Raw genomic sequence first — 229,824 nt, 5'->3', positions numbered from 1 at the left:
ACCCGGGATGGATCCGGCAGCGCTGAAGAACAGCTGGGCCCTGGTCGCCAAGGCCGGTGACGAGGTACCGCTGTTCTTCTACTCCCACCTGTTCCTTTCCCATCCCGAGGTCCGGGAGATGTTCCCGGTCTCGATGGCCGCCCAGCGCGACAAGCTCGTCGGCGCGCTGGGCGCCGTGGTCAGCAACGCGAGCCAGCTCGACGAGGTGGTGCCGTTCCTGCAGCAGCTCGGCCGGGACCACCGGCGGTTCTCGGTGATCGCCGAGCACTACTCGGCGGTCGGAGCCTCGCTGCTGGCGACCCTGCAGCACTTCCTCGGCGCGGCCTGGACCTCCGAGCTGGCTGCCGACTGGGCCGAGGCCTACGGCCTGGTGGCGACCGTCATGGTCCAGGCGGCCGAAGAGTCGGCGGAGGAGACACCGGCCTGGTGGCCGGGCGAGGTGCTCGGCGTCGACCGCCGCACGATGGACGTGACGATCGTGCAGATCCGCCCGCAGCAACCGCTGCCGTACGTGCCCGGGCAGTCCGTCGCGCTCGAGATCCCCTACCGGCCGCGGCGCTGGCGCTACTACAGTCCGGCGAACGCTCCCCGGCCGGACGGCTCGATCGAGCTGCACATCGGCCTGGTGGCGGGCGGGCAGGTCAGCGGACCCGCGGTGCGGTCGCTCAAGAAGGGTGACCCGGTCCGGCTCGGCGCCCCCGTCGGCAACACCCTGAAGCTGCCGGAGAACGGCCGCCGGAGCCTGCTGATGGTCGCCGGTGGCACCGGGCTCGCGCCACTGCGCGCGATGCTCGAACAGCTGGACCGGCGGACCGACGCGGCCGACATCCCGATGGTGCACCTGTTCCACGGCGTCCGGATGCCCTGGAACCTCTACGAACACAAGCAGCTGACCAGGCTCACCCAACGGCCCTGGTTCCACTACACCCCTGTGGTGTCCGACGACGCGTCGTACCCGGGTCTACGGGGTCTGGTCGGCTCGGTGGCCGCCGAACAGGGCCCCTGGAACGGGCACACGGCGCTGGTGTGCGGCTCTCCGGCGATGGTGGCCCACACCGTCGATGAGCTCACCGGAGCCGGTACGCCGGCCGCAGACATCCTCATCGAGTCCTTCGGGACCACGACCTCGGCAGGGGGCCAGCAGTGACACCCGAAGACCCGTTTGCCCGCAGACCTTCGCAGTCGCCCAACGCGATCCGGCACCAGACCTTCACCACCCGCCGCAAGGGTGTGGACCCCGACGAGGTCCGGGAGTACCTGGCCACGCTGGCAGGTCAGATCGAGTACGCCGACGCCGACCGCGCGGACCTCCGGGCCGAGGTGGAGCGACTGCGCAACACCAGTCCGGACGCCGCGCAGCGCGAGCAGATCACGGCTCACGCGGTCGGCCTGCTCAGCCAGGCCCAGCAGATCGCCGACAACCTGGTCGCGGAGGCCGAGCAGTACGCGAAGGACCTGGTCGAGTCGGCACGCCACCAGCAGCGCGACGTACTCAAGCAGGCGCACGACTCGGTCGAGACGGCCGTGAAGCAGTTGCCGACCACTGCTCAGGCAGCGGAGCTCGAATACGTCCGCACCTTCACCCAGGTCGCGCACGTCCAGCTGCGCTCGGTCCTGGACGCCCTGGCCGAGCAGGTGGAGCGTCTGGGCCAGTTGCCCCGCACCCCCGCGACACCGGAGCAGCCCGCTGCCTCCGGGGAGGTCGAGTGGTGGACTGACATCAAGAACTAAGCTCCGCGCATGGCTGGAGACAAAATACGCGGGTTGACGTTCGGCGAGGTCGCAGAGGAGTACGACCGGGTGCGGCCGGGCTATCCGGCGGAGCTGTTCAAGGACCTGCTCGGCTACTCCGCGCCGGGCAGGGCTCTGGAGATCGGAGCCGGTACCGGCAAGGCGACGATGGCGGTCGCCTCCACCGGCGTGCAGGTCGTGGCGCTGGAGCCGGACCCCGCCATGGCCCTCGTACTGCGGCAGCGGGCGGCCGGCCTCGCGGTGAACATCGCGATGGGGACTCTGGAGTCCTACGAGCCTGAGGAGCAGTTCGACCTCGTCTACAGCGCCCAGGCCTTCCACTGGACGAAGCAAGAGACCCGCTGGCCTCGTACTGCGGCTTTGCTGCGCCCGGGCGGCTCGCTGGCTCTCTTCTGGAACCACGACCGACTGGCTGACGCCGGCGCACGGGCAAAGGTGGCGGAGATTCTGCAAGGCCACGAACTGGCTCCGGCCGACGACCTGCCGACGCTCGACGACGCGCAGCGGATCTGGCCGGCGACCGAGCTGGCCGGGCGAGCGGAGTTCGGTGAGCAGCGGCAAGAGCGGTACGTGTCGGAGCGTGAGCTGCCGCGGGAGGACTACCTCGCCTACCTGACCACCCAGTCGGCGTACCGGATCCTGGACGACGAGGAGCGCGACGAGTTGCTCGACGAGCTCCGGTCGGTGCTGCCCGGGACCGTGACCCTGGACGTCGTCACGCTGCTGTACCTGGCCAGGAAGAGCCGGCCGGGCGTCTAGTCGAGCAGCGCGTCGACGAACTGCTCCGCGTCGAAGGGGGCCAGGTCGTCGGCGCCCTCGCCGAGGCCGACCAGCTTCACCGGGACACCGAGCTCGCGCTGGACGGCGATCACGATGCCGCCCTTCGCCGTCCCGTCCAGCTTGGTCAGCACCAGACCGGTCACGTTGATCACCTCGGCGAAGACCCGCGCCTGGGTCAGGCCGTTCTGCCCGGTGGTGGCGTCGATGACCAGCAGCACCTCGTCCACCTCGGCGGTCTTCTCGATCACCCGCTTCACCTTGCCGAGCTCGTCCATCAGACCGGTCTTGGTGTGCAGCCGGCCGGCGGTGTCGATCAGCACGACGTCGGCGTTCTCCTCGATGCCCTGCTTGACCGTGTCGAAGGCGATGCTGGCCGGGTCGCCACCCTCGGGTCCCCGGACGGTCCGTGCGCCGACCCGCTCGCCCCACGTCTGCAACTGGTCCGCTGCCGCGGCCCGGAAGGTGTCGGCCGCGCCGAGCACGACGTGCTTGTCCTCGGCGATCAGCACCCGGGCCAGCCGGCCCACGGTGGTCGTCTTGCCGGTGCCGTTGACGCCGACCATCAGCATGACGGCAGGCTTGCCGTCCTTGCGCTCGGCCTTCAGCGAGCGGTCGAGGGTCGGGTCGACCAGCGCGATCAGCTCTTCGCGCAGGATGGTGCGGGCCTGGTCGGCGGTGACGCCCTCGACCCGGACCCGGGTGCGCAGCTTCTCGACCAGCTCCTGCGTCGGCGCCACCCCGACGTCGGCGGTGATCAGCGTGGTCTCGATGTCCTCCCACGCCTCTTCGTCCAGCTTGTCGCGCGACAGCAGCGCCAGCAGGCCCTTGCCCAGCGAGCCCTGCGAGCGGGCGAGACGTGCCCGGAGCCGGACCAGCCTGCCCTGCGCGGACTCAGGCTTCTCCAGCGTCCCGGTGGCGGTGCCCGCGGGCTCCGGCGGCAGCTCGGTGTCCTCGAGCGTCCGCTTCGGGGTGTCCCGCGGTACCTCGGCGTCGTCGCCGACCTGCGGCTCGACGAGCTCCGGGGTCTTCTGCGCCGCGGGCAGTTCCGCCTTGCGGCGCCTGGAGACGACCAGACCGGCCGTACCGGCGACCAGGACAGCGGCGATCACCGCGATGATCGCGATCAGGGCCTGGTCGGTGAGCAGGGTGACTAGCTGAGTGGTCGACACGATCACCCATCTTGGCAGACGCCGAGCGCGCTTCCAGCACCCCTCACGCAGCATCGGCCGGAAAGAACGAGTGGCGGTTGCGTTGCGTGAGGAGCCAGCTCCGGGCGGTGTGTCAGCAGTACGACGGTGCGGTCGCCTGCTGCGGCGTACAGGTCTTGCAGGAGTTGGCGGCCGGTCTCCTCGTCCAGGTGCTCGGTGGGCTCGTCCAGGACCAGTACGTCGTGGTCCGCGAGCAGCAGCCGGGCGAAGGCGAGCCGCTGCCGCTCTCCGCCGGACAGTCGCGCCCCGTGCTCCCCCACCATCGTGTCGAGGCCGTCGGGGAGGCCGTGGACGAATTCACCGAGCCGGGCGCGGTACAGCGCGTTCCAGAGCCTCAGGTCGCTGGCACCCGGCTTCGCCAGCAACAGGTTCTCCCGGATGCTCGTGTCGAAGACGTGACTCTCCTGCGTCAGGAGGCCGATCACCTTCCGTACGTCGTCTCCAGCGAGGTCAGTGAGCCGGATACCGCCCAATGCCACGCGGCCGCTGGTGGGCTCTAGGAAGCGCAGCAGTACGGCGGCCAGGGTGCTCTTGCCCGAGCCGCTCGGCCCGGTCACCACCACTCGGCTTCCGGCGGCCACACTCAGGCAGACGTCCCGTAGTACTGGGTGATTGTCGTAGCCGGCGTTCAAATGGCTGACTACAAGATCGCGTCCTGCCGGGAGTTTGTGAGGCTCGTCCGGCTCAGTAACTGGCGTTGCAGTGGACAGCAGGTCCTGCACGCGCGTCAGAGAGGCTTTGACCCGAGTAGCAATCTGCGCTGTCGCAGGGATGCCGCCCAGCGCATCTGCAAGCGCCAGCGGGGTCAACACCAGCACGGCGAACACAGGGCCCGAGATGTCGGCGCCGCTGCCAAGTACCAGACCAGCCACGCTGCCGCCGCCCACACACAACACGAGCAAGGCATTGCCTAGGCCCGCACTCCACGCCGACCTCCGCTCAGCGGCTGCCAGTCGCGCATCAGCAGCCTCGAAGGAGGCCAGTACTGCGTCTGTCGCGTTGAAGGCGACCAGGTCCGCAGCAGTCAACAGCGTCTCCGTCGCGCTCGCCGCAACCTCTCCCCTATCGCCCGCGATCGCTCGCTCGGCCCGCCGGGCACTGTAGGCAGTCAGCCACGGCACCACCGTGCAGGCGAGTGCTACCGCAACTGCAACCGCAGCGCCTGCTGTCGGCAGCAACACCGCCAGGAGAGCAACAGTGGCCAGCGCGGTCACACTCGCCACTACCAGCGGCAGCACCACCCGCAGCCATAGGTCGAGGACCGCGTCCACGTCGAGCAGCAGCCGAGCCAGCAGGTCACCACTCCGCACTGACGTCAGTCCGGCTGGTGCCAGCTCCTCCAGCCGTGCGGTGATCCGCGACCGGGTGGCACCCAGGACCCGATAGGCAGCGTCATGCGCAGCCAGGCGTTCGACGTACCGGAAGAACCCGCGGCCGATCCCGAATGCTCGCACCGCCACGATCGCCACCAGCAAGATCAGCACCGGAGGTTGTGCCGCCGCCTCGGTGATCAACCACGCGGAGGTCGCCAGCAGCCCAATGGCCGAACCGGACGCCAGTACGCCGGCCGCCACGGCTACGCCCAACCGCCACCGAGCCCCACGCTCCGGTCGCACCAAGTGCACCAGGCTGCTCATGCCGGCACCAGCCCGCGCGCCCGCTCGACCTGAACCACTCGGTCCGCCGCAGCCAGCAGAGCGGGCCGGTGCGCCACCATCAGAACGCTCCGCCCAGAGGCCCGCAGTTGGCCGATCACCTGAGCCTCCGCCTCTGCGTCCAGCCCGGCTGTCGGTTCGTCCAGCAACAGCACCGGCGCCCCCGTCACCAGTGCGCGGGCAAGGGCTACCCGCCTCCGTTGGCCGCCCGACAGCAACTGGCCGCCTTCCCCGACCGCTTGTCCCGGGTCCAACTCCGAGGCACCTGCCTCAGCCAGCGCCTGCAGTACCTGGTCATCTGTGGCTTCGGGGCGCCCCAGGCGGATGTTGTCCGCGATGCTGCCCACCCGAAGTCCCGGCCGCTGCGGCACCCAGGCCAACTGCTTCCGCCAGCATTCGGGGGCGAACTCGTCGGCAGCAGTTCCACCAGCCACCACCACCCCACGCTCCGGTACGACGAAGCCGAGCACCGCCGCCAGCACAGTGGATTTGCCGGCCCCACTAGGCCCAGCAAGGGCAACCACCTCACCCGGCGACAGCTCCAGGTCGAAGCTCTCCAACGCAGGCTCGTCCCGACCCGGATACCGCACTGTCACGTCGTGCAACTGCAGCGGAGTCACCCGCAGATCCGGCACGTCGGTCCGCTCCCCCCGCTCGGGCAGCGATGTCTCCAGCACCCGGAAGACCTCCTCGCTCGCCGCAACCCCGTCCGCACTCGCGTGGAAGTGCGCACCTACCTGCCGCAGCGGCAGGTAGGCCTCCGGCGCCAGGATCAGCACCAGCAGCGCGGTCTCCAGGCCGAGCTTGCCGTCGATCAGCCGAAGCCCGACACCGACCGCGACGAGCGCCACCGAGATGCTTGCCAGCAGTTCCAGGACGAACGACGACAGGAACGCCAGCCGCAGACTCTTCATGGACGCTGCTCTGTGCTGGTCGGTCACCTTCCGTACCGCGCCGACCTGCCCCTTCGCTCGCCCGAACAGCTTCAGCGTCGGTAGCCCGGCCACCACGTCCGAGAAGTGGTGAGCCAGTACTGCGAGCGCGTGCTGCCGCCGCCGGCTGTGCGCCTGCGTAGCCCAGCCGACCAACGCCATGAAGATCGGGATGAGCGGCAGCGTCACCACCACCGTCCCGGCGGCGATGAGGTCACCAGTAGCCATCCAGCCGACCACACCGGCCGGCACAGTCGAGGCGAGCACCAACTGCGGTAGGTAGCGCGCGAAGTACGGGTCGAGGTCGTCAAGGCCCTTGGTGAGCAAGGTGGTCAGCGCGCTGCTCCGCTCGCCACTCAGCCACGCAGGTCCAAGCTTGAGCGAGTGCTCGAGCACCTGCCGCCGCAGCGTCGACTTCACCGCTGCCGCCGCCCGCTGAGCGACCACCTCCTGCACCCACACCAGCACGGCCCGCGCGGCCAGTACTCCGACCAGCAGCCACGCGACCTGACCGACCCCCTCGCCGCGCAGCACCACATCGGTGATGCCCCGCGCGAGCAGCACCGCCTGCACCACGATCAGCAGCCCGGTGGCCACTCCGATCACGACCGACGCGACCAGGAACACCCGGGCGCTCCTGGCCCGCCGCAGCAACCGCGGATCGAGTGGCTTCACGGCACTGTCACCGTCTCGACGCGGACTCGCTGACGGAAGACCCAGTAGGTCCAGCCCTGGTACAGCATCACCAGCGGCGTGAAGATCGCCGCGATCACCGTCAGCACCTTCAACGTGTACGCCGAGGACGCCGCGTTGGTGACCGTCAGGCTCCACGCCGGATCGAGGGTGGAGGGCATCACCGCCGGGAACATCGCCACGAACAACGAGGCGACTCCCAATCCGACCGCCAGCGCGGTCCCGGCGAACGCCCAGCCCTCGCGCCCGAGTTTGTTGGCGACCAACGCAGCGACCAGCGCGACGGCGGCGGCCCCGGCGACGGCCACCGATTCGGTGTCGCCTCGCAGTCCGTGCGCGCACGCCAGGAAGCCGACCACCAGCACGGCCGCGATCAGGCCCGTCGCCGAGGCCGTCCGGTTGGCTCGTGCCCGCAGCTCACCGGTCGTCTTCAGGGCCAGGAAGATCGCGCCATGGGCGACGAACAGCATCGTGAAGGCCACGCCACCGAACAGGGCGAACGGGTTGAGCAGCGTCCCCAGGGTGCCGGTGAACTCGTGGGAGGCGTCGATCGGCAGGCCGCGGACGAGGTTGGCGAAGACGATGCCCCACAGCAGCGCGGGCAGCAGCGAGCCGATCGCGATCAGGGTGTCCATCCGGTCGCGCCACGGCAGGTCGTCGCGCTTGCCGCGGTACTCCAGCGCCACCCCGCGCAGGATCAGCGAGACCAGTACTGCGAACAATGGCAGGTAGAACCCGCTGAAGAGCGTCGCGTACCACTCGGGGAAGGCCGCGAACGTCATCGCGCCGGCGACGATCAGCCACACCTCGTTGCCGTCCCAGACCGGGCCGATGGTGGTGATCACGGCCCGCCGCTCCGGCTCGTCCCGGCCGAGCACCCGCAGCAGGATGCCGACCCCGAAGTCGAACCCCTCGAGGACGAAGTACCCGATCCAGAAGAACGCGATGATCGCGAACCAGACGGTTGTCAGTTCCATGCTCGGACCACCTCTAGTACGTGAAGGACAGTGGCTTGGCGGCTTCCCCGGGGTCGTCGGGGGTGTCGGGCTCCGGCGAGGTGCCGGCCAGCCCGCCCCGGATGGTGCGGAGCATCAGCTTCACCTCGACCACCGCCAGGACGCCGTACAGGACCAGGAAGCCGATCATCGAGATCAGCACCTCCGTCATCGACGTGCTCGGTGAGACGCCGGCCGAGGTGGGCAGCAGACCGAACACCAGCCAGGGCTGCCGGCCGGTTTCGGTGAAGATCCAGCCGAACGCGTTCGCGGCCAGCGGCAGCAGCGGCAACGGCAGCGCCAGCCAGACCAGCCGGCGGTCCGGCGCCCGGCCCCGTCTCGTTGCCCATAGCAACCACGCGGCGATCCCGACCGAGGCCATCCCGACCCCGATCATCAGCCGGAAGGTCCAGTAGGTGAGCGGGATGTTCGGGTTGTACGAGCCCGGCCCGTACAGCTCCTCGTACGCCTGCTGCAGCGAGTTGATCCCCCTCACCTCGCCGTCGAAGTGCCCGGTGCCGAGGAAGGAGAGCAGGTACGGGATCTTGACCGAGTAGATCTCCCGGGAGCCGTCCAGGCTGCCGATGGTGAACAGCGACAGCGCGGCCGGCTTCTCCGTCTCGTACAGCGCCTCGGCCGCGGCCATCTTCATCGGCTGCACCTCGGTCATCACCTTGCCCTGCTGGTCACCGCTGAGCGCGACGCCGGCGCCGGCCACCAGGACGATCACCGCACCGAGACGGAGCGCCGTACGGAACGCGGCCACGTCGACGCCGGGCCGCCGGACCAGGTGCCAGATCGCCACCCCGGCGACGAACGACCCGCCGACCACGAAGGCGGCGAAGATCGTGTGCGGGTAGGTGACCAGCACGACCTTGTTGGTCAGCACGGCGCCGATGTCGGTCAGCTCGGCCCGGCCGCGCTCGGCGTTGATCCGGAAGCCGACCGGGTTCTGCATCCAGGAGTTGGCGGCCAGGATGAAGTACGCCGACAACTGGGTGCCCAGCACCACCATCCAGATGCAGGCCAGGTGGATCCTCTTCGGCAGCCGGTCCCAGCCGAAGATCCACAAGCCGATGAAGGTGGACTCGAAGAAGAAGGCCAGCAGCCCCTCCAGCGCCAGCGGGGCGCCGAAGACGTCGCCGACGAAGCGGGAGTAGGCGCTCCAGTTCATCCCGAACTGGAACTCCTGCACCAGGCCGGTGACGACCCCCATCGCGATGTTGATCAGGAACAACTTGCCGTAGAACTTGGTCAGCCGCAGGTACTTGTCCTTGCCGGTCCGGTACCAGGCGGTCTGCAGACCGGCCGTGATCGCGACCAGCGACAACGTCACCGGGACGAAGAAGAAGTGGTAGACGGTGGTGATCGCGAACTGCCACCGCGCCAGGTCGAGCGTGTCCATCGGAGCCCTCCGGGACGATCTACGACGTTACGTAGTAGAGCCTAACGCAGATCTACGACGTGTCGTAGTAGATCCGGCCGCAGACCTACTACAACGTGTAGTTACACTGGTCACATGCCCACCGACGAGAAGGCTCCCCGCCCGCTGGGCGACCTGGAGCGGCTGGTGATGGAGCAGCTCTGGGCCGCCGACGGCGCGCTCACGGTGCGCGAGGTGCACGAGCGCCTGTCCGGCACCCGGGAGCTGGCCTACACCACCGTGATGACCGTGCTGGACCGGCTGGCGAAGAAGCAGCTGACCGAGCGCGAGCGAGCCGGCAAGGCCTGGCAGTACAAGGCCGCCGCGCCGCGCGAGGAGATGGCCGCCGACCTGATGCGGGACGCGCTGGACCGGGCCGGTGACCGCCGCGAGGCGCTGGTCCGATTCGTCGGGCAGGTCAGTGATGAGGAGGCAGCGCTGCTCCGCGACGCGCTGGCTCGGCTGGAGGCGCGGGACGGGTGATCACTCCCCTCCTGCTGGCCGCCCTGGCCCTGGTGCTCGCCGGGCCGGTCCCGGCGTTCATGGGTCGGGCAGCTTGGCCGTACCGCGTACCCCGGGCCGCGATCGCCCTCTGGCAGTCGATTTCGATCGCCGCGGTACTGGCGGCCTTCGGGGCCGGGCTCTCCTTGTCGTACTCGACAGCAGGCCAGCCGGGTGAGCCGCGGTTCGACCCGTCGTCACCACGGGACCTGACGGCCGCACTGGTGCTCGCACTGACGGCCATGGTCGGCATCAGGCTGCTGTGGTCGGCTGGGCGGGTGGCCATCGGGACCAGGGCACGTCGTAGGCGTCACCGCGATCTGGTCGACGTACTGGCGACGCCGGACGGACTGATCCCAGGTCTTCGGGTGCTGGCCGAGGAGACACCGCTCGCCTACTGCCTGCCGGCGATCCGCGGGTCCAGGGTGGTCGTGTCGGTGGGCGCGCTCGACAGGCTCGACGACGGCGAACTGCGCGCGGTACTGGCCCACGAGCAGGCTCACCTGCGAGCGCGGCACGACCTGGTACTGGAGGCCTTCACCGCACTTCACAGGGCCTTTCCCCGCTTCGTGCGAAGTGATGTGGCCCTGGAGCAGGCGCGCACACTGGTGGAACTGCTCGCCGACGACGATGCCCGTCGCCGCAACGGCTCACTGCCGCTGGCGCGGGCACTGGTCGCTCTGGCCGGCTCCACTGCACCAGAGGCCGGCCTGGCGATGGCCAAGTCGGCCACAGTCCTCCGGGTCCAGCGCCTGGCCGATCCCGAGCCCAACTCCACACTGCTGGCAGTCACGGCCTACACAGCTGCCGTGCTGCTCCTGGTCGTGCCCACCTTCACCGTCGCCGCACCGATCGTGCGGGCGGTCGTCGACGCCGTCAACTAAAACAAGCCCTAGTGGCCTATGCCTCTGCCTTCACCTCTTGCGACCGCCAGCAGGACGAGGCCTGACAGGACCAGCAGGACGACCATGGTGATGACGAACGTCAGCACAGAACTACTTCTCCCCATTGCGTTGCCGTACAAAGAACCTCACACGCAGTGCGACGAACTCACCCGTCGAGAAGTTCCCCGTAGGCCTTGGTCACTTCGTCGACACGCCACTGCAGCGTGCCCGGCGTGACCACCAGCTCCGTCCACGACCACCCCGGTACGTCGGCCGCCCGCCAGGTCCAGCCGAGCGACTCGCGGGTCGCCTCCATCCGGCGTACGGCGGCGAACTCCAGTTGCTCGGCCGGCCGCGGCGCGAAGAGCCGGAACGAATTGGTGTGCGGCGGCTCAGGGAAGACCCGGAATCCCTTGCTCTGCAGGGCTTCTGCCAGCTCGACAGCATGCGCGTGCAGGTCGCCCATCTGCGGCAGGACGGTTCGCAGACCCTCACGGGCGGAGACGGCGTACGGGAAGAGGGTGTAGAGGTTGCCGCCGAGCCTGCGCTGCCAGCGGCGTACCTCTGCGATCACATCAGCCGGCCCGGCGAGCGCAGCTCCGCTCAAGCCACCGAGGCCTTTGTAGAAGGACACGTAGACAGTGGTAGCGAGTGCGGCGACCTCTGCCAGGTCATGCTCGAGGTACGGCGTGCTCTCCCACAGGCGAGCGCCGTCGAGGTGCAGTGGAACCCCACGCGCTTCACAGGCTGCAGCGAACACCACTAGCTCGTCCCAGCTCGGCAGCACGAACCCGGCATCCCGCAACGGCAGCTCCAGCGTCACAGCGGCCAGCTTCCCCGGGATGGCGGCGAGCTCGTCCGGCCGGGGCTGTCGCGGCTCAGAGGTCATCCGCTCCGGCCGTAGGTGGTGCACTTCCTCCAGCGCGTTCAACTCGTGCACCAGCAAGTGCGACAACCCGTGTACTGCAACGCGCTGCGTCCCGGCGCGGTCTGCGAAGACACGAAGCACGCTCTGTTGCGCCAGGATGCCAGTGGGCAGGAACACGGCGGCAGGCTTGCCAAGCAGCTCGGCGACCTCCTGCTCGAGTACTGCGACCTCGCCGCCGGCGCCGTAGCCGTCCCGCTCCGCCTCGGTCGCCGCGTCGGCAAGCGCCCGCAGCGCGTCGGCCGGCGGGACACGGCGGCCCGACAACCAGCGAGTGCAGTCGGCAGCCGCGGCCTTGCGGCGCGCGGCGAGATCCTCGGAGGCCTCAGTGGTCGGGTAGTTCACGGTGTCCATCCTCAGATCGGGGTGGTGACCACGTGCTCGCCTTGGACAGTCTTGATCTCGACCGACTTCACCTGGTCGAGCGGCACCAGTACCCCGCCACTGAACCGGCTGCCCTCCCGGGCGGCTTTCTCCGAGATCACCCAGCTGCCGGCGACGTAGACCTTGCCCGCCCTGTCGGTTACCAGCATCTCGCAGACGGCACCGGCCTTCATGTTGGTCAGCTGGACGTTGACCCAGGCCCATCCGTTCCGTGGCTCGACAGTGGTCGCCATCGTCACATTGGTGGCCGCGTCGGTCGCCGTCGCTTGCTTGGAGCCGGCCGGAGGCGCAGTACTGGCGGATTCGATGTCGACGGACTGCCTGCCAATCAGTACTCCGCCGCCCAGTGCTCCGGCGACCAGTACGACAGCCGCGGCCGCCAGCAGCCACGGACTCCGCTTCCGGGAGCTACCAGGCTGCGCAGTCGCAGGAGCAGCTACTGAACGGACCTCACGCAGTGTCCGCTGCAGCAGCAGGTCACCATCGTCCGGCGCTCCGTCCAGGAACGCCTCGGGCGGCACCTCGCCGAGAAGCTCCTTCAGCTCCTCGAACTCGGCCAGCTCGTCGCGCGCCGCCGCGCAACCGGACAGATGCTGATCGACCTCGCGGAGTTCGTCCGGCGCCAGCGCGCCCAACGCGTAGGCGCCGAGCCGCGAGTGATCGTGCTCGCTCATCGGGCCACCTCCGCTTCCGGTCCCGCCATCACCGCGCGGAGCGCTCGGAGGGCGTAGTGCGATCTCGATTTCACCGTACCGGGCGGGACGCCCAGCTCCGTCGCGGCCTCCGTCACCGACCGGCCCCGGTAGTACAGCTGCACCAGCACCTCGCGATGCTCGGGCGACACCTGGTCGAGTGCGTCGAGCACCACCATCGTGTTCAGCACCGCCTCGGAGTGATCGCCCTCCACCGGCGGCCGGTCCTCGACCTCCGCCACCTCGGCGGGCCGGGCCGCTCGCGCCCTGGCCCGATCGGTGACGAGGTTCCGGGCGACCGTGAGCAGCCAGCCGCGGACCGATCCCTTGCCGTCGACCAGATCGTCGGCATGTTTCCACGCCCGGACCAGAGTCTCCTGGACGACGTCCTCCGCGGCTGCCATGTCCCCCGTCAGCCGGGTCGCGTAGGCCAGCAGGCTGCGGCCGTGCTCGGCGTACAGGGAACGGATCAGCGCCTCGGCCGCGTCGGGACGGCGGTCCGTGCCAGTCACCGCAGTCCTCCCGGCCTCGATCGCAGTGGTCGATCGTACGATAGGGGATCTGCTATCGACGGGCCCGGCTGGGCCGCTACCTCACCGGGCTGCTCCGGGTGGATCAGCGGTCGACGGTGAGGACCATGCGGAAGCGGGCGGCGCCGGACAGCATCCGGGCGTAGGCGTCGGCCGCCTTCTCCAGCGGCACCTCCTCGACCATCGGACGGACGCCGTGGGCGAGGCTGAAGGCGAGGTTCTCCTCGTTCTCCAGCGGGGTGCCGGTCAGCGAACCCTCGATCCGCTTGCCGCCGAACAGCAACTGGACGGTCGGGACCTCGATCGGGTCCATCGCGGCGCCGACCACCATCAAGGTGCCGCCGCGGACCAGTCCGTCGATCAGCGACGACATCGAGGCGCCGCTGGAGGCGGTCGGGATGATCACCTTGGCGCCGCCCAGATCCTGCAGCGCCGCGGCCTGGTCGACCGCCGAGCTGTCGATGTACTCCGCTGCGCCGAGCTGCAGCGCGAGTTCCCGCTTGTCCTCGCCCCGAGCGATCGCGACCACCCGCAGACCGAGCTTGGCGGCGTACTGGATGGCGAGGTGGCCGAGGCCGCCGATGCCCTGGATCGCCACCAGGTCGCCGGGCCACAGGTCCGACTTGAGCAGCGCGTTGTAGACGGTGATGCCGGCACACAGCAACGGCGCTGCCTCGACCGCACTGAACTCCTCCGGTACGGCGACCAGCCCGCTCGCGCGGGTCGTCACGTACTCCGCGTAGCCGCCGTCGATCGAGTCACCGAGGATCTGCTGGTCGGTGCAGTAGACGAACTCACCGCGGCGGCACGCCTCACACACGCCGCAGTGGCCACCGAAGTAGCCGACGCCGACCCGCTGGCCGACCGACCACGTGGTCACTCCGGCGCCGAGCTCGTCGACCCGCCCGACCACCTCGTGGCCCGGGACGATCGGCGTACCGGCGGGGTGGTGGTGGAACAGGTTGCCGACCCCGACGGAGTCGCTGCGGCAGATCCCGCACGCCTCGACGGCGATCCGGACCTCGCCCGGCCCCGGGGCGGTCAGTTCTCGCTCGGCGAGCGCGAAGACGCCCTCGGTGGCTTGGACAACGCGATAGGTGCTGGACATCTACTGTTCCTTAAGACGGTCGGTCATCTTATATACGTCAAATGAAAGCCCCTCCGACGAGGGGCTGCGGTTTCGTCAGGCCGTGAACAGGCCGGCGAAGGTCAGCTCGAAAAAGCTGTCGAACACCTTGGCATCCTTGTAGGCACGGGCCTGGATCAGCGTTCCCTCCCAGGCGCTCAGCAGGTACCGCGCGGTCTGCTCCGCATCGAGCTCCGAACGAATGGCGCCGGCCTCCTGACCTTCGGCGATGGCCCCGGCCAGCAACCCGGTCCAGGCTTCCAGACCGGCCTTGACCCCACCCCTGATCGGTTCGCTGTGATCCACGATCTCGGTCCCGAAGTTCCCCAGCAGACATCCCCGGGTGATCCCGAACGCGACCACCTCGTCCCGCAAGAACTCGAAGTGCTTCCGGATCCGAGCCACCGGCTCGACGGAGCTGTCCGCGAGATCCCCCAGCCGCCGCCCCACGCCGTACCGCTCCAGCGCCACGATCGCCAGCGCTTCCTTGCTCTCGAAGTGGTTGTAGAACGACCCCTTCGGCACCCCGGCCCGATCGGTGATGTCCTTCACGGCCGCCGCGTTGAACCCGCGTTCGTGAAACTGAGCCAGCGCCGCCTCGACGATCTCTTCCCGCATACTCCGCCTCGCCATGTTCCCAATATGACCGCCCGTCTTAGATAAGTCAAACGGCCTGAGTTCGTCAGACCGCTACGACGGTGAGGACGTCCTCAAGGCCTTTGAAGTCCTTGGGGTTGCGGGTGTACAACGGCAGGCCTCTGGTGGAGGCAATAGCGGCGATCATCAGGTCCATCCGCCGAGGCCGTGGATCGCGACCGGCGGAGACCACCAGCGCCACCAGCGTGCCGTAACGTGACGCCGCATCTCCGTCGAAGGGCAGCGGATCGAAGGCGGACACAGCAGCCCCGAGCTTCTCGGTCCGGGTAGCTCTGGTCGCTGCACCCTTGGCCATCGCGATGCCCTGGTGAAGCTCCGCCAAGGTTACAGAGGTCAACTCCGGATACTCCGGCAGATCGCTGACCTCCAGCAGATCGAGATCTATATAGACGCAAGTGTCCAGTACGCCACTGCCCGATCTATCAACCACGGTCGCGCTCCCAAGGGTCGGAGCCGGTCGAATCATCGCCGATGCGGTCCTCGCCACCGAAGAACTCGTCGGCATCCCGGCGGAGTTGAGCAGCATCCACCCGCGGCAGCCTTCGGTGCTGAGCAATCAGTTCCTCAGCGGTCGGTCGTGGCCGGCGGCGACTGAGCGGGCGCAACTCGGCGACCTCAGTACCGTTCCGGGTGATGTGGTACGTCTCCCCCGCCTCGACGGAGTCCATCACCGCGGCGGAATGATTCCGGAACTCACGTTGTGTGATGATTTTCATGAGACCAGCGTAGCCTCATGAGACACACTGCGCTACGCGGGTTCGGTTTCGCGGATCCGCTGGGAGATGACCGCGGAGACTCCGTCGCCTCGCATCGTGACGCCGTAGAGGGCGTCGGCGACCTCCATGGTGCGCTTCTGGTGGGTGATGACCAGGAGCTGGCTGTTCTCGCGGAGCTCTTCGTAGATCTCCAGCAGGCGGCCGAGGTTGGTGTCGTCCAGGGCCGCCTCGACCTCGTCGAGGATGTAGAACGGCGAGGGGCGGGCCTTGAACAGGGCCACCAGGAAGGCGACCGCGACCAGCGAGCGCTCACCGCCGGAGAGCAGTGAGAGGCGCTTGACCTTCTTGCCCGGTGGGCGGGCCTCGACGTCGATCCCGGTGTTGAGCATGTCGCTCGGGTCGGTCAGTACGAGCCGGCCCTCGCCGCCGGGGAACAACCGGCTGAAGACGTGCTGGAAGGCGACCTCGACGTCACGGTAGGCCTCGGTGAAGACCTGCTCGACCCGGTCGTCGACCTCCTTGACGATGTCCATCAGGTCGCGGCGGGACTTCTTCAGGTCCTCGAGCTGCTCGGCGAGGAAGCGGTGCCGCTCCTCCATCGCGTCGAACTCCTCCAGCGCGAGCGGGTTGATCCGGCCCAGCTGGTTGAGCGCGCGTTCGGCGGTCTTCAGCCGCTTCTGCACCTTCGCCCGGTCGAACGGCTCACCCTCGCGCTCGACCGTGTTGTCGTCGCCGTCCTTGGCGGGCGGCGGCACCAGCTGATCCGGCCCGTACTCCGCGACGAGCGCCTCCACCTCGGTCCCGAGCTCACCCAGCGCCTTCTCGTAGAGGGCTTCCAAACGCATCTTCTGCTCGGCCCGCGCCAGCGCGTCGCGGTGCACGGTGTTGGTGAGCTGCTCCAGCTCGCTGCTCAGGTTTCGGGTGGCGGAGCGAGCCTGCGCCAGGGCCTGCTCGCGCTCGGCCCGCTGCGCCTGGATGGCCGATCGCTCGGTGGCCGCCAGCTGCAGCGAGCTCTCCAGCCGGGCCAGCACGTGCCCCGCGGCCAGGTGAACGGCCTGCGCGGCCTCGGACTGACGGGCCCGCCGGGTCGCCCGAGCGATCGCCCGGGCCCGGGCCTCCCGCTCTTGCCGAGCCGCACGCTCCAGCGAGTCCGCTCGACCGGACAACGCCCGGGCGCGCTCCTCGGTGGTCCGCAGCGCGAGTCGCGCTTCCATCTCGCTCGCCCGGCCGGCCTTGGCCGCCTCGGCGAGCCGGTCGCGCTCGGTCGGGTCAGGCTCGTCGCCCTCGTCGTCGCCGTACTGCTCGACGTCGCTGAGCCGCTTCTCCAGGTCGGCGAGACCGGACAGGTTCTTGTCTCGCTCGGCCTCGGCCGCGGCGATCGCCTCGGCCATCCGCTGGGCTTCACCCCGCGACGCCTTCGCGAGCGATCCGAACTGGGCCAGCTGTTCCGCGACCGCGGCCATCGAGGCGTCCGACTCGTGCAGCCGGGCCAGCGCGATCTCGACGGACTGCTTCTGGCTCGTCCGCTCGCTCTCCATCTGAGCCAGCTCGAACCGCAACCGCTCACTGCGGGCCGTGGCCTCGGTGAGCTTCTCGGTGGCCTCGTCGACCGCCGACTGCACCTCGATCAGGCTCGGAGCAGCGTCAGAACCGCCGTACGCGAAGTGCGCACCCAGTACGTCGCCCGCCCGGGTCGCCGTCGTGATGTCGGGCAGGTGCTGCACCAGGTCGCGTGCCGCCGGCACGTCCTCGACCACCGCGACCTTGCGCAGCAGCCGGCGAAGCGCAGGACGCAATGTCGCCGGGCACTCGACCACGTCGACCGCGTACGTCGCGCCGGGCGGCAGGGAGGGCCAGCTCGCGTAGTCGTCGGCCGGGGCGTCGCCGAGCAGCATCCCGGCGCGGCCGAGGTCATGCTCCTTGAGGTGCCCGACAGCGTCGAGGGCGGCCTGCGTGTGCGTGACGGCGACCGCGTCAGCGGCCTCGCCCAGAGCGGCAGCGATCGCGGTCTCGTAGCCGGCGCGGACACTCAGCAGCGCGGCAACGGAGCCCATCAGGCCGGTGATCTGCTCCGAGGCGGCCAGCAGAGCGCCGGCGCCGTCCTTGCGGTTGAGGCCCATCTCCAGGGCGTCCTTGCGAGCGGTCAGCCCGGCTCGCTCCCGCTCGGCGTCCCGCTCCTCGGCGCGGAGCTTGGTGAGGCGCTCGTCCAGCTCGTCGAGGACGCTCTGGGCCGCTTCGTACTCCTCGTCCAGCCCTCGCTCGCCGGCGTCGAGCCCAGCCACCTGGGTCTCGAGCGCGGTGAAGTCGTGCTGTGCCTTCGCGGCGCGGGCCTCGGCCTCGCTCCGGTTGCTGGCGAGCCGGCCGATCTCGGACTCGGCGGCGGACGCGCGGCTCTTCAGCGCGTTCACCTGGCCGGTCAGCCGGGCCATGCCCTCACGCCGGTCGGCGGCGGCCCGGATCAGGGCCGCGATCCGCCGCTCCTCCTCGGCGTGCTCGGCCTCCAGCTGCTGCCGCTGCTCGATCGCCTGCTGCAGCAGCTCGGAGTGCGCCTCGACCTCGGCCTCGATCTGCGCCTCGGTCTCACGGACCCGGGCCGCTTCCAGCTCGAGCTCCTCCGGATCGCGCCCGCTGCGCGACTCCTCGGCCTCGTCGTTGAGTGATCGGATCCGGTCCGCGGCGATCCGGGCGGTGCCCTTGATCTTCTCGCCGAAGCCGGACAGCGAGTACCAGGTGTCCTGCGCTGCCTGCAGGGCGGGCGCGTCGGTCCGCAGCGCGTCCTCGAGCTCGGCCTCCATCTCCCGTGCCTCGCGCAGCGCGGCCTCGATCTGGGAGCGCTTCTCGGTCAGTGCCGCCTCGTCCTTGAGCTCGGCCTCGAGCGCGGACTGGGCCTGCACGATGTCGTCGGCGAGCAGCCGGGACCGGCCGTCGCGAACCTCGGCCTGAATGGTCACCGCCCGGCGCGCCACCTCCGCTTGGCGCCCGAGCGGCTTCAGCTGACGGCGGATCTCCGCGATCAGGTCGCCGAGGCGGTGCACATTGCCCTCGGTCGACTCCAGCTTGCGGAGCGCCTTCTCCTTGCGTTTGCGGTGCTTCAGCACCCCCGCGGCTTCCTCGACGAAGCCGCGGCGCCCCTCAGGGGTGGCGCGCAGGATCGAGTCGAGCTGGCCCTGGCCGACGATGACGTGCATCTCCCGGCCGATCCCGGAGTCGCTGAGCAGCTCCTGGACGTCGAGCAGCCGGCAGTTCTGGCCGTTGATCTGGTAGTCCGACCCGCCGTTGCGGAACATCGTCCGCGAGATGGTGACCTCGGCGAACTCGATCGGCAGAGCGCCGTCGGAGTTGTCGATGGTCAGCACCACCTCGGCGCGGCCCAGCGGGGCGCGGCCGGAGGTACCGGCGAAGATGACGTCCTCCATCTTGCCGCCACGCAGGGACTTGACGCCCTGCTCGCCCATCACCCAGGACAGGCCGTCGACGACGTTGGACTTCCCGGAGCCGTTGGGACCGACGATGCAGGTGATCCCCGGCTCGAAGTTCATCGTCGTCGCCGACGCGAAAGACTTGAAACCCTTCAGAGTCATGCTCTTCAGGTACAAGACGAAGCTCCCAACCCGTGGAAAAGGACAGACGATACCGACGGAACCGTCGTAACTGCTCGTGACGCTGCCGCTACCCGGGGGAAGTAGTTCCGGTCATAACTGTACCCAGACCGAACAGGAAACCGGCGGAGGCCCGGACGGGGGCCGCCGCCGTCTGTGGTGCGGTCGGTGATTTGGTGCGGCTTTGGTCGGTCAGACCGAAGCGGGCTCGCGCAAAGCCTCGTCCACGGTAAGTAGACGACCGTCGTGTACGGCTGCGACCAGATGGTCGTTCTCAGCCTGCAGGCGCATCACGTGCGCCTCCAGATCGGCGACACGCCGGTTGAGCAGACGTACCTGCTCGAGCATGCGCGGGTCAGTGCCTCCAAGGTGCCCTAAAAGAGCCTTGGCCATTGTGCTGTCCTCCGGAAGGGTTCTGGCAGGTGGCGCCCCTGGTCCGCGGAGCGCAAAATTGTGTGCCGTCTTTCAGGGTGACACCGGGATGCAGTTGGGTCAACCTGGGCTACTTTAATTAACGGTTTCCCGCTCACCACCGGGCGTGTCGTGGCACCGGCTGACATTTCGGGCAGCGGAACGACGAACGGTTCATGAACGCCTCGCGACGGATCGGACGGCCGTCGCGCGGACACGGCGAGCCTTCCTGGCCGTAGACCGCGAGACCCCGCTCGAAGTAGCCCGATTCCCCGTTCACGTTGACGTACAGGGCGTCGAAGGAGGTTCCGCCGACGGCCAGCGCCTCCCCCATCACCGCCCTGGCATGACCGAGCAGTTCCCTTGCCTGCAAGGGTTTCAGCGTCTCGGTCGCCTTCGCGTAGTGCAGTTTCGCCCGCCACAGGGCCTCGTCGGCATAGATGTTCCCGACGCCGCTGACCAGCGTCTGGTCGAGCAACGCGCGTTTCACGCCGGTCTTCTTCCGCCGCAGCGCCGCGACGAACAGGTCCTCGTCGAACAGGGGATCGAACGGATCCCGGGCGATGTGGGCGATCTCCCCGGGCAGCTCGGCGCCGCCTTCGGAGTACGACAGGCCGCCGAACATCCGCTGGTCCAGAAACCGGACCTCTCCGCCGTCGTCGGCGAACCGGAGGCGGATCCGCAGATGTTTGTCGTCCGGCGCGCCGACCGGTTGGACCCGGAACTGCCCGCTCATCCCGAGATGCGCCAGGACGGCGTCCCCGGACTCCAGCGGCAGCCACAGGTACTTCCCGCGCCGCGCCGGGGCGGCGAAGGTCTGGCCCTTGAGCAAGGCGGCGAAGTCGTCGGGCCCGGCCAGGTGCCGGCGCACCGGCCGGGGGTGCAGCACCTCGACGGCGTCGATCGTCCGCCCGGTGGTGAAATCCGCGAGTCCGCGGCGAACGACCTCGACCTCGGGAAGCTCAGGCACCGGACGTCAGGGCTGCTGAGAAGGATCGATGCTGTCCGGGTGGGCTGCCCGGAGCGCCTTCCAGGCGGTCTCGGCGGCCTGCTGCTCGGCTTCCTTCTTGCTCCGGCCGATGCCGTGCCCGTAGGTGTCCGAGCCGATCCGGACCCGCGCCTCGAAGGTCTTGGCATGGTCGGGACCGGACTCCGCGATCACGTACTCCGGTACGCCGACGCCCAGTTGCGCGACCAGCTCCTGCAGACTGGTCTTCCAGTCCAGGCCGGCGCCCAGCCGTGCCGACGACTCCATCAGCTCGTCGAACAGGGTGTGCACGACGCCGCCCGCGACGTCGAAGCCGCGGTCCAGGTAGACTGCACCGATCAGGGCCTCGACACAGTCGGCCAGGATCGACGACTTGTCCCGCCCACCGGTGGCCTCCTCGCCACGGCCGAGCCGAAGGTACTTGCCCAGCTTCAGCTCGCGGGCAACCCCCGCCAGCGCGCGCATGTTGACCACAGCGGCGCGCAGCTTGGCGAGCCGGCCCTCGGAGAGGTCCGGATGGTTGCGGAACAACGACTCCGTGACGATGACGCCGAGCACGGAGTCCCCGAGGAACTCCAGCCGCTCATTGGTCGGCAACCCACCGTTCTCGTACGCGAACGAACGGTGGGTGAAGGCGTGCTCCAGTAAATTGTCAGCCAGCGATACGCCGAGCCGCTGGTTCAGCTCGGCGTAGAGCCCCCCGGTGGGGATTGACTCGTTGTTGGCAGAGTTCACTGGGTTATTGCCTGTTAGCTCTCTACGACCTGGCGACGCTCACCCTTGGCGCCGTACTGGCCGCAGGTGGGGCAAACGGTGTGCTGCAGGTGCTTGGCGCGGCAGGCGGGGTTCACGCAGGTGACCAGCGAGGGCGCGGTGGCCTTCCACTGGGCCCGGCGGTTCCGGGTGTTGCTGCGCGACATCTTCCGCTTCGGAACGGCCACGGTTATGACTCCTCGGTTCGGCCGGGGGCTTGCGACCCGGCCGGCTGGCTGGTGACTTGAAAGAACTATCGGGTACTACGGTCGTTCGTCCTGCGGGAGCAGGCCCTGCAGTGCTGACCAGCGCGAGTCCACATTCTCCTCGTGCTTGTGACCGGGCTCCTCCACCAGGCGCACCCCACACTCGGGGCACAGTCCCGGACAGTCGTCCGTGCACAGTGGCTGGAACGGTAGCGCGAGCACCACCTGGTCCCTCAGCGCCGGCTCGAGGTCGATCAGATCGCCCTCCATCCGGCTGGCCTCGTCGGGCTCGGCGTCGCTCTCCGGGTAGACATACAGTTCCTGGACGTCGGCGAGGAACTCGTCCTCGACATCGACCAGGCACCGTGCGCACTCCCCGACCAGCCGGCCACTGGCCGATCCGGTCACGAGCACCCCTTCGACCACCGCTTCCAGTCGTAGATCGAACTGGATCGGGTCGCCCTCGGGGACGCCGATCACATCGATCCCGAGATCCGCCGGAGCAACGGCCGTGAAGGAGACTTCGCGCTGGGACCCGGCGCGGCGTGACAGCTCGTGGGTATCGATCACGAGTGGGGACCGCGGGTCCAAGGCGCTCAGGACATCCCTTTCAGGCGTAGGCAGGCAAAATCTCGGTCTCAACAAGACCAGTGGACAACATTACCAACTCCGCACCGTCTGGCCCAATTCGGGGCCCGTCAGCGCGTCGCTAGAGCGCGGCGAGCAACTTCTCGTGCACCGACGGCGGCAGGAAGTCGGCCACCGGACCACCGAGTCTCGCAACTTCCTTGACCAGGCTGGAGGAGATGAACGCGTTCTCCGGCGCGGTCGGCAGGAACACCGTGTCGACGCCGGAGAGCCGGTGGTTCATCTGGGCCATCTGCAGCTCGTAGTCGTAGTCGGCACCAGACCGCAGCCCCTTGACGATCACCCCGGCGTTCTCGGCCCGGCAGTAGTCGACCAGCAGCCCGTCGAAGGTACCGACCCGGACGTTGGCGTACGGCGCCGCGATCTCGGTCAGCATCGCGATCCGCTCCTCGACGCCGAACAGCCGCTTCTTGGACTGGTTCACCCCGGTCGCGACGATCACCTCGTCGAAGGCGTCGGCCGCCCGGGCGATCACGTCCAGGTGCCCGTTGGTGGGTGGGTCGAAGGTGCCGGGGAACACAGCCCTACTCATGGCGGTGACCGTACCAAAGCCGGGCCTCGCCGTACTTGCGGTCGCGCAGCGCGGCGAACCCCTCGGGCCACTCCCACGGCTCCCGTTTGGCCCGCTCCACCACCACCACGGCGTCGTCGGCCAGCCAGCCGCCGGTCACCAGCGCGGTCAGCACGTCCTGCAGCTCGCCGGTTTCCAGCCGGTACGGCGGATCGGCGAAGACCAGATCCACCAGCCCTTCGGATTTGGGGCCTGAGGCAACCTTCTCGACCGGCCGGGTGAGCAGCACCGCCCCCGGCAGCCCGACCGCCTTGATGTTCGCCGTGATCACCTCGGCGGCCGTCCGGTCGGACTCGACCAGCACCACCCGCTTGGCCCCGCGGGACAGGGCTTCCAGGCCGACCGCGCCGGAACCGGCGTACAGGTCGAGCACCTGCAGGCCGTCGAACCCGCCGAACTCGGCTTCCAGGGAAGAGAAAAGCGCCTCCCGGACCCGGTCGGCGGTCGGTCTGGTTCCGATGCCAGGGGGGACGGCGATCCGCCGGCCACCGGCCACTCCTCCGACGATCCGGGTCATGTCTTCTCCAGGTAGTCGGTCGCTTCGGACGCCAGCGCGCTGCGCACGAAGGCGCGCAGTACCGGGTACTCGGCGAGTTCGGCGTCGACCGAGACGATCGAGTTCGCGACGTGCCGCGCGGTCAGGATGATCTCCTCGTCCCGCAGCACGCTCAGCAGTTTGAGACTGGTCCGGCGGCCGGACTGGGCCACCCCGAGGACGTCACCCTCCCGGCGGTTCTCCAGGTCGATCCTGGACAGCTCGAAGCCGTCCCCGGTCGACGCGACCGCATCGAGCCGGGCCCGCGACGGCGAAGCCGGCCAGGTGTCGGTGACCAGCAGGCAGAGCCCGGGGACCTTGCCCCGGCCGACCCGGCCGCGGAGCTGGTGCAGCTGCGAGATGCCGAACCGGTCGGCGTCCATGATCACCATCGTGGAGGCGTTCGGCACGTCCACGCCGACCTCGATCACGGTGGTCGCGATCAGCACGTCGATCTCGCCGGCGGCGAACCGCGACATCACCGAGTCCTTCTCGTCGGCCGGCAGCCGCCCGTGCAGGACCTCGACCCGCAGGTCGCCCAGCACCTGCTCGAGCACCTCCGCGACCTGGGTCACCGAGATGGCCGGCCGTGGTTTGCCCTTGGCGCCGCCCTCGTCCTCGGCGCCGGCCGCGAACTCACCTTCCTCGTCGCCGGCGTTCTTCACCTCGTCGCCGATCCGCGGGCAGACGACGTACGCCTGGTGGCCCTTCGCGACCTCCTCGCGGATCCGCTCCCAGGCGCGTTCCAGCCAGGCCGGCTTCTCCTTGGCCGGCACCACCGAGCTGGCGATCGGCGACCGGCCGGCCGGCAGCTCGGTCAGGGTGGAGACGGCCAGATCGCCGAAGACCGTCATCGCTACGGTCCGCGGGATCGGAGTCGCGGTCATCACCAGCGTGTGCGGCGTCGCGTCGCCCGACTTGGTGCTCAGCGCCGCGCGCTGCTCGACCCCGAACCGGTGCTGCTCGTCCACCACCACCAGGCCCAGATCGGCGAACTGCACCTTGTCCTCGAGCAGCGCGTGCGTGCCGACCACGATCCCGGCGGCGCCACTGGCCGCGTCCAGCATCGCCGTACGCCGGGCCGCGGCGTTCAGCGACCCGGTCAGCAGTCCCACCCGGGTCGCGTGCTCCGCGCCGCCGAGCATGCCCTGCTCGGCCAGCTCACCGAGCATCTTCGTCAGTGTCTTGTGGTGCTGCGTCGCGAGCACCTCGGTCGGGGCCAGCAGCACCGCCTGACCACCGGCGTCGACCACCGCAAGCATCGCCCGGAGCGCGACGACGGTCTTGCCGGAGCCGACCTCGCCCTGCAGCAGCCGGTGCATCGGGTGCGCCCGGGCCAGGTCGGCGAAGATCTCGTCGCAGACCTCGGCCTGCCCGGCGGTCAGCTCGAACGGCAGCCGCCGGTCGAACTCGTCCAGCAGACCGCCGGCCGTGCGCTCACGGGGTACGGCCTTCAGGGCGTCGGTGACGGCCCGGCGCTGCGCCAGGATCGTCTGCATCACCAGCGCCTCCTCGAACCGGAACCGCTTCTGCGCGAGCTCCCAGTCCTTCTCGGTCTCCGGCAGATGCACCTTCTGCAGCGCCTCGCGCAGGCCGATCAGGCCCTCCTTGCGCAGGATCAGCTCGGGGATCGGGTCGTCCAGCTCCTCGAGGTTGTCCAGCACGATCTTGAGGCTGCGCTCGATGGTGGCCGTCGGCAACTTCCCGCTGGCCGGGTAGAGCGGCCGGAACGGCTTGGCCCGGCGCTCGATCTCCTCCTCGCTCAGGTCCTCCTCGTCCAGCACCTCGGTGCCGGGGCCCTTGAGCTGCATGGTGTCGCGGAACATCGTCACCTCGCCCCAGAACAGCGCCGCCGTGCCGGCGGTCAGCTTGTTCACCAGCCAGGGCTGGTTGAAGAAGGCGAGTTCGAGATCGTTGCGGCCGTCGGTGACGACCACCTTGGTGATCGTCTTGTGCCGGCGGAACTTCTGCACCTCGTCCGGCCGGATCTCCTGCTTGGAGTCCAGCGAACGGACGGTGACCTTCTTGACCCGCCCGCTGACGGTCGCCTGGTCGCCGACCTCCAGTTCGTCGAACGGGGTCAGCTCACCCTTCTTCAGATAGCGCCGCGGATAGTGCCGCAGCAGCTCCCCGACGGTCTCGATCCCGAGCACGTCGGCGAAGGTCTTGGCCGTCTTCGCCCCGACGAAATCGCGGAGCTTACGGTCGATGTCGGTCTTCATTCCACCCCGATCAGCAACGGGTACCTGTCCTGACCACCGTCGTACACCACGACGTCGACATCTCGGCGAATCCGCCGCACGTGCCGCACCAGCGCCTCGACCAGTTCCGGATCGGCGTCCCGGCCGGTCACCACCGTCATCAGCTCGCCACCGCCGCCCAGCAGCCGGTCCACCACACCGGTCGCGGCAGTCGACAGATCATCGGTGATGAGCGTGAAGTCACCGTCCACGACGCCCAGCGCGTCACCGATCCGGCAGGTACCGGCCATCGTCCACGCGTCCTTGACGGCGATCGTGACCGCGCCATGGCGGGTCTGGCCGGCGGCGGCCGACAGCTGGACCACCGCGTCGTCGAAACTCCGCTCTGGGTCGTGAACCGCGATTGCCGCGAGCCCCTGGACCTGTGCGCGCGTCGGGATCACAGCCACCCGTACGCCGTCCTGCCGCGCCGCTGCGGCCGCCGCCTCGGCGACTGCGATGGAGTCGCTGTCGTTGGGCAGCACCACGATCTCCGGCGCACCGGACCGCTCTATCGCCTTCAGCAGCTCACCGGTCGAGCACCGGCGTCCGGGACCGCCCTGGATCACCACTGCGCCCGCTTCGGTGAACAGCGCAGCAAGGCCGTCGCCTGCCGCGACGGCGATCACCGCACGGTTGGGCACGGCTTTGCGGTGGGCCAGGTCGGCGAAGTGGGTGACACGGATCCGGTACGGCCGGCCGATCCCGATACCGAGCTCGATCGTGGCGCCGACGTCGTCGGTGTGCACGTGGACGTTCCAGAGCTCGTCGCCGCCCACCACCACGACCGAGTCGCCCAGTCCCGCGAGCTGCTTGCGGAAGTCGCCGATCCGCTCGTCCGGCGCCTCCAGCAAATACATCACCTCGTACGCCGGTCCGTCTGGATCCAGGTCGCTCCCGACCGCCCCGGGCAGCTCCGTCGGCGGCACCCGGGCAGGCACGCCGGAAGTCGCTGCTGGTGCCCGGCCGGACAAGACCGACTCCATGGACCCCAGGATGACGACCAGCCCGGCTCCACCGGCGTCCACGACACCTGCGCGGCGTAGTACCTCCAACTGCTCGGTCGTCTTGGTCAGCGCGACCCGTGCCGCCGCCACAGCCGCCAGGCAGACCTCCGCCAGGCTCTTGCCCGCGTTGGCCGCCTCCAGAGCCGCATTGGCGGCCTGCCGGGCGACAGTCAGCATGGTTCCCTCGACCGGCTGTGCCACAGCGCTGTAGGCAGCATCGGCCGCGAACGCCAGCGCATCCGCAAAGGCGGCAGCTTCGCTCATCCGTACATCCGCCAGCACAGCCCGCGTCTCCCCCGCGCCGGCCGCCTCGCCCGGGAGGTTCTCCGCCAGCCGGAGACCACACGCTCTGACCAGCTGCGACGTGATGACGCCGGAGTTGCCCCGAGCACCCAGCAGAGCGCCACGGCCGAAAGCCTGCACCGCCTCCGCGAAGGTCAGTTCGCCGTCGGGGAGGGCATCGCAAGCCGCCTCCCACGTCAGGTACAGGTTGGTGCCGGTGTCGCCGTCGGGGACCGGGTAGACGTTGAGCTCGTCGATCTCCGCCCGGGCACGCCCGAGCTCGAACAGCGCAGTACGGGCCCAAGCTCGTAGTACCGCCGTCGTCAGCACCTCTGCACGCACATCCACGCCGGGAAGGCTAACCGGTTCTGATGATTACTATGAGGGGTGCTCGCTTCGCTCTTCTCGGTGGCTACCGACAGCTATGACCTGGCGGTCCGTGAGATCCGCGACGAGTTCGGCCCTCGGGTCAAGGTCGAGCGGGTCAGTGGGGACCTCGGCCGGGTGACCGGCGACGGGCCCTCGATCGAGGAGCTGGCCGCCGCTTGCAACGACGGGCGGATCGCCTTCGTCAGGCATCTCACCGCCGAACTGGCGAGCTTCGGGGTCAGCGAGGTGCCGCCGGCGCACGAGCTGGTGGAGCTGATCCTGGCCGAGCTGCCGCGCCACCCCCGCGCGCTCGCCGTCCAAACCTGGACCGACGGAGCCAGCAGCGGCGGCTCGTACTACCACCTGCTGGAAGGCCCGCTGACCGACCGCGGGATCGAGGTCAGCCGGGCCCGCCAGGAGCACGTGGTGTCCTGCTTCGCCTCGAAGAAGAACGTTCTGATCGGCCTCAACCGGCTCGACCTGAGCCTGTCGGACTGGCCGGGCGGCCGGATGCGGCTAGCCCGTTCGGACGATCGGGTGTCGCGCTCGGAGTTCAAGCTGGAGGAGGCGATCCAGACCTTCGGCCTGCGGCTGCCCGACGGCGGCAAGGCCCTGGACCTCGGCGCCAGCCCGGGCGGCTGGACCCGGATCCTGCGGCACCACGGCCAGGAGGTCTGGTCGGTGGACCCCGGCGACCTGGACCGCCGGGTCGCGGCCGACCGCGGCGTCCACCACGTCAGCACGACGGCCGGCGAGTTCTTCCGCCGTAATCACACCCGCTTCGACGTCGTGGTGAACGACATGCGGATGGACCAGGTCCTGAGCGCTCGGGTGATGCTCGACGCGATCCCGCACCTGCACCGCGGCGCGCTGGCGATCGTCACCCTCAAGGGCGGCGGCCGCAACCCGCTCGACGCGGCCCGCCGCGGCATGGAGGTGCTCCGCAAGGAGTACGACGTCCAGGTGGCCCGCCAGCTCCATCACAACCGCAACGAGCTGACCGTGGTCGCTCGCGCCCGGTGACTGCCCCGACCGGCCAAGACGGACACCACCACCGCACACAGCAGTAGGCGCCCGGGATGAACCCGGGCGCCACTGGGGCCCTACACGGAGGTCGGCCTGCTGAGGCCGGAAGTGCTAGCCGACGACGCGCTGAACCTTGCCCGCCTTGATGCAGGAGGTGCAGACCTTCAGCTTCGTGGGCGTGCCCTTGATGATCGCGCGGATCGGCTGGATGTTGGGGTTGAAGCGACGGTTCGTACGAGCCTTGACCCGCCGGATCATCGCGCCCTTGCCGAGCCGGGCAACACTCTTGCCGAACATCGGCTTCTTGTCGCAGATATCGCAAACTTTAGACATGATTCTCCGTGATTAGGGTCGAGACACCGACAGAACATGTTACACAGCGGCTGACGCGTCTACCAATTCGGTATCAGCCCAGGTCGGCGGCTGTTAGCCAGGCCACATCTTCGCCCGACAACTCCACCGACAGCCCTGGCAACGAGGTCCGCGTCTCGCTGAGCTGACGCGGTCCGATCAGCGGGAACACCGGGTACGGCTGGTGCAGCAGCCAGGCCAGCGCGATCGCCGTCGCACCCACACCATACTTGGCCGCCAGTTCCTGGGCACGCCGGAGTCGCTCGAAGTTCCCGTCCGAGTAGAAGCAGCGCACCAGTTCCTCGTCCGACCGGTCCTCCGGCTCGGCCCGTCCGGTGAAGAATCCGCGTGCCTGACTCGACCAGGGGAACAACGTCACCTGCCGCTTCCGCAGCCACGCCTGCGACTCGTCGTCGCTGACATGCCGGCAGCCGGCCCACGGTACGTCGTACGCCCGGGCCAGGCTCAGGTGGTTGCTCAGCAGCGTGAACGGCTGCTTCCCGGCCGCCTCCGCGTAGGCGTTGGCCTCGTCGAACCTGGCCGTCGTCCAGTTGGAGCCGCCGAACGCCTTGATCCGCCCGGCCCGGAAGTGCGAGTCCAGGACGTCGACGAACTCTCCGACCGGGATCTCCTCGTTGTCGCGGTGCAGCAGGTAGAGATCGACATGGTCGGTCTGCAAGCGTTCCAGCGACTCGAACAACTGCCGCGAAACCGATTCGGGATCGCAGTGCGGCGTGTGTGCGCCCTTCCCGATCACCACCAGCTCATCGCGGTTGCCGCGCGACTTCATCCACTGTCCGAGCAGTCGCTCTCCGCGGCCACCGCCGTACATCCAGGCCGTGTCGAAGGTGGTGCCGCCACGCTCGACGAAGTCGTCGAACATGGTCGCCGCGTGCGGCAGCGTGTTCTGGTTGTCCACGCCCATCACCAGCCGCGACACCTGTTTGCCGACACCAGCCACCTCGCCGTACGTCATCGGCGCGTCCGTACGCCGGGCCAACGGCCGCCCGGTCGTAGTCGGTACGATCGCGTCGTCACGCTCACTCGCGTACTGCTGGCCGATCAGCTTGCGCCATTCGTCCTGTACTTCGAGGTTGCCCAAGGTATCGCCCCACGACATCTCCGGCGCCTGCCGCTGCTCGATGGCCGCCGCGACCGCGTCCGCCTCGGCGGTGTAGATGAAGGCCGGCTCGGCGGAGATGTCCCGCGGCTCCTCCCCCACCTTGTGCAGGGTGACGTGGGTCGGCTTGCCGTCGCCGCCGAACCACGGGTCCTCGATCACCAGGTAGCCCTCGCTGCCCAGCACCCGGACCTGGTTGTCGTCGTTGAGCCGGACGCCGGTGCTGACCTGGGCGGTCAGGCCGGAGTCGAAGAAGAGCGTCGCGACCGACCATTCGTCGGCGCCGGTCTGCCCGACCTGACCGACCGCGGTCACCGCCGCCGGATCGGCGTACGGCGCTCCGACGGCGGCACCGGCGATCAGGCGCGCGTACGAGACCGGATAGCCACCGACATCGAGGATGCCGCCACCGGCCAGGTCGTCGGCGAAGATCCGGCTGCCCGGGTCGAAGGCCGCCTGGAACGCGAACGACGCCTGGATCTGGTGCACCTTGCCGATCGCGCCGTCGCGGATCAGCTGGGTGACCAGCTTGGTCTGCGGCAGGCAGCGGTACATGTACGCCTCCATCAGGAAGACGTCGTTGCGGATCGCGGCCTCGATCATCGCCGCCGCCCAGGACCGGTTGATCGCCAGCGGCTTCTCGCACAGCACGTGCTTGCCGGCCTCGGCCGCCTTGATCGCCCACTCGGGGTGCAGCGGGTGCGGGGTGGCGATGTAGACGGCGTCGACGGTGTCGTCGGCGAGCAGTTCGCCGTACGACGCGTGCCGGTGCGGGATGCCGTACTTGTCGCCGAACGCGTCGGCCGAGGCCTGACTACGGCTGCCCACCGCGGCCAGGACGCCGGTCGCGGACGCCGGGACCTGACTGGCGAAACGGGAGGCGATGTTTCCGGTCCCCAGAACTCCCCAGCGAAGTTTGCTGTTCTGCACAGAGGTTCCCCTCATCGAGGTGCGGTCAATTCGGTCAGAGCTTCCTGGCGCCGGCGGCGCTGCCGGGCCCGAAGCGGCGGCCGTCGATCAGGAGCCGCCGGTCCACAAGATCACACTCGCCGGCGGCCCGTCATCACCGACCGGAGGGGAAATACAGCTGTTCGAATTGGCCAGAACCTGTCCAGTAATGTTCGACATCGACAAGGTAAGAGCATCCCAACTTAACCGGTCAAGGGCCGGAGTGGTGGGTGCGGCTGACAGGATGGACGCCATGCCGCTCGAGACGATCGACACCGTTCTGTTCGACGCCGATGGAGTGATCCAGCGGGGCACCGTCGACTGGCAGCGGATCCTGGGGAGCTACGTGCCGGTCGGATCGGCCGACGACTTCGTCCTCGACCTGATGGTGTCGGAGAAGCCGTCGATCGTCGGCCAGGGCGACTTCCGGGAGGCCGTCGCCGAGGTACTGCAGCGCTGGTCCGCGACCGGGACGCTCGAGGACGTGCTGCAACTGTGGCGAGAGTTCGAGGCGGACCAGGTGGTGATCGGCTGGATCCAGCAGTTGCGCGCCGCCGGAATCGGCTGCCATCTGGCCACCAACCAGCAGGCCTTCCGGCGGGCGATCATGCACGACGAGCGGCGCTACGGCGACTGGTTCGACCAGACCTTCTACTCCTGCGATTTCGGGCTGGCCAAGCCGGATCCGGCGTACTTCAAGGCGATTCTGGCCGCCGTGGACCGGCCGGGCTCGTCGGTGCTCTTCATCGACGACAACGCGGCCAACATCGAGGGCGCACGGCAGGCCGGCGTCCATGCCGAGCTCTACGACCTCGTCCAGGGGCGCGAGGTACTGCGTGAACTGCTGGCGCGCTACGGACTGACTGTCACCGGCTGACTGCCACTGGCCGACCGTCACTGGACTGGCTGTCGGTGGGCCGCGGGCCGACGGGGCGGCGGATCAGCAACAGAACCGCCAGCAGCGGCAGGGGCATCAGGAAAGCGGCCCGCAACTCCAGTACTCCGGCGAGCGCCGCCAGAGCAGCCGGAGCGAGCAGGATCGCGACTCCCGACGCGCCCGCGCTCAACGACGCGAGGTGGGCGGGATTGACTCCGGGAACGGAGATCAGGTCGGCGAGCACGATCGGGTACATGGTCGCGACTCCCAGTCCGGCGATGCCGAGCCCGATCGTCACCGGCACCGGGGTGTCGAACGCTGTCACGAGCACAGTGCCCACAGCAGTCAGTACTGCGGCCGGCAACAGCGCCGAGACCCGCCGGACCTTCATCGGGCCGATCACGCGGCCGACCGCCATCCCGATCGGGAAGGCGCTGGCCAGCAAGGCCGCCGTACCGGCTGGGAGGTCGGTCGCCAGCATCCGGGCGACGGCCCAGATGACGAAGCAGAACTCCACCGCCACTGCCAGCACGACCCGCGACCAACCGCCGAACACACTCCCCCACGGCCTCCGCGCAGTACTTCCCGCCATCACCGGCATCCCGGCAGCTCCACCTTGCACCGCGGCCTGACCGACCACCGCAGCTTGACCGGCCATCGCAGCTTGCCTGGCCACGGCGGCTTCCCTTGCTACGGCGGCTTCCCTTGCCACGGCGGCTTCCCTTGCCACGGCGGCTTCGCCGGACGCGGCAGCTTCGCCGGTCGTGGCCGGCTCGCTACGGGGTCGCTCGTGTCCACTGCCGTGGCGAGCGAGCGGGAGCAGCAGCACGAGCGGAACGGCGGCAAGCAGCATCGCCAGACGACCGGTCGGACCGGCGGAGTCGAGCGTGCCGATGACCAGCGGAGCAAAGATCCCGGTGGTGCTGGAGACGGCGTTGGCCCGGGCGATCCGGACAGCAGCTCGCGGGCCCGACAGCATGAGCGGCACCACCAGGATCATCAGCGCGCCGCCGAGGCCGACGAGGAGACCACCGGCGAGGGCGACCACGAGATTGCCCGCGACGGCGAGCAGCACGGCGCCGGCCGCGCAGACCAGCGCGCCGATCCGCAGTACCGGGAGCTTGGCGTCCTTCCGCAGCACGACCGAACCGACGGCGGCGATGATCAGCAGACCGACCGCGAAGGCGGACGGCAGTACCGCGAGTCGGTCTGTCGACTCGTCGAGATCTCTGGCCAGCAGAGCCACACACGCGCCCAGGCCGGCGATCGCGAACCCCAAGCCGGCCAGCGAAAGCGCGCCCAGCAGCTCAGCGGACACTCCGGCGCGCTGGTCGGCACGGCGCTCGGTCATCGCGATGGCGCGCCGTCCAGCTGTGCTGCGAGCTGGTGCAGATCAGTGAGACGCAGGTCGCCGTCGAGGCCCTTCAGCGCCGCCGTCATGGCTCCGGCAGCTCGTCCCGCCTGGAGACCGACCTCGGCGTCCTCGACGACCAGGCAGTACCGCGGATCGACGTCCAGTTGCTTGGCCGCTCGGAGATACCCCTCGGGATCAGGCTTGCCGCGGATGACGTCCTCGATCGTCACCAGGAGCGGCGGCTCGATGCCCGCGGCGCCGAGGCGTACCTTCGCCAGTCGCTCGTCCGCGCTCGTGACCACCGCCCAGGGCAGCCCGCGGCGCTCGATCGCTGCCAGCACCTCCGCGGCACCGGGAGCGGCGCTGATGCCGTCCAAGTCGTCGTACTGGAGCTCCAACTGGCGAGCGGCGGCGCTGATGCGCTCCGCGTCCGGTAGACCGGGCAGCATGCGGTCGACAGTGGACTCCGCCGGCGCGCCATGTGCCTGGGACAGCACCTCGACGGCGTCCACGCCGTACTCGCCGGCCCAGCTCGTCCAAGCGCGCTCGACAGACGCGTCGGAAGTGACCAAAGTGCCGTCCATGTCGAACAACACGGCTCGCAGTTGCCGTAACTCCATCGACGCCTCCATTAAACTCGTACTCCGAGCATAAACCCGAGGGGTCCCATGACGGCAAGACGTGGCCAGTGGCAGACCGCCGCCGACGTACTCGGCCAGGTGGCTCGCGAGCCTGGCGTCACTCGCGCCGCGGTCGCCCGCCAGTTGGGTCTGAGCACTAGTTCAGCCACCGAGGTCACTGCACGGCTGCGCGACCTGGAGTTGCTCACCGAGACGCCCGCGCCCAGTCAGGGCCGCGGCAGGCCGACCACCGTACTGCGCCCGCATCCGCGGGGGCCGGTGGTTCTCGTGATGGAGCTGCGGCAAGCAGAGTGGCGAAGCGCGGTTGTGCCGGTGGACGGCGTACTGGTTGATCAGGCGTCCAGGCGCCACCGGAGCCGGCGGCCGGAAGTGGTGCTGGCGGCGCTCAGGGCGGGCGTGGCTAGCGCCAAGGCGCAGTACGGGGATCGCCTGTTGGCTGTCAGCCTTGCTGTGGCGGGCACGGTCAGGGGAGATCACCTGATGCAAGCTCCGGTGTTGGGGTGGAGCACTGTCGATCTGAATCCGGTGGTGGCGGGCACCGGACTGCCGCTGCTGGTGGGGAACGACGCGACGCTCAGCGGGGTGGCCGAAGCACGCATGGGCGCCGCCGCTGGAGCGGGGACTGCTCTGCACCTCATTGTCGAGGTGGGAGTCGGCGGGACTCTCATTATCGACGGGAGCCCAGCCAGCGGCGCTACTGGCGCCGGCGGCGAGTACGGGCATATCCCCTTCGGCGACCGCAGCCGCCGCTGCCCCTGCGGCGCCCGTGGCTGCTGGGACCTTGAGATCGATGGCCGGGCGCTCGCGCGGCAGTTGTCCGAGCCGGAGCCCGACGACCCGTACAGCTACGCCGAGGCTGTGCTGCAGCGGCTCAACGAGAAGCCGGTGGCTGCAGCTGTCAACAAGGTGGCCGCGGCACTGGCCACCGGAGTTGCAGGTCTGGTCAACGCCCACGACCCGGAGGTGGTGACTTTGGGCGGTTTGGCGATCTCACTGCGGGCCGCGGCGCCGGAAGCGTTCGCCACCGCCTACTCGGAAGGCCTGATGACGTTCCGTCGCGCAGCGCCGCCCGCAGTGCTCGACTCGACCCACCAGAAGACCGGCGTACTGCGCGGCGCCGCGGCCCTCGGCCTCGACCACATCACCACCGCGACCTCCCTGGCCCACTGGTCAGAGCGAACGATCCTCTAGAAGACGATCGGAATAGGCAAGAGTCCGCGAGGATGGATCTACCGTCGGAGCAGCTCTGCGGCGAAGACTTGGGGCATGAGGATCACCCACGGATTCCACGCCACCATGACCGCCCTTCCCGGTAAGGCGGACGAGGCGCTCGCCGCTCTGCTCGACGCCCCCTCGTTGCCGAACGACGACTGTGTCGTCTTCCTGGTCGGGCGTTCGGCCAGTGACCCCGCCGTCCTGCACGTCACCGAGGGCTGGGTCAGCGAAGAGGCCCACGGCCGGTTCTTCGCCTCCGACGAGGCGAAGGCGTTCACCGCTCGGCTGCAACTGCTGCTGACCGCCGACTCGCAGTACTCCGACGAAGTGCCCGTCGGCGGCAAGCCCTCCTTCTGACCACGAAACCGAGGACCAAGACCATGACTTCGTCACGCCCTGACTTCGACCCCGAACTGCACTCGCTGCTCACCCAGATGCCGCTCAACTCGCAGCTCACCCCGGACCTGCTCGCAACGCTGCGCCAGTACCCGTCGACACCACCCGAGACGTTCTACGGACGTCGTACCGTCGAACGGCAGGACGTCACCGTCCCCGCCCAGGACGGCGCGCAGCTCCCGCTGTCGATCTTCAGCCCGGTCGGCGCCGAGGCAGCGCCCTGCATCTACTGGATGCACGGCGGCGGAATGGTGATGGGCGATCGCCTGTCGCAGATCGACATCCCGCTGGAGTGGCTCGAGGAGTTCGGCGCCGTGGTCGTCTCGGTGGACTACCGGCTGGCGCCCGAGGTCAGCGGCAGCACGCTGGTCGACGACTGCTATGCCGGGCTGCTCTGGATCGCCGAGCATGCCGACGAGCTCGGTATCGACCGCGACCGCATCATCATCGCCGGCGCCAGTGCCGGCGGCGGGCTCGCGGCGGGAATCACCCTGATGGCCCGCGACCGCCGCAGCGTCGCGATCGCGGCCCAGATCCTGATCTGCCCGATGCTCGACCACCGCGGCGTCACCGCCTCGAGCCACCAGTACTCCGGCGACCCCGGCATCTGGACCCGCGAGATGAACGAGTTCGGCTGGAGCTCCGTGCTCGCCGGCAGCACCAGCCCGTCCAGCTACCTATCTCCCGCCCTCGCCGAGGATCTGTCGGGCCTACCGGTCACCTACATCGACGCTGGCACCGCGGAGGTCTTCCGCGACGAAGATGTCAGCTACGCCAGCCGAATCTGGGCCGCGGGCGGCCAGGCCGACCTGCACGTGTGGTCCGGCGGGTTCCACGGCTTCGACGCCGTCTTCCCCCAAGCCGCCCTGTCTCGCGAAGCGCGCCACACCCGTACCTCGTGGCTGTCCCGCACCCTCATCCGACTGACGCCGAGCCGCACAGATCACCCGGAGCCGGCCTACGCCAGCCGGTAGAGCGGCGAGCCTCAGTCCCTCTGCCCAGCAGCAGGATCCTCTTCCACCACAGCAGTCTCCTCGGTCAACTCCACTGCGTCGGCCGCCTCCTCGACCACCAGCTTCGGCGCAGGGACGATCGGCGGCTCCAGCACAGCAAGGATCCTGATGATGTCCATCCGATGGTGCTGGATCTCGTGCGCCGTATGCCGGATCACCCACCCCAGCGATCGCGGCGCCACCACCGGATAGTTGTAGAGGCCGAGCTTGCCCAGCTGCGGCGGCGTCAGCACCCGCGCCGCCGCACCGAACTCGCGGGCGAACCGCATCACCGCCGCCGCGACCTCCAACGGGTTCTGATCCTCGTACTTCGCCTGCTTCACCCGCCCGGTCCGGTCCATCGGCGCGTACACCGGGCGGTCCTCGGCCAGGCACTGCGCGATCCGGGAACGCTGCGTCTCCAGCACGTCCCGCACATGGCACGCGTACTCGATCGCCGACCACACGTCAGGCTCCGGCCGGATCCGTACGACGCTCGAGTCGGGTCCCGCGGCAGCCTTCGTCAGCGCCATGCTGCACTCGGCGGACTGCCGGACCAGCGTCGTCACCGTGCCCTGCAGGTCACCGGTGTCGTAGTTGAAGCCGCACTCGTCGCACAGCCCGTCCACCGGGGGGCGGCTCTTGTTCACCTGTCACTCACTCCTGTGTCGGAACTTCCACGCGTGGTCCACCGGCCCGATCCCACCACCGAGCGCGAATCCACTGCCCACCGCCCCGCTGATGTACTCCTTCGCGGCGCCGACGGCAGCCGGTACGTCGTACCCGCGAGCAAGGTACGACGCGATCGTGCTCGCCAGTGTGCACCCGGTCCCGTGCGTATGCCGGTTGTCGGCGCGCGGCGCACTGAACTCGAGCCGGACCCCGTCCCCGTGCAGCACATCGACCGCCAGCGAGCCGGCGTCGTGCCCGCCCTTCACCAGCACCCAGGAGGCACCCGCGTCGAGCAGCACCTTCGCCGCCAGCTCCCGATCCTCGGCACTGCGCAACTCCATGCCGGCAACAGGCCCCAGCTCGGTCAGGTTCGGCGTCAGCACGGTCGCCAGCGGCACGATCTCCTCCCGCACCGCCACCATCGCATCCTCGGCCAGCAGCGCGTCACCGTGCTTCGACACCGACACGGGATCGACCACCACCGGTACGCCGGCCGGCAACGTCCGCAGCAGCCCGGCCACCACCCGCACCATCGCGACGGACGCCAGCATCCCGGTCTTCACCGCGTCGACGCCGATGTCGTCCACCACGCTGCGGAACTGCGCCAACACCTGCTCGGGCGGCAGCTCCCAGGCTCCCTGCACGCCCAGACTGTTCTGCGCGGTGATCGCGGTGATCACGCTCATCCCGTGCACCCCGTTGGCCAGCATCGCCTTGAGGTCGGCCTGGATCCCGGCGCCGCCGCCGGAGTCGGACCCGGCGACGGTGAGCACCCTGGGCGGTGCGGCGTTCATGGAAGCTCCTGAGGACAGAGGTGGTCAGTTCCGGAAGTGCGCGTGCCCGGTGCCGCCGGTGTAGAGCTCACCGTCGACCGTCACCGTGCCGGGCGGCCGCTCTTCGTTGCCCACGGCAACGGTGCCGACGACGGTCCAGCCCTCCGGCACGTCGGCCGGTTCGAAGGTACCGACCAGCGCGTGGTCCTCGCCGCCGCTCAGCACGAAGGCGAGAGCGTCCGCGCCGGTGGCCGAGGCGACCGCCTGCAGCGGTTCGGGAATCGACAGCGCGGCCGAGCGGATGTCGATCAGCACCTCGCTGGCGACCGCGATGTGGGTCAGGTCGGAGATCAGCCCGTCGCTCACGTCGCACATCGACGAGGCGCCCGCGATCGCGGCGCGCACGCCCTCGGCGTACGGCGGCTGCGGGCGGCGGTGCGCCTCGACGACCGACCGCGGTGAGCGGAAGCCCCGGTTGAGCACGGTGAACCCTGCCTCGGCCCAGCCCAGGCGGCCGGCCACGGCCACCTCGTCGCCGGGGCGCGCGCCGGAGCGCAGTACGGGGGCACGACCGTCGAGCGAGCCGAAGGCGGTGACGGAGACGATGATCTTGTCCGACTGCACGGTGTCGCCGCCGACGATGCTGACGCCGAGCAGCTCGCACTCGTCGGCGAGCCCCTGGTTCAGCTCGAGCGCCCAGGCGGTCGGCAGCTCGGCCGGTCCACCGAAGCCGACCACGATCGAGGTCGGCCGGGCGCCCATCGCCGCGATGTCGGCCAGGTTCTGGGCGGCGGCCTTGCGGCCCACGTCGTACGCCGAGGACCAGTCCTGGCGGAAGTGGCGGCCCTCCACCAGCAGATCGGTCGTGATCACCATCCGGCCGTCCGGCACCGTCACCACGGCCGCGTCGTCGCCCGGACCGACCAGGACGTCCTCACCCTGCGGAAAGCTCTTGGTGACGGCTTCGATCAAGCCGAACTCACCGGTGCTTCCCAACGTCTCTGTCACGTCAGCAGACCTCCCATATGCCTGCACGGAGTCTAGGCGGTACGGTGACCGAGCAACGAAGAGTACGCCCGGCCGCGCTGCAGTACTGTGGCCTGACCAGCTGAGGACGACTGAGTGGAGAACGACGTGGTGGTCCAGGCCTACATCCTGATCCAGACCGAGGTCGGCAAGGCTGCCGACGTCGCAGCACAGATCGCCGAGGTCCAGGGCGTCACCCTGGCCGAGGACGTCACCGGTCCGTACGACGTGATCGTGCGCGCCGAGGCCCGCAACGTCGACGAACTGGGCAAACTGGTCGTGGCGAGGGTGCAGAACGTGCCCGGCATCACCCGCACGCTGACGTGCCCCGTCGTTCACATCTGAGCCCGGCGGCTGCCCACGGCCGGCGCGTCCGCCCACGAGTCGCGCTGGCCGTTGCTCTGCTCACGATCTCTCCGGCCGCTCTGGGCGGCTGTAGTCCCGGCCCGGCGAAGCTCGCCGTGCCGTCCCCCGCCCCCGAGGTCGCTGACGCCTGCACCCGGTTGATCCAGGCGTTGCCGGCCAAGGTCCTCGACGCCGAGCGCCGCGAGACCGAGCCGGTCAGCGCGCTGACCACGGCGTACGGCGATCCGCCGATCGAGGTGACCTGCGGGGTGGCCACTCCTGCCGGGATGGCGGAGGCCGAGTCGCAGTGCTTCGAGGTGAACGGGGTCGGCTGGTTCGCCGAGGAGGTCAGCAACGGCACGATCTTCACCACGATCGGCCGCCGGCTCTTCCTGGAGATCGCCGTTCCGAAGAAGTACACCCCGGAGGCGAACGCGCTGACGGACGTCTCCGACGCCGTGAAGGCGCACAACACGCTGATCTCCCCCTGCACCTGACAGTTCTCCCGTCCTGGGAAGTTCCTGGTGGGTGCATGTCCGGTTCCTGCTGAGGGCATCGACGTAGCCGGTGAGAGGCACCAGAGTTGGTGCCACACCGACGGGAGACCCAGATGAAGTACATGATCCTCACCTACGCGTCACAGCAGGACTACGACGGCATGGCCGGCAAGGACACCGGCGGGCCGGCCTGGACCGGCGAGGACTTCGCCGCGATGGGCGCCTTCATGGAGAAGTTCAACCAAGACCTCGCCGAGTCGGGCGAGCTGGTCGAGACCCGCGCGCTCGCCGCCCCGGTGCTGACCCGGCGACTCGGATCGAAGGAAGGCGCCGCGGTCGTCACCGACGGCCCGTACGCCGAGACCCAGGAGGTTCTCGCCGGGTACTGGATCGTCGAGTGCGACAGCTTCGACCGCGCGACCGAGATCGCCGCCCAACTGGCGAACACCCCCGCGCCGGAGCACATCCGGGCCACCGCGTACGCCGACGTCCGCCCGATCGTGGAAGGCCAAGAGGAACTGCTCGGCTGAGCAGCCCGCCGCCGCCAGAGCCGACGGCACAGGTGATCACCACGAACCCGGTCACCTTCGGCTGCTCGCGCAACCTGGCCGCCCCCTCCGCCGTAGCCGCGTTCACCGCGGTCCTACCGGCCGACCTGCTGACCTGCTGACCTGCTGACCTGCTGACCGCAACCCACTGCTTTGGAGAGCCCGATGGCCGAGTCCGTCCCCGACGACCTGCTGCGCGAGCTCGCGCCGCAGGTCCTCGGGGCGCTCGTCCGCCGGTACGGGCATTTCGACACCGCGGAGGACGCCGTCCAGGAAGCGCTCCTGGCGGCGACCCGGCAGTGGCCGGGCCAAGGTCGACCTGACGATCCCCGGGCCTGGCTGATCAGGGTGGCCTCCCGCCGGCTGACCGACCTGCTCCGCAACGAGCAGGCGCGGCAGCGGCGTGAGAACACCGTGGCCCAGTGGACTCTGCCGGAAGACCGGCTGGTCCCGCCGGTCGACAACTCCGTACCAGTCGCCGACGACACCCTGATCCTGCTCTTCCTGTGTTGCCATCCTTCCCTCTCGGCGGCCTCACAGATCGCGCTGACCCTGCGAGCGGTAGGCGGCCTGACCACCGCCGAAATCGCCCGCGCCTTCCTCGTCCCCGAAGCGACGATGACCCGGCGAATCACCCGCGCCAAACAGCGCGTGAGGGACGCCGGGGCCCGCTTCTCCCTGCCACCCGACCGTGCCGAGCGCCTCGACGCGGTCCTCAAGGTCATCTACCTGATCTTCAACGAGGGCTACGCCAGCACCGCGGGGCCTACCCTGCAACGCGTCGAACTGGCCGCCGAGGCCATCCGCCTCGCGCGGTTGGTCCACGCGCTGCTGCCCGACGACGCCGAGGTGGCCGGTCTTCTCGCTCTCCTGCTGCTCACCGATGCCCGCCGCCCGGCCCGCTCCGGCCCCTCCGGAGAACTGATCCCGATGGCGGACCAGGACCGCTCACTCTGGCTCGGTGCGGCGATTGCCGAGGGGGTCGCCCTCGTCACCGATGCGCTCCCCCGCGGCCCGGTGGGTCCCTATCAGCTGCAAGCCGCCATCGCCGCCGTGCACGACGAGTCGCCGTCGTGGGAGGAGACCGACTGGCCTCAGATCGTCGCCCTGTACGAGGTACTTCTCCAGCTGACCGACAATCCGATGGTCTCGCTGAACCACGTGGTCGCAATGGCGATGGCACACGGGCCACAGCAGGGATTGAAGCTCCTCGCCGATATCGAGGACGACGAGCGTCTCACCAGGGATCACCGGCTGCACGCGGTCCGAGCGCACCTCCTGGAGCAATCCGGCGATGCGACCGGCGCGCGCACGGCGTACGAGCTGGCCGCGACCTTGACCACCAGCGTCCCGCAACAGCGCTACCTCAATGCGAAGGCCGCCGGCACCCGCACGTCACCAGGCTGACCCAGCCGTCAGTCGGTGCCCAGCACTCTGGCGGTGAACCCGGCCAGGTCCGCCCGCATCCGTTCCCGCGGTGCACCTTCTTGACCGGCCAGATGCTCGACCAGGTCAGCCCGGGTGGCGGCGAGCAGCGCATGACTGGCGAAGTCGCTACCGACCAGACCCGGAATCTGCTCCAGCAGGTCTCGCAGCAAGCTATGCCACTGCTGATAATGCCGCGCCAGATAAGGGCTGCCGCTTCCGGTCTCCTCCAGCGCTCGCGCCAGCCGGCGGTTGTCGAGCTTGAAGCACAGGAGCGCGTCGAGCAGCGCAGGTACCCGCTCAAGCGGCGGCGTACCGGGCCCCAACGGCGGCGGACCGGCTTCGACAGCCTCCATCGTCGGCGCGAGCCGTGCCGAGTACAACTCCCGGATCAACCCGGTTCGGTCATGGAAAGCACGAAAGAGCGTCGCTTTGCCCACACCGGCCGCGGCCGCGATATCGGCCATGGTGACCTCCTCCGGGCTCTCGCGCCGAGCGAAGAGCGCGTCGGCAGCGGCCAGAACGGCCGCCCGGTTCCGGACGGCATCCTTGCGAAGCTTGCGTTCGGTCACGCCACGTCCTTCGATTGCAATCCGGACCGGCGGTCCGTATTGTGGAAATTCCGGACCGCTGGTCCGGATTACTAGATGAGGATACTCATGTCCGTTCCCCTCCAGCCAGCCGAGCTGTACCGCCACAGCCTGCGTCTCCTGCTGAACAAGGCCATTCCCGCCTGGGTCGACCTGTGGGCCGAGGACGGCCTGATGGAGTTCCCGTTCGCGCCCCCAGGCTGGCCGTCGCGTTTGGAGGGCAGGGAGGCCATCGCCGCCTACATGCGCAGCTACCCCGACCACATCGACCTGCAGGACATTCCCGACCTGCAGATCCATCAGACCGCCGCCGCGGACACAATCGTGGTCGAGATGCGTGCCGTCGGCCGCCTGGTCGAGACCGGCAAGCCGTTCGAGATGACCTACATCGCCGTCGTCACCGTGCAGGACGGACGCTTCACCTCGTACCGCGACTACTGGAACCCTCTCGCCATTCTCGAACCCGGCGCCAACTTCGCCGCGGCCGGTCGATGAGCACCGGCAGCACGCTGGTCATCGGCGCGACCGGTACGACCGGCAGCCGCGTCGCCGCTCAACTGGTGGCAGCAGGCTGCCGCGTGAAAGCCGCAAGCCGGCAAGCCACGCCGGTCGCCGGTGCGGTGCCGGTTCGCTTCGACTGGTCCAACCCGGACACCTACGCGGACGCCCTCGACGGAGTCGACCGCGTCTACCTTCTCCCGCCGTTGGGCGACTCCGACCCGCTGGCCGTCATGCTGCCGTTTCTCGAGCAGGCCCGCGACGCCGGTGTGAATCGTGCGGTGCTCCTCAGTTCTTCCGCCATCCCTGCGGGCGGCCCGGCCGTCGGAGCGGTGCATCAGGTCCTTCCTGAGCTGTTCGACCAGTGGGCTGTCCTGCGGCCGTCCTGGTTCATGCAGAACTTCACCGGCAACCACGCACACGCCGTCAGCATCCGTGCGGAGGGCGCCATCTGGACCGCGACCGGAGCCGGCCGGGTCGGGTTCGTCGACGCCGCGGACATCGCGGCCGTCGCCGTTCGCGCCCTGACCGACGACCAGGCGCCCAACACCGATCTGATCCTCACCGGTCCCGAGGTGCTCAGCTATGACGACATCGCCGGCACCATCACCGAAGTGACCGGCCGCCCGGTGGTTCATCACCAACTGCCCGATGAGGAGATGCACGCTCGCTTCGCGGGACTGGTGCCGGCGGAGTTCGCCACGCTGCTGGTCGCGCTGGACCGGGCCGTGGCCGAGGGTTCCGAGGACCGCCTGACGGACAATGTCGAGCGCCTCACCGGCCGGCCCCCGCGCAGCTTCCGCGCGCTACTGCAGCACGAATCGCCCTGAGGCAGGAACAGCTTCCGGCCCCGGATCGATGATCCAGGGCCGGAAGCAACGCTGTTCAGGTAGCGGAGGTCGTCAGCGGAGCCCGGTCGGACGAGTCATCGCGAGGGTCAGCAGCCGGTCGACCAGTTGCTTGTAGTCGACCCCCGTCTCGGCCCAGAGCCGCGGGAACATGCTGGTCGGGGTGAAGCCCGGCATGGTGTTGATCTCGTTGATGACAACCTGTTCGTCGGCGTCCAGGAAGAAGTCGACCCGGGCCAGGCCTTCGCCCTCGATCGCGTCGAACGCGACCAGTGCCTTCGCCCGGATCTCCGCCGCGATGTGCTCCGGCAGCTCGGCCGGCACCGACAGCGCGGTGTACTCCTCGCCCTCCGGCAGGTACTTCGTCTCGAAGTCGTAGAAGTCGTGGCCGCCGCCGGAGACCGAGATCTCGCCGCAGACGCTGACCTCGGCGGGACCACCGTTCAGCCCACCCAGGACGCCGACCTCGATCTCGCGCGGGCTCTTGGCCGACGCCTCGACGATCACCTTCGGGTCGTGGGCGCGCGCCTCGGCGACGGCCGCGTCGATCTCCTCGAAGTTGTTGACCTTGCTGATCCCGAGGCTGGAACCGCCCCGGGCCGGCTTCACGAAGACGGGGTAGCCGAGCTGGTCGACCGCGTCCCGGCAGCCCTGCGGGTCGCGGGTCCAGTCCCGGTCGCGGATCACGACGTACGGCGTGACGCCGAGCCCGGCGGCCTCGAAGACGACCTTCATATAGTGCTTGTCCATGCCGACAGCGCTCGCCAGGACGCCGGATCCGACGTACCGGATGTCCGACATCTCCAGCAGACCCTGCAGCGTGCCGTCCTCGCCCCACGGGCCGTGCAGCAGCGGGAAGACGACGTCCACCTCGCCCAGCGTGCTCGGCACCTCGCCCGGCTCGGTCACGACCAGCTCGCGGTCCGCGCCGAACAGGACCGGCAGCGCGGTCACGTCGACCTCCGGGAGCTTGCCGTCGGTGATCGACAGCCGCTCCGGGTCGCCGCTCTCCAGCACCCAGTGGCCGCTGGTGGTGATGCCGACCGGGACGACGTCGTACTTGTCCCGGTCGATCACCTGCAGCACGTTGGCCGCGGTGACGCAGGAGATCGCGTGCTCGCTCGACCGGCCGCCGAAAACTACCGCGACGCGGGGCTTGCTTTTTTCTTCCCTCGAGTACTCACTCACCGGCTCGACGATAGCGGCACTTCCGGGCGGCTTTGACCAGGGTTCAGTTAAGAACTCTTCAGATTGCTGTCCGTCACCCGGCGATCGGGAGCCGACCGCCGCCAACACCACGTCACTCGCTGAGGTGGATCGCCCTGGCCGGACAGAGCAGCGCCGCCTCGCGAGTGGCGTCGTACTGGTCGACTTCGGGGGTCTGCAGCAGGATCGCGACGCCGTCCTCGTCGCGCTGGTCGAACACGTCCGGAGCCGCCAGCACACACTGCCCGGCCGCGACGCAACTCTCCTGGTCGATCTTGACGTCCATCATCGGTCTCCTTTCGCTCAGCGGTCCCAGGTGACCGGCAGCGCCGTCACGCCGTACACGAGGGTGTTGTCCTTGAACTTGATCTCTTCGAACGGCACCGCCAGCCGCAGCGACGGGATCCGCCGGTAGAGCCGGGTGTAGACCTCCTGCAGCTCGATCCGGGCGAGTTGTTGCCCAAGGCACTGATGTGGGCCGAAGCCGAAGGCCAGGTGCGCGGAGGCCTTGCGGGACAGGTCGATCCGGCCGGGGTCCGGGAAGGCCACCTCGTCCCGGTTGCCGGACGACAGCGCCGCCACCAGGTACTCCCCCGCCCTGAGCGTGTCGTCGCCGAGCGGGATGTCCTCCATCACCTGCCGGAACAGGCCGAACTGGATGACGGTCAGGTAGCGCAGCATCTCCTCGACCGCCGTCGGAGCCAGCTCCGGCTTGGCCCGCAACTCGTCGAGGTGCTCGGGATTGCGCAGCAGCGCCAGTGTGCTGAGGCCGATCATGTTGGCGGTGGTCTCGTGACCGGCGATCAGCAACGTGATGCCGATCGAGACCAGCTCGGGCACGGTCAGCGGATTGCCCTGTTCTTCGGCGCGGGTGATCAGCCGGGACAGCAGGTCGTCGTCACGTTTCTCCAGCTTGGCCAGCACCAGGCCCGCCATGTACTGGTTGATCTCGTCGCTGACCCGCAGCACCTCCTCCTCGGGCCGGTCGACCGAGACCAGCACCGCGGAACGCTCCTGGAACTCGTCGCGATCGGCGTACGGGACGCCGAGGAGTTCGCAGATCACCAGCGACGGGATCGGCAGCGCGAACGCCTGCACCAGGTCGACCGGCCCTTCGCTCGCGAGCATCGCGTCGATGTGGTCCTCGATCAGCTCCTGGATCCGTGGCCGCAGCGCCTGCACCCGCTTGACGGTGAACTCGCTCGTCAGCAGCCGGCGCAGGTGCGCGTGCCGCTCCCCGTCGTTCTGCAGGATCGACCCCGAGTCGGCCTCCCTGTCCAGGTCCGCCTCCGGCACCACGTGCGTCGACGGCGCCAGCCGGGAGCTCAACCGGCGATCGGAGAGTACCGACCGCACGTCGTCGTACCGGCTGAACACCCAGGCGTCGACACCGGCCGGGGTGGACACCTTCGTCGGGCCGGCGGTGTCCCGCAGCGCGGTGTACCCCGTGGCCGGATCGAACGGGCAGCCGCTCGGGCGGCCCGCGGGGAAGGACGGCTGGGCGCTCTCGGTGGCTCCGCTGGTGGTCTGGGTCATCGGCAAGATCCTCGCTTCGATGTTTGAGCAGGGGAGGAATTTGGTAGTAACTACCATATGACTGCAGAAGCCATTTAAACTCGACCGTCGGCGCGTCGAGGGGCGTGTACGCTGCCCGCACGTACCGGACCGGCGTACGAGCAAGGGGCAGGGCATGGGTCTTCGGGAGCTCAAGCGGGAGCGCACTCGCCGGCTGATCTCGGACAAGGCGTTCGAACTGTTCACCGACAACGGTTTCGGCCGGACCACGGTGGAGCAGATCGCCGCGGCCGCCGAGGTGGGACCGAGCACGCTCTACCGGTACTACCCGACCAAGGAGACGCTGGTCCTGGAGTTCGTCGAGGACAGCATGTTCGGGGCACTGGACTGGTTCCGCGAGCAGCCTGCCGAGCTGGACCTGCCCGACGGTCTGCAGAGCGTGATCGGGCTGGTGCTCGACCAGTTGGAGCGGAACCCCGACCGGGTGCGGGCCGTCTACGAGCTGGCCGGGCAGACCCCGTCGGTGGGCGCGCGTCTGGCCGAGGTGACCTGGCGCTGGCGCAACGAGCTGACCGTGGAGCTGACCAAACGGCTGGCCGGCGACTCGGTCGAGTTCACTGCCGCCCTGGCCGCCGGCACGATCATGAACATCATCGAGATCGTCGTGCAGACCTGGGTCGACAACCCCGACGGCACTGAGGTGAAGGACCTGGCCCACGAGGCGATGGGCCTGTTGCGCGGCGGCGGTATCCCGCTCCCGACCGCGTAGTCCCTGGCAGGGACAATCAGGGCCATGACCCCTGACCTGGATCCCTCCACCGTCGTCGTGCACGCCGGCCGCCCCGCCCGAGTGCCTGACGCGCCGCTGGGTGAGTCGCCTGTCTTCAGCTCGACGTACATCGCCGGTGGGAGCAGGGGCTACGGCCGCTTCGACAACGACGCCTGGGCGGCGCTGGAGACGACACTCGGCGCACTCGAAGGCGGTCGCGGGTTGAGCTTCGCTTCGGGCATGGCGGCTGCTGCTGCGGTTTGCGACCTCGTACCGGTCGGGGGCCGGATTGTCGCGCCGCTGCACGCCTACAGCGGCGTACTGGCTCTACTGGACCAGCAGGCGGCGGCTGGGCGCCTGACGGTCGATCGGGTCGACATTGCCGACAGTGCAGCAGTGTCAGCCGCAGTAGTCGGTGCAGACATGCTTTGGGTCGAGTCGCCGACCAACCCGGCGATGGAGGTCGCTGACATCCCAGCGGTCGCCGCTGCAGGCCGTACTGCGGGTGCCACGGTCGTAGTCGACAACACGTTCGCCACACCGCTCCTGCAGCAGCCGCTGTCGATGGGCGCCGACATTGTGGTGCACTCGGCAACCAAGTTCATCGCCGGCCACTCGGACGTCGTACTGGGTGCTGTGATCACCAACTCCGACGACCTGTGGTCTGCTCTGGAGCTACGCCGCCGGAGCCTGGGCGCGATCCCCGGCCCGATGGAAGCGTTCCTCGCCCTGCGCGGCCTCCGCACCCTCGCCCTGCGCCTCGAACGAGCCCAGGCCAACGCTGCCTTCCTGGCCGCCCGTCTCCTGGACCACCCCCGGGTCTCGAAGGTCCGCTACCCCGGTCTTGCCGACGACCCCGGCCACGCCCGCGCAGCCGCCCAGATGTCCGGCTTCGGCGCCATCCTGGCCTTCGAACTCGGCGGCGACGCGCTCGGCGCTCAGCGGGTCTGCGAATCCACCACCCTCTGGGTCCACGCCACCAGCCTCGGCGGCGTGGAGTCGATGCTCGAACGCCGCCGCCGCTGGGCCATCGAGGTGCCGACCATCCCTGAGGACCTCATCCGGCTCTCCGTCGGCATCGAGCACCCCGACGACCTCTGGGCAGACCTGGCTCAGGCGCTCAAGGCCTGAGGTCAGGCCGGCCGGTCAGCGGTAACCGCGTGCTTGAAGTCGGTAGAGCTCCGCATACCTCCCTTGGGCAGCAAGCAATATTTCATGACTTCCCTGTTCGATCACGCGGCCGCCGTCCAGGACAACGATCAGGTCGGCGGCAGCAACAGTGGAGAAGCGGTGGGTGACGAGCAGCGTGATGAGGCCCAGATGGCGGCCGGCCCGGGCGGCCCGCGTGTACCGCTCGAACAGGGCGTGCTCCGTGTGAGCATCCAGCGCCGCGGTCGGTTCATCGAGCATCAGCAGCAGAGGGCTCTCCCGCATCATCCCTCGGGCCAGTGCGAGCCGCTGCCACTGGCCGCCGGAGATGTCGACACCCTGCGGCCAGCTCGATCCCAGCTGCGTCTCCAGCCCGTTCGGCAGCGATGCCAGCACCTCCGCCGCCGCGCCGCGGTCCAAGGCCCGGTCGATGCGCTCTCGGTTGGTCAGCTGTTCCAGGTCCCCGAGGCCGACGTTCTGCCCGGCGGTCAGCTCGAAACGGGCGTAATCCTGGAAGGCACCGGACAGTCTTTTGCGCCAGGCAACGATATCGAAACCGGCCAGGTCCTCGCCGTCCAGCTGGATCTGTCCGGCGGTCGGCCGGGACAGACCTGCGAGCAGCTTCACCAGCGTTGACTTTCCCGCCCCGTTCTCCCCCACCACGGCAACGATGGATCCCGCCGGTAGTTCGAGTGACAAGTCCTTCAGGACAGGCTGTCCGCCCGACTCGTAGCGATAGCTGACCTCCGTCAGCTGGATGCCCTTCCGAAGCCGGCGCGGCGGCGTTTGCGTCCCTCCGTGCTGCCGAAGTACGACACGCTCGTAGTCCAGCAGCCAGAGAATCCGGCCGGCGGTGCGGGCGACCTGGCTCAGATTGTCGATGGTTCGTTGCATCACGTCGCCGATGGACTGCAGGCGTCCGATCAGCAACAGTGCGAGCACCATCGCCTCGATACGCTGCCGACCGGCGATGATGTCGGTCAGCATCCAGCCGAGCACTGTGACGGCGACGCCGAAGAAGAGCAGGCTGCCGACGATCTGAACACCGGACTTCTTGCGGGTTGCCAAGACGTAAGGCCGCCGCCAGCGGGCCGAGGTGTCCCGGACTCTGCGCCGCAGGTCCTCGGTCAGCCCGAAGATCCGGACCTCCGCACCGGAGACCGGGCGGACCAGCAGGTCGAGCAACTGGCCGGCAAGCCGGCCGTGCTGCGCGGCGGCGTCCTCCGCAACTCCCTGCCACCGGACGAACCAGCGTGCCGCGGCGACGGTTGGCAGACCGGCCAGGGCAACCAGGACGAGCCTCCAGTCGGCGGTACTGGCAAGGGCGATCGTGCCTCCGACCAGAACCAGGTTGTTGAAGCTGTTGAGGAGCATGTTGGTCGCCAGGCCGAGTGACCACTCTTGATCGCGGATCGTCTGCATCTGGTCCAGATAGGCGGCAGACTCCAGGTGATCGGTGGTGGGGATCGAGGCTGCCGTCATGGCGATCCGGTTGCCGAACGCGTAGCCGACCCGTTCCAGTTGCCCGATCCTGGCATTCACCCCCACGAGGTTGAGCAGCAACCGGACCGTGGAAACCGCCATGAAGGCCGCGGTGGCCGTCACGATCCGGCCGCGATCCCCTGCGACCACGCCGCCGACGAACCACGCCAGGAAGAGCGGCTGCAGCAACCGGCAGCCGACAGCCGCCGTTTCGCACAGGCAGAGCAACGTCTGAACGGGGCTGACCCGAATCGCCGTGGAGACGACCAGCCAGAACGCCCTAACTGTTTGCCTCATCGTCTGCCCCGCCTCCCGGTGTGAATCTGGCGGCCTGCAGAGCGAAGAGCCGGGCGTACGAGCCGCCGGCAGCGAGCAGTTCCTCGTGGCTTCCGTCTTCGACGATTCGGGATCCCCCCGCTCCGGACTCCGCGAGGACCACGATCCGCCCGGCATGCCGCACACTCGAGAGACGATGGCTCACCAAGAGCGTGGTGACACCGCGGGTGATCTCGAGGAAACGATCGAACAGCTCGGCCTCAGCCCGAACGTCCATGGCCGCAGTCGGCTCATCGAGCACCAGAATCCCGCAGCCGGAGTCAACCGCGGCCAATGCCCGCGCCAGCGCGACGCGCTGCCACTGACCGACCGACAGATCGGTACCGCCGGTGTACTGGGCCGACAGGACAGTGTCCCAGCCGTCCTCGAGTCGATCGAGCAACTTCTTGCCGCCCGCGTCGGACAGGACCTGCTCGAGAAAGGGCGTGTCTCTCCGACGGTCGCGCGCGCCGGCCGCGACGTTGTCACGGAGCGGCAACGGGTAGCGGACGAAGTCCTGGAACACCACCGCCACTCTGCGCCGGGCTGCCGAGTTGGTCGCCGGGTCTTTCCCGTCGATCGCGATCGCTCCGGACTGGCAGGGATAGAGGCCGCAGAGGAGCTTGATCACCGTGGACTTGCCTGCGCCGTTCAGACCGACCAGCGCGACGGACTGTCCGGCTGGGATGTCCAAGGTGAGGCCGGCCAGCGCCGGAGCATCCCGGGAGGGGTAGCGGAAGGTCACGTCGCGGATCGAGATCACCGCCGCACCAGGGGATTTCACCGCCGGAACGTCAGGTTGGGGGCGCCGCACGGGGAACAGCGGTAGTCCGTACTCCGCGCGTAGCCTGGCCAGCTCGGCCACCGTCGACGTGGTCCGCGCCAAGGAGGTCTGCGCGTCATTCTGCGGCCCGAAAGCTTCCAGCGCCAGGACCGCCTGGACCAGGGTGACCAAGGCGCCTGCCGCGATCGCACCGGCAAGGGCATCTCTGGCAAGCAAGTAGAACAGCAATCCTGTCGAGATCAGCGGAGCGGACACCGCCGCTGTGGTGATGCGCAAGCCACGCGAGCGGTTGGCCCAGACGACTCGCATCGCCGCCGTCCAGGAGGCCGCGTACTGGGCCGAGAGCCAGCCTGCCAGGCCGAAGAGACGGATCTCTTTGGCGGCGGCCGTTCCGGTCAGCGCTTGATGGAAGTACTCGGCACGGCGCCGATCGTTGCCGGTGACATCGAGGAGCTCATCGAACAAGGTGCCGCTCCAGCTGGCGAACCCCTTGCTCAGAACGAGCCAGCCGAGGGCGCCGAGGGCGGCCGCCCACCAGTTCCAGGTGGCCAGCACGAACAGCGCCCCTAAGCCTCCGAGCCGGATGGCGACATGTTCCCACACCACATCGACCCCCGCCAGGAACAGCCAGTCCGTCGGCGCCTGGGCGAGTGCGGATAGTCGCCCTGCGGACGCCGGCTCCTCCAGATGCGCAATGCCGTAAGGATGTGACGCGGTTTCCGCGGTCATGTCCCGCACTGTGAGCAGGTAGGCGGCGGAGACCTCTTGCCCCGTAGCCATCAGCAGAGCGCCGGCCACCGGAGCCAGCACCAACAGGACTGCGGTGGCGGCGAACCACTGCCACGCGTCTTGCGCCGCTGCCGAACCGGTCCCTTGCTGGATTGCCTGTGCCAGGGCCCCGACGAGACCGCCGACAGTGACCAAGGTGCCCGTTCGGGCGGCCGCCATCGTCAGCGACAGGAACAGGGACACGCTCGCCCAGCCTGGTGCCGATCGCCACATCAATCGGCCGTGCAGGGCGTAGCGACGCAGTACCGGCACGGGGTCGAAGGGGGACATGAGCGACAGGCTGGCACAGGACCACCCGGCTGCGCACGACTCGATCAGCCAGGAACAGACCAGGATCGGCGCTGCGACAGGACTTTCTCGAGTGCGGTGGCGATACAGCGCATGTCCTCCTGGTCGCCGAGCAGAACACGATGAGGCAGCGTGAGGAACTGCTGCCTGGCCTGGCGTGCCGCGGGGAGGTCGAAGTTCCTGGGATCGAGTTTGGGCAGCAAGGCCGGGTCGTACTTTCGCGGGGAACCCATCGGGTTGTACAGGGTGCAGTCGTTGAGCGGATCGTGCAGCGGCTCCAGCGTCAGTTGCAACTCGGCGCTGAGCTCCTCCCGGATCTCCTCGACCTCCACGGGCTGGAACAAGGCAGGGTCGAGCCGCAGGCAGTACCGGTAGTAGGTCCGTCGGGTCATCCTCGGATCGGGGACCAGACCGCTCACCCCTGCGAATCCGGCCAGCAGCCCGTCGAGAACCGTCGCCATCTCCTGCCGATGACGATTCTCCTCATCGAGCCGCTGGAGCCGACCGAGCAGGACCGCTGCCTGAATCTCGGACAAGCACAGGTTCCGCCCTTGGACGTCTCCGCGATCTTCGAGGTCCGGGGCGCCGAGGCCGACCGGGCCGCGGGAGTAGCGCCGCCCGTCGGCCCGGTACTGCTCCATCCGGTCTGCCAGCTCCGCATCGCGGGTCAAGCATGCTCCGCCCTCCCCCGACGTCAGAACTTTCGAATCCTGCATGCTGAAGGTGGCGATGTCGCCGTACGACCCAACCGGCCTGTCCGCATACATCGCGCCGTGCGCCTGGGCGCAGTCTTCGACCACTGCCAGCTTGTACCGCGCACTCAGCTTCTCGAAGGCGCCGATGTCAGCCGTGTTGCCTGTGTAGTGGACCAGGAGGACAGCCTCGGTCGCTTTGGTGATCGCAGCCTCGGCCGCGGCGGGTGACATGCACAGCGTCTGTGGGTCGATGTCGACCAGAACGGGGACCAGGCCCGCGCCGGCCACCGCCGACGCACAGGCCACCCAGGTCATCCCCGGCACCAGCACCTCGGCGCCCCGGCTCAGCCCGAGCGCCTCGAACGCGATGGTCAGCGCACTGGTTCCACTGGTGGTCGGGATGCAGTGCGGTACCTCGTGATAGGCCGCGAACGCCTTCGCGAACCGTCGCTCGAACAGTTCCAGGCCGTTGCTCATCTCGCTGATCGCCCAGCGTCCCGACCGCAGGACCTCCAACACCAGCCGCTCGGTCTCGGCGTCGCTCCGCGGCCACGAAGGCCATGGGTCCTGACGCAGCGGAATACCGCCGTGCAAAGCCAATGAATCGGCAGAGAGAGGCATTCGATCCTCCTGGACAAGAGGGAGCGGAAATCGCGATCGTAGGAAGTCGCTCACAGACCCGAATATCGACAACGGCCAGCTGGAATCCGGACCCGATGTTAGCGAAGATCACTCTTGGGAGGAACTATGGAAAAAGCAGGCAATACTGCCGTGGTGCTGCTCAGCGGTGGCCTTGATTCGACCACCGTGCTGGCGATCGCCGCCGATGCCGGGCACGACCTCCACACGATCAGTTTCGACTACGGCCAGCGGCATGTGGAGGAACTGAGGATGGCCGCGCAGGCCGCTGCCGAGTACGGCGCAGTGCGGCACAACGTGGTGAAGCTCGACCGGGGCCTGCTCGGCGGTTCGGCGCTGACGGACCCCTCCATCCCCGTGCCGCACCGGAATCGCCCCGCGCCGATCGACCTGGACGCCGCAGTCACCTACGTACCGGCGCGCAACACCGTGTTCCTCGCGATGGCACTCGCCTACGCCGAGTCGGTGGGCTGCACGGACATCTATCTCGGCGTGAGCAGCGCCGACGGCAACAGCTATCCCGATTGCCGGCCCGCCTACATCGAGGCCTTCGAACAGATGGCCAACCTCGGCACCCGCACGGACAGCCGGCCGATCCGGATCCTGGCCCCACTACTGCACCTCACCAAGGCCGAGACCGTACGACGAGGTCTCGCGCTCGGCGTCGACTACAGCGAGACGCTCAGTTGTTTCGATCCTCAGCACACTGCGCCCTGCGGAACCTGCGACGCCTGCCTTCTTCGCCGGCACGCGTTCGCGACCGTCGGCGTTCAGGATCCTGCGGTTCACCGAGTCGTGCGTGGCCACTGAACCATCCCTATAGTGGCTCATCATGCCGGTATCGAAGTCCGCAGAACCGCCAGCCGCCGCTTGGTCGAGCATCCTGGCGAACCCGCAGGTCGAGCCGCTGGTGCACACCAATCCGGATGTGCGGCTGTGGTCGGTACGCACCGGCGATGGCTCGGAGTACCTGCTGCGATCCTTCGGACGCTGGCGTCCGGGCGCCAGTCTGGCCGACGAGTATCGCGTTCTGCTGCACTTGAAGGACTCCGGCATCCCCGTCGCGGTACCGATCGTCAGCGACGACGCGACGTTGGCCGTCAAGGACGGGGACGACAACTACGTTCTGGTCCCCAGGCTCGCCGTCGACAACGGTGACCATGAACTGCGGCCCGACGCCGCCGAGGTCTGTCTCCGGATCGGATCGGCGCTGGGCGTTCTGCACGCGGCGCTCGCGCGATATCCCTGGCCGGTGAAGGCCTACCAACTCGATCTCGCCCACCAGGCCTTCGACGAGGGGGCTCCGAAACTCCCCACCGACCTCCGGAAAGACTCGATCAGCCCGCACGAATCCGCGGCAGCCGCGGCCTTGGAAGGCCTACCGACTCAGCTGATCCACGGCGACTGCAACGCCGGCAACGTCCTGCTCAGCGACGGCCAGGTGTCCGGCTTCATCGATCTCGACCACCTACCGGTCGGGGAACGCATCTACGATCTCGCCTACTACCTGGTGCATTCCGTCCGCGCCGTCGTCGCGCGACCGGCCGCCACCGAGAGCCGGGGCGCAACGTTCCTGTCCCTGGTCCGCCGGTACGTCGATGGCTACGACGCCACCAATCCGCTGTCCTCGGCCGAACGCGCGGCCCTCCCGGCAGCGATGCTGGCCGCCGAGGTCTCACTCACCTCGTGGAGCCACGTACTGATCACCGAGCTGCAGTATCGCGCCGGCCCGGACGAGCCGGCCACCTACCAGCTCGGCGCCACCTCGCTGAACTGGATCAGCCGGCATTTCGCGCACCTGACCGAAGCGATCGGCCCGAACTGATTCGGTGCTAATTCACCGCCGTTCCGAAATATCCGGGACGGCGGTTCGCATGTTACCGTCGAAATTCCCTGCACAAGACCTGCGCCAGTCCGCAGAATTCAGCCAACCAGCCGTTGATCGCATTCCCTTGGAGAATTCGTGACGTCCGTGGTTGTTCGCCATAATTTCGAGGCCGGCCACCGGCTCCCGCAGCTCGGTGGAAAGTGCCAGAATCTGCATGGCCATTCCTGGTGGGCCGAGGTGACGGTCTCCGGCCGGCCGGACGCGACCGGCGTCGTGGTCGACTTCGGAGTGCTGAAGAAGGCGCTGAGGACCTGGATCGACGCCGAGCTGGACCACGCTTCGATGCTGGGGGATGCGGACCCGCTCGTGATTCCGCTGCTGGCGGCGGGCTCGAGAGTGTTCCGGTTCGGCCGGTCCGGACCCTCCGACGGCCTCGACTGGCCGACTGTCGAGAACGTCGCCCTCCTGGTGGCACGGGTCGCGACCGGCATCGTCGCCGACCTGGGGCAGGACCACCTGGCCGTTTCGCGGGTCCGCGTGAGCGAGACGCATCTCAATGCCGCCGAGGTCACCTTGTGACCGATTCGCCGCCGGACCTGCTCACCCTTCCGCTCTCGGAGGTGTTCGGTCCGACCATCCAGGGCGAAGGGCCGGCGGCCGGACGATCGGCATGGTTCCTCCGGCTCGGTGGATGCAACCTTGCCTGCTCGTGGTGCGACACGGCCTACACCTGGGACGCATCGCGCTACGACCTGAGGCGGGAGATCCGGCACACCGAAGTACAGGAGATCATCTCCAGCCTTCCCATGGAGGTCCTGGTGATCGTGACCGGGGGTGAGCCGCTCCTTCAGCAGGACCAGGCGTCCTGGCGTGAACTGCTGGAGCGGCTGCGGGACCGCGGCTGCGACCTGCATCTCGAAACGAACGGCACGATCGAGCCCAACGCCGTGAGCAGAGCCCTGGTCGAGCTGTTCGTCGTCTCGCCGAAGCTCGCAAACGCCGGCAGCCACCGCGGTCACCAACAGGCCGGCCTGCATCCGGGCTGGACCGCCGTGGCTCAGGACGGCCAAGCGGAGCTCAAGGTGGTCTGTACTTCGGCCTCCGATGTCGCCGAGGTACGCCAACTCGCTGATCAGGTCGGCTGGCCCCGGCGTGGAGTGTGGGTGATGCCTGAAGGAACCACCCAAGAGGTTCTCGGCGCGCGCTGGCCGGTGATCGTCGACGCAGCCGCAACGCACGGTCTGAACGCGACGCATCGCCTGCATGTCCTTGCCTGGAACGAGAAAAGGGGCCATTGATGATCCATCGTGACAAGGCAGCGCTGGCTGTCGCCGATCTGCTGGTCGCACTCGGCGTCGAAGAAGGCGAACACACGGCAGGGACACCGCAGCGGGTGGCCGGCGCGTGGGCAGAGGCCTTGGCCGGGTACGACGACGATCCGGCGCGGCACCTCCAGCGCTGTTTCGGCGGCCCCGCGGATCCTGGGCTGGTGGTGGTCTCCGGGATCCGGATCGCCTCCACCTGCGCACACCACCTGCTGCCGATCATGGGTGTGGCGACAGTCGCCTACCGTCCCCACCCTGGTGATCAGATCGTTGGACTGTCCAAGCTCGTCCGGGTCGTCCAGGTCTATGCGCGCCGCCTGCAGGTGCAGGAGAGACTCGGCTACCAGGTCGCCGGTGCCGTGCAGGATTGTCTCGCCCCGATCGGCGCTGCCTGCGTGATCACCGCCGCCCACGGCTGCATGGCCTGGCGAGGGGTCCGCGACCACGACGCTGTCACCACCACTCAGGCGTTGTCCGGCGATTGGCGTGCCGAGCACCCGGACTTCCGCAGTGCGCTGGTCGAGCACGACGCCGCTGCGCGACCAGCTCGTAGCCGCGCGTTTTCTTAAGATCACTCGGTTTCCCGAGATCACCCGGCGGACAATCGACCGGCATTGCGGTGCGCCATCGCCATCAGCGTGAGTGTCGGGTTGTGCGCGCCGGACGTCGGGAAGACACTGCCATCCGCGACGAGGACGTTGTCAACGCTCCACATCCTGCCGAACGGGCCGGTCACGCTGTCCTTCGGCGACGATCCCATCGGCAGCCCGCCGAGGGTGTGCGAATCCGTCAGCACCGCACCGCCGAGCCCTGCCAGAGCGCCGCTCCGCATCTCGGGAGTGACAGTCGTCGAGGTCGCTCCGGCCGCACGCAGCAGCCTGTGCAACCAGGTTGCGTAGTACTCCTGCGCGAGCACTTCGTGCTTGTGCGGTCCGTAGTCGATTCGCGGGACCGGGATCTTTCGCCAGTCGCGAACGGTGGCATCCAGCGTCAGACGGTTCGCCCGCACCCTGAGGTCCTCGGCGTGCATCTGTAGGCCGAGTAGCGAGCGGCGGAGCAGTCCCGTCCGCATCAGCCGTTTGAAGTCGGTGCCGAATGGTCGCTCAGGGCTCAGGCGTTGCAGGATGCCGCTGTAGATGTGCCCTTCGGTGATTGGACCGATCGGCGCAATCCCGAGCGCCACCACCCCGCCTCGGATATATGGGAGACCCGCCTCCCGCGCCGCCTCCCTCGCGGTACCGAAGTCGGGATCCGCGAAGTCGTCCAGCGCATGGGTATGCCCACGGCCTGTTCCGGGATCGAGATCCTGACCGGGCAGCAGGCCGTACCCCGCCGTACACGAATGGAACATGACTCCCCTGCCGATCAGGCCGGACGGATCAGGCAGGTCCGACAGCAATGCGATCCGGATGGACTCGACGCTTGAGCCCGCCAGCACCACGAGGTCGGCGGCCACGAGTACCTCCTGGCCTCGCGGGTCGAGGTAGCTGACACCGGTCGCCCTGCCGCCGGTGTGCCGGATACTCGTGACGAAGCATCCGCTGCGGAGTTCCGCTCCCGCCCGCATCGCGCGCCGGAGTGGAATCCAAGCGCTCGCACGGGCCTCGGTCGGACACCCGAAACCGTCGCAGTGCCCACAGTCCGTGCAGGCGGCTCTCCCGTCGTACGGACGAGAGGCGATCGCCATCGGCATCGGGTACGGGTGCAGCCCGATGCTCGCTGCGGCCTGTGCGGCGATGGCAGAGGTGCGCTGCGGCACCCCCGGCGGGAGCGGAAACTGCCGGCGACGTGGGGCCCTGGCCAAGGTCGGATGGGCCGGCAGAGCCGCAATGTCTCCCTGTACGCCGAGCAGCGTCTCGATCGTCTCGTAGTGCGGCACCAGCTCGTCGTACTCGAGGGGCCAGTCGACCACCTCGGCGCCGGGGATCGGCCCGAGTAGAGAAAGCTTCTTGAAGTCGATGTCCCAGTAGCGGGGGGTCTTGGCATCCCAATGGACCGTCCCGCCTCCGACAACCGACGGCAGCGCGTTGATCTCGCCGACCACGGGTTCGGCCGGGATCGTCCGATGCACGAACACCCTCGGCTCTGCGTCCTGGTCGGGATACTCGTACCGCCGTACCGGGCCTTTGAGCTCGTCGGCGCCGAAGTGGCTGCCGGCCGGCGTCAGACGACCGTCCGGAAAAGGTGCAGGCCCTCGCTCGAGGACCAGCACATCGAACCGAGCCTCCGCCAGAACCATCGCTGCCACGCTGCCACCGGCACCGCTGCCGATCACGACAACCCGGTCAGCCATCAGCGTGGTCGCGATCGAGCAGAAGCTGGATGGCCAACGGCAACGCGCTCTCGAGCATGGCGACCATCGCCGGATCCGGTGGCGTCACCGCCGCCGGATCTGCGACAGCACTCAGCGAGGTAGGCACCGCATACGCGATGTCCTGCCAGCAGATCGCGCCGTCATTTCCGCCGTAGGCCGGATGGGAGTACATGCCTTCGACGGTGTGGGCGAACAGGGTCGAGCGGAAGTCGAGAAGTTCCGGCCGGCTGAGGATCGCGTCACGCCGGCTCACCGAAGCCCCGAGGAAGCCACCTCGGTGATGTGCCGCATCCAGCCGGCGTACGCCGTCGCGGTACACCCGGCCCAGCTCGGCCAGGCGCTTCGACCAGCCATGCTGTTGCGCACCCGTCAGCTGAAGAAAGCGCTGCGGGCCACCAGGGGGCCAGGTGATGGCGTACAGAGTCGGCGGGTTGCAGTCGAGCCCGCCGAGATGGCGATCGATGTAGCCAACCACGTTCGCCTCCCGAGCGCCGGGGTGGCCGCGCTCGGTCACGTCGTCGTCCGGACCAGGCACGAGGCGCGCGGACGCTTCGCGGATCACCTCCGCCTGGTGGTCGTCGAAGAACATCCAGCTCATTGAGAGTCTCCCGGACAGGCAGCCTCGATCCGGTCCTCCACGGTGTTGGAGAACCCCCCGAGCCGGTAGATCAGAGTCGGCCGACGGCTGCAGGCGATCGGTACTCCGGCGTCGATCAGCGAATCGAGCAGTTTGTCGTCCTCTCCGATCAGACGCGCCAGCTCCTGGTCCGAGTACTTCTCGCAGAAGCCCAGCGTGCGCACGAGGTCGGTCCGCAGCAGCCACTCCCCCGCATCGGTCATCCGGACGGCCCCCGCGGCCCGCTGGTCGTCGGCCACGTCCCGGTAGACGTTCGAACCCACAGTGACCACGCCTCGAGCGAGCAACTTCCGGTACATCGCCCTGCCCTCCTCGTCGCTGCGAGCCCAGGGGTAACGCTGTTCCAGATAAGGAGCTCGGTTGGAGTGGACCACCTGCTGCCAGGAGTACACGGCCGGCGATCCGGTGGCCTGCGCGGTCTCGAGCAGCGTGTGCAGGTGGTCCGGCGTCCAGGCGTTGTCGTCGTCCAGATAGCAGATCCAGTCGGCCCGGGCGAGTTGCGCGCCGACGTTGCGGAGCTTCGCCAGCCGCGCGGGTCCGCTGACCTCCTGGGGGCTGCGCGCGATCGGCACCGCCCGGACCGCTCCGGCCGCGACGGTCCGCAGGAAGTCAGCGGTCTGCGGGCAGTCGTCAATGACGACCAGGTGTTCGGCGACGTGTTCGCAGCATTGCGCCATGACGCCCTCGACGGCCTCGGTGAGTAATTCCGGCCGCCGACGGGTGACTGTCACCACTGAAATCTGTCGATCAAATCCTGTCATTGCAAAACATGATCCCTTCGACCGCCCCCGATATGCCGGACATCGACCATCATCACCGATCTTTCCGGAAACTTCAGCCGTGACTAGACTCGCCGGACGGTGGCATCAATTGACGTCTCGATCAGCTGACGAGAAGGATGCGGAAAGCTATGATCAATAGGAAGAAAAGAAAATTCTTTGTGATCTTCGCGCACGCCCGCAGCGGGAGTGACAATCTCTGCAACGCGCTCGGCGAGCACCCCGGACTCCGGGTCGTGAACGAACCTTTCAATCCCAACTACCCGTCCTGGGCCGATGACCATGTCGACTACGGCAGCCAGGTGAGCGATGCCCCCAGCCTGGCCGCGCAGCTCGAGATCCTGCGGCACTCCTTCGACGGGATGAAGACGCTCGAATGGAACCTGCCGCCGGAGCTCAACGACGGCCTGCTGGCCGACGAGGACCATCCGCTGTTGTTCTTAAGACGACGCAATCTGCTCGAGGCGGTGGTCTCGCACTGGATCGCCTGCCAGACGAACCTCTGGCAGGTGTGGCATGCCAAGAAGCCGCTGGCCGATCACTACGACCACCTTGAGCCGGCTCCGGTCGAAAACCTCCGGCAGACCCTCGACCAACTCAGCGAATCCATGCGGCACTATGCCGCGGTGGTCGCCGAGCGTGATCCGGCGACCTACCTTTCGTGCACCTACGAAGATCTCTACCACAGCACCGAACAGCGCCGGCGAGAGCTGTTCGAGCAGATCGTGCGGCTGTTCGGCGTGTCCCCGATCCCCTACCAGCAGGTGGCCGAGATGCTCGGCCCGCGCGGCAAACTCAACTCACGATCGACCTACGCGAAGATCCCGAACCTGCTCGAACTCGACCGTGCGCTGGGCAGCACCGAACACGGCCGGCTGCTGACGGAGCCGGCCGGATGACCTTCCAGCTCATGCAGACCTGGAAGACGCGTGATGACCTTCCACCGGTCTTCGCCCAGCTCCGCCGGACCTGGCTGGACAACCACCCGGACGCGAACCACCTCCTGGTCGACGATGCGGACATCCTGTCCTGGCTGGCCACGAACGAGACCAGATTTCCCGGTGCCATCCACACCGGCCTGAACCCCGTTCGGACCGCCGACATGTTCCGGTACTGTCACCTGTTCGCGAACGGCGGGATGTACGCCGACCTCGACTTCTACTGCCTGCGCGGAATGACGGAGCTGCTCTCCCGTTACACCGACGAGGTTGTCCTCGGCTCGATGCTGATGCCACCGGAAGAAGCCGAGCACTCCATCCCCAACGCCTGGATGTACGCCGCCGCACCCGGCCACCCGCTCTGGCTGGTGACGCTCTGGCTGGCCGCCGGGCGGCTCACCGATGACTACATCGAACGAGCCACCGGTCCGATCCTGCTGTGGGACGCGTTGCACCTCTACCTCACCGCCAGGTCCGGTGCGGAGCTGAGGACCTGGCCAGGCCTGACAGCCCTCGCCGAGGCCAACTGCGTCACCATCCCGGACAAGCTGCCGGGAGTGGTCGTACTGCCGCCCGACATGCTCTACCCGCTGAGCTGGGGGTTCCAGCAGAACTATCGTTTGATCACCGATTTTCGCGCCGTCGAGTTCATCGGTCCGGAGCTGCTCGAGCGCGTGCCGACCACGCCGTCGACCTACGCTTTCACCTACTGGGCGCATTCGTGGGGTGAGGATCCACTCGACTGCGGCTGACCAGCTCGCGGAGGAACTCCACCGGCGCACGGCCGCTCCGGCCGGCCAGCAGAACGATCGCGATGCGCTCCAGCCCGAAGGCGACGCAGGCAGATCGGCAGTCCTCGTCGCCATCGTCACGCCGGACACCGAAAGCATCAGTCAGCCGCTGCCGATGGTCGTTCCAGGATGCGACCGAGACGAAAGTGCCCGGCCCCCACGGCACGATGATCTCGCGCTTGACCGCGAGCGCCTTCTGCAGCCGGCGCATGCTCTGCTGATCGTCGCCGTAGAAGACGTCCGTGGCGTCCTCGACCGTTGCCCCGGCGACGGTCCGGCCGACGAGATCCGTGAGCCGCCCGAACGAGGCAACACTCTCGGCGCGTACCTGCGCGGCCCCGCCGACGAAGACGACTTCCCGCATCGTGAACGATGCCAGTCGCAACGGATCGTCGATCGGGCCGCCCTCGGCCCGGTGACAGATGCCGCGAGCGGTGAAGGTCGACAGCTCGCCGATCGCCGAACGAGCGGCCACTGTGCCGAGCGTCTGGAAGCACACGGACGGGTTCAGCACCCAGCGGCTGTCACCGAGCGCCCGGTCGTCGACGGCATGAGGCACCGCATAGACCGGCAGCGAGGGCAGCCTGGCGAGGTACCCCGCCTTCTCCAGCACGTTCTCCGGCAGGAGCGTCGTACAGGTATGCACGACCGGGCGATGCGTGCCCGACATCGCCGCGGTGAGCTCGGCGTCCACTGCGTCCAGCGCCGCCGCCAGCTCGCCGGTCCACTGGTAGCCGAGGATCCGGCCGCTGCCGTCGTCCAGCGGAATCGCGGCACCGCCGGGGTCAGATTTCACCGACTGCTCCCAGCGCCTCACCGACCGCGCGATCCAGATCGCCGACCGTACGGACCGAACCGATGGAGGCCGCGCTCAACTCGATGCCACGCTCGGCTTCGACGCCGACGACGATGCTCATCAGGAACAGCGAATCCACACCCAGCGCCGATTCCAGCTCTTGGTCGGGCCGGATGGCGGCTCCCACCGGCAGGTCGAGGACCGCTCTCATGACTTGTTCCAGGCAGGCATCCATCGCACTCGACCTCCGGCGGCTGGCTATCCGACGACTTGACCGGCCACCAATAATCAAACGAACCGGCGTGGCCGGCAAGTTTTCCGAACGCAGTCGCCAATTAACTGAATTCGGCCCTGTTGACGGATCCGGCGAAGCATTGTCTGGTGGATCTCAGCAAGGTTTACAGGTCAGCTGACGGCGACCATAAGGATGGTTTCGATGCACCCATTCCCTTTGCCTGCCGGAATGGAAGCCCTGTGGGAGCGAACCAGTGCGATCTCACCACTCGACCCTGGTGCTGCCCGGTACTCGGCGGTGCTGTCGGTGATGATCGACCAGCCACTCGAGGCCGACACCTTCCGGCTGGCCCTGCAAGACGTGCTGCGGCTCCACCCGACGCTCCGACTCTGCTTCGAAGACCTGTCCGCCGACCCGCTGGTCCGGATCGCGGCCGACGTCGAGCCTCTGGTCGACCACGAGAACCTCGAGACGCTGACCGAGCAAGCCCGTCAGCAGCGGCTGGCCGAGATCGTGGCGGCGCGGCAGGCGCAGGCCTTCGACCTGCTTCGGGCGCCGCTGTGGCGCGTCGACGTCGTGCAGTGCGGCCCCAACCGCACAGCTCTTCTCCTCTGCTTCTACCATCTCCTGCTCGACGGCTGGTCCATGGCCATCGTCTTCGAGGATCTGCTGCAGAGCTATCAGCATCGACGTGGTCTGGCGCCGGTCCCACCCACGGCGACGACCACGTTCGACCACGCCGTACAGGTGGAACGATGTGAACTCAGCCGGCCGGCGGAGATCGTCGAAAGCTACCGTGACGCACTGTTTCCGCTCGTCGAGGACCGTGTCGTTCCGGCCCTGGAGATCTCGCCGCAGACGCCGTTGAACCTGCCACGGTCGCTACCCTTCCGGCTCGACGATGCAACCGCGGGCGAGCTCCGGGAAGTCGCCTGGCAACTACGGACGACGGTCTACGTCCTGTTTCAAACGGCCTACTCGGTCGCTCTGCGGAACCTCGCCGACGTGGACCGGGTGATCGTGAGTACGACGACGACGGGACGCAAGGGTGCCCTCCGGGACCGGGTGGTCGGACAGTTCACCCGGGATCTCTACGTTCCCGTCCAGTTGGGGAGCCGGATGTCTCCAGTCGCTGCTCTACGGACGGTCAATGAGGCGCTGTACGCGGCGATCGCTCGAACCTGCTCGTTCAAGCAACTCGCCGAAGCGGTCTGGCCGGCGTTCCGACATGACAGGCCGTGGCACGACCTCCATCTGTTCGACTCCTACATCCAGTCCGACGCCCAACGCAACGTGCCGGCCCAGTGGTGGGGTCTGAACATCACCTCCCTGACCGTCGATACCGACGGTCAACCGAAGGATGCGAACGCCGCAGTGGCCGGTGACCTGAGCGAACGTCAGCTGGAAACGTGGATCGGCCATACTGCCCCGTACCTGCAGATCGGTGCCGACCGGCAGAGTGGAGTCATCTACTACAACGCCTCGTTCTTCTCCGGTGAGACGGTGCAGACGCTCCTCGACGGCCTCCTGGTGACCCTGTCCGCGCTCGCCTCCGCGCGGGCTATGCCGCACCGTCCTTCCGCCTGGCACGAAGGAACGCGGCGATGATGCGAGCCGCCGCCGCGTCCTGCCCGAGGCTCTGCCCTGCCGCCCAGTCCCTCAGCTCCTGATGATCCATCGTGCGCAGGGTCACGATGATCTGCCGGACCTCACCCGGTCTGTTCTGCCTGTCGGCTTTGCCCCGAGGCTGCGCCGTGGTGGGCCGTGGCCGTTCGGCGGCACCTGCCAGGTAGTCCTTCTGCTGCGCCGTTGTCATCCCTTTGATGGCGGTAACCAACTCGTGGACGTCCTCGGCTGTCCGGGCGCCCCCAGTGCTCAAATGGTCCTCGGCCCGCAGAGCGGTCTTGATGTCGATGTCACCAGACTCGACATACTGCTTCAGCTCCGGCCGCAGACGTTCGAACTTCACGTAGCTTCGCACTTTGTTGTAGGGCAGCCCCAGCTCCTCTGCCACCGCCTTGACCGAGCCGTACTTGCGAAACAACACCGTGCAGGTGTCGATCAGGTCCTTCGAGTCCACGTCGTGCCTGACCACGTTCTCGCTCATCGATACGGCACGGGCCTTGGCCTCGTCCACGGTCCCCCGCAGAACCGTCGCCCGCACGGTCGGCAACTGCAGTTCCCTGATCGCCAGCCAGCGTCGTTGCCCCGCGATGATCTCGTAGCGCCCGGGCTCCGCCCCCGGCACGACGACGATCGGTTCGAGCTGTCCGTGGACGCGGATGTTGTCCACCAGTTCCTGCAGGTCCCTGCGGACCCCGCGGGTGCGGACCTGATGTTTGCTCGGTTCGAGAAGATCGACCGGGATGTCCATGACGTCATTGGGTTGCACCGTGGTGAGCCTCCGTCGTGGAGTGAGGGTTCGACGTGGCGGCCGTTGAAGCCACCCCCAGGTGTGGGCTTCCAGAGCGATGTCCCCAGAGTCAACAATCCGAACTCCGATGAGTCAACCGCCGAATTTGCCGTTGCAGCAACCTGCAATCGCGCGGATCACCCGAAGGAGAGCCGATGGAGAGTCCGTCACGGGACAACGCCGCGGAAGCCACTGGGCCGGTACCGGGCTGCACGGTGTGGCTGACCGGTCTGCCGAGTGCCGGCAAATCGACGGTCGCCGAAGGAGTTTCTGACGCTCTTCGGGCGAGGAACCGAGCGGTCCAGGTGCTCGACGGCGATCAGGTACGCCACCAGCTCGGCGACCTCCCGTTCGATCGGGCCGGCCGCGACCTCAACGTCCGCCGCATCGGCTGGCTGGCCGCGATGCTCGCGCGCCACGGCGTCACGGTGCTGGTCGCCGCGATCGCCCCGTACCGCGACACCCGGGACTCCGTCCGCGCTCTGCATCAGAGGGAAGCCCTGCCGTTCGTCGAGGTCCATGTCGCCGCTCCGCTGAAGGTATGCGCCGATCGCGATGTGAAGGGCCTGTACGCGAAGCAGCGAGCAGGCGTGATCAGCAAACTCAGCGGAGTCGACGATCCGTACGAGGAGCCGCTGACTCCCGACCTCATCCTGCGGACCGACCTCGAGGACAGCACCCGATCAGTGAACGCCGTCATGGCCTCGCTCGCAGAGCGGGGACTGATCTGAAGATGCAGACGCGCGAAGAAGCGCCAGGCAGCGTTCGGCTCGGCCATACCCAGGTGCTCGAGAGCGAGTCGATCTTCGTTTTCCGTGAGGTGGCGGCGGAGTTCGAGCGGCCGGTGATCCTGTTCTCGGGCGGCAAGGACTCGATCGTGATGCTGCACCTGGCCCGCAAGGCGTTCGCGCCGGCGCCGGTACCGTTCACGTTGCTGCACGTCGACACCGGTCACAACTTCACCGAGGTCCTCGACTACCGCGACCAGACCGTCGCTGCTCTCGGGCTGCGGCTCGAGGTCGCGAAGGTCGAGGACTACCTGGCCGACGGCCGGCTCAGAGAGCGCTCCGACGGCACCCGCAACCAGCTCCAGACCATTCCGTTGCTCGACGCAATCAACGGGCACCGGTTCGACGCCGTCTTCGGCGGCGGCCGCCGCGACGAGGAACGCGCTCGCGCCAAGGAACGGATCTACAGCCTCCGCGACGAGTTCGGCCAGTGGGACCCGCGCAACCAGCGACCCGAACTGTGGTCGCTCTACAACGGCAAACACAAACCGGGCGAACACGTCCGGGTGTTCCCGCTGTCGAACTGGACCGAGCTGGACATCTGGAACTACATCGCCCGCGAACAGATCCCGCTGCCGAGCATCTACTACGCCCACGAACGCGACGTGTTCGAACGCGACGGCATGCTGCTTGCCGTCGGCCCCTACTCCCAACCACGCACCGGCGAAACCGCCGGGAAAAGGCTGGTCCGCTACCGGACCGTCGGCGACATGTCCTGCACCGGCGCCGTCACCTCGACCGCCACATCGGCCGAACAAGTCGTGATCGAGGTCGCCGCCAGCGAGATCACCGAACGCGGCGCCACCAGAGCCGACGACCGGGCCAGCGAGGCCGCCATGGAAGACCGCAAACGAGAGGGGTACTTCTGATGAGCACCCCGATCCAGCGGCAACTGCTCCGGCTGGCCACCGCCGGCTCCGTCGACGACGGCAAGTCCACCCTGGTCGGGCGGCTGCTGCACGACTGCAAAGCGATCCTCGCCGACCAGATCGCGCACGTCCAGCACGTCTCCTCCAGCCGCGGCACCGGCGACTTCGACTTCGCTCTGCTCACCGACGGCCTGCGCGCCGAACGCGAACAAGGCATCACCATCGACGTCGCCTACCGGTACTTCGCCACCGAGAAGCGCTCCTTCATCCTGGCCGACTGCCCCGGCCACGTGCAGTACACCCGCAACACCGTCACCGGCGCCTCCACCGCCGACGTCGTCATCATCCTGGTCGACGCACGGCACGGAGTACTGGAACAGACCCGGCGCCACCTCGCCGTGGCCGGCCTGCTCCGGGTGCCGCACGTCGTCCTCGCGGTCAACAAGATCGACCTCGTCGGCTACGACGAAGCCGTCTTCAAAGGCATCGCCAAGGACGTCTCACAACTGGCCAACCAGCTCAACATCAGCGACGTCCAGGCCATCCCGGTCTCCGCGCTCGTCGGCGACAACATCGTGGAGCGCTCTCCGGCCACCGCCTGGTACAACGGACCGACCCTGCTCGACTACCTGGAAAGCGCAACCGGCCGCGACGACACCTCCAGCCGGCCACTGCGCTTCCCCGTCCAATACGTCATCCGCCCCCAAACCGACGACCAGTACCGCGACTACCGCGGCTACACCGGCACCGTTGCCTCCGGCACCGTTTCTGTCGGCGACGAGGTCATTGTGCTACCGGCCGGCCGGCGTACCTCGGTCTCCGGCATCGACCGCGCCGTCATCAGCGCTACCGGTACGGCGGTCGCGGAGCGGCCCTCTGCGGTCGCCGGTGAAGCCGTCACCGTCCGGCTCGCCGACGACCTCGACGTCGCCCGCGGATCGGTCATCGTCTCGGCCGACTCCTCCCCCGGCACCCGCCGGGAACTCCTCGCCACCGTGTGCTGGCTGTCGGACCGCCCACTGACCGTGGGCGCCCGGCTGCTGATCAAGCACACCACCACCACTGCCCAGGCGATCGTCACCAAGATCAACGGTGCGCTCGATCTGGACACGCTCGGAGTCATCGACGCCACCGGGCTCGAACTGAACGACATCGGCAAGGTGCAGCTCAAGATCGCCGCACCACTGGCCGCTGACCCGTACTCCAGCAACAACATCACCGGATCATTCCTGCTGATCGACGCCCACGACGGATGGACCCTCGCGGCAGGAATGATCGACGACGAAGAAGGGGAACTGCTGTGACCGCACCAGATTTTCGTTGCCGAGCTAACGCTTCATCACCGAGGCCGAGGCGACGGTGATCAGGCAGAGGACGACGGGGAGGATGAAGGCGAGGTTCAGCGGCATGAAGTGAGCCAGGGCGCCGATCACGGCGGGGCCGGCCAGCAGGCCGACGTACCCGAGGCCGACCACCTTCGCCATCAGGGCGCCGGAAGCTCGCGGATCGAGGTTCCCGGCGGCGGTGAAGAGCTGCGGTACGCCGCCCGACAGGCCGAGGCCGAAGATGGCCCAGCCGATCAGGGACACCGGCACCCACGGCACCACGATGACCGTGGTCAGACCGATCGCGGCCAGCAGCGCGCCGTACCGGACGATGGCCGCCGGCCCGACGACCGCCGCCACTCGATCAGTGGCGAACCGCCCGATCGTCATGGCGACGGCGAATGCGCCGTACGCGTACGCCGCGGTGCTGGTCGAGGTGTCGAGCACATCCCGGAACTGCAGTGCGGCCCAGTCGTTCGCCACGCCCTCGGCCAGCATGAGCGCGAAGGCCAGCGCACCGAGTTGCCAGACCAGCTTCGTGGGCGGCGCGACTCGCGCCGGCTCATCCACGGCCGGCTCGGGCGCGGGCTCCGGCTCCAGCAACAGGCGGCTCACGGCCAGCGAGACCACGATGACCACCGCGCCGGAGACGCTCAGCGACACAGCCGTCGACACTCCGGCCTTCAAGGTCGACGCTCCGATCAACGCCGCGAACGCGCCACCGATCGACCACATGGCGTGGAAGGCAGCCATGATGGGCCGCGGGTACGCGCGCTCGACGACCACCGCCTGCGAGTTCATCGCGACGTCGATCGACCCGTTGCCGAAGCCGACCGCGAGCAATGCGAGTCCGAGCGTCCACCAGCTGTCGGCCAGGCCCGGACCGAACAACGAGATGCCGAGCAGGACACCGGCCGTGGGCACCAGCCGCCGCTGACCGACCCGGTCGGCCAGCGGCCCGGCCACCTGCATGCCGACGAAGGCCGCGCCGCCCAGGATGAGCAGCAGGAAGCCGAGGGTGCTGTGCGAGATGCCGGTCGCGTGCTCGACGTTCGGGATGTGCACGACCCACATGCCGACCGCGAAACCGTTCAGGCCGAAGTACGTCCAGGTGGCCACCCGGGCCGCGCGGGCCGAGCGGGAGGGCGCGGCGATGTCGATGCTCAAGAGAGCCCTTCCAGGGTTGGTTCCGCGACCTCGACCAGTACTCCGCGCTGCGCGAGCAGCGTGCGGGTCTCCTCGGGCGCGGTGGAATCGGTGATGATCAGCTCGGGTCGATCGGCCGGACAGATGTACGCCAGCGCCGAGCGGTCCCACTTGGCGCCGTCGGCGAGGACCATCGACCGGGTCGCCACCGCCATCGCCTGCTGCTTGACCTCGGCATCCCCGAGGTCGAACGCGGTCATCCCCGCGTCGAGGCTGAACGCGCACGGACTGAGCACCGCGACGTCGAACCGCAACGCCCGCAGCGAAGCCAGCGTGAGCGGCCCGACCAGCGCCAGTTCCCCGGCGCGCGGCTCCCCGCCCGGCAGGAGCAACCGCACCCGCGGCGCGTCGATGAGCTCCTGGGCGACCTGCAGCGACAGCGGCATCACCGTGACGGCCCGATCGCGGAGCAGCTTGGCGACCTCGAGGGCCGTCGTACCGCTGTCCAGCACGATCGTCTCGCCGTCCTTCAGATGGGCGACCGCGGCCCGCGCGATGGCCCGCTTCGGGCCCAGATCCGCTGTCGCCCGAGCAGCGAAGGGCGGTTCGACCCCGCTCGGCATCGCGGCGACCGCGCCACCATGGACGCGCTTGAGCACGCCCTGCGCGGCGAGGTAGTCGAGGTCGCGCCGTACGGTCATGTCCGACGCTCCGGTCGCGGTCACCAGCTCGGCGACACCGACCCTCGGAGCAGCCATCAGGCGCTCGACGATGACCCGCTGCCGTTCCGTACTCTTCACACAGTCAAGCTACCAGCCAGATGTTCGTTCGAACAATCTAGATGTTTGAATGGTGGAATTCGTGGTGCTTCAAGGGGTGGGAATGAACGAACTCCGCCAGGCCCGGTACGCCGTGGCTGCGGTCTTCTGCGTGCACGGCGCGGTGACGGGATCCTTCGCGACCAGGGTGCCGTGGATCCAGGACCACGCGTCGGTCAGTGCCGGGCAGCTGGGCCTGGCGCTCGCCTTCCCGGCGATCGGCGCCTCCCTGTCGATGCCGCTCGCCGCGCGGATCAGCCATCGTCTCGGCAGCCGCACCGCACTCCGTGGGCTGATCGCGCTGTGGACGCTGGCCCTCGTGCTCCCCTCCCTCGCCCCCAACCTGCTGACCTTGTGCGCGGCGCTGTTCGTGTACGGCGCGACGGCCGGCATGGCAGACGTGGTGATGAACGCTCTCGGCGTCGAGGTCGAGCGCCGGCTCGGCAGATCGATCATGTCCGGCCTGCACGGCATGTGGAGCGTCGGAGCGCTGATCGGCTCCGGCCTCGGCACGATCGCCGCGCATCTGGAACTGAGTGCGCAGGTGCACCACGCGGTCGCGGCCGCAGTACTGACTCTGGCTGGAGTCGCTGCCTGCCGGTGGGTGCTCAACCTGCATCCCACCGAGGACGAGGTGGCCCCACCCCGCTTCGCCCTGCCCCCGAAGTCAGCCTGGTTGATCGGCGCCGTCGGCTTCTGCGCGGTCTTCGCCGAAGGCGCAAGCCTTGACTGGTCCGCGGTCTACCTGCGCGATGTCCTGACCACGTCGGACGGGGTGGCCGCGGCCGCCACCACCGGCTTCGCCTTGACCATGGCCGTGGCCCGGATCGCCGGCGACGCAGTAGTCGACCGCTGGGGCGCAGTACCCACTGTGCGAGTCAGCGGCGCAATCGCGACCCTGGGCGGCGTACTAGTGGTTCTTGCGAACCACCCACTGGTCGCTATGGCCGGCTTCGGCCTGCTCGGGCTCGGCATCGCGGTAGTCGTGCCGCTAGCTTTCGCAGCCGCAGGCCGCGCCGGCCCCAACCCCAGCCAGGCGATCGCCGGCGTCGCCACCGTCACCTACACGTCCGGCTTGATCGCTCCGTCGATCATCGGCGGCATAGCCCAAGCCAGCAACCTCACCATCTCGTTCATCCTGGTCACCGTGCTCACCCTCGGCATCGCCGCCTTCGCAGCAGTACTACGCCCAGCGCCGGCCCACTGACTCAGCTCAGCCGTGGCGGGCGGTCACGATGGCGTAGTTGTTGGAGACTTGGAAGGCAGTTGGGTCTTCGTTGATCTCCCGTACTGCGGTGAGCAGGCGCCCCGCGAGGTCGGCTTCCAACTGGGCACTGTCGGGTCGGGTTGCCAGCGCTTGCGCCGCGCTCACGGCCATCGGGTGCTGCCCCGACTTCGTCAGATACTCCTCCGGAGAACTGGCCGTCAGGTGCATCGAGCGCTGCTCGACCTCAACCTCGAGTCCGTGCTTCGCGAAGGCCTCGCGCAGCGCCGGCTCGTCGTGCCACGCAAGCGGCTTGGGCGCCTCGGGGTCCGGAGTCGGCCCACTCCCGAAGACCTCGGCCATGAAGCGTCCGGCCACGGTGTTGATCGTCATCATCGATCCGCCAGGCACCCAGGAGGTCAGCCGGATCACCCCGCCGGGGGCCGTCACCCGCGCCATCTCCGCGATCGCCGCATCGGCGTCCGGCGCGAAGATCACCGCGAAGATCGACAGCAGCACGTCGGCAGTACCGTCCTCGACCGGGATCGCGGCCGCGTCGCCGGCCAGGAACTCCGCCTGCAGCCCGCGCTCGACAGCCCGCTTCCGCGCGACCTCCACCAACCGCGCGGCCGGGTCGACACCGGTCGCGACGGCGCCTCGCGCAGCGGCCAGCAGCGCGGCGTTCCCGGTCCCGCATCCCAGGTCGACGACCCGCTTCCCCGCCAGCGGCTCTGACATCGCCACGACGATCTCGGAGATCGGCAGCAGCGACTCTCCCGTCGGCTCGTACTGTCCCAAGCTCCAGTCCAGATCCACAGCGTGTTCCTCCATGCCCTGCTCGATTGATGACCCCAATTGACGACCCCAGCAAATCCCACGCCCACAGTGCGAACCGGCGCCGCCGTCGGCCTTGCAATTGACACAGTGTGAAGCAGGACAGTGAAGGGACCATGATGAACATCGGAGAATTCGCCCGCCTCGGCGGCGTCACGACGCGCATGCTGCGTCACTACGACGCCCTCGGTCTGCTGGTCCCCGACCACGTCGACCCTCACACCAGCCGCCGCTCGTACGCCGTCGCGCAACTGACCGTCCTCAACCGGTTGCTCGCACTCAAAGGCCTCGGCTTCCGCCTGGACGAGCTCGGCCCACTCCTCCACGACGGCATCATCTCGGCCGAACTCACCGGCATGCTGCGCCTGCGCGAAGCCGAACTGGAACGCCAGGTGCGCCACAACCGCCACACCCTCGACCGAGTCCAGGCGAGACTCCGACTGATCGAACAGGAACCTCGAATGAACGTCGACACCAAACACCTCGAACCCGTCACCCTCGCCGCCCTCTCAGCAGACGCCCTGGACGCCAGCCGCGAACAGACCGGCAGCGTCGTCCAAACGCTGTTCGAGCAGGTCATCCTCCAGATGGAAGCAGCCGGCGCGGACCGCACAACCCCGATCGCCCACTACCAGCCCCACCCCGCAGCCGAGCCCGCCTCCCATCCCGAGCTGGCCCCATACTCGGCCCCGGCCCCCGACCACGAGGCCGACCACGACGGCAACACGCTGATCCGGACCGGCGCGATGGCCGACAGCGATGCCGACGAGCCAGCCATCCAAATCACCGCCGGCTACGCCCTCACCGGCCCCCAAGTCCCCGGACTCCACACCCGGATCCTCCCAGCCACCGACGTAGCCACCGTCATCCACCACGGCCCCATGAACACCATCTCCACCGCCTACCAACAGCTAGCCCGCTGGGCCGAATCCACCGGCCGCCAGACCGCACCCTTCACCTGGCGCGAGCACTACCTGGAGGCCCCCGGCGAAGACCAGTCCCACTGGATCGTCGAAGTCCAACTAGAACTCCCCTGATCACCCCGACCCACTGAGTGCTGTCTCGCATCGGCTAATACCCCACGCCTGCACCTCGCCCGCTACTGCGTCGCTCACTCGGTGCCCAGCTCCCACCCACCCCAGCCGCAGGCTCCTTCGTCGCCTGCTCGGAAAAGGCGAAGTGGTCGCGGGGCGGCCGTATCGGCGAGTGCGACCCCGAAGCCCCGAGGCTCCCGTCTCCGCCTCCCAGCCCGCGATTCCGGCTCCCGCCCCAGCCCGCGATTCCGGCTCCCGCTTCCAGCTCGCGATTGCGGCCTCCGGCTCGCGTCCGACGACTGCGGCTCCCATTCCCGGCTCGCGATTCCGGCTCCGACTCCCGGCCGACGGCTGGCGGCTGGCGGCTGGCGGCTGGCGGCTGGCGGCTGGCGGCTGGCGGACAACTCCCACTTCCCGCTCCCGGCTCCCGGCTCCCGGCTCCCGGCTGACTTTGCGCGACGGCGATCGAGGCCGAAGCGCCAATCCAACGCATTTACCGCCTAGGCCGGCAAGACAGAGCTCACCCTGTCCGTGGCAACGGCACAGACCAGGCGCTCCGACTTCCGGCTCGCCGCTTCGGCTCCCGACTCCCGATCTCCCGCTCCCACCTCCGGCTCCCGATTTCCCGCCCCCACCTCCGGCTCCCGGCTCTCGGATCCAGGCAGACTGCGCGACGACAGCATCCGAGGCGCGAGGCGCCGATCCAACGCATCTACCGCGTAGACCTGCGGGATAGAGCGCAGTCTGTCCGTGGCAACGAGACGGTCGAGGTGCTCCCGGCTCGCCGCTCCCAGCTCGCGATTTCCCGCTCACAGCTCCGGCTCGCGATTCCGCCGACTCCGGCTCCGTCTCGGGCTCCCGCCTCTTGCGCGACGACGGCGATCGAGGCACGCGGCTTCAGGTGCTGATCCAGCGCACCTACCGGGTGGGCCAATGGAACGGCGCGCACCCCGTCCGTGGCAACGGCACGGACGGAATGCTCAGCGGCTGAGCCGTGTACCTATTTGTCAGCGGCTGAGCCGTGTACCTACTGGACAGCAGTTGAGCCGTTTACCTACTGGACAGCGGCTGAGCCGCCTACCAGTTGTCGGCGGTTGAGCTGTCTGCCTACTGCTCGGCGGCGAAGGCGCCTTACTTGTCCGTGGCGAAGGCGTCGTCGAACGAGCCTTCGGGCTTGTCGAAGGCGAGTTTGCGGATGACGTCGACTGCTTCGGCGGCGCCGACCTTGCGCTCCATTCCGGCGTCTTCCCACTCGACCGAGATCGGGCCCTCGTAGCCGATGGAGTTCAGGACGCGGAAGCAGTCTTCCCAGTTCACGTCGCCGTGGCCGGTCGAGTAGAAGTCCCAGCCGCGGCGGGGGTCGCCCCACGGCAGGTGTGAGCCGAGGCGGCCGTTGCGTCCGCCCCCCACCCGCATCCGGGTGTCCTTGCAGTCGACGTGGTAGATCCGGTCCTTGAAGTCCCACAGGAACGCGGCGGGGTCGATGTCCTGCCAGACCATGTGGCTCGGGTCCCAGTTCAGCCCGAACGCCTCGCGGTGCCCGATCGCTTCCAGGGTCAGGGTCGTGGTCCAGTAGTCGTAGGCGATCTCCGACGGGTGCACCTCGTGCGCGAACCGCACACCGACCTCGTCGAAGACGTCGAGGATCGGGTTCCACCGGTCGGCGAAGTCCTGGTATCCCGCGGCGATCCGCTCGGCCGGAACCGGCGGGAACATCGCGACGTACTGCCAGATCGACGAGCCGGTGAAGCCGATCACCGTCTTCACGCCCAGCTTCGCGGCTGCTCGTGCGGTGTTCTTCATGTCCTCGGCCGCGCGCTGCCGGACGCCCTCGGGATCACCGTCGCCCCACACCCGCGACGGCAGGATCGCCTCGTGCCGGAAGTCGATCGGGTCGTCGCAGATCGCCTGCCCGACCAGGTGGTTGGAGATGGCGAAGACCTGCAGGCCGTGCCGCTCGAGGATCTCCTTGCGGCCGGCGATGTAGTCCGGGTCGTCAATGGCTTGCTGGACGTCGAAGTGGTCGCCGGAGCAGGCGATCTCGACACCGTCGTAGCCCCAGGACGAGGCGAGGGTGCAGACCTCTTCGAAGGGCAGGTCGGCCCACTGACCGGTGAACAGGGTGATCGGGCGTGGCATGTGCAGGCTCCTCAGTTCAGTTTTCGACAGTGGTCCAGGCGCCGTCCGCGGCTGCGGACCGCAGTACGGCGTCGACGAGATGGGCAGAGCGCGCGCCGGCCGCGAAGTCCGGCAGGCCGTCGGGTTGGTCGCCGTCCAGCGCGGCGGCATAGGTGTCGGCGACGAAGGAATCGAAGGCGTCCTGGTAGCCCTGGGCATGGCCGGCCGGCAGCCGGTTGACCCGCGCGGCAGGCGGGCTGAGCGTGTCCGGATCGCGCGTCAGCAGTTGGTTCGCCGCGCGACGGCCGACCCACAGACGATCCGGGTCCTCCTGGTCGAAACCGAAGCTCGACTCGGTCCCGGAAACCTCCAGGTACAAACGGTTCTTGCGACCTGCGGCGACCTGGCTGACGACGACCGTGCCGACCACTCCGGCCGCGGTACGGAACTGCGCGGTCGCCAGATCCTCCGTCCGCACTTCGGCGCCACCGCGGGTCGCGCGGATCGTCCGTGTCTGCGCGCTGACGTCGGTGATCTTGTCACCGGTGACGAACTCGGTCAGGTCGCACCAGTGCGAACCGATGTCACCGAACGCGCGCGAAGGACCGCCCGCGGCGTCGTCCACGCGCCAGTTCTGATCGTTCTCACCGGCCAGCCAGTCCTGCAGGTAGCTGCCGTGCAGGCTGGTGATCTGCCCGGCCTCACCCTCGGCGATCCTGGTTCGCAGCTCTCGAACCATCGGATGGTAGCGGTAGACGAACGGCACGGTCGCGACCCGATCAGCCTCCAGCGCCGCCGCGAGCAAACCGGTCGCGTCCTGGGCGGAGGCGGCGAGCGGCTTCTCGCAGATCACGTGCTTGCCTGCTTCGAGCGCTTGCAGCGTGACCGGGAGATGCGTGTTGTTCGGCGTGCAGACGTGGACCAGATCGATGTCTGCGGCAAGCAACTCGTCGAGGGTCGCGAAACCGCGCTCGGCACCTGCCGCTTGGGCAGCAGCCTCCGCCCGCTCGGGACTGGACCCGACCGCGCCGACGATCCGGGCTCCTGCGACGAGGGCCGACCGGCCGTGCACGCGACCCATGAAGCCGCCACCGACGATCCCGACCCTGAGCTTGCGCGCTGCGTTGGACATGGCCGCAACGGTATGTGAAACTTTTGTCTCCCGTCAAACAAAAGTCCACCGACGAACGGCGGAAGTCCGATGGCCGACAACTCCGGTACCAGAGCAGCGGATCCCGATCCCCTGCTCCAGTTGCTGCTGGACGGACAACCGCGGACTCGCAACCAACTGATGGACCTGACCGGCTTGGCCCGGTCGACCGTGACCGGCCGACTGGAGTCATTGGTCGCCCAAGAGTTCGTCGTGCCGCACGAAGCGGCTGAATCGACCGGTGGCCGCCCACCTGCACGGTTCAAGTTCAACCCGGCGGCCCGGCTCGTCCTGGCGGCCGACGTCGGCGCGACCCATCTGACTGTTGCGCTCGCCGACCTGACCGGCGAGATCCTCGACAGCACCACCGTCCCGCAGGACATCGCTGACGGCCCCGAGGTCGTCCTCACCGCCCTCGCGGACCACGCTCGCGCGCTGCTGGCCCGCCACCCCTCCGGCAGGCTGGCGGGCACAGGCGTCGGCCTTCCCGGACCGGTCGAGCACCGCACCGGCCGCCCGATCCAGCCGCCGATCATGCCCGGCTGGGACTCCTTCGACGTCGCGGGTCGACTTGCCGGAGAGTTCGCCGGGCCGGTTCTGGTCGACAACGACGTGAACCTGATGGCGCTCGGCGAGCACACCAATCAGTACGCCGCGATCGAGCACCTGCTGTTCGTCAAGGTCGCTACCGGCATCGGCGCCGGTCTGATCAGCGGCGGTCGGCTACATCGTGGCGCGCAGGGCGCGGCCGGCGACATCGGCCATGTCCAAGCGCTCGGCCACACAGAGCTGTGCCGCTGCGGCAACGCCGGCTGCCTGGAAGCCGTCGCCTCGGCCGCCGCGCTCGCTGCTCACCTTCGCTCCGCCGGCCTGCCGACCGAGACGAGCCAGGATGTGGTTGATCTGGTTCGCGCCGGCGATCCGGTCGCCACGCAGGCTGTCCGCCAGGCGGGCCGGGAGATCGGTACCGTGCTGGCATCCTGCGTGAGCTTCTTCAATCCTTCGGTGATCGTGATCGGCGGCTCGCTGTCCCAAGCGGGTGACAGCTTGCTGGCCGGAATTCGCGAAGCGATCTATGCCAGATCCTTGCCCTTGGCCACCACCGAGCTCCGCGTGGTGGCCTCGCGGACAGGTCAACAGACAGCCGTCCGAGGCGCGGCCGCGATGGTGCTGCAGCACGCGCTCGGCCTATGAGTGCTTCCCCACGCACGGCCTACGTCGGTGCGTGAGGAAGGCCCCCTACCCCCAGCGCTCGGACTTCGCCGACCTCGACACCAGGCTGAACAACATGTCCTTCGGCGTCATCTCTCCCGACACCACCTTCGTCACGTGTTCGGCGATCGGCATCTCCACGTCGTGGTGATGGGCCAGATCGCTGATCGAGGCGCAGGACTTCACGCCTTCGGCGACCTGCCGGGTGGCACCGGCAATCTCCGCCACGGTCATCCCTTGGCCGAGTTTCTCGCCGAAGGTGCGGTTGCGGGACAGCGGTGACGAGCAGGTCGCCACCAGGTCGCCCAGCCCGGCAAGCCCGGAGAACGTGTGCTCATCGGCGCCCAGCGCGGTACCGAGGCGTGCTGTCTCCGCCAGACCTCGGGTGATCAGCGAAGCGCGCGCGTTGTCGCCGAAGCCGAGACCGACCGCCATTCCGACAGCCAGCGCGATCACGTTCTTGGTGGCGCCGCCGAGCTCGCAGCCGATCACGTCGGTGTTCGTATACGGCCGGAACGTCGGCGAGTGGCAGAGCTTCTGCAGCCGAGCGGCGGTGCCTTCGTCAGCACACGCGATCACGGCCGCGGCCGGCTGGCCCTCGGCGATCTCACGCGCCAGGTTGGGTCCGGACACCGCGGCGATCCGCTCGGGTCCGGCACCGGTCAGCTCGGCGATCACCTCGCTCATCCGCTTCGTAGTACCGAGCTCGACGCCCTTCATCAGGCTCACCAGTGGTGCGGCCGGCGGCAGCAACGGCGCCCAGTCGCGCAAGTTCTCCCGTAGCGACTGGCTGGTGACCGCCAGCACGATCGCCTCGGCACCCTCGGCCGCGGCGGCCGGATCGTGCGTCGCGGTGATCGAGTCCGGCAGGCGCAGGCCCGGAAGATAGTCGGGGTTCTCGTGCCGCGTGTTGATCGCCTCGCACAGCGACTCACGGCGGCCCCACACCGACACCTGATTGCCGGCCTGAGCCAGGACCGTAGCGAAAGCGGTTCCCCAGGACCCCGCGCCGAACACCGCAACCTTGGTCATCGCGTCTCCTCATCCTCACTGTGTTCCTGCGCGGCCCTGTGCTGACGCGGATCGAAGAGCTCCTTGGGCGGAGTCTCCCCCCGCAGTCCACCAAGCTCCTCGGCCACCCGCTGCATGATCGCCTCGGTTGCCTCGTGCAACAGCTCGTTCGTGATCGGCCGGCCCCGGTACGCGCTCAGATCGACCGGCTCACCAGCGATCACCCGCATCGTCTTGCGCGGCAGCAGCCGGACCCGCAGCGAACCGTACGACGCGAACACCTCCTGCGCGCCCCAGTTCGCGATCGGGATCACCGGGCAGCCTGTCATCAGCGCGATTCGCGCGGCACCGGTCTTGCCGGTCATCGGCCACAGCTCGGGCTCGCGAGTGATGGTGCCTTCGGGATAGACCCCGACACACTCGCCCTTCTCCACCGCCGCCACCGCCGCCCGGAACGCGTCCGCGGCCTCGGCCGAATCGCGATACACCGGAATCTGTCCCGCGCTGGTGATGATCCGGCCCGCGATCGGCAGCTTGAACAGCGACGCCTTGCCGAGCAGCCGCGGGATCCGCCGGCACTCCCAGATGTACATTCCGACCACGAACGGGTCGAAGTGCGAGATGTGGTTGGTCACGAACACCATCCCACCGGTCCGCGGCACGTTCTCCCGGCCGCGGAAATCCCGCTTGGTCCAGGTGAGCATGAACGGTTTGACGATCGCCACCACCAGCCCGAACCAGAACCCCCGCCGTGGCCGGGGTCCTTCCGTGGTGCGCTGGCCGTTCACTACTGCCTCCTGGTGGCTGTTGTTGCCGTAGCTCATGGGAGAATCCTGCCTGATGGCAGACCTACAGGTCGCTCCCTGGACTCTGGTGATCCCGGTGAAGCGTACGGCGATCGCGAAGAGCCGACTCGCTTCCGCGTACCCGCAGCACCGTCCGGAGCTCGCTCGTGCCTTCGCGGTCGACACTACTGCCGCCGCACTCGAGTCCCCGCTGGTCCGCGCGGTCCTGGTCGTTACGGACGATCCAGTGGTCGCAGCAGACGTCACAGCGATCGGCGCCCGCGTTGTAGCCGACCTACCGGGTGCGGGGCTCAACGGCGCTCTGGAGCACGGTGCGGCCTTCGCAGCGGCCGAATACCCAGGGGCTGGAGTAGTGGCGCTCTCGGCCGACCTACCGGCTCTCAGGCCCGCAGAGCTCACCGCTGCACTGGCCGCCTGCACAGCAGACCGCAGCTTCGTCATCGACGAGCCAGGGACCGGTACGACGATGCTTGCCGCAGCCGCTGGCGTTGCGCTGGATCCCCGCTTCGGTGTGGGCTCCGCACTGGCCCACCAGGCGTCCGGCGCAGTAGCGATCGAGTTGGCGACCATTGAGTCGCTGCGGCGCGACGTGGACACGGCGGCCGACCTGGCCCACGCAGTACAGCTGGGCGTCGGTCAACGAACCGCAGACGTGATGTCACTGGTCATGGGAGCAGCAACAGGCTCTGAAGGACTCGCCTGCTGAAAGGCCGCTACCGTTGAGGCCATGCAAGCAACAGTCAGCCGCTACGACGCTGAGACAGCCTCTGGCGCAGTGTTGACCGACACCGGCATCGAGTTGCCCTTCGACGCCGAAGCCCTCACCCGTACGCCGGTGCGTCTGCTCCGCCTCGGCCAGCGCGTCCGCCTCGTCACCACCGGCTCCGGCGCAAGCCTGACGATCTCCGAGGTCCACTTCATCACTCTGCCCTGAAATCACCGAGTCCTGGACATCACCGAGCCCTGAACATCGCTGCGTTCTGAGGATCACTTTGCCCTGAGCAACGGCGAAGGCCGGTCGCCCCTGGTGTGGGGAGACCGGCCTTCGCGAGTACCGCGGTGGTGCCGAGCGCTGAGATCAGCGAGCAGCGGCCTTCTTGGCCGGCGCCTTCTTGGCGGGGGCCTTCTTGGCCGGCGCCTTCTTGGCAACGGTCTTGACCGGAGCCTTCTTGGCCGGAGCCTTCTTGGCAACGGTCTTGGTGGCGGCGGCCTTGGCCGGAGCCTTCTTGGCCGGCGCCTTCTTCGCGACCGTCTTGGTGGCGGCGGCCTTGGCCGGAGCCTTCTTGGCGGCGGTCTTGGTCGCGGCGGCCTTGGCCGGCGCGGCCTTCTTGGCCGGAGCGGCTGCCTTGGTGGCGGCGGCCGGCTTCGGCGCAACCAGCTTCGGCAGCTTCTTGGCACCGGAGACAACGGCCTTCAGCTCCGCACCCGCGCGGAACTTCGGCACCACGGTCTTCTTGGCGCGCTTGGTCTCGCCGGTCCGCGGGTTGCGGACCATGCGGGCACCGCGCTCGATGGCCTCGAAGGCACCGAACCCGGTGATGGCGACCTTGCCGCCCTTCTTGGTCAGCTCGCGCTGGACGGTGTCGATCACCGACTCCAGGGCGTGCTGGGCCGAACGGCGATTTCCGTCGAAGTGCACTGCGAGCGCTTCGACCAACTGGCTCTTGTTCACTGTCTTCCCTCCGTGAACTCCTGCGTCGAGCACAGCGCTCGATCTTCGGTGAACGTTATGGACTCATCGGCGTGTTCACAAACACCAACGCGGCAATTCGCCCTTGTTTCAGGCGATTTGGGGCAAATTTCGCTCGGATCGGCCTCTGAAGCGGTTCCTGAATCCCTTCAGAGCAACGAACCGGCGACCAACCGTGACCTCGGCCACAACCCCGATCACCCCGCCGGAGGAGCTTTCAGTGCCGCTTTCCGCGCAGGCTCCGAGCCGCCGACCGGGCCGAATCCAGGCCCTTGGTCACCGTGTTCTCACCCTTGCGCGCCTTCAGTTCCGCACTGACCTTGCCCAGCAGCCAATCCAGCAAGGGCACCGCGACCGCCAGCACCACCCACATGATCAGCCGTCGCCGCAGGAACAACCACATCTCGTCCGCCTCCTTCGTCGTTGGTTCGAGAAGACCAGTGCCCGACGGGCAAACGGACTCAGAGCCACCCGCGGCGCTTGAAGATCAGGTGCAGACCACCACAGACCATCGCCATCAGGCCGACCGCGAAGGGATACCCGTACTGCCAGTGCAACTCCGGCATCGAGTCGAAGTTCATCCCGTAGACGGTGCCGATCAGCGTGGGCGCGAACAGGATCGCCGCCCATGCGGAGATCCGCTTCACCTCTTCGTTCTGGTGGTTGCTGGCGACGGTGAGGCTCTTCATCTCCTCGTTCTGCTGCTGGGCCACCAGGGTGGCGTTCACCGTCAGGATGTCGCGCAGCAGTTCGCGAAAGGCGTCCACCCGCTCGACCACCTGGGTGACGTGGTCGGCGACGTCGCGCAACGAACGCTGCAGTTCCTCGTCCACGCCGTACTTGTCGAAGCCCGCCCGCAACGAGTCCAGCATTCCGACCAGCGGCCGGGTCGCGCGCTGGAACTCGATCACCTCACGGGACAACTCGTAGATCCGCCGCGACACCTTCGGATCGCCGCGGAACACTTCGGTCTCGATCTCGTCGATGTCGTTCTCCAGCCCGGCGACCACGGGGGCGTAGCCGTCGACGACCTTGTCCATGATGGCGTAGAGAACGGCCTCGGTACCGCGCCGCAGCAACTCGGGATCGCGTTCGACCCGGCGCCGGACCGCGGCCAGGTTCGGCGCTTCGGCATGCCGGACCGTCACCACGAAGTCCGGGCCGACGAACAGGTGCACCTCGCCGAACTCGACCTCCTCGGTCGCGTCCCGGTAGCGAGCCGCCTTCAGGACCACGAACAACGTGTCGCCGTACCGCTCGAGCTTCGGCCGCTGATGGGCCTGGATGGCGTCCTCGATCGCCAGCTCGTGCAGGTCGAACTCCTGCGCCAGCGAGGCCAGTTCACGGCGGTCGGGCCGGTACAGGCCGATCCAGGCCAGGCTTTTCGGCGACTCGTGCAACACCTGGTAGGTGTCGGCCAGCGACTCCGGCGAGGCGACCCGTGCACCGTCGCAGTAGATGGCGCTGTCGACGACGCTGTGGCCCTTGGGCTTGGCGTTCGCCGCGAGCGCGGGCTTCTGCTCAGTGGGCGTGGGATCCGCGACAGCACCGGCGTACCGGCGGGCGGCGGCGCGAAGGGAAGGGGTGCGGCTGAACGCACGCAAAGTGCGCAGGCGAAGGTCGGACATGGCTGGTCCTCCAGGTGCGAGGTGCGGGATCGACGGACGACACATCGCCCGGCCCCGCGCCGCAGCTCACCCGGCGCGGAGAACCGCACCGGGTGAACCGACCTGGATCGAAAGGATTCAGCGCCTCAAGGCCGAACGAGATCCGTATGTCTGGAGGGTTCGCTGCTCATGGGCGCCCCACCTCCAGGATCTCGTAAGCCTTGTGCTGACAACTTCATGAGGATAACACCGCGGTTATCGCCGCGGTGGTGGCTTGCGTTACGCCTTGGCCGGCAGGGTGGCCGGCTTGAAGGCCGGCCGGGACGCCTCGTACGCCGTGATGTCGGCCTCGTGGGACAAGGTGATGCCGACGTCGTCGAGCCCGTTCAGCAACCGGTAGCGGGTGTAGTCGTCGATCTCGAACGGCGCGGACACGTCACCGGCCGAGAGTGTCTTGTGCTCCAGATCGACCGTGACCTTGGTGCCCGGGTCCTTCTCGATCGCGGTCCAGAGCTGGTCGACGACGTCCTGCTCGACCAGCGCGGCGAGCAGCCCCGCCTTGCCGGAGTTGCCGCGGAAGATGTCGCCGAAGCGGGACGCGACGACGACGCGGAACCCGTAGTCCATCAGGGCCCAGACCGCGTGCTCACGCGACGACCCGGTGCCGAAGTCCGGTCCGGCGACCAGCACCGAGACACCTTCGTACTGGGGCTGGTTGAGGACGAAGGCGGGATCGTTGCGCCAGGCAGCGAACAGCCCGTCCTCGAAACCCGTGCGGGTGACCCGCTTCAGGTAGACGGCGGGGATGATCTGATCGGTGTCGACGTTGCTGCGGCGCAGCGGAGCCGCGGTGCCGATGTGCTGGGTGAAGGCTTCCATGATTCCTTTGTCCTCAGACGTTCTCGGGTACGGCGACTTCCAGCGGCTGCAGATCCGCCGGGGCCGCGAGAGTTCCGGTGACGGCCGTGGCCGCGGCGACCAGCGGCGAGACCAGGTGCGTGCGGCCACCCTTGCCCTGCCGGCCTTCGAAGTTGCGGTTCGAGGTGGACGCGCTGCGCTCCCCCGGAGCCAGCTGGTCCGGGTTCATCCCCAGGCACATCGAGCAGCCCGCGCCGCGCCACTCGGCACCGGCGTCCTTGAAGATCTTGTCCAGCCCCTCCGACTCGGCCTGCAGCCGGACCCGGCCCGACCCCGGGACGACGAGCATCCGGGTGCCGTCGGCAACCTTCCGCCCGGCCAGTACGCCGGCCGCGGCGCGCAGGTCCTCGATCCGGCCGTTCGTGCAGGAGCCGAGGAAGACGGTGTCGACCCGCACCTCGCGCAGCGGCGTACCGGCGGTGAGGCCCATGTACTCCAGCGCGCGCTCGGCGGCGATCTTGTCGTTGGGCTCGTCGAAGTCGTCCGGCGACGGCACATTCGCCGACAGCGGCGCGCCCTGACCGGGGTTGGTACCCCAGGTGACGAACGGCGCGATGTCCTCGGCGCGCAGGACGATCTCGCGGTCGAAGCTCGCGTCCTCGTCGGTGGACAGGCTGTTCCAGTACTCGACGGCGGCTTCCCAGTCGACGCCCTGCGGCGCGTGCGGCTTGTCCTTCAGGTACGCGTAGGTGGTCTCGTCCGGCGCGATCATGCCGGCCTTGGCGCCCCACTCGATCGACATGTTGCAGATCGTCATCCGGGCTTCCATGCTGAGCGCCCGGATCGCTTCGCCGCGGTACTCGACGATGTAGCCCTGACCGCCGCCGGTACCGACCTGGGTGATCAGCGCGAGCACCAGGTCCTTGGCCGAGACACCGTCGGGCAGCACACCGTCGACGGTGACCGCCATCGTCTTCGGCTTGGCCTGCATCAGCGTCTGGGTGGCGAGCACGTGCTCGACCTCGCTGGTGCCGATACCGAAGGCGATCGCCCCGAAGGCGCCGTGGGTGGAGGTGTGGCTGTCACCGCAGACCACCGTCATCCCGGGCTGGGTCAGGCCGAGCTGCGGCCCGATCACGTGCACGACACCCTGGTCGGGGTCGCCGAGGGTGTGGATCCGGACCCCGAACTCCGCCGCGTTCTTGCGCAGCGTGTCGACCTGGGTCCGCGAGGTCAGGTCGGCGATCGGCTTGTCGACGTCCAGCGTCGGGACGTTGTGGTCCTCGGTCGCGATCGTCAGGTCCGGGCGGCGGACCGGCCGGCCGGCCAGCCGGAGGCCGTCGAAGGCCTGCGGGCTGGTCACCTCGTGCACCAGGTGGAGGTCGATGTAAAGGAGGTCGGGCTCTCCGTCGGCATGGCGCACGACATGCGCATCCCAGACCTTTTCCGACAACGTCCTACCCATCACACATCTCCCTCGAAGTTTGTGGTGTGCTGTTCTTTCGCTCACACTGCGCCGGATTCGGCATCAGAAGCGACTTGCGTTCCACGATTCGAGACGGCAATATCGTCTCATGGACAACTCTAGCGGAGTCGGCGTTCTCGACAAAGCAGCTCTCGTTCTGTCCGCACTCGAGTCCGGACCGGCGACCCTGGCCGGACTCGTGGCGGCTACGGGGCTGGCGCGGCCGACCGCCCATCGGCTCGCCGTCGCGCTGGAGCACCACCGGCTGGTGGGGCGCGACATGCAGGGCCGGTTCGTGCTCGGGCCGCGCCTGAGCGAGTTGGCCTCCGCCGCGGGTGAGGACCGGCTGCTGGCGACCGCCGGCCCGGTGCTGGCGCGACTGCGCGACATCACCGGCGAATCGGCCCAGTTGTTCCGGCGCCAGGGTGAGTACCGCGTCTGTGTCGCCGCCGCCGAGCGTCCTTCCGGTCTGCGCGACACCGTTCCGGTCGGCAGCCAGCTGACGATGGCCGCCGGCTCGGCCGCTCAGATCCTGCTGGCCTGGGAGGACCCGGAGCGGATGCACCGGGGACTCCACAACGCCACCTTCAACGCCGCGGCCCTGGCCGGCGTACGCCGCCGCGGCTGGGCCCACTCCGTCGGCGAACGCGAGCAAGGCGTGGCCTCCGTCTCGGCCCCGGTCCGCTCCCCTTCGGGCAAGGTGATCGCGTCGGTCTCGGTCTCCGGCCCGATCGAGCGCCTCTCCCGCCAGCCCGGCCGGATGCACGCCCCCGCCGTGATGGCCGCCGCGGAACGCCTCTCCGAAGCACTTCGCCGAGCTTCCGAGTAGTCCCCCGTACTACGAACAGCCCGCCGCACACCGCGACGGGCTGTTTTTGTTGCTCCCGCCGAGCACTGCCTCCGCCGACTGCGCGAAGGCATGATGTGACGTGCGACTCAGCCCACTGCCGAGGCAAACAACAAGCGCCTCTCACCTGATGGTGAGAGGCGCTTTCTCTGGTAGCCCCGACGGGATTCGAACCCGCGCTACCGCCTTGAGAGGGCGGCGTGCTAGGCCGCTACACAACGGGGCCAGAGTGCTGTTCCCCGGTCTTTGCGGACCGGGCAACGAGGTTGAACTTTACCGATTTTCACCGGTGAGGTCCAATCGCTCGCTGGGGTACTAGGACTCGAACCTAGACTAACTGGACCAGAACCAGTCGGGCTGCCAATTACCCCATACCCCAAAGCTTTTTACTGCGATTGTCAGTGCGTTTCCGCCCTCACAACCTGGCCCGCTGAGCCTATCGCAGCATGGCGCCAGAAACCAAAACGAGGTCCTCGCGCCGGGCTGTCACTCGCGTCACAGCAGTCTCCGGCCCGGTCCGCGACCGGCCACCAGCGAGGTCGCCACCGGAAGTTCGCACCTGGTCGCGAGTCCTTGCTTACGGGCCAGCAGCAACGCGATCGCGCCGAACGCCGCGAACTTCACCACGTCGAGGGCCACCAGCGACCATGGCGCGTCGGCGGCACCCAGGCTGTCCCCCACGGTGTCCGTCATCGCCGCGTAGATGAAGGTGATCACGTTGTTGGCCGCGTGCACCGCGATCGACGCTTCCAGCCCGCCGGTCAGGATGACGAGCATCCCGGCCACCAGCCCGAACGCGAACCGGTCCAGGAACAGAGCAGGGCTCTCCCACGGCCAGATGCCGTGCGCCATCGTGAACAGCACCGTCGTCACCAGGACGGCGACCAGCGAGCTGCGCACCAGCGCGCCGACCGCCTGCAGCAGGTAGCCGCGGAAGAAGTACTCCTCCCCCGCCGCCTGGAGGCTCGACGTCAGCAACGTCACCGCGATCACTCCGGCGGCATCGGCGGCCCGCCCACCGGGCCCCTCGCTCAGTACGTCGACGCCGCCCAGCTGGACGATGCCCAGCATCACCAGCTCGAGCACCACCGCGGCCGCACCGAAGATCACCAACGGCCGCCAGCGGATCCTGCCGATCACCGACGACAACAGTCCCGGCGTCTGCTTGTTCAGCAGAGTCGCGACGATCATCGTCAACGGGATCAGCACGATCAGCGACAGGTTCGTCGCCAGCAGTCCGAGCCAGGAGACGGTGCCCTTGGGATCGGTCCGGATCGCCTGCTGGACCGACAGGATCAGCACACTGGCGAACATCCAGCCGACCAGGACGGTGAGGGCGCCGAGGAGCAGGAAGCCCCGCGGCGCCACGTCGTTGCGCAGCAGCCGGTGGTACGGCTGGGGCCCGGCGTCCCGAGGGTCGACAGCGCCCCCGGGGCCGGGCGTACCGGCGTACGCCATCAGTCGGTGGAGAGGCCGGCGCGGGCCTGCTCGATCCGGTGCAGCGAGCGCTCCCGGCCGAGCAGTTCCAGCGATTCGAACAGCGGCGGCGAGATCCGGCGGCCGGAGATCGCCACCCGGACCGGGCCGAACGCGTTCTTCGGCTTCAGCCCGAGACCCTCGATCAGCGAGGCACGCAGCGCGGCCTCGATCGCCTCGGTGGTCCACTCGGTGACGCCGGTCAGCGCCTGGCCGGTCGCTTCCAGTACCGCGCCGGCGTCGCCGGTCAGGACCTTGGCGGCCGAGTCGGGGTCGATCGAGAACGCCTCGTCCGGCACGAACAGGAAGCTCAGCATCTCGACCGACTCGGACAGCGTGTTCATCCGCTCCTGGACCAGCGGTACGGCGGCTGCCAGCAATTCCAGCTGCTCCGCCGAGGGCTCGGCCGGCAGCACGCCCGCCGCGGCCAGGAACGGCACCACGCGACGCCCGAACTCCGCGGCGTCCAGCATCCGCATGTGCGAAGCGTTGATCGCCTCGCACTTCTTCGGGTCGAACCGGGCCGCGTTCGCGTTCACCTTGCGGATGTCGAACGCCTTGATCATCTCGTCCATGGTGAAGACGTCGCGGTCGTCGGCGATCGACCAGCCCAGCAGGGCCAGGTAGTTCAGCAGCCCCTCGGGCAGGAAGCCGCGCTCCATGTACTCGCCGAGGCCGGCGCCCGGGTCGCGCTTGGACAGCTTCTTGTTGCCCTCGCCCATCACGAACGGCAGGTGCCCGAAGCGCGGCGTCCGGCCGGAGCCGATGCCGATCTCGGCCAGCGCCTCGTACAGCGCGATCTGCCGGGGCGTCGAGGACAGCAGGTCCTCGCCGCGCAGTACGTGGGAGATCTCCATCAGGGCGTCGTCCACCGGGTTGACCAGCGGGTAGAGCGGGTAGCCGTTGGCGCGGACCAGGACGTAGTCGCCCAGGTTCTCCGGCAGGAAGGTGATCTCGCCGCGAACCAGGTCGTCGAAGGTGATCGGGCGGTCGGGCATCCGCAGCCGGACGACCGGACGGCGACCCTCGTCGAGATAAGTCTGCACCTGCTCGGGTGCCAGCGTGCGGCAGTGACCGTCGTAGCCGCTGTGCTGACCGGCTGAGCGAGCGGCCTCACGGCGCTGGTCGAGCTCCTCCTGCGAGCAGTAGCAGTGGTAGGCCTTGCCCGCGGCCAGCAGCTTCGCCACCACGTCGGCGTACACGTCCATCCGCTCGGACTGCAGGTACGGACCGAACTCGCCGCCGACCTCCGGGCCCTCGTCCCAGTTCAGGCCGAGCCAGCTCAGCGAGTCCAGCGTGTACTGCAGCGCCTCGGGGGTGTTGCGGGACTTGTCGGTGTCCTCGATCCGCAGCACGAGCTTGCCGCCGTAGTGGCGGGCGAACGCCCAGTTGAACAGCGCGCTGCGGATGTTGCCGACGGTCAGCAGCCCGGTCGGCGACGGAGGGAACCGCACTCGCACCTGGTTGGGCTCCAAGCCACCGAGGACACTGTCGTCGGTCGGGGCGGGCTTGTCAGTCACGCACGATCACCTTGTTCGTCAGAGTTCCGAGTCCTTCGACGCTGACGGCGACCTCGTCGCCGGGCAGCATCGGCCCGACACCCGCGGGGGTGCCGGTGAGCACCACGTCGCCGGGCAGCAACGTGGTGAAAGAAGTGATGTAGGCGAGCACGTCGGGGATGTCGAAGATGAACTCCGAGGTCCGGCCGTCCTGCTTCGGCTCACCGTTGAGGGTGGTGCTGACGCGCAGGTCGGAGACGTCCAGGTCGGTGCTGATCCACGGTCCGAGCGGGCAGAAGGTGTCGTACCCCTTCGCCCGGGCCCACTGACCGTCGGTCTTCTGCAGATCCCGCGCGGTCACGTCGTTGGCGATCGTGTAGCCGAAGATCACCTCTTCGGCGCGCTCCCGGGGCAGATCGCGGCAGATCCGGCCGATCACGATCGCCAGCTCACCCTCGAAGTGCAGATCGTTGGTCTGCTCGGGGTAGACGATGCCGTCCCGCGGGCCGACCACCGAGGTGTTCGGCTTCAGGAAGATCATCGGCTCGGCCGGCACCTCGTTGCCGAGCTCCTCGGCGTGCGCCCGGTAGTTGCGTCCGACGCAGACCACCTTGCTGCGCGGGATCACCGGGGCCAGCAGCCGGACGTCAGCCAGTTGCAGCTGCTCGCCGGTGAACTTGACCGGCCGGTAGAGCGGGTCCGAGTCGAGCACCGCGACGGTGCCGACGAGCCCTTCGGGGTCATCGGTCTCGACAACGCCGTACTTCGGTTCGTCGTCGACGGAGAATCTGGCGATACGCACGTCTGGCCTTCGTGAAGGTGTGGGGAATGGAGTGGGATGGTGTGAGGAACGGCTCCGAGCCTACCGCCGGGCCGGGGTGAGACAGTTAGCTGGTGACGACTGACATCCGGCTGGCCCTGCCCTCGGAGTACGGCGAAGTGGGCGAGCTGACCGCCGAGGCCTATGCCGCGGACGGTTTCGTCCCCGCCGGCTCCGACTACGGCCTGACGCTGCGCAACGCGGCCGACCGCGCGGAGCAGGCCGAGCTCTGGGTCGCCGTCGACGGCACGGAACTGCTCGGCACCGTGACGTTCTGTCCCCCCGGGTCGGTCTACGGCGAGATCAGTCAGGCCGGCGAAGGCGAGTTCCGGATGCTCGGCGTCTCCGCGAAAGCTCGCGGCCTCGGCCTAGGCACCGCGCTCTCACAACACTGCATCGACCGCAGCCGCTCCCTGGGCCACCACCGAGTCGTGCTGTCCAGCGCCTCCTACATGACCACAGCTCACCGCATCTACCAGCGGCTCGGCTTCACCCGCCTCCCCGAACGCGACTGGTCCCCCCGCCCCGGCGTCGACCTGTACGCCTTCTCCCTGGACCTGTGACTTCCCTGCCTGACCCCGCGCCCGGCAAGCCCGACTCCGCGCTCGCCCTGCCCGGACGCGCGACCTCTCCGTCCGGTCTCGTGGTTGCTCAGCTCGAACCCGCCGACTGGGAGCCCTTGCAGGCCGCCCATGCGCTCCGCGTGGACGCTCTGCTGGCCGGCCATCTCGACCGTCGCAGCCGTGGCGAGAAGCATCCCGTCGAGGACTTCCTCTTCACCTACTACCCGACCCGCCCGAAGCAGCTCCGCGGCTGGCACCCCGGACCGGGCCTCATGCTGCGCGGCGCGACGCAGTACGAGGGAAAGCGCGGCTACCTGTACGCCGACGGCGTCGCGCGCCTCGACCCGGCCGAGATCACCCGCCGCGCCGATTCCATCACCTGGATCGCTCGGTTGCTCAAGGCAACTTCCACCCGGCAGCCCCAGTTCGGCTGCTTCGGCCTGCACGAGTGGGCGATGGTCTACAAGACGCCCGACCTCCGCCACGACTGGCCTCTCCGTCTCGGCTCCACCGGCACCGACCAGGTCGTCGAGACCCACAAGATCGCCTGTTCGCACTTCGACGCCTTCCGTTTCTTCACCGAACCGGCCCGCCCACTCAACGTCCTGCAACCGACCCGCGAAGCCCAGCCGGCGTTGGAGCAAGGCGGCTGCCTGCACGCCAACATGGACCTCTACAAGTGGGCCACCAAACTGATGCCCTTCACCCCCAGCTCCCTTCTCCTCGACTGTTTCGAACTGGCCCGCGACATCCGCACCCTCGACATGCGGGCCTCGCCGTACGACTTCGCCGCCCTCGGCTACGAACCGATCGAGATCGAGACTCCCGCAGGCAAGGCGCAGTACGCCGCCGCCCAACGCGCGTTTGCGGACCGTGCTCGCCCACTGCGCCTCCACCTGGCCGGCCTCTGCGACCAACTTCTCCAAGAGGCATAACCCCCGCCGGCCCAGCGGAATGACTTGCCAGGAGCCTGTTGCGGGCTGGGCGCGGGGTTCGCTGCGCCCCGACCACAGCCTGCACCTGGGAACGATGCTCGGGCCGCTTAACCGTTCCAGGGAGAGCTTCATCCAGGGCCGGGGCGGATCTTGCCCCCGAACCGGGACATTTCCCTCCCCAACCACCCTTGGCCTGAGGGGTGAGGTTTCAGGTTGACGCGCGCGTCGAAGCGGTTAGCAGGTCCATACCTTCAGCGCCACGACCAACACGCTGGGTTGATTGACTTTCCTCGCTTTCTCGATGAACAATTCGAACATACGTTCGAGAGCTGGACCAAATCGGGGAGTGTGAGGATCTGTGATGCCGGAGCCGTTCGACTGGGAGATCTTGCAACGGCCGTCAGCGATGGCGATGGTGCGTGGGCAGCTCGGCTTCAGCTGGATGGTGTTGTCGGGGCGGCTGGCGGCACTGACCGACGAGGAGTACTTCTGGCGGCCGAGCAGTGAGGCGCTGACCGTGGTCCGCCGGCAGTACGCGGGGCGGTTCAGGTCGCTGGGGTCGGGTGAGTGGGTGGCGCAGTGGCCCGACGAGCCGGATCACCGTGGGCCGCGAACGATCGCGTGGTTGATCGCGCATCTGACCGAGACGTTCTTCGAGCGCTGGGAGTGGACCTTCGGGTCCAGCCAACAGGGGCGGGCCGACATCACGCTGCACGGCAACGCCCAGGACGCGGTGGCGTGGCTGGCGCACTGGGTGGACGCCTGGCGCGACTCGATCGCCGAACTGGGCGAGGAAGAGGCGATGACCATCGGCTTGAGCCAGGCGACCGAGCTCGATGCGGCCGAGCCCTTCGGCCACGTCGTCCTGCGCCTGAACCGCGAGCTCATCCACCACGGCTCCGAGATCATGACGCTGCAGGATCTGCACTCCCTGGCGGCCTGACACGACACTCCCCCGATCCCCTGGCCGCCGAGGCGGAGGCCGCTCCGCCCACCGCACAGGAGCGCGTCTCGGCGGCCAGGCTCCACCCCGACCACCCGACCATCCGAGCCGGCCGACCACCGATCACCCGAGCCGGCCGGCCACCCGATCCGGCTGAGCCGGCCCCGATCGCCTGGCCACCAAGGCACAGAACTCCGACCCGCCGCTCCGGGGCGTGTCTTGGTGGCCAGGTCCCACACCTGGCCAGAGCGTTCAGCTCAAGAAGTGGTTCTCCGTCCGTCAGCAAGCAGGTCGGCGTACAGGTGGGACCGACGCAGCCGGCCAGTGCGCACCAACCGCCGGATGTCGGCGCGGTTGTCGTACATCAACTGCCAGTGGAAGTAGTTGACGTACTCCGCCACTGCCAACGCGAACAGCAACACACCGGGCAGCCAATCCGACCAGGAGTCCGCCGCAAGCACTCCGAACCCCACCACGACCAAGCCGAACACCAACCCCAGTTCGCAACCGAGCCGCAACCACCGGAACACCCCGATCCCGGGCGGCTCAGTCAACCCCGACCGGACCTGGTGACCCTTGACCAGCCAGTACGAGGCCCCCACCACCAACTGAAGAGCGAAAAGCGTGAAGCCGGCGAGATTGGCAGGCGCGGCCGGAGCGGCCCGGAGGACGAAGACGAGCCACCCGAACAGCACGATGTCGAACAGCTCGAACCCGGCCAGCATCCGCAGCCGGGCCAGCACGGCCGCCTTGGGAGTCCTCACGCGATCAGTCTGCCGCAGAGTGACGCAGCCGCAACAAAACACAAGATCTGCGACACGCGGCGACCTGAGACACAAGATGTGGTGATCAGGCGCTAGTGTTCTCACCGTTGGCCGACAGGGGAATCCGGTGTGAATCCGGGGCTGCCCCGCAGCGGTAAGCGGGGATCCTGCCCGTGAGCCCGAATACCTGCGGCCGGTGCGCGTGCCGCCGGCACGCGCTGTCCGAGACCTCGAGGGCGGGTCGCAGGGCGAGACAGCGGCAGACCGTCGGGTTGGCGTGCAGCGATGCGCGGGCAGCCCTCGGATGGAGTGTGGGCTCCTCGACGATCTGCGTCGCTCGTCCCGTCATGCGCTGTGCCCGGGTCCCGGTCGTCAAGAGACTCGCGTGGAGAGAGCGCTTGTGACCATCGTTTCTGCCAGCACAGCTCAGTCGGCTACCGACCAGGCAGCACCCCCGAACCAGCTCACCGTCGTACGGCGTGACGGCAACAGCACCGCCTTCGACCCGGCCAAGATCTCGGTCGCGCTCAGCAAGGCCTTCCTGGCCGTCGAGGGCGCCGACGCCGGCAACAGCCACCGCGTCCGCGACCTGATCGCCGACCTCACGACCCGCGTGGTCGAGGCGCTGACCAGCCGGGGTGACGCCCGGCGCAGCGTCCAGGTCGAGGACATCCAGGACCAGGTCGAGCTGGCGCTGATGCGAGCTGGTGAGCACCAGGTCGCTCGCGCCTATGTGCTGTACCGCGAAGAGCGAACCAGGGCCCGTACGCCGGAAGACGCGGCCGAGCTCAGCATCCAGCCGGTCATCACCGTCCGCGCGGCCGACGGCAGCACTGCTCCCCTCGACCTCGACCGGCTGCGCGTCATCGTCGCCGAGGCAGCGGCGGGCCTCGACTCGGTCGACGCCGAACTGATCCTCGACGAGACCCTGGGCTGCTGCTACGACGGCATCGCACAGCACGAGGTCGAGCTGGCTCTGGTGATGGCGGCTCGCGGCTATGTCGAAACGGAGCCGGAGTACAGCTTCGCCGCCTCGCGTCTGCTGCTCGACCAGATCCGTCGCGAGACGCTCGGCCGGGTGCACGGCGAACCACGGCAGGCCAGTCAGGCCGACATGGCCACGGCGTACGTCGACTACTTCCCGCAGTACATCCGGACCGGGATCGAGGCCGGGCTGCTCGATCCCGAACTGGCCACCTTCGACCTCGCCAAGCTGGCCGCGGCGATCAAGCCGGAGCGCGACCTGGACTTCGCCTTCCTCGGTCTGCAGACGCTCTACGACCGCTATCTGCTGCACATCGACAAGATCCGTTTCGAGTTGCCGCAGGCGTTCTTCCTCCGGGTCGCGATGGGCATCGCGCTCAAGGAGGAGCACCGCGAAGAGCGCGCGATCGAGTTCTACGAACTGCTCAGCTCGTTCCGGTTCCTGTCGTCCACGCCGACCCTGTTCAACTCCGGTACGACCCGCCCGCAACTCTCGTCCTGCTTCCTGACCACGGTCGACGACGACCTGGCCGGCATCTTCGCCGGCATCCGCAACAACGCGCTGCTGGCCAAGTACTCCGGTGGTCTCGGCAACGACTGGACCCCGGTCCGCGGCATCGGCGCCAAGATCCGCGGCACCAACGGCGAGTCGCAGGGCGTCGTACCGTTCCTCAAGATCGCCAACGACACCGCCATCGCGGTCAACCAGGGCGGTAAGCGCAAGGGAGCGGTCTGCGCGTACCTCGAGACCTGGCACCTGGACATCGAGGAGTTCCTCGACCTGCGCAAGAACACCGGTGACGAGCGTCGCCGTACGCACGACATGAACACCGCGAACTGGGTGCCCGACCTGTTCCTGCAGCGGGTCGAGGCCGGCGGAGACTGGACGCTCTTCTCCCCCGACGAGGTCCCGGATCTGCACGACCTGTACGGCGCGGCCTTCGCGACGGCGTACGAGAACTACGAGGCTGCCGCCGATCGTGGCGAGATCCGGGTGTTCCGCCGGGTCAGGGCCGTCGACCTGTGGCGCCGGATGCTGACCGTGCTGTTCGAGACCGGTCACCCCTGGATCACCTTCAAGGACGCTTGCAATCTGCGCTCGCCGCAGCAGCACGACGGCGTCGTGCACTCGTCGAACCTGTGCACCGAGATCACCCTGAACACCACCGTCGACGAGACGGCCGTCTGCAACCTGGGCTCGGTCAACCTGGTCGCACACCTCACCGATCGATCCAGCCTCGACCCTGGAATCGACAGCGCGCTGATCCGCGACACCGTCAAGACGGCCGTCCGGATGCTCGACAACGTGATCGACGTGAACTTCTACACCACGCCGGAGTCGGAGCGCGCCAACCAGCGGCACCGCCCGGTCGGTCTCGGCCTGATGGGCTTCGCCGACGCGCTGTTCAAGCTACGGATCCCCTACTCCTCCGACGCTGCCGTCGACTTCGCGGACAGCTCGATGGAGCAGATCAGCTACCACGCGATCGAGGCGTCGAGCGACCTGGCGGCCGAGCGTGGCCGCTACCAGACCTACGAGGGCTCGCTGTGGAGCCAGGGCATCCTGCCGATCGACTCGCTCGAACTCCTCCGGAGCGCGCGCAACGGAGATCTGACCGTCGACACCGGCCGGCGGCTCGACTGGGATGCGCTGCGGGGCAAGGTGCTGCGCGACGGCATGCGCAACTCCAACGTGCTGGCGATCGCCCCGACCGCGACCATCTCCAACATCTGTGGGGTCAGCCAGTCGATCGAGCCGATCTACCGCAACCTGTTCGTGAAGTCGAACATGTCCGGTGAGTTCACCGTCGCCAACCCGTACCTGGTCGCGGATCTTAAGGCGCGTGGGCTGTGGGACCAGGTGATGGTCTCCGACCTGAAGTACCACGACGGCATCCTGTCGCAGATCGACCGGGTGCCGGCCGACCTGCAGGAGCTGTACGCGACGGCGTTCGAGCTGGACCCGTCGTGGCTGATCAAGGCCGCGTCGCGCCGGCAGAAGTGGCTCGACCAGGCTCAGTCGCTCAACCTGTACATGACCGCACCGTCGGGCAAGGCGCTCGACGAGCTGTACCGGTCGGCCTGGCGCCACGGGCTGAAGACCACGTACTACCTGCGTTCCCAGTCGGCCACCCACGTGGAGAAGTCGACGATCAAGGGCACCGACGGCCGGCTCAACGCAGTACCGGTCGCGCCCGCCGCCGCACCGACTCCGGCTCCGGCTCCTGTGGTTCCGATGGACGACACGTTGCTCGACGCCCCCAACGCCTGCCTGATCACCGACCCCGACTGCGAGGCCTGCCAGTGACGACCACCAGCGACAACGTGACCGGACTCGGGTCGATCGCCGTCGGCGCGTCCCGGATCCAGGTCAGCGACAAGGCGATGATCAACTCCCGCGCCGACGTCAACCAGCTGCTGCCGTTGAAATACCAGTGGGCCTGGGACAAGTACCTTGCCGGGTGCAACAACCACTGGATGCCGACCGAGGTCTCGATGCAGGCCGACATCGCCTTGTGGAAGTCGAAGGATGGCCTCACCGACGACGAACGCTTGATGCTGAAGCGCAATCTCGGCTTCTTCGCCACCGCCGAGTCGCTGGTCGCCAACAACATCGTGCTCGCGGTCTACCGCCAGCTGACCAACCCCGAGTGCCGTCAGTACCTGCTGCGCCAGGCGTTCGAGGAGGCCGTGCACACGCACACCTTCCAGTACATCTGCACCTCGCTCGGCCTGGACGAGGGCGAGCTGTTCAACATGTACCGCGAGGTGCCGTCGATCTCCGACAAGGACGCCTGGGCGCTCAAGTACACCCGGCACCTGGAGGATCCCGACTTCAAGACCGGGACGCCGGAGACCGACACCGACTTCCTGCGGGACCTGATCGCGTTCTACGTGGTCTTCGAGGGCATGTGGTTCTACACCGGTTTCGCGCAGATCCTGTCGCTCGGCCGGCGTAACAAGATGGTCGGCATCGCCGAGCAGTACCAGTACATCCTGCGCGACGAGTCGATCCACCTGAACTTCGGCATCGACTGCATCAACCAGATCAAGCTGGAGAACCCGCACCTGTGGACCGAGCAGTTCCAGGCCGAGGTGCGGCAGATGCTCACCGAGGCGTGCGAGCTCGAGGTCGCCTACAGCCGCGCGACGATGCCGAACGGCATGCTCGGCCTGACCTCGGACCTGTGCGAGCAGTACATGCACTTCATCACCGACCGGCGGGCCGAGCAGATCGGGATCAAGCCGATCTTCGGCGAGACCCGCAACCCGTTCGGCTGGATGTCGGAGCAGATGGACCTGCAGAAGGAGAAGAACTTCTTCGAGACCCGCGTGATCGAGTACCAGTCCGGCGGCGGCCTGAGCTGGGACTGAGGCAGGCGTCCGGGGAACCGCCTGCCGCGGTTCCCCGGACCTCCCGTTTGGCATGCTTGCGGTTCCAGCCACAGCGCCGAGCGAGGAGTTCCATGCGCAAGACAACCGCGGCACTCGTCGTTCTCGCGGTGGCCGTTGCCGCCGCGGCCCTGACCATCGCCCTCGACTGGGGCTGGTACGTGTGGATCGCCGCGCTGCTGATGGCAGCGGCTGCCCTGGTCGTCGCAGCATTGCGGTTCAGGCCCGTACTGCGAACTGCCGCGGTGGTTGCCGCGGTCGCCTTGGTGGCGGCCGGCGTACTCGTGGTCCGTATCCCGCCGATCAATTCACCCGGCTGGGAGGCCGGCGAAGGCACTCTGCTGATCGCGGCCAACGACAAGCTCGCGGTCACGCTGAACCAGGAAACGCACGCACTGCAAGGACGTGCGATCGCTGACGGTGGCGAAGTGTGGGAGAACAGTTTCGGCGGCTCGGACACGGTTCGGTCGCAACAGTTGGGCGGGGATTTCGTCCTCCTGCACGGCGACTCCGGCAGCTCCCGACGCGACGACCAGGCGGCGGTCGTCTCGATCTCCGACGGCAAAACGCGCTGGAGTGAGAACGTCGGGCAGCAGCAGCCCTTCACCACCAACGGCGACGTGGTGGTGTTCAGCAGCAACGAAACGATCACTGGCATCGAGGTCCGGACCGGCAAGAAGCTCTGGACCCAGGCCGGCGGAGCGCACGCCGGGTCGGGCGGCCAAAGCTCCTACAACCCACGCCGCTGGGTTCCCCGGTCGGACTGGGTCGTCATCCGCGGTAGCGACCGGTCGGCGCCGCTATCTGTGCTCAACGTGCAAACCGGCCGGGTGGCAGCCACCCTGCGGGCCACCGGCAACGACTTCGTTGTCGCAGGCAAGACCCTCGTCGAGTTCGGCTACGACAGCAAGGGCCGCCGGTCCGCCAAGGGCACTCCGCTGGCCGGCGGTCGTCCCTGGCAGGCGGAGTTCAGACGATCCAACGGCCACGAGGTGCTGGAGGTAGTCGACGGCAAAGCTCGGGCGCTGTACGACAACAGGGCTGTGTACCTCGAGCCCGAAACGGGCGAGGTGCACGAGGTGCCGATCGAGGACCGCTGGACCGTGAACTGGTACGACGGCCGCGTCGGCGGGCGCTACGTCGCGGTCGAGAAGCGCGATCGCGACCGCGAGATCGTGGCCTGGGGTGTGGCCGACACCGTCACCGGCAAGCTCGTGAACCTCGGCGGACGCGGGCGGCCGGTCGAGCTGACCATCGAGCAGTACTCCGGCGACACGGCGATATCCCGCACCACCGTGGTCGACGCGGTAGGGGCCGAGAGCAACCGCTACAGCTGGATCAGCAACGGCAGCAGCCACGGTCAGGTCACCATCGCCGAGTCCGGGCGAGTCGAGTCCGCCGCGGACGTGGTCCAGGTGGGCGGCCGGATCGTCGTGCTGCGTCAGGCCTAGCAATACCGTTGGTGCGACCAATCATTCTGCCGTATTGTTGGTCAGACCAACGAAGGAGCAGTCATGATCCAGTCGTTCACCATCGATGTTCCGTCGGCAGACCTCGCGGACCTGACCGATCGCCTCGCCCGCACGCGCTGGCCGGACGAGTTGCCGGGAGTCGGTTGGGACTACGGCATCCCGCTCGCCCGCGTGCGGGAACTGGCGGAGTACTGGGCGACGGGCTTCGACTGGCGGAAGCAGGAAGCGCGACTGAACGAGCTTCCGCAGTACACGACCGAGATCGACGGCCAGCGAGTTCACTTCGTGCACGTGCGGTCGGCCCGGGAGGACGCGCTACCGCTGATCCTCACCCACGGCTGGCCGGGGTCCTTCCTGGAGTTTCTCGGAATGATCGAGCCGCTTTCGGCCGAGTTCCACCTGGTGATCCCGTCGATCCCGGGCTTCGGATTCTCCGGTCCGACGAACGAGACGGGGTGGGGTGTCGATCGCGTCGCCCGCGCTTGGGCCGAGCTGATGAACCGGCTCGGCTACGACCGGTACGGCGCTCACGGCGGCGATTTCGGCTCGGGTATCTCTCGCGCCCTGGCCAATGTCGCACCGGAGAACGTGGTCGGCCTGCACCTCACCTATCTGCCAGGCCCGCCGCCGCCGGGCGTGACCTTCGACCTCGACGAGGAGGACACCCGGCGGCTTGCGCGGATCAAGGAGTTGATGGCGAACCGGCCCGCCTACCAAGCACTGCAGGCGACCCGGCCGCAAACGATCTCCTACGCGTTGACCGACTCCCCCGTCGGCCAGCTCGCCTGGATCGCGGAGAAGTTCACCGAGTGGACCGACCCGGCCTCGGACATCTCGCCGGACGAGGTACTGACCAACGTCTCGCTCTACTGGTTCACCGGTACCGCAGGTTCATCGGCCAGGCTGACCAAAGAGACCGCCCGCCAGGCCTCACCACCCTGCCCGGTTCCCATCGGCGTCGCCGTCCTGCCGCACGACATCACCCTCGCGGTCCGCGCGCACGTCGAGCACTCGTACGACGTACGCCAATGGACCGAGTTCACCCAAGGCGGTCACTTCTCCGCTTGGGAGGTCCCCGAAGAGCTCGCCGCCGACATCACCTCGTTCTTCACGGGGCTCAGGAGTAGCTGACCTCGAGGACGCCGATCACCTTGTCCAGCCGGGCGGCGACCCGGCCGGCGTCGAAGCCGTTGCCTTCGACAACTACACGGAGGGTGCAGGTCTCCAGGCAGAGGGTCAGTTCGCGGACGTCGTACGGGTTCAGCTGGACGGCGATCCGCGCCAGCAGGCCGCGGGTCTCGACGATCTGAGCGGTGAAGGTGGTGAGCACCCGCTTCGGTACGACGTACGCGGGCGCCGTCTCCGGTGCCGTCACCGGAGTCTGGGCCAGGGTTGCCAGGGCAGTCATCGCACGACCTCCTTGTGGCGAAGCAGACCGTAGGTGACGCCGTCGACCAGCGCCTCCCAGGATGCCTCGACGATGTTGTGACCGACGCCGACGGTGAGCCAGGATCCCTCGCCGTCGGCGGTCTCGATCAGGACTCTGATCACCGCGTCGGTGCCGTGCCCCTGGTCGAGGATCCGCACCTTGTAGTCGACCAGGTCGAACTTGCGCACCACCGGATAGGCGCGCTCGATCGCGGACCGCAGCGCGTGGTCGAGCGCGTTCACCGGGCCGTTGCCCTCGCCGGTGACGATCTCGCGGTCGCCGCCCGCGACCAGCTTCACGGTCGCCTCGGAGACCGCCTCGCCGTCGGCGCGGGACTCGGTGATGACCCGCCACGACTCGACGTCGAAGAAGCTCACCCGCTCGCCGGCGACCTCCTCGGACAGCAGCAACTCGAAGGACGCGTCGGCGGACTCGAAGGTGTAGCCCCGCGACTCCATCTCCTTCACCCGGTCCGTCACCCGGCTGACCAGGTCACGGTCGTTGCCGAGGTCGAAGCCGAGCTCGCGACCCTTCAGTTCGACACTCGCCCGGCCGGCCATCTCCGAGACGAGCATCCTCATGTCGTTGCCGACCAGGGCGGGATCCGTGTGCTGGTAGAGATCGGGATCCACCTTGATGGCGCTGGCGTGCAGTCCCGCCTTGTGGGCGAAAGCGGACACACCGACGTACGGCTGCCGGTTCGACGGCGGCACGTTCGTCACTTCGGCGATCGCGTGGGCGATCCGGTACGACTCGGCCAGCCGGCCAGGCGGGAGCAGCTCCATCCCGCGCTTGAGTTCGAGGTTGGCGACCACGGCGAGCAGGTCGGCGTTGCCGGTGCGTTCGCCGTACCCGTTGATGGTGCCCTGGACGTGCGTGGCGCCGGCCTCGACGGCGGCGATCGAGTTCGCCACCGCGCAGCCGCCGTCGTTGTGCGCGTGGATCCCCACTCGCGCGCCGGTGGTGTCGAGGACGTCGCGGACGATCTCCTGCAGTTCCCGGGGCAGCGTGCCGCCGTTGGTGTCACAGAGGGCGACCACGTCGGCGCCGGCTTCGGCCGAAACCCGCACCACTTCCAGCGCGTACGCACGGTTGGCTCGGTAGCCGTCGAAGAAATGCTCGGTGTCGAGGAAGACGCGCAGTCCGTGCTCCGTCAGGTGCCGCACGGTGTCGGCGACCATCCGCAGGTTCTCGTCGAGGGTCGTCCGCAGTGCCCGCTCGACGTGCGCATCGTGGCTCTTGGCAACCAACGTGACGACCGAGGCACCGGAGTCGCGCAACGCGGCGACCTGCTGGTCGTCGGCGGCCGGCGTACCGGGCTTGCAGGTCGCGCCGAAAGCAGCGAAGGTCGCGTGCCGCAGGTGCAGCTCGGTCCGTGCCCGCTGGAAGAACTCGGTGTCCTTCGGTACGGCGCCCGGCCAGCCGCCCTCGATGAATCCCACGCCCAGGTCGTCCAGGTGGTGCGCGATAGCGATCTTGTCGGCCACGGACAGCGCCAGACCCTCCTGCTGCGCGCCGTCGCGCAGAGTGGTGTCGTAGACGTGGAAATCGTCGGATGTGCTCACTGGATCGCCTTCCGATACGGCCTTCGGACAAACACTTCAGGCAAACAAAAAACCTCCCGCGTGATGCGAGAGGTCTGCGCGCTCAGGTGCTGCCGGCTGAGCGCGCTAGTCGATAATGATCGCGTAGGTCTTCATGACATTGGGAAGTCTGCCACAGGAATTCCGTCAAGCAGTCGATTGTCTCGAAAAGCGAACATCCAGTACGTCAGCCAGTACTACGGCGCGCGGCGGAGTACTGGAATCAGGCGGTCAGCGACCAGCCCGGGTCGTCCCACGCGGTGTAGAAGTCCTCGCGAGTGAGTGGGCGGAGGCCCCATTCCTCGCGGTTGAGGCCCTCTTCGGTGAGAGAGCCGTCCTCATCCTCGAGACGTTGCCACCAGTACCGCAGTACGGTGCCGTCCTCGCCGACCTGCAACTGCCGGACGATGACCCACTCGCGCTCGTGCCAGACCGCCTCGAACAGCCAGTCCGTGCCGTACTCGTCGGCGCGCGCCCCGAACGTCCGGGCGCCGGCGCCCCGGTCGAGGTCGCGGATCAGCTCGACGGACGCGCGGAACGCCTGCACGGCGTCGGCCTGCCAGCCACGCCGGTCGGCCAGTTCCGCGTAGTACGCCTCAACCTCGTCCGGGAAGCCAGTCATGGCCGCGACCCTATCCACAACAACTGAGAAGACGCTGTGAAACGACAAGGCGCCCGGGGAATCCCCCGGGCGCCTGACGGAGTGAAGGTCAGCAGACCTTGGTCATCCAGCCGTGGGTGTCGGTCGCCCGGCCGTACTGCAGGTCGAGCAGGGCCGATCGGACGGCGGCGGTGACCTTGCCACCTTCACCGTCGGCGACCTGCACCTCGCCACCGTTCCACTTGAGGGAGGCGACGGGGGTGATCACCGCGGCGGTGCCGCAGGCGAACACCTCCTGGATGCGCTCGGAGGCCGCGCCTTCGCGCCACTCGTCGATGGAGATCTTCCGCTCGGCCACGCTGTAGCCGAGATCGGTGACGAGCTTGAGGATCGAGTCCCGGGTGATGCCCTCGAGAATCGTGCCCGACAGCTCCGGCGTGACCACCGTGCTGTCGTCGAGGACGAAGTACAGGTTCATCCCGCCGAGCTCTTCGATCCACTTCTTCTCGACCGCGTCGAGGAAGGCGACCTGGTCACACCCCTGCTCGATGGCCTCGGCCTGGGCCAGCAGCGACGAAGCGTAGTTGCCGCCGGTCTTCGCCGCGCCGGTGCCACCGGGGGCTGCGCGGGTGTACTCCTCGCTCAACCAGATCCGGACCGGCTTGACGCCCTTGGCGAAGTACGAGCCGGCCGGCGAGGCGATCGCGCAGTACGTGACCTGGGCCGACGGCCGGACGCCGAGGAACGGGTCCGAGCCGAACATGAAGGGCCGCAGGTAGAGAGAGGTCTCGCCACCGGCGGGGACCCAGGCCTGATCCAGCTCGATCAGCTTGTGCAGCGAGTCGAGGAACGCGTCCTCGGGCAGCTCGGGCAGCGCGAGCCGCCGGGCCGACTTGTTGAACCTCGCCGCGTTGGCCTCGGGCCGGAACAGGTGGATCGAGTCGTCGAGATGGCGGTACGCCTTCATCCCCTCGAAGATCGTCTGGGCGTAGTGGAACACCGCGGTCGCCGGAGACAGCTCCAGCGGCCCGAAGGCGGTGATCCTCGCGTCGTGCCAGCCGTTCTCGCGGGTCCAGGTGGCGATCGCCATGTGGTCGGAGAAGTTCTGCCCGAATCCTGGGTTCGCCAGGATCTGGGCGCGCTGGTCGTCGCTGGCCGGTTGGGTGTTGGGCTCAACGGTGAACTGCAAATCCGCGCTCATAGGCGCACCGTACCTGCTGATGAACTGGTCAGGCGAGCAGCAGCGGGGCGGCCGGAACCGCCCCGGCGTGCGTCGTACCGGAACACGTCGTCACCCTGCCGCACGCTTGGCGATCGCGTCACCGATCTCCGAGGTCGTCCTGGAGGCGCCGGTCCGCTCCTCGATGTCGGCGGTCACGGCCGCCTCGATCGCGGCAGCGGCCTCGGTCAGGCCGAGGTGGTCGCAGAGCAGGGCGGTGGACAGGATCGCTGCCGTCGGGTCCGCCTTCTGCTGGCCGGCGATGTCCGGCGCGGAGCCGTGCACCGGCTCGAACATGCTCGGCGCGGTCCGGTCCGGGTTGATGTTGCCGCTCGCGGCCAGCCCGATCCCACCGCTGATCGCCGCCGCCAGGTCGGTGAGGATGTCACCGAACAGGTTGTCGGTGACGATCACGTCGAACCTCGACGGGTCGGTGACCAGGAAGATGGTCGCCGCGTCGACGTGCAGGTAGTCGACGGCGATCTCGGGGAAGTCCGCCTTGACCGCGTCGACGGTCCTGGTCCACAGGTGACCGGCGTGCACGAGCACGTTGTTCTTGTGCACCAGCGTCAGCTTCTTGCGCGGCCGCGCCTGTGCCCGGGCGAACGCGTCCCGGACGACCCGCTCCACGCCGTACGCGGTGTTGACCGAGACCTCGGTGGCGATCTCGGCCGGCGTACCGACCCGGAGCGCGCCGCCGTTGCCGACGTACGGGCCCTCGGTGCCTTCGCGGACGACGACGAAGTCGACCTCACCCGGGTCGGCCAGCGGGGAGCCGACACTCGGGTAGACCTTCGAGGGGCGCAGGTTCACGTAGTGGTCGAGGGCGAACCGCAGCTTGAGCAACAGCCCGCGCTCGAGTACGCCGGACGGCACGGTCGGGTCGCCGACGGCGCCGAGCAGGATCGCGTCGTGGCCGCGGATCTCCTCGAGCTCCGCGTCCGGCAGCGTCTCGCCGGTCTCGTGCCAGCGCTTCGCGCCCAGGTCGTACTCCGTGCGCTCGAACGTGACGCCGAAGTTCGCACTGACCGCGTCGAGCACCTTGAGTGCCTCGGCGGTGACCTCGGGACCGATCCCGTCGCCACCGACGACTGCCAGCTTGAACGACTTGTTGGTGCTCACTTCTTGGGTTCTCCCCCGTTGTCGCGGCGGTTCATGGCCTCTTGGACTGGCTGGGTCTCGCTGGCACGTGGAGTGGGCCGCCGGCGGCGGGCGGCCTTGCGCTCGCGTCCGTCGACGACGTTCCAGTTGGCCGGATACATGTCGTACATGCTGGTCTCCCGTTTGGTCTGGTGCTTGTCACAAACGGCCGACGACTGGCACTACCGGGCGGGAGGTACGCCGAAACCCGCACCGGGGAGGTCGGCCTCAGCGGACCCCGGCGCGGCAGCGAATAAGGCGTACCACGAACTTCATGATGGGTCCGAAGATACTCTGGCGTGCGACCAATTCGCCACAATGCGGGCACTCTGTCCCGAAATATGAGATACCAGTGACACGACTGGGCCGATGCTGTGCAACTCTCAACCGGTGAGTGCTCCCCCAGAACTGCCGCCGCTGGTCTCAGCGGCCCTCAGCCTGTCCGGACGGCGCGGATTCGTCAGCTCGACCCGCAACGAGACCGGCCGGCTGCTCGCCACCCTGGCGGCGTCCCGAACCGGAACCCTCGGCGAGGTCGGCACCGGCTGCGGCGTCGGATCCGCCTGGCTGCGGCACGGCGCGACCAAGGACACCAAGATCGTCACCGCCGAGAGCAACCCCCAACTGGCCCAGATCGTCAAGGAGCTCTTCGCCGACGACGGCCGGATCGAGGTCCTGTCGGCGGACTGGACCGCCCTGATCGAACGCGGCCCGTTCTCGCTGCTCTTCGTCGACGCCCGCGAAGCGAAACTGTCCGCCCGCGATGTGATTGCCGAAGCGGTCGAGCCCGGCGGCTTCGTCGTACTGGACGACTTCACTCCGTCCGGCGTCTGGCCGCCGATGTACGAGGGACGCGTCGACACGCTGCGCCAGGAATGGCTGCAGGACAAGCGCTTCACCACTGTCGAGGTCATGGTCGCCATCGACGCGGCAGTACTGCTCGCCACCAGGCGGTAGTTCTTCAGGCTAGACCGCCCGGCGGCGCATCTTCGTCGCGCTACTCCCCACCCCGGCACCTGGGTCTCGGGAGGTGGGCCGGCCTGCCTTGGGGACGATCCGCTGTAGTTGCGGATGGTGAACGGCTGGCTGAGTTGTCCGGCATGCCCTGTCTGATGCTGCCTGTGGCATGGGCCGAGCGTGAGCGCCGCGACCAGTCTGCGCTCGCGGACATAGCGACAGGCAGTGATGTCAGCCGACTGACAAGTTCCAGCGTTGACCGGCAGCTCGCGGGACTCTGATAGCGACCACTGCCTGTCGCTATGTTCGCGACCCCGCGTGCCGGTCGGCCGCCACGGCTCATGCGTACTCAGCGTGCAGCGCCTGCGGTGTCACCACTACGACCCGGCTGGTCGTCACCAAACCCCGCCGACCCCGCTCGTGCTGCACATCAAAGGCGGCGGGAGGGCGGAGGAGCCCGGAGCCGGGGGGAGCGGCGCGACGAAGGAGCCCCGCGGGGCGGTTTCCCCCAGCTCAACCAGCCGGATCCACCCCACGACGCCGGGCGATGAGCTCCTCCTCGATCCGCCGAAGAGTCGCATTGACAACCTCGATCACCGCCGGATCGTCGATGATCCCCCGCAGCGTCTGGTCCCAGTTGTCCCGCAGGTACTGCTGGTTCCGCTCAGCCTTCTCGGTGGGATACAGGCACACTCCCCGGGCATTGCGCTCGTCCACGACGCGCTCCACCAGTCCTCGCTGCTCCAGCCCGCGAAGTACCCGGCTGAAGTTGCTGGAGGGAAGCAGCGTCGCCTCCGACGCGGCGCGCGCGGAGGTGCCTGGGTTGCGATGGACGAACCGCATGACACTGATCTCGATCGGCGTACACGGCTCGAACGAGGGATCGGTCGGCGGCCGCAACTGACGCCCCACCGCGAAGACCAGGTCGGCCAACTCGTGCAGGCCGGCGGCTTTGACATCACTCATGCCCTCACGATACCTTCCTATCAAGTGATAGCTATCAAACGATAGCAATCTAATGAGGAGGTCTTCCATGGAGATCAACGGAGCCGTGGTGCTCGTGACCGGAGCGTCGTCAGGGATCGGGGCAGCCACCGCACGAGCCGCCTCCCGGGCCGGCGCGCGGGTGGTGCTGATCGCCCGCCGCGAGGAGCGCATTCGCCAGCTGGCCGAAGAGTTCGGCGACGCGCTGGCCATCCCGTGTGACGTGACGGACCGGGCGCAGTTCGAGGCGGCGGTCGGTACCGCGCTCGAGAGGTTCGGACGGATCGACGTACTGGTGAACAATGCCGGCCAAGGGCTGCAGGCCACCATCGACGCCATCGACCCCGACGACTTCCGGGCTCTCCTCGAGCTCAACCTCGTCGCACCACTGGTGACGATGCAGGCAGTGCTGCCGCAGATGCGGAAGCAGGAAGCCGGAGCCGTCGTCAACGTGAGCTCCGGCATCATCTGGGCGACACTGCCCGGCTCCGGCGCCTATGCCGCATCCAAGGCCGCGTTGCAGAAACTCTCGGCCATCGCCCGCGCGGAGGTCGCCGACGCCGGCATCGCCGTGTCGTTGATGTTCCCGTCGATCACCGAAACCGAGTTCGTCGGCACAGTCCGCGGCAGCGTCGAGGACGCGCTTCAGATGGAGGCCGCCAGCGGATTGAAGCCCCAGTCAGCCGAGGCAGTCGCCGAGGCGATTCTCGACCTGATCAGAAGCGGCGCCGAGCAGGCCGACCTGGTCCCGGAGGCGTACGGCGGCACCCTCAAGAACTGATGACTGCAATCTGGACCCCGGACGACATCCAGCGAATCAGCACTGCCGACGAACTGGAGATCGCCCCCAGACTCCCCGACGGAACTCTGCGCCGTTGGCTACCGATCTGGGTCGTCTGCGTCGATGAGCAGGTCTACGTACGCACCTGGTACCGGCGCGACACCGGCTGGTTCGCGCAGGTGCTGGAGTCCCACCGGGCCTGCATTCGCGTGCCAGGTCTGCAAGCCGATGTCACCGTCACGGATGTCGCCGACGAGTCGGACCAACTGCGAGCGGCCGTCGACGCGGCCTACCAGGCGAAGTACGAGCGGTACGGCGCCGCAACGGTTGAGCAGATGATCGCAGACGAGGCCGCAGCCACAACCCTGCAGCTCAACCGGCGGTGATGGCAGACCGTCCCCAGCGCTCGGAGCGCCAGGCCCAGCTCGCAAGAATCCGCCCGGAGGCCTCGCCTCGCCTGCACCACCGGCCCCCCCTGGACCACCGGCCACCGGCCACCGGCCACCGGCCACCACCGAGCATCTCCTCGGACCACCGGTCACCTCCCCACCCCAAGCCGGTCAACCCTCACAATTCCAGGCGGCGGGAGGGCGACGTAGGAGCCCGGAGCCGGGGGGTGGGGAGCGGGAGCGACGAAGGAGCCCCGCGGGGGCGGCTCACCCGAAGTACCCCAAACAACAGGTGGGCCCGAGCGCGCTCCCGGTGGGAGGGCTCGGGCCCTGGCCGGCCGCCATGCGCCTGCGGGCGGCTGGCCGGACCTGTTCACACAGTTTGCCCTTCTCCTGGGGCCGCATGCGACCCCAGGAGGGATTTAAGTTCTCAGACCTCGAGGTCGACCGCGCGGGCGGTGTCGGCCTGGACCGAGGTGGCGATCTCGTCGAGTACCGCGGTCGGGATGCTGGAGTCGACGCTCAGCGCGACCAGCGCCTTGCCGCCCTTGCGGTCCCGGCTGACCTGCATACCCGCGATGTTGATGTCGGACTTCCCGAGGATTCCACCGACCTGGCCCACGATGCCCGGGCGGTCCTCGTAGCTGAGGAACGCCAGGTGCGCCGCCAGCTCGACCTCGAGGTCGAAGCCGTCGATCTCGACCAGCCGCTCGGACTGCTTGACGCCGACCAGCGTGCCGGAGACCGATACCTGTACGCCGTCGGCCAGCGTGCCGCGGAGCGTGATCAGGTTGCGGTGCTCAGGGCTCTCGTGGTCAGTGACGAGCCGTACTTCGAGGCCGCGCTCGGCCGCGAGCAGCGGTGCGTTGACGTAGGAGACGTTGTCCTCGACGACGTCGGCGAACACGCCCTTCAGCGCGGCCAGCTCGAGCACCTTCACGTCGTACTGCGTGATCTCACCGCGCACCTCGACGTCGAGCTGCTGGGCCACGCCGCCGGCCAGCGCGGTGAAGATCCGGCCGAGCTTCTCGGTCAGGGCGATGCCGGGCCGGACGTCCTCGGCGATCACGCCGCCCTGGACGTTGACCGCGTCGGGCACGAGCTCACCGGACAGCGCGAGCCGGACGGACCTGGCGACGGCGATCCCGGCCTTCTCCTGGGCTTCCTCGGTGGAGGCGCCCAGGTGCGGGGTGGCGACGACGTTCTCGAACTCGAACAGCGGCGAGTCGGTGCACGGCTCCTTGGCGAACACGTCGAGTCCGGCCGCGGCCACCCGGCCTTCCTTCAGCGCGGTGTAGAGCGCGGCCTCGTCGACGATGCCGCCGCGAGCGGCGTTGACGATGATCACCTCGGGCTTCACCTTGTGCAGCTGCTCGTCGCCGATCAGCCCGATCGTCTCGGGCGTCTTCGGCAGGTGCACGGAGATGAAGTCGCTGGCGGCCAGCAGTTCGTCGAGCGTCGCGAGCCGGACCCCCATCTGCGCGGCGCGGCCGGCCTGCACGTACGGGTCGTAGGCGATCACGTTCATGCCGAAGGCGGCCAGCCGCTGGGCGACCAGGACACCGATCTTGCCGAGGCCGACGATGCCGACGGTCTTCTCGAACAGCTCGACGCCGCTGAACTTGCTGCGCTTCCACTCGCCGTTCTTCAGCGAGAGGTCGGCGGCCGGCACCCGGCGGGCGGCGGCCAGCAGCAGCGCGACCGCGAGCTCGGCGGCGCTGACGATGTTGGAGGTCGGCGCGTTGACGACCATCACGCCGGCCTGGGTGGCGGCCTTCACGTCGACGTTGTCCAGGCCGACGCCGGCGCGGGCGACCACCTTGAGCTTCTTGGCGGCGGCGAGCGCCTCGGCGTCCACCTTGGTGGCGCTGCGGATCAGGATGGCGTCGACGTCGGCGATGGCCGGGATCAGCTCGGCGCGGTCGGCACCGTTGGCGTGCCGGATCTCGAAGTCGGGGCCGAGCGCCTCGACGGTGGCCGGGGAGAGTTCTTCGGCGATCAGGACGACAGGTCGGGCTGCGACAGTCATGGAGACATCTCCTGCAGAAGCGGTTGGGGGCTCGAAGAAATCAGAGCACCGCGCTGTGCCCGCTGAGGACAACCCTACCTGGTCCGGGTGCGGGCTGCCCGGAGGGTCTCATCAGTCACAGCCACGAGCGCGCTGGACGGCGGTCGCCGTGTCGACGAGGAGCTTCCCCCGCTCACGCACCAGCCGGTACCGGTTGTCGAGCCGGTTGCAGGTCTGTCCCTGCGCTCCGGTGCTGTTCGGCGAGAAGAGCACCGTGAACGTCATCCGCGCGTTCACGTACTCCCCCGTCTCGGTCACCTCGATGATCCGCGCTCCGAACAGGTACGACGTCTGGTGGTGCTCGCGGTCCCTCGCCTCCGGAAGGTTCTTGGCCAGCTGAGCGGAGTACAGCGTCCGGAGCGCCGCGAAGTCGTGCCGGTTCGTCATGGTCAGGTAGTCGCCCAGCAGCTTCTGGACCTCCCCCGCCAGCGGCGTGTTGGCGACCGTCAGCTCCGGCACGATCGGAAGCTGCGGCCCCCGCGAGCGTGCACAGCCGCCGCCAGGCTCGGGGGTGATTCCCGGCTGCCCCGTACTGGCGTACTCACGCAGCTTCCCGACCGGTACGACGGTCGCGGCCGGAACCGTGTCGCCGGTGATGAGACCCACCACCCGGCCCGACCCGTCGAGCACGGGCGCGCCGAGTTTGGTCGCGTTGAGCACCGAGGACAGCGGCTTGGGATCCTTCGCGGGGCCGAGCAACTGGATGGTCTGCAGCCCGTTCGCGATGAAGGCGACCACAGCACGTTCGGCAGCGTCAGGCGGATCCTTCGGCGCGAGCTGAGCCTTCGGCGCGTCGAGCTGACCGATCATCCGCAGGACGGCGACGCCGTCCTGGCTGCGGCCGAGCACGTTGGCCCGGCGTACCTCGCCGGTGGTCGTCTGCAACGCCACCGACATCGGCTGCTTGATCGCGGACGACGCGGTCAGCACCAGCCCGTTCTCGAGCAGTACGCCGGACGCGATGCCGGTGCCCTCGCAAGTGGTGGCAAGAACCCTGACAACGCTCGGGCCGGCGAGCTTCTGCACCTCCGCCGGGTCGAGCGTGAGGCTGTCCTGCCGGATCAGCCAGCCCGCCCCTAGGCCCAGCACGAGCACGAAGATGACCAGTGGAGCCACGAAGCGCGGCCGGAACCTCGGCGGCATCGGCGGCTGCGGGGCGGCCGGGAGCCTTGGTGGCGCCTCGATCGAGGTCAGCGGGGCCAGCGCCCCGGCGGGCACGCGCCGGGGCGGCCTCGGCAGCTCTCGCCGGCCGCTGTCCACCACTCGACTACCCCCTCGTCACCCACCCTGGTTCGTTGCGTCACTGATTGTGTCAAACAAAAAGCCGATGTCCGGCTCACTGTGACGTGAGCCGGACATCGGCGTACCGCGAACTACCGCGCGATCAGCGTGCGGCGCTGCCCTCGACGTAGTCGTCGTCGTGCGACTTGACCCAGGCCATCAGGCCGCGCAGGTCCTTGCCCACGGCCTCGATCGGGTGCTCCTGGCTCTTCTTGCGGAACTCCGCGAACTCCGGCGCGCCGGCGTCCTGGTCGGCGATGAAGCGGGCCGCGAAGGTGCCGTCGGTGATGTCACCCAGGACCTCCTTCATCCGCTGCTTGACCGACTCGTCGATGATCCGCGGGCCGGACACGTAGTCGCCGTACTCGGCGGTGTCGGAGACCGACCAGCGCTGCTTGGCGATGCCGCCTTCGTAGATCAGGTCGACGATCAGCTTGAGCTCGTGCAGGCACTCGAAGTACGCGACCTCCGGCTGGTAGCCGGCCTCGGTCAGTACCTCGAAGCCGGACTGGATCAGCTGCGAGACGCCACCGCAGAGGACGGCCTGCTCACCGAACAGGTCGGTCTCGGTCTCCTCGGTGAAGGTGGTCTTGATCCCGCCGGCGCGCAGGCCGCCGATGCCCTTGGCGTAGGACAGCGCGAGGTCCCAGGCCTTGCCGGTCGGGTCCTGCTCGACGGCGACCAGTACGGGGACGCCGCGGCCTTCGCTGAACTCACGACGGACCAGGTGGCCGGGGCCCTTCGGGGCGACCATGAAGACGTCGACGCCGGCCGGCGGCTCGATGTAGCCGAACCGGATGTTGAAGCCGTGGCCGAAGACGAGCGCGTCGCCGTCGACCAGGTTCGGCTCGATGGCCTCCTTGTAGAGGGAGCGCTGTGCCGGGTCCGGCGCGAGCACGACGATGACGTCGGCCTCCTCGCAGGCCTCGAACGGGGTCAGCACGCGCAGGCCCTGGGCCTCGGCCTTCGCACGGCTCTTCGAGCCCTCCGGCAGGCCGACCCGAACGTCGACGCCGGAGTCGCGCAGGGACAGCGCGTGGGCGTGGCCCTGGCTTCCGAAGCCGAGCACGGCCACGTTACGGCCCTGGATCACCGACAGGTCGGCGTTGTCGTCGTAGAACATTTCTGCTGCCACTTGGAGCTCGTCTCCTTGAGTTCTTTTGAGAGGGGATTCAGCCCTGGCGAGCCGGGGCGGGACGGTGACCCGGCGGCGGCGCCGGAACCGGGTGGGTCGGGTTGGGGCCCGGCGCACCGGCCGGGGTCGCGGTACCGGCGGTGTTGGCCGAGCCGGCCGGGCGGGCCTGCAGCGCGGGTTCGCCGGAGGCCACGTGCGGCGGCGGTACCGGGACCGGGCGCAGGGTGCGGTCGGAGATGGAGCGGCTGCCCCGGCCGATCGCGACCATGCCGGACTGCACCAGTTCGCGGACGCCGAAGGGTTCCAGCACCCGGAGCATGGCCTCGAGCTTCTCGGGATTGCCGGTGGCCTCGATGGTGATCGCGTCCGGGGTGACGTCCACGACCTTCGCGCGGAACAGCTGGACGGTCTCCAGCACCTGCCCGCGGCTCAGCGTGTCCGCCTTGACCTTCACCAGCAGCAGTTCGCGCTGCACGGTGGCGGTCGGCTCGAGCTCGACGATCTTGATCACGTTCACCAGCTTGTTCAGCTGCTTGGTGATCTGCTCCAGCGGCTGCTCGTCGACACTGACCGCGATGGTCATCCGGGACACCTCGGGGTGCTCGGTCGGGCCGACGGCCAGCGAGTCGATGTTGAACCCGCGGCGCGAGATGAGCGCGGCGACGCGAGCCAGCACACCGTGCTTGTTCTCCACCAGGATCGACAGCGTGTGTTTGGACATCTACAGGTCCTCCCCGTCCCACTTGGGCGCCATGTCGCGGGCGATCTGGATATCGTCGTTACTGGTGCCGGCGGCAACCATCGGCCAGACCATCGCGTCGCGGTGCACGACGAAGTCGACCACGACCGGCTGGTCGGTGACCGACATCGCCTTGTCGATGGTGGCGTCGACCGACTCCCGGTCCGAGCAGCGCAGCCCGACGCCGCCCATCGCCTCGGCCAGCTTGGCGAAGTCCGGGATCCGGGCCGAGTGCAGGTCGGTGTTGGAGTAACGCTTGTCGTAGAAGAGCGTCTGCCACTGCCGGACCATGCCCAGCGACTGGTTGTTGATCACCGCGACCTTGATCGGGATGCCCTCCAGCGCGCAGGTGACGAGCTCCTGGTTGGTCATCTGGAAGCAGCCGTCGCCGTCGATCGCCCAGACGGTCTTGTCGGGCCGCGCGACCTTGGCGCCCATCGCCGCGGGCACGGAGTACCCCATCGTGCCGAGGCCGCCGGAGTTCAGCCAGTGCATCGGCTTCTCGAACGGCAGGTAGTGCGCGGCCCACATCTGGTGCTGGCCGACGCCGCTGGTGTAGATGGCGTCCGGGCCGGCGATCTGGCCGATCCGCTCGATCACGTACTGCGGGGAGAGGCTGCCGTCCTCCGGCTCGTCGTACCCGACCGGGTACTTCGCCTTGACCGAGTCGAGCAGGCCACGCCAGGACGAGTAGTCCGGGCTCTTGCCGTTACTGCCTGTCTCGGAGTTCAGCGCCGCGATCAGATCGACGATGACCTCCTTGCAGTCACCGACGATCGGGACGTCGGCGTGCCGGTTCTTGCCGATCTCCGCCGGGTCGATGTCGGCGTGGATGACCTTGGCCTCGGGGGCGAACGAGCTCAGCTTGCCGGTCACCCGGTCGTCGAAGCGCGCGCCCAGGCAGATCAGCAGGTCGGAGCGCTGCAGCGCGCCGACGGCCGAGACCGAGCCGTGCATGCCCGGCATACCGAAGTGCAGCTCGTGGGTGTCGGGCAGCGCGCCCCGCGCCATCAGCGTGGTGACGACCGGGATGCCCCACCGCTCGGCGAGTTCCTTCAGCTCGGCGTGCGCCTTCGCGCGGATCACGCCGCCACCGACGTACAGGACCGGCTTCTCGGCGGCGGCGATCAGCCGGGCCGCCTCGCGCACCTGCTTGGGGTGCGGGCGGGTGACCGGGCGATAGCCGGGCAGGGACAGCTCGGTCGGCCAGCGGAAGTCGACCGTGGCCTGCATCGCGTCCTTGGTCACGTCGACCAGCACCGGCCCGGGGCGACCGGTGGAGGCGATGTGGAAGGCCTCGGCGATCGTACTGGCGATGTCGTTGGGGTCGTTGACCAGGAAGTTGTGCTTGGTGATCGGCATCGTGATGCCGCGGATGTCCGCCTCCTGGAAGGCGTCCGTGCCGATCGACGCGCTGGCGACCTGGCCGGTGATCGCGACCAGCGGCACCGAGTCCATGTACGCGTCGGCGATCGGCGTCACCAGGTTCGTCGCGCCCGGGCCGGAGGTCGCCATGCAGACCCCGGTCTTGCCGGTCGCCGAGGCGTAGCCCTGGGCGGCGTGGCCGGCGCCCTGCTCGTGACGTACCAGGATGTGGCGGATCTGGGTGGAGTCGAGCATCGGGTCGTACGCCGGGAGGATCGCGCCGCCCGGGATGCCGAAGACGGTGTCCACTCCGGCATGTTCCAGTGCGCGGATCAGAGCCTGTGCCCCGGTCAGCTGCTCACTCATGGTGCCTTCCCTTGGTCGTCACTGCTTCGTCACTGCTGCACGAAAGACTGCTGCTGTACAAAGAAAAAGCCCCCTGAGCCGGGTGGGCTGAGGGGGCGCGCTCGACTCTGAGGTCGCGTCAGTCGGCGCGCCGCACAAGTACGAGAAGAATCGATCGCATGCAGTCACCATCGCCGACTCCCCTTGATCCGGTCAAGCTCACCACCGGACCGTCCCACCATCCGAGACGCCCGTCTTACGTTTCAGCAGTCTAATCCTCCGCGCCACCCCCTCGCTCGGAGGGCTACCCCCGCGATCGGCGACTTACCCCCGGTTGGAACAGGGGGAGAGTCGCCGGTCGTGAGGGGAGGTTGGCTAGGTGCAGACGGCGCCTTCGGAGGCGGAGGTGACCAGGCGGCGGTATTTGCCGAGGACGCCCTTGGTGATCGCGGGCTCCTTCGGCGTCCACCCCTGGCTGCGCCGTACGAGTTCCTCGGGCTCCACGTGGAGGTCGAGAGTGCGGTTCCGGACGTCCAGAGTGATCCGGTCGCCGTCCTTGACGAAGGCGATCGGGCCGCCGTCCACGGCCTCGGGGGCGACGTGACCGACGCAGAGTCCGGTCGTACCGCCGGAGAACCGGCCGTCGGTCAGCAGCAGCACGTCCTTGCCGAGCCCCGCGCCCTTGATCGCGCCGGTGACGGCCAGCATCTCGCGCATTCCCGGACCGCCCTTCGGGCCCTCGTAGCGGATCACCACGACGTCGCCGGCCTGCAGCGAACCGTCCGCGACGGCGTCCATCGCGCCGCGCTCGCCGTCGAAGACGCGCGCCGTCCCCTCGAAGACGTCTTCGTCGAAACCGGCGCTCTTCACCACGGCACCGTCCGGGGCGAGGCTGCCCTTGAGGATGGTGATACCGCCGGTGCCGTGGATCGGCCGGTCCAGTGCGCGGATGATCGTGCCGTCGACGTCCGGCGGGGCGATGTCGGCCAGGTTCTCGGCCATCGTCTTGCCGGTGACCGTCAGGCAGTCGCCGTGCAGCAGGCCCGCGTCGAGCAGCGCGCGCATCACGACCGGGATGCCGCCGACGCGGTCGACGTCGGTCATCACGTAGCGCCCGAACGGCTTGAGGTCACCCAGGTGCGGAACCTTGTCGCCGACCCGGTTGAAGTCGTCGAGGGTGAGATCGACCTCGGCCTCACGGGCGATCGCGAGCAGGTGCAGTACGGCGTTGGTGGAACCGCCCAGCGCCATCACGACCGCGATCGCGTTCTCGAACGCCTCCTTGGTGAGGATCTGTCGCGCGGTGATCCCCTTGCTGAGCAGGTTGACCACCGCCTCGCCGGACCTGCGCGCGAAGCCGTCCCGGCGCCGGTCGACCGCGGGCGGCGCGGCTGAACCAGGCAGCGACATCCCGAGCGCTTCGGCTGCGGACGCCATCGTGTTCGCGGTGTACATCCCACCGCAGGCGCCCTCGCCCGGGCAGATCGCCCGCTCGACGGCGTCGACCTCCTCGCGGGTGATCAGACCACGAGCGCAGGCCCCGACCGCCTCGAAGGCGTCGATGATGGTGACGTCCTTGTCCCCGAGCTTGCCGGGCATGATCGAACCGGCGTACAGGAAGACACTGGCCAGGTCGAGGCGAGCGGCGGCCATCAGCATGCCGGGCAGCGACTTGTCACAGCCGGCCAGCAGCACCGAGCCGTCCAGCCGCTCGGCCTCCATCACCGTCTCGACCGAGTCGGCGATGATCTCGCGGCTCACCAGCGAGTAGTGCATGCCGACGTGGCCCATCGAGATGCCGTCGGAGACGCTGATCGTGCCGAACTCCAGCGGATAGCCCTTGGCCGCGTGGACGCCGTCCTTGACCGCCTTCGCGAGCCGGTCCAGCGACAGGTTGCACGGGGTGATCTCGTTCCAGCTCGACGCCACCCCAATCTGCGGTTTGACCCAGTCGTCGTCCCCCATCCCGACCGCACGCAGCATCCCCCGCGAGGCGGTCGCCTCCAGCCCATCGGTGACCGTCCGGCTCCGCGGCTTGATATCAGGCGTGTTCGACATACCGCTCACTGTAGGAGCGCCGGCCGGACAAGACTGCCGACCCCCTGTCCAGTACTACGCGGCCGGCCGTGCGGTCGGGGTCGCGGTTGGGGGTTGCGGCCGGTCACCTGTACTGCGTGTCAGCACATCCCGCCGGCGCATCCGGAGGCGCTAGGGTCCGGGTCTGCGGTCGTGACTGGCGAAGGTGGAGCACCACCGGGAAGCGACCGTTGCGGCAAGTAAAGGCGTCGTCCGCCTGGGCGCCTCCGATTCGTCCTCGGAGGCTCGCGATGCACCTGCGCTACGGAATCAACCCGCACCAGCCCGCCACTGTGTCGGCCCTGGGGCCGTCTCCCTTCACGGTGCTGCACGGCTCGCCGTCGTACATCAACGTGCTGGACGCCGCGAACGCGTGGCAACTCGTCCGCGAGGCGCGTCACGCGTTCGGCGTACCGGCGGCGACTTCCTTCAAACACGTCTCGCCCGCGGGCGCCGCCTTGGCCGGACCGCTCGACGAGACCATCCGTACGACGTACGCCGTCGGCACCACCTCGCCCGTCACCAGCGCCTACCTCCGAGCACGCGACGCTGACCCGAAGTCGTCGTACGGGGACTTCGTCGCCGTCTCCCACCCGGTCGATCGCGACCTGGCCGACGTGTTGAGGCGGCTGACCTGCGACGGCATCATCGCGCCCGGGTACGACGCGGGCGTGGTCGGCACGCTCTCGGCGAAGAAGCGCGGGACGTTCCTGATCCTCGAAGCCGACCCTGCTTTCGAGCCGCCGCTCGAAGAGGTCCGGGAGCTCTACGGCCTTCGGCTCACTCAGCATCGCGACGCCGAGCCGCTGACTCGCTCTCTGCTGGTCCCCGACCTCCCGGATCAGGCCGCGCGGGACCTTCTGCTCGGGCTGATCGTGCTCCGCTACACCCAGTCCAACTCGATCGCCTTGCTGAAGGACGGGATGGCGATCGGCATCGGAGCGGGACAGCAGTCCCGGATCGACTGCACTCGCCTGGCAGGGCAGAAGGCCGACACCTGGTGGCTCCGCCGCGCGATCACGGTCCGCTCCGACCTGCCGCTGTCTGCTCGCATCGCTCACCAACTGGCCGAGGTGGACCGCCTTTCCGCTGTCGATCGCGCCGCATGGCTGGACCGGCTGACCGAGGTCGCGATGACCTCGGACGGCGCGATCCCCTTTGCCGACAACATCGACGAGGCGCACCGCCACGGCGTACGCCACCTGGCCGAACCAGGCGGCTCGATCCGCTCGGCCGAGGTCACCACGGCCTGCGCCGCGGTCGGCATGACCTTGTCCCGCACGGGTATTCGCCTGTTCCACCACTAGGCCCGAGCATCAGCCGCCCGCCACGCTCGGCAGGATCAGCAGCTCGTCCCCGTCGGACAGCGGTGTGTCGAGCGCGTTCAGATCGCGAACGTTGTCGTTCCCGAGGAAGACGTTCACATGCCGGCGGAGCGCGCCCTGGTCGTCGGTCAGCCGCCGGCGCAGCGCTGGATGCTCGACCTCCAGCGCGGCGAAAACCTTGCCCACGGTGGGCTCGCCCGCCACCTCGACCTGCACCCGCTCCGCTCCCCCGGCGAATGGTCTGAGCACCGTCGGGAGTTTCACTGCCACGGACATCAGCCGAGCACCGCCGCGCGCACGGTCAGGACGTCGGGAAGATGGCGGGCGACCTCGACCCAACTGTCGCCCCCGTCGGCGCTCGCGTAGACGCAACCGTCCCGAGTACCGACGTAGACGCCCGCCTGATCCGCTTGGTCCACGCACAGCGCGTCTCGCAGTACGGGCGCGTACGACGGAACCTCGGGCAGCCCGTTCGTGAGGGCCTCCCAGGTCGAGCCCGCGTCGCGGGAACGGTAGACGCGGCACTTCGCGTCGGTGGGAATCCGGTTGCCGTCGGCAACCAGTGGGAAGACGTAGACGGTCTCCGGCTCGTGCGGATGCACCACGATCGGGAAGCCGAAGTCCGAGGGCAGGCCGTCCGCGATCGACTTCCAGATCGCGCCGCCGTCGTCGGAGCGGTAGACGCCGTGGTGGTTCTGCGCGAACAACCGTTCCGGTACGGCGGGGTGCCCCGCCAGCTTGTGGACACACTGACCGAACTCGGGATCCGGATCGGGCATGAAGTACGCCTTGATGCCGTGATTCGCCGGCTTCCACGAATCGCCGCCGTCGGTGGTCTGGTAGACCCCGCCGGTCGACATCGCGACGCTCATCCGTTGGGAGTCGGTGGGGTGCGGCAGCACGGTGTGGATCGCCTGACCGCCGAAGCCCGCGCCCCAGTCTTTGCGATGCGGGTGGTCCCACAGGGCGCTGACCAACTCGAAGCGGACCCCGCCGTCGGTCGACTTCCACAGTGAGGACGGTTGCGCACCGGCGTACACGACGCCGGGCTGGTTCTCGGGCGCAGGCTGAATCTGCCAGACCCGCTCCATCGATGCGTCGGCGCCGGCGGGGAAGCCGATCGAGCCCTCCGGTGGCTCGTCCCAGGTCTGACCGAGATCGTCTGAGTGGAAGACGGCCGGACCCCAATGCTCACTGGTGCCGCCGGCGAACAGACGTGGCCGCTCACCACGAGTGTCGATGCCGACCGAGTACACGCCTTGCATCTCGAACGAGGGCCCGTTGAGTCTCCACTCCCGGCGCTCGCTGTCGCTCCGGCCGATCCAGAGCCCTTTCTTGGTCCCGATCAGCAGTACGGTCTCGGACATCTTTGTCCTCCCTCGGTCGCCGCGGCAGGCGCCGCGATCAGTCGGTCGACGCGGCCCGCGCCGCGCAGTACAGCACAGTCATCGGGGCGGCCCCGCGACGACGTTGAGCAGCGGTTCGCCCGCGGCGTACCGCTCCAGTTGAGCCCGGACCAGCCGGGCGACCCGCGGCGCGAACGCCGTCGACGCGCCGCCGCGGTGCGGATTGATCAGCACGTTCGGAGCCGACCACAGTGGATGCCCGGCAGGCAACGGCTCAGGGTCCGTCACGTCCAGCGCGGCGCGAAGCCGCTGGCTGGTCAGCTCGGCCAGCAACGCGTCCGTGTCGACCACCACGCCTCGGGCGACGTTGATCAGCAACGCACCGTCCTTGAGTTGCGCAAGGAACTTCGCGTCCACCATCCCCCGCGTCTCAGCAGTCGCCGGCGTCAGCAGCACGACGACATCCGCCCGCGGCAGCAGTTCAGGCAGCTCCGCGATCGGATGCACGCCCTCCCGCGCCCGCCGCGCCACCCGGATGATCTCGCACTCGAACCCGGTCAGCCGTCGCTCCAAGGCCTCCCCGATCGAGCCGTAGCCGAGGATCAGCACAGTGCGATCGGCAAGCGAGTCGTCGAACTCCTGGTACGTCGATGGCCACTCACCGCGCTCCTGGTTCTTCACCGCCTGCGGCAGCCGCCGGTACGACGCCAGGATCAGCCCGACGGCAAGCTCGGCGGTCGAGGCGTCATGAACACCCCGCGCGTTGCACAACGTGACTCCGTCGCGCAGGTAGGGCAACAGATTCTCGAAGCCCGCGGTCTGCGTCTGCACCACCTTCAGCGCGGGCATCTCGGCGACGATCTCGACCACCTCGGACGAGCCCATGTAGTCCGGCACGTAGAACTCGACCGCGTCGAGCGCCGGACGCTCGCCGCCGGCGTAGTACCGCGCGTCGATGCCCGCGGGCAGCCCACCGAGGTACCCCTCGGGGTCCTTCCACGGCAGCAAGGTCTTCACCAGATCAGCCATGCACGGCAACCTACTCGCACCTCCGGACAGATTTCGTCGGCCGACTTCCCGTACGCCGTACTACGGCCACCGGCCCGCGACGCCCACCAGCCGATCCATCAGCGGTGCCTCCGTCGCGACGTCGACCGGAGGCCCCCACAACTCCGGAACGGGCGGCTCGACGAGGAACCCGGCGACATGCTCGTAGCAGGCCCGGACAGTCTCGGGCGGCAGCTCGAACGGCAGTCCGGTCGCCTTCGCAAGATCCCAGCCGTGCACCACGACCTCGGTCAGCGCGATCTTGCCCCACTCCTCGTTCGACAGCGCCAGGCCGGCCAGATCGGACTCGCCGGCCCAGGCCGCCGGGTCGCTCCAGGCCTTCGCCAGCACCTCCAGTCGCTGCCCGAGCACCTGCCGCCATTCGCCGTCGAAGTCCAGCGCCGCGCCCGCGTCTCCGTCCGCCGCCAGGGCACCCGCGGCGAAACTGTTCGCTGCCTGCGCGAATCCGCGCGCGCCGTCGTCCACGTGGTTGAGCAGATCCTTCACGGTGTATTCCGCGCACGGCGTACCCGCCGCCAACTGGTCATCGTTGATTCCCGCGACCAGCTCTCCCAGCCGCTCGCAGGCAGGCTGCAGATCGATCATCCCGGCCACTCCTTCACTGGTTGCCCGACGCCCGGCCGGCCTCGCGCACCCGGTACGTCGGAGCCTTGCTCGCGCTCTCGACATCCGGCCGGAGAAACTTTTCCGGGCGTAGAACCACTGAGCCGAGTGGTCTTCGAGTGCACTTAAGGTGCAGTCGAAGTGCACGAAGAATTCCGTGCCGCCGACGGTTTCCCGTCGTACTCTGAAACGGTGCCCACGACATCTGATCTGGCCTCGACTCTTGATCACGATCAGGCGGTAGGGCGCCTGCGGGCGTCGTACCAGCGCATCCCGGCGGGAGCTCCGGTCCGCCTGGCCAAGCGCAGCTCCAACCTGTTCCGTCCCCGGACGACGCTCGAAACACCCGGCCTCGACGTCTCCGGGCTGACCGGGGTGATCTCGGTCGATCCGGTCGGCCGCACCGCCGACGTCCAGGGCATGTGCACCTACGAGGACCTGGTCGCCGCGACCCTTCCGCACGGGCTGACGCCGATGGTCGTGCCGCAGTTGCGCACCATCACCCTCGGCGGCGCCGTGACCGGCCTCGGGATCGAGTCGTCGTCGTTCCGGGCCGGGTTGCCGCACGAATCGGTGCTGGAGCTCGACATCCTGACCGGTGCGGGCGAGATCGTCACCGCGCGGCCGACCGGCGAGCACGCGGAGCTCTTCCGGACCTTCCCCAACTCCTACGGATCGCTCGGCTACGCCACCCGGCTGCGGATCGAGCTCGACCGCATCTCGCCGTACGTCGCACTCCGGCACGTGCGGCTCGGGCTGGACGATCTCGGCCCCGCGATCGAGTCGATCGTTGCCGACGGCACTTACGGCGGCGAGCCGGTGCACTTCGTCGACGGGGTCGCCTTCAGCCCCGACGAGGCGTATCTGACGCTGGGGCGCAACAGCGACACCGCAGTACAGGTCAGCGACTACACCGGTCGGGAGATCTTCTATCGGTCGATCCAGCAACGATCGACCGATGCACTGACCGCCCATGACTACTTGTGGCGCTGGGACACCGACTGGTTCTGGTGTTCGGCTGCTTTCGGTGCGCAAAACCCTTATGTCCGGCGGATCTGGCCGCGCCGGCTCCGGCGCAGCGACGTCTACCACAAGCTCATCGGCCTGGAGAACCGTCATCAGGTTGCCGCCCGCATCAATCGGCGCCGCGGCAATCCGGATCGCGAGCGAGTGATCCAGGACGTGGAGATCCCGGCGTCGCGGCTGGCCGGCTTCCTGCGCTGGTTCGACGCCGAGGTGGGGATGCGGCCGGTGTGGCTCTGCCCGCTGCGACTGCGTGGCTCCGAGTCCTGGCCGCTCTATCCGCTCGAGCCCCGCGAAACCTATGTGAACGTGGGCTTCTGGGGCACCGTCGCGATCGCGCCCGGCGCGGCCGACGGCGACGTGAACCGCCGGATCGAGGCCGCCGTCGCGGAGTTCGACGGGCACAAGTCGCTGTACTCCGACGCCTACTACGACCGAGAGACCTTCGACCGGCTCTACAACGTTGCCGCCCTGACCGCAGTGAAAGAACGTTACGACCCCGACGCCCGGCTCACCGGGCTCTACGAGAAGGCGGTGACGCGCCGATGACAGCAACGGTCTCGACGCAGGTTTCGATCGCAGCAGCGCTCACAGCGGTGGCGCCGGAAGGGCTCCCCTTCCACTTCACCGCGTACGACGGCAGCGCGACCGGCCCCGAGGACTCCCCGATCCACATGCATCTGGCCACCGAGCGAGGCCTGTCCTATGTCCTCACCGCCCCCGGTGACCTCGGCCTCGTGCGCGCCTACGTCTCCGGCGACCTGGAGATCAAGGGCATCCACCCGGGCAACCCGTACCCGCTGATGAAGATGATGCTCAACCACGTCCACTTCGAGCGCCCGACGCCGTCGGAGGCTCTGCGGATCGTCCGCGGCCTCGGCTGGAGCCACCTGAAGCCGCCGCCCCCGCCGCCGCAGGAGCACCTGCCGAAGTGGCGCCGCACCTTCGAGGGCCTGCGGCACTCGCGCGGCCGCGACAAGGCCGCCATTCACCACCACTACGACGTGTCGAACACCTTCTACGAGTACATCCTCGGCCCGTCGATGACGTATACCTGCGCCGTCTACCCGACGCTCGACGCCACCCTCGAAGAGGCGCAGTACGAGAAGTACGACCTGGTGGCCCGCAAGCTCGACCTGAAGCCCGGCCAACGGTTGTTGGACGTAGGTTGCGGCTGGGGTGGCATGGTCCGCCACGCGGCCCGCGAGTACGGCGTCAAGACTATCGGCGTGACCCTCTCAGCAGCCCAGGCCGAGTGGGCCCAAGCAGCCATCAAGCGCGAAGGCCTGGAAGACCTGGCCGAAGTCCGCTTCTCCGACTACCGCGACGTCTCCGAACGCGACTTCGACGCCATCAGCTCGATCGGCCTGACCGAACACATCGGCGTCCGCAACTACCCGTCGTACTTCGGCTTCCTCCTCGACCGCCTCAAGCCCGGCGGCCGCCTTCTCAACCACACCATCACCCGCCCCGACAACCGCTACCGCAGTACCGGCGCCTTCATCGACCGCTACATCTTCCCCGACGGCGAACTCATCGGCTCCGGCCGCGTCATTGCCGAGGCCCAGGACGCCGGCTTCGAAGTCCGCCACGAAGAAAACCTTCGCGAGCACTACGCCCTGACCCTCTCCGCCTGGGCGGACAACCTCGTCACCCACTGGGACGAAGCAGTTGCCGAAGTCGGCTACGCCACCGCCAAGGTGTGGGGCCTCTACCTGGCTGCCTGCCAAGTCGGCTTCGAACGCAACAACACCCAACTCCACCAGGTCCTCGCCGTGAAACTCGACGACGAGGCCAACGCCCACTTCCCCTTGCGCCCCACCTGGGGAAGCTGACCGCGCCTACCTGTCCGCAACCGCCGCCGACGACGCTCCAGGTTAGAAGTCGGTAGGTCACCCGCTAGAACCGAGCCCCCGGCGCCTTCGCGGCGTACCGGGCGGCGGTGGTGCGGACGGCTTCGTCGACCACCTGAGTGACGCGTTCGGCGCTGACCTCCCAGCCCGGTACCAGGAGCGTCGGCCAGAAGACGTAGTTGGAGATCATGCCCAGGAACTGGGTGGCTGCGAGCTCGACGTCCTCGATCCGCACCGTTCCCGCCTCGTGCTCGGCGAGCAGGTAGCCGCGTACGGATTCGAAGTAGGGCAGCTTGCCGTGCGAGAACTGCGCGTTGGCGAGCTCGGGGAAGCGCGGCAGTTCGGCGATGACGATCCGGAACAGGTCGGTCATCTGGGGGCGGCTCAACAGGTCGGCGTAGCGGCGACCGATGGCGGTGAGCCCACTCACGATGTTGCCTGCCGGCGGAGGGTCTTCTTCGTCAGCGGTTGACCAGGACTCGGTGACCATGGCGTCGAACAGGGCGGCCTTGGTCGGAAACTGCTTGAACAAGGTGGCCCGCGAGACGCCCGAGCGCTCTGCGATCCGCGCCAGCGAGGTCCGGTCGTAGCCCAGCTCGAGGAACAGTGCGGTCGCGGCCGTCAGGATCAGCGCGCGCTTCTCCTGGGCGATGCGCTGGTGGTACGTCGTCACGACCTTGCTCATGAGCCGAGCATACGAGGTGAGTGGCTTGACTCACCATCGCCGCCGACCTACTGTCGATAGTGGTGAGTCGCTTGGCTCACCACTGGGCTCATCGCTGATGACCTGGTCAGTCGCCCCCGTACTGAAGGAATTTCTGATGCCCCGCTTCGAAGACCAGACCGTGCTCGTGACCGGCGGGACCGGTGGCCAGGGATCGAGCCACGTCCGCGCCTTTCACGCCGAGGGAGCGAACGTGGTGATCGGCGGCATCGACGCCGAGCGCGGCGCCGCGCTCGCCGACGAACTCGGCGCCCGCGCTCGATTCATCCACCTCGACGTCACCGACGAGAACTCATGGTCCACCGCGGTGCTGGCCGCCGAGAGCGCCTTCGGCGCCCTGAACGTGCTCGTCAACAACGCCGGCGTCCAGAACCCGCCGGTGCCGATCGAGAACACCGACCAATCCACCTGGTCACGCATCCTCGACGTCAACCTCACGGGGACCTTCCTCGGCATCAAGGTCGCCGCCCCCGTTCTGCGCCGCGCGGGAGGGGGAGCCATCGTCAACATCGCCTCGACGATGAGCCTGGGCGGCACGGCGTACTACGCGCCGTACGTCGCCAGCAAGTGGGCCGTGCGAGGTCTCACCCGAACCGCAGCGCTCGAACTCGGCCGCGACCACATCCGCGTGAACACCATCCACCCCGGCGTGATCGCGACCTCCTTCATCCACGAACCAGCAGCCGGCGCCACCGCGGCAATCGCCGACTTCTACTCCCCCGAGCCGTTCGCCATCCCCCGACTCGGAGAGCCGGCCGACGTCACCCGGCTGCTCCTGTTCCTCACGTCCTCAGACGCGTCGTTCATCACCGGCTCGGAGTACGTCATCGACGGCGGACTCCTCCTCGGACCCGCCCTGCAAACCCAGACCGCCTGAACGATCCAGACATGACCGACCGGAACGACTCCGAACGCGACTCGTCCTTGTCGCACCTGCCCGATCACATCCGGCGCGCCATCGAGATCACCCCCGCCGCAGGCACCAGCGAACGAATCATCGACATCACCACACTGGGGCGCCGCACCGGCCGGCCACGCCGCATCGATATCTTCTTCTACCGAACCGCGGGCAGCACCTACCTATGCAGCGTCGCCGGCAGGGCCGCCACCGACTGGCACGCGAACCTCCTCACCAACCCCACCTTCACCTTCCACCTCAAGAACGGGATTCGCGCAGACCTGCCGGCCCGGGCCACACCCGTCACCGACCCAGCCGAACGCCAGGCCGTGCTGGCGGCGATCGTCGCGGATCTCAACCAGCCCCACGACCCCGGCACCATCCGGCCGACCCGCCTCGAAGACTGGGCCGACAGCCGACTGATGCGCATCAGCTTCCCCGACCAGCCGTAACCGCGGATCTCTCAACAGCTGACCTACTCCCAGGACTAGCGGTCAGCGCGGCTCATCGCCCGATGAAGGTGTAGCTGTGGCGCGGATAGATGTCGAGGTCTCACTACCAGCGGGTGATCGCCGCCCACCGCGCCGCAGACCGCCACCATGGCCGGGACCTGATGACCGCACTGATCGACTCAGTAGGCCAATGCAGATTTCATCGGCGACGATTCCCACTACGACGCTTGATGACCCGTTTGGCTTCGTCTTTTACTTCGCGGTGGTGGGTGACCTTGGCGACGGCCTGTTCAAGCGCTTCGCTTCGAGCCTGGCGAACAGAGCTTCGGGCTCGCAGAAGGTTGTCGGACTGCCGTTTTCACCCACTCCAACTACCGAAGAGGTGGGCTGTCATCTGCGTCAACTGGCCGCTCCGGCCACCTCGATCGGCGGGCCTGTTCCGTTGAGCCGGGCGCTGCTGTTGAGCAGCGCCCGGCCCAAGATCCTCCAGCCAGCGACCTCTACGTCAGGTCAAATCTGATCCAGTCGCTCGACCCCAAGATTGGAAGACCTCGATCCTGCAATTCTTTGGCGCCCGGCGTATACAAATGAGCATCGTCACGCACACGAGTGCCCACAGCTGTGTTCACGATCCAGGCGCCTTTCCTCATCGACCTCCGCGCGCGGCCCCGCAGCTTCTTCCATAGGAGCATCGCAGCCATATTGTCAGTCATCGCACCCAAGAGAGTTTCGCGCAACCCGTTGACTTCCTCGCTTCCAAGAGCGATCAACAGGCCATCCGGGTTCTTATCCACGACGCCAACCCTGAATCGACTGAAAGCCAAACATTCCCAAGATGCAAGGAAAGTTCGATTCAGACTTTTAATCTGATCGTTGGACGGAGAGACTTCATTCAACCCGCTCAGAAGGGCCACTCGGTATTTTGGAAAGAACTGCTCTCCAACTAAAGACAGATTCGATTCCGTCGCCCATGAATACGCCATCGAAAGAATCTCGTCGCGCGCGCCATGGATACTTAGCCTTACTCTCACGGCGTTGAGGTCCCCCAGGCCCTCGGCGCACCGTCGTCTCGTGCGGCATGGTTCACTACTTTCATGCGGTCGCAATCTTTACCACAAGTCGGTCTGCAGCCTCTGCTCTGATCGGACAAAGGCTGCAGAAGTCCGTCTTTCTCGGTCAGATCTCTGGTGCAATGATCGCCCGCCGACGGGGGTCCCAGCGCTCTGGAGTCACCAGGACGGGCGACTCCTGCGTGACTTCGATCCGCCAGCCTACGGAGTCGTCGGGCTCCGCCAGCGTCACCGAGAACTGCCTATCAGGATACCCGGTGGCGAGTCTGGCACCCCAAACACTTACGAGAGTCTCCCCCAGAGCTTGATGGAGTTCGCTCTCAAACTCGTCAGCCCCACTCCAACTACGGAAAAAATGAGCCACCTCGAACCAATTGAAGCTATTGACAGCTTCAATCCAAGACAGATCTTGCCATTCTGGATTCCTGTCACCAACCGGCACACCGAGCCGCTCCGTCACATACTCTCTGCCACCCTGATCAGGCGTCACGAATATCGCACCATACAATTCAAGCAATTCAGGCCAATAGAGCCAGCCGTACATCAATGCGCCAGCCGCATGACCAGCGTCACCATAATATGCCGCGAGGTTGTCTGAATCTACGTCAGGGAAAATTTGGCGAAAGAGTTGTGAAATAGCAGCGCGGTTCATTAATTCCCTCCCGAAAGATAACCTCTAGGAATTCTATCAGGTACATCCTTCCCTTCGATTGCACGCCCTCTTCCCGTTGGGTAATAAAGGGGCGGACTCATACCTGCATGATTCCCGCCGGTTCCGCGAAACCTTGGGCCCTTATCCCACCCGACTGGATTTCTGTCATTCTTGATGAAGGTCTGATAGCGAGCAATGACGCCATCTTCGCCTCTCTCGAAAACGGAATGATCGCCTACGGCACTGAGATCTCGGGACAAGTCTTGACCGCGACTCCGCTTAACCGCTTCCCCTGATCCGCCAGCCGGACAATTGTGCACCAGCACCGAAGAATTCCCCGCCGCAACATAGTAAGTGTGGAAATTTCCGGTGGTCAGATTATGCACTCGAGCCTGGGCGGAATAGCGGCGAACTGAGTTGACCGTCACAATCGCCTGGCGATTGAGACTCTCCAGCCTGACGCCACTTGACAACTCACCAGCATCCACCCAACGCGCCAATTCTGGGACATAGAACGGGTGTCCAACTGTCGCAGTGATCGTCGCGACGGTGCGCATACCGCCAGGTGAGGCCGTAGTGAGTTCAATATCTACGAGATCCTTGGAACCCTCTCCGACGATCGTGCGTGCGATGCGTCCCCCCGTTGTCTCACGCGCCACGGGGTCACTTGTCAGGACTACATCCTCGGTCGTGAGTCTTTCGATAGCTCTTCGCCTGCCATCAGCGAGCAGAACCAAAGTGCCCGGAGTGAAGGAGTTTGTGACACAAGCCGCAGACACGGCTTCCTCTGCCTTGCGCAGTCCTTCTTCTGCTTTTCGGTATCCCTTGATGCCGTCGATGGCCTCGCCGATCAGGTCCTTTATTCGGCCGACCAGTTTCCAGGCCTTCTTGGCATGGAAGAGGTACTTGCTGACCAGTTTGCCGGCCACGCCGCCGGCGAAGGAGGACAGGACTGTCACGCCGGTCGAGGCGCAGGCGCCGAGGTCGCCGTCGGTGAAGCAGTTGAGGGCGTCGGTTACGCCGATCTCGTCGGCGACGATTTTGACGAGGTCCTTGATGACTCGTTTGATGACTCGTTTGGCTTCTTCTTTGACCTCACGGTGGTGGGTTACCGCGGCGACGGCCTGCTGCACTGCCTCGGTTTGGGCTGCTTCGGCAGGGGCAGTGGTCTTTGTCTTCTTCCTCTCGGGCTTGGTGACGGTCGGGACCACCGGCCGAGGGCCACCCTCGGGCTTGACGATCAGGCCATCGGGGTCGCTGAAGGTTGCCGGGTTGCCGATGGAGTAGGAGTAGGCGTTGAGAGTCTGAGGGTTGGCGATGTCGACCAGAGGGTCGACGCTGATGAACCGGCCCAGTTTGGCGTCGTACTCTCGGGCGCCCAGGTGGGTCAGGCCAGTTGAGGGGTCGTCCACGCCGTTGACGAAGCCGTGGCTGTTCGGTTCCCAGGTTGGGGACGGGGCGCCGCGGCTGTTGCCGAACGGGTCCATGTAGCGGCGGGAGATCGCCGTGGTCGAGCCATCCACGGCGACGGTCGAAGTTCCCTGCGGGTCCGCCATCAGGTACTCGACCGTGAGGGCATCGTTGCGCATCGCGACTGTCTTGCCGTTGAAGTCGTAGTACCTGGTCGACTTCACCTTGTCGGTCACCTTGTCCCAGCGGACTTCGGCCGAGGCCAGGTAGAGCGTCGAGCCCTTCGGATCGTGACGGATCAGGCGGTTGCCTTCCGCGTCGTAGATGAAGTCGGTGTCACCCGCAGGACCGGAGACCGATGAAAGGTGGCCTTCGGCGTCCCAGGCAAGGGTGTCGCTGTCGCCGCCGACGGTCCGGGAGGACAGATTTCCAGCGGCGTCGTAGCCGTAGTTGTCGACCGAGGTGCCGCCAGGGCCGGAGCCGTTGACGGCGGTGACCGCGTGCGGACGAGCGGCAGTGGCGGCCGGGTAGGTGTAGGTGGATGTCGAGTCGCCGGCGACCTTGTGGTCCACGATGCTCGTGCGGTTGCCGGACTTGTCGTAGTTGTAGGACTGCCAGTACGGCGCAGGTCCCCCGAGGATGGCCGCGGAACGCGCTGCTGCACAGGTTCCCGCAGGCGTCCACGCTTCCGTTGTACGACGGAGGTAGTCGTTCGCGTAGCACTGCCGGTCCACAGTGGCGCCCATCGTGTGCGTCACCGAGGTGACGTTGGAGGCGTCGTCGTAGGTGTAGTCGAAGGTGTCGTCGGCGGCGGCGACAGTGCTTCGGTCGACATCCATCTTGGCGAGCCGGCGAGTGCCCTGCTCGTACTCGAAGGACTGATAGATCGACTTCTCCGACGCCTGGCCCATCCGGTACTGCAGCGGATCGCCGTACTCGCCGTACTTCGTGCCGGCCACGTACGACTGCCAGCCGCCGATACCGTCAGCGTTCCCGAAGGCGTCGTACTCCATCGTGATCGTCTCGTCCGGGAGACCTGGAGTGGTCGGCAGCTTCGCCTTGTTGACGCTGCCGTCCGGGTTGTACGTCGTCGTCGCGCTGTAGGTCCCGGCGAGCTTGCCCTCCGAGGCCGGAATTGTGACGCTGGTCCCGATCGGACGATCGAGGAGGTCGTAGCCGTTCACCGCGTTGACATAGTTGTTGCCATCGACCGTTCGGGTGGACGAAGTCAGCAGGCCCTTGCCGAGGGTGTCGTAGACCCACGACGCGAGCACGGTACCGGTCGCCGAACCGCTGCGGGCCGCCGTCTTGCGGTCCAGTTCGTCGTAGGAGTAGAAGATCGACTGGTTCCGGGCGTCCTTCGTGGAGACCAACCGGTCCGCGTTGTCGTACGTGGAGGTTGTGGTGCCCTTGTCCGGATCCGCCGAGGAGATCTGCCGACCTCGGATGTCGTACGCGTACCGCCACACGCTGCCCGCGGCGTTGACGATCGTCTCCAGCTGACCGTCCGGCCTGTAGCTGTACTTCGTGGAGTCGAAGTCTCCACCCGCGGCGGCACCGTGGTACTGCCGTAGCTCACTCACCTTCCCACGAGCATCGAAGAGCTGCATGCTCGTCGTGCCACCGGACGGCGGAATGACAGCGGTAGCGTTGCCGCCGTAGATCGTCTGCGTCCGCCACTGCTCGTGCCCCTGGACGTTGAAGACCGAGATCACCGGACGGTTGGCGCCGTCGTAGGTGTTCACCGTCTGCCCCGGCAGGTTCGGCTCGTTGGCATCGAACAGGGTGTTGGTCGGCGCTGACTTGTCGTCGTAGTACGCGCCCGTCTGCGTCGCGACGTTGCCGTGGTAGTCGTACGTAGTGTCCGCGATAACCCGGCCGACCCCGGTGGCTGCCGGCGTCTGCACCTGGCGCTGCCGCAGAAGTCCGTCGAACAGTGTCCTGCTGGTCTTGTAAGTGCCGTTCGGTAGCAGTTCCTGCGTGGCAACGACATTCGGAGCCGTCTTCGACAGGAGATAGCTGAACAGCATCGATGCGGTCGCGCCGCCGGCCTTCGACCGGTTCGGCAGCCAAACCCCGGTCAGCCGCCCGAAAGCGTCGTACGTCAGGTCCGTACGACGACCGTTCGGGTCGACCTCCGCGACCGTCGCACCCCAGGCTGGGTGGATGATCGTCGAACTGACATAGCCCTTCGCATCCGCGACCGCGCGACCGGTGACCGGTCCGCCGGTAGCAGGCGTGTAGGTGACCGCACTCGTCTTGCGCCCCAGCCCGTCGTGGGTCTCCTTGACCCGGCCGAGGCTGTCGTACGTCGTCCGCGACCGCTCTTCGTACTGCGGTCCGTTGGACCAGCCGCTCATCGTCTCGACCTTGGTGACCAGGCCGTCGACCGGAGCCGCGTTGAGATCCGTGTTTCCGTCGTAGTACGAGCGTTCGTCGGAGATCACCTGTGTCGGCCGGTTGGGGGTGGCACTGCACCCGACCGACACCTTCTCTTCCCGGCTGACCGTGCCGAGGATCTGCAGCGCTTCGTTCCGGTTGTAGGTGAAGCGCGTACAACGATCGTCGTTGGCCACGGCGATGTCGCCCAAGTCGTCGACGGAGGCCGGCATCCCGAAGTCGTCGAACTCGGTCGCCGTGCCGACCGTCCGATAGGCTCCGCTGCTCAGCCGGGTCCGGACGGAGGTCGATTTGGTCTGCAGGAGGGTCGAGACCGCGCCGTCGCCGGCACCGGTCTGCTTGGTCCAGGGAGTACTGATCGTCCCGGAGACCTCCGGGCCGCCTGCACCGTTGTAGGTGATCTGCTCGCGGGTGAAACCGTTCAGCCGAAGCGCGTCGAGCATGGCATCGCCTTGGCTGTCGGTGACACTGACCGTCTTCTTCGCGGTGCCCTGCGGGTTGAGGTAGTCACCGTGCATGCCGCGGAAGAAGGTGTACTGGGTTCGGGTCCGGTGGTTCGCCGGGCCGGTCTCCACGTTGACCTTCGAGTAGCCGCGCCAGTCGCCCCAACTGCGGTACTTGAGCAAGGTGAGCTCGTTGTCGTCGAAGTGCCAAGCGGGAGTGCCCAGGTATTCGTAGAACGTGCCCTGGTCCAACCCGTCCGTGCTGCTGTCGGCGACGACGACACTGGTCACCACGTACTTGTTGAACCAGTGCAGTGTCGGCTCCACGCCTCCGTCGATCGTCCAGTAGACGGGAAAGCATCGCTTCGTGTTCGTCGGTGCGTCCGCCAGGGCGGGCTTCGTCGTGGGTGTGCAGTCCGGAGCGCTGTAGTTGACGTTGGTGACCTGCCCAGACTCCGAGGAAATCGAGGAGACCCGCCACTTGTTCATGGCCGGGGCGGCATCACCGATCGCGTCCACGCGGTTCGGCTTGTCGATCCCCACGAAGGAAACCGACGGATTGGTCAGGGTTCCGCCGGCGCGCCCTTGGTGAGTGATGGACCGCAGGAACAGCGAACGATCGGTGTCGCCGGACGGCGGGTAGTCCTGGGTCAGGGTCCAGGTGTCGACCGGCAGCCAGCCGTTGCCGTTGAGCGTCTCGGTGTTCACCTTCGCCAGGCGCTTGCGGCTGAAGAAGGACGGTGAGGTGCGGTTGGGGCAGGACGTGGCCGACGTACAGATCTGGTCGAACGGTACGTCCGGCCAGTTGGCGGCATTCGCCGCGGTCAGCTGAGCGGGTGCGCAAGTGACCGCTCCGCCGGGGAGACACCGCTCCGCGACCTCGAACCAGGCTCGCGCCGGCGCGGCCTTCGTCGTCTCGGTCGCCGTCACCTTGCCGTAGTCGACGATCCAGGGGTAGCTGGCCCGTTGGTAGAGCGATACGCCGGTGTTGTTGTTGCGGCCGTAGTAGTTGTTCTCCTGGATGTACCGGTACGTCATCAGGTTGCCGTTGACATCGACGACGCGGTCAAGGTTCCACCGCCAAGCCTGCTGGCAGTACGAGGCGGCGAAGGTCGCCGCGCGGCAGGGCTCGCCGACCTGGTTGCCGAAGACTGGCACGGTATTGACCGAGTTGGTCCGATCGGTCCCCGAGATGGTCACGTTGCTACCGAAGTAGTAGTGGGTACCGTCGGAAGTGGTGACCACCCAGTACTCCCCCGCGCGGGCGCCGTTGGCGTTGCCAGCGGAGTAGACGCGCTGAATCCGAGATCCGTCGTCGTTGCGCAGCTTGAACGTGTCAGCCGCGACCTTGACGAGTTCGCCGGAGTGACCGCCGAGGGACAACACAGCGTTGTCGGTCTTCCAGCACAGGTCACCGGTTTTGACCGTCGTGTTGCTGTTCACCATGTCGTCCGCGCAGGACACGTACTTGCGCTCGATGAAGCCTGGTTCGAGCGAGTGCCCCTGACCGACCCACGACGTCTGGTTGTTGCTAGAGGCAACCTGACCGTCGACCGATCCGGAGCTGTACCCGATCGACAGGTCCGGTCGCGGTCCGGCTGTCCCCGGCGGCACTCGCAACGGATAGCTCCAGCTGAAGTCGCCGGTCTGTACGCCGACATTCCAAGTGGAGGACGCGGCCAGCGGCGTCGCCGCGTACGAGCCGGCAGAACCGGAGGCACCCGCTGCGACGGCCAGTGTAATGAAGGAAGCGGTGCCCGCTTTCGCGGTAACTCCCTGAGCCGGTACTGCGGGCAGGTCGAGATCGGCCGACACGGTCTTTTTCTGGCTGTCGTTGCCGGCGCCGGGCAGTACCCGCTTCTCGCTGCAGGCTCCGCCCGCGACGCAGGTCAGCTCGACGATGCGCAGCCGGTTCGACCAGTTGCCGCCGAACGCCGACGCGAACTTCGAGTAGTCGACGCTCACCTTGGTCTTGGCAGCGGTTTTTTGCGTATCGGTCCGAGCCAGTCGGATGGCGACGCCTTCGACACCCAGGCGGGCGCCTTCGGCCTGACTCAACACATCGATCTTGACCGAAGGTGCAAGGGTTGCCGCATTCGCCGTACCGGCTGCCGCAGCAGTCACGGAGACCGGCGAGACAGTCCGCTGACCGTTCGGGGCCGACTTCCCGACCGTAGTGCCGACGACCGAGGTCGACGCCGCCGGCCATTCCGGCCTCGGCTGCGGCTTGGACGCCTCGGCCGACTGCTCACCGGCACGGTTCCGCGTCTGACCAGCTTGGAAATCCTTGCCCGGTGTGGGTTTCTCCTGCTTGACGGCTGGGGCCGGCCGCGACGGTGTCTTCGCCTCGGCCTCCGGAACGTAGGTCCCCACTCCGGCGATCAGGCTGACACCGAGCACGGTGACCAGGGCAGCCCTGGCAGATCGCGACCTGTGCATGCGTTTCCGTCCTCGGGCTGTCACGGAGTCTCCAGAGCGTCTTGGTCGATCGTGTCCTCGTCGATCGGCCCGGGATAGATCCGGACGTCATCGACCTTGCCGTTCAGGAAGTAGCTCTGAGTACCGTTGACGAGGGCTGATCCGACCCGGAACTGTCCGGTGCCGTCGGGCGCGGGCTTGATTCCCGGCAGGAGGGAGATCGGTACGTCGTCGGCTCCAATCTTCAGCGGTGGGGTCACGTCGTTGCCGTCGACGAGCAGGCTCAACTCCCGGCGGGTCGAGTCGTAGATGCCGGTGAGGTACACCCAGTCACCGGGGCTGTAGGCACGGGCCGCCGACACGACCGTGACCTGGCCGGTTCCGTTCGGGTCCGGGATCGAGAACGACCAGCTTGCCTTCGGCTCGCCGGGATCCGCCAGATCCATACTTTGCAGGCCCAGAGTGAAGCCGCCGGACCCTGCCCGATCCTCGCTGACCGCGACCTGGCGCGTCGTCTTGGTACCGATCGCCACCCGGGCGCTCACGGTGAAGCTCCTGCTGGTATCCACGATGTCAGGGTCGGCCGAAGCCACCGTCGCGTTGCCGTTCAGCGCCACCGCGTGGTCAACGACCGGCGCCTCTTCGTCCTCGAACCAGCGATCCCCCGTCGTCCACTGCCCCGTGCCCAACTGGAGCGAGTGCCGCTTTCCACTACCGTCGGCCAGAACTGTTCCCGTGCCCTCGTTCATGAACCAACGACCGTTGGTGATTCCGGTCGCCACCTTGATGCGTTCCTCGCCGTACTTCACGCTGCGGTTGCCTGCGCGGTCGAAGCTCCACGCGCGGATCACCAGCGGTCCCGGCTGCCTGGGGGTGAAGGTGAAGGTCCCCGGAGAAACCTGGACGACCTCACTGGTCGGCTCTTCGGAATCGATTGTGTACTTGAAGTAGTTGGTGTCCGCCCGAGTGCTCGACAGGCTGACGGTGACCGGCTGGTTGAGTGGAAAGGTCGTCGTGTCCGAGCCCTCGACGGTGACGGTCGGAATCGGCGGCTCGGTGGTATCGATGTAGAAGTAGCACATCTTCGACCAGGGCGAGTAGTCGTATCCGTCCCAGGCACGCGCCCGCCAGCCGGTGAGATTGTTCGGACTGAGCATGGTGACCTGGGCCTGCGGCATGAACAGGACCCCGGCGCCGTTCACTTTCGTCAGGCTCGCGCCTCGCCATCTGGCCGGCGTCTGGTTGTTGGTCCAGAACTCGAACCCGACCGAGGTCGGCTGCCGGTCGATGTCCTGGACGGTGACCTTGGGGATCGGGTTACGTGCGTTCACGATCGCGGGGGCCGTCGCAGGAGCGCAACCCATGGTCGGATTGCTGGTCGCCATGCTCTTGATGGCGGGGATGTGGTTGTAGGTGACGGAGATCTTCGCGTCCGGTCTGAACCGCTTCCAGGACAGAGCGTCCGTCTCGCTGGCACGGAGGCCAAGGTGGAGCCAGCCGCTCCCCGCCGCAGCCTGTTCGGCAACGGCGGTCAGGACGTTGAACTCGAGCCACTTACCGTTCGGCGAACACGCGCTGCTCCACCCGGCGGCATCGACAACGGAGTCGAGTTCCTTCAGCCAGACGTTCGAGCCGGAGCCGTTGTTCCAGTTGATCCCGGTGCTGATAGCGGCGGTCTTCCAGGCCTGAACCTCGCGCTTGGTACAGCTCGCGGACCAGGTTTCGTAGGCGCTGAACTGGGCTCCGATGACGCGGGCGCCTGTCAGGCCGGCGATCGTGAATTTGTAGATCAGGCGTTTGCGGGTGGGCGGGCTGAAGTTCTGGTAGCCGACGCCCTCCGTGCCGGTCCAGTTCCAGTAGGAACTCGTCGGGTGCGCCCCGTCAATCATGGCCCGGCCTTGCTGCGTGCCGAATCCTGGGTCGATGTGCAACGGGTACTTCACCGCGGTGTCGTTCAGCAGGGTGGCGGGTGGACTGATCTTCAGCGAGTCACTGTCGACCTCAAGTGGGATCTGGACGATCTTGTCACCGTCGATCGGTGCCTCGGTACGGTCCTGGTCGGCCGACGACTGGGTCTTGCCCCGGGAGTCCCACATCGTCGGTGCCGGGCCGGTGAAGATCACCTTGCCCAGCCCGTCCTTGGCGAGGATGGCCCCGCCTGGTGCCTCGGCGACGTTCAGGCCCGGTGCCTCCAGGGCCAGATCGAGACTCTGCAACTGTGGGAGGCGGGCGGCCTCGGGCGTCTTAACAACCAGTACTTCGCGGTACGAACTCGTCGACGCGGTGATCTTCAGGTCGACATCGGGGAAAACGTTCGGGTAGGTGACGGCGTCGTCGGCGACCACCGGCTCAGGCAGCGTGCCCGGCCACTTGAGCTTCAGCTCGTGGCCGTCGGACTTCATCGAGATCAGTGGGTCGGTACCGCCACCGGAGAAGCTCATGTCGAGGGAGGCCGCCTTCGGACGGACCCGGCCGTCTGTACCCGTCGAAAGCGTCGCGTCCAGGTCGACCCAGTCGCCGTCCTTCTTGGTCCGCACAGGCACGTTCGACTGCTCCAGAACGAAGGTTCCGTCCGGGTTGGCGAAAGTCTGCTCCGACTCGGTGCGCTTACGGAGCACCTCGACCCGCTGGCCGGATGCCTTGGCCCTTGTCGTGGCCGACTTGTCATCGGCGGCGGCACTCGTCGGCGCAGCGGCCGCTGTCTGGTCCTTGGTGCCTGGCGTGGCACTGAGCCAACCCAGAACCCCTAATGACAGCGCACAGACTGCCGCTATCGCACGTCGCGTTCCTGCTCTTCTGCCCGTAGGCAGAGTCCTCCGGTACATAGCCCCACCGCTCTTCGACTCCCCCGAGCCACAGATGCGCTACGGATCCTAGAAGTCGCAAACGGTGATGAACATGTACAACCCATACAGTTCACCCATGCAATTGGCCGATCTGGCGATCGCATGGGTGATCTGGGTCACACTGGCCCTCGAAGTGCTCCGTACGATTCTTGGGCCTCCGAGGGTGGCCAGGTCTTGCTGGCGGACGGGCGGCTGGGCGATGAATCCCAGCGCTGTAGATCCCAAGCGGAGGGTGCGGCCAAGTACTCATCATCAGGATTTCCACCTCCCGCCGGCCGAACGCTAGTCGAGGTGGAAGCGGAGCGCCCGGGCGGCTCGGGTGGGGACTGGGTCGTTCCAGTTGTCCAGGTAGTTCTGGGTGGTGGACAACGAGCGGGGTTCCAGTTTGTCCACGTAGACGGTGCCGTGGAGGTGGTCTGTTTCGTGCTGGACGATGCGGGCTTGCCAGCCGGTGAAGGTTTCGCGGTGGGAGTGTCCGGTGGGGTCGGTGTAGGTGGCGTGGACGGAGTACGGGCGGTTCACCACGGCGGTGTGGCCGGGCATGCTGAGGCAGCCTTCGTAGAAGCCTCGGCGTTTGTAGCCGTTGGGGCGGTAGGTGGGGTTGATGGCGGCGAAGAACTCCAAGGGGTAGCGGTGGCGGGCTTCGGCTACCTCGGGTGAGACCGTCGCCGGGTCTTCCAGTACTGCGATGCGCACCGGGACGCCGATTTGTGGGGCGGCGAGGCCGACGCCGGGAGCCGCTCGCATGGTGCGTTGCAGAAGTGCGATGAACTCGGCGAGGAGGGTGTCGTCGACCTGGCCATCGAACGGGTCGGCCACCTGGCGTAATACGGGATCTCCGACCGAGACGATCGGAGCTACGCCATCGCGATGCTGGTCGACCAGTCGGGTGATCTGGGCCTTGACGGTGTTCATGGTTCGGCGGCCGACTCCTGCGGCTATCTGGGCGGTGGCGGACAGCGGGAGAGCTGCCGCCGTACCGGCCAGCAGTGTGCGTCTGCTGAGGTTCACAAGCTCTCCCGCTGTCGGTTGCTCGGGCGACTATCTCATCAGAAGCGAGACGGCGACGTACTGGAGTGAAACGCGATGCATCCCAGCGGTGTACGTCGGGTGGGGTCCCTCGGGTACTGGGCCCGTTGAAAGCGTGCGAGTAACGCGGTCGGCGTTCGGGCGTTGGAGTGGTCGATACCTTGGGGGCCTGGGGATGGGTCGAGGGATGGGTGGTGGTCATGGGTAAGGGACGTTGGGTCGGTGCCGCGGTGGTGGTGGCCGGGCTGGTTGCCGGGTGTTCGGACGGGGGCGGGGACGCGCAGCCGTCGGTTTCGACCTCGTCGCCGAACGGGGCGGCCAGTGGGTCGCCGAGCAGTGCTGCGCCTACTGGTGGTGCGGTGAAGCTTGCGGTGGCTGGGACGGTGGCGACCGGGATCGAGGTGCCGTGGGGGTTGGCGTTCCTGCCGGACAAGAGTGCGTTGGTGACCGAGCGGGACAGCGGGAAGATCAAGCGGGTCGTCGGCGGTCAGGTCAGTGACGTCGGGACGGTCGAGGGGGTCGATCCGTCCTCCGAGGGTGGGTTGCTCGGGATCGCGGTGGATCCGCAGTACCCGAAGCGGCCCTATGTGTACGTGTACTACTCCAGCAGCGACGACAACCGGATCGCGCGGCTGAACTACACCAACGGCGCGATCAGCGAGCCGACGGTGATCCTGGAAGGGATTCCGCAGGCGGCGATCCACAACGGCGGAAGGATCAGGTTCGGTCCCGACGGTTTCCTGTACGCCGGTACGGGTGACGGTGGCGATCGCCCGAACTCACAGAACGACGAGTCGCTCGGCGGCAAGATCCTGCGGATCACGACCGAGGGCAAGGCGGCACCGGGCAATCCGGACGGCCGGTTGTGGATCACCAAGGGGCATCGCAACGTGCAGGGGCTCGCGTTCGAGGGCAGCCAGCTGTACTCCGCGGAGTTCGGCCAGAACACCTGGGACGAGGTCAACGCCATCACCCCGGGGTCGAACTACGGCTGGCCCGCCGCCGAAGGGGTCAGTCAACTGGACGGGATGGTCGATCCGATCGGGCAGTGGTCGACGGCCGACGCCTCTCCCAGCGGCATCGCGTTCAGCCAGGGACACGTCTTCATGGCCGGCCTGCGCGGCGAACGTCTCTGGGCGATCCCGGTCGCCGGCGGCAAGAGCACCGGTACGCCGGTGGCGTTCTTCGAAGGTCGGTACGGGCGGCTCCGTACGGTCGAGACCGCGCCCGACGGCTCCCTGTGGCTGACCACCTCGAACACCGACGGCCGTGGCGACGTGAAGTCCGGCGACGACCGCATCCTTCGCGTCACCGTCTCCCGCTGACGACAATCGGCCGGGCCTCTCGGCGTGACCTTGCTCATCACACGTTTCCAGTTGGACCAGGCTGGTACTAGTGGAGATGTCCGGCGAGGGGAAGGAAAGAGGGTTGCGGTCCGCTGCGCAGGTTCTGGTCCATGACACGGTGATCGTCGCGACGCCGAGCTTTGCCGAAGCGCAGGCGACGGTACGGCGGTTGCGTTCGTCCGGAATGACGGCCGACAGCCTCGCCGTCGTGGGAGCCGACCTGGTCCTGGCCGAGAGACCCGCGGAGAGTTCGGTGGCCAGGCTGACCGCCAGGACCGCCGCGTCCGGGCTGGGCATCGGCCTGCTGGCGGCGATCTTCGTGACCCTGGTGGCGGACACGAACCTGACCGGCCTCGTCGTCGTCCTGTGGGGCGCTGTCTACGGCGTGATCATCGGCGCCCTCACCGGGTTCTTCCGGGGGCTGATCCGAAACCGTCCGGACGCTGTCTCCACCGAGGTCGTGCCCGCGCGGTACGAAGTGCGGTGCGCGGCAGCGGATGCCTCGGTCGCGCGATCCCTGCTCGATCCGCCACCCGCCCGCGCCGCCTGACGGGTCGTCACCAGAACGCAAAGCGCCGAGCCCCGGTACGTCGTACCGGAGCTCGGCGCTCGTTCGGCGAAGCTCAGATACCGAGCTTGGCGTTCAGCAGTTCACGGACCTTGGCGGCGTCCGCCTGGCCCCGCATGTCCTTCATGACCGCGCCGATCAGTGCACCGGCCGCGGCCGGCTTGCCGGAGTTGACCTTCTCCACGACGCCCGGGTTGGCGGCGATCGCCCGGTCGATCGCTTCGAGCAGCGCCGAGTCGTCCGAGACCAGCGCCAGACCGCGCGCGGCCATGATCTCGGCCGGGGTGCCCTCGCCCTTCACCAGACCGTCGAAGACCTGCCGGGCCAGCTTGTCGTTCAGGTCACCGGAGTCGACCAGCTTCTGCACCTCGGCGATCTCCGCCGGCCCGACGCCGAGGGTGTCGACGTCCTTGCCTGCCTCGTTGGCCGCGCGGGCCAGCTCGCCCAGCCACCACTTCTTGGCGGCGGCGGGTGCGACCCCGAGGGCGACGGTCTGCTCGATCAGGGTCTGCACGCCGCCGTTGACGACGTCGCGCATCTCCAGGTCGGTGAAGCCCCAGTCGGCCTGCAACCGCGCGCGCTTCAGCGGCGGCGCCTCCGGCAGGGTCGCGCGGATCTCCTCGACCCAGTCACGCGCCGGAGCGACCGGGACCAGGTCCGGCTCGGGGAAGTACCGGTAGTCGTCGGCGTCCGACTTCTCCCGGCCCGAGGTGGTGATGCCGGTGTCCTCGTGCCAGTGCCGGGTCTCCTGGAGAATCTTGCCTCCGGCAACCAGTACGGCGGCCTGCCGGGTGATCTCGTAGGTGATGGCCCGCTCGACCGAGCGGAACGAGTTCACGTTCTTGGTCTCGGTCCGGGTGCCCAGTGTGGTCGAGCCGGACGGCTTCAGCGACACGTTCGCGTCGCAGCGCAGCGAGCCCTGGTCCATCCGGACGTCGGAGACGTCCAGCGCCAGCAGCAGGTCGCGCAACTGGCTGACGAACTCCCGGGCGACCGCGGCGGCCTTGGCCGGCGGCACCTCGATCGTCTTGGTGACGATCTCGATCAGCGGGATACCGGCCCGGTTGTAGTCGACCAGTGAGTGCGACGCACCGTGGATGCGACCGGTCGCGCCACCCACGTGGGTGGACTTGCCGGTGTCCTCCTCCATGTGCGCGCGCTCGATCTCGATCCGGTAGGTCTCGCCGTCGACCACCACCTCGGTCCAGCCGTCGAACGCGATCGGCTCGTCGTACTGCGAGGTCTGGAAGTTCTTCGGCATGTCCGGGTAGAAGTAGTTCTTCCGGGCGAACCGGCACCACTCGGCGATCTCGCAGTTCAGCGCCAGGCCGATCTTAATCGCGGACTCGATCGCGCGGCCGTTCACCACCGGCAGCGCGCCCGGCAGTCCCAGGCAGACCGGGCAGGTCTGCGTGTTCGGCGGGGCGCCGAACTCGGTCGGGCAGCCGCAGAACATCTTCGACTTCGTGTTCAGCTCGACGTGGACCTCCAGGCCCATCACCGGGTCGAACTGCGCCAAGGCGTCATCGATGGTCAGCACATCAGCAACCACAGTCATCGGGTGACCTCCAGCTCCGGAGCCTTCGACATCAGCACGCCACCCCACTGGTCGGCGAAGGCCGACTCGAGCGCGGCGCCGACCAGGTAGCACAGGTCGTCGCGCATCACCGGGGCCATCACGTGGAAGCCGACCGGCAGGCCGTCCTCCTCGGCGAGACCGATCGGGAACGACGCGGCGGCGTTGCCGGCCAGGTTGGACGGGATCGTGCAGAGGTCGTTCTTGTACATCGCGATCGGGTCGTCGACCCGGGCGCCGATCTCGAACGCGGTGGTCGGCGTCGAGGGCGAGACCAGCACGTCGACCTGCTCGTAGGCCTGGGTGAAATCCCGCGCGATCAACGTGCGGACCTTCTGCGCCTGGCCGTAGTAGGCGTCGTAGTACCCGCTGGACAGCGCGTGCGTGCCGAGCATGATCCGGCGCTTGACCTCGGGGCCGAAGCCCGCCTCGCGGGTCAGCCGCATCACCTGCTCCGCGTCGTTGAGACCGTCGTCGCCGACCCGCAGGCCGAACCGCATCGCGTCGAACTTGGCCAGGTTGGACGAGGCCTCGCTCGGCAGGATCAGGTAGTACGCCGGCAGCGCGTACTGGAAGTGCGGGCAGGACACCTCGACGACCTCGGCACCCAGCTTGGTGAGCAGCTCGACGGCCTCGTGGAAGCGCGCCTCGACCCCCGGCTGGTAACCCTCGCCGCCGAGCTCCTTGACGACCCCGATCCGCAGACCGGTCACGTCACCGCTGCGAGCCGCCTCGACCACGGCGGGCACCGGCTGGTTGATCGACGTGGAGTCCATCGGGTCGTAGCCGGCGATCGCCTCGTGCAGCAGCGCCGCGTCGAGGGTCGTCCGGGCACACGGGCCGGGGGTGTCCAGGCTGGACGCGAGCGCGATCAGCCCGTACCGCGAGGTGCCGCCGTACGTCGGCTTGACGCCCACGGTGCCGGTGAAGGCAGCCGGCTGACGGATCGAGCCGCCGGTGTCGGTGCCGATCGCCAGCGGTGCCTGGTACGCCGAGATCGCGGCCGACGAGCCGCCACCCGAACCACCGGGGATCCGGTCGAGGTCCCACGGGTTGTGGGTGGTCCCGTACGCCGAGTTCTCCGTCGACGAGCCCATCGCGAACTCGTCCATGTTGGTCTTGCCGAGGATCACGATGCCGGCCGCCTTCAGCCGCTTCACCACGGTCGAGTCGTACGGCGGCTTCCAGCCCTCGAGCATCTTCGAGCCGGCGGTGGTCGGTACGCCGTCCTGCGTCAGTACGTCCTTCAGCGCCAGCGGTACGCCGGCCAGCGGGCCGAGCTCGTCGCCCGCCGCGCGGCGGGCGTCGACGTCGGCGGCCTGGGCCAGAGCGCCCTCGGTGTCGACGTGCAGGAACGCGTGCACGGCCCTGTCGGTCGCGCCGATCCGGTCCAGGTGTGCCTGGGTGATCTCCACCGAGGAGGTCTCGCCGGAGCTCATCAGCTCCGACAGCTCGACCGCGGTCTTACGGGTCAGATCGCTCATCACGCCTCCTCGCTCAGGATCCGCGGCACCCGGAAACGCTGCTCCTCGGCCGCCGGGGCGCCGGACAGCGCCTGCTCCGGGGTCAGGCAGGCAACGTTCACGTCCTCGCGCATCACGTTGGTGAGCGGCAGGGCGTGCGACGTCGGCGGGATGTCCTCGGCAGCCACTTCACTGACCTGGGCGACCAGGCCGATGATCTGCTCGAGCTGCGGAGCGAGGTGGTCGAGCTCGTCTTCGGTGAGCTCGATCCGCGCCAGTCGCGCCAGGTGCGCGACCTCATCGCGGGTAATCGATGGCATGAAGGTTTCCAATGGTCTACAGCGAGTTGCCGGCAGGGTGCGGTCCGGCAGACCCGCACCTACCTACGGACCGGCCCATCCTAGTGGGCCGTTGTGACACTTGTATTTCCGGTTTCGCGGCCGCAACCCGGGACCGGTTGACGGGCCCCGGGCGTGTCACTTTGTTCCGCTCTGTAACATTGGCCGCGACAGGGCGTAACTTGGGTGGTATTCGGCTGGGAGATGATCGTTCGGTGTTCCTGCTGCGATTGATCATCCCGGACCGTCCCGGTTCGCTGGGCACCGTCGCCACGGCACTCGGCGAGGTGAACGCCGACATCCACGCGATCGAGATCGTGGAGCACCGCCGCGAGAACGGCACCGCCGTCGACGACATCGTGGTCGACCTGCCGCCGGGCGTGCTGCCCGACCGGCTCGTCTCGGCCTGCAACGGCGTCCCCGACGTCGAGGTGATCTGGTTCTCCCGGTACGGCGCCGGCGGCGGCCTGCACATGGACCTCGAAGCCGTCGAGCAGATGACGTCGGCACCGGCCGAAGCGGTCGACATCCTGGTCGAGCAGGCCCCGGCCGTACTGCACGCCGACTGGGCCGCGCTGCTGGACGGCACCGGCAGCCAGATCAAGGTGGCGCTGGAGACCAGCGCGACCCCGGAGTTCGGCGACCTGGCCGAGCAGTGGCTGCCGCTGGCGAAGGCGACGACGCTGACCGCGCCGGACCACAAGGGTCTGTCCGAGTCTGTCCTGGTCGCGGCGCCGCTGGAGTCGGATCGCCGGGTGCTGGTGATCGGCCGCCGCGGTGGACCCGAGTTCCTCGGCTCCGAGGTGGCCCGCCTGAGCTACCTGGCCAGCCTCGCGGTCACCATCCGCGCTACCGCGTAATACCGCGGCGTCCGCCTCACCCGCGGACTCCACCCGAGCAACCGAGAACGGCCTCCCGCTGAGCGGGAGGCCGTTCTCGGTTCGGTGCGAAGTTCAGTTGTACTGGTAGTACAGCAGTGCCCACAGGCCGGCGATCACCAGCAGCACGATGGCCCCGACGACGGCGACGACCACCACCGCCTGGGTGTTGCTGCCGTCACGCTCCGGGAGGTCGAACTGGGTCGGACCCCACGGACCGCCGCCGTCCACTCGGTGCAGTGCCTCCGGTGGCGGCTTGGCCACCGGGGTCTGCTCCCGCTTCGCCGGGCTGAACTTCATCACACCTCACACGTAGTACGACTCGTACTTGATCGAGATCGTCTGGGACAGGTAGTCGCCGTCACCCGAGCCGCGCTGCTCCACGCGCCATCCGGCCACATAGGCAATGTACGGCTTGCCGTCCTTGCGTGCGTCCAGGAACGCCTTCAGCGGTGCCACGTCCGGACCCTTGAGTACGCCGAACCCGTCCGCGATCGCCGTCGGCAGTGCCGCCTTGACCTCGTCGGCCTTCCCGGAGGCGCTGAACTCCAGCACCCGGATGCCGCCGTTGCTGCTGATCGCGAAGATCCGCTGCGAGCCCGACCGGCCGAGGTCCTTACGGCAGGACGAGGTGCAGGTGTACTGCTTCGCCTTGAGCGCCGCGCTCAGCTGGTCCTCGGTGGACTGGAACTCCTTGCGCGGCAGGTCGTAGGAGTCGGAGCCGGACTTGCCGCCGGACACCTGCACGGTGCCCCCGAGGTTCATCAGGCTGAACTCGCCCCAGGTGCTGCCGACCTTGGCGTTCTTCTGCCCGGTCTTGACCGCCGCCTGGATCTTGGCCACCTCGCTACCGCCGAAGGTGTCGTTGCCGATCGCCTGCAGCGCGGCGTCGAAGGCCACCACCGCGTTGTTGACGTTCTCGGTGTTCCGCGCCCGGATCAGGGCCCCGATGATCGTGCCGTCGGGCTGGAACTGGAACAGGATCTCGGCCTGGCTGATCTCGTCGACCTTGAAGCAGCCGCGGTGCGCGCCCTGCCCACCGTTGAACAGGTCGGAACAGCCGTAGCCGGCCGCCTGCAACTTGTCGGTCGCGGTCTTGGCCTGCCCCTTGGACTCACCCACCGTGCCGGAGTTGTTCGGCTCGCCGGTGGGCTCACCGGTCGGTTCCCCCGTCGGCTCGCCGGTCGGTTCACCCGTCGGTTCGCCCGTCGGGTCACCGGTCGGCTGGGTGGTGGTGGGCTGCCCGACCGGAGTGTCCTCGCCGCCCATGGCGCGAACGCCCAGGAAGACCAGCAGGCCGATCAGCAGGACGCCGATGACGCCGCCACCGATCACCAGGGGCAGCTTGTCCTTCGGGATGCCACCCTTCTTCGGCCCGCCGGGTCCACCCGGTCCGGCCTGCCAGGGTTGCTGCTGCTGTTGGTGCCAGCCACCTTGCTGCGGCTGCTGACCCCACGGCTGCTGCTGGTAGCCGGGCTGCCCCTGCTGAGGCGGCTGGCCCCAACCACCGGCGGGCTGTCCGTCCTGCGGAGGCTGCCCCGGCTGCTGACCCCAACCACCCTGCGGCGGCTGTCCCTGACCGGGCTGGCCTTGACCAGGCTGAGGCTGACCGGGCTGAGGCTGCGCCGGCGGCTGTCCCCAGCCGCCACCGCCCTGGCCAGGCTGCTGTCCCCAGCCACCCTGACCCGGCTGTCCACCCGGCTGACCCCCTGGTTGCCCGCCCGGCTGGCCGCCCGGCTGCCCGGGACCCCACGGTCCTTGTGGCGGCGTAGTCATATGCGCTCCTTAGAAACCCACGTGTAGATGGTGCAAACTAACAGTCGGACGGATCAGAGGCTCCGTTGGATCCCTTGAGTGTCAGGCATCTTCCGGAGCAGGCCTGGTGGCCACCGCCGCGGCCGCCTCCGGCCCCTCGGTGAGCAGAACACCGAAGCCGGCGGCGTCCAGGATCGGCACCCCGAGCTGAACCGCCTTGTCGTACTTGGATCCCGGCGAATCGCCGACCACCACGAACGACGTCTTCTTGGACACCGAGCCGGCCACTTTGCCGCCCCGCGAGACGATCGCTTCGGTCGCCTCGTCCCTGCTGAACCCCTCGACCGTCCCGGTGACCACCACAGACTGTCCCACCAGGGTCTGTTCGACCGTTGGTCCAGACCGGATCTGGCGCAGTTCGACGCCGGCTTCGGTCCACTTCCGGACGATCTCCTGGTGCCAGTCGACGGCGAACCACTCGATCACCGCGTGCGCGATGGTCGGCCCGACGCCCTCGAGCTGCGCCAGTTCCTCCTCCGAGGCAGCCTCGATCGCGGCGATGTCGTCGTACGCCGCCGCCAGCGCGGCCGCCGCGGTCGGGCCGACGTGCCGGATCGACAGTGCGACCAGCCCTCGTGACAGCTGTTGTTTCTTCGCCCGCTCGAGGTTGGCCAGCAGCTTGGTGGCGTTGGCCGACAGCGCGCCGGCCTTGGTGGTGAAGAAGGAACTGCCGATCAGGTCCTGCTCGGTGAGCGAGAACAGGTCACCCTCGTCCGTGATCAGCTCGTTGCCGATCAGCGCGTCGGCGGCCTTGAAGCCGAGCACCTCGATGTCGAAGGCGGATCGGCCGGCCAGGTGGAACAACCGCTCCCGCAACTGCGCCGGGCACGATCGGGAGTTGGGGCAACGAATGTCGACGTCGCCCTCCTTCATCGCCCGCAGCTCGGTCCGGCAGGAAGGGCAGTGGGTCGGCATCCGGAACGGGTACGCGTCGGCGGGGCGCAGCTCCATCACCGGGCCGAGGATCTCCGGGATCACGTCACCGGCCTTCCGCAGGACGACGGTGTCGCCGATCCAGACGCCCTTGCGCTCGACCTCCTGGGCGTTGTGCAGGGTCGCGAACTCGACCGTCGAGCCGGCCACCCGGACCGGCTCCATCACCCCGTACGGCGTGACCCGGCCGGTGCGGCCGACGTTCACGTCGATCGACAGCAGCTTGGTGGTCACCTCTTCCGGTGGGTACTTGTACGCGATCGCCCACCGCGGGGCGCTCGACGTCGAGCCGAGCGCGCGTTGCAGGTCGACCTCGTCCACCTTGACCACGACGCCGTCGATCTCGTGGTCCACGGAGTGCCGGTTCTCGCCGTAGTAGGCGATGAACTCGTTCACCTCCGCCAGCGTCTCGACCCGGCGGGCCCGGTCGCTGACCGGCAGACCCCACTCCCTGAGCAGCTGGTAGGCCTCGGAGAGCCGGTCGATGCGAAGTCCTTCGACCTTGCCGATGCCGTGCACGACGAACCGCAGCGGACGGCTCGCGGAGACCCGGGGATCCTTCTGGCGCAGGGATCCGGCGGCACTGTTGCGCGGGTTGGAGAACGGGTCCTTGCCGGCCTCGACGAGCTGGGCGTTCAGCTCGGTGAAGTCCTCGACCCGGAAGTAGACCTCGCCGCGGACCTCCAGGAAGGCCGGTGGGTCGTCGGTCGCCAGCTCGTTGGGGATGGAGTCGATGGTGCGGGCGTTCAGCGTGATGTCCTCACCGGTGCGGCCGTCGCCGCGGGTGGCGCCGCTGACCAGCCGGCCGTTCTCGTAGACCAGGTCGAGGGCCAGTCCGTCCACCTTCAGCTCGCACAGGAAGCCGCTGTGGTGGATCTGCTGGACGGTGACCTCGCGCTCCAGCCGCTTGGCCCAGGCCTCCATCTGTTCGGCGGAGAAGGCGTTGGCGAGGCTCTCCATCCGTTGCGGGTGCTCGACCGCGGTGAACAGGGTCGAGATCGGCACTCCCACCTTCTGGGTGGGCGAGTCGGGCGTGCGGAGCTCGGCGTACTGCTCCTCGATCGCCTGCAGCTCGTGCATCAGCGCGTCGAAGTCGGCGTCGGAGATGGTCGAGGTGGCCATGTAGTAACGGAACCGGTGCTCCTCGATCTCCCGGCTCAGCGCGGCGTGCCGCTCCCGCACCTCGGGCGGCGCGGCAGGCTGGTCGGCGGCAGTCGTCTCGGGGAGTTCCGTACTCATGAGCAAAACTTACCGGCAGCCACCGACGTTTTCAGGCTTCTGCGGTGTCTCCCACGACATCCGCGACCCGACTGAGAAGTTCGAGCCGGGCACGGGCGTCCGACGGTGACGGAGAGCCCGCGAGACCGCACGCCGGGGTGATCACGACGTCGACGAGGTCCTTGCGGGTCAGGCCGATCTCGTTCCAGCGACGGGTCAGCAGCTCGGCGGCCCGTTCCGGCTTGGGCACCTCGCCGGTGGTCGGTACCACGCCCGCATACAGCGTGACGTCGTCCTCCACAGCAAAGGCGATCTGCTCCCAGGCAGCATCCGTGAGCAGTGCCAGGTCGACAGCCACTCCCCCGGCCCCTGCCTTGCGGAAGACCTCGATGGGCGGCCGTGCCGCGCAGCAGTGCACCACGGTGAGCGCAGGAGACACAGCCTCGATCACCCGGCTCAGCAGGTCCACTGCGCCAGGCCCGTCGACAGAGCGATGCTTGCCCCACCCACTGGCAGTCGGAACAGCACCAGCCAGTACTGCGGGCAGCCCCGGCTCGTCGAGCTGTACTACGAGCTCCGCCCCCGGCACCCGCTTGCGCAGGTCTGCGACCTGGTCCTGCAGCCCATAGGCCAAAGCCTCGGCCAGATCCCGCCGGGCACCGTGGTCGGCCAGCACCTTGTCACCGCGCGGCAACTCGACGGTCGCAGCGAGTGTCCAAGGCCCGGTCACCTGAAGCTTCAGGGGACCGCTGTAGCCGTCGGCCAACTCCTCCAGCACGTCCAGGTCTTGGAGGAGCAGGGACCTGGCCCTTCGCTGGTCCAGGCTCGACCGCGGGTCGTTGCCGCCCGTGAGCCGCCAGCCGGCCGGCTGCAGGTCCATCGCCAGGGAGGTCACGACGCCACCGGCCCGGCTCAGCATGTCACCGTACGGGCGGCCAGGAAGCTCCGGCAGGAACGGGATGGTGACAGCGTCCAGCAGGTACTTCGTCCACTCGCGCACGTCCTCGCCGGGCAGCGAGCCCATCGCGGTGGTCGCGGCGGGACCGAAAGGAGTCAAGGGGTCACACCTTCTGGGTGACGCGCTCGACCGTGTCGATGGTCGCCGAACCGATCACGCGCGTGCCGTCGTACAGGACGACTGCCTGGCCCGGGGCGACCGCGTCGGCGGGCTCGTCGAACTCGACGAGCACCTGGCCGTCCCGCACCCGCGCGGTCACCGCGATCTCCTCGCCGTGCGCGCGCAACTGGGCCTTCACGTGCATCGTCTCGGTCGGGGCCGGGCCGCACCAGCGGGGCTGTGAGGCGGTCAGGCGCTCGACGGCCAGCTCGGCGCGGGAGCCGACCGTGACGGTGCGGTCGACCGGGCTGATGTCGAGGACGAAACGCGGCTTGCCGTCGGCGGCCGGCGTACCGATCTTGAGGCCCTTGCGCTGGCCGACGGTGAAACCGTGGGTGCCCCTGTGCTCGCCCAGTTTGTTGCCCTGGGCGTCGACGATGTCACCCGGCGACTCGCCCAGCTGCTGACTGAGGAAGCCCGGAGTGTTGCCATCGGCAATGAAGCAGATGTCGTGGCTGTCCGGCTTGGCGGCCACCGACAGGCCGCGGCGCTCGGCCTCGGCCCGGATCTCGGTCTTCGGGGTGTCGCCGAGCGGGAAGAACGCGTGCTGGAGCTGCTGCTGGGTGAGGACGCCGAGCACGTAGGACTGGTCCTTGGCCGGGTCGACCGCGCGGTGCAGCTCGCGGCCGGCCGCGGTCTCGACGATCTGCGCGTAGTGGCCGGTGGCAACGGCATCGAAGTCGAGCGCCAGGGCCCGCTCGAGCACCGCGCTGAACTTGACCTTCTCGTTGCAGCGCAGGCAGGGATTCGGCGTCCGGCCGGCGGCGTACTCCGCGACGAACGGCTCGACCACGTCGGCGTGGAACCGCTCGGCCAGGTCCCAGACGTAGAACGGGATGCCGATCACGTCGGCGGCGCGGCGCGCGTCGCGGGAGTCCTCGACCGTGCAGCAGCCGCGAGCGCCGGTGCGGTACGACTGCGGGTTACGGCTCAGCGCCAGGTGCACCCCGACCACGTCGTGACCGGCCTCGGCCATCCGCGCCGCCGCGACGGCGGAGTCCACCCCGCCGGACATGGCTGCGAGTACCCGCATCAGTTGTTCCTTCCCACGTTCTGCAGTCCGGCGGACATCGCCCGCTCGACGACGGGCCCGATGGTGTCCAGTACGGCGTCCACGTCGGCCCGTGTCGACGTGTGCCCCAGGGTGAAGCGCAACGACCCGCGAGCCCGCTGGTCGTCGTACCCCATCGCCAGCAGGACGTGGCTCGGCTCGGCGACCCCGGCGTTGCAGGCCGATCCGGTGGAGACCTCGATCCCGCGCGCGTCCAGCAACAGGAGCAGCGAGTCGCCCTCGCAGTCCTTGAACGACAAGTGTGCGTTACCGGGCAAACGGCCGACCGGGTCGCCCGACAGCATCGCGCCGGGCGCGGTACCGGTGATGCCCTCGATCAGGGCGTCGCGCAGGGCCGTGAGCCGCTCACCGTGCTCGGCCTGGTGCTCCACCGCATGGGCCACCGCGACCGCGAACCCGGCCGTCGCCGGCGTGTCCAGCGTGCCCGAACGGACGTCGCGCTCCTGGCCGCCGCCATGCACGATCGGCACCAGCTTGGTCTCCTTGCGGACCACCAGGGTGCCGATCCCGTACGGCCCGCCGACCTTGTGTCCCGACACGGTCATCGCGTCGACCCCCAGCTCGGCGAAGTTCACCGGCACCTGCCCGACCGCCTGGACGGCGTCGGTGTGCACCGGGATCGCGTGCTCCTTCGCCAGCGCGGCGATCGCCTGGACCGGTTGCAGCGTGCCGACCTCGTTGTTGGCCATCATCAGCGTGACGAAGGACACGGACGCGGGGTCCGACTCGATCGCCTGCTGGACGGCTTCGGGTCGGACGCGACCCAGTTCGTCGACGGGCAGCCACTCGAGCTCGGCCCCCTCGTGCTCGGCGAGCCAGACGGCCGGATCGAGGACCGCGTGGTGCTCGATGCCGCTCAGCAGGATCCGGCGGCGGCGCGGATCCTCGGCCAGCCGGGCCCACCACAGGCCCTTCAGCGCGAGGTTGTCGGCCTCCGTGCCGCCGGAGGTGAAGACCACCTCGCTCGGCTGGGCCCCCAGCGCCTCGGCGATCGTCTCGCGGGACTCCTCGACGGTCCGGCGGGCGGCGCGCCCCGACCCGTGCAGCGACGAGGCGTTGCCGGTCCGCCCGAGGTGCGCGGCCATCGCCTCGATCGCCACGGGCAGCATCGGAGTCGTCGCAGCGTGATCGAGGTAGACCGTACGACGGCCGGAAGAGGTCATAACACCCTCAAGAGTAAGTCCTCGGCGGATGTTCCCGTTCAGCCGCCGTTGATCTGGGCAAGCCAGCCGTGGCCGGGGTGCAGGTGGTGCACCATGTCGGCGAGCCAGGTGCGTTTCGCGGCGGAGAGCAGCGGGAGGACGGCGGCCAGGTCCTGGCGGTCCTTGGGCCGATCCAGCCGGGCCTTGTAGGCGACCGCCATCTCGGGGTTCAGGTACCGGATCCCGTCGTCGGCGACCCAGGTCACCTCGTCGAGCGCGTAGTCCAGCGACGGGTCGCGACGGAACACCCAGCGCCCGTCGCGATCCGGGTTGAGCACCACGTCGTACTTCCACGGCGCCAGCGCGTGCTCGCGCAGCCACACCTGATCGGCGGTCTCGGGCAGTACCGGCTCGTCGACCGGCAGCGGCGAGAGCATCCGGCTCCCCACCGACCACACGTGGTACCGGCCATCGGCGTACCGCACCAGTTCCGGCACGTGCTTGCGCCAGAACGACACGTCCAGATCGTCATGCGGCCGTGAAACCCCGGTGAACGCCTCCACCGCCCAGCCGCCCGCGATCCACCAGTCCAGGCCGAGACCGCCGAAGAACTCGGCCGCCTCCTGCCGGGAAGCCGGTTCGACCGGCCCGTACAGGCGCTGGAAGGCGAGCTCGTCGGGGTCGAGGCCCTCGCCGTACCAGTGCCTTTGCTCCATCCCCCGATCCTGACACCTCGTTCGCCCGGACGAAAACGCCCCGGGCGGTTGTCGCCGGCGACGAATACTGGGCGTCCCGGCGGTCCTAGCGTCGGCACATGGCGACCCTGAACGAAATCCAGACGTGGCTCCAAGACCGGCTCCCGGCGTTGCTCGCCGAGCACCAGGTCCCCGGTACGGCGGTCGGCGTGCTGTTCGGCGGCGAGGTGATCGACCACGCGGCCGGCGTACTGAGCACCGCGACCGCTGTCGAGGCGACTCCTGACAGCGTCTTCCAGATCGGCTCGATCACCAAGGTCTGGACCACGACGCTGGTCCTGCAACTGGTCGACGAGGGCAAGGTCGATCTCGACCGGCCGCTGCGCGACTACCTGCCGGAGTTCAAGATCGGCGACGAGGCCGCGGCCGCCGTCATCACCGTGCGCCAGCTGCTCAGCCACACGTCCGGTTTCGAGGGCGACATCTTCAACGAGACGGGCAAGGGCGACGACGCCGTCGAGAAGTTCGCCGCCTCGCTCAACGAGGTCGGCCAGCTGTTCGGCCCGGGCGAGATGTTCTCCTACAACAACGCGGCCTTCGCGATGCTGGGCCGGCTGATCGAGGTACTGCGGGAGAAGCCGTTCGACACCGCGCTGCGCGACCACCTGCTGACCCCGCTCGGCCTGACCCACTCGGCCACCGACCCGTACGAGGCGATCCTGCACCGTGCCGCGGTCGGTCACCTCCGGCCTACTCCCGACGCGGCCCCGGTGCCGGCGCCGTTCTGGGGGATGACCCGCGGGATGGCACCCGCGGGCGCCATGCTGGCGATGCGGCCACGAGACCTGCTGGCCTTCGCCAAGATGCACCTCGACTCGGGCACAGCGGCAGACGGTACCGCGGTGCTGAGCCCGGCCGCGGTGAAGGCGATGCAGGAGCCTCAGGTCAAGCTGCCCTCGCTCGGCCTGATGGGTGACGCGTGGGGGCTCGGCTGGGAGATCTTCGACTGGGACGGCACCACCGTGATCGGCCACGACGGCGGAACCATCGGGCAGAGCGCCTTCCTGCGGATCGTGCCCGAGCACGGTCTGGCGGTCACCGTGCTGACCAACGGCGGCGACGCGATCGAGCTCTACAAGGCGGTCATGGGCCACCTGGTCGAGGAGCTCGCCGGCCTCGACCTGCCGGCCCTGCCCACTCCCCCGGCCGAGCCGGTGCCGATGAACACGGACCGGTTCCTCGGCACCTACAGCTGCGACGTCGCCGACTTCACCGTCCGGCAGGACGACGAGGGCAAGGTCTGGCTGGACCAGACGCCGAAGGGGATGTTCGCCGAGCTCGGTCCCGCGCCCGATCCGGTCGAGCTGGTCGGCCGCGACGAGCAGAGCCTGATCGCCCTGGTCACCGAGAACGGCGTGAACATGCCGCAGGTCTTCCTCGGCGACGACGGCAGCGGCCGCGCGCTCTACCTGTTCAACGGCCGGGCCATCCGCCGCGCCGCAGCCTGATCCGACCCCGCAGCAACGATCCAGCTTCCTGGAGGCACCATGAGATCCGCATTCACCGTTGCGGTGGCCGGCGCGCTGGTCACCGGGCTGGTCCTGTCCGGTTGCAGTTCCGGCGGCGAGACGACCGCCGCCGGCAAGCCGGTGGAGGGCCAGACGCTGACGATGGCGCTCAGCGGCGACCCCGGCAACCTGGACCCGCAGTTCACCTCCCTGTCGATCACCATGCAGGTGGACAAGTTCCTCTACGACTCGCTGCTCAACATCGACGCGAAGGGTCAGCAGGTCGCCGGCCTCGCCGAGAAGTGGGAGGGCACGACCACCACCGCGAAGTACACGCTGCGCAAGGGCATCACCTGCCTGGACGGTACGCCGCTGACGGCGAGCACGATCGCGGAGAACATCAACTTCGTCGGCGATCCGGCCAGCAAGTCGACCCGGATCGGGGTCTTCGTGCCGCCCGGCGCCAAGGCCACCGGTGACGACGCGGCCGGCACGGTGACCGTGACGGCGGCCGCGCCCGACGCCTTCCTGGTGCGCAACGTCGGCGGCCTGCACATCGTCTGCGCCAAGGGCATGAAGGACCGCGGCCTGCTCAAGCAGGGCTCGGACGGCACCGGCATGTTCAAGGTCACCGAGGCTGTTCCGGGTGACCACTACACGCTGACCCGCCGCAAGGAGTACGCGTGGGGGCCGGGTGACTTCAAGGCCGACCAGGCCGGGCTGCCGGACAAGGTGGTGCTGAGGGTCCTCGCCAACGAGACCACCACGTCGAACCTGCTGCTGTCCGGCGAGGTCAACATCGCGCCGGTCGCCGGCCCCGACCGGAAACGGCTGGAGGCGCAGAAGCTGTTCTCCCGCAGTGCCGGTTCGCCGCTGGGCGAGCTTTGGTTCAACCAGAAGGCCGGTCTTCCTACCGCGGACCTCGCCGTACGCCGGGCGCTGACGCAGGGCCTCGACCTGGCTCAGCTCGGCAAGGTGATCACCGGTGGCGCCGGTTCGCCGACCACCAGCCTGGTCGTCCCCGGCACCGGACCCTGCAACGACGACACGGTCACCGGCAACCTGCCCGGTTTCGACCTGGCGGCCGCCAAGGCCGGTCTCGACGCGGCCGGCTGGAAACCCGGTGCCGGCGGCATCCGGGAGAAGGACGGTGCCAAGCTCTCGCTGGTCTTCTACTACCCGACCAACCTCGGTCCGACGATGCAGTCCGCCGGAGAACTGCTGCAGAAGTCCTGGACCGACCTCGGGATCGGCGTTTCCCTGAAGGCCGTCTCCACCGCCGAGGTCAGCACGGTCATCCTGGCCGGTCAGGGCACCTGGCACGCCGGCCTGATCCCGCTGACGGTCAGCCTGCCCAGTCAGCTGGTCAGCTTCCTGTCCGGGACCGGACCGCCGAACGGCAGCAACTTCTCGTCGATCAAGAACCCGGCGTACGACGCCGCGGTCAAGAAGGCGGCCTCGATCGCCGGAGCCGACGGGTGTGCCGACTGGGCGGCCGGTGAGCGGGCGCTGTTCGAGCAGGTCAACGTGGTGCCGTTCGCCAACTCGACCGTGCCGGTCTTCGCCAAGGGCGCCACCTTCGAGCTCAGTGACGGCGTCTCCCCTGCCTCCATCCGGATGCTGGGGTGAGCCGGTGACCGCGACGGTCAGCGCACCCGGCGCGGCCGCGAACTTCACCACCCACCCGTGGGTGCGGTTCGCGGCCCGCCGGTTCGGGCGGCTGGTCGGCTCTGTGCTGGTGCTGGTCAGTGCCGCCTTCCTGATGATTCACCTGATCCCCGGCGACCCGGTCCGGGCCGCACTGGGACCAGCGGCGGCACAGAGCCTGGTCGACGCGCAGCGTGAGTCACTCGGCCTCAACGACCCGCTGTGGCTGCAGTACCTGCACTTCCTGCAGCACCTCTTCACCGGCAACCTCGGTACGTCGATCACCACCGGTCTCCCGGTGTCGGACGTGATCCAGGACCGGTTGCCCGCGACGCTCCAGCTGGCCGTCGGCGCTTTCCTGCTGGCGATGCTCATCGCGCTGCCGGTCGGCCTGGTCCTCGGTGTCCTGACCCGGGCCGGGCGCCGGCCGCGCACCGAACTGACCTTCACTTCGTCGTCGATAGTCCTGGCCGCGATCCCGGAGTTCCTGCTGGCAGTAGGGCTCGTCTACGTCTTCGCAGTGAAGCTCCAGTGGTTCCCGGTCGCAGGCCGCGGCACTGCTGCGTCGTACGTGCTGCCGATGATCTCGCTGGCTATCGGCCCTGCGGCGGTCCTTGCTCGCATCTGCCGGGTGGAACTCCTCGCAGTACTGCAGACGGATTACCTACGCACCGCACGAGCCAAGCGGCTTCCTGCGGCAGCCATTTACCTGCGGCACGCGCTCCCGAACGCAGTGACCGCCACCATCACCCTTGGCGGTCTACTACTCGGCGGCATGGTCGCCGGGACAGTGCTGGTGGAGAACGTCTTCGGCTGGCCCGGGCTGGGCAGCACGATCGTCTCCTCGATCCTGGCCAAGGACTACCCACTCGTGCAGGGCGTAGTGCTCGTGTACGGCGCCGGCGTCCTGCTGGTCAACCTGGCGGTCGACGTGATCCTCGCTCTGCTGGACCCGCGCTCCACGATCAGGGACAGCTGATGCGGGCCCGCTGGATGGCAGTACTCCGTACGCCGGTCGGCGCGGGCGCCGGGGTGCTCCTGCTCGCAGTACTCCTCCTCGCGTTGCTCGCCCCCATGCTCTGGTCCGACCAGGCCAACGCGATCGACACCGAGCACCTGCTGGAAGGCACGTCGGCCGAGCACTGGCTCGGCACCGACAACCTCGGCCGCGACATCTTCTACCGGGTCCTCGTCGCCTCCCGGACGTCGATCCTGCTCGCCCTGACCGCGACCGCCATCGCCGTCGTCACGGGACTCGCGCTGGGCTGCGCTCCGATGCTGCTCGGCCGGCGGGCGGGCCGGCTGACGACCGCGATGGTGGACATCGCGGTCGCGTTCCCCGGACTGCTGCTCGCGCTGTTCTTCGCGGTCATCTTCGGAGTCGGCGCGAAGGGCGCGGTGCTGGCGATCGGCTTCGCGGGCGCGCCGTCGTTCGCGCGGCTGGCGCAGACACTGGTCGCCGGGATCGCGGAGCGGGACTTCGTCTCCGCCGCGCGGATCGCCGGGGTCGGCCGGTTCCGGATGCTGGTGCGGCACGTGCTGCCGAACATCGCCGAACCGCTGGTGGTGAACGCGACGATCGGGGCCGGCGGCGCGCTGCTCGCCTTCGCCGGGTTGTCGTTCCTGGGCCTGGGCGTGCAGCCACCGGCGTACGACTGGGGGCGGTTGATGGGCGAGAGCCTCAACAGCATCTATGTGCATCCGGCCGCCGCTCTCGCGCCCGGTGTCGCGGTGGTGATCGCCGGGCTGGCCTTCAACCTCTTCGGCGAGGCGGTGGCCAAGGGGTTCGGCGTACCGATTCTGAAGGGCGCCCGGGTGGTGGCTCCGCCGGAGACCATGCCCGCGGCGCCCGTCGACGACGATGCGGTACTGGTCGTCAGGGATCTGCGAGTCACCTTCCCCGGGCCGGTCACACCGGTTCGCGGGATCAGCTTCACCCTGCACAAGGGCGAGATCGTCGGCGTGGTCGGCGAGTCCGGGTCGGGCAAGAGCCTGACCGCCCTCGCGGTCGCCCAACTGATCGAGCCGCCCGGCCAGGTGCACGCGTCAGAACTGTCCTTCCTCGGCGCACCGCTGCTCGGACAGGTCGCCGGCCGCAGTACCGCGGACGCGCGGCGGCGGCTGCTGGGTACGTCGTTCGCGATGGTCTTCCAGGACCCGATGACCTCGTTCAACCCGACGATGCGGATCGGCGCGCAGTTGGCCGAGGGCGCCCGCGAGCACCAGGGGATGTCCCGGCGGCAGGCGATGAACCGGGCCGTCGACCGGTTGCGCGCGGTCCGGATCCCGACCCCCGAGCGGCGGGCCAAGCAGTACCCGCACGAGTTCTCGGGTGGGATGCGGCAGCGCGCGATGATCGGGATGGGCCTGATGGGAACGCCGGCGTTGATCGTCGCCGACGAGCCGACCACCGCGCTCGACGTCACGGTGCAGCGCCAGGTGCTCGACCTGCTGGAGAAGATCCGGACCGAGAACGAGGTCGCCGTGCTGCTGATCAGTCACGACATCACCGTCGTCGCGCAGGTCTGCGACCGCGTCCTGGTGATGTACGCCGGACGCATCGTCGAGGACCTGCCGGCCGCTGACCTCACAACCGGCGCGCGTCATCCCTACACGCGAGCTCTGCTGGCCGCCGTGCCGGATCTCGACACCCCGCTCGACGAGCCGCTCGCGGTGATCCCAGGCCGGCCGGTGGATCCGTCGCAACTCCCGTCCGGCTGTGCTTTCGCGGCTCGCTGTGAGTTCGCCTCGGACCGCTGCCGGACCGATGATCCGGAGCTGACCAGCCACGGGCCGGCGCACGAGGTGGCCTGCTGGAACCCGCAGGGCACGGTCGCCTGGCAAGCTCGGTACCTGGGCCACGAGTCGATTCGGACGGGACGGCGATGAGCGAACTGCGCTTCGACCAGGTGACGGTCCGGTTCGGGACCGGCAGCCGCGCGATGACCGCCGTCGACGCGGTCGACCTGACGGTTCCGTCGGGCCAGGTGGTCGGGCTGGTCGGCGAGTCGGGGTCCGGTAAGTCGACGCTGGCCAGGGCCGCGGTCGGGCTGGCCGAGCCCTGCTCGGGTCAGATCCTGCTGGACGGCCGGCCGCTGACCGGCGTACGGCGTCAGCGGGCCGGCGCCCCGCGTCCTCTGCAGATGGTGTTCCAGGACCCGTACTCGTCGCTCGACCCGCGGATGACGATCGGCGACTCGATCGCCGAGGCGGTCCCCCGCTCCGACGGCCCGGCCGAGCAGCGGCGCGAGGAGGTTCAGCGGCTGCTCGAGCTGGTCGGGCTCGACAGCGGACGCGCGACCGACTATCCGGGCGCGTTGTCCGGCGGCCAGCGGCAGCGAGTCGCCATCGCGCGAGCGCTGGCCGGGCGTCCCGACGTGCTCATCGCCGACGAGATCACCTCCGCGCTGGACGTCTCGATCCAGGGCTCGGTGCTCAACCTGGTCCGCTCGCTGCAACGTGAGCTGAAGCTGTCGATGCTGTTCATCTCGCACAACCTGGCCGTGGTGCGTTACGTGAGCGACCTGATCGCCGTGATGTACCTCGGGCGGATCGTGGAGTTCGGTCCGGCCGAGCAGATCCTCGGCGACCCGCAACACGCCTACACCCAAGAACTTCTCGCCGCCGTACCCCGGCGCAGCCAATGAACGCCCTGTCCAAGGAGGACCTCCCCGTGACCCGACGTCCGCGCATCGAAGACCTGACCGAGCTCGCAGTACCGGAGCAGCCCGCGCTCTCGCCGGACGGCACCCAGGTCGCCTACGTCCTGCGCACCACGGATCTGGAGGGCGACCGCACTATGCGCAGCCTGTGGCGAGTGCCGACGTCCGGCGGCGAGCCGCAGCAGCTCACCCGAGGCGAGAGCGACCTGTCGCCTGTCTGGTCGCCGGATGGAAGCCAGTTGGCGTTCCTGCGCGCCAAGGACGGACCGGCGCAGCTCTGGGTGCTTCCGATCGGTGGCGGCGAGCCTGAACAGTTCACGACGCTGCCGCTCGGTGCTGGTACGCCGCGGTGGAGTCCTGACGGAAGCCGGATCGCCTTCAGCGCCCCGGTGGACATCGCCGACTCCAGCAGCGATTCGCCGATCGTCACCGAGCGACTGGACTACCAGGCCGATGGCGCGGGCTGGCTGCGGACCATGCGCAATCACGTGCATCTGCTGGAGGTCGGGACCAAGAAGTGCCGGCAGGCCACTGAGGGCGACTGGCACGCCGGTGATCCCGCCTGGTCGCCGGACGGAAGCAAGTTGGCCTTCGGAGCCGCCACTGCTGCCGACACCGACCTCAACCCCACCGCACCGGCGTACGTGCTGGATGCGACCGATGAGAAGGCCGAACCGCAGTTGGCCGGCCTGGCTGAGGGTCTGGTCGGTCCGGTCACCTGGACGGCGGACGGCGACGCTCTGGTGGTCGTCGGCAACCCGGCTGGGCCGGTGGGACATGCTGCGCTGCTGCGGCTGTGGCTCGGCAACGGCGACGTACTGAACCTCGGAGAGTCCCTCGACCGCAATGTGGTGCCTGGCGGACCGGCGTACCCGGGAGCGTTGCCTGCACTGACCGATGACGGCCGCGCTGTGTTGTTCGCCGTCCGCGACCGGGGCTGCAGTCACCTGTACTCCGTCCCCGTCGACGGTGGCACGCCGAAGCAGCTGCTGGGCGAGCCGGGACAGAACGTCTCCGGCCTCACTGTCGCCGGTGGTACCGCGGCACTCGTGCTGACGACCCAGACGTCGTACGGCGAGATCGCCACGCTCGACCTGGCATCCGGCGAGGCGACCACCCTGACGGCGTACGGCGAGAAGCTGGGCGACGTGGAGCACTTTGCCCGGGAGGAGCGGGAGTTCACCGTCTCCGACGGGACCGTCGTGGCGGGGTACGTGATCCGCGATCCCGCCGTGACCGGGCCGCAGCCGCTGCTGCTGGACATCCACGGAGGTCCGCACAACGCGTGGAACGCGGTGGCCGACGAGGTGCACTTCTACCATCAGGAGCTGGCGGCACGCGGCTGGATCGTGCTGCTGATGAACCCGCGCGGCAGCGACGGCTACGGCGAGGCCTTCTACAACGCGGCGCTCGGCGGCTGGGGCACGGCGGACGCGAAGGACTTCCTCGAACCGCTCGACGAACTGGTTGCCGAGGGCATCGCCGATCCGCAGCGGCTGGCCGTGGCAGGATACAGCTACGGCGGCTTCATGACCTGCTACCTGACCAGTCGCGACGACAGGTTCGCGGCAGCGGTCACCGGTGGTGTGGTCAGCGACCTGGCCAGCATGGCCGGTACGTCGGACAGCGGGCACTACCTGAGCGCGTACGAGCTGAACGGCCCCGGCGACTTCAGCGCCATGTCGCCCTTCAGCCAGGTCGACCAGGTGAAGACGCCGACCCTGGTGCTGCACGGCGACGCGGATGTCCGTTGCCCGGTCGGGCAGGCCCAGCAGTGGCACACGGCGCTGCGGGAGCAGGGCGTACCGACGCAACTGGTGCTCTACCCGGAGGCGAGTCACCTCTTCATCGTCGAGGGCAGGCCGTCGCACCGCCTCGACTTCAACCGCCGCATCGTCGACTGGGTCGAGCAGTACGCCGGTGACGCGAACGGTCCGCGGCGGGCCCGCATCGACGCGGCGCACTGGCAGCGTCGCCTCACCACCCTCGCGGCCAAGCACGGCGTACCGGGGGCGACGCTGGGCATCCTGCGCCTGCAGGACGGCGTGGACGAGGAACTGGTCGAGGCCGCGACCGGCGTACTGCTCAAGGAGACCGGCGTCGAGGTGACCACCGACTCGCTGTTCCAGATCGGTTCGATGTCGAAGGTCTGGACCGCGACGCTGGCGATGCAACTGGTCGACGAGGGGTTGCTCGAACTGGACGCACCGCTCGTCGAGGTGCTGCCGGAGCTACGGCTGGGTGACCCCGATGTCGCCAAGCAGGTGACGATGCGGCACCTGCTCACCCACACCAGCGGGATCGACGGGGACGTGTTCACCGACACCGGGCGGGGTGACGACTGTCTGGAGAAGTACGTCGACGGGCTGGCCGAGGTCGGGCAGAACCATCCGCTCGGCGTCACCTGGTCGTACTGCAACTCCGGCTTCTCGCTGGCCGGCCGGGTGATCGAGAAGCTCACGGGCAAGACCTGGGACGAGGCCCTGCGTGAGCGACTCATCAAGCCGCTGGGGCTCGGGCACACGGTGACCCTGCCTGAGGAGGCGCTGCTGCACCGGGCGGCGGTCGGGCACGTCGGCGAGAGCCCGGACGAGCTGACGAAGGCACCGGTCTGGGGCCTGCCGCGGTCGCTCGGACCAGCCGGCCTGATCGTCTCCACCGCGGCCGACGCGCTGGCCTTCGCACGCCTGCACCTGAAGGGCGGCGTGGCGCCGGACGGCACCCAGGTGCTCCGCCAGGAGACCGTGGAGCTGATGGCCGAGCAGCACGCGGAACTGCCGGACAAGTACTCGCTCGGCGACTCGTGGGGGCTGGGCTGGATCCGGTTCGGCTGGGACGGGCAGCGGCTGATCGGGCACGACGGCAACACGATCGGCCAGGCCGCTTTCCTGCGGGTCCTGCCTGCCGAGAAACTGGCGGTGACGCTGCTGACCAACGGCGGGAATTCACGTGACCTGTACGAGGAGCTGTACCGCGAGATCTTCCGCGACCTGGCCGGCCTCGAGATGCCGTCGTCGTTGACCCCGCCCGCCGAGCCGCCGGTGGTCGAGCCGACCTTGCACGTCGGTCGCTACGAGCGGGCCGCGACGCTTCAGGAGATCTTCGTCCGCGACGGCGACGCCGTCCTGCGGACGACGGTGACCGGGCCGCTCGCGGAACTGATGCCGGAACCGTCGCAGGAGTTCCCGCTGGTCCCGGTCGACGGGAGCGGCGATCTCTTCGTGATGCGGCCGCCGGGCTCGCTGACCTGGATCCCGGTGACGTTCTACTCTCTGCCCACTGGTGAGAAGTACTTGCACTGTGGGGTTCGCGCGACACCGAAGGTGGGCTGATGACTGAACTCGTCGAGCGGATGCAAGCGGCGTTGCCGTCGATGCTGCGCGACCTGGAGACCCTGGTGACGCACGAGTCGCCGTCGGCGGATCTCGCCGCGGTGGCCGCGAGCGCCGAACTGGTCGGGCGACTGGGGACCGAGCGGCTCGGCACCGCACCGGAGTACGTGGTGATCGACGGGCGGACGCATCTGCGCTGGCGGCTCGGCGACGGTCCGTCGCGGGTGCTGGTCGTCGGGCACCACGACACGGTCTGGCCGGTCGGTTCGCTGGCCACGCATCCGTTCGCGATCGAGGACGGCGTCCTGCGGGGGCCGGGGTGCTTCGACATGAAGACCGGCCTGGTGATGGCGTTCCATGCGGTGGCCGCGCTGCCCTCGGCGGCCGGCGTCACGGTGCTGGTGACCGGTGACGAGGAGCTGGGGTCGCCGTCGTCGCGAGCGTTGATCGAGGAAGAGGCGGCCGGATGTGTGGCCGCGCTGGTGCTGGAGGCTTCGGCGGAAGGCGCCTTGAAGCTCGAGCGCAAGGGCGTCTCCACCTACGAGGTCCGGATCGCCGGGCGCGCCTCGCATGCCGGGCTCGAGCCCGAGCTCGGGGTGAACGCCAGCATCGAGGCCGCGCACCAGATTCTCGCGGTCAGCCGGCTGGGCGACGCGTCGGTGGGAACGAGCGTGACGCCCACCGCCCTGACCTCCGGTACGACGCGGAACACCGTGCCCGCCGAAGGCAGCTTCATGGTCGATGCGCGGGCTCGCACCGTGGCCGAACAACTCCGGGTGGATGCTGCGATGCACTCGCTGCAACCGGTGCTGGCCGGGGCGTCGCTGGAGATCGTCGGTGGGCCGAACCGGCCGCCGCTGGAGCGGAAGATGTCCGAGGAGCTCTACCGGCGGGCTTCGTCGCTGGCCGACTCCCTCGGGCTGGCGCCGTTGCGCGAGATCTCGGTCGGAGGTGCCTCCGACGGGAACTTCACGGCCGGCGTCGGTACTCCGACCCTGGACGGTCTGGGGGCCGTCGGTGGTGGCGCTCACGCCGACGACGAACATGTCGTGGTGGCCGAGATCGCGCCGCGGACGGCCTTGCTGACAGCGCTGATCGCCGACCTGCTGGACACGCCATGAGCATCCCCGACATCGCCTTCGGTGCGCGGCTCGAGGACGCCACCCGGGACGGCCTGGCGGCGGCCGAGTCGGCCGGCGTACAGATCCGGGAGCTGTGGGAGCTGGCCGAGCTCGACGAGGTCTACCGCCTGTACGACGCGATCTGGCGGCCGGACCCGAAGAACCCACCGATCACCACGGAACTGCTGCGGGCGTTGTCGAAAGCGGGCAACTACGTCGCCGGCGCGTACGACGGGGACGAACTGGTCGGTGCGTGCATGGGGTTCTTCGGGGCGCCGGCCGAGGTGGCGATGCACAGCCACGTGGCCGGGGTGTCCGGGGCGGCGCGCGGGCGCAACGTCGGGTTCGCGCTCAAACTGCACCAGCGGGCGTGGGCTTTGCAGCGCGGTGTCACGACGATCTCGTGGACGTTCGATCCGTTGATCCGGCGCAACGCCTACTTCAACCTGGCGAAACTCGCCGCGCGTCCGACCGAGTACCTGACCAACTTCTACGGGTTCATGCACGACGGCATCAACAACGGCGACGACTCCGACCGCCTGCTGATCCGCTGGCAGCTCAACGCCCCGGAGGTCGCCGCGGCGGGCGCCCGGTCGATCACGTCCACGGGCCCTGCGCTTTCGTTGCCTCAAGCAACGGTGGCGCTGGCGTGCGGGGACGACGGGCGGCCCGTCCTGGGAGCCTCCGCTTCGGCCGGCGGGACGCTGCTGGTCGCCGTACCGGCTGATGTGGAGGGGTTGCGGCAGAGCGATCCGGCGGCCGGCAAGGAGTGGCGGGTGGCGTTGCGGGAAGTGCTGGGTGGGTTGATGGCCGACGGTGCCCGGGTGACCGGCTTCGACCGGGCCGGCTGGTACGTGCTCGAACAAACTGGAGAGGGACTGCTGTGATGAAGCTGACCGGAGTCGAGCTACGCCGGATCTCGTTGCCCTTGGTGTCTCCGTTCCGGACCTCGTTCGGGACCGAGACGACCCGGGACGCGCTGCTGGTGCGGGTGGTCAGCAACGAGGCGGAGGGCTGGGGTGAGTGCGTCGCGATGACCGGGCCGCTGTACTCCTCGGAGTACGTGGACGGTGCGGTCGACGTGGTCCGGCGGTTCTTCGTGCCGGCCCTGGCCGCGGTGGAAGGGCTGACCGCCGTCGGGGTGGCACCGGCGTTGGCCAAGTTCCACGGGCATCGGATGGCGAAGGCGGCGGTGGAGACCGCAGTACTGGATGCCGAACTGCGGGCCGAGGGACGACCGTTGGCCCGGGAGCTCGGGGCTGTGCACGACCGCGTGCCGTGCGGGGTGTCGGTCGGCATCATGGACTCGATCGGCGAGCTGCTGGACGCCGTCGAGGGGTATCTCGACGAGGGCTATCTGCGGATCAAGCTGAAGATCCAGCCGGGCTGGGATGTCGAACCGGTCGCCGCCGTGCGGGAGCGGTTCGGCGACGTGCTGCTCCAGGTGGACGCCAACACGGCGTACTCGGTGTCGGACGCGCGGCACCTGGCGCGGCTCGATCCCTTCGAGCTGCTGTTGATCGAGCAACCCCTCGACGAGGAGGACGTGCTCGGGCACGCGGAGCTGGCGCGCCAGCTCAAGACGCCGGTCTGCCTGGACGAGTCGATCACCTCGGCGCGCGCCGCCGCCGCGGCGATCACCCTCGGCGCCTGCTCGATCGTCAATGTGAAGCCCGGCCGGGTCGGCGGCTATCTGGAGTCCCGCCGGATCCACGACGTCTGCGTCGCGCACGGTATCCCGGTCTGGTGCGGCGGCATGCTCGAAACCGGTCTCGGCCGCGCCGCCAACGTCGCTCTGGCTGCCCTGCCCGGCTTCACTCTTCCCGGCGACACCTCCGGCTCGAGCCGGTACTACGCGACCGACATCACCGCGCCGTTCACTCTCCAGGACGGCCACCTGCCGGTCCCCACCGCTCCTGGCATCGGGGTCGATCCGCTCCCGGACGAGCTGGCCGCCGTCACCACGTCAACCGAGTGGATCCCGCTCTAGTCGTTCCGGACACAACGACAGGCAGAAGTCGCCTTGGGTAGGGCGACCCCCGCCTGAGCCGACTGGCCGAAGCCCCGGATCGGGCACCACTGCCTGTCGTTGTGTACACGCCCGCCTCCGCTCTGCTCTCGGACTTGTCGGAGCGGACTATTCGGGGTGCGGATCTTGTGTGGCCGGACGAACTAGGCTGGACCTCCGGCTCCTAACTTCGGAGAGGTGCTGCCTTCCGTGACGAACCGACCTCGCGCAAGTCTCGGCCGTGTCCTCGACGACCTGGGCGCCACCTTGCTGGAGCTCGTCCACGGCGATCCGGACGTGCCGCTGGAGATCGGCGGAGTCGTGACTCACGATCCGCTGGACGAACCGGTGCTCCCCCGCCACGCTCTGGTCCTGGGCGTCGGTCTGCAGGAGCCCTCGCTGATCTCCTGGGTGTTGCGCGACCTCGGCCGTCAGCAGGCCGCCGGGCTCGTGGTTCGTTCGCCGATCGCGGCTCACACCTCGATCACCGAGGCTGTCGCCGAGTCCGGCGTCGCACTGCTGGGCCTGACTCGCGGCGCCTCCTGGGACCAGCTGGCAGTGCTTCTCCGCTCTCTGCTGGCCGAAGGGGACGTGGGCATCGCCGAGCCGGAGACGCTCGGCGGCATGCCATCGGGAGACCTCTTCGCCCTGGCCAATGCGGCGGCTGCCCTGCTGGATGCCCCGGTCACGATCGAGGACCGCAGTTCGCGCGTTCTCGCCTTCTCCGGCCGTCAGGATGAGGCCGATGTCGCCCGTGTGGAGACAGTCCTCGGCCGGCAGGTACCGCAGCGCTATTCACGCCTGCTCAGCGAACGCGGGGTGTTCCGTGAGCTCTACCGCAGCGACCGGCCGGTGCACGTGCCACCGCTGCCGATCACCTCGAAGGAGTTCACCATCCCCCGGGTCGCTGTCGCCGTCCGCGCCGGTGACGAGATCCTCGGCTCGATCTGGGCCGCCGTCCGTGAGCCCCTCAGCGAGGAACGCACGCAGGCACTCTGTGACGCGGCCAAGTTGGTCGCCCTGCACATGCTGCGCATCCGGGCCGGCGCCGACGTCGAACGCCGGCTCCGCGCGGACCTGGTCAGTACCGCGCTCGAAGGCGGTGCCGGCGCACGCGATGCACTTGACCGCCTCGGCCTGGCCGACCAGCCGGTCGTCGTACTGGCCGTGTCGATGCTGACCTCTCCGCATCACTCCGGCCCGGGAGCCGCCCCGGGGTCCGACACTCTCGCCGGAGAGGCAGGGCTGGCGACCGAGCGTCAGCGCCTGGCGGATGCGTTCGCCATGCACTTGGGCGCCGTCCACCCCCGCTCTGCCGCGGCGCTGGTCGGTGACATCGCCTATGGCCTGGTCCCGGTCCGCGCCGATCGCTCGGACGGGGAGGAGATCGCGGTACGGATCGCCAAGGACTTTCTCGACCGGATCGGTGATCGGGTCTCGGCGACGATCGGTGTCGGACCCGTCGTCCAGGAGACTGCTCGCCTGCCGCACGCCCGCGCCGGCGCCGACCGGGCCCTGCGCGTACTGCGAACCGGCCGCGGCTCCCAACGTATCGCGAGGCTGGCGGACGTCCACGTCGAGTCGCTGCTGCTCGAACTGCGCGACCTGATCGAGGCGCGCGGCGACCAGCCGACCGGCCCGATCGCCCGCTTGATCAGCTACGACCGCGAGCACAACTCCAACCTGGTGGAGACCTTGCGGGCCTGGCTGGACGCGTTCGGTGACGTGATCGCCGCGGCGGGCGCCGTCTACGTGCACCCCAACACCTTCCGCTACCGTCTCCGCCGCCTCGCCGAGGTAGGCGCCCTGGACCTCGACGACCCGGAGGCCCGCTTCGCCGCGATGCTCCAGCTCCGCGTCGTGAACCCACCCCGTCGCCCGACCGTCGCGACCGCACCGCCCGAGCGGTAGCCTGCCGCCGCGGACCGGGCCGGCGAGCCGGCGGGAACGACGTACGAGTGATCGCGCTTTCCTGCCCGGCCGACGTCTGCGCTAGGGTCGGCGACCATGCCTTGGTGGACTCGTGAGTCGGTACGTCAGACCTTGGCGATCCCGCTCGCCGTACTGATTGCTGTGCTGATGCCGGGAGACACGATGGTGAGAACCATCGCCGCCTGGGACGCCTACACCGTCTGCTATCTGCTGCTGACCTGGCTGGCGTACCGGAACCGCGATCCGGTCGCCCTGAGAGCTATGGCACTCCCGTCACGACGCCGCAAACTGACGGACCGGTTGTTCGTCTCATCGCCGGAGCAGCTCTCCCAGGCCGCCGCTGTGCTGGCGTTGGTCACCACGGTTCTCACGCTGCCACAAGCCCGTGACCTCGGTGCTCCACCGACTCTCGTGGTCTGGCTCTGCGTCATCTCCGTCATCAGCTGCTGGCTGACCCTGCAGACCGGCTTCGCGATCAGCTACCTCAGCCTGTACGTCGAGGAGGGCGGGCTCGACTTCCCCGGCGACCAGGAACCCGGGGTGGTGGACTTCGCCTACTTCGCGGTCTCGGTCGGCACCACCTTCGGCACCACCGACGTCACCGTCACCCGGAGCCGCATGCGCCGCCAGGTGCTGGTGCACGGCGTGCTCGCGTTCCTGTTCAACACGCTGATTCTCGCGGTGGCGATCACCATCGTCTCGACGTACCTGTCCGGCAGCTGACTGCCGGAGCGGGAGACCGGAGCAGGAGACAGACCTCGGCCCGGCCTGCTGGTGCGCGGGCCGGGCCGAGGGTGGTACCGGCGGAGCTAGGACTTGCGCTTGGTGACCTCTTCGGTGGTGGTCGGCAGGACCTTGTGAAGGTCACCGACCACGCCGAAGTCGACGAGTTCGAAGATGGGGGCCTCTTCGTCCTTGTTGATGGCAATGATGGTCTTCGAGGTCTGCATCCCGGCCCGGTGCTGGATGGCGCCGGAGATCCCCGCGGCGATGTAGAGCTGCGGTGAGACCGTCTTGCCGGTCTGGCCGACCTGGTAGGCGTGCGGGTACCACCCCGAGTCGACCGCGGCGCGAGAGGCGCCGACGGCTGCGCCGAGGGAGTCGGCGAAGGCTTCGATCGGGGCGAAGTCGCCGCCGGTGCCGCGGCCGCCGGAAACGATGATCGCGGCCTCGGTGAGCTCCGGGCGGCCGGTGGCCTCACGGGGCTTGGAGTCGGTGATCCGGGCGGCCTTGGCGGCGTCGGAGATGGTGACGTCGAACTCCTCCACCTCCGGGCTGGTCTCGGCGGCTTCCGGGGCCGCCGCGTTCGGCTTGACCGTGATGATCGGCGTGCCCTGGGTGAACTTGGCCTGCACCGAGTAGTTGCCGGCGAACACGGACTGGGTGGTGACCGGGCTGTTGCTGTCATCGGCCTGGACGTCCACGGCGTCGGTGATCAGGCCCGACTCGAGCTTGACCGCGAGCCGGGCGGCGATCTCCTTGCCCTCGGCGTTCGACGAGATCAGGATCGCGCTGGGCTCGATCTTGGCCGCGACCTGCGCCAGCGCCTCGGCCTTCGGGGCCACCAGGTACTGCGAGAGCTCGGGGTCGGTCAGCGCGATCACCTTGGTCGCGCCGTACTGACCGAGGGCCGGCAGCGCCTCCTGGACGCCTTCGCCGATGTAGACGGCGACGGGCTCGCCGAGGCGGCGCGCGATGGTGAGGAGTTCCGCGGTCGTCTTGCGGACCTTTCCACCGGTGTGGTCAACGAGAACGAGAACGTTCGGCATGTCTGCTCGCTCCTCAGAGGAACTTGTTGGTGGACAGGAACTCGACGAGCTGGGCAGCACCGCTGCCGTCCTCGTCGGTGACGATCGTGCCGGCCGTACGCGCCGGGCGCTCGGTCACCTGGATGACCTCGGTCCATGCCGACGCGATGCCGACCTGGTCGGGCGAGATCTCCAGGTCGGCCAGCGACCAGGTCTCGACCGGCTTCTTCTTCGCGGCCATGATGCCCTTGAACGACGGGTACCGCGGCTCGCCGGACTGGTCGCTGACGCTCAGCACCAACGGCAGCGTGCCCTCCACCGTGTCGCTGGCGGTGTCGCCGTCGCGGCGGATCGTGACGGTGTTGCCGTCGACGGTCACCGAGGAGCCGAGCGTGACTCCCGGCAGGCCGAGCCGCTCCGACACCATCGCCGGGACGACGCCCATCGAGCCGTCGGTGGAGGCCATCCCGAACACGATCAGGTCGGCCTCGAGCTTGCTCAGCGCCTTGGCCAGGATCAGCGAGGTCGCCACGGCGTCCGAGCCGTGGATGCCGTCGTCGTGCACGTGGACGCCGGCGTCGGCGCCCATCTGCAGGCCCTTCTTGATGGCGTCGGCGGCTTGCTCCGGCCCGACCGTGAGGATGGTGACCTCACCGTCGCCGGCTTCCTTCACGGTGAGCGCGGTCTCGACGGCGTACTCGTCCAGTTCGGACAGCAATCCGTCGACCCCGGCGCGATCCACCGTGTTGTCCTCGGAGCGGAAACGGCGGTCGGCCGTGGCATCCGGCACGAACTTCGCGCAGACGACGATCTTCATAGCGTGTGGGACCCCTTCTGGTTAACGGTCTCTCCCAGCCTGCCACGGATGTTACTCGCGAGAAACATATGACGCGTGCGAGTCCCATCACAGTCCGGCGGACGCCCAACGCGCGCACCCACCGCACCACCTAGTCTGACCGGGTGACCGAGACGTTACCGCTGACCGGTGAGAGAACAGCCCCCGGGATCTGGCACGAGAACTACTGGTTCGCCCGCCACGAGGCCGCCTACCGCTGGATCACGGCGAATTGGCTTGGTTCCGAACTACTGGGTTCCGACACCGGCCGGGTCCTCGACGCCGGCTGCGGCGAGGGGTACGGCGCGGACCTGCTGCGCCGGGCGGGGGCTGGGCAGGTCTTCGGCCTCGACTATGAAGGTACGACGCTTCGGCACGTCGCGAAGGCTTATCCACAGATCAATCTGGTGCAGGGCAATCTCGTCCGGACCGGGTTCGCCGACGACACCTTCGGGCTGCTCGTCTCGCTGCAGACGATCGAGCACCTCTGGGAGCAGCCGCGCTTCGTCACCGAGTGCGCGCGGATCGCCCGGCCGGGCGCCCTGGTCGTGCTGTCCACGCCCAACCGGCTGACCTTTCCGAGCGGCAACTGGTACCACACCAGGGAACTCACCGGACCGGAGTTCACCGAACTGGTCGAGGCCGACCTCGAGCTCGTCGAGACCTTCGGGCTGTGGCACGGCGAGAGGCTGACCGCCTGGGAGCAGCAGCACGGCTCCTGCGTGGACGCGCAACTGGCGTCGGACCACACCACCTGGTCAGCCGAGCTGATCGACCTGGTGACGGGAACCGATCACCAGGACTTCGTGATCCGGGCGGGCGACCTCGAGGACAGTCTCGACCTCGTCGTCGTCGCCCGCGCCCGGCTCACGTAGTACGGGACCTCACGGCCGGACGAAACGCTCGGCGAGCTTGCCGATCACCAGGTAGACCAGCGCCGCGATCCCCCAGTTGACCAGCAGGGTGTTCTTGGCCGTCTCCAACCGGAACAGATCCTTGAACGGGCCGACCAGGTCGTGGCCGCGCTCCAGCACCCACTTCACGATCTCGTTGCTCTGGTTCGCCTGGTCGAGAGCGGTGAACAGCGCTCCCAGCGCGAGCACCGCGGCAGCGATGACGGCGATCAGCCAGATCAGCGAGGCGAGCAGGTTCCGGAAGCGCTTGACGCCCGAGCCGACCGCGGACAGCGCGGCCTTGCCCTTGTCGGCCCCCGAAGAGGAAACAGGCTTCTTCGCCGTGGCGGCAGCCGGCTTGGCGACCGGCTGCTTCGGAGCGGTGGAGCCGGCCGTGGCCGCCGTACTGGGCGCGGCAGGCTGACGGGCGACCGGCTTCGTCACCGTGGTCTCGTCCTGCTTGGCCTCGGCGGCGGCCTTCTCGCGGGCCTTCTGCTCGGCGACGATCTCGGCCGCTGTCTTCGGCTTCGCCGACTTGGTCGCCGTTGCGGTCGTACTCCGGGCACCGGTGGCCGCGGGCGTCGAGGTGTCCTCAGCCCGCACGTCCTGCGGTGTCACCGCCTTCTCCGCGCCGGCGGTCTCGGCCGCCTTGTCGGGATGAGTAGCCACGTCGTCCATCTCCTCAGCCAGGGTCGGTTCCTCGTCCGCCACCGGTGCCTGCGCCGGCGGTTTCCTGCGTCGGTTGCCCGGGACCGGGCGCGGCGACAACTTGCGTCGCACCCTCCAGATCGGTGCGGGCGGTTCACCGTCCGCTGTGTCCAACGTAGCCAGATCCGCACCGTCCGTCACATCCGCCACCACGATCGGCACCGGATCGACCGCCCGGTGCCGCGCGTCGGCGAGGGAGCCGTCGGCGGCCGCCTGGTCCAGCGACCGCGCCGGGCCGGTCTGGTCAGCCACGCTGCTTCTCCTCTTCGACGGCCTCGGGGACATAGTGCCCGACTGGTGAGTAACTTGAGAACCCTCTGGTGTCATCTGCTTTGCCACCAGTTGTTCCGGCGGTGTTACCCGGCGGCGGCGTTGCTGGTTGTCGCACCGGAGGAGACGGGGGCGTGGGCGGGGTCGGCCGGATCGCGGCGGGGTCCGTCACGGTGGCTGAGGTGGGCGGCTTGCCGGACTTGAGGCGGGCGGTGGTTTCTTCGTTGCTGCGGGCCAGCTCCGCCAGGTAGGTGCGACGGTCGGCGTCGGCCTGGTAGCGGTCGACGCGGTTGCGGACCACGACGGCGGGGATGCCGACCGCCACGGAGTACGGCGGGATGTTGCCTCGGGCAACGCTGTTGGCGCCGATCACCGCGCCGCGGCCGATGTCGGTGCCGCGGGTGACCGTCACCTTGGTGGCCAGCCAGCAGTCGGGGCCGATCCGGACCGGGGACTTGACCAGGCCCTGGTCCTTGATCGGCAGGTCGAGGTCCTCGGTCCGGTGGTCGAAGTCGCAGATGTAGGTGGTGTCGGCGATCAGCGTGGAGGCACCGATCTCGATGTCCAGGTAGCAGTTCACCGTGACGTCGCGGGCGAAGACGACCTTGTCGCCGATCCGCAGCGTGCCCTCGTGCGCGCGCAGCCGGGTGTCGTCGCCCAGGTGCACCCACTTGCCGAGGATCAGCCGGCCGTGCCCCGGGCGGGCGACGATCTCCAGCTTCTTGCCCAGGAAGACGAATCCCTCGGTCACCACCTGCGGGTGCCGCAGCTTGAACCAGGCGAACCGCCAGTACCGCTTCAGGTAGTACGGCGTCCACGCCCGGTGGCGCACCACCCAGCGCAGATTCGCCGCCGTCAGCAACCGCATCCGTCCAGTATGTACACCGCTACTCGGCGACACCTGTGATCGACACGTTGTAGTAGAGCTCGTCGGGCACGACCTGCGACAGCACCTTGTCGACCTTCGACAACTGCAGCCACGACTTGTACGCGAACATCCGCCAGCCGAACCCGAGCTTCTCCTCCGGTACGGCGGCCTCGAACGTCCGGATCGGCCACCCGACCCAGGCCGCCAGCAGCTCTTCGGTCACCGTCTTGACCTCGACCGCGCCCGCTCGCTCGGCCATCCGCGCCAGCGTGTCCGGGTCGAACGTGTGCAGATCGACCACGGCCTCCAGCGCGGCGGCACGCGACGACTCGTCCAGCTCGGACTGCGGCCGGCGCCAACCGGTCAGGGCGGGGATCTTGGTGACGTTGGTGGTCGCCCACCAGGTCAGCCGCGACAGCCGTCGCGCCACGAAGTCGCCGTACCGGGTCGGCTCGCCGCAGATCACGAACCGGCCGCCCGGCTTGAGCACCCGCAGCATCTCGCGGAACGCCAGCTCGACGTCCGGGATGTGGTGGATCACCGCGTGCCCGATCACCAGGTCGAAGGTGTCGTCGTCGTACGGCAGCTTCTCCGCGTCGGCGACCTTGCCCTCGATCGCGAAGCCGAGGGTGTCCGCGTTGCGCTTGGCCGCCTCGACCATGCCCGGCGACAGGTCGGTGACGTGCGCCTCGGCCAGGACGCCGGCCAGCTTCAGGTTCAGCGTGAAGAAGCCGGTGCCGGCGCCGATCTCGAGCGACTTGCCGTACGGCCGGCCGTCGGTGCCGGCCACGTCGGTGAACCGGTCACGGGCGTACTCGACGCAGCGTTCGTCGTACGAGATCGACCACTTCTCGTCATAGGTGGAGGCTTCCCAGTCGTGGTAGAGCACCTGGGCGAGCTTGTTGTCGTTCCACGCCGCCTCGACCTCTTCGGCGGTGGCGGCGGGCTTGGACGCAGACGTGGTCATTCGATATCTCCTAAAGGCCCTTGAACGCTGCTTTTCCGGGGCCGTTCTCGACAAAAGACTTCATTCCGATGGAGCGGTCCTCGGTGGCGAAGAGCGCGGCGAACTGCTGCCGCTCGATCTCCAGCCCGGTGTGCAGGTCGACGCCGAGGCCCGCGTCGATGGCTTCCTTGGCCGCCCGCAGAGCCAGCGAGGCGCCACGGGAGAACTGACCGGCCCACGCCACCGCGGCCTCGTAGACCTCGGCCGCGGGCACGACCTTGTCGACAAGCCCGATCTGCAGCGACTCGGCCGCGTCGACGAAGCGACCGGTGTAGATGAGGTCCTTCGCCTTGGACGGTCCGACCAGCCGGGACAGCCGCTGGGTGCCCCCCGCGCCGGGGATCACGCCGAGCAGGATCTCGGGCTGGCCGAGCTTCGCGTCGTCGGCGGCGATCCGGTAGTCGGCACAGAGCGCCAGCTCACAGCCACCGCCGAGCGCGTAGCCGGTGATGGCAGCGACGGTCGGCTTCGGGATCGCGGCGACCGCGGTCAGCGCCGCCTGCAGCGGACCGGAGCGGCGGACCATGTCGGCGTACGACATGTCCGCCATTTCCTTGATGTCGGCGCCGGCCGCGAAGACCCGCTCGCCGCCGTAGATGACGACGGCCCGGACGGCGTCGTCAGCGGTGGCGGCCAGCGCGGCCGCGTGGATCTCGTCCTGGACCTGGACGTTGAGCGCGTTCATCTTCGGCCGGTCCAGCCGGATCGTGCCGACCCCGTCGGCCACGGTCAGGTTGACGAACTCGCCCATCTCCAGCTCCTCAAGTCGTGGTACTACCCGCCAGTCACATCCCCGGCACGGTACCGGACCCGCCGAGATCCCCGCACTACCGGACCGCCACCACAGACCAAACCGTCTCCAACACCCGACTGCGGCACCTGCTGAGCGTGGAAGTCGGCGCTCACGGCAAGTGAGCAGGTGCTTGGTCTGTGATGGCGGTCCGGGGACCGGAGCTACAGATCCACCGGCTGACCGGAGACCACCGACCGGCGGGCCGCGTCGACGATCTTCAGGGTCCGGAGGCCGACGGCACCGTCCGGCTGCGGGACGACGGCGGGCGGCGTGCCGGGGACGGCAGGACCGGAGGCCCGTACCGCGGTGAGGAACTCGGCCAGCATCATGGCGTCGAGATCCCCGCCGACCGGGAGAAAAACCTCACCAGCAGCGTCCGTGCCGCCGACATGCGACTGGAACGGCGCGATCTCCACCGAGCCGTGCGTTCCGGTCACCTGCAGCGTCACGCCACCCCAGGTCGGGCCGTTGTCCGGCACACTCCAGGAGCAGTCGATCGTTGCCAGCAGCCCGTTCTCGTAGGTGATCGTCACCAGGCCGCCGGTCTCCACCGAGACCCCCTTGTCCTGGTGCAGCACGTGGTTGGCCACCGCATGCACCCGGGCAGCTTCGACGCCACCGGTCAGCCCGTCGATGAGGTCGGCGCAGTGCACCGTGTGGTCGACCAGCGCTCCCCCGCCGGCCAGTTCCGCGTCGGTGAACCACTGCCGCTGGGCGTAGGGGATCTTCCCGTTGTTGGTGCCGAGGACCGCGAAGACCTCGCCGAGCCGGCCTGCCTCGACCGACGCCCGCAACCGCCCGTACGACGGCGCGAACCGCACCGGGTACGCCGTCATCAGGATCACCCCGGCCGCCTCGCACGCCGCCAGCATCGCCTCGCCGTCGGCCACCTCGGTCGCCAGCGGCTTCTCACACAGCACATGCGCGCCGGCTGCGGCCGACCGCTCGACCAGCCCACGATGCAGAGCGTTCTCCGACGTCACCACCACCGCATCCGGGCCCCAGGCAAACAGTTCGTCGTACGAGTCGACGTAGGGCACGCCGAGCTCGTCCGCGAAGGAAGCGCCGCGAGGACCCGCGTCGGGGGCGTTCGCACCGTCAGGATCGGCCGAGAGCACCTCGACGCCGGGCAAGGAACCGAGCAGACGCGCGTACGACGAAGCGTGGGTGTGGGCAAAGGAGGCGATCGCAACTTTCAGGGTCATCAGGACACTCCCGCCGGGTTGAACACAGTCATGTCGACAGAGCGACCAGTCGCCATGGACTCACGAGCGGCCTCGGCGAGATAGACCGCGGCCGCACCGTCGGCGGCCACCACTCGCGGCTCGTCACCGGTCTTCAGAGCAGCGGCGAACTCACGCAACTGCGTCAGGTACGGACTTTCGTACAAGGTCGACGAGGGGATCAGCAGGTCTCCTTTGCCGCCCTCCCCCTGCAGTTCCTCGGCGTACCCGGTGTCCTTGTCCGAGGTGTACTCGAGCACCCCGGCCGACCCGGCGATCGAGAATCCGGTCTTGAACGGCGTGCCGGTCGCTCCCCAGGTCGCGCGCAGGTTGCTGATCGCACCACCCTCGTGGGTCAGCGTGACGTGAGCCGCCACGTTGACCGGGCTGATCCCATCGACCGTCGGCGGACTCTGGACGGCGTACACGCTGGTGACCTCGCCGCAGATCCAGCGGGCCTGGTCGAGGTCGTGCACCATCAGATCCATGATGACGCCGCCGGAGCGTGCCACCTCGCGGTACCAGCCGGCACCGGCCGGTGACGACGCCTGACGGAAGAACCGGGCGACGGCGACCTGGCCGATCTTGCCCGCGACGACGGCGGCGTGCGCGGCGACGTACTCGGGGAAGTACCGCACCACATGCGCCGGATACACCCGTACGCCGGCAGCGGCCGCCGCGGCGGACAGTTCGTGCGAGTCGCTCGCGGTGAGCGTGAGCGGCTTCTCGCAGATCACGTCCCGGCCCGCCTTGATCGCCGCCAGCGCGATCTCCTTGTGGGTCGCCGACGGCGTCACGATGTCGACGAAGTCCACCTCGGCGAGCAGTCCGTCGAGCGTCGGCGCCACCTCCAGCCCGTACTTCGCCGCGAGCTCCCCGGCGCCGGCGGTCGAGTGCACGAGCACCCTCACGCCGAGCGCCTGCCAGGCCTCGACGTGAACGCGCGCGATGTTGCCCGCGCCGATCAGCCCGACCGTCTGGTCAGAGTCAGCCATGGATGTCCTTCACTAGAGCGGCACCGTTCCGGTTACTTAGTAACGCTTGCTACGTTTCTATCAGGTTTCGACGCCCAGGAGGCGAGGGTGGACCGGTCATGGGCACAATGTGCCGGTGACCGAAGCCACCGCCGCCCCGAATGTGCTCGGCCCCTCGCACGATCCGGACCTCCGGTTAGGCGCGGTGGTCCAGCCCGACGGCACCACGTTCACCGTCTGGGCGCCCGCGGCCGAGCGGGTCGAGCTGACGCTGATCGCCGGCGACGGGAGTCAGCGGAACCTCGATCTCGCGCACACCGGTGAGTACTGGACCGGCTTCGTCGGCGGAGTGGGACACGGGCAGCGGTACGGCTATCGCGTACACGGGCCGTTCGATCCGTCCCACGGCCTGCGGTTCAACCCGGCGAAGCTGCTGCTCGATCCGTACGCCCGCGCGGTCGACGGCGCACTCGATTTCAGCAGCCCGCTGATCTACGACTCCTCCGACGGCGACTCGGCCGGGCACGTCCCGGTCGGAGTGGTGGTCGCCGCGTCGGAGCCGCCGCCACCGATCAGCCGGCCGGTGCCCTGGGCCGAGACGGTGATCTACGAGCTGCACACGAAGGGCTTCACCAAGCTGCACCCCGACGTACCGGAGCACCAGCGCGGCACGTACGCCGGTCTGGCGCACCCGTCGGTGATCGAGTACCTGCTCGAGCTCGGCGTGACCTCGGTGGAACTGCTGCCGATCCACCACTTCCTGACCGAGCCCGCGATCGCCGCCCGGGGCGTCCCCAACTACTGGGGCTACAACTCGCTCAACTACTTCGCGCCGCACGCACCGTTCTCGTCGTCGGGGTCGCTCGGTGAGCAGGTCGCGGAGTTCAAGGCGATGGTGGCGGCGTTCCATGCCGCGGGCATCGAGGTGATCCTCGACGTCGTCTACAACCACACCGCCGAGGGTGGCTTCGACGGGCCGACCCTGAGCTTCCGCGGCCTCGACAACCGCGCGTACTACCGGCTGACCCAGGGCGGCGCGATGTACGACGTCACCGGGACGGGCAACTCGGTCGACACCTCGCACCCGCAGGTTCGCCGGCTGGTGATGGACTCGCTGCGGTACTGGGTGGAGGAGATGGGGGTCGACGGCTTCCGGTTCGACCTCGCGGTGACGCTGATCCGCAACGAGCGGCACGAGGTCGACACGGCCGGGCATCCGTTCCTCGCCGAGGTCGCTGCCGATCCGGTGCTCGAGCGGGTCAAGCTGATCTCCGAGCCGTGGGACGTCGGCAACTTCGGCTACCAGGTGGGCAACTTCGGGACGCCGTGGTCGGAGTGGAACGGCAAGTACCGCGACAGTGTTCGGGACATCTGGCGCACTTCGTCGTACGGCGTCCAGGATCTCGCCTACCGGCTGTCCGGTTCGAGCGACCTGTACGGCGACGACGGGCGCTACCCGTACGCGTCGATCAACTTCGTCACCGCGCACGACGGTTTCACCCTGCGCGACCTGGTCTCCTACGACCACAAGCACAACGAGGCCAACCGCGAGGACAACCGGGACGGGACCGACGACAACCGCTCCTGGAACTGCGGGGTCGAGGGCGAGACCGGCGATCCGGGGGTGATCGCGCTGCGCAAACGGCAGATGGCGAACCTGATGGCGACGCTGGTGCTGTCGACCGGCGTACCGATGATCACCGCGGGCGACGAGTGCGGGCGGACCCAGCACGGCAACAACAACGCGTACTGCCAGGACAACGAGACGTCGTGGTTCGACTGGTCGCTGCCCTCGCAGTGGCCGGAGCATCTCGCGTTGACGAAGAAGCTGCTGGCGCTGCGGGCGGCGCACCCGACCCTGCGGCAGTGGCACTACTTCTCCGGCCGGCCCGTGGTGCCCGGCGGCCGCAAGGACCTGTCGTGGATCGCCCCGCACGGCGGCGAGATGACCGAGTCCGACTGGCACGACGGGAACCTGCGCACGATCGGCATGTTCCTGGCCGGCGACGCGCTGCGCGGAACCGATGCCGAAGGCAACATTCCGGTGGACGCGTCGTTCCTGCTCGCGCTCAACGCGACGGCCGAGACCCGCGACGTCGTCGTACCGGACGAGTCGTGGGCCCCGGCCTACGAGGTGGTGCTGGACACCAGCGGCAGCGGCGCGACCGAGGTCGGAGCCAACGCCGTCGTCCCGCTCGCACCACGCTGCCTGGTGCTGCTTCGCGCGCTCTAGTGCGCCGTGTCGGACGTTGCGTTAGCGATAGCGGTGTTCAGGTGCGTGCCTCGTGGTGGGGCAGGAGCGGCCTCGATGCTCTTCCATCGTGGCTGTTTCTGCGCTGCCGCGAGGTGCGTGCCTGGGCGCCGGTAGCGCAACGGAACGTCCGACACGGCGCACTAAAGTCGTTCATCTTCGTCGGGTACCTTCACTCGTCACCAGCTGTTCACGTCCGGGACACCTTCTGTGTTCCGGCAATGGGGTGACGTGCGGAGGGGGCCTGGATGGCTTTGCTGGGAACGGCCGAGCGGCACTACGAGCGCAGTGCGCACGACCACACGACGCCGATCGGCGTCCTGCACCAACTGGTGGTGCGCTGGGGCGACGCCGAGCGGACGACGTCGCGTCGCGCCTTCCGCAGGTGGTGTGACGGCGTCGCCGTCGTCGATGTCCAGGCGCGCACTTTCGCGGAGTACTGGGACCGTCAGAACGAGACGGCCCTGATAGGCGACGGCCCGCTCTGGGTGGTGCTGGGAGACTCGACCGCGCAAGGCCTGGGTGCGACCTCACCACTGCACGGGTACGTCGGCCAGGTGGCGGACGCGCTGAACCACCGCTCCGATCGTCCGTGGCGCATCCTGAATCTCTCCCGCGCCGGCGCCCAAGCAGCTCATGTCCTGCACGATCAGCTCTCGCGGCTCGACGCCCTGGGCGTGGAACCGGACCTGGTCACCTGCGGGATCGGCAGCAACGACATCCTCGGCACCGCACCGAAGAAGGTGCACGGCAATCTCCGCGCCCTGATCCAGCGACTGCCGTCGTCGTCCGTCGTCATGGACCTGCTGCTGCCGGACAGGTTCTGGGCGATCGGCGGGCTCTGCACGCCGTACGTCGCCGGGATCAATCGCACGATCCACCGTGCGGCCGCCGAACGCGGCCTGCCGGTGGCCGAGCTGTCCCGGCATGTCCGGCCGCCGTGGCGCGGAAAGCTCGCGCCGGACCTGTTCCATCCGAACGACCGGGGCTACCAGCCGCTGGCCAACGCCTTGCTGGCCGCGCTACCGGCAACTCTCGCTCGAAGCACTCAGGCCTCGGGGCTTCGCGGACCGTCCGCCAGCAGCAGGTAGAGCGAGCGGCGGGCGTCCGCCAGGATTTTGACTGCCGCCGTGCGCTGCTCCTCCGAGCCACTGCGGGCGACCTGCCGGGCGGCGCCGTGCAGCTCTTCGAGTACTCCGCGCAGGTCCACCGCGGGTTCGGCGTTCGCGAACCCGGCAAAGGGATCGGCCGATGTCTCGCGACGACCTTCGACGTACTCGTTGCCGGCGTCGGTCAGGGTGACGAGCTTGCGCCCGGCCTCGGCGGTCACACTGACCAGGCCCTCGTCCTCGAGCTGGTTGATGGTCGGGTAGATCGCGCCGGGGCTGGGGGTCCAGCGTCCGCCGCTGCGATCGGCGATGGCCTGCATCAGCTGGTAGCCGTGCATCGGCTCCTCGGCGAGCAGCATCAGGACGGCCGACCGGACGTCGCCGCGGGGCGCCCGGCCACGGCGTGAGCCGCGCTCCGAGCCCCTGCTGCCGCGACCGCGGTGCATCGGCATGCCTTCCCCCATCCGCGACTCTCCGCGGCGGGGATGGCGGTGACCGCGTCGGCGGCCTTCTCGTTCGTCGGGGGTGTACATGGAGTCCTCCTCGATATTGTTCATGACACTAAAGATATATCGTTAGCGTCATGAATGCAAGAGTTTGCCGAAGACTTCCCTCGGCCCCAGGGGCGGGGTGTTCACTGAGCCCCATGACGCAGGATGTTGAGGGCGAGCTGACGATCAGCGAGTTCGGCCGCCGCGCCGGGCTGTCGATCAAGGCACTCCGCCTGTACGACGTATCGGGGCTGCTCGCCCCGGCTCGGGTCGACCCCGTCACGGGCTACCGCCAGTACTCCGTCGGCCAGCTCGAACGCGCTCGCCGGATCAGCGTGATGCGCCAGCTCGACATGCCGCTGCGCACGATCACCGAGGTGCTGGCCGGGCCGGACGCCGAGGGCCTGATCCGGCTGGACCGCTGGTGGGCGGCCGAGCAGGCGACCAACGAAGCGCGGAAGGCGACACTGGAGTACCTGCGGAACCGGCTGCTGCGGCCGGGCAGCCTGGAACTGACGCCACGGCCCGTCCGCATCCGCGAGGTCCCCGCGACGAAGATCGCGTCGATCCGCGCGGACGCCGACCAGCGGACCCTGATCGGCGTGATGGTGTCGTCGCTGATCGAGATCCAGGCACACCTCGGCCGGTCCGGTGCCGCGACGCCAGGGAGCTCGTGGGTGCTCTTCCACGGCGCGGTCACGCCGGAGAGCGAGGCGACCGTCGAGATCTGCGTGCCGTTCACCGGGCCGGTCGAGCCGGCCGGCCCGATCGCGATCCGGGTCGAGCCCGCGCACGTCGAGGCGTACTGCGTGATCTCCAAGGACGAGTGCGCCTATCCCCGCATCATGCTCGCCTATGACCTGGTCGACGACTGGGTCCGCGGCCGTGGGCAGCCGACGACCGGGCCGGTCCGCGAGATCTACCACCCCGAGTTCCAGTACGCGGCCGGGAGCGACCTGGCCGTCGACATCGCCCAGCCGATCGAAGGACCTGCTCGATGAACCACACGTCCCAAACCGTCTACAGCGACCCCGGGGCCCATGCGGCTCTGCTCGACGCGCTGCCGGCCGACGTCCCGGCACTGACCGCGGCGGTCCGCAACCTGCTGATCCACTATCGCGGCGGCGGCATCGCGTTCACCGGTGACCGGTACGAGGAGATCAACCACCGCTGGGTCGAGGCGATGCTGACCACCGACCAGCGGCGCAACGGAACCCCGCTGACCGCGCCGCGCGAGCCGTCCGACCGGATCGTGGGGTGTTGTCGCGACTACGCGTTGCTGACGATCTCCGCGCTGCGGCAGCGAGGTGTGCCGGCCCGCAGCAGGGTCGGCTTCGCGTCGTACTTCGGCCCCGGGTTCAACCACGACCACGTCGTCCTGGAGTACTGGAACGGCCGGCGCTGGGTGCTGGTGGATCCGGGACTCGAACCGGGGCCGTCGTGGGCGTTCGATCCACAGGACCTGGAGCCTGGGTGGTTCCGGTCGGCCGCGGAGGTGTGGCTGGGCTACCGGGACGGTTCTCTGGACGGCGGCGACTTCGGGGTCGATCCGTCGCTGCCGTTGCGGGGTGGCTGGTTCATCCGCAACTACGTGGTGTTCCAGCTGGCGCATCTGCAAGGCGACGAGCTGCTGCTGTGGGACCTGTGGGGCGCGATGTCGGACCAGCTCGGTGACGATCCGGAGCACCTCGAACTGATCGACGAGATCGCGACGCTCCTGGTTGCCTATGACAACGGTGATGCGGAGGCGGGCGGCGTACTGGCTGCTCGGTACGCCGCGGATCCCCGGCTGCGCCCGGGCAGGACGATCGTGCAACTCTCCCCCGCCGGCGATCCTCCGGTGACGGTGGATCTCAGCCGGCGCGCGGTGGTTGAGGCTTGACCGGGAGCATCGTGACGGCGACCGCGCCGAGGGTGAGAGCGATGGCCAGCCAGGTGGTGACCGGCGGGCGATGGGCGCCGAAGACGTCGAGAAGCACCGCGCCCAGGAGCTGGCCGACGATGCTGACCAGCCCGAAGACGAGCACCCCGAGCCGGCGTACGACGGTGGTGGCGATGGCGATGATGGCGACGCCGATGAAGCCACCGCAGTACAGCCAGGGCTCTGCCGGGAGGCGGCCCGGTGGACCGCCGCCTCGGATCAGGATCTCGATCGGCAGGGCGATGCAGAGAGTGCAACCGGCGACGACGAAGTTGACCAGAGCCGCGGCCCAAGGTGAGCCGGCGATGGCGCCGACCCTTGCGTTGAGCGCGGACTGCACGGACAGCGCCAGGCCTGCTGCCACCGGCAAAGCCAGCAACCACAGTGAGCTGTCGCCGGTCAACTGATCCTGACCGGCGATCGCGATCGCGACGACTCCGGTCGTCGCGCCTGTCACACGGCGGGCGGTGATCGGGAGGGGTCCGCCCGGGCCGAGGCCGACGCGATCGACCGCGAGGCTGCCGGCCGACGTACCGCCGACTACCGCGACCACGAAGATGCCGACGCCCAGGGACGAAACACTGACGCCCTGACTGACGACGTAGAGCGCTCCGCTGACGCCGCCCAGACACTGCCACCAACGCAGGCCCTGAACTCGGAGAGCTTCGCGGAGCTGGCGAAGAGCCCGGCGACCGCCGCGCGAGGTCGGAACGATGGCGAGCAGCAAGAGGATGCCGGTGCCGGTGGAGATCATCGAGGCGACGATGCCGTCGCCGAGACTGGCACCCAGATCTCCGTTGAGCCGGGCCTGGACCGCCAGGCCGACGCCACCCAGAGCGGCCAGCCCGACCAGCGGTAGCTCGCTGCGCCTCATCCTCCGGATCCTCCCACGCGACAAATCCCGCATCGGCGTCCCGTCGGCTCCGGGATAATTTGGGCCGGGTGGGGACCTACGAGGATCTGCCGGCCGAACTGGTGACCGAGCGACTCCGCCTGCGGCGCTGGGTGCCGGCGGACGCCGACGACTACCGCGGGTTGTGGCTCGAGCGGGACCCACGAGCCGTCCGGCGAATCGATGCCGAGGGCCGCCCGACCGTCGAGGAGATCCGTGGCCGGCTGCTCGACAATCCGCTCGCGGCAGCGCCCGGACTCGGCCTGCTGCCGATCGAACTGCGGGCCACCGGCGAGTTTCTCGGGTACTGCGGACTGACCGTCGGCCAGGCCTCCTTCGAAGAACCGGAGATCGCGTACGAGCTGGCGCAACGCGCCCACGGCAACGGTTACGCCACCGAAGCCGCCGCGGCGGTGCTCGAAGCCGCGGCTCGCACCGGACGGCAACGGCTCTGGGCGACGGTCCGGGAATGGAACGCCCCGTCCTTCCGCGTTCTCGAGAAACTCGGCTTCCACCGCAGCGAGCGCGTCACCGAGGACGCGGTACGGGGCAACTCGATCTGGATGACCCGCACCCTCGACCGGCCGTAGCGCCAATCTTCTCGGAAAATTCTGGAGCCCGTGTCGATCTGTGCGGGTCCGGTTCGACGCAGTGTCGAGGCGCCGGATCGGCCGGTCCTCGGCGAGGCGAGAAGGAGACATCATGAGCGGCTTCCAGACCTACCTGGACAACGCGGAGAAGCAGACCGGGATCACCCCCCGCGAGTTCATCCGGCTGGCCGGCGAGAAGAACCTGACCACCGCCAAGGCCGGCGAGATCATCGCCTGGCTGAAGACGGACCACGGCCTCGGCCACGGCCACGCCGCCAACCTCGCCCAGCTCATCACCAAGGGCCCGGATGTCATCGCCGAGCGCTACAACGACGGCGCTCCCCTCCGGCTCGACGGCCTCACCTGAGCCACGGGTCCGTCACCGGCACGCTGGTACGGCGTACTGCGGCGTGCGGGTGCTCGACGACTTGCCGTGACTGCGGAGATGAAGGAACCTAGCGGGCCATCGCCCGTTGCGGGGTGTGACGGCGATGGTGACGAGGGCTTGTACTTGGTGATGGGCTACGCGTTCCAGAGCCCGGCGACGGAACGCTCCCTACACGAAGGCCGTCGACTCGGCGCGGTCAACGTGTGGCTCACCACCGCCTTCTGCCAGGCGTCATTTTCACGTGCGTCTCCGGAGGACTGACGTGGTGGCGCCGCCCGAAGTCCGCAGACCTCGGCGCCCGCAGGGCCGGCTCCCGTTGAGTTTGGCTGAGGTCGCTGGTTCGTCGGTCCGAGATTGTGCTCCCGCGACCTAGCATCTACCTTTGAGGTATGCCAGAGATGCAGGAAGTGACGTTCACCGATTTGCTCCAGCGCCCGACCGAGACCGTCGAGAAGCTGAAGTCGAGTCGGCGCCGCGCCCTGCGGGTGCACCGCCGTGGCAGCGAGGACGACCTCATCCTGACCACCGCCGCCCGGTCAGCTCAGGACGACCAACTGCTGCAGGTCGCGACCCGCCTGCTGCGAGCGATCCTGAGCGACCCCGTCGTACGGTCGAGCCACCTCCTCGACCTCCTGCCGCAGGTGTTCCCGTGGCTCCGGTTCCTGCCCGACACGGATCGGATCGAGTTCGCGCGAGAACTCATCGCGGTCTGGGACGCCAGCGAGGACCTCGACACACCGGCGCCCGTCCTCCAACTCATCACCGAGTGGCGGAACACCGCCCAGGTCTATGCCGATCCCGATCTGCTGGCAGTTCTGCGATCGGAGGTCATCGAGGACGGCGGAGCAGTTCCGGCTCCCGGTGAAGTGTTGTGAGTCCAGGCAAGAAAGGCGATCGAGTCGCACCACCGGCTCAGCCCGGTTGCTGGCTGCTCCGATTCGCCACCACAGATGCAGCCAAGGGCTGGGACGAGTTGGTCCAGCAGGCCGGCGCCAACCTCTGGACGGCGTACGAGGTGATCCGGACCGATCCGATCCCGTTTCCGACCACGTCCCGCCAGCACCGATTGAAGGGTGCGCTCGGGACGGTCGGAGGGTTCGAGCAGTGGCAGTACGAGGTGACTGCGGGGGGACGGATCTGGTACGTCGTTGATGCCGAGAAGAAGACGGTTTGGATCAAGTGGGCGGGGACTGGGCATCCGAAGGCTACGGAGTAGCGCCGGCGGGGGTTGTATTCGACGGTTAGGCGGCGCGGCGACCACTTCGCTTGGCGCGCAGGCGACGAAGGAGCCGGCACCCCGACCGCCGCGGACCTCGATCTCGTCACCGCGCGGGTGGTTGAGAGCTGAGAGTGAGCGACGCAGGAGCGAGCGAGGTGCAGGCGCGGGATAGATCACCCGACGCGAGACAGCACCAGGAACCTCCTGCCAATCACTTGCCTCAAGCAACCACTTCGCCTTCGGTAAGCAGGCGACGAAGGAGCCGGCGCCCCGGGGTGGTGGGAGCTGAACGCCGAGTGAGCGACGAAGGAGCGAGCGTAGGCATCAGCGTGAGTTGCATCCGCCGATGACGCGGCCCCGCGACCACTTCGCTTTTTCCAAGCAGGCGACGCAGGAGCCTGCGCGCGGGGTGGGTGGGAGCTGAGCAGCGAGTGAGCGACGCAGGAGCGAGCGTGCTGCAGGCGCGGGGTACTTCACCAGACGCGAGACAGCACCAGCAAACCTTCTACCAATTACTTGCCTCACGCAACTACTCCGCTTTTCCAAGCAGGCGACGAAGGAGCCCGCGCCCGGGGTGGGTGGGAGCTGAGCAGCAAGTGAGCGACGCAGGAGCGAGCGTGCTGCAGGCGCGGGAGAAAAGACGCGGGCCCCGCCTAGTGAGGTAGGCGGGGCCCGCAATCGGTCAGAGACTCAGAACTCGGACCCGGCTGGCAGGTCGGCGGATTCCGGGTCTTCCGGGTCGGACGGGCCGGCGGCGAGGCCGAGTTCGGCCGGGCTGGCCAGCATTGCGTGGTTCGGCAGGACGCGGACGGTGTAGCCGAACGGTCCGGTGCGGTCCAGCTTCAGCTCGCCCTCGTACCGGTGGCGGTTGCCTTCGTACGTCTCGGCCAGTGACAGCGACACCCGGGCCGGCTCGGTGATCTCGTCCTCCGAGTTCACCCGGCCGTGCAGCGCCTCGACGTCGATGTCCTCCGGGGCCAGGCCGCCGAGCGTCACGAACGCGCGGATGCCGACGGTGGTGCCGAGCTGCGGTACGTCGCCGAGGCCCTGCAGTTCCACGTGGTCGACGCGGATCGCGGACCAGGCCGCGCGGACCTTCTTCTTCCAGCCGGCCAGCTCGCGGGCACCCTCGTACGTCGAGTTGAGCTTGCGCGACGACTCGGCGGCCGGCACGTACAGCTGCTGGACGTAGTCGCGGACCATCCGGGTGGCGAGCACCTTCGGGCCGAGCTCCTTGATCGTGTGCCGCAGCATCTCGATCCAGCGGCCCGGGACCTCACCGTCGTAGAAGCGCGGCGCGACCTGCTTCTCGATCAGGTCGTAGAGCGCGTGCGCCTCGAGATCGTCGCGGCGGTCGGTGTCCTCGACGCCCTCGGCCGACGGGATCGACCAGCCGAACTCGTCGTCGTACCACTCGTCCCACCAGCCGTCGCGGATGGAGAGGTTGAGCGCGCCGTTCAGCGCCGCCTTCATCCCCGACGTGCCGCACGCCTCGTACGGGCGCAGCGGGTTGTTCAGCCAGACGTCGCAGCCCGGGTACATCGGCTGCGCGAGCGCGATGTCGTAGTCGGGCACGAAGACGATCCGGTGCCGGACCTCGGGGTCGTCGGCGAAGCGCACCATCTCCTGGATCAGCTTCTTGCCGCCCTCGTCGGCCGGGTGCGACTTGCCCGCGATCACGATCTGGATCGGCCGCTCGGGGTGCAGCAGCATCGCCTTCAGCCGGGCGGGGTCGCGCAGCATCAGCGTCAGCCGCTTGTACGACGGAACGCGGCGCGCGAAGCCCATCGTCAGCACGTCCGGGTCGAGGATCGAGTCGACCCAGCCCAGTTCGGCCTCCGAGGCGCCCCGGTTCACCCAGGACGCGTGCACCCGGGCGCGGGTGTCGTCGATGAAGCGCTGCCGCAGGATCCGCTTGGTCTCCCAGATCTGCGCGTCGGTGGTCTTGTCCAGACCCTCGAAGATGCCCTCGCCGTCGACCGCGGTGTCGGTGCTGGCGTAGGTCAGCTGGTGGATCTCGCGCGCCACCCAGGTCGGCGCGTGGACGCCGTTGGTGATCGAGGTGATCGGTACGTCGGTCGGGTCGAAGCTCGGCCACAGGCCGGCGAACATTCCACGGCTGACCACACCGTGCAGCCTGGAGACGCCGTTGGCGCGCTGGGCCAGCCGCAGCCCCATGATCGCCATGTTGAAGACCGACGGGTCGCCGTTCTCGAAGTCCTCGGCGCCGAGCGCGAGGATCCGGTCGATCGGTACGCCGTCGCCGAACACGTCCGGCGAGAAGTGCTGCTGGATCAGCTCGACCGGGAACCGGTCGATCCCGGCCGGCACCGGCGTGTGGGTGGTGAAGACGGTGCCGCCACGGGCCACCTCGAGCGCGGTGTCGAAGTCGAGGCCCTGGTCGGTGGCGAGCTCGCGGATCCGCTCGACGCCGAGGAAACCGGCGTGCCCCTCGTTGGTGTGGAAGACCTCCGGCGCCGCGTGGCCGGTGACCCGGCAGAACTCGCGGACGGCGCGGACGCCACCGACACCCAGCAGCAGCTCCTGCAGCAGGCGGTGCTCGGTCGTGCCGCCGTACAGCCGGTCGGTGACCTCGCGCTCGGCGGGCTCGTTGTCCTCCATGTCGGCGTCCAGCATCAGCAGCGGCACCCGGCCGACCTGGGCGACCCAGATCTGCGCGGACAGCGTGCGGCCGCCGGGCAGCGTCACGCTGATGGTGGCCGGCGCGGAGCTGGCGTCCGGGCCGTCCCGGAGCAGGCTGATCGGCAGCCCGTCGGGATCGACCAGCGGGTAGCGCTCCTGCTGCCAGCCCTCGCGGTTCAGCGACTGCCCGAAGTACCCGTGCCGGTAGAGCAGTCCGACGCCGATCAGCGGTACGCCGAGGTCGCTCGCGGCCTTCAGGTGGTCACCGGCCAGGATGCCCAGACCACCGGAGTACTGCGGCAGCACGTGGGTGATGCCGAACTCCGGCGAGAAGTAGGCCACCGAGGTGATCGGCGAACCGGCCTCGGCCTGGAACCACCGGTCGTCGGTCACGTAGCCGTTCAGCTCGCTGACGGCCAGCTCGAGCCGTCGCAGGAAGGCTTGGTCGTTCGCCAGCTCGTCGAGCCGGGCCGCCGGTACCTCACCGAGGAGCCTGACCGGGTCACCACCGGTACTGCGCCACAGTTGCGGGTCGACGGCCTCGAAGACGTCTTGCGTCTCCGGGTGCCAGACCCAGCGCAGGTTGTTCACCAGGGTGCCGAGACCGGTCAGGGGCTCGGGCAGGACAGGGCGGACGGAGAATCGTCGTATCGCTCGCACCGGGACACCGTACCGGCCCGGAGCGCCGACGGCACCCCCGGGATGCATCGATCTTGCAACGCGAGCAAGATCTTGCAGGACCAGACCACTCACCGGTGAGGTTCAGTCCGTATCAGCAAGTGAGCAAGCTATCCAGACTTTGATTCAAACCGTGATGCCCGCATGGCGCGTCGCGGTAGTGGGAACCGATAACGTCAGTGCTGTACTTCCCTGTTCCTGCCAAAGCGGAAAGCGAAGGTTCGTTAACTCCATGACTGGGCGCATCCCGATCACCGACGTCACCCCGACCGTCGACGCCGGAGCGTATCCGGCCAAGTCGTCGGTGGGCGAGACCTTCACCATCGCGGCCACCGTGTTCCGCGAGGGCCACGACGCGGTGAACGCGAACGTCGTACTGACGTCGCCGACGGGACAGACCAGACGGATGCTGATGACGCCGGTCGGGCAGGGCAGCGACCGCTGGACCGTCGACGTCACCCTGCAGGAGCAGGGCGCCTGGACCTTCGCGGTCGAGGGCTGGAGCGACCCGTACGGCACCTGGCGGCACAACGCCGAGATCAAGATCCCGGCCGGGATCGACGTCGACCTGATGTTCGCCGAGGGCGCGGCCTTCTTCGACCGCGCGGCCGCCGGCGTACCGCCTGCGGTCCGGGTGGACCGGTCCACCCTGAGTGATGCCGCGCAGGCGCTGGCCAACGGCGCGCTGCCGGCCGAGGCACGCCTGGCCGCCGGCATCTCGCCGCAGGTCCGGGCCGCGCTCGGCCGTTACCCCGTCCGCGAGCTGATCACCTCGTCGGAGACGTACCCGGTCTGGGTCGATCGCCGGCTCGCCCTGTACGGCAGCTGGTACGAGTTCTTCCCGCGGTCCGAGGGCGCGCGGTACGACGAAGAGAAGCAGGAGTGGATCTCCGGTACCTTCAAGACCGCGGCCAAGCGGCTCGACGCGGTCGCCGCGATGGGCTTCGACGTGCTCTACGTGCCGCCGATCCACCCGATCGGGATGTCCTACCGCAAGGGCCCGAACAACACCCTCGACCCGAAGCCGGGCGACCCGGGTTCGCCCTGGGCGATCGGCTCGGCCGACGGCGGGCACGACGCGATCCACCCCGAGCTGGGCACCTTCGAGGACTTCGACGCGTTCGTCGCCCGGGCCCGCGAGCTCGGCCTGGAGGTCGCGATCGACTTCGCCCTGCAGGCCTCGCCGGACCACCCCTGGGTGACCGAGCACCCGAAGTGGTTCAACGTCCGCGTCGACGGCTCGATCGCGTACGCCGAGAACCCGCCGAAGAAGTACCAGGACATCTACCCGATCAACTTCGACAACGATCCCGAGGGCATCTACGCCGAGATCCTGCGGGTGCTGAAGCTGTGGATCTCGCACGGCGTCACCGTGTTCCGGGTCGACAACCCGCACACCAAGCCGGTCAACTTCTGGGAGTGGATCCTCGGCGAGATCCGGAAGACCGACCCGGACGTGATCTTCCTGTCCGAGGCCTTCACCCGGCGGCCGATGATGCAGGAGCTGGCCAAGGTCGGCTTCCACCAGTCGTACACCTACTTCACCTGGCGCAACGAGAAGTGGGAGCTGGAGGAGTACCTGGAGGAGCTGACCCAGGAGACCGGCCACTTCCTGCGGCCGAACTTCTTCGTCAACACCCCGGACATCCTGACCGCCTACCTGCAGTACGGCGGTCCGGGCGCGTTCAAGATCCGCGCGGCGATCGCGGCCACCTCGTCGCCGGCCTGGGGCGTCTACGCGGGCTTCGAGCTGTACGAGCACGTCGCGCTGCGGCCGGGTTCCGAGGAGTACCTGGACACCGAGAAGTTCCAGTTCCGCCCGCGCGACTGGGAGGCCGCCGCGGCGGAGAACCGCACGCTCGCGCCGTACCTGACGCTGCTGAATAACATCCGCCGCCGGCACCCGTCGCTGCAGCAACTGCGCAACCTCAGCCTGCACAAGGTCGACGACGAGCAGATCATGTGCTTCTCCAAGCGCGTCACCGGACCGGACGGTCACAGCGACACGGTGATCGTCGTGGTCAACACCGACCCGCACTCGGTGCGCGAGTCACTGGTGCACCTCGACATGGCCGCGCTCGGCATGCGCCCCGAGGACACCTTCACCGTGTACGACGAGATCACCGGCTCCACCTGGCGCTGGGGTCAGCAGAACTACGTCAAGCTCGACCCGAACGGCGACCCCTGCCACATCCTCGCCGTACGCCGCGGCCAGGCCTGATCGACTGACATCATTGCCCCCACACGAGCAAGCTGGGGGCAATGATGTCGGTGCTGGCCAAGGTCTCACCCGAAAGACGGCTCAAGACCGGCTGGATCCTGCCCGTCGCCGCCTCCACCGCGGTGAGTGTCCACCTGCCGGGGCAGACCGAGACGATTCAGCGAACTGAGCAACTCTGGTTCGGCGGTCTGGGTCTGGCCGGTGTCGCGATCGGGCTGCTGTGGCAGTGGTACAGCCCGCGCGACCTCGCACCGAGACTGTTCATCGCCGCCGGCGGCTTCGTCCTCGTCTCGATCCTGCAGTTGCTGCCGACCGCCGGTGAGTGGAACAGCGCCGACCGTCAGCTGTACCTCGGACTCGGTGTCGTCTCCGGGCTGGTTCTCGCCAACTGGTGGAAGTGGCTGCACACCGCCGACGACGAGTCAGCCGGCGCGTAGCCCCGTGACTGCTGGGTTCTGGTGGTCGGTGAGCCGGAAGCCGGTGCCTCGGACGGCGTCGATGGTGACCGTCGTGCCGAGTTCGTCGAGCTTGCGGCGTACTCGCTTCACCAGCGAGTGCACGTCCGCGGTACCGCGGAGGTGCCGGTTGCGCCAGACCGCCTGGTGCAACGCCTCGTAGGTCCACACCCGCAACGGCTCCGTCATCAGCCAGGTGAGCAGATCGTGCTCCAGGTCCGTCAGCGGAACCTCACGATCACGCCACTTGGCCACTGACCGGGCCGAATCGATGGTCAGCACGTCGGCCTCCGGGCCGTCACGTCCGGTACGCCGCCCCGGCACCGTGCGGGCCGGCGGTTCGGTCACCGCCTCCGGCTCCGGCGGCTGGGGCGGATCGGTCGGATCGGGATGCTCCGGCGGGACCGGAGGCGTGGGCTGCGCGGGCGTGAGCAGCTTGCGCAGCTCGTCCAGGCTGGAGACGAGCAGCAGCGGAGCGACGTCGTCGACGAGTTCTGCGAGCCGGACCCGCTCCTCCAGCGACGCCGCCACCGCGATCAGCAGCGGAAACGGGGCTTGGGCGGAGCCGGTCAGATCGAGGACGCCGTCGTTCGGGGCGGGGACACGGGCGGTGACCATCTGGTGACAATGTCAACCCGTGCCTTTAATCGTCAACGCATTGACAAATTTTGGCGAAACTTGCCTCGAACCAGCCGACCGTGCGTCACATCTTGCTCACCAACTGTGCTTGTTGAAACGTTCTCATGACACATAAGGTCCTCCTCAGGCTTGCCGCGTAACACGTGGCGACCTGGGGGGCACGGAGCGTTCGCAGAACCGGTTCACCACCCTGACCGCTGCGACGCCATGCACCTCTGCACCATGACTCGGGGGAGTCGACTCGGGGTCGTACAAGTGAGGGGCTGCAGAGATGTCATATCAACGGAAGAGGGGGCTCGCCAGATCGCTGGTGAGCGCTCTGGCGGCAGTGGCCGTCGTCTCCACCGGACTGGCGGCTGCCGGTCTGGCCCAGGCGGCACCACCCACCAAGCCGAGCGGCGCCACCGCCGCGCCGGCCTCCAAGATCAAGCCTGACCTGCTCTCGAAGCTGGAAGGCCAGGACGCCAAAGAGGTGACCGACTTCTGGGTCCGGTTCAGCGACAAGGCCGACCTGACGCAGGCCAGCGCCATCGCGGACTGGAACAAGCGCGGTACGGCGGTCGCCGCCGCGCTGCGCAAGACCGCCGCGGAGAGCCAGGCGAAGGTCAAGGCCGAACTGGACGCGTCGCGCGCGTCGTACAAGAGCTACTGGGCCACCAACGCGATCGTCGTCAAGGGCGGCTCGCTCGAGATGGCCCAGAGCATCGCGAACCACGCTGAGGTCGAGGGCGTCTACAACCCGGTCAAGTACGAGGTACCGGAGACCACCAAGGGCACCCAGCAGAACGAGATCAACGCCGTCGAGTGGGGCATCGCCAACGTCAAGGCTGACCAGGTCTGGGCGCAGTACGGCGACAAGGGGGCCGGCATCACGGTCGCCAACATCGACACCGGCGTCCAGTACGACCACCCGGCGCTGGTGAACCAGTACCGCGGCAAGCAGGCGAACGGCACCTTCGACCACAACTACAACTGGTTCGACGCCGCCGGCACCTGCTCGGGCGCACCCTGTGACACCAACGGCCACGGCACCCACACGATGGGCACCATGGCCGGTGACGACGGCGCCGCCAACCAGGTCGGCGTCGCGCCGGCCGTCAAGTGGATCGCCGCGAACGGCTGCTGCCCGAGCGACGCGGCACTGATCGAGTCCGGTCAGTGGATGCTGGAGCCGACCAACCTCGCCGGGGCCAACCCCGACGCGAGCAAGCGGCCCAACGTCGTCAACAACTCGTGGGGCAGCACGCAGCCGTCCAACGACCCGTTCATGGAGGACGTCACCCTCGCCTGGACCGCGTCCGGCATCTTCGGTGTCTTCTCGAACGGCAACAGCGGCTCCGCCTGTAACACCAGCGGCTCCCCCGGAAGCTCGACCAGCAACTACTCGGTCGGCGCCTACGACATCAACAACAACATCGCGTCGTTCTCCGGCCGTGGTGCCGGGCAGAACGGCACCATCAAGCCGAACATCTCCGGCCCGGGCGTCAACGTCCGCTCCAGCGTTCCCGGCAACGGCTACGCGAGCTTCAACGGCACCTCGATGTCGGCTCCGCACCTCGCGGGCGTCATCGCGCTGCTGTGGGCCGGCGCCCCGACGCTGAAGGGCGACATCGCGGCCACCCGCGCGCTGCTCAACGGCACCGCGATCGACGCCCCGAACGCGCAGTGCGGTGGCACCGACGCGAACAACAACGTGTTCGGCCAGGGCCGGCTCGACGCCCTCGCCCTGCTGAACGCCGCTCCTGTCGGCGACACCGGCACGCTGGCCGGCAAGGTCACCGCCACCGGCGGCACCGCGATCGCCGGAGCCTCCGTGACGATCAAGCAGGCCGGTGTGGCCGACAAGGTCGTCACCACCTCTGCCGATGGCAACTACTCCGCCGTTCTCGCCGCGGGTGACTACTCGCTCGCCGTGGCCGCTTTCGGCTACGTCGGCCAGACCGGTACCGCGACCGTCGCGGTGAACACCACCACGACGAAGAACTTCACCCTGGCGGCCGCTCCGACCGTCAGCGTCGGTGGCACCGTCACGGACGGCTCCGGCCACGGCTGGCCGCTGTACGCGAAGGTCAGCGTCGAGGGTCCCGGTGGCGTGTTCGACTACACCACCCCGACCAACGGCCGCTACTCCTTCAAGGTGCCCTCCAGCGCGACGTACACGCTGAAGGTCGAGTCGCAGATCCCCGGTTACACCACGGTCAGCCAGCCGATCACCGTCGGCGCGGGCAACCTGACCAAGAACGTGGCCGTGCCGGTCCGTTCCGACGCCTGCCTCACCGCTCCCGGCTACCGCAACGGCTCCGACGGCCTCTACGAGACCTTCGACAGCCAGGCGGCCCCGAGCGGCTGGACCGTCGTCGACAACAAGAACAACGGCCAGACCTGGAAGTTCACCGATGTCGGCAACCGCGGCAACCTGACCGGCGCGGCCGGCGGCTTCGCGATCGTCGACAGCGACAAGTACGGCTCCGGCGGCGCGCAGGACACCTCGCTGGTCAGCCCGGTGGTCGACCTGAGCGCGGTCACCGCTCCGAAGATCCAGTTCAACCAGGACTTCAACTACCTCGCCGGTGAGAAGGCCGACGTGGACCTGTCCGTCGACGGCGGAACCACCTGGACCACCGTGCTCACCCAGTCCGCGGATGCCCGCGGCGTCAAGGAGATCGCGATCCCGCAGGCGGCCGGCAAGTCCGCCGTCCAGGTTCGCTTCCACTACTCCCTCGCCTCGTACGAGTGGTGGTGGGAGGTCGACAGCGTGCTCATCGGCACCACGGTCACCTGTGAGCCGACCGGCGGCGGTCTGGTCGTCGGCAACGTCAAGGACGCCAACACCAACGGCTTCGTGAACGGCGCCGTCGTCACCCGTGACGACAAGCCCAGCGAGACCGCGACCACCGTGGCGACCCCTGAGGACACCGGCCTGGCCGATGGCTTCTACTGGCTGTACTCCGCGGACGACGGCCCGCACGGCTACACCGCCAAGGCGAGCAACTACACCAGCTCGCAGGCCACCGTCGACGTCGAGGCGGACTGGGTCACCCAGGCCGACTTCACCCTCAAGGCCGGCCGGATCTCGGTCGCCCCGAGTGCGATCGACGCCAGCCTCCGCCTCGGCGGCAAGGTCACCAAGTCGTTCGTCGTCACCAACACCGGCGGCGCGGACGTCGACCTGAAGTTCGGCGAGCGCGACGGCGGCTTCACGCTGCAGAACGCCAACGGCACCAAGACGACCAAGTCGCAGGTGCTGAACAGCACCGGCGCGCCGCTGCAGCGGCTCCAGGTCGGGACGTCGTTCGCGAACAAGCAGTCCGGCAAGATGCCCGGTACGCCGGTCGCCCGCAACCCGCTGGCGGCTCCGTGGACCGACATCGCCACCCTCCCGGCGGTCGTGATGGACAACCGGGTGGTCAACCTGGACGGCAAGATCTACTCGATCGGTGGCGGCAACGGCTCCGCTTCGACGGCCAACAGCTACGTGTACGACCCGGCCACCCTGGCCTGGACCGCGATCGCCCCGCTGCCGGGCGCCCGTAACGCCGTCACCGTCGGCGCCGTGGGTGGAAAGCTCGTCGTCAGCTCCGGCTGGGGTGCGAGTGGTCCGGACGCCGCGACCTGGTCCTACGACCCGGCCGCCAACGCCTGGTCCGCAGTGGCCAACAACCCGGCTCCGCGTGCGGCCGCCGGACAGGCCGTTCTCGACGGCAAGCTGTACGCCGTCGGTGGCTGCACCACTGCTGCCTGCACCCCGATGTCCAACACCGTGGTCGCTTACGACGCGGCGGCCAACACCTGGGCGACTCTTGCCAACTACCCGAAGTCGGTAGCGTTCGCGTCCTGTGGCGCGATCGACGGCAAGCTCTACTGCTCCGGTGGCAACGACGGCTCGGTTGCCCAGAAGTCCAGCTACGTCTACGACCCGGCCGGCAACTCCTGGACCGCTCTCCCCGACTCCCCGGCCGACCACTGGGCGGCGTCCTTCGCCGTCGCCGGTGGCAAGCTGATGGTCGTCGGCGGCGTCCAGGCCGGTGCCGTCACCAACGCCGGGTTCGCTTTCGACCCGGCGGCCGGCTCCTGGGCCGCTCTGCCGAACGCCAACCAGCCCCGCTACCGCGGTGGTGCGGCTTGTGGCTTCTACCGGGTCGGCGGTTCGTCCGGTGGCTTCACCCCGACGGTGGAGGGCGAGGTCCTGCCGGGCCTCGACAACTGCTCCGAGTCGTCGGCCGACGTCAGCTGGCTGAGCCTGGACAAGACCGAGGCCACCCTGGCCCCGGGGGCGTCCGTCACCGTGAAGGTGGCACTGAACGCCGCTGTCGACCAGCCGGGTACCTACTCGGCCGCGGTCACCATCGGCGAGAACACTCCGTACAGCGTGGATCCGGTCGACGTGAAGCTCACTGTCACGCCGCCGACCGCGTGGAGCAAGCTGGCCGGAACGGTCACCGGGGTCTCCACCTCGGGCACCACCGCCCCGCTGGCCGGTGCCACGGTCCAGGTCGACTCGTGGTCCCAGTCGTACACCTTCATCACCGACAAGGACGGCGGCTACGCCTACTGGCTGGACCGTCGCAACAACCCGCTGACGTTGATCGCGGCCAAGGACGGCTACCGTCCGCAGACCCGGTCGACCAGGCTGATCAACGGCGAGACCGTCGTCGAGGACTTCGCTCTGAAGGCGACCAAGTAGTCAGCTGAACCGCAAGTAGCGGTCAGGCAAAGAAAACTGCCCCCACCCGGTTCACCGGGTGGGGGCAGTTCTTTTGCTGCCTCAGGCCGTTTCCAGCTCGAGGTCTTCAGCAATTTGGTCCTGTTGGCGGTCCACGAGCAGCGAAGCGGTGTCCTCGTCCACCTCCAGGCGGAGGGCGATCCGGCGCACCAGCTCGCGCAGATCGAACGTCGGGAGCACTACCCCGAAAACCTCCGACACCACGGGCTCAGCCATATACGACTAACGCGCGGATCGCCGTTTGGTCACTCGGAAATCTCAGGCGGCCGGCAACAGGTGGAACCCGACTCCCCGGACGGCGTGGATCGTCACCGTCGCCTCGAGGCTGGCGAGCTTCTGGCGGAGGCGTTTGACCACCGAGTGGATGTGCGAGCCGTGGCCGAGATGCTCGTTGCCCCAGACCGCGTGGTGCAGGCGCTGATAGGTCCACACCTTGCCCGGTTCCGTCGCCAGGCAGACCAGGAAGTCGTGCTCCAGCCGGGTCAGCCGCATCTCGCGGTCCTTCCAGCTGACCACCCGGCGGTCCTCGTCCAGGCGCAGGCCGCCCACGGTCGCGGTATCGGCCGCGGCAACGGCGAGCTGAGCCGGATGGTTCGGAGTAGCCCGCCCGGAAGTGGGCAACGCTGCCTCGATCTGGGCAGCCATCGTCGCTGCCCCGGTCGCCGTCGGCAGCACCGCCGGAGTCAGTACGACGGGCGCGGCATCCACCATCGTGGTCTGGTCCAGGAAGGCGCGGGCCTGCTCGGCACTGGACACGAGCAGCAGCGCGTCGGCGCTTCCCAGCACCTGGACGAGCTGGACCCGCTCGGCCGCCGACGTGGCCACTCCGATGATCAAGGACGAATCCGGCAGCCTCTCCATGGAGCCCCTCCGTTCAAACGCTTGCCGGGGTCAGACGCAGGGACCAGTACGGCGAACCGCGAGGGTTAAGTCAAGGGATTCCCCGCACCCGCGGCTGGCACATATGCGACCTGTCCGAGTCAGGACATGAACGTTCTACACAGCGCCACGGAACGGCCCGGAAAGTCGCGCACAGTAAAGCGTCCGGGGTCTCCGCAGGACGGTGCGGAGTACCCCGGACGCCGGGATCGCCTACTGGTTCAGGCGAGGTCTTGGGTCACCCGACGGTCTTGACCGCCGTGATCAGCGTGCCGTTGCCGGTGTCCCCGGACAGCTCCCAGAAGAAGGCGCCGCCGAGGCCCTGGGTGTTGGCGTACTGCATCTTGCTGCGGATCGTCGCAGGCGTGTCGTAGCCCCACCACTGGCCGTTGCAGAACGCGTACGCCGTACCGCCGACGGTTCCGGTGGCCGGGCAACGGGTCGAGATCAGCTTGTAGTCCTCGATCCCGGCCTCGTACTTGCCCGGTGCGGCGCCGGTGGCGCGACCACCCGGTGCGGCCTGGGTGACACCGGTCCAGCCGCGGCCGTAGAAGCCGATGCCGAGCAGGATCTTCGAGGACGGGATGCCCTTGGACTTGAGCTTCTGGATCGCGCCGTCGCTGTGGAACCCGGCCTGCGGGATGCCGGCGTAGTTGTTCAGCGGCGAGTGCGGAGCCGTCGGGCCCTGGGCGTTGAAGGCGCCGAAGTAGTCGTACGTCATCGGCATGATCCAGTCGAGCTTCTGCGCGGCCGTGGCGTAGTTGGTGGCGTCGATCTTGCCGCCGTTGGTGCCGTCGGCCGTGATCGCCGCGGTGACCAGGGCGGACGAGCCGAACTTGGTGCGCAGTGCGGAGACGACGTTGTTGAACGCGTTCGGGCCGGAGGTGTCGCAGCTCAGACCGCAGGCGTTGGGGTACTCCCAGTCCACGTCGATGCCGTCGAAGACGTCGGCCCAGCGCGGGTCCTCGACCAGGGCGTGGCAGGAGTTCGCGAACGCGGCCGGGTTCCTGGCCGCCTCGGTGAAGCCGCCGGACCAGGTCCAGCCGCCGAACGACCAGACCACCTTGATGTTCGGGAACTCGCGCTTGAGCTTGCGCAGCTGGTTGAAGTTGCCGCGCAGCGCGCCGGTGTCCCAGGTGTCGGCGACGCCGTCGACGGAGCCGGCGGCGTCGTACGCCTTGTCGTAGGCGGCGTACGAGTCGCCCATCGAGCAGCGGCCGCCGGTGGTGTTGCCGAAGGCATAGACGATGTGGGTCAGCTTGGCGGCCGACCCGCTCGTCTTGATGTTCTTGACGTGGTAGTTGCGGTCGTAGACACCCCACTCGGTGAAGTAGCCGACGACCTTCTTGCCGGCGGCAACCGTGCGGCCGGTGTCCAGGGCGGGAGCCGCCGCGGACGCCGGGACCGGCGCCGGGGAGGACTCCCGGGGCTGCGCGGCGACGGCGGCCGGCACGACACCGGTGGCCATCATCGCCATCGCGGCGATCAGGGTGGGCAGGGGTCGAACTCTCATGGTGTTCCTCCAAGGGGGGCGGAAGAGGGACTGAGCGCACCATACCCAGTACGGGGAGTTAAGAAAAGGAGGAATCCGAATAAATATGATCGCGCCGATCACGACCCCGGGCCGGAGGATCGCGTAAAGCTTTTGCGGGGTGGTATACGTGCTGCGCGCGGTACGGAGTAGTCTCCTCGCGCACGGTCACCTTTGGCCGCTCTCGACGGAGGAACAGTGCCCGGATCCTCGGACGATCCCGCTGCGGCCGCCTCGACGAGTACGAGACTCGTCCGGCGGTCCGGTTTCGCCTGGCTGCTCGCGGCCGTACTCGTCCCGGTGCTGATCACCGCGCTGGTGATCGGGATCAAGGCAGGGCCGACCGAGGACGATCTGCGGCAGAGATCGCTGGCGGCGCTGGACGCGCGCGGCATCACCGGCGTACAGGTCGATTTCTCCGGGCGGGACGCGACGGTCGTCGTACCGGCCGGGGCCGACGCGACCGAGGCACGGAAGGTCGTCGCGGCCGTCGACGGGGTGCGCACCGCGCAGACCGACGGCGGCGTGGAGCCGGCCGGCGCGAATCCGACCAGTGCGCCCTCGACCGGTACGGCCGAAGAGCCCGTCGGTACGCCGAGCGCCGAGCTGTCGACGCCGCCGGCCGGTGCGGACGCGGCTCCGTTCGAGTTGAGCCGGACCGACGACTCGATCACTCTCAGCGCCGTCGTGCGCGACCAGGCAGCCAAGGAGAAGCTGGTCGGCGAGGTGCGGGCGCTGCTCGCGGAGGGAAGCGAGTTCGTCGACCAAATCAGTGTCGACGAGAAGACCGGCGTGCCGAACCCGACGGCTTTGACCGCGCTCCTGCAGGCGCTGTCGACGGCGACCGGTGACGCGTCGGTCAAGTACGACGGCGCCAAGGTGACGTTGACCGGCAAGGTCGCCGACCAGGCCACGAAGGGGACGGCCGCCCGCGCGGCAGCTGCCGCCGTACCGGGTGCCGTGATCGCGAACGAACTGCAGGTGCCGGTGATCGCCAAGCCGCCGGTCAGTCAGGCGTGCCAGACCTTCGAGGCGCGGCTCGCCCGGTTGACGATGGAGAACAGGATCGTCTTCCTGTCCGGCACCGCGATCGTGAACGAGGTCTCCAGGCCCTCGGTGGCGCGCGCCGCGGTCCTGCTCAAGAGTTGCGCCACCTTCGACATCGAGGTCGGCGGCCACACCGACAACCTCGGCAGCGCCGCCACCAGCCTGCCGCTCTCGCAGCAGCGCGCGGACGCCGTCAAGGCCACGCTCGTCCAGCTCGGCGTCGCCGCCGGGCGGATCACCAGCCGCGGCTACGGGGAGACCCGTCCGGTGGCGCCCAACACCACGTCCGCCGGCCGGATCGCCAACCGCCGGGTCGAGATCCGAGTTCTTCACTAGGGGAAACATGAGTTGGCTGATCGCGCAGGTCTGGTTCCTGCTGCTCGCCGCGTTCGTCCTCGGCAGCGCCGCCGCCTGGCTGCTCTACCGCACCCTGCCCGCCGGCCCGAGAGGTCCCCGCTGATGGCCTACCTCCTCCGCAACAACTGGCCCTGGACCCTCCTCGCCTTCCTGATCGGCGCCATCCTCACCTGGTTCCTCCTCAACCGCCGCCCCCCGGCCCCCGCCACGGCCGCAGCTCCCGCCGAAGAGAAAACCCTCGTCGGCGCAGGCGTCGCCACCGGCCCCGGCTCCTCCGCTCCGGCGCACTTCGACCGGGTAGAACCCTTCGACCACACGCTGCACGAGCCGGAGTTCGCTCCCCCGCCGTCACCGCAGCCATCAGAGGAAGAGACCGGCCGAGACCCGGAGCCGCTACCGGAGCCCGCCCCGGTGTCGGAGCCGGACAAAGAGCCGGAGCCGGACGCTGAGCCGGAGCCGGAGCCGGAGTCGGACGCTGAGGCGCAGGTGAACGGCGAACCCGCCGCGAACGCAGCTCCGAGGTCCGAGCCGAAGCGAAGTGGCGTGCCCACCGCAAACGCGAACGCGACCGCGATGTCCGAGCCGAAGGCGAGCGGCGAGCCCACCGCGACTGCCAGCGCGAAGTCCGAGCCGCAGGCGAGTGGCGAGCCCACCGCTCCGAAGTCCGAGCCGCAGGCGAGTGGCGAGCCCACCGCAAGCACCAGTGCGAAGTCCGAGCCGAAGGCGACCGAGGAGCGCACCGCCAAAGCCAGCGCGAAGTCCGAGCCACAGGCGAGTGACGAGCTCACCAGCAATGCAACTTCGATGTCCGAGCCGAAGGCGAGTGGCGAGCCCACCGCTCCGAAGTCCGAGCCGCAGGCGAGTGACGAGCCCAGCGCGACGGCGACCACCCACTCCCCCAGCACCGCGATGTCCGAGCCGCAGGCGAGTGGCGAGCCGACGACGGCCGGCACTGCGGCGAAAACCTCCGCGCAAGCTCAGCCGGCGTTCTCCGTACGAATGGACGCCGGAGAACCGACCCTCTTCGACGACCACGACCCGACGCCCGACGTACAGGCGAGTGCCGTGCCCCCCGGGAAGTACGGCGAGGGCTCGGCGGACGCGGTGGCTCATCAGGGCCCGCCGGACGGGTTCACCATCAAGGGGAACGCTCAGTCGATGCTGTTCCACACGCCGGATTCGCCGTACTACGGCCGGACGAAGGCCGAGGTCTGGTTCCGGACCGAGGCGGACGCCGAGCGCGCCGGGTTCACCAAATACGTCCGTAAACCGCGCAAATCGACCCGCCCCCGGGACTGACGCGCGAGCGGAGAAAAATAACGACCGAAACCCTGGAAAGCAACGCGTTCCAGGTCACGGTTCAACGCAGGAATAGCGCGATCCGGCCCCCATTTGCTTGTACTGGCAAACGGCCGTCACACTGAGCAGAACGTCGGCCCGGACCGCCCTTCCACGGCGTCGTTACACATCACCGGACACCTCCGGCGGCACCGCCTCCTCCTTTTGGAAACCCGCTGGACGGGTAAGGGAAAGCAGTGTCCGCCGAAAAAAGTGTCCGCCCGCGCGTCGCCGGATCGACCCGGTGGCGCAACCCCGAAGTACCGCTAGGTTTGGACCGAGGGGATGACACCCGATGGAGGTGAGCGTGACCGACATGCTGCCGGAGCAGCACCACGGACTGACGAAGAGTGACCCGCTGTGGTTCAAGCGGGCCGTCTTCTACGAAGTCCTCGTGCGGTCCTTCAAGGACTCGAACGCCGACGGCATCGGCGACCTGCAAGGCCTGACCGAGAAACTCGACTACCTCGAGTGGCTCGGCGTGGATTGTCTGTGGCTACCGCCGTTCTACCCCTCACCTCTGCGTGACGGCGGTTACGACATCTCCGACTACACCGGCGTGATGCCCGAGGTCGGCACGATCGCCGACTTCGCCACGTTCATGGACGCGGCGCACGAGCGCGGGATGCGCGTGATCGTCGACTTCGTGATGAACCACACCTCCGACCAGCACCCCTGGTTCCAGGAGTCCCGCAACAACCCCGACGGCCCGTACGGCGACTTCTACGTCTGGTCGGACACCGACACGGCGTACGCCGACGCCCGGATCATCTTCGTGGACACCGAGGTGTCCAACTGGACCTGGGACCCGGTCCGCCAGCAGTACTTCTGGCACCGGTTCTACTCCAACCAGCCCGACCTGAACTTCGAGAACCCCGCCGTCGGCGACGCGATGATCGAGGCGCTGAAGTTCTGGCTGGACCTCGGCGTCGACGGTTTCCGGCTGGACGCGGTGCCGTACCTGTTCGAGGAGGAGGGCACCAACTGCGAGAACCTGCCCAGGACGCACGAGTTCCTGAAGCGGGTCCGCAAGGAGGTGGACGCGAACTACACCGATCGCGTCATGCTCTGCGAGGCGAACCAGTGGCCGGGTGACGTGGTCGAGTACTTCGGCGACCGCGAGTCCGGTGGCGACGAGTGCCAGATGGCCTTCCACTTCCCGGTGATGCCGCGGATCTTCATGGGAGTACGCCGCGAGTCGCGGTTCCCGATCTCGGAGATCCTGGCCCAGACCCCGCAGATCCCCGACACCTGTCAGTGGGGCATCTTCCTGCGCAACCACGACGAGCTCACGCTCGAGATGGTGACCGACGAAGAGCGCGACTACATGTGGGGCGAGTACGCCCAGGACCCGCGGATGAAGGCCAACATCGGCATCCGCCGCCGGCTCGCGCCGTTGCTCGACAACGACGTGAACCGGATGGAGCTGTTCACCGCGATGCTGCTGTCGCTGCCCGGCTCGCCGATCCTGTACTACGGCGACGAGATCGGCATGGGCGACAACATCTGGCTCGGTGACCGCGACGGTGTCCGGACCCCGATGCAGTGGTCCCCGGACCGCAACGCGTCGTTCTCGACCGCCACGCCGGGCAAGCTCAGCCTGCCGGTGATCATGGATCCGGTCTACGGCTTCCAGGCGGTGAACGTCGAGGCCGAGATGGAGAACGCCTCGTCGCTGCTGCACTGGACCCGGCGGATGATCCAGACCCGCAAGCAGCACCCATGTTTCGGGATGGGTACTTTCACAGACCTAGGCGGTTCCAACCCGAGCGTGCTGTCGTACATCCGGGAGTTCGGTGACGACGTCGTGCTGTGCGTGAACAACCTGTCACGCTTCCCGCAGCCGATCGAGCTGGATCTACGGCAGTGGCAGGGCGTGGAACCGGTCGAGCTGCTCGGCGGGGTGCACTTCCCGACCATCGGTGAGCTGCCGTACCTGCTCACCCTGGGCGCGCACGGTTTCTACTGGTTCCGTCTGCCGGTCAACAAGGCTGCTGATCGTGAGGAGAGCTCTTCGTGACTTCCCATCTGGACCAGGTCCAGTCCTTCTGCACGAATCAGCGATGGTTCGGCGAGAAGGGACATGACGTCCACGTCGATGCGATGGCCACCTCCACCTGGCTGTCCGACGAGGGCGTCTGGCCCGCGGTCCGGATCGGATTCGTCTACTGCGCCGGGCCGCCCGGCGCGGAGAACGCGATCCGGGTTTACCAGCTCCCGCTCAGCTACCACCAGGCACCGGCCGACAACCTCGGCCACGCCCTGATCGGTGACTGGGAGGAGCAGGACCTCGATGACACGAGGGTCTGGGTGTACGACGCGCTGCACGACAAGGAGGCCACGCCGTACTGGCTGGACGCCCTCACCCATGGGCGCCGGCTGGACGGTCTGGAGTTCCACCCGGTGCACGCACCGGAACGCACCGTCGTCGTACCGGACGACGCGCGGTCGCTCGTCCTGACGGTCGAACAGAGCAACACCTCGGTGGTCTTCGGCGACGCGGCGCTGCTGAAGGTGTTCCGCCGGCTCGAGCCCGGGAGCAATCCCGGGGTCGAGATCGAGTCGGCGCTCACCGAGGCCGGCTCGGAGCTGGTCCCGGGCGTGCTCGGCTGGGCGCGCGGTTCCTGGCCCCGCGCCGGTGGTGGCACCGACTCCGGTGATCTGGCGATGATCACGGCGTTCGAGAACAACTCGACCGACGGCTGGTCGTACGCGACCACCTCGGTCCGGGACCTGTACGCCGAAGCCGACCTGCACGCCGAGGAGGTCGGTGGCGACTTCGCGGGTGAGTCGCACCGGCTCGGCGCCGCGACCGCGCAGGTGCATGCCGAGCTGGCCAAGGCTCTCGGCACGGACGTCTGGGAGCCCGCCCAGATGGTCGAGCACGCCGACGCGATGCGCCGCCGGCTCGACAAGGCGATCAAGGCGGTGCCCGAGCTCGGCGAGTTCGGGCCGGGTCTGACGCGTGCGTTCGACGCCCTCGCGGCCACCGGCGTACCGGTGCCGGTGCAGCGGATCCACGGCGACTTCCACCTCGGTCAGGTACTGCGCACGATCGAGGGCTGGAAGCTGATCGACTTCGAGGGTGAGCCGGCCAAGTCGCTGGTGGAGCGGCGTGCGCTGGACACCCCGATCAAGGACATCGCCGGAATGCTCCGGTCGTTCGACTACGCGGCCCGCTCGCTGCTCGCCGATCACCCGGGCGACCAGCAGATCGCCTACCGGGCCGCCGAGTGGGCGAACCGCAACCGTCGCGCGTTCTGCGACGGTTACGCGGAGGTCGCCGGCACCGACCCGCGCGACCAGAACGTGCTGCTGAGCGCCTTCCTGGCCGACAAGGTCATCTACGAGACGCTCTACGAAGCCCGCAACCGGCCCCACTGGTTGCCGATTCCGCTGGCCGCGGCCGCTCAACTGAGCAGCGGACAGTAGCTGCCCGAGAGGCTCGACGCGCGGCACCCGTGTACACGATGGAGATGCGGGTACGGGTGCAGTAGTTGTGGCTTCGATCGGGCAGGATGGGGTGTATGGATTCGAGCAAGAGCGACCAGGTGGGTAAGCCGGACCCGGAGACTGTGAGCGAGCCGCTGCCGGCGGCCGCCGACACTCCGCGGCAGGAGGCCGAGACCACGCACGTCGACGCGTTCGAGCCCGCACAGGGCAGTACTTTCCAGCCGGAACCGGAGCCGGTGGCAGTGCCCGGATCCGTTCTCGGCAAGGCCGTTCCGGTCGAGCGTGGGGTGATCGAGCGGATCGTCGCCGGCACGTACCACGATCCGCACCAGGTGCTCGGGCCGCACCTCGGCGACGGGATGGTGACGTTGCGCGTACTGCGTCCGTTCGCCATCACCGTGACCGCGTTGTTCGACAACGCGAGTGTTGAGCTGGAGCACGAGTTCGGCGGTGTCTGGGTCGGCGTACTCGATGTCGACAAGGTGCCCGACTACCGGCTCGAAGTGACCTACACCGACGGCCCCGCGCTCGAGATCGACGATCCGTACCGCTACCTGCCGTCCCTCGGTGAGATGGATCTGCATCTGATCGGCGAGGGCCGGCACGAGCAGCTGTGGACCGTGCTCGGTGCGCACGTGCGCCACTACGACGGTCCGGGCGGATCCATCACCGGTACGTCGTTCGCCGTCTGGGCGCCGAACGCGCAGGGCATCCGGCTGACCGCCGACTTCAACTTCTGGGACGGCCGCGCGCACCCGATGCGCACGATGGGTTCCTCCGGGGTCTGGGAGCTGTTCGTTCCCGGCGTGGGCCCCGGCACCCGGTACAAGTTCGACATCTGTGGCCGCGACGGTGTCTGGCGGCAAAAGGCCGACCCGATGGCCAACCTGGCCGAGGTGCCGCCGGCCAACGCGTCGGTCGTGCACGAGTCCACCTACGAGTGGCAGGACGCGGCCTGGCTCGAGCACCGCGCCGCCTCGCAGGCCTACGCCGAGCCGATGAGCGTCTACGAAGTGCACCTGGGCTCGTGGCGCAAGGGCAAGTCGTACCGCGAGCTCGCCGACGAACTGGTCGGCTACGTGCGTGAGATGGGCTTCACCCACGTCGAGCTGATGCCGGTGATGGAGCACCCGTTCGGTGGCTCCTGGGGCTACCAGGTCACCTCGTACTTCGCGCCGACCTCGCGGTTCGGTGACCCCGACGACTTCCGCTACCTGGTCGATTCGTTGCACCAGGCAAACATCGGCGTACTGGTCGACTGGGTGCCGGCGCACTTCCCGAAGGACGCCTGGGCGCTGGCCAAGTTCGACGGCACCGCGCTCTACGAGCACCCGGACCCGCGCCGTGGCGAGCAGCCCGACTGGGGCACGCTGGTGTTCGACTTCGGCCGCCCGCAGGTCCGCAACTTCCTGGTCGCGAACGCGGTCTACTGGGCCGAGGAGTTCCACATCGACGGCCTGCGCGTGGACGCCGTCGCCTCGATGCTCTACCTGGACTACTCCCGCGAGGAGGGCCAGTGGGTGCCGAACCAGTACGGCGGCCGCGAGAACCTCGAAGCCGTCTCGTTCCTGCAGGAGATGAACGCGACCCTCTACAAGCGGGTGCCGGGCGTCATCACCGTCGCCGAGGAGTCGACCTCCTGGCCGGGCGTCACCCGCGCGACGCATCTGGGCGGGCTCGGCTTCGGCTTCAAGTGGAACATGGGCTGGATGAACGACTCGCTCAGCTATCTCGAGCACGAGCCGATCTACCGGCAGTACCACCACAGCGAACTGACCTTCTCGATGATGTACGCGTACTCCGAGAACTTCGTGCTGCCGATCTCCCACGACGAGGTCGTGCACGGCAAGGGCTCGCTGCTGCGCAAGATGCCCGGCGACCGGTGGCAGCAGCTCGCCAACGTGCGGGCCTTCCTGGCGATGCAGTGGGCGCACCCGGGCAAGCAACTGCTCTTCATGGGCTGCGAGTTCGGCCAGGAGTCGGAGTGGTCGGAGAAGGGCGAGCTCGACTGGTGGCTGCTGGATCACTCCGACCACCGCGGGCTGCAGCAGCTGGTCAAGGACCTGAACCTGAACTACAAGGACACCAAGGCGCTGTGGGGTAGCGACCACGCGCCGGACAAGTTCTCCTGGATCGACGCCAACGACGCCAGCAACAACGTCTTCTCCTTCGTCCGGTTCGGCGACGAGGGTCAGCCGACGCTGGCCTGTGTCACCAACTTCTCGGCGGTGCCGCACCACGGGTACCGGATCGGTCTGCCGTTCTCCGGTCACTGGCAGGAGCTGGTCAACACCGATGCCGAGGTCTACGGCGGCTCCGGGGTCGGCAACTTCGGCGGCGTCGAGGCCGACGGCCAGGCGTGGCACGGGATGGCGGCCAGCGCGGAGATCTCGGTTCCGCCGCTGAGCACGGTCTGGTTCCGGTACGACGGCTGACAAGTCGAAAGCGGGTGAGCCCGCGTCCGCCCCGACGCACTCTCACCCGCTTTCATAGTGATAGACGTGCAGGGAGCCGAAAAAGTTAGCCTGTCGGCCGAATTTTTTTGAGAAAGTTTTCGGCGATACTCTCCGTCGATCCGGCGGCCACGCTGCGTCGGGATTTCGGCCGTTTCGGACCGCTGGTCGCCCGGTCACCGCGGACGGGTAGCGTTCGCGGAGTGACCGCCGTGCCTGACGTACCCCCTCAGCCGACCCTGACCGATGGCGAACTCACGCTCCGGCCGTGGCGCGACGAGGACATCGACGCCGCCCACCACCTCGCCGATGACGAACTGGCGCGCTGGTTCGGGTTCCCGGGCCTTCCGCCGAGGTCCGGGCTGGTCGAGGCCGTCGAGCGCGGGCGGACGCAGTACGCCGACGACCGCGCGGTGGTGAACTTCGTCATCGAGCTCGCGGGTGAGACCGGCCCGGTCGGGACGATCGAGATCCGCCGGGTGTCACCTGGCGTCGGCCAGGTGTCCTGGACCACCTACAAGCCGTATCGCGGCCGCGGGGTCGCGCAGCGCGCAGTACGGATGCTGACGGTCTACGCCTTCGGCGAGCTGGGGCTGGATCGGCTGCAGGCCGAGGTCGACCCCGACAACCGCGCTTCCGTGCGAGTGGCGATCCGCTCGGGCTTCCGGCGTGAGGGGTTGCTCCGCGGCGGGGCCGTGCTCCAGGGCGAGCGCCGCGACGTGGCCGTCTACGGACTGCGACGGGACGATCCGCGGGCCGACAGTTTGCCCGGGTGGACGGCACTGATGGATTCGGTGCTGCCGAAGAAGCGGGTAATTGCCCACGTGGTGGTCCGCGACACCGAAGGCCGGGTGCTGCTCTGCAAGGTCAGCTACAAGCAGGACTTGGAACTGCCCGGCGGCGTCGTCGAACCGGACGAGGACCCGGCGACCGGCGCCCTGCGCGAACTGCAGGAAGAACTCGGCTTCCAGTTGCCGCTGGCCGGCGTCCTCGCGATCGACTGGCTCCCGCGTTGGCAAGGCTGGGGCGACGCCATCGAGATCCTGTACGACGGCGGCGTCCACGACCCGTCGCTGCTGGAGTCGCTGACCCCCGACGGCTTCGAGATTCTCGGCGTCGCCTGGTACTCCGCCGACGAGCTCGCCGGCCTCGTCTCACCGCTCAACGCCCGTCGGCTACCCGTCGTCCTCGCGGCGCCCGACGCCCTGCACAATCTGCGCGACGGTCACCCGATCACAACGCAGCTCTGATGTCCGCCCGGTTGAGGTTGCCGACGCACCAGGTGTAGTGGCCGTCAGCCGCGGTCGGGCTGTAGATGGTGGCCGTGGCGATGGCGTAGGCGGCTCGGTACAGGTACATGCGGTCGCGGTCGTGGCCGAGCGCCTCGAACCGCTGCACGAGCAGGTCGTCCACCGTGCGTGCCGCTGGGCTGTACATGTCGTAGAAGGCCGCCGCGGTGGAGGCATCGAAGGTGTTGTCGCCGGCGGTGGTGAAGAAGCCCCAGTCGAGCAGCGCGAGCCGAACGTCGTCGTCGACCAGGACGTTGGGCGTGCAGATGTCGCCGTGCACGATCTGTGCCTGTTCGAGCCGGATCGCGGACAACCCGGCGAGCACCTGGGCGAGCAGCTCTTCGAAGTTCTCGACATCGGTCGCGAGATACTCGCACGACTGCACCGCCCGCTGCCGCACCAACTCCGCGAGACGCTCACCCCACTCCCCCGGCGCCGCCGCCTCACCGAGCAGCGGCAACGCCTTCGTCGCCGCACCGGCCCGGGTGCGGCCCAGCGCTTCGACCATCTCCACGAACAGCTCCAGCCCGTCCCGCTCGCTCAACGCACCACTCTCGAGTACGTCGCGCAGCGGCCGACCACCCAGCCGCTTCTCGACGCTGACGGCGTGGCCGTCCAAGCTGTCGACGCGAGTGATCCGCGGAGTCCTGAACGGCAACTCCTGCTCACCGAGCTCGACCAGGAAAGCCTGCAGCGGCGCGATCTCGTCGGCAGCCCGGTCGAACCACAGTTTCCCGACCAGCCCACCACCCAGGTCGTAGACCGCCCCTTCCATCCCCTGCCCGAGCAGTCTCACCGCTCCCGAGGCGTGCCGCTCGAAGTACTCAACCGCCAACTGCAAGGGCTGATCGGCCGGCGAACTCATCTCCCAAGTCAAGCACGAACCCCGTAGATCGAGCGGCGTCACGGGAGGGAGTCGCGGCGGCGGGTGAGAAAGCGGCGTTCGGTTTCGTTGGCGGTCAGGGTGATGGCTTCGTCGTACGCGTGGACGGCTTCGGCGGCGCGGCCGAGGCGGGCCAGCACGTCGGCGCGGGTGGCGGGGAGATAGGCGTAGGACTTCAGCACCTGTTCGTTGCTTAAGGCATCTAGTTCGGCGAGGACGGCCATCAGGTCGGCGCCGGGGACCAGGCTGTGGGCGGCGGCGCGGTTGAGAGCGACGATCGGGGACGGCCAGCTGAGCAGCATCGCGTCGTACATGCGGACGACCTGATGCCAGTCGGTCTGCTCCCACGACGGCGCGGTGACGTGCAGTCCGGCGACCGCGGCTTGCAGGGCGAAGCGGGCCTGTCCTTGGTGCAGTGCGGCGGTGGCCCGCGACACTCCCTCGGCGAGCAGCTTCACGTCCCAGCGCCGGCGGTCCTGGTCAGCGAGCAGCACGAGCTCGCCGTCGCCACTGACCCGGGCGTCGCCGCGCGCTTGGGTCAGCTGCAGCAACGCGAGCAACGCGTTGGGCTCCGGCTCAGCCGGCATCAAGCGCACCAGCAGGTGCGCCAGCTCCAGCGCGCGCCCGGTCAGATCCGCACGAGTCAGCTCCGGCCCGGCCGCCACGTGCCCCGCCGTGTAGACGAGTTGCACCACCGTCAGCACCACGTCCAGCCGCTCGGCCAGCTCGTCGTCGGCCGGTATCCGGTACGGGATACGGGCCGCGGCGATCTTCTTCTTCGCCCGGGTGATCCGCGCCGCGGCCGTCGCCTCGCTGATCAGCAGCCCGGCCGCGACCTCCCGCGTGGTCAGTCCACAGATCAGCCGCAGCGTCAGCGCGATCTGTGAATCCCGCGCGAGCGCCGGGTGGCAGCAGGTGAAGACCAGCCGCAACGGATCGGTCGGCTGCTCCCCGGCGCCTGGTGACGCCGGATCCTCGATCAGCAACGGCAGCTTGCGCCGCAGCGTCGTCTCCCGGCGCAACCGATCGAGTGCCAACCGTCGTGCGACGGTCACCAGCCAGCCCGCCGGATTCGCGGGCGTCTCGTCGGGCCACGTCCGCAACGCCTGCACGAACGCGTCCTGCGCACAGTCCTCGGCCAGATCCAGATCCCGCGTCAGCCGCACGGTCGAGGCCAGCACCGTCGACCAGTGCGCCCGATGCGCCCGCTCGACCAGCCCCGCGACCTCCCGCGCCGTAGCCCCGCCCGCTCCCACTCCATCACCTTCCTCCTCGAGCCACCTTCCTACCAAGTCCCGCGCGGGTGCGCCGTCGCGTGGCCGACGGCGCACCCCGCACCCCGCACCCAGAGCCAGGGGTCAGGGGTCAGGCCGACGGAGCCGCTTCCTCGGACGTGTTCATCACCGGGCGGATCTCCACGTAGCCCGATGGGCAGAGCTTGGCCAGGGCCAGCGCCTGGTCGAGGTCCTTGCACTCGATCAGGTAGAAGCCGCCGAGCGCCTCCTTGGTCTCGATGAACGGGCCGTCGGTGACGATCGGATCGCCGTCGGGTTGCCGCACGGTGCTCGCCGTGGTCGACCGCTCCAGCGCCTCGCCGCCGAGAATCCTCGCGCCCGCCGCCTCGACCGCCTCACCGAAGGCGTTGTGCAGCTGCATCGCCTCCTGCCAGACCTCCGGCGTGACGTTGTCGTACCACTCCTCGCTGTCGAACAGCATGAACATGTACTGCGCCATCTCTGGCTCCCTCGTCTAGGGGTTTCTGGTGGACATCTTGCTGACGAACGACGCCGGACGGAATCGACAACACCAAGGATCGACTTTTCGCCTACTGTTGACCATGTACTCAACAGGAACCCAGGAGGAACCCGTGGTGCACCTGGACGTGCTGATCGTCGGCGCCGGTCTGTCCGGCATCGGCGCCGCCTACCGCCTGCAGACCCAGGCCCCCAGCCACTCGTACGCGATCCTCGAGGGCCGCGAGAACCTCGGCGGCACCTGGGACCTGTTCCGCTACCCCGGCGTGCGGTCCGACAGCGACATGTTCACGCTCGGCTTTCCCTTCCACCCTTGGAAGGCCGCGAAGGCGATCGCCGACGGCCCGTCCATCCTGGACTACCTGCACGAGACAGCGACGACGTACGGGATCGACAAGCACATCCGGTTCAACCAGCAGGTGCTGCGAGCTTCCTGGTCGTCCGAGGACGCACTGTGGACGGTCGAGACGGCCACCGACACCTTCACCTGCTCGTTCCTCTACGCCTGCAGCGGCTACTACAACTACGACAGCGGGCACGTCGTGGACTTCCCGGGCCTCAACGACTTCCAGGGGCAGGTCGTGCATCCCCAGCACTGGCCCGACGATCTCGACTACACCGGCAAACGCGTCGTGGTGATCGGCAGCGGCGCCACCGCCGTCACCCTGGTACCGGCCATGGCTCCCACTGCCGCTCACGTGACGATGCTGCAGCGCTCCCCCAGCTACGTCGCCTCCCGCCCCGCGGCCGACGCCTTCTCGGACAAGCTGCGAGCCGTCCTCCCGGAGCAGTTGGCGCACCACCTCATCCGCGGGAAGAACGTCGCCTTCAGCAGCGCCGTGTACGGCGCCTTCCGCCGCTGGCCGGCTCATGCGGCCTGGCTACTCAACAGCACGGTCGCCAAAGAGCTGCCCGAGTCAGTACCGGCCGACCCCCACTTCACGCCGCGGTACAAGCCATGGGACCAGCGCCTCTGCCTGGTGCCCGACGCAGACCTCTTCCAGTCGCTACGGGACGGTACTGCGTCGGTGGTGACGGACGAGATCGACACCTTCACGCCCACCGGTATCCGGCTGCGCTCCGGCGAGGAACTGCCCGCCGACTTGGTGGTGACGGCCACCGGCCTGCAGATGGTCGCACTGGGCAAGATCGAGGTGGCTGTCGACGGCCGCCGGGTGGATCCGCACGACACCTTCGTCTACAAGGGCATGATGCTGAGCGGCGTACCGAACCTCGCCTGGTGCATCGGCTACACCAACAACTCCTGGACGCTCCGCTCCGACCTGACCTCGCAGTACGTCTGCCGGCTCCTCAACCACCTCGACGCGACCGGCACCGCCATCTGCGTCCCGGAGATCGACCGAGCCGAGTACGACGCTCCGCCGCGGCCTGTGGTCGACCTGTCCTCCGGCTACATCCGCCGGGCGGCCGCGATCCTCCCCCGCCAGGGCTCGTACGGTCCCTGGCGTCTGCGCCAGAACTACCCGCGAGACCTGGTCACCCTGCGGTACGGCCGGCTCGACGACGGCACCATGCGGTTCAAGCCGGCCCGGCAACTGGTCGACGAGACCCGCTAGCTAGCCGCGGGCCGGCGGTGGCCCGACATAGCGAGCCGAAGGGCGGATGATCTTGGCGTCCTCGGACTGCTCCAGGACGTTGGCGGTCCAGCCGATCACCCGGCTGGTCGCGAACGTCGGCGTGAACATGGCCCGCGGAAGGTCGCAGAGCGACATCACCACCCCGGCGTAGAACTCGACGTTGGCGTAGAGGTTGCGGCCGGGCTTGAGCTCGGCGAGCACCTCGACGATGCGTCGCTCGACCGTGGTGGCGAAGTCGGCCAGGTCTCCGCCGAGGGCGAGCGCGAGGTCGCGGAGCATCAGGGAACGAGGGTCCTCGGTGCGGTAGACGGCGTGCCCGAACCCCATGATCCGGTCGCCGGCCGAGACCTTCGCGCGGACCCAGGCGTCGATGCGGTCCGGGGTACCGATCTCGTCGAGGCTCGCGAGGGCCCGGTCGGGAGCGCCCCCGTGGAGCGGGCCGGAGAAAGCACCGATGGCTCCGGCGACCGCCGCCACGACATCGGCGCCGGTCGAGGCGATCACCCGGGCGGTGAAGGTCGAGGCGTTGAAGCCATGGTCGATGGTCGAGATCAGGTAGTGCTCGATCGCGCTCGCCTTGGCCGGCGTCGGCTCCTCGCCGGTGACCAGATAGAGCCAATTCGCGGCGGTGGACAGGTCGGCGCGCGGCTCGAGCGGCTCCAGTCCTTCGCGCAGTCGGTACAGCGCGGCCAGGATCGTCGGCGTGACGGCGCAGACCAGCATCGCGTCGGCCCTGCGCCGGGCCGGATCCGCGTCCCACAGCGGCGGCAGTTCGCGGGCGGCGGCCAGCAGGGACAGCGCAGTACGGAGACCGGCCAGTGGATTGAAGGACGAGCCGGCAGCGGCGATCGCCGGAAGCACAGCCCGTACTTCGGCCGGCAGTGGGCGGAGCGGCGCGATCTCGGCACTGAAGGCAGCACGCTCGGCCGTGCTGGGCAGCCGGCCTTCGTACAGCAGGAACCAGACATCCTCGACCGTCTTCGACTGGGACAGCTCGATCGCCGAGTACTGCCGGTAGTGGTAGAACCCCTCGTCACCTCGGACGTCTCCGAGCTGGGTCTGCGTGACGATGACGTTGCGCAGCCCCGGTGGTACTTCGATCGGACCTTCGACTGTGATGGACATGAAGTTCAGACTTGATCGCCAATCAACTATTGTCAATGTTGATCCAGTCAACATGAGTACAGCGGGGAGCGCGCGATGGCGCAGCAGAGTGACGAGAATTACCTGACCACCGCGGAGGTGGCGCGGCGGCTGAAAGTGAAGCCGGAGACGGTCTACGCCTATGTCAGCCGCGGCCAGCTCACCAGCGTCCGGGCGCGCGGACGGCGAGGCAGCCTGTTCGACGCCGCCCAGGTGGAGCGCCTCGCCGGTCGCAGCGTCGACCATCCGGGCGCGATCGAGCGGATCGAGACGCACCTGTCGCTACTGCGCGACGACGAGCTCTACTACTGCGGTCACTCCGTGCGCGACCTGGTGACGGGACAGACCTTCGAGTCTGTCGCCGAACTGCTCTGGACCGGCGACCTGGCGCCGAGCGAGCCGTTCGCGGCACCACCGGAACTGGTGGAGCTGGCACGCAAGGCAATGGCCGTGGCGCCACCCGGAGCCCGGATGGCCGACCAGCTGCGAATCGCCGTCGCAGTCCTGGGCGCTGCAGACCCACTGCGCTTCGATCTGACCCCCGACTCGATCGTCACCACCTCCCGGCAATTGCTCGGAGCGCTGGTGACCGCGCTGCCGGGGCAGACGGTCGACGGCGGCTTCGCCGCGAGACTCTGGCCGAAGCTGTCAGCCCGGCCAGCGCGGCCACACCTGCTGAACTCCGCCCTAGTGCTGCTCGCCGACCACGGACTCGCCGCATCGACCATCGCAGCACGGGTCGCCGCCAGTGCCCGAGCCAACCTGTACTCCGTCGTGTCGGCCGGCCTCGGCGCCCTCGACGGCCAGTACCACGGCGCCGCGACCACCCTGGCGTACCAGTTCCTCGGCCGTGCCCTGGAGGATCCCGTCAAGGCGCTCTCCGACGAACTGCGCTCGGGCAACTCCGTGCCCGGCTTCGGCCATCGCATCTACCAGCGGCGCGATCCGCGGGCCGAGGTGCTGTTCGGACTACTCGCCGGCGAGCCGGTGATGGACCGGGTCCACGACCTCACCGCGAAGGTGAACGGCTTCCCGAACAGCGACCTCGCGCTGGCGACGTTGATGCAGGCCTACGGCTTCCACCGCGACGCGGGCGAGGCCTTGTTCGCGCTCGCCCGCATCGTCGGCTGGACCGCTCACGCCCTGGAGGAGTACGCCGAGCCCGGGCTGCGGTTCCGTGCCCTGGGCAACTACACCGGCCCGGAGGTCACCTGACCTCATGCTCCCCGTCCTGGCGTGACGTGTACTCCACCACAACAGGAGCGGGCGGTGTCGGAAGCGTCGACCTCACTCCGAACACCGCCCGCTGCGTCCGCATGCGCGGCCTGGTAAGAGGCACGCGGTACGGCGACTCCCTATGGGAGCTCCAGGTGCATCAGAAGAGCGCGGCCATCAGCCGGCGGCGGGCCTTGATCACTCGCTCGTCGTCGGCGCCGACCACCTCGAACAGCTCCAGCAGGTGCAGCCGAACGGTGTTGCGGTCATCGCCGGCGGTCACCTGGATCGTCTTGATCAGGCGCGCGAACGCGTCGTCGACGTGGCCGCCCATCAGGTCCACGTCAGCGACGAGCAGCTGCGCCTCGACGTCCTCGGGGTTGTCCGCGGCCCGCGTGCGCACCTCGGCCGGGACGTCGCGAGTGCGCTTGACCAGCTGGACGCGGGACAGCCCGGCCTTCGCCTCGGCGTCGTTCGGAGTCTCCTTCAGCAACGCCTCGTACGCCGCGATCGCGCCGTCCAGATCACCGGCGGCGACCGCGTCCTCGGCGGCCTCGTAGCGCGGGTCCGGCTCAGGCTCGGCCGGTGCCGCCGCTGCGTCGCCGGCCGGGCCGACCGGGTCCGTGCGACCGGTGATTCCGTTGGCCACGGCAACCGTGAGCAGCTGCTCCAGGTACTGCCGGGCCTCGGCGTCCGAGACCGCACCCTGGAAGAGCGGGACGACCTGACCGCGCAGTACGGCGATCACCAGCGGCACCGTCTGGACGCCGACCGCCTGGGCCAGCTGCGGGTTCGCGTCGATGTCGATCCGGGCCAGCAGGAACTTCCCGGCGTACTCGGTGGAGAGCTGGACCAGGGTCGGGCTGAGGGTCTGCGACTCCGGCGAGCGCGGTGACCAGAACTCGACCACGACGGGAACCTGGAGCGAGCGCTCGATCACGTCGGCCTGGAAGGTCGGCTCGGTCACGTTCAGCACGTAGGCGCCGCCGGCCGAGGCGGCCGGACCACCGGGTGCTCTGCCGGGCCCGCCCGGGGCGCCGGGCGCGCTGCCGGGCCGCGGTGCGGCCGGCTTGCGCAGGGACGACAGATCGATCGCTCCCGGTCGGGAGAAGTTCGGCTGGCTCACCGCTGTCCTCGCATTCCGTGCTGACTGCTTACGTTCATGGGTCCATCCTCCCCGACGGCCCGATACGGTGTGGCGCGCGGGTGGCCAGCAGCAGTCTGGCCAGCCCGCTCCGGGTGCCGGCGACGGCGATCCGGGTGCCCGGCTCCACCGTCTGTTCGTACCAGGCCTGCGAGACAGCGGCCCCCGTCTGCGGAACCGGCAACCAGTCCCACGGGCCGCTGCCGTCGTACCGGGCGAGCACCCGCAGACCGCCTTCTTCGTCCAGTTCACCGAGACGCTTGCCGACCGCAACCGAGTCCCGCTCGACGATGACCTCCGTCAGCAGCAGGACGCGCCGGCCGGCCGGGACGGTCGTCTGACTGCGCCGGTTCGAGACGGCCGCGGCGATGGCGGGCGCGACCAGCATCGACACCGACCGGCTGTGGCCGAGGCCGAGCTGCCGCTCGACCCGCTGGGCCAGGTCGTGGTCGAACATCCGCATCGTGATCCGGGCGTCCGGGTTCAGTTCGTGCGCCACCATCGCGGACTCGAGGTTGGTGATGTCGCCGTCGGTGAGCGCGAGCATCGACTGACACAGCTCGACGCCGGCCGACCGCAGCGTCTCCTCGTTGCTGCTGTCGCCGATGATCACCGGGATCCGCAACCGGTGCGCGGTCTGCACCCCGGGGGCGTCCTCGTCGTGTTCGACCCCGACCACGGCGATCCCGCGCTCGACCATGATCTCGAGCACCCGGGCACCCACCGTCCCGAGGCCGCAGACGATGACGTGGTTCCGAGGTCGCCCTCGGACCCCGCCGATCACCCGCGACAGCCGGGCGCCGATCAGTGAGTCGACGATGACGGCGGTGAGCAGGGCCATCAGCACGATGCCGGTCAGCTGCACCACAACCGCGGCGACCTTGGCGTACGGCTTGGCGTCGGAGAACGTGTCGTCCTCGATCCCGGCCGAGGTGACCGCGCCCGCTGCCAGGTAGAGGGCGCGGAGCCAGTCGATGTGGGCGATCCAGTGCGTCAGCGCCGTACCGACCAGGACCAGGCCGGCCATCACCGCGGCGATGGTCCGGACCCGCCGGTCGAGGATGTCGCGGGTCGCCATCAGCCAGCCGGCCCGGCGGACGTCCTTGGTCCGCCACAGAGAGCCGGCGGTCGCGCGCCGGCGCCGTACGCCGGTGCCGAGCACGATGTCGCCGGCCGGGTCGGCGCTGTCGGCCGGCAGCAGCTCCGGGGTCGCCGACGAGGTGGTGTCGGCCAGCACAGTCAGGTGCGGGTCGCTGATCCGGTCGGCCGGACCGGCGACCATTCGCCGGCCACCGATGTCGACCCAGATCAGCTCGTCGTCCTCCAGCGCGTCGGCCACGAACGCGGGCGCTGCCAGCGACGGCCCGGAGATGACGACGCAGTCGTCGAGCAGCTCGTGCAACTGCCCGCCGAGGCGGGGATTGACCATCTGGATGACGATCCGCAGGCTCGGGTCCATGTCGCGCGCGGTCAGCGCGGTGTGCAGGTTGCGGACGTCGTCGGTGTCCAGCAGGACCAGCGCCCGCGCAGTGGAGGCGGTGCGGTCACCGGCATCGATCCCGGCGCGGCGCAGGACGGACTCGCTCACCACCCGTACGCCGATCACCTGGGCGCCGAGCTCGCCGATCCGCTCGAAGTGCCGCGACGCCGGATTGACGATCGCCGTCACGTGCTCGCCCGAGCTCACCAGCTCGGTGACCACCCGGAGCATCGTCCGGTCGGAACCGCACACGACCACGCCACGGCCGTCGGCCGGCGACGCCGGGCCGCCGCCCTCCTGGGGTTTGCCCCAGCGGCGAGGTGACTCGCCGCCGCGGCCGGGCGCCGTACCGTCGGGGTCTGCCGTTTCCTCAGAAGCGGGCGGGCTCTCGGTACTCGCCCCATTCGATCCGAAGAACGTGACAGATCTCCCCCATCGTGGCCTCCGCACGCGCCGCCTCCAGCATGGGCTCGATCAGACTGCCGGTCCCTCGGGATGCCTCGACCAGCGCCGACAGCGTACGTCGGACCAGGTCCTCGTCGCGTCGCGTCTTGCGCGCCGCCAGCACCCGGCACTGCTCGACCTCCACCTCGTGGCTGACCCGGAGGATCTCCAGCCGGCCGGCCACCGTGTCGGTCTGGGTGTTCACGCCGACGATCTTCTTCTCGCCCTTCTCCAGCTTCTGCTGGTACTCGAAGGCCGCGTCGGCGATCTCGGCCATGAACCAGCCGTCCTCGATCCCGCGCAGGATGCCGCCGGTCATCGTGCCGTCCGGGCTCATCTCCTTGATCCGGGCGAAGATCTCCTCCGCCTCGGCCTCGATCTGGTCGGTCAGCGCCTCGACGTACCAGGAACCACCGAGCGGGTCGGCGACGTTGGTGACACCGATCTCCTCCATCAGCACCGACTGGGTCCGCAGCGCGATCTCGGCCGACTGGTCGGTCGGCAGCGCGAGCGTCTCGTCCAGGGCGTTGGTGTGCAGCGAGTTGGTGCCGCCGAGGACCGCGGCGAGGGCCTCGACCGCCGTCCGGACGACGTTGAGGGTCGGCTGCTGGGCGGTCAGCGATACGCCCGCGGTCTGGGTGTGGAACCGCAGCCACTGGGCCTTGTCGGTCTTCGCGCCGTAGACGTCGCGCATCCAGCGGGCCCAGATCCGGCGGCTGGCGCGGAACTTGGCGATCTCCTCGAAGAAGTCCAGGTGGCTGTCGAAGAAGAACGACAGACCGGAGGCGAACTTGTCGATGTCGAGGCCCCGGCTCAAGCCGAGTTCGACGTACCCGAAGCCGTCGGCGAGCGTGTAGGCAAGCTCCTGCGCGGCCGTCGAACCGGCCTCGCGGATGTGGTAGCCGGAGACGCTCAACGGCTTGTACGCCGGGATGTTGGTGGCGCAGTACTCCATCAGGTCGCCGATCAGGCGCAGGTGCGGCTCCGGCGGGAAGAGCCACTCCTTCTGGGCGATGTACTCCTTGAAGATGTCGGTCTGCAGGGTGCCGTTCAGCTTGGTGATGTCGGCGCCCTGGCGCTCGGCGGCGACCAGGTACATCACGAAGGCCGGCACGGCCGGGCCGGAGATCGTCATCGAGGTGGTGACGTCCTGCAGCGGGATGTCCTTGAACAGCCGGTCCATGTCGGCCGCGCTGTCGATCGCCACGCCACAGTGCCCGACCTCGCCGAGCGACTTCGGGTCGTCGGAGTCGCGGCCCATCAGGGTCGGCATGTCGAAGGCGACCGACAGGCCACCACCGCCGGACTTGAGGATCATCTTGTACCGCGCGTTGGTGTCCTCGGCGTTGCCGAAGCCGGCGAACTGGCGGATCGTCCAGGTGCGGCCGCGGTAGCCGGTGGCGTGCAGGCCGCGGGTGAACGGGAACTCGCCCGGCCAGCCGATCCGCTCCATCCGGGGGTCGTCGTACCCCTCGGGCGGGCCGTAGACCGGCTCGACCTCGGCGCCCGACAGCGTGGTGAAGTCGGCTTCCCGGCGGCGCGACGCGTCGTACCGCTGCTGCCATCGGCGCTGTCCGGCGGCGATCTGCTCCGCGTCCATCAGGCCCTCCTCAGGGTTCGTCTCACCCCAAAGTACTTGGACGTCCTACTAAAGACCACCGGGCGCATAGGTCTTGCACAGGTTCGGCACCGGATCGCCCGGATCAGTCCTCTTCGGGCGCGAAATCGCCCGCGGTCCGGCGCAGTGGCAGCAGGACCGACCAGAGCATCTCGAGCTGCGCGTCGGTGAGACCCCGCAGCGCGAAGTCGGCGGCGACCAGGTCGGCGGTGGCCCGCTCGACCAGTTCGCGGCCCTCGGCGGTGATCTCGCAGAGGATGGCGCGACCGTCGTCGGGGTGCGGCGTACGGGTGACCAGGCCGGCCGTCTCCAGCCGGCGGACGATCGAGGTGACGGACGTCGGGTGCACCTGCAGCCGCTCCCCCATCTTGCCCAGCGGCAGCGAGCCGCGCCGGGAGAAGGTCAGCAGCACGAGCGCCTCGAACCGGGCGAAGGTCAGGCCGTGCTTCCTGAGGATCTCGTCCAGTTCGCCGATCACGATCTGCTGGGCGCGCATCAGCGAGGTGACCGCGCGCATCTGCTCGACGGCACCCCAGCGGCGGCCCCACTGCCGCGATGCCTCGTCGATCGGGTCGAACGGCAACGGTCTCTTCCTCGCCATGGGCGCAACGGTAACCGCTCGGCCCGGTGTGGTCCGGGAAACTGTCGGCGGTTGGTGGCATCCTTCCTCCATGTCTCTGCCGCCCGAACACGCTGCCTTCTACCTCGCCTGCCTCCAGCGGGACGCCGCCCGCCTCGCCGAGGTCGGCCGGCTCGGCCTCCCGGCCGTCGTCCCGAGCTGCCCCGAGTGGACCGTCGAGTCACTGCTCCGACACGTCGCCCAGGTCTATCTGCACAAGATCGAGATCCTCCGGCTGGGAGCCCGCCCCGAGCCGTGGCCGCCCGCCGGGCTCGACGAGCGCGACGCCCTCGAACTGTTCGAGGAGACCCGCACCGCGATCGTCGTCGCGCTGACCGAGGCCGGCACCGACCGGCCGACCTGGACCTTCTCACCGTCGGACCAGACGTCGGGTTTCTGGTTCCGCCGGATGGCACTGGAGACCGTCGTCCACCGAGTCGACGCCGAACTGGCCCATGACGTCGTCACCCCGGTCGACCGCGAACTGGCCCTGGACGGCATCGACGAACTGCTCACCCTGATGCTCGGCGGCCCTTGGTGGGAAGAAGGCGACACCAAGCACCCGGTCGACGCGACCATCCGGATCACCTCCGCCGGCCGCTCCTGGACCACCCGCCTCGACGCGACCAGCGCAACCGTCGTACCAACCGCCGAAGGCGACGTCGACGCCGAGGTCTTCGGCGACCCCGACGAACTCCTCCTCTGGCTCTGGGGCCGCCGCGACCTCAACATGGACCAGTCAGCCGGCGACGACGCCGCAGTACTCGAGTTCCGCGCCCGAGTCGCGGAGTGCACCACCTAACCCCTGCCGACACCCATCAGGTGGTTGGTCATCTCGCGAACTCCGGCCAGGTGACCAGTACGGCGTACCAAGGTGAGGGCCGCTTGGAGTAGTTCGTCATCGGCCGGCAACTGCTCCAGCGCCGAACCCGCCGAGCCTTCGATCGCGTGGAGTTCGACGTCGGTGATGCCGACGGCGTCGAACTCTTCCTGAAGCTCTGCCGCGGTGTGGAAATGCCCGGCCGGAAACCTGCCACCAGGAGCTGGCGTGGCGTGACGACGCGAGCCGCCTCGCGGAGTGCGGTGAGCCGGTCCGCCTTCTCCCGCAGGTGATACAGCGGACCGAACCGCAGCGCGACGTCGAAACTGTTGTCGGCGAAATCGAGCTGCCGGGCGTCGCTGACCTCGGCGATGAAGGTGCCGAGTGTCCTCGTCGAAGACAGCCGAGTAGCAGTGCTGGATCCCGGCGTCGCGCGGGATCTGCGGTTGGCGTACACAACGACAGGCAGTAGTCGCCTTCAACGCACCGCAGAGCCGTCGATCAAGCGTGCGGACGGAGCGGAAGATCGACTACTGCCTGTCGGTGTGTACGGGAAGTACAGCGGGCTAGTCGCGGTCCGGGTCGTCGGTCCAGTTGGCGCGTTCCGAGTTGAAGATCGACTTGCTGGACGTGCCGGCGACGCGGGTGGTGGTCGCGTGCTGGGTGGGGGCCGTCGTGGTGCTGGTGCTCACCTCGGCCGCGGTGTTCATGCCGACCGGGCCGGTACCGTCGTCGTCGGAATCGTCGTCGTCGCCCTGGACGACGTCGACGCTGGCGGAGGCGCGCAGGCCGGTGCGCTGGATGACGCGCTGGATGGTCAGGTCACGGTCGTCGGGACGGCTGACGAACCTGATCTCGCGGAAGCCCTGGTCCTGGGCGGCCGACTCGAAGACGAAGTGGCCGTAGCCGAACATCCGGCCGATCAGCGGCTTCTGCAGGGTGATGTCGAGAATTCGGGCGATCGGGGTGGTCGCGACGGTCTGCGAGAAGACGCCGCGGATCCGCATCACTCGCATGTTCGTCACCACGAACCGGTCGCGATGCTCGGTCAAGAACTTCCAGAACGCGTGGGCCAGCAGCACCAGCACGATCACCAGGACGGCGCCGGCACCCTTCGGCGGCAGCCACAGCATCGCCACCAGCAGCGCGGTGGCCAGGATCACCTCGGCGATCGGCACGGCGAACACCACCCAGTGGTGCCGCACCTCGTCGATGACGACCTCGCCCTCGTCCGAGATCAGATGGCGCCTGACCTTCGGATCGAAGATCCTGAAGAGGCCTAATCCGGCCATCCGCTCACTCCCCTGTCCACCCGCTGTCGGCCCCGTGGCCCATCACCTGAGTACTACAGCCAAGTGTCCCGCACGAAGGCTCGTCACGGGACACTTGGCGGAAGGCTCAGTTGAACAGCGCGGACAGGAACGTGATCACGCTCCCGAACGCATCGCCGACGGCCGAGAACGCACCTCCTACAGCATCTGCGGCGTTCTCGGGCTGTGTGAACAGATAGAACGCCGCAAAGGCGATGACCAGCCAGATCAGCAGCTTCTTCGGCATGTCACCACTCCTCGTTCGCAACCAACTCGGTCGACTGTGTTTGTATCACGGATAGTCACCAACTGTCACTGACTGAACACAGCCCACCGCACAATGCTCACCAGCTTCAAGATCCATTCTGTAACGGATCAGGGGGCACGGCAGCGACCGGCGCGCCGCCCAGGGACGAAGGTAGCCCAAACACCCGGATCCGGGGACTTCCTGCCCGGATTCGGATGTGACAGAGAGTCGCCAAGTGTGTCATCGAGCCGCCCGAGTGATCCTGCTCACCCCGCGCGGAACAGGCTAGAATCAGAGCGCGTCGAGCAGCTCGTCGGCCGCGGCGTACGGGTCGGTGTCGCCGTCGGCGACCTTCGCGGCCAGTACGTCGAGCCGCGCGTCACCGTGCAGGTGGGCGAAGCGGGACCGCAGGGCCGTCATCGCGATCGCCTCGATCTCGTCCCGGGCCCGGCTGCGCCGGCGCTCGGTCAGTACGCCGTTGCCGGTCATCCAGGTCAGCCGGTCCTCGATCGCGGCGACCAACTCGTCGACGCCTTCGTTGCGCGACGCCACCGTCTTGAGGATCGGCGGGGTCCAGGAGTCCGGCCCGCGCTCGGCCAGGGCGAGCATCGCGCGCAGGTCACGGGTGACGTTCTGTACGCCGTCCCGGTCGGCCTTGTTCACCACGTAGATGTCGCCGACTTCCAGGATGCCCGCCTTGGCGGCCTGGATGCCGTCGCCCATCCCGGGCGCGAGCAGGATGATCGTCGTGTCGGCCATCCCCGCGATCTCGACCTCGGACTGCCCGACGCCGACCGTCTCGACCAGAACGACGTCGAAGCCGGCCGCGTCGAGGACCCGCAGCGCCTGCGGGGTGGTCCAGGCAAGGCCGCCCAGATGGCCGCGCGAGGCCATCGACCGGATGAAGACCCCCGCGTCGGTCGCGTGGTCCTGCATCCGCACCCGATCGCCCAGCAGCGCCCCACCGGAGAACGGCGACGACGGATCCACCGCCAGTACGCCGACCCGCTTGCCCGTCGCCCGGTACGCCGTGACGAGGGCCGAGGTGGAGGTCGACTTGCCGACACCCGGCGAGCCGGTGATGCCGATGATGTGCGCCCGGCCGGCATGCGGAGCCAGCGCCGCCATCACTTCGCGTAACAGCGGCGACTCGTCCTCCACCAGCGAGATCAGCCGGGCGACCGCCCGTGAGTCGCCACCCCGGGCGCGTTCGACCAACTCGGCAACCGGTGCAGTCCGTCGGGGCATCAGCATCTCTAACCGCTCGGGGATGTCTTCTGGGCGGCCACGCTACCGCTGCCGGTGGCCGGCGCCGAGTCAGCTTCGCTGCGGCACGCGCACGATCAGCGCATCGCCCTGGCCGCCGCCACCGCAAAGGGCAGCGGCGCCGGTGCCACCGCCACGGCGCTGCAGTTCGAGAGCCAGGTGCAGAACGAGCCGGGCGCCGGACATACCGATCGGGTGCCCAAGAGCGATGGCGCCGCCGTTGACGTTGACCTTGTCCAGGTCGACGTCCAGCTCCCGCGCGCTGGCGATACCGACCGCGGCGAAGGCCTCGTTGATCTCGATCAGGTCGAGCGCGGCCGGCTCGATGCCCTCCTTGGAGCAGGCCTTGACGATCGCGTTGGCCGGCTGGCTCTGCAGCGACGAGTCCGGTCCGGCGACCGACCCGTGCGCGCCGATCTCGGCCAGCCAGGTCAGTCCGAGCTCCTCGGCCTTCGCCTTGCTCATCACGACCACCGCGCAGCCACCGTCGGAGATCTGGGACGCCGAACCGGCCGTGATCGTGCCGTCCTTGCCGAACGCCGGGCGCAACCGCGCGAGCGTCTCCACCGACGTGTCGCCGCGGACACCCTCGTCGGTGTCGAAGACGATCGGGTCACCCTTGCGCTGCGGCACCTCGACCGGTACCACCTCGTCGACGAAGACGCCGTTCTTCCAGCTCTCCGCCGCCAGCTGGTGCGACCGCGCGCTGAACTGGTCCTGCTCCGCGCGGGTGAGCTTCAGTCCGGTGTCGTTGGCCTGGTCGGTCAGCGCGCCCATCGCCTGATCGGTGAAGGCGTCCCAGAGGCCGTCGAAGGCCATCGAGTCGACCAGCGTGGTGTCGCCGTACTTGTAGCCCTCGCGCGACTTCGGCAGCAGGTGCGGGGAGTTCGTCATCGACTCCATCCCGCCGGCCACCACCACGTCGTACTCGCCGGCCCGGATCAGCTGGTCGGCCATCGCGATCGCGTTCAGGCCGGACAGGCAGACCTTGTTGATGGTGATCGCCGGCACCGACATCGGGATGCCGCCCTTGACGGCGGCCTGGCGGGCGGCGATCTGGCCGGCCCCGGCCTGCAGCACCTGGCCCATGATCACGTACTCGACCTGGTCCGGCGCGACACCGGCCTTCTCGAGCGCGCCCTTGATCGCGAAGCCGCCGAGGTCGGCGCCGGTGAAGCCCTTCAGGCCACCCAGCAGCCGGCCGATCGGCGTCCGCGCACCGGCGACTATGACAGTTGTGTTCTGCGGGCTGCGAGTGGTGTCAGACATGCTTCTCACGATACCTGCGAGCACACTGGTACGGGGTTGTCGATCCGGTCACACTCGTTGGAAACAACCGCCGAACTAGGCCAATCTGGGCAGATGGACGCCACCGGAACGCAGACCCTCTTCGAGGCGATCGACCACGTCGGGATCGCGGTCGCGGACTTCGACGAAGCCGTCCGGTTCTACGCCGAGACGTTCGGCATGACGGTCGCGCACGAGGAGATCAACCAGGAGCAAGGGGTCCGGGAGGCGATGCTCTCGGTCGGCGACTCCGGCTCCTCGATCCAGCTGCTCGCGCCGCTGTCGGACGACTCCCCGATCGCCAAGTTCCTGACCGCTCGCGGCCCGGGCATCCAGCAGCTCGCGTACCGCGTTCGCGACCTGGACGCCGTCTCGGCCACCCTGCGCGAGCGCGGCGCCGTCCTCCTGTACGACGAACCGCGTCGCGGCACGGCCGGTTCGCGGGTCAACTTCCTGCATCCGCGCTCTAGCGGTGGCGTCCTGGTCGAGTTGGTCGAGCCGGCCCGATGAGCGCCCTCGGTCACCGTCGGCGACCGTGAGTGAGAAGCCGCGTCCCACGCCGCCGGACGACCCGTTCGGGACTAGTCTGTGGACGTGCTGATCGACAGCGCCTCTGACGCAACGGACGGTGATCCAGCCGGTTTCTCGCACGACGCCTTCGTCTACGCCGATGACGATGAGTTCGTGGGCCGAGCAGCTCCGTTCCTCCGCGACGGCCTGATCGCGGGCGAAGTGGCCGCCGCTGCGCTCCCGCCGGCCCGGATCGCCCTACTGCGAACCGAACTCGGCGAGCTGGCCGAGCAGGTCACCTTCATCGACATCACCGCCGCGGGCCGCAACCCGGCGCGAATCATCGGGCTGTGGACCACGTTGCTGAGCGACCATCCCGGGCGTCCGGTCCGCGGTCTCGGCGAGCCCGCCTATCCAGGCCGGTCCGAGGCGGAGTTCGCGGAGGCCAGGTTGCACGAATCACTGCTCAACGTGGCCTTCCAGCACTCCGGCCCGTTCCGGCTGCGCTGCCCGTACTCCGCCACGGTCCTCTCCGCCGACGTCGACCCGGCTACCAGCCATCCCGCCGCCGATAGTTCCACGGCGGATTCGCAGGACTGGAGCGAGGTCGCGCGCGGAGTCTTCGGTACGCCGCTGCCCGTAGTACCGGCCGGGGCTGAGCTACGCGACTTCGGGCGCGCGCAACTGTCGGCGGTACGCCGCTGGGCAGGTGAGCGCGCCCTCCAAGCGGGCTTGAGCGCAGAGCGGACCGACGATCTGACACTGGCGCTGCACGAGGTCTGCACCAACAGCATCCGGTTCGGAGGCGGCCGGGGACGGTTGTCGCTGTGGACCCAGGACCGCGCGCTGATCCTCGACATCGCCGACCAGGGGCGGATCGACGATCTGCTGGTCGGCCGGATGCCGCCGCCGATCGACGGGCTCGGCGGGCGCGGCGTCTGGATGGCGAACCAGCTCTGCGACCTGGTCCAGCTCCGGTCCGGTCCCACCGGCACCCAGATCCGGCTGCACACGCGTCTCGACTGACAGCGAAGGCCTTCGCGCCGGTAAGACCACTAAACCCAGTGGACTGAAAAGTGACAGTCGTCTCAACGACTGCGACCTGCCTCACAGAACCCTTCAGTCAGAGGCATACTCGTCGGTAGATTCCGCTTTCACCCGGCTCCACCGACCTGGAGGTACGACGTGAAGGACATCCTGGACGCGATCCTGGCCGGCGACACGCCCGCCGAGGACTTCGGGCAGCTCGCCGTACCGGAGCACTATCGCGGGATCACCGTGCACGCCGACGACACCGCGATGTTCGAGGGCCTGGCGACCAGGGAGAAGGATCCACGCAAGAGCCTGCACCTGGACGACGTGCCGACGCCGGAGCTCGGGCCGGGCGAGGCGCTGGTCGCGGTGATGGCGAGCGCGATCAACTACAACACGGTCTGGACCTCGATCTTCGAGCCGGTCTCCACCTTCAGTTTCCTCAAGCGGTACGGGAAGTTGTCGCCGCTGACCGCGCGGCACGACCTGCCGTACCACGTGGTCGGTTCGGACCTGGCCGGCGTCGTACTGCGGACCGGGCCCGGCGTGAACGCCTGGAAGCCCGGCGACGAGGTGGTCGCGCACTGCCTGTCGGTCGAGCTGGAGTCGCCGGACGGGCACAACGACACGATGCTCGACTCCGAGCAGCGGATCTGGGGATTCGAGACCAACTTCGGCGGGCTGGCCGAGCTGGCGCTGGTGAAGTCCAACCAGCTGATGCCGAAGCCGGCGCATCTGACCTGGGAAGAGGCAGCGTCGCCGGGGCTGGTGAACAGTACGGCGTACCGGCAGCTGGTCTCGCCGAACGGCGCGGACATGAAGCAGGGCGACGTCGTGCTGGTCTGGGGTGCGTCCGGTGGGCTCGGGTCGTACGCGACCCAGTTCGCGCTGAACGGCGGCGCGATCCCGGTCTGCGTGGTCTCGTCGCCGGAGAAGGCGGAGATCTGCCGGGCGATGGGCGCGGAGCTGATCATCGACCGGTCGGCCGAGGGCTACGAGTTCTGGTCCGACGAGCACACCCAGGACCAGTCGGAGTGGAAGCGGCTCGGTGCGAAGATCCGCGAGCTGACCGGCGGCGACGACCCGGACATCGTCTTCGAGCATCCCGGCCGGGAGACCTTCGGCGCCTCGGTCTTCGTCGCCCGCAAGGGCGGCAAGATCGTCACCTGCGCCTCCACGTCGGGCTTCCTGCACGAGTACGACAACCGCTACCTGTGGATGAACCTGAAGAGCATCATCGGCTCCCACTTCGCCAACTACCGCGAGGCCTGGGAGGCGAACCGGCTGATCGCCAAGGGCATGGTGCACCCGACCCTGAGCCGCGTCTATCCGCTGGAGGAGACCGGCCAGGCGGCGTACGACGTGCACCGCAACCTGCACCAGGGCAAGGTCGGCGTGCTGACGCTGGCTCCGTCCGAAGGTCTCGGCGTGAAGAACCCCGAACTGCGCGAGCAGCACCTGACCGAGATCAACCGGTTCCGGGACAGGTAGGCCCGGTTGGCGTGGCGGGTGGGAGTTCTGACAGGCTTTAGAGTGAAGGATTCAACCGAGCCGCCAGAAGGGACTCTTTGGGATGGCTGACGAGTCGAGCCTGCCGTTTTTCGATCGTACTGCGACTGCCGCG

Annotated in this window: 210 protein-coding genes, 2 tRNA genes and 2 riboswitches (2 of these 214 cut by a window edge); of the genes, 91 read left to right on the top strand and 121 right to left on the bottom strand. The window is 68.5% G+C overall.

Annotation, left to right across the window (positions count from 1 at the left end; genetic code table 11):
• The 4 genes in view from OX958_RS12875 to OX958_RS12860 are tightly spaced (at most 9 nt apart) and all read left to right on the top strand, a layout consistent with a single transcriptional unit that may run on beyond the window.
• Window position 1, top strand: a 1-nt sliver of a protein-coding gene (locus OX958_RS12875) for a group I truncated hemoglobin (protein WP_270137552.1). The gene continues 383 nt to the left of window position 1, outside the view; only 1 of the gene's 384 nt is visible here; its start codon lies beyond the left edge, outside the window; only part of the stop codon is in view: it crosses the left edge, with 1 base visible at window position 1.
• Between the two features lie 6 nt (window positions 2-7).
• On the top strand, window positions 8-1,147 hold the full coding sequence (locus OX958_RS12870) for a globin domain-containing protein (protein ID WP_270137551.1): 1,140 nt from the start codon (window positions 8-10) through the stop codon (window positions 1,145-1,147).
• A complete protein-coding gene (locus OX958_RS12865; RefSeq protein WP_270137550.1) occupies window positions 1,144-1,731 on the top strand; it encodes a DivIVA domain-containing protein in 588 nt (195 codons plus the stop codon). Before OX958_RS12870 ends, OX958_RS12865 begins: the two co-directional genes overlap by 4 nt.
• Before the next feature lie 9 nt (window positions 1,732-1,740).
• The gene (locus tag OX958_RS12860; RefSeq protein WP_270137549.1) at window positions 1,741-2,511 is read left to right on the top strand and encodes a class I SAM-dependent methyltransferase; all 771 of its coding nucleotides are present in this window, start codon (window positions 1,741-1,743) and stop codon (window positions 2,509-2,511) included.
• On the opposite strand, the gene ftsY is transcribed toward OX958_RS12860, so the two are convergent.
• Genes ftsY through OX958_RS12835 form a run of 5 tightly spaced genes read right to left on the bottom strand, consistent with a single transcriptional unit; the run spans window position 2,508 to window position 9,420 of the window.
• Window positions 2,508-3,701: a signal recognition particle-docking protein FtsY gene (ftsY, locus tag OX958_RS12855; RefSeq protein ID WP_270137548.1), complete on the bottom strand. Its 1,194-nt coding sequence runs from the start codon at window positions 3,699-3,701 to the stop codon at window positions 2,508-2,510. The genes OX958_RS12860 and ftsY overlap by 4 nt on opposite strands.
• Before the next feature lie 2 nt (window positions 3,702-3,703).
• Window positions 3,704-5,377 (bottom strand): thiol reductant ABC exporter subunit CydC, encoded by a 1,674-nt coding sequence (gene cydC, locus OX958_RS12850; RefSeq protein WP_270137547.1) that lies wholly within the window; start codon window positions 5,375-5,377, stop codon window positions 3,704-3,706.
• Window positions 5,374-7,002, bottom strand: coding sequence for a thiol reductant ABC exporter subunit CydD (cydD, locus tag OX958_RS12845; RefSeq protein ID WP_270137546.1), 1,629 nt, complete (start codon window positions 7,000-7,002; stop codon window positions 5,374-5,376). The genes cydC and cydD overlap by 4 nt, the downstream gene beginning before the upstream one ends.
• Complete coding sequence (cydB, locus tag OX958_RS12840; RefSeq protein ID WP_270137545.1) at window positions 6,999-7,997, bottom strand: cytochrome d ubiquinol oxidase subunit II; 999 nt, start codon at window positions 7,995-7,997, stop codon at window positions 6,999-7,001. The genes cydD and cydB overlap by 4 nt, the downstream gene beginning before the upstream one ends.
• 13 nt (window positions 7,998-8,010) lie before the next feature.
• Entirely contained in the window at window positions 8,011-9,420 is a 1,410-nt protein-coding gene (locus tag OX958_RS12835) for a cytochrome ubiquinol oxidase subunit I (protein WP_270137544.1), read from the bottom strand.
• 114 nt (window positions 9,421-9,534) lie between these two features.
• On the opposite strand from OX958_RS12835, the gene OX958_RS12830 reads away from it, so the two are divergent.
• Window positions 9,535-9,921 carry a BlaI/MecI/CopY family transcriptional regulator gene (locus OX958_RS12830; RefSeq protein WP_270137543.1) on the top strand — a complete coding sequence of 129 codons (387 nt, stop codon included), beginning with the start codon at window positions 9,535-9,537 and terminating at the stop codon, window positions 9,919-9,921.
• Window positions 9,918-10,823, top strand: a complete 906-nt coding sequence (locus tag OX958_RS12825; protein ID WP_270137542.1) for a M56 family metallopeptidase — start codon at window positions 9,918-9,920, stop codon at window positions 10,821-10,823. Before OX958_RS12830 ends, OX958_RS12825 begins: the two co-directional genes overlap by 4 nt.
• 166 nt (window positions 10,824-10,989) lie before the next feature.
• Here OX958_RS12825 and OX958_RS12820 read toward each other — a convergent pair whose 3' ends face one another.
• The 17 genes from OX958_RS12820 to OX958_RS12740 form a co-directional block, all read right to left on the bottom strand.
• The gene (locus OX958_RS12820; protein ID WP_270137541.1) at window positions 10,990-12,102 is read right to left on the bottom strand and encodes a threonine aldolase family protein; all 1,113 of its coding nucleotides are present in this window, start codon (window positions 12,100-12,102) and stop codon (window positions 10,990-10,992) included.
• A 2-nt stretch (window positions 12,103-12,104) separates the two neighbouring features.
• Window positions 12,105-12,806, bottom strand: coding sequence for an anti-sigma factor family protein (locus tag OX958_RS12815; RefSeq protein ID WP_270137540.1), 702 nt, complete (start codon window positions 12,804-12,806; stop codon window positions 12,105-12,107).
• Entirely contained in the window at window positions 12,803-13,336 is a 534-nt protein-coding gene (locus OX958_RS12810; RefSeq protein ID WP_270137539.1) for a sigma-70 family RNA polymerase sigma factor, read from the bottom strand. The genes OX958_RS12815 and OX958_RS12810 overlap by 4 nt, the downstream gene beginning before the upstream one ends.
• Before the next feature lie 103 nt (window positions 13,337-13,439).
• Entirely contained in the window at window positions 13,440-14,462 is a 1,023-nt protein-coding gene (locus OX958_RS12805) for an alcohol dehydrogenase (RefSeq protein WP_270137538.1), read from the bottom strand.
• Window positions 14,463-14,537: 75 nt separating this feature from the next.
• A complete protein-coding gene (locus OX958_RS12800; protein ID WP_270137537.1) occupies window positions 14,538-15,113 on the bottom strand; it encodes a TetR/AcrR family transcriptional regulator in 576 nt (191 codons plus the stop codon).
• A gap of 49 nt (window positions 15,114-15,162) precedes the next feature.
• Window positions 15,163-15,567, bottom strand: a complete 405-nt coding sequence (locus tag OX958_RS12795) for a type II toxin-antitoxin system VapC family toxin (protein ID WP_270137536.1) — start codon at window positions 15,565-15,567, stop codon at window positions 15,163-15,165.
• On the bottom strand, window positions 15,560-15,853 hold the full coding sequence (locus OX958_RS12790; RefSeq protein WP_270137535.1) for a type II toxin-antitoxin system Phd/YefM family antitoxin: 294 nt from the start codon (window positions 15,851-15,853) through the stop codon (window positions 15,560-15,562). The genes OX958_RS12795 and OX958_RS12790 overlap by 8 nt, the downstream gene beginning before the upstream one ends.
• 32 nt (window positions 15,854-15,885) lie before the next feature.
• Window positions 15,886-19,449: a chromosome segregation protein SMC gene (gene smc, locus OX958_RS12785; RefSeq protein ID WP_270137534.1), complete on the bottom strand. Its 3,564-nt coding sequence runs from the start codon at window positions 19,447-19,449 to the stop codon at window positions 15,886-15,888.
• A gap of 195 nt (window positions 19,450-19,644) precedes the next feature.
• Complete coding sequence (locus OX958_RS12780; RefSeq protein ID WP_270137533.1) at window positions 19,645-19,845, bottom strand: hypothetical protein; 201 nt, start codon at window positions 19,843-19,845, stop codon at window positions 19,645-19,647.
• A gap of 133 nt (window positions 19,846-19,978) precedes the next feature.
• Window positions 19,979-20,833, bottom strand: coding sequence for a bifunctional DNA-formamidopyrimidine glycosylase/DNA-(apurinic or apyrimidinic site) lyase (gene mutM / locus OX958_RS12775; protein ID WP_270137532.1), 855 nt, complete (start codon window positions 20,831-20,833; stop codon window positions 19,979-19,981).
• A 6-nt stretch (window positions 20,834-20,839) separates the two neighbouring features.
• Window positions 20,840-21,586, bottom strand: a complete 747-nt coding sequence (rnc, locus tag OX958_RS12770) for a ribonuclease III (protein WP_270137531.1) — start codon at window positions 21,584-21,586, stop codon at window positions 20,840-20,842.
• 14 nt (window positions 21,587-21,600) lie between these two features.
• A complete protein-coding gene (rpmF, locus tag OX958_RS12765) occupies window positions 21,601-21,792 on the bottom strand; it encodes a 50S ribosomal protein L32 (protein ID WP_270137530.1) in 192 nt (63 codons plus the stop codon).
• Between the two features lie 75 nt (window positions 21,793-21,867).
• Complete coding sequence (locus OX958_RS12760; RefSeq protein WP_270137529.1) at window positions 21,868-22,380, bottom strand: YceD family protein; 513 nt, start codon at window positions 22,378-22,380, stop codon at window positions 21,868-21,870.
• 139 nt (window positions 22,381-22,519) lie between these two features.
• A complete protein-coding gene (gene coaD, locus OX958_RS12755) occupies window positions 22,520-22,990 on the bottom strand; it encodes a pantetheine-phosphate adenylyltransferase (protein WP_270137528.1) in 471 nt (156 codons plus the stop codon).
• Window positions 22,983-23,546 (bottom strand): 16S rRNA (guanine(966)-N(2))-methyltransferase RsmD, encoded by a 564-nt coding sequence (gene rsmD / locus OX958_RS12750; RefSeq protein ID WP_270137527.1) that lies wholly within the window; start codon window positions 23,544-23,546, stop codon window positions 22,983-22,985. Before rsmD ends, coaD begins: the two co-directional genes overlap by 8 nt.
• Window positions 23,543-25,786 (bottom strand): ATP-dependent DNA helicase RecG, encoded by a 2,244-nt coding sequence (recG, locus tag OX958_RS12745; protein WP_270137526.1) that lies wholly within the window; start codon window positions 25,784-25,786, stop codon window positions 23,543-23,545. The genes rsmD and recG overlap by 4 nt, the downstream gene beginning before the upstream one ends.
• Window positions 25,783-27,441: a DAK2 domain-containing protein gene (locus tag OX958_RS12740; protein WP_270137525.1), complete on the bottom strand. Its 1,659-nt coding sequence runs from the start codon at window positions 27,439-27,441 to the stop codon at window positions 25,783-25,785. The genes recG and OX958_RS12740 overlap by 4 nt, the downstream gene beginning before the upstream one ends.
• A 60-nt stretch (window positions 27,442-27,501) precedes the next feature.
• Here OX958_RS12740 and OX958_RS12735 point away from each other — a divergent pair, with 60 nt between their 5' ends.
• The gene (locus tag OX958_RS12735; protein WP_270137524.1) at window positions 27,502-28,485 is read left to right on the top strand and encodes an SAM-dependent methyltransferase; all 984 of its coding nucleotides are present in this window, start codon (window positions 27,502-27,504) and stop codon (window positions 28,483-28,485) included.
• Window positions 28,486-28,599: 114 nt separating this feature from the next.
• Here the strand turns inward: OX958_RS12735 and rpmB are convergent, their stop codons facing one another.
• Window positions 28,600-28,821, bottom strand: a complete 222-nt coding sequence (gene rpmB, locus OX958_RS12730) for a 50S ribosomal protein L28 (RefSeq protein WP_270137523.1) — start codon at window positions 28,819-28,821, stop codon at window positions 28,600-28,602.
• A 73-nt stretch (window positions 28,822-28,894) separates the two neighbouring features.
• On the bottom strand, window positions 28,895-30,889 hold the full coding sequence (locus OX958_RS12725; protein ID WP_270137522.1) for an aldo/keto reductase: 1,995 nt from the start codon (window positions 30,887-30,889) through the stop codon (window positions 28,895-28,897).
• A gap of 271 nt (window positions 30,890-31,160) precedes the next feature.
• Between OX958_RS12725 and OX958_RS12720 the strand changes: the two genes are divergently transcribed.
• Entirely contained in the window at window positions 31,161-31,784 is a 624-nt protein-coding gene (locus tag OX958_RS12720) for an HAD-IA family hydrolase (protein WP_270137521.1), read from the top strand.
• On the opposite strand, the gene OX958_RS12715 is transcribed toward OX958_RS12720, so the two are convergent.
• Both OX958_RS12715 and OX958_RS12710 read right to left on the bottom strand, forming a co-directional pair.
• Entirely contained in the window at window positions 31,774-33,135 is a 1,362-nt protein-coding gene (locus OX958_RS12715) for an MFS transporter (protein WP_270137520.1), read from the bottom strand. The genes OX958_RS12720 and OX958_RS12715 overlap by 11 nt on opposite strands.
• Window positions 33,132-33,758: an HAD-IA family hydrolase gene (locus OX958_RS12710; RefSeq protein ID WP_270137519.1), complete on the bottom strand. Its 627-nt coding sequence runs from the start codon at window positions 33,756-33,758 to the stop codon at window positions 33,132-33,134. Before OX958_RS12710 ends, OX958_RS12715 begins: the two co-directional genes overlap by 4 nt.
• Window positions 33,759-33,806: 48 nt before the next feature.
• Between OX958_RS12710 and OX958_RS12705 the strand changes: the two genes are divergently transcribed.
• From OX958_RS12705 to OX958_RS12695, 3 genes are all read left to right on the top strand, one after another.
• The gene (locus tag OX958_RS12705; protein WP_270137518.1) at window positions 33,807-34,970 is read left to right on the top strand and encodes an ROK family transcriptional regulator; all 1,164 of its coding nucleotides are present in this window, start codon (window positions 33,807-33,809) and stop codon (window positions 34,968-34,970) included.
• Between the two features lie 75 nt (window positions 34,971-35,045).
• Window positions 35,046-35,351: a putative quinol monooxygenase gene (locus tag OX958_RS12700; RefSeq protein ID WP_270137517.1), complete on the top strand. Its 306-nt coding sequence runs from the start codon at window positions 35,046-35,048 to the stop codon at window positions 35,349-35,351.
• Window positions 35,352-35,374: 23 nt separating this feature from the next.
• Window positions 35,375-36,364: an alpha/beta hydrolase gene (locus OX958_RS12695; RefSeq protein WP_270137516.1), complete on the top strand. Its 990-nt coding sequence runs from the start codon at window positions 35,375-35,377 to the stop codon at window positions 36,362-36,364.
• 11 nt (window positions 36,365-36,375) lie between these two features.
• Here the strand turns inward: OX958_RS12695 and OX958_RS12690 are convergent, their stop codons facing one another.
• The 3 genes from OX958_RS12690 to OX958_RS12680 are packed head-to-tail and all read right to left on the bottom strand — an operon-like array spanning window position 36,376 to window position 38,835.
• Entirely contained in the window at window positions 36,376-37,032 is a 657-nt protein-coding gene (locus tag OX958_RS12690; RefSeq protein WP_270137515.1) for a DinB family protein, read from the bottom strand.
• 3 nt (window positions 37,033-37,035) lie between these two features.
• Entirely contained in the window at window positions 37,036-37,848 is an 813-nt protein-coding gene (thiD, locus tag OX958_RS12685; RefSeq protein WP_270137514.1) for a bifunctional hydroxymethylpyrimidine kinase/phosphomethylpyrimidine kinase, read from the bottom strand.
• 24 nt (window positions 37,849-37,872) lie between these two features.
• Entirely contained in the window at window positions 37,873-38,835 is a 963-nt protein-coding gene (locus OX958_RS12680) for a thiamine-phosphate kinase (RefSeq protein WP_270137513.1), read from the bottom strand.
• Between the two features lie 126 nt (window positions 38,836-38,961).
• Here OX958_RS12680 and OX958_RS12675 point away from each other — a divergent pair, with 126 nt between their 5' ends.
• From OX958_RS12675 to OX958_RS12660, 4 genes are all read left to right on the top strand, one after another.
• On the top strand, window positions 38,962-39,198 hold the full coding sequence (locus OX958_RS12675) for an Lrp/AsnC family transcriptional regulator (protein WP_184806149.1): 237 nt from the start codon (window positions 38,962-38,964) through the stop codon (window positions 39,196-39,198).
• Window positions 39,177-39,695, top strand: coding sequence for a DUF3515 domain-containing protein (locus OX958_RS12670; RefSeq protein WP_270137512.1), 519 nt, complete (start codon window positions 39,177-39,179; stop codon window positions 39,693-39,695). Before OX958_RS12675 ends, OX958_RS12670 begins: the two co-directional genes overlap by 22 nt.
• 113 nt (window positions 39,696-39,808) lie before the next feature.
• Entirely contained in the window at window positions 39,809-40,225 is a 417-nt protein-coding gene (locus OX958_RS12665; protein WP_270137511.1) for a YciI family protein, read from the top strand.
• Window positions 40,226-40,408: 183 nt separating this feature from the next.
• Window positions 40,409-41,650, top strand: coding sequence for an RNA polymerase sigma factor (locus OX958_RS12660; protein WP_270137510.1), 1,242 nt, complete (start codon window positions 40,409-40,411; stop codon window positions 41,648-41,650).
• A gap of 8 nt (window positions 41,651-41,658) precedes the next feature.
• Here OX958_RS12660 and OX958_RS12655 read toward each other — a convergent pair whose 3' ends face one another.
• Complete coding sequence (locus OX958_RS12655) at window positions 41,659-42,240, bottom strand: TetR/AcrR family transcriptional regulator (RefSeq protein ID WP_270137509.1); 582 nt, start codon at window positions 42,238-42,240, stop codon at window positions 41,659-41,661.
• Window positions 42,241-42,327: 87 nt separating this feature from the next.
• Here OX958_RS12655 and OX958_RS12650 point away from each other — a divergent pair, with 87 nt between their 5' ends.
• Window positions 42,328-42,753 (top strand): nuclear transport factor 2 family protein, encoded by a 426-nt coding sequence (locus OX958_RS12650; RefSeq protein WP_270137508.1) that lies wholly within the window; start codon window positions 42,328-42,330, stop codon window positions 42,751-42,753.
• Complete coding sequence (locus OX958_RS12645) at window positions 42,750-43,586, top strand: NAD(P)H-binding protein (protein ID WP_270137507.1); 837 nt, start codon at window positions 42,750-42,752, stop codon at window positions 43,584-43,586. Before OX958_RS12650 ends, OX958_RS12645 begins: the two co-directional genes overlap by 4 nt.
• A 72-nt stretch (window positions 43,587-43,658) precedes the next feature.
• On the opposite strand, the gene OX958_RS12640 is transcribed toward OX958_RS12645, so the two are convergent.
• From OX958_RS12640 to OX958_RS12630, 3 genes are all read right to left on the bottom strand, one after another.
• On the bottom strand, window positions 43,659-44,792 hold the full coding sequence (locus tag OX958_RS12640) for a D-alanine--D-alanine ligase family protein (RefSeq protein ID WP_270137506.1): 1,134 nt from the start codon (window positions 44,790-44,792) through the stop codon (window positions 43,659-43,661).
• A 112-nt stretch (window positions 44,793-44,904) separates the two neighbouring features.
• Entirely contained in the window at window positions 44,905-45,099 is a 195-nt protein-coding gene (locus OX958_RS12635) for a ferredoxin (protein ID WP_270137505.1), read from the bottom strand.
• A 14-nt stretch (window positions 45,100-45,113) separates the two neighbouring features.
• Window positions 45,114-46,346, bottom strand: coding sequence for a cytochrome P450 (locus tag OX958_RS12630; RefSeq protein WP_270137504.1), 1,233 nt, complete (start codon window positions 46,344-46,346; stop codon window positions 45,114-45,116).
• Window positions 46,347-46,500: 154 nt separating this feature from the next.
• On the opposite strand from OX958_RS12630, the gene OX958_RS12625 reads away from it, so the two are divergent.
• Window positions 46,501-47,094 (top strand): TetR/AcrR family transcriptional regulator, encoded by a 594-nt coding sequence (locus OX958_RS12625; RefSeq protein WP_270137503.1) that lies wholly within the window; start codon window positions 46,501-46,503, stop codon window positions 47,092-47,094.
• 24 nt (window positions 47,095-47,118) lie between these two features.
• Entirely contained in the window at window positions 47,119-48,225 is a 1,107-nt protein-coding gene (locus OX958_RS12620; protein WP_270137502.1) for a trans-sulfuration enzyme family protein, read from the top strand.
• A gap of 15 nt (window positions 48,226-48,240) precedes the next feature.
• On the opposite strand, the gene OX958_RS12615 is transcribed toward OX958_RS12620, so the two are convergent.
• Genes OX958_RS12615 through OX958_RS12605 form a run of 3 tightly spaced genes read right to left on the bottom strand, consistent with a single transcriptional unit; the run spans window position 48,241 to window position 53,217 of the window.
• Window positions 48,241-50,022 (bottom strand): ABC transporter ATP-binding protein, encoded by a 1,782-nt coding sequence (locus OX958_RS12615; RefSeq protein WP_270137500.1) that lies wholly within the window; start codon window positions 50,020-50,022, stop codon window positions 48,241-48,243.
• On the bottom strand, window positions 50,006-51,883 hold the full coding sequence (locus OX958_RS12610; protein WP_270137498.1) for an ATP-binding cassette domain-containing protein: 1,878 nt from the start codon (window positions 51,881-51,883) through the stop codon (window positions 50,006-50,008). The genes OX958_RS12615 and OX958_RS12610 overlap by 17 nt, the downstream gene beginning before the upstream one ends.
• A gap of 44 nt (window positions 51,884-51,927) precedes the next feature.
• Window positions 51,928-53,217 (bottom strand): DegT/DnrJ/EryC1/StrS family aminotransferase, encoded by a 1,290-nt coding sequence (locus OX958_RS12605; protein ID WP_270137497.1) that lies wholly within the window; start codon window positions 53,215-53,217, stop codon window positions 51,928-51,930.
• Between the two features lie 126 nt (window positions 53,218-53,343).
• Here OX958_RS12605 and queC point away from each other — a divergent pair, with 126 nt between their 5' ends.
• From queC to folE, 5 genes are all read left to right on the top strand, one after another.
• Window positions 53,344-54,045: a 7-cyano-7-deazaguanine synthase QueC gene (gene queC / locus OX958_RS12600; RefSeq protein ID WP_270137496.1), complete on the top strand. Its 702-nt coding sequence runs from the start codon at window positions 53,344-53,346 to the stop codon at window positions 54,043-54,045.
• Between the two features lie 22 nt (window positions 54,046-54,067).
• On the top strand, window positions 54,068-55,060 hold the full coding sequence (locus OX958_RS12595; RefSeq protein ID WP_270137495.1) for a phosphotransferase enzyme family protein: 993 nt from the start codon (window positions 54,068-54,070) through the stop codon (window positions 55,058-55,060).
• Between the two features lie 138 nt (window positions 55,061-55,198).
• Window positions 55,199-55,642: a 6-pyruvoyl trahydropterin synthase family protein gene (locus OX958_RS12590; protein WP_270137494.1), complete on the top strand. Its 444-nt coding sequence runs from the start codon at window positions 55,199-55,201 to the stop codon at window positions 55,640-55,642.
• Window positions 55,639-56,361 carry a 7-carboxy-7-deazaguanine synthase QueE gene (locus OX958_RS12585; RefSeq protein ID WP_270137493.1) on the top strand — a complete coding sequence of 241 codons (723 nt, stop codon included), beginning with the start codon at window positions 55,639-55,641 and terminating at the stop codon, window positions 56,359-56,361. The genes OX958_RS12590 and OX958_RS12585 overlap by 4 nt, the downstream gene beginning before the upstream one ends.
• Window positions 56,361-56,957 (top strand): GTP cyclohydrolase I, encoded by a 597-nt coding sequence (gene folE / locus OX958_RS12580; RefSeq protein ID WP_270137492.1) that lies wholly within the window; start codon window positions 56,361-56,363, stop codon window positions 56,955-56,957. The genes OX958_RS12585 and folE overlap by 1 nt, the downstream gene beginning before the upstream one ends.
• 20 nt (window positions 56,958-56,977) lie before the next feature.
• Here folE and OX958_RS12575 read toward each other — a convergent pair whose 3' ends face one another.
• The 3 genes from OX958_RS12575 to OX958_RS12565 are packed head-to-tail and all read right to left on the bottom strand — an operon-like array spanning window position 56,978 to window position 60,070.
• Window positions 56,978-58,681, bottom strand: a complete 1,704-nt coding sequence (locus tag OX958_RS12575) for a GMC oxidoreductase (RefSeq protein ID WP_270137491.1) — start codon at window positions 58,679-58,681, stop codon at window positions 56,978-56,980.
• Complete coding sequence (locus OX958_RS12570) at window positions 58,674-59,300, bottom strand: gluconate 2-dehydrogenase subunit 3 family protein (RefSeq protein ID WP_270137490.1); 627 nt, start codon at window positions 59,298-59,300, stop codon at window positions 58,674-58,676. The genes OX958_RS12575 and OX958_RS12570 overlap by 8 nt, the downstream gene beginning before the upstream one ends.
• Window positions 59,297-60,070, bottom strand: coding sequence for a glycosyltransferase family 2 protein (locus tag OX958_RS12565; protein WP_270137489.1), 774 nt, complete (start codon window positions 60,068-60,070; stop codon window positions 59,297-59,299). The genes OX958_RS12570 and OX958_RS12565 overlap by 4 nt, the downstream gene beginning before the upstream one ends.
• Window positions 60,071-60,249: 179 nt before the next feature.
• On the opposite strand from OX958_RS12565, the gene OX958_RS12560 reads away from it, so the two are divergent.
• Window positions 60,250-61,017 (top strand): hypothetical protein, encoded by a 768-nt coding sequence (locus OX958_RS12560; RefSeq protein WP_270137488.1) that lies wholly within the window; start codon window positions 60,250-60,252, stop codon window positions 61,015-61,017.
• Window positions 61,014-61,808: a glycosyltransferase family 32 protein gene (locus tag OX958_RS12555; protein WP_270137487.1), complete on the top strand. Its 795-nt coding sequence runs from the start codon at window positions 61,014-61,016 to the stop codon at window positions 61,806-61,808. Before OX958_RS12560 ends, OX958_RS12555 begins: the two co-directional genes overlap by 4 nt.
• Here OX958_RS12555 and OX958_RS12550 read toward each other — a convergent pair.
• Both OX958_RS12550 and OX958_RS12545 read right to left on the bottom strand, forming a co-directional pair.
• The gene (locus OX958_RS12550; protein WP_270137486.1) at window positions 61,759-62,643 is read right to left on the bottom strand and encodes a hypothetical protein; all 885 of its coding nucleotides are present in this window, start codon (window positions 62,641-62,643) and stop codon (window positions 61,759-61,761) included. The genes OX958_RS12555 and OX958_RS12550 overlap by 50 nt on opposite strands.
• The gene (locus tag OX958_RS12545) at window positions 62,633-62,878 is read right to left on the bottom strand and encodes an acyl carrier protein (RefSeq protein ID WP_270137485.1); all 246 of its coding nucleotides are present in this window, start codon (window positions 62,876-62,878) and stop codon (window positions 62,633-62,635) included. The genes OX958_RS12550 and OX958_RS12545 overlap by 11 nt, the downstream gene beginning before the upstream one ends.
• Window positions 62,879-63,079: 201 nt before the next feature.
• On the opposite strand from OX958_RS12545, the gene OX958_RS12540 reads away from it, so the two are divergent.
• Entirely contained in the window at window positions 63,080-64,486 is a 1,407-nt protein-coding gene (locus tag OX958_RS12540) for a condensation domain-containing protein (protein WP_270137484.1), read from the top strand.
• Here OX958_RS12540 and OX958_RS12535 read toward each other — a convergent pair.
• Complete coding sequence (locus OX958_RS12535; RefSeq protein WP_270137483.1) at window positions 64,440-65,270, bottom strand: ParB/RepB/Spo0J family partition protein; 831 nt, start codon at window positions 65,268-65,270, stop codon at window positions 64,440-64,442. The genes OX958_RS12540 and OX958_RS12535 overlap by 47 nt on opposite strands.
• A 176-nt stretch (window positions 65,271-65,446) precedes the next feature.
• Here OX958_RS12535 and cysC point away from each other — a divergent pair, with 176 nt between their 5' ends.
• Genes cysC through OX958_RS12520 form a run of 3 tightly spaced genes read left to right on the top strand, consistent with a single transcriptional unit; the run spans window position 65,447 to window position 68,252 of the window.
• Window positions 65,447-66,022, top strand: coding sequence for an adenylyl-sulfate kinase (gene cysC, locus OX958_RS12530; protein ID WP_270137482.1), 576 nt, complete (start codon window positions 65,447-65,449; stop codon window positions 66,020-66,022).
• Between the two features lie 2 nt (window positions 66,023-66,024).
• The gene (cysD, locus tag OX958_RS12525; RefSeq protein WP_270137481.1) at window positions 66,025-66,948 is read left to right on the top strand and encodes a sulfate adenylyltransferase subunit CysD; all 924 of its coding nucleotides are present in this window, start codon (window positions 66,025-66,027) and stop codon (window positions 66,946-66,948) included.
• Window positions 66,948-68,252: a sulfate adenylyltransferase subunit 1 gene (locus OX958_RS12520; RefSeq protein ID WP_270137480.1), complete on the top strand. Its 1,305-nt coding sequence runs from the start codon at window positions 66,948-66,950 to the stop codon at window positions 68,250-68,252. The genes cysD and OX958_RS12520 overlap by 1 nt, the downstream gene beginning before the upstream one ends.
• Window positions 68,253-68,276: 24 nt before the next feature.
• On the opposite strand, the gene OX958_RS12515 is transcribed toward OX958_RS12520, so the two are convergent.
• Together OX958_RS12515 and OX958_RS12510 are read right to left on the bottom strand one after the other, a co-directional pair.
• A complete protein-coding gene (locus OX958_RS12515) occupies window positions 68,277-69,440 on the bottom strand; it encodes an MFS transporter (protein WP_270137479.1) in 1,164 nt (387 codons plus the stop codon).
• Window positions 69,437-70,219, bottom strand: coding sequence for a DeoR/GlpR family DNA-binding transcription regulator (locus OX958_RS12510; protein ID WP_270137478.1), 783 nt, complete (start codon window positions 70,217-70,219; stop codon window positions 69,437-69,439). The genes OX958_RS12515 and OX958_RS12510 overlap by 4 nt, the downstream gene beginning before the upstream one ends.
• A gap of 82 nt (window positions 70,220-70,301) precedes the next feature.
• Between OX958_RS12510 and OX958_RS12505 the strand changes: the two genes are divergently transcribed.
• A complete protein-coding gene (locus tag OX958_RS12505; RefSeq protein WP_270137477.1) occupies window positions 70,302-71,444 on the top strand; it encodes an MFS transporter in 1,143 nt (380 codons plus the stop codon).
• Window positions 71,445-71,450: 6 nt separating this feature from the next.
• On the opposite strand, the gene OX958_RS12500 is transcribed toward OX958_RS12505, so the two are convergent.
• A complete protein-coding gene (locus OX958_RS12500; protein ID WP_270137476.1) occupies window positions 71,451-72,272 on the bottom strand; it encodes a class I SAM-dependent methyltransferase in 822 nt (273 codons plus the stop codon).
• 119 nt (window positions 72,273-72,391) lie between these two features.
• On the opposite strand from OX958_RS12500, the gene OX958_RS12495 reads away from it, so the two are divergent.
• Window positions 72,392-73,312, top strand: a complete 921-nt coding sequence (locus OX958_RS12495) for a MerR family transcriptional regulator (protein ID WP_270137475.1) — start codon at window positions 72,392-72,394, stop codon at window positions 73,310-73,312.
• A 1,128-nt stretch (window positions 73,313-74,440) separates the two neighbouring features.
• Here OX958_RS12495 and OX958_RS12490 read toward each other — a convergent pair.
• Together OX958_RS12490 and OX958_RS12485 are read right to left on the bottom strand one after the other, a co-directional pair.
• Window positions 74,441-75,448, bottom strand: a complete 1,008-nt coding sequence (locus OX958_RS12490) for a sugar phosphate isomerase/epimerase family protein (RefSeq protein ID WP_270137474.1) — start codon at window positions 75,446-75,448, stop codon at window positions 74,441-74,443.
• A 16-nt stretch (window positions 75,449-75,464) separates the two neighbouring features.
• Window positions 75,465-76,559, bottom strand: coding sequence for a Gfo/Idh/MocA family protein (locus tag OX958_RS12485; protein WP_270137473.1), 1,095 nt, complete (start codon window positions 76,557-76,559; stop codon window positions 75,465-75,467).
• A 69-nt stretch (window positions 76,560-76,628) separates the two neighbouring features.
• On the opposite strand from OX958_RS12485, the gene OX958_RS12480 reads away from it, so the two are divergent.
• A complete protein-coding gene (locus tag OX958_RS12480) occupies window positions 76,629-77,771 on the top strand; it encodes an ROK family protein (RefSeq protein ID WP_270137472.1) in 1,143 nt (380 codons plus the stop codon).
• Between the two features lie 45 nt (window positions 77,772-77,816).
• Here the strand turns inward: OX958_RS12480 and OX958_RS12475 are convergent, their stop codons facing one another.
• Window positions 77,817-78,821, bottom strand: coding sequence for an NAD(P)H-dependent glycerol-3-phosphate dehydrogenase (locus OX958_RS12475; RefSeq protein WP_270137471.1), 1,005 nt, complete (start codon window positions 78,819-78,821; stop codon window positions 77,817-77,819).
• On the bottom strand, window positions 78,818-79,624 hold the full coding sequence (locus OX958_RS12470) for a lysophospholipid acyltransferase family protein (protein ID WP_270137470.1): 807 nt from the start codon (window positions 79,622-79,624) through the stop codon (window positions 78,818-78,820). The genes OX958_RS12475 and OX958_RS12470 overlap by 4 nt, the downstream gene beginning before the upstream one ends.
• Window positions 79,625-79,640: 16 nt before the next feature.
• Between OX958_RS12470 and cofC the strand changes: the two genes are divergently transcribed.
• Together cofC and OX958_RS12460 are read left to right on the top strand one after the other, a co-directional pair.
• Entirely contained in the window at window positions 79,641-80,312 is a 672-nt protein-coding gene (gene cofC, locus OX958_RS12465) for a 2-phospho-L-lactate guanylyltransferase (protein WP_270137469.1), read from the top strand.
• Between the two features lie 21 nt (window positions 80,313-80,333).
• Window positions 80,334-80,540, top strand: a complete 207-nt coding sequence (locus tag OX958_RS12460; protein WP_270137468.1) for a hypothetical protein — start codon at window positions 80,334-80,336, stop codon at window positions 80,538-80,540.
• Window positions 80,541-80,684: 144 nt separating this feature from the next.
• On the opposite strand, the gene OX958_RS12455 is transcribed toward OX958_RS12460, so the two are convergent.
• The 5 genes from OX958_RS12455 to leuC form a co-directional block, all read right to left on the bottom strand.
• Window positions 80,685-81,278, bottom strand: a complete 594-nt coding sequence (locus OX958_RS12455) for an HU family DNA-binding protein (RefSeq protein WP_270137467.1) — start codon at window positions 81,276-81,278, stop codon at window positions 80,685-80,687.
• A gap of 235 nt (window positions 81,279-81,513) precedes the next feature.
• Window positions 81,514-81,699 carry a hypothetical protein gene (locus tag OX958_RS12450; RefSeq protein ID WP_270137466.1) on the bottom strand — a complete coding sequence of 62 codons (186 nt, stop codon included), beginning with the start codon at window positions 81,697-81,699 and terminating at the stop codon, window positions 81,514-81,516.
• A gap of 58 nt (window positions 81,700-81,757) precedes the next feature.
• Window positions 81,758-82,924, bottom strand: a complete 1,167-nt coding sequence (corA, locus tag OX958_RS12445) for a magnesium/cobalt transporter CorA (RefSeq protein WP_270137465.1) — start codon at window positions 82,922-82,924, stop codon at window positions 81,758-81,760.
• 258 nt (window positions 82,925-83,182) lie between these two features.
• On the bottom strand, window positions 83,183-83,782 hold the full coding sequence (gene leuD, locus OX958_RS12440) for a 3-isopropylmalate dehydratase small subunit (protein ID WP_270137464.1): 600 nt from the start codon (window positions 83,780-83,782) through the stop codon (window positions 83,183-83,185).
• 13 nt (window positions 83,783-83,795) lie between these two features.
• A complete protein-coding gene (leuC, locus tag OX958_RS12435; protein ID WP_270137463.1) occupies window positions 83,796-85,226 on the bottom strand; it encodes a 3-isopropylmalate dehydratase large subunit in 1,431 nt (476 codons plus the stop codon).
• Between the two features lie 109 nt (window positions 85,227-85,335).
• On the opposite strand from leuC, the gene OX958_RS12430 reads away from it, so the two are divergent.
• Window positions 85,336-86,055 carry an IclR family transcriptional regulator gene (locus tag OX958_RS12430; RefSeq protein WP_132176781.1) on the top strand — a complete coding sequence of 240 codons (720 nt, stop codon included), beginning with the start codon at window positions 85,336-85,338 and terminating at the stop codon, window positions 86,053-86,055.
• Window positions 86,056-86,223: 168 nt separating this feature from the next.
• Here OX958_RS12430 and OX958_RS12425 read toward each other — a convergent pair.
• From OX958_RS12425 to OX958_RS12405, 5 genes are all read right to left on the bottom strand, one after another.
• Window positions 86,224-86,299: transfer RNA gene (locus OX958_RS12425), tRNA-Glu, on the bottom strand.
• An 81-nt stretch (window positions 86,300-86,380) separates the two neighbouring features.
• Window positions 86,381-86,452: transfer RNA gene (locus tag OX958_RS12420), tRNA-Gln, on the bottom strand.
• Window positions 86,453-86,568: 116 nt separating this feature from the next.
• Window positions 86,569-87,531: a CPBP family intramembrane glutamic endopeptidase gene (locus OX958_RS12415; RefSeq protein ID WP_270137462.1), complete on the bottom strand. Its 963-nt coding sequence runs from the start codon at window positions 87,529-87,531 to the stop codon at window positions 86,569-86,571.
• Entirely contained in the window at window positions 87,531-89,069 is a 1,539-nt protein-coding gene (gene gltX / locus OX958_RS12410) for a glutamate--tRNA ligase (RefSeq protein WP_270137461.1), read from the bottom strand. Before gltX ends, OX958_RS12415 begins: the two co-directional genes overlap by 1 nt.
• A complete protein-coding gene (locus tag OX958_RS12405) occupies window positions 89,062-89,850 on the bottom strand; it encodes a fumarylacetoacetate hydrolase family protein (RefSeq protein ID WP_270137460.1) in 789 nt (262 codons plus the stop codon). Before OX958_RS12405 ends, gltX begins: the two co-directional genes overlap by 8 nt.
• Before the next feature lie 92 nt (window positions 89,851-89,942).
• Here OX958_RS12405 and OX958_RS12400 point away from each other — a divergent pair, with 92 nt between their 5' ends.
• The 3 genes from OX958_RS12400 to OX958_RS12390 all read left to right on the top strand — a co-directional run bounded on the left by OX958_RS12400 (window position 89,943) and on the right by OX958_RS12390 (window position 92,309).
• Window positions 89,943-90,431, top strand: coding sequence for a GNAT family N-acetyltransferase (locus OX958_RS12400; protein ID WP_270137459.1), 489 nt, complete (start codon window positions 89,943-89,945; stop codon window positions 90,429-90,431).
• A complete protein-coding gene (locus OX958_RS12395) occupies window positions 90,428-91,366 on the top strand; it encodes a 3-methyladenine DNA glycosylase (protein WP_270137458.1) in 939 nt (312 codons plus the stop codon). Before OX958_RS12400 ends, OX958_RS12395 begins: the two co-directional genes overlap by 4 nt.
• Window positions 91,367-91,727: 361 nt before the next feature.
• Window positions 91,728-92,309, top strand: coding sequence for a DinB family protein (locus tag OX958_RS12390; protein WP_270137457.1), 582 nt, complete (start codon window positions 91,728-91,730; stop codon window positions 92,307-92,309).
• Window positions 92,310-92,566: 257 nt separating this feature from the next.
• Here the strand turns inward: OX958_RS12390 and OX958_RS12385 are convergent, their stop codons facing one another.
• Window positions 92,567-93,073 carry a multidrug transporter gene (locus OX958_RS12385; protein ID WP_270137456.1) on the bottom strand — a complete coding sequence of 169 codons (507 nt, stop codon included), beginning with the start codon at window positions 93,071-93,073 and terminating at the stop codon, window positions 92,567-92,569.
• 87 nt (window positions 93,074-93,160) lie between these two features.
• Window positions 93,161-93,282: riboswitch (cobalamin riboswitch) on the top strand.
• 191 nt (window positions 93,283-93,473) lie between these two features.
• On the opposite strand from OX958_RS12385, the gene OX958_RS12380 reads away from it, so the two are divergent.
• The 4 genes from OX958_RS12380 (at window position 93,474) to OX958_RS12365 (ending at window position 100,053) form a co-directional block, all read left to right on the top strand.
• Window positions 93,474-96,365 (top strand): ribonucleoside-diphosphate reductase subunit alpha, encoded by a 2,892-nt coding sequence (locus OX958_RS12380; RefSeq protein WP_270137455.1) that lies wholly within the window; start codon window positions 93,474-93,476, stop codon window positions 96,363-96,365.
• Complete coding sequence (locus OX958_RS12375; RefSeq protein WP_270137454.1) at window positions 96,362-97,432, top strand: ribonucleotide-diphosphate reductase subunit beta; 1,071 nt, start codon at window positions 96,362-96,364, stop codon at window positions 97,430-97,432. Before OX958_RS12380 ends, OX958_RS12375 begins: the two co-directional genes overlap by 4 nt.
• A 92-nt stretch (window positions 97,433-97,524) precedes the next feature.
• Window positions 97,525-98,901 (top strand): outer membrane protein assembly factor BamB family protein, encoded by a 1,377-nt coding sequence (locus OX958_RS12370; protein ID WP_270137453.1) that lies wholly within the window; start codon window positions 97,525-97,527, stop codon window positions 98,899-98,901.
• A gap of 63 nt (window positions 98,902-98,964) precedes the next feature.
• A complete protein-coding gene (locus tag OX958_RS12365; protein WP_270137452.1) occupies window positions 98,965-100,053 on the top strand; it encodes an epoxide hydrolase family protein in 1,089 nt (362 codons plus the stop codon).
• Here OX958_RS12365 and OX958_RS12360 read toward each other — a convergent pair.
• From OX958_RS12360 to OX958_RS12335, 6 genes are all read right to left on the bottom strand, one after another.
• On the bottom strand, window positions 100,040-100,330 hold the full coding sequence (locus OX958_RS12360; protein ID WP_270137451.1) for a hypothetical protein: 291 nt from the start codon (window positions 100,328-100,330) through the stop codon (window positions 100,040-100,042). The genes OX958_RS12365 and OX958_RS12360 overlap by 14 nt on opposite strands.
• Complete coding sequence (cimA, locus tag OX958_RS12355; protein ID WP_270137450.1) at window positions 100,327-101,916, bottom strand: citramalate synthase; 1,590 nt, start codon at window positions 101,914-101,916, stop codon at window positions 100,327-100,329. Before cimA ends, OX958_RS12360 begins: the two co-directional genes overlap by 4 nt.
• Window positions 101,917-102,157: 241 nt before the next feature.
• A complete protein-coding gene (locus OX958_RS12350; RefSeq protein ID WP_270137449.1) occupies window positions 102,158-102,556 on the bottom strand; it encodes a hypothetical protein in 399 nt (132 codons plus the stop codon).
• A gap of 88 nt (window positions 102,557-102,644) precedes the next feature.
• On the bottom strand, window positions 102,645-103,736 hold the full coding sequence (locus tag OX958_RS12345; RefSeq protein WP_270137448.1) for a branched-chain amino acid aminotransferase: 1,092 nt from the start codon (window positions 103,734-103,736) through the stop codon (window positions 102,645-102,647).
• Window positions 103,737-103,826: 90 nt separating this feature from the next.
• The gene (locus OX958_RS12340; RefSeq protein ID WP_270137447.1) at window positions 103,827-104,876 is read right to left on the bottom strand and encodes a 3-isopropylmalate dehydrogenase; all 1,050 of its coding nucleotides are present in this window, start codon (window positions 104,874-104,876) and stop codon (window positions 103,827-103,829) included.
• Window positions 104,873-105,025, bottom strand: coding sequence for a hypothetical protein (locus tag OX958_RS12335; protein ID WP_270137446.1), 153 nt, complete (start codon window positions 105,023-105,025; stop codon window positions 104,873-104,875). Before OX958_RS12335 ends, OX958_RS12340 begins: the two co-directional genes overlap by 4 nt.
• 259 nt (window positions 105,026-105,284) lie before the next feature.
• Here OX958_RS12335 and OX958_RS12330 point away from each other — a divergent pair, with 259 nt between their 5' ends.
• Window positions 105,285-105,851 (top strand): O-methyltransferase, encoded by a 567-nt coding sequence (locus OX958_RS12330; RefSeq protein ID WP_270137445.1) that lies wholly within the window; start codon window positions 105,285-105,287, stop codon window positions 105,849-105,851.
• A gap of 513 nt (window positions 105,852-106,364) precedes the next feature.
• On the opposite strand, the gene OX958_RS12325 is transcribed toward OX958_RS12330, so the two are convergent.
• Window positions 106,365-106,817 (bottom strand): MarR family winged helix-turn-helix transcriptional regulator, encoded by a 453-nt coding sequence (locus tag OX958_RS12325; protein ID WP_270137444.1) that lies wholly within the window; start codon window positions 106,815-106,817, stop codon window positions 106,365-106,367.
• A gap of 67 nt (window positions 106,818-106,884) precedes the next feature.
• Between OX958_RS12325 and OX958_RS12320 the strand changes: the two genes are divergently transcribed.
• On the top strand, window positions 106,885-107,616 hold the full coding sequence (locus tag OX958_RS12320; RefSeq protein WP_270137443.1) for an SDR family oxidoreductase: 732 nt from the start codon (window positions 106,885-106,887) through the stop codon (window positions 107,614-107,616).
• Complete coding sequence (locus tag OX958_RS12315) at window positions 107,616-108,002, top strand: DUF2255 family protein (RefSeq protein ID WP_270137442.1); 387 nt, start codon at window positions 107,616-107,618, stop codon at window positions 108,000-108,002. Before OX958_RS12320 ends, OX958_RS12315 begins: the two co-directional genes overlap by 1 nt.
• A 433-nt stretch (window positions 108,003-108,435) precedes the next feature.
• On the opposite strand, the gene serA is transcribed toward OX958_RS12315, so the two are convergent.
• From serA to ilvD, 6 genes are all read right to left on the bottom strand, one after another.
• Complete coding sequence (gene serA, locus OX958_RS12310; protein ID WP_270137441.1) at window positions 108,436-110,034, bottom strand: phosphoglycerate dehydrogenase; 1,599 nt, start codon at window positions 110,032-110,034, stop codon at window positions 108,436-108,438.
• Between the two features lie 111 nt (window positions 110,035-110,145).
• Window positions 110,146-111,291, bottom strand: coding sequence for a trypsin-like peptidase domain-containing protein (locus OX958_RS12305; protein WP_270137440.1), 1,146 nt, complete (start codon window positions 111,289-111,291; stop codon window positions 110,146-110,148).
• Window positions 111,292-111,457: 166 nt separating this feature from the next.
• The gene (gene ilvC / locus OX958_RS12300; protein WP_270139043.1) at window positions 111,458-112,477 is read right to left on the bottom strand and encodes a ketol-acid reductoisomerase; all 1,020 of its coding nucleotides are present in this window, start codon (window positions 112,475-112,477) and stop codon (window positions 111,458-111,460) included.
• Between the two features lie 49 nt (window positions 112,478-112,526).
• Window positions 112,527-113,210, bottom strand: coding sequence for an acetolactate synthase small subunit (ilvN, locus tag OX958_RS12295; protein ID WP_442913264.1), 684 nt, complete (start codon window positions 113,208-113,210; stop codon window positions 112,527-112,529).
• Complete coding sequence (locus tag OX958_RS12290; RefSeq protein WP_270137439.1) at window positions 113,211-114,959, bottom strand: acetolactate synthase large subunit; 1,749 nt, start codon at window positions 114,957-114,959, stop codon at window positions 113,211-113,213.
• 354 nt (window positions 114,960-115,313) lie between these two features.
• Window positions 115,314-116,996: a dihydroxy-acid dehydratase gene (gene ilvD / locus OX958_RS12285; RefSeq protein WP_270137438.1), complete on the bottom strand. Its 1,683-nt coding sequence runs from the start codon at window positions 116,994-116,996 to the stop codon at window positions 115,314-115,316.
• A gap of 161 nt (window positions 116,997-117,157) precedes the next feature.
• A riboswitch (ZMP/ZTP riboswitch) is annotated at window positions 117,158-117,244 on the top strand.
• A 21-nt stretch (window positions 117,245-117,265) separates the two neighbouring features.
• Here ilvD and OX958_RS12280 point away from each other — a divergent pair.
• Window positions 117,266-118,321, top strand: a complete 1,056-nt coding sequence (locus tag OX958_RS12280) for a 5-aminoimidazole-4-carboxamide ribonucleotide transformylase (protein WP_270137437.1) — start codon at window positions 117,266-117,268, stop codon at window positions 118,319-118,321.
• A 9-nt stretch (window positions 118,322-118,330) separates the two neighbouring features.
• Here the strand turns inward: OX958_RS12280 and OX958_RS12275 are convergent, their stop codons facing one another.
• From OX958_RS12275 to OX958_RS12260, 4 genes are all read right to left on the bottom strand, one after another.
• Window positions 118,331-118,615 (bottom strand): ubiquitin-like small modifier protein 1, encoded by a 285-nt coding sequence (locus OX958_RS12275; protein ID WP_270137436.1) that lies wholly within the window; start codon window positions 118,613-118,615, stop codon window positions 118,331-118,333.
• A complete protein-coding gene (locus tag OX958_RS12270; RefSeq protein ID WP_270137435.1) occupies window positions 118,615-119,706 on the bottom strand; it encodes a WD40/YVTN/BNR-like repeat-containing protein in 1,092 nt (363 codons plus the stop codon). Before OX958_RS12270 ends, OX958_RS12275 begins: the two co-directional genes overlap by 1 nt.
• Before the next feature lie 78 nt (window positions 119,707-119,784).
• A complete protein-coding gene (locus tag OX958_RS12265; protein ID WP_270137434.1) occupies window positions 119,785-120,714 on the bottom strand; it encodes a 2-hydroxyacid dehydrogenase in 930 nt (309 codons plus the stop codon).
• A gap of 60 nt (window positions 120,715-120,774) precedes the next feature.
• Entirely contained in the window at window positions 120,775-121,338 is a 564-nt protein-coding gene (locus tag OX958_RS12260; protein ID WP_270137432.1) for a TIGR03086 family metal-binding protein, read from the bottom strand.
• A 210-nt stretch (window positions 121,339-121,548) separates the two neighbouring features.
• Here OX958_RS12260 and OX958_RS12255 point away from each other — a divergent pair, with 210 nt between their 5' ends.
• Window positions 121,549-122,928 (top strand): FAD-binding oxidoreductase, encoded by a 1,380-nt coding sequence (locus OX958_RS12255; RefSeq protein ID WP_270137431.1) that lies wholly within the window; start codon window positions 121,549-121,551, stop codon window positions 122,926-122,928.
• On the top strand, window positions 122,925-124,214 hold the full coding sequence (locus OX958_RS12250; RefSeq protein ID WP_270137430.1) for an SAM-dependent methyltransferase: 1,290 nt from the start codon (window positions 122,925-122,927) through the stop codon (window positions 124,212-124,214). The genes OX958_RS12255 and OX958_RS12250 overlap by 4 nt, the downstream gene beginning before the upstream one ends.
• Before the next feature lie 64 nt (window positions 124,215-124,278).
• Here OX958_RS12250 and OX958_RS12245 read toward each other — a convergent pair whose 3' ends face one another.
• The gene (locus tag OX958_RS12245) at window positions 124,279-124,917 is read right to left on the bottom strand and encodes a TetR/AcrR family transcriptional regulator (RefSeq protein ID WP_270137429.1); all 639 of its coding nucleotides are present in this window, start codon (window positions 124,915-124,917) and stop codon (window positions 124,279-124,281) included.
• Window positions 124,918-125,053: 136 nt separating this feature from the next.
• Here OX958_RS12245 and OX958_RS12240 point away from each other — a divergent pair, with 136 nt between their 5' ends.
• The 3 genes from OX958_RS12240 (at window position 125,054) to OX958_RS12230 (ending at window position 126,826) form a co-directional block, all read left to right on the top strand.
• Window positions 125,054-125,833: a glucose 1-dehydrogenase gene (locus OX958_RS12240; RefSeq protein ID WP_270137428.1), complete on the top strand. Its 780-nt coding sequence runs from the start codon at window positions 125,054-125,056 to the stop codon at window positions 125,831-125,833.
• Between the two features lie 11 nt (window positions 125,834-125,844).
• Window positions 125,845-126,306 carry a nitroreductase/quinone reductase family protein gene (locus OX958_RS12235; protein WP_270137426.1) on the top strand — a complete coding sequence of 154 codons (462 nt, stop codon included), beginning with the start codon at window positions 125,845-125,847 and terminating at the stop codon, window positions 126,304-126,306.
• A gap of 190 nt (window positions 126,307-126,496) precedes the next feature.
• On the top strand, window positions 126,497-126,826 hold the full coding sequence (locus OX958_RS12230; protein ID WP_270137425.1) for a hypothetical protein: 330 nt from the start codon (window positions 126,497-126,499) through the stop codon (window positions 126,824-126,826).
• On the opposite strand, the gene OX958_RS12225 is transcribed toward OX958_RS12230, so the two are convergent.
• The 5 genes from OX958_RS12225 to OX958_RS12205 all read right to left on the bottom strand — a co-directional run bounded on the left by OX958_RS12225 (window position 126,807) and on the right by OX958_RS12205 (window position 138,556).
• The gene (locus OX958_RS12225) at window positions 126,807-127,289 is read right to left on the bottom strand and encodes a hypothetical protein (protein WP_270137424.1); all 483 of its coding nucleotides are present in this window, start codon (window positions 127,287-127,289) and stop codon (window positions 126,807-126,809) included. The genes OX958_RS12230 and OX958_RS12225 overlap by 20 nt on opposite strands.
• 193 nt (window positions 127,290-127,482) lie before the next feature.
• Window positions 127,483-128,028, bottom strand: coding sequence for a hypothetical protein (locus OX958_RS12220; RefSeq protein ID WP_270137423.1), 546 nt, complete (start codon window positions 128,026-128,028; stop codon window positions 127,483-127,485).
• Window positions 128,028-134,720: an RHS repeat-associated core domain-containing protein gene (locus OX958_RS12215; protein WP_270137422.1), complete on the bottom strand. Its 6,693-nt coding sequence runs from the start codon at window positions 134,718-134,720 to the stop codon at window positions 128,028-128,030. Before OX958_RS12215 ends, OX958_RS12220 begins: the two co-directional genes overlap by 1 nt.
• 20 nt (window positions 134,721-134,740) lie before the next feature.
• Window positions 134,741-137,524, bottom strand: a complete 2,784-nt coding sequence (locus tag OX958_RS12210; protein ID WP_270137421.1) for a LamG-like jellyroll fold domain-containing protein — start codon at window positions 137,522-137,524, stop codon at window positions 134,741-134,743.
• A 303-nt stretch (window positions 137,525-137,827) separates the two neighbouring features.
• Window positions 137,828-138,556 carry a peptide deformylase gene (locus tag OX958_RS12205; RefSeq protein ID WP_270137420.1) on the bottom strand — a complete coding sequence of 243 codons (729 nt, stop codon included), beginning with the start codon at window positions 138,554-138,556 and terminating at the stop codon, window positions 137,828-137,830.
• A 218-nt stretch (window positions 138,557-138,774) separates the two neighbouring features.
• Between OX958_RS12205 and OX958_RS12200 the strand changes: the two genes are divergently transcribed.
• On the top strand, window positions 138,775-139,899 hold the full coding sequence (locus OX958_RS12200; RefSeq protein ID WP_270137419.1) for a PQQ-dependent sugar dehydrogenase: 1,125 nt from the start codon (window positions 138,775-138,777) through the stop codon (window positions 139,897-139,899).
• A 103-nt stretch (window positions 139,900-140,002) separates the two neighbouring features.
• A complete protein-coding gene (locus OX958_RS12195; RefSeq protein ID WP_270137418.1) occupies window positions 140,003-140,470 on the top strand; it encodes a general stress protein in 468 nt (155 codons plus the stop codon).
• A gap of 73 nt (window positions 140,471-140,543) precedes the next feature.
• Here OX958_RS12195 and gatB read toward each other — a convergent pair whose 3' ends face one another.
• From gatB to gatC, 3 genes are read right to left on the bottom strand one after another with little or no spacing between them, the layout of a single operon-like run.
• Window positions 140,544-142,046 (bottom strand): Asp-tRNA(Asn)/Glu-tRNA(Gln) amidotransferase subunit GatB, encoded by a 1,503-nt coding sequence (gene gatB / locus OX958_RS12190; protein WP_270137417.1) that lies wholly within the window; start codon window positions 142,044-142,046, stop codon window positions 140,544-140,546.
• Window positions 142,043-143,548 (bottom strand): Asp-tRNA(Asn)/Glu-tRNA(Gln) amidotransferase subunit GatA, encoded by a 1,506-nt coding sequence (gene gatA, locus OX958_RS12185; RefSeq protein ID WP_270137416.1) that lies wholly within the window; start codon window positions 143,546-143,548, stop codon window positions 142,043-142,045. Before gatA ends, gatB begins: the two co-directional genes overlap by 4 nt.
• Window positions 143,548-143,847, bottom strand: a complete 300-nt coding sequence (gene gatC / locus OX958_RS12180; protein ID WP_270137415.1) for an Asp-tRNA(Asn)/Glu-tRNA(Gln) amidotransferase subunit GatC — start codon at window positions 143,845-143,847, stop codon at window positions 143,548-143,550. The genes gatA and gatC overlap by 1 nt, the downstream gene beginning before the upstream one ends.
• 233 nt (window positions 143,848-144,080) lie before the next feature.
• On the opposite strand from gatC, the gene OX958_RS12175 reads away from it, so the two are divergent.
• Window positions 144,081-144,725 carry an ACT domain-containing protein gene (locus tag OX958_RS12175; RefSeq protein WP_270137414.1) on the top strand — a complete coding sequence of 215 codons (645 nt, stop codon included), beginning with the start codon at window positions 144,081-144,083 and terminating at the stop codon, window positions 144,723-144,725.
• 93 nt (window positions 144,726-144,818) lie between these two features.
• On the opposite strand, the gene OX958_RS12170 is transcribed toward OX958_RS12175, so the two are convergent.
• From OX958_RS12170 to OX958_RS12140, 7 genes are all read right to left on the bottom strand, one after another.
• Window positions 144,819-145,043: a hypothetical protein gene (locus OX958_RS12170; protein WP_270137413.1), complete on the bottom strand. Its 225-nt coding sequence runs from the start codon at window positions 145,041-145,043 to the stop codon at window positions 144,819-144,821.
• Between the two features lie 6 nt (window positions 145,044-145,049).
• Complete coding sequence (locus OX958_RS12165) at window positions 145,050-146,519, bottom strand: PT domain-containing protein (RefSeq protein ID WP_270137412.1); 1,470 nt, start codon at window positions 146,517-146,519, stop codon at window positions 145,050-145,052.
• 81 nt (window positions 146,520-146,600) lie between these two features.
• Window positions 146,601-148,730 carry an NAD-dependent DNA ligase LigA gene (gene ligA, locus OX958_RS12160; protein WP_442913263.1) on the bottom strand — a complete coding sequence of 710 codons (2,130 nt, stop codon included), beginning with the start codon at window positions 148,728-148,730 and terminating at the stop codon, window positions 146,601-146,603.
• 31 nt (window positions 148,731-148,761) lie between these two features.
• Entirely contained in the window at window positions 148,762-149,766 is a 1,005-nt protein-coding gene (locus OX958_RS12155) for a methionine synthase vitamin-B12 independent (RefSeq protein WP_270137411.1), read from the bottom strand.
• Window positions 149,767-149,770: 4 nt separating this feature from the next.
• Window positions 149,771-150,859, bottom strand: a complete 1,089-nt coding sequence (gene mnmA, locus OX958_RS12150; RefSeq protein WP_270137410.1) for a tRNA 2-thiouridine(34) synthase MnmA — start codon at window positions 150,857-150,859, stop codon at window positions 149,771-149,773.
• Window positions 150,859-152,061 (bottom strand): cysteine desulfurase family protein, encoded by a 1,203-nt coding sequence (locus OX958_RS12145; RefSeq protein WP_270137409.1) that lies wholly within the window; start codon window positions 152,059-152,061, stop codon window positions 150,859-150,861. Before OX958_RS12145 ends, mnmA begins: the two co-directional genes overlap by 1 nt.
• A 38-nt stretch (window positions 152,062-152,099) precedes the next feature.
• Window positions 152,100-152,756 carry a nucleotidyltransferase domain-containing protein gene (locus tag OX958_RS12140; RefSeq protein WP_270137408.1) on the bottom strand — a complete coding sequence of 219 codons (657 nt, stop codon included), beginning with the start codon at window positions 152,754-152,756 and terminating at the stop codon, window positions 152,100-152,102.
• A gap of 98 nt (window positions 152,757-152,854) precedes the next feature.
• Here OX958_RS12140 and OX958_RS12135 point away from each other — a divergent pair, with 98 nt between their 5' ends.
• From OX958_RS12135 to OX958_RS12085, 11 genes are all read left to right on the top strand, one after another.
• Complete coding sequence (locus OX958_RS12135) at window positions 152,855-154,243, top strand: serine hydrolase domain-containing protein (RefSeq protein ID WP_270137407.1); 1,389 nt, start codon at window positions 152,855-152,857, stop codon at window positions 154,241-154,243.
• 39 nt (window positions 154,244-154,282) lie between these two features.
• The gene (locus OX958_RS12130; RefSeq protein WP_270137406.1) at window positions 154,283-155,872 is read left to right on the top strand and encodes an ABC transporter substrate-binding protein; all 1,590 of its coding nucleotides are present in this window, start codon (window positions 154,283-154,285) and stop codon (window positions 155,870-155,872) included.
• 4 nt (window positions 155,873-155,876) lie between these two features.
• On the top strand, window positions 155,877-156,869 hold the full coding sequence (locus OX958_RS12125; RefSeq protein ID WP_270137405.1) for an ABC transporter permease: 993 nt from the start codon (window positions 155,877-155,879) through the stop codon (window positions 156,867-156,869).
• Window positions 156,869-158,779, top strand: coding sequence for a dipeptide/oligopeptide/nickel ABC transporter permease/ATP-binding protein (locus tag OX958_RS12120; protein ID WP_270137404.1), 1,911 nt, complete (start codon window positions 156,869-156,871; stop codon window positions 158,777-158,779). Before OX958_RS12125 ends, OX958_RS12120 begins: the two co-directional genes overlap by 1 nt.
• Complete coding sequence (locus OX958_RS12115; protein WP_270137403.1) at window positions 158,776-159,537, top strand: ATP-binding cassette domain-containing protein; 762 nt, start codon at window positions 158,776-158,778, stop codon at window positions 159,535-159,537. Before OX958_RS12120 ends, OX958_RS12115 begins: the two co-directional genes overlap by 4 nt.
• A gap of 26 nt (window positions 159,538-159,563) precedes the next feature.
• Window positions 159,564-162,884, top strand: coding sequence for a serine hydrolase (locus OX958_RS12110; RefSeq protein ID WP_270137402.1), 3,321 nt, complete (start codon window positions 159,564-159,566; stop codon window positions 162,882-162,884).
• Window positions 162,884-164,005, top strand: coding sequence for a M20/M25/M40 family metallo-hydrolase (locus tag OX958_RS12105; RefSeq protein WP_270137401.1), 1,122 nt, complete (start codon window positions 162,884-162,886; stop codon window positions 164,003-164,005). Before OX958_RS12110 ends, OX958_RS12105 begins: the two co-directional genes overlap by 1 nt.
• Window positions 164,002-164,892, top strand: a complete 891-nt coding sequence (locus tag OX958_RS12100; RefSeq protein WP_270137400.1) for a GNAT family N-acetyltransferase — start codon at window positions 164,002-164,004, stop codon at window positions 164,890-164,892. Before OX958_RS12105 ends, OX958_RS12100 begins: the two co-directional genes overlap by 4 nt.
• The gene (menC, locus tag OX958_RS12095) at window positions 164,892-165,995 is read left to right on the top strand and encodes an o-succinylbenzoate synthase (protein WP_270137399.1); all 1,104 of its coding nucleotides are present in this window, start codon (window positions 164,892-164,894) and stop codon (window positions 165,993-165,995) included. Before OX958_RS12100 ends, menC begins: the two co-directional genes overlap by 1 nt.
• 228 nt (window positions 165,996-166,223) lie before the next feature.
• Window positions 166,224-167,924, top strand: coding sequence for a PucR family transcriptional regulator (locus OX958_RS12090; RefSeq protein WP_270137398.1), 1,701 nt, complete (start codon window positions 166,224-166,226; stop codon window positions 167,922-167,924).
• A gap of 96 nt (window positions 167,925-168,020) precedes the next feature.
• Window positions 168,021-168,668, top strand: coding sequence for a DUF1345 domain-containing protein (locus OX958_RS12085; RefSeq protein ID WP_270137397.1), 648 nt, complete (start codon window positions 168,021-168,023; stop codon window positions 168,666-168,668).
• A gap of 86 nt (window positions 168,669-168,754) precedes the next feature.
• Here OX958_RS12085 and OX958_RS12080 read toward each other — a convergent pair whose 3' ends face one another.
• Together OX958_RS12080 and OX958_RS12075 are read right to left on the bottom strand one after the other, a co-directional pair.
• Window positions 168,755-169,714, bottom strand: coding sequence for an electron transfer flavoprotein subunit alpha/FixB family protein (locus OX958_RS12080; protein WP_270137396.1), 960 nt, complete (start codon window positions 169,712-169,714; stop codon window positions 168,755-168,757).
• Between the two features lie 13 nt (window positions 169,715-169,727).
• Window positions 169,728-170,510: an electron transfer flavoprotein subunit beta/FixA family protein gene (locus tag OX958_RS12075; RefSeq protein ID WP_270137395.1), complete on the bottom strand. Its 783-nt coding sequence runs from the start codon at window positions 170,508-170,510 to the stop codon at window positions 169,728-169,730.
• 143 nt (window positions 170,511-170,653) lie between these two features.
• Between OX958_RS12075 and OX958_RS12070 the strand changes: the two genes are divergently transcribed.
• Entirely contained in the window at window positions 170,654-171,403 is a 750-nt protein-coding gene (locus OX958_RS12070) for a class I SAM-dependent methyltransferase (protein WP_270137394.1), read from the top strand.
• Window positions 171,404-171,412: 9 nt separating this feature from the next.
• On the opposite strand, the gene OX958_RS12065 is transcribed toward OX958_RS12070, so the two are convergent.
• The 6 genes from OX958_RS12065 to OX958_RS12040 form a co-directional block, all read right to left on the bottom strand.
• Window positions 171,413-172,381 carry a hypothetical protein gene (locus tag OX958_RS12065; RefSeq protein ID WP_270137393.1) on the bottom strand — a complete coding sequence of 323 codons (969 nt, stop codon included), beginning with the start codon at window positions 172,379-172,381 and terminating at the stop codon, window positions 171,413-171,415.
• The gene (locus OX958_RS12060) at window positions 172,374-173,267 is read right to left on the bottom strand and encodes an acyltransferase (RefSeq protein ID WP_270137392.1); all 894 of its coding nucleotides are present in this window, start codon (window positions 173,265-173,267) and stop codon (window positions 172,374-172,376) included. The genes OX958_RS12065 and OX958_RS12060 overlap by 8 nt, the downstream gene beginning before the upstream one ends.
• Before the next feature lie 19 nt (window positions 173,268-173,286).
• On the bottom strand, window positions 173,287-174,234 hold the full coding sequence (locus OX958_RS12055) for a class I SAM-dependent methyltransferase (RefSeq protein ID WP_270137390.1): 948 nt from the start codon (window positions 174,232-174,234) through the stop codon (window positions 173,287-173,289).
• Between the two features lie 10 nt (window positions 174,235-174,244).
• Window positions 174,245-175,024 (bottom strand): enoyl-CoA hydratase/isomerase family protein, encoded by a 780-nt coding sequence (locus OX958_RS12050; protein ID WP_270137389.1) that lies wholly within the window; start codon window positions 175,022-175,024, stop codon window positions 174,245-174,247.
• A gap of 203 nt (window positions 175,025-175,227) precedes the next feature.
• On the bottom strand, window positions 175,228-176,271 hold the full coding sequence (locus OX958_RS12045; RefSeq protein ID WP_270137388.1) for a Gfo/Idh/MocA family protein: 1,044 nt from the start codon (window positions 176,269-176,271) through the stop codon (window positions 175,228-175,230).
• Window positions 176,271-177,284, bottom strand: a complete 1,014-nt coding sequence (locus tag OX958_RS12040) for a Gfo/Idh/MocA family protein (protein WP_270137387.1) — start codon at window positions 177,282-177,284, stop codon at window positions 176,271-176,273. Before OX958_RS12040 ends, OX958_RS12045 begins: the two co-directional genes overlap by 1 nt.
• Before the next feature lie 115 nt (window positions 177,285-177,399).
• Here OX958_RS12040 and glgX point away from each other — a divergent pair, with 115 nt between their 5' ends.
• Window positions 177,400-179,496, top strand: coding sequence for a glycogen debranching protein GlgX (gene glgX, locus OX958_RS12035; RefSeq protein ID WP_270137386.1), 2,097 nt, complete (start codon window positions 177,400-177,402; stop codon window positions 179,494-179,496).
• Window positions 179,497-179,762: 266 nt separating this feature from the next.
• Window positions 179,763-180,605 carry an SGNH/GDSL hydrolase family protein gene (locus OX958_RS12030; RefSeq protein WP_270137385.1) on the top strand — a complete coding sequence of 281 codons (843 nt, stop codon included), beginning with the start codon at window positions 179,763-179,765 and terminating at the stop codon, window positions 180,603-180,605.
• Here OX958_RS12030 and OX958_RS12025 read toward each other — a convergent pair.
• Window positions 180,563-181,180, bottom strand: coding sequence for a PadR family transcriptional regulator (locus OX958_RS12025; RefSeq protein ID WP_270137384.1), 618 nt, complete (start codon window positions 181,178-181,180; stop codon window positions 180,563-180,565). The two genes, OX958_RS12030 and OX958_RS12025, sit on opposite strands and share 43 nt — an antisense overlap.
• Window positions 181,181-181,269: 89 nt before the next feature.
• On the opposite strand from OX958_RS12025, the gene OX958_RS12020 reads away from it, so the two are divergent.
• The gene (locus tag OX958_RS12020) at window positions 181,270-182,115 is read left to right on the top strand and encodes a MerR family transcriptional regulator (protein ID WP_270137383.1); all 846 of its coding nucleotides are present in this window, start codon (window positions 181,270-181,272) and stop codon (window positions 182,113-182,115) included.
• Window positions 182,112-182,996 (top strand): transglutaminase-like domain-containing protein, encoded by an 885-nt coding sequence (locus OX958_RS12015; RefSeq protein WP_270137382.1) that lies wholly within the window; start codon window positions 182,112-182,114, stop codon window positions 182,994-182,996. The genes OX958_RS12020 and OX958_RS12015 overlap by 4 nt, the downstream gene beginning before the upstream one ends.
• On the opposite strand, the gene OX958_RS12010 is transcribed toward OX958_RS12015, so the two are convergent.
• Window positions 182,968-183,909 (bottom strand): DMT family transporter, encoded by a 942-nt coding sequence (locus OX958_RS12010; protein WP_270137381.1) that lies wholly within the window; start codon window positions 183,907-183,909, stop codon window positions 182,968-182,970. The genes OX958_RS12015 and OX958_RS12010 overlap by 29 nt on opposite strands.
• A gap of 68 nt (window positions 183,910-183,977) precedes the next feature.
• Between OX958_RS12010 and OX958_RS12005 the strand changes: the two genes are divergently transcribed.
• The 4 genes from OX958_RS12005 (at window position 183,978) to OX958_RS11990 (ending at window position 186,121) form a co-directional block, all read left to right on the top strand.
• Window positions 183,978-184,517 (top strand): GNAT family N-acetyltransferase, encoded by a 540-nt coding sequence (locus OX958_RS12005; protein ID WP_270137380.1) that lies wholly within the window; start codon window positions 183,978-183,980, stop codon window positions 184,515-184,517.
• Window positions 184,518-184,629: 112 nt separating this feature from the next.
• A complete protein-coding gene (locus tag OX958_RS12000; protein WP_270137379.1) occupies window positions 184,630-184,884 on the top strand; it encodes a DUF4287 domain-containing protein in 255 nt (84 codons plus the stop codon).
• A gap of 410 nt (window positions 184,885-185,294) precedes the next feature.
• The gene (locus tag OX958_RS11995; RefSeq protein WP_270137378.1) at window positions 185,295-185,780 is read left to right on the top strand and encodes a hypothetical protein; all 486 of its coding nucleotides are present in this window, start codon (window positions 185,295-185,297) and stop codon (window positions 185,778-185,780) included.
• A complete protein-coding gene (locus OX958_RS11990; protein ID WP_270137377.1) occupies window positions 185,777-186,121 on the top strand; it encodes a hypothetical protein in 345 nt (114 codons plus the stop codon). Before OX958_RS11995 ends, OX958_RS11990 begins: the two co-directional genes overlap by 4 nt.
• Before the next feature lie 693 nt (window positions 186,122-186,814).
• Here OX958_RS11990 and glgP read toward each other — a convergent pair.
• The gene (gene glgP, locus OX958_RS11985; RefSeq protein ID WP_270137376.1) at window positions 186,815-189,427 is read right to left on the bottom strand and encodes an alpha-glucan family phosphorylase; all 2,613 of its coding nucleotides are present in this window, start codon (window positions 189,425-189,427) and stop codon (window positions 186,815-186,817) included.
• 250 nt (window positions 189,428-189,677) lie between these two features.
• On the opposite strand from glgP, the gene OX958_RS11980 reads away from it, so the two are divergent.
• Complete coding sequence (locus OX958_RS11980) at window positions 189,678-191,666, top strand: alpha-1,4-glucan--maltose-1-phosphate maltosyltransferase (RefSeq protein WP_270137375.1); 1,989 nt, start codon at window positions 189,678-189,680, stop codon at window positions 191,664-191,666.
• A 41-nt stretch (window positions 191,667-191,707) separates the two neighbouring features.
• Window positions 191,708-192,103 (top strand): hypothetical protein, encoded by a 396-nt coding sequence (locus OX958_RS11975; protein ID WP_270137374.1) that lies wholly within the window; start codon window positions 191,708-191,710, stop codon window positions 192,101-192,103.
• Here OX958_RS11975 and OX958_RS11970 read toward each other — a convergent pair.
• On the bottom strand, window positions 192,089-192,739 hold the full coding sequence (locus OX958_RS11970) for a winged helix-turn-helix domain-containing protein (protein WP_270137373.1): 651 nt from the start codon (window positions 192,737-192,739) through the stop codon (window positions 192,089-192,091). The two genes, OX958_RS11975 and OX958_RS11970, sit on opposite strands and share 15 nt — an antisense overlap.
• Before the next feature lie 331 nt (window positions 192,740-193,070).
• On the opposite strand from OX958_RS11970, the gene OX958_RS11965 reads away from it, so the two are divergent.
• On the top strand, window positions 193,071-197,444 hold the full coding sequence (locus OX958_RS11965) for a S8 family serine peptidase (RefSeq protein ID WP_270137372.1): 4,374 nt from the start codon (window positions 193,071-193,073) through the stop codon (window positions 197,442-197,444).
• An 81-nt stretch (window positions 197,445-197,525) separates the two neighbouring features.
• On the opposite strand, the gene OX958_RS11960 is transcribed toward OX958_RS11965, so the two are convergent.
• From OX958_RS11960 to OX958_RS11950, 3 genes are all read right to left on the bottom strand, one after another.
• Window positions 197,526-197,699: a hypothetical protein gene (locus OX958_RS11960; protein ID WP_270137371.1), complete on the bottom strand. Its 174-nt coding sequence runs from the start codon at window positions 197,697-197,699 to the stop codon at window positions 197,526-197,528.
• 42 nt (window positions 197,700-197,741) lie between these two features.
• Complete coding sequence (locus OX958_RS11955) at window positions 197,742-198,344, bottom strand: winged helix-turn-helix domain-containing protein (protein WP_270137370.1); 603 nt, start codon at window positions 198,342-198,344, stop codon at window positions 197,742-197,744.
• Window positions 198,345-198,600: 256 nt separating this feature from the next.
• On the bottom strand, window positions 198,601-199,875 hold the full coding sequence (locus OX958_RS11950) for a glycoside hydrolase family 18 protein (RefSeq protein ID WP_270137369.1): 1,275 nt from the start codon (window positions 199,873-199,875) through the stop codon (window positions 198,601-198,603).
• 216 nt (window positions 199,876-200,091) lie between these two features.
• On the opposite strand from OX958_RS11950, the gene arfA reads away from it, so the two are divergent.
• The 6 genes from arfA to OX958_RS11920 all read left to right on the top strand — a co-directional run bounded on the left by arfA (window position 200,092) and on the right by OX958_RS11920 (window position 209,791).
• Window positions 200,092-201,276: a channel-forming protein ArfA/OmpATb gene (gene arfA, locus OX958_RS11945; RefSeq protein WP_270137368.1), complete on the top strand. Its 1,185-nt coding sequence runs from the start codon at window positions 200,092-200,094 to the stop codon at window positions 201,274-201,276.
• A 123-nt stretch (window positions 201,277-201,399) separates the two neighbouring features.
• The gene (locus OX958_RS11940; RefSeq protein WP_270137367.1) at window positions 201,400-202,596 is read left to right on the top strand and encodes a sunset domain-containing protein; all 1,197 of its coding nucleotides are present in this window, start codon (window positions 201,400-201,402) and stop codon (window positions 202,594-202,596) included.
• A 334-nt stretch (window positions 202,597-202,930) separates the two neighbouring features.
• Window positions 202,931-204,655: a maltose alpha-D-glucosyltransferase gene (gene treS, locus OX958_RS11935; RefSeq protein ID WP_442913262.1), complete on the top strand. Its 1,725-nt coding sequence runs from the start codon at window positions 202,931-202,933 to the stop codon at window positions 204,653-204,655.
• Entirely contained in the window at window positions 204,652-206,067 is a 1,416-nt protein-coding gene (locus OX958_RS11930) for a maltokinase N-terminal cap-like domain-containing protein (RefSeq protein ID WP_270137366.1), read from the top strand. Before treS ends, OX958_RS11930 begins: the two co-directional genes overlap by 4 nt.
• A gap of 95 nt (window positions 206,068-206,162) precedes the next feature.
• Entirely contained in the window at window positions 206,163-208,523 is a 2,361-nt protein-coding gene (gene glgB / locus OX958_RS11925) for a 1,4-alpha-glucan branching protein GlgB (protein ID WP_442913261.1), read from the top strand.
• Between the two features lie 221 nt (window positions 208,524-208,744).
• The gene (locus OX958_RS11920; RefSeq protein WP_270137365.1) at window positions 208,745-209,791 is read left to right on the top strand and encodes an NUDIX hydrolase; all 1,047 of its coding nucleotides are present in this window, start codon (window positions 208,745-208,747) and stop codon (window positions 209,789-209,791) included.
• Here OX958_RS11920 and OX958_RS11915 read toward each other — a convergent pair.
• The 3 genes from OX958_RS11915 to OX958_RS11905 all read right to left on the bottom strand — a co-directional run bounded on the left by OX958_RS11915 (window position 209,775) and on the right by OX958_RS11905 (window position 212,447).
• Window positions 209,775-210,695 carry an aminoglycoside phosphotransferase family protein gene (locus OX958_RS11915; RefSeq protein WP_270137364.1) on the bottom strand — a complete coding sequence of 307 codons (921 nt, stop codon included), beginning with the start codon at window positions 210,693-210,695 and terminating at the stop codon, window positions 209,775-209,777. The two genes, OX958_RS11920 and OX958_RS11915, sit on opposite strands and share 17 nt — an antisense overlap.
• A 38-nt stretch (window positions 210,696-210,733) precedes the next feature.
• Window positions 210,734-211,969 carry an RNA polymerase sigma factor gene (locus OX958_RS11910; RefSeq protein ID WP_270137363.1) on the bottom strand — a complete coding sequence of 412 codons (1,236 nt, stop codon included), beginning with the start codon at window positions 211,967-211,969 and terminating at the stop codon, window positions 210,734-210,736.
• Window positions 211,970-212,078: 109 nt separating this feature from the next.
• Window positions 212,079-212,447, bottom strand: coding sequence for a YciI family protein (locus OX958_RS11905; protein WP_270137362.1), 369 nt, complete (start codon window positions 212,445-212,447; stop codon window positions 212,079-212,081).
• Between the two features lie 103 nt (window positions 212,448-212,550).
• Here OX958_RS11905 and OX958_RS11900 point away from each other — a divergent pair, with 103 nt between their 5' ends.
• Window positions 212,551-214,044 (top strand): flavin-containing monooxygenase, encoded by a 1,494-nt coding sequence (locus OX958_RS11900; RefSeq protein ID WP_270137361.1) that lies wholly within the window; start codon window positions 212,551-212,553, stop codon window positions 214,042-214,044.
• Here the strand turns inward: OX958_RS11900 and OX958_RS11895 are convergent, their stop codons facing one another.
• Window positions 214,045-215,190: a citrate/2-methylcitrate synthase gene (locus tag OX958_RS11895; RefSeq protein ID WP_270137360.1), complete on the bottom strand. Its 1,146-nt coding sequence runs from the start codon at window positions 215,188-215,190 to the stop codon at window positions 214,045-214,047.
• Between the two features lie 75 nt (window positions 215,191-215,265).
• Between OX958_RS11895 and OX958_RS11890 the strand changes: the two genes are divergently transcribed.
• The gene (locus tag OX958_RS11890) at window positions 215,266-216,423 is read left to right on the top strand and encodes a citrate synthase (RefSeq protein WP_270137359.1); all 1,158 of its coding nucleotides are present in this window, start codon (window positions 215,266-215,268) and stop codon (window positions 216,421-216,423) included.
• A gap of 160 nt (window positions 216,424-216,583) precedes the next feature.
• Here the strand turns inward: OX958_RS11890 and OX958_RS11885 are convergent, their stop codons facing one another.
• The 4 genes from OX958_RS11885 to OX958_RS11870 all read right to left on the bottom strand — a co-directional run bounded on the left by OX958_RS11885 (window position 216,584) and on the right by OX958_RS11870 (window position 221,710).
• Window positions 216,584-217,549, bottom strand: coding sequence for a tetratricopeptide repeat protein (locus OX958_RS11885; protein WP_270137358.1), 966 nt, complete (start codon window positions 217,547-217,549; stop codon window positions 216,584-216,586).
• Between the two features lie 34 nt (window positions 217,550-217,583).
• A complete protein-coding gene (locus OX958_RS11880; protein WP_270137357.1) occupies window positions 217,584-219,299 on the bottom strand; it encodes an NAD-binding protein in 1,716 nt (571 codons plus the stop codon).
• A 118-nt stretch (window positions 219,300-219,417) separates the two neighbouring features.
• A complete protein-coding gene (locus OX958_RS11875; protein WP_270137356.1) occupies window positions 219,418-221,091 on the bottom strand; it encodes an acyl-CoA mutase large subunit family protein in 1,674 nt (557 codons plus the stop codon).
• A gap of 103 nt (window positions 221,092-221,194) precedes the next feature.
• Window positions 221,195-221,710, bottom strand: coding sequence for a MarR family winged helix-turn-helix transcriptional regulator (locus OX958_RS11870; RefSeq protein WP_270137355.1), 516 nt, complete (start codon window positions 221,708-221,710; stop codon window positions 221,195-221,197).
• Window positions 221,711-221,780: 70 nt separating this feature from the next.
• Between OX958_RS11870 and OX958_RS11865 the strand changes: the two genes are divergently transcribed.
• Window positions 221,781-222,530 (top strand): maleylpyruvate isomerase family mycothiol-dependent enzyme, encoded by a 750-nt coding sequence (locus OX958_RS11865; RefSeq protein ID WP_270137354.1) that lies wholly within the window; start codon window positions 221,781-221,783, stop codon window positions 222,528-222,530.
• A 28-nt stretch (window positions 222,531-222,558) separates the two neighbouring features.
• On the opposite strand, the gene OX958_RS11860 is transcribed toward OX958_RS11865, so the two are convergent.
• From OX958_RS11860 to OX958_RS11840, 5 genes are all read right to left on the bottom strand, one after another.
• The gene (locus OX958_RS11860) at window positions 222,559-223,005 is read right to left on the bottom strand and encodes a methyltransferase domain-containing protein (protein ID WP_270137353.1); all 447 of its coding nucleotides are present in this window, start codon (window positions 223,003-223,005) and stop codon (window positions 222,559-222,561) included.
• A 109-nt stretch (window positions 223,006-223,114) separates the two neighbouring features.
• Window positions 223,115-223,840: a PH domain-containing protein gene (locus OX958_RS11855; RefSeq protein ID WP_270137351.1), complete on the bottom strand. Its 726-nt coding sequence runs from the start codon at window positions 223,838-223,840 to the stop codon at window positions 223,115-223,117.
• 106 nt (window positions 223,841-223,946) lie between these two features.
• Window positions 223,947-224,105, bottom strand: a complete 159-nt coding sequence (locus OX958_RS11850; RefSeq protein ID WP_203590655.1) for a hypothetical protein — start codon at window positions 224,103-224,105, stop codon at window positions 223,947-223,949.
• A 291-nt stretch (window positions 224,106-224,396) separates the two neighbouring features.
• Window positions 224,397-225,353, bottom strand: a complete 957-nt coding sequence (gene meaB / locus OX958_RS11845; RefSeq protein WP_270137350.1) for a methylmalonyl Co-A mutase-associated GTPase MeaB — start codon at window positions 225,351-225,353, stop codon at window positions 224,397-224,399.
• 69 nt (window positions 225,354-225,422) lie between these two features.
• A complete protein-coding gene (locus OX958_RS11840) occupies window positions 225,423-226,640 on the bottom strand; it encodes an acetyl-CoA C-acetyltransferase (RefSeq protein ID WP_270137349.1) in 1,218 nt (405 codons plus the stop codon).
• A gap of 93 nt (window positions 226,641-226,733) precedes the next feature.
• Between OX958_RS11840 and mce the strand changes: the two genes are divergently transcribed.
• The 4 genes from mce to OX958_RS11820 all read left to right on the top strand — a co-directional run.
• On the top strand, window positions 226,734-227,168 hold the full coding sequence (gene mce, locus OX958_RS11835; protein WP_270137348.1) for a methylmalonyl-CoA epimerase: 435 nt from the start codon (window positions 226,734-226,736) through the stop codon (window positions 227,166-227,168).
• A gap of 84 nt (window positions 227,169-227,252) precedes the next feature.
• Window positions 227,253-228,194: a sensor histidine kinase gene (locus OX958_RS11830; protein WP_270137347.1), complete on the top strand. Its 942-nt coding sequence runs from the start codon at window positions 227,253-227,255 to the stop codon at window positions 228,192-228,194.
• Window positions 228,195-228,353: 159 nt separating this feature from the next.
• Window positions 228,354-229,691 carry a crotonyl-CoA carboxylase/reductase gene (gene ccrA, locus OX958_RS11825; protein WP_270137346.1) on the top strand — a complete coding sequence of 446 codons (1,338 nt, stop codon included), beginning with the start codon at window positions 228,354-228,356 and terminating at the stop codon, window positions 229,689-229,691.
• 82 nt (window positions 229,692-229,773) lie between these two features.
• A protein-coding gene (locus OX958_RS11820) for a transposase (protein WP_270137345.1) crosses the window boundary here: on the top strand, window positions 229,774-229,824 show its 5' end (the start). It continues 1,488 nt past the right edge of the window; only the first 51 of its 1,539 coding nucleotides appear in the window; its start codon is at window positions 229,774-229,776; its stop codon lies beyond the right edge, outside the window.

It is taken from the genome of Kribbella sp. CA-293567, from assembly GCF_027627575.1.
Classification (GTDB): domain Bacteria; phylum Actinomycetota; class Actinomycetes; order Propionibacteriales; family Kribbellaceae; genus Kribbella.
Note: the sequence above shows the minus strand (reverse complement) of the source record. Positions and strands in the feature narration are given on the sequence as shown.

Bases quoted from the DNA above. Each gene is read 5' to 3' on its own strand.
- coaD (WP_270137528.1), bottom strand. From the start codon at position 22,990: ATGAGTAGGGCTGTGTTCCCCGGCACCTTCGACCCACCCACCAACGGG.
- mnmA (WP_270137410.1), bottom strand. From the start codon at position 150,859: ATGCGGGTACTCGCAGCCATGTCCGGCGGGGTGGACTCCGCCGTCGCG.
- OX958_RS12350 (WP_270137449.1), bottom strand. From the start codon at position 102,556: ATGACTGGCTTCCCGGACGAGGTTGAGGCGTACTACGCGGAACTGGCC.
- OX958_RS11960 (WP_270137371.1), bottom strand. From the start codon at position 197,699: ATGGCTGAGCCCGTGGTGTCGGAGGTTTTCGGGGTAGTGCTCCCGACG.
- OX958_RS12025 (WP_270137384.1), bottom strand. From the start codon at position 181,180: ATGAACAATATCGAGGAGGACTCCATGTACACCCCCGACGAACGAGAA.
- OX958_RS12575 (WP_270137491.1), bottom strand. From the start codon at position 58,681: ATGGCTGACCGGGTTGTCGTGATCGGCAGCGGTGCCGGTGGCAGCGTG.
- OX958_RS12225 (WP_270137424.1), bottom strand. From the start codon at position 127,289: ATGGCGTATTCATGGGCGACGGAATCGAATCTGTCTTTAGTTGGAGAG.
- OX958_RS12460 (WP_270137468.1), top strand. From the start codon at position 80,334: ATGCAAGCAACAGTCAGCCGCTACGACGCTGAGACAGCCTCTGGCGCA.
- OX958_RS12080 (WP_270137396.1), bottom strand. From the start codon at position 169,714: ATGCCGAACGTTCTCGTTCTCGTTGACCACACCGGTGGAAAGGTCCGC.
- OX958_RS12315 (WP_270137442.1), top strand. From the start codon at position 107,616: ATGACTGCAATCTGGACCCCGGACGACATCCAGCGAATCAGCACTGCC.
- OX958_RS12490 (WP_270137474.1), bottom strand. From the start codon at position 75,448: ATGCCACGCCCGATCACCCTGTTCACCGGTCAGTGGGCCGACCTGCCC.
- OX958_RS12370 (WP_270137453.1), top strand. From the start codon at position 97,525: ATGCGCAAGACAACCGCGGCACTCGTCGTTCTCGCGGTGGCCGTTGCC.
- OX958_RS12045 (WP_270137388.1), bottom strand. From the start codon at position 176,271: ATGACCCTGAAAGTTGCGATCGCCTCCTTTGCCCACACCCACGCTTCG.
- OX958_RS12030 (WP_270137385.1), top strand. From the start codon at position 179,763: ATGGCTTTGCTGGGAACGGCCGAGCGGCACTACGAGCGCAGTGCGCAC.
- OX958_RS12390 (WP_270137457.1), top strand. From the start codon at position 91,728: ATGCCGGAGCCGTTCGACTGGGAGATCTTGCAACGGCCGTCAGCGATG.
- OX958_RS12100 (WP_270137400.1), top strand. From the start codon at position 164,002: ATGAGCATCCCCGACATCGCCTTCGGTGCGCGGCTCGAGGACGCCACC.
- OX958_RS12280 (WP_270137437.1), top strand. From the start codon at position 117,266: ATGCACCTGCGCTACGGAATCAACCCGCACCAGCCCGCCACTGTGTCG.
- OX958_RS11915 (WP_270137364.1), bottom strand. From the start codon at position 210,695: ATGAGTTCGCCGGCCGATCAGCCCTTGCAGTTGGCGGTTGAGTACTTC.
- OX958_RS12500 (WP_270137476.1), bottom strand. From the start codon at position 72,272: ATGGAGGAACACGCTGTGGATCTGGACTGGAGCTTGGGACAGTACGAG.
- ilvN (WP_442913264.1), bottom strand. From the start codon at position 113,210: ATGTCCAAACACACGCTGTCGATCCTGGTGGAGAACAAGCACGGTGTG.
- OX958_RS12505 (WP_270137477.1), top strand. From the start codon at position 70,302: ATGAACGAACTCCGCCAGGCCCGGTACGCCGTGGCTGCGGTCTTCTGC.
- OX958_RS12145 (WP_270137409.1), bottom strand. From the start codon at position 152,061: ATGACCTCTTCCGGCCGTCGTACGGTCTACCTCGATCACGCTGCGACG.
- OX958_RS11890 (WP_270137359.1), top strand. From the start codon at position 215,266: ATGGCGCAGCAGAGTGACGAGAATTACCTGACCACCGCGGAGGTGGCG.
- OX958_RS11840 (WP_270137349.1), bottom strand. From the start codon at position 226,640: ATGTCTGACACCACTCGCAGCCCGCAGAACACAACTGTCATAGTCGCC.
- OX958_RS12555 (WP_270137487.1), top strand. From the start codon at position 61,014: ATGACCTTCCAGCTCATGCAGACCTGGAAGACGCGTGATGACCTTCCA.
- OX958_RS11950 (WP_270137369.1), bottom strand. From the start codon at position 199,875: ATGAGAGTTCGACCCCTGCCCACCCTGATCGCCGCGATGGCGATGATG.
- OX958_RS12480 (WP_270137472.1), top strand. From the start codon at position 76,629: ATGGCCGACAACTCCGGTACCAGAGCAGCGGATCCCGATCCCCTGCTC.
- OX958_RS12780 (WP_270137533.1), bottom strand. From the start codon at position 19,845: ATGGCCAAGGCTCTTTTAGGGCACCTTGGAGGCACTGACCCGCGCATG.
- OX958_RS12645 (WP_270137507.1), top strand. From the start codon at position 42,750: ATGAGCACCGGCAGCACGCTGGTCATCGGCGCGACCGGTACGACCGGC.
- OX958_RS12710 (WP_270137519.1), bottom strand. From the start codon at position 33,758: ATGGAGTTACGGCAACTGCGAGCCGTGTTGTTCGACATGGACGGCACT.
- OX958_RS12335 (WP_270137446.1), bottom strand. From the start codon at position 105,025: ATGTACGACATGTATCCGGCCAACTGGAACGTCGTCGACGGACGCGAG.
- OX958_RS12050 (WP_270137389.1), bottom strand. From the start codon at position 175,024: ATGGGCGAGTTCGTCAACCTGACCGTGGCCGACGGGGTCGGCACGATC.
- cysD (WP_270137481.1), top strand. From the start codon at position 66,025: ATGCAGACGCGCGAAGAAGCGCCAGGCAGCGTTCGGCTCGGCCATACC.
- serA (WP_270137441.1), bottom strand. From the start codon at position 110,034: ATGACTGTCGCAGCCCGACCTGTCGTCCTGATCGCCGAAGAACTCTCC.
- OX958_RS12085 (WP_270137397.1), top strand. From the start codon at position 168,021: ATGCCTTGGTGGACTCGTGAGTCGGTACGTCAGACCTTGGCGATCCCG.
- OX958_RS11995 (WP_270137378.1), top strand. From the start codon at position 185,295: ATGCCAGAGATGCAGGAAGTGACGTTCACCGATTTGCTCCAGCGCCCG.
- OX958_RS12650 (WP_270137508.1), top strand. From the start codon at position 42,328: ATGTCCGTTCCCCTCCAGCCAGCCGAGCTGTACCGCCACAGCCTGCGT.
- OX958_RS12360 (WP_270137451.1), bottom strand. From the start codon at position 100,330: ATGACTGCCCTGGCAACCCTGGCCCAGACTCCGGTGACGGCACCGGAG.
- OX958_RS12250 (WP_270137430.1), top strand. From the start codon at position 122,925: ATGACAGCAACGGTCTCGACGCAGGTTTCGATCGCAGCAGCGCTCACA.
- folE (WP_270137492.1), top strand. From the start codon at position 56,361: ATGATCCATCGTGACAAGGCAGCGCTGGCTGTCGCCGATCTGCTGGTC.
- thiD (WP_270137514.1), bottom strand. From the start codon at position 37,848: ATGAACGCCGCACCGCCCAGGGTGCTCACCGTCGCCGGGTCCGACTCC.
- rsmD (WP_270137527.1), bottom strand. From the start codon at position 23,546: ATGACCCGGATCGTCGGAGGAGTGGCCGGTGGCCGGCGGATCGCCGTC.
- OX958_RS12615 (WP_270137500.1), bottom strand. From the start codon at position 50,022: ATGAGGCAAACAGTTAGGGCGTTCTGGCTGGTCGTCTCCACGGCGATT.
- OX958_RS12140 (WP_270137408.1), bottom strand. From the start codon at position 152,756: ATGGAGCAAAGGCACTGGTACGGCGAGGGCCTCGACCCCGACGAGCTC.
- OX958_RS12220 (WP_270137423.1), bottom strand. From the start codon at position 128,028: ATGAACCGCGCTGCTATTTCACAACTCTTTCGCCAAATTTTCCCTGAC.
- OX958_RS12130 (WP_270137406.1), top strand. From the start codon at position 154,283: ATGAGATCCGCATTCACCGTTGCGGTGGCCGGCGCGCTGGTCACCGGG.
- OX958_RS12545 (WP_270137485.1), bottom strand. From the start codon at position 62,878: ATGGATGCCTGCCTGGAACAAGTCATGAGAGCGGTCCTCGACCTGCCG.
- OX958_RS12620 (WP_270137502.1), top strand. From the start codon at position 47,119: ATGACCCCTGACCTGGATCCCTCCACCGTCGTCGTGCACGCCGGCCGC.
- OX958_RS12015 (WP_270137382.1), top strand. From the start codon at position 182,112: ATGAACCACACGTCCCAAACCGTCTACAGCGACCCCGGGGCCCATGCG.
- OX958_RS11865 (WP_270137354.1), top strand. From the start codon at position 221,781: ATGTCTCTGCCGCCCGAACACGCTGCCTTCTACCTCGCCTGCCTCCAG.
- OX958_RS12695 (WP_270137516.1), top strand. From the start codon at position 35,375: ATGACTTCGTCACGCCCTGACTTCGACCCCGAACTGCACTCGCTGCTC.
- OX958_RS12230 (WP_270137425.1), top strand. From the start codon at position 126,497: ATGCAGATTTCATCGGCGACGATTCCCACTACGACGCTTGATGACCCG.
- OX958_RS12215 (WP_270137422.1), bottom strand. From the start codon at position 134,720: ATGCACAGGTCGCGATCTGCCAGGGCTGCCCTGGTCACCGTGCTCGGT.
- queC (WP_270137496.1), top strand. From the start codon at position 53,344: ATGGAAAAAGCAGGCAATACTGCCGTGGTGCTGCTCAGCGGTGGCCTT.
- OX958_RS12055 (WP_270137390.1), bottom strand. From the start codon at position 174,234: ATGACCACGTCTGCGTCCAAGCCCGCCGCCACCGCCGAAGAGGTCGAG.
- treS (WP_442913262.1), top strand. From the start codon at position 202,931: ATGGAGGTGAGCGTGACCGACATGCTGCCGGAGCAGCACCACGGACTG.
- gatB (WP_270137417.1), bottom strand. From the start codon at position 142,046: ATGACTGTGGTTGCTGATGTGCTGACCATCGATGACGCCTTGGCGCAG.
- OX958_RS12415 (WP_270137462.1), bottom strand. From the start codon at position 87,531: ATGGCGTACGCCGGTACGCCCGGCCCCGGGGGCGCTGTCGACCCTCGG.
- OX958_RS12475 (WP_270137471.1), bottom strand. From the start codon at position 78,821: ATGACCAAGGTTGCGGTGTTCGGCGCGGGGTCCTGGGGAACCGCTTTC.
- OX958_RS12570 (WP_270137490.1), bottom strand. From the start codon at position 59,300: ATGAGCTGGATGTTCTTCGACGACCACCAGGCGGAGGTGATCCGCGAA.
- OX958_RS12560 (WP_270137488.1), top strand. From the start codon at position 60,250: ATGATCAATAGGAAGAAAAGAAAATTCTTTGTGATCTTCGCGCACGCC.
- OX958_RS11905 (WP_270137362.1), bottom strand. From the start codon at position 212,447: ATGGCGCAGTACATGTTCATGCTGTTCGACAGCGAGGAGTGGTACGAC.
- OX958_RS12240 (WP_270137428.1), top strand. From the start codon at position 125,054: ATGCCCCGCTTCGAAGACCAGACCGTGCTCGTGACCGGCGGGACCGGT.
- OX958_RS12605 (WP_270137497.1), bottom strand. From the start codon at position 53,217: ATGCCTCTCTCTGCCGATTCATTGGCTTTGCACGGCGGTATTCCGCTG.
- OX958_RS12610 (WP_270137498.1), bottom strand. From the start codon at position 51,883: ATGTCCCCCTTCGACCCCGTGCCGGTACTGCGTCGCTACGCCCTGCAC.
- meaB (WP_270137350.1), bottom strand. From the start codon at position 225,353: ATGCCCCGACGGACTGCACCGGTTGCCGAGTTGGTCGAACGCGCCCGG.
- OX958_RS12115 (WP_270137403.1), top strand. From the start codon at position 158,776: ATGAGCGAACTGCGCTTCGACCAGGTGACGGTCCGGTTCGGGACCGGC.
- OX958_RS12660 (WP_270137510.1), top strand. From the start codon at position 40,409: ATGGCCGAGTCCGTCCCCGACGACCTGCTGCGCGAGCTCGCGCCGCAG.
- cydC (WP_270137547.1), bottom strand. From the start codon at position 5,377: ATGAGCAGCCTGGTGCACTTGGTGCGACCGGAGCGTGGGGCTCGGTGG.
- OX958_RS12105 (WP_270137401.1), top strand. From the start codon at position 162,884: ATGACTGAACTCGTCGAGCGGATGCAAGCGGCGTTGCCGTCGATGCTG.
- OX958_RS12430 (WP_132176781.1), top strand. From the start codon at position 85,336: ATGGACAACTCTAGCGGAGTCGGCGTTCTCGACAAAGCAGCTCTCGTT.
- menC (WP_270137399.1), top strand. From the start codon at position 164,892: ATGAAGCTGACCGGAGTCGAGCTACGCCGGATCTCGTTGCCCTTGGTG.
- recG (WP_270137526.1), bottom strand. From the start codon at position 25,786: ATGAAGACCGACATCGACCGTAAGCTCCGCGATTTCGTCGGGGCGAAG.
- OX958_RS11900 (WP_270137361.1), top strand. From the start codon at position 212,551: ATGTACTCAACAGGAACCCAGGAGGAACCCGTGGTGCACCTGGACGTG.
- OX958_RS12245 (WP_270137429.1), bottom strand. From the start codon at position 124,917: ATGAGCAAGGTCGTGACGACGTACCACCAGCGCATCGCCCAGGAGAAG.
- OX958_RS12260 (WP_270137432.1), bottom strand. From the start codon at position 121,338: ATGATCGATCTGCAGCCTGCCTGCGAGCGGCTGGGAGAGCTGGTCGCG.
- OX958_RS12270 (WP_270137435.1), bottom strand. From the start codon at position 119,706: ATGTCCGAGACCGTACTGCTGATCGGGACCAAGAAAGGGCTCTGGATC.
- OX958_RS11850 (WP_203590655.1), bottom strand. From the start codon at position 224,105: ATGCCGAAGAAGCTGCTGATCTGGCTGGTCATCGCCTTTGCGGCGTTC.
- OX958_RS12700 (WP_270137517.1), top strand. From the start codon at position 35,046: ATGAGGATCACCCACGGATTCCACGCCACCATGACCGCCCTTCCCGGT.
- OX958_RS12325 (WP_270137444.1), bottom strand. From the start codon at position 106,817: ATGAGTGATGTCAAAGCCGCCGGCCTGCACGAGTTGGCCGACCTGGTC.
- OX958_RS12320 (WP_270137443.1), top strand. From the start codon at position 106,885: ATGGAGATCAACGGAGCCGTGGTGCTCGTGACCGGAGCGTCGTCAGGG.
- OX958_RS11895 (WP_270137360.1), bottom strand. From the start codon at position 215,190: ATGTCCATCACAGTCGAAGGTCCGATCGAAGTACCACCGGGGCTGCGC.
- OX958_RS11955 (WP_270137370.1), bottom strand. From the start codon at position 198,344: ATGGAGAGGCTGCCGGATTCGTCCTTGATCATCGGAGTGGCCACGTCG.
- cysC (WP_270137482.1), top strand. From the start codon at position 65,447: ATGGAGAGTCCGTCACGGGACAACGCCGCGGAAGCCACTGGGCCGGTA.
- rpmB (WP_270137523.1), bottom strand. From the start codon at position 28,821: ATGTCTAAAGTTTGCGATATCTGCGACAAGAAGCCGATGTTCGGCAAG.
- OX958_RS12860 (WP_270137549.1), top strand. From the start codon at position 1,741: ATGGCTGGAGACAAAATACGCGGGTTGACGTTCGGCGAGGTCGCAGAG.
- glgB (WP_442913261.1), top strand. From the start codon at position 206,163: ATGGATTCGAGCAAGAGCGACCAGGTGGGTAAGCCGGACCCGGAGACT.
- OX958_RS12010 (WP_270137381.1), bottom strand. From the start codon at position 183,909: ATGAGGCGCAGCGAGCTACCGCTGGTCGGGCTGGCCGCTCTGGGTGGC.
- OX958_RS12665 (WP_270137511.1), top strand. From the start codon at position 39,809: ATGAAGTACATGATCCTCACCTACGCGTCACAGCAGGACTACGACGGC.
- OX958_RS12290 (WP_270137439.1), bottom strand. From the start codon at position 114,959: ATGAGTGAGCAGCTGACCGGGGCACAGGCTCTGATCCGCGCACTGGAA.
- OX958_RS12485 (WP_270137473.1), bottom strand. From the start codon at position 76,559: ATGTCCAACGCAGCGCGCAAGCTCAGGGTCGGGATCGTCGGTGGCGGC.
- cydB (WP_270137545.1), bottom strand. From the start codon at position 7,997: ATGGAACTGACAACCGTCTGGTTCGCGATCATCGCGTTCTTCTGGATC.
- OX958_RS12520 (WP_270137480.1), top strand. From the start codon at position 66,948: ATGAGCACCCCGATCCAGCGGCAACTGCTCCGGCTGGCCACCGCCGGC.
- OX958_RS12805 (WP_270137538.1), bottom strand. From the start codon at position 14,462: ATGTCCAGCACCTATCGCGTTGTCCAAGCCACCGAGGGCGTCTTCGCG.
- cofC (WP_270137469.1), top strand. From the start codon at position 79,641: ATGGCAGACCTACAGGTCGCTCCCTGGACTCTGGTGATCCCGGTGAAG.
- OX958_RS12870 (WP_270137551.1), top strand. From the start codon at position 8: ATGGATCCGGCAGCGCTGAAGAACAGCTGGGCCCTGGTCGCCAAGGCC.
- OX958_RS12835 (WP_270137544.1), bottom strand. From the start codon at position 9,420: ATGGACACGCTCGACCTGGCGCGGTGGCAGTTCGCGATCACCACCGTC.
- OX958_RS11975 (WP_270137374.1), top strand. From the start codon at position 191,708: ATGATGTCGGTGCTGGCCAAGGTCTCACCCGAAAGACGGCTCAAGACC.
- ilvC (WP_270139043.1), bottom strand. From the start codon at position 112,477: ATGTTCTACGACGACAACGCCGACCTGTCGGTGATCCAGGGCCGTAAC.
- gatA (WP_270137416.1), bottom strand. From the start codon at position 143,548: ATGAGCGATCTGACCCGTAAGACCGCGGTCGAGCTGTCGGAGCTGATG.
- OX958_RS11970 (WP_270137373.1), bottom strand. From the start codon at position 192,739: ATGGTCACCGCCCGTGTCCCCGCCCCGAACGACGGCGTCCTCGATCTG.
- OX958_RS12815 (WP_270137540.1), bottom strand. From the start codon at position 12,806: ATGAGCGAGCACGATCACTCGCGGCTCGGCGCCTACGCGTTGGGCGCG.
- OX958_RS12800 (WP_270137537.1), bottom strand. From the start codon at position 15,113: ATGGCGAGGCGGAGTATGCGGGAAGAGATCGTCGAGGCGGCGCTGGCT.
- OX958_RS11870 (WP_270137355.1), bottom strand. From the start codon at position 221,710: ATGGCGAGGAAGAGACCGTTGCCGTTCGACCCGATCGACGAGGCATCG.
- leuD (WP_270137464.1), bottom strand. From the start codon at position 83,782: ATGGAAGCCTTCACCCAGCACATCGGCACCGCGGCTCCGCTGCGCCGC.
- OX958_RS12630 (WP_270137504.1), bottom strand. From the start codon at position 46,346: ATGACCCAGACCACCAGCGGAGCCACCGAGAGCGCCCAGCCGTCCTTC.
- OX958_RS11980 (WP_270137375.1), top strand. From the start codon at position 189,678: ATGACTGGGCGCATCCCGATCACCGACGTCACCCCGACCGTCGACGCC.
- OX958_RS12135 (WP_270137407.1), top strand. From the start codon at position 152,855: ATGGCGACCCTGAACGAAATCCAGACGTGGCTCCAAGACCGGCTCCCG.
- OX958_RS12705 (WP_270137518.1), top strand. From the start codon at position 33,807: ATGACGGCAAGACGTGGCCAGTGGCAGACCGCCGCCGACGTACTCGGC.
- OX958_RS12365 (WP_270137452.1), top strand. From the start codon at position 98,965: ATGATCCAGTCGTTCACCATCGATGTTCCGTCGGCAGACCTCGCGGAC.
- OX958_RS12715 (WP_270137520.1), bottom strand. From the start codon at position 33,135: ATGACCGAGCGCCGTGCCGACCAGCGCGCCGGAGTGTCCGCTGAGCTG.
- gatC (WP_270137415.1), bottom strand. From the start codon at position 143,847: ATGCCATCGATTACCCGCGATGAGGTCGCGCACCTGGCGCGACTGGCG.
- OX958_RS12495 (WP_270137475.1), top strand. From the start codon at position 72,392: ATGATGAACATCGGAGAATTCGCCCGCCTCGGCGGCGTCACGACGCGC.
- OX958_RS12540 (WP_270137484.1), top strand. From the start codon at position 63,080: ATGCACCCATTCCCTTTGCCTGCCGGAATGGAAGCCCTGTGGGAGCGA.
- OX958_RS12635 (WP_270137505.1), bottom strand. From the start codon at position 45,099: ATGATGGACGTCAAGATCGACCAGGAGAGTTGCGTCGCGGCCGGGCAG.
- OX958_RS12265 (WP_270137434.1), bottom strand. From the start codon at position 120,714: ATGGCTGATCTGGTGAAGACCTTGCTGCCGTGGAAGGACCCCGAGGGG.
- OX958_RS12120 (WP_270137404.1), top strand. From the start codon at position 156,869: ATGCGGGCCCGCTGGATGGCAGTACTCCGTACGCCGGTCGGCGCGGGC.
- ilvD (WP_270137438.1), bottom strand. From the start codon at position 116,996: ATGTCGAACACGCCTGATATCAAGCCGCGGAGCCGGACGGTCACCGAT.
- OX958_RS12470 (WP_270137470.1), bottom strand. From the start codon at position 79,624: ATGAGCTACGGCAACAACAGCCACCAGGAGGCAGTAGTGAACGGCCAG.
- OX958_RS12625 (WP_270137503.1), top strand. From the start codon at position 46,501: ATGGGTCTTCGGGAGCTCAAGCGGGAGCGCACTCGCCGGCTGATCTCG.
- OX958_RS12345 (WP_270137448.1), bottom strand. From the start codon at position 103,736: ATGAGCGCGGATTTGCAGTTCACCGTTGAGCCCAACACCCAACCGGCC.
- OX958_RS12170 (WP_270137413.1), bottom strand. From the start codon at position 145,043: ATGAAGTTCAGCCCGGCGAAGCGGGAGCAGACCCCGGTGGCCAAGCCG.
- OX958_RS11875 (WP_270137356.1), bottom strand. From the start codon at position 221,091: ATGGACGCGGAGCAGATCGCCGCCGGACAGCGCCGATGGCAGCAGCGG.
- OX958_RS12000 (WP_270137379.1), top strand. From the start codon at position 184,630: ATGAGCGGCTTCCAGACCTACCTGGACAACGCGGAGAAGCAGACCGGG.
- OX958_RS12820 (WP_270137541.1), bottom strand. From the start codon at position 12,102: ATGGACACCGTGAACTACCCGACCACTGAGGCCTCCGAGGATCTCGCC.
- OX958_RS11855 (WP_270137351.1), bottom strand. From the start codon at position 223,840: ATGGCCGGATTAGGCCTCTTCAGGATCTTCGATCCGAAGGTCAGGCGC.
- leuC (WP_270137463.1), bottom strand. From the start codon at position 85,226: ATGGGTAGGACGTTGTCGGAAAAGGTCTGGGATGCGCATGTCGTGCGC.
- OX958_RS12040 (WP_270137387.1), bottom strand. From the start codon at position 177,284: ATGGCTGACTCTGACCAGACGGTCGGGCTGATCGGCGCGGGCAACATC.
- OX958_RS11940 (WP_270137367.1), top strand. From the start codon at position 201,400: ATGGCCTACCTCCTCCGCAACAACTGGCCCTGGACCCTCCTCGCCTTC.
- OX958_RS12235 (WP_270137426.1), top strand. From the start codon at position 125,845: ATGACCGACCGGAACGACTCCGAACGCGACTCGTCCTTGTCGCACCTG.
- OX958_RS12275 (WP_270137436.1), bottom strand. From the start codon at position 118,615: ATGTCCGTGGCAGTGAAACTCCCGACGGTGCTCAGACCATTCGCCGGG.
- OX958_RS12200 (WP_270137419.1), top strand. From the start codon at position 138,775: ATGGGTAAGGGACGTTGGGTCGGTGCCGCGGTGGTGGTGGCCGGGCTG.
- OX958_RS12595 (WP_270137495.1), top strand. From the start codon at position 54,068: ATGCCGGTATCGAAGTCCGCAGAACCGCCAGCCGCCGCTTGGTCGAGC.
- OX958_RS12075 (WP_270137395.1), bottom strand. From the start codon at position 170,510: ATGAAGATCGTCGTCTGCGCGAAGTTCGTGCCGGATGCCACGGCCGAC.
- OX958_RS12020 (WP_270137383.1), top strand. From the start codon at position 181,270: ATGACGCAGGATGTTGAGGGCGAGCTGACGATCAGCGAGTTCGGCCGC.
- OX958_RS12165 (WP_270137412.1), bottom strand. From the start codon at position 146,519: ATGACTACGCCGCCACAAGGACCGTGGGGTCCCGGGCAGCCGGGCGGC.
- OX958_RS12450 (WP_270137466.1), bottom strand. From the start codon at position 81,699: ATGTGGTTGTTCCTGCGGCGACGGCTGATCATGTGGGTGGTGCTGGCG.
- ligA (WP_442913263.1), bottom strand. From the start codon at position 148,730: ATGAGTACGGAACTCCCCGAGACGACTGCCGCCGACCAGCCTGCCGCG.
- corA (WP_270137465.1), bottom strand. From the start codon at position 82,924: ATGTCCGACCTTCGCCTGCGCACTTTGCGTGCGTTCAGCCGCACCCCT.
- OX958_RS12790 (WP_270137535.1), bottom strand. From the start codon at position 15,853: ATGAAAATCATCACACAACGTGAGTTCCGGAATCATTCCGCCGCGGTG.
- OX958_RS12060 (WP_270137392.1), bottom strand. From the start codon at position 173,267: ATGCGGTTGCTGACGGCGGCGAATCTGCGCTGGGTGGTGCGCCACCGG.
- OX958_RS12720 (WP_270137521.1), top strand. From the start codon at position 31,161: ATGCCGCTCGAGACGATCGACACCGTTCTGTTCGACGCCGATGGAGTG.
- mce (WP_270137348.1), top strand. From the start codon at position 226,734: ATGGACGCCACCGGAACGCAGACCCTCTTCGAGGCGATCGACCACGTC.
- OX958_RS12830 (WP_270137543.1), top strand. From the start codon at position 9,535: ATGCCCACCGACGAGAAGGCTCCCCGCCCGCTGGGCGACCTGGAGCGG.
- OX958_RS12210 (WP_270137421.1), bottom strand. From the start codon at position 137,524: ATGTACCGGAGGACTCTGCCTACGGGCAGAAGAGCAGGAACGCGACGT.